172 protein-coding genes, 4 tRNA genes and 6 rRNA genes (2 of these 182 cut by a window edge) are annotated in these 230,686 nt (G+C 40.0%); 95 read left to right on the forward strand and 87 right to left on the reverse strand.

The window, feature by feature from the left end:
* On the forward strand, positions 1-708 hold the 3' end of the coding sequence (locus ACK1I8_RS12550; RefSeq protein ID WP_412465728.1) for a hypothetical protein. 990 nt of this gene lie to the left of the window's left edge; the window shows 708 of its 1,698 coding nt (coding positions 991-1,698); its start codon lies off the left edge, out of view; it ends in the stop codon at positions 706-708.
* A gap of 215 nt (positions 709-923) precedes the next feature.
* Here the strand turns inward: ACK1I8_RS12550 and ACK1I8_RS12555 are convergent, their stop codons facing one another.
* Positions 924-1,157 carry a hypothetical protein gene (locus tag ACK1I8_RS12555; protein WP_412465729.1) on the reverse strand — a complete coding sequence of 78 codons (234 nt, stop codon included), beginning with the start codon at positions 1,155-1,157 and terminating at the stop codon, positions 924-926.
* A gap of 566 nt (positions 1,158-1,723) precedes the next feature.
* Between ACK1I8_RS12555 and ACK1I8_RS12560 the strand changes: the two genes are divergently transcribed.
* The 8 genes from ACK1I8_RS12560 (at position 1,724) to ACK1I8_RS12595 (ending at position 12,987) form a co-directional block, all read left to right on the forward strand.
* Positions 1,724-3,535 (forward strand): SPOR domain-containing protein, encoded by a 1,812-nt coding sequence (locus ACK1I8_RS12560; protein WP_412465730.1) that lies wholly within the window; start codon positions 1,724-1,726, stop codon positions 3,533-3,535.
* Positions 3,535-4,239: a MotA/TolQ/ExbB proton channel family protein gene (locus tag ACK1I8_RS12565; protein ID WP_412465731.1), complete on the forward strand. Its 705-nt coding sequence runs from the start codon at positions 3,535-3,537 to the stop codon at positions 4,237-4,239. Before ACK1I8_RS12560 ends, ACK1I8_RS12565 begins: the two co-directional genes overlap by 1 nt.
* A complete protein-coding gene (locus tag ACK1I8_RS12570; protein ID WP_025144642.1) occupies positions 4,239-4,640 on the forward strand; it encodes an ExbD/TolR family protein in 402 nt (133 codons plus the stop codon). The genes ACK1I8_RS12565 and ACK1I8_RS12570 overlap by 1 nt, the downstream gene beginning before the upstream one ends.
* A complete protein-coding gene (locus tag ACK1I8_RS12575) occupies positions 4,640-5,479 on the forward strand; it encodes an energy transducer TonB (RefSeq protein ID WP_412465732.1) in 840 nt (279 codons plus the stop codon). The genes ACK1I8_RS12570 and ACK1I8_RS12575 overlap by 1 nt, the downstream gene beginning before the upstream one ends.
* A gap of 337 nt (positions 5,480-5,816) precedes the next feature.
* Positions 5,817-7,106: a bifunctional folylpolyglutamate synthase/dihydrofolate synthase gene (locus ACK1I8_RS12580; protein WP_412469371.1), complete on the forward strand. Its 1,290-nt coding sequence runs from the start codon at positions 5,817-5,819 to the stop codon at positions 7,104-7,106.
* A gap of 67 nt (positions 7,107-7,173) precedes the next feature.
* The gene (gene pafA, locus ACK1I8_RS12585; RefSeq protein ID WP_412469372.1) at positions 7,174-8,832 is read left to right on the forward strand and encodes an alkaline phosphatase PafA; all 1,659 of its coding nucleotides are present in this window, start codon (positions 7,174-7,176) and stop codon (positions 8,830-8,832) included.
* A gap of 270 nt (positions 8,833-9,102) precedes the next feature.
* Positions 9,103-9,471: a VOC family protein gene (locus ACK1I8_RS12590; RefSeq protein WP_412465733.1), complete on the forward strand. Its 369-nt coding sequence runs from the start codon at positions 9,103-9,105 to the stop codon at positions 9,469-9,471.
* 126 nt (positions 9,472-9,597) lie between these two features.
* Positions 9,598-12,987, forward strand: a complete 3,390-nt coding sequence (locus tag ACK1I8_RS12595) for a methylmalonyl-CoA mutase family protein (protein WP_412465734.1) — start codon at positions 9,598-9,600, stop codon at positions 12,985-12,987.
* Positions 12,988-13,046: 59 nt separating this feature from the next.
* Here the strand turns inward: ACK1I8_RS12595 and ACK1I8_RS12600 are convergent, their stop codons facing one another.
* The 14 genes from ACK1I8_RS12600 to ACK1I8_RS12665 all read right to left on the reverse strand — a co-directional run bounded on the left by ACK1I8_RS12600 (position 13,047) and on the right by ACK1I8_RS12665 (position 29,853).
* Positions 13,047-14,027: an acyl-ACP desaturase gene (locus ACK1I8_RS12600; protein ID WP_412465735.1), complete on the reverse strand. Its 981-nt coding sequence runs from the start codon at positions 14,025-14,027 to the stop codon at positions 13,047-13,049.
* Positions 14,028-15,434: 1,407 nt separating this feature from the next.
* A 5S ribosomal RNA gene (gene rrf / locus ACK1I8_RS12605) occupies positions 15,435-15,546 on the reverse strand.
* Between the two features lie 143 nt (positions 15,547-15,689).
* A 23S ribosomal RNA gene (locus tag ACK1I8_RS12610) occupies positions 15,690-18,565 on the reverse strand.
* 427 nt (positions 18,566-18,992) lie between these two features.
* Positions 18,993-19,069: transfer RNA gene (locus ACK1I8_RS12615), tRNA-Ala, on the reverse strand.
* 81 nt (positions 19,070-19,150) lie between these two features.
* Positions 19,151-19,228, reverse strand: a tRNA-Ile gene (locus ACK1I8_RS12620).
* A gap of 265 nt (positions 19,229-19,493) precedes the next feature.
* Positions 19,494-21,015: ribosomal RNA gene (locus ACK1I8_RS12625) — 16S ribosomal RNA — on the reverse strand.
* Together the 16S, 23S and 5S rRNA genes with 2 tRNA genes alongside form the textbook arrangement of a ribosomal RNA operon.
* A 427-nt stretch (positions 21,016-21,442) precedes the next feature.
* Entirely contained in the window at positions 21,443-21,712 is a 270-nt protein-coding gene (locus ACK1I8_RS12630) for a hypothetical protein (protein WP_412465736.1), read from the reverse strand.
* 225 nt (positions 21,713-21,937) lie between these two features.
* Positions 21,938-22,804, reverse strand: a complete 867-nt coding sequence (locus tag ACK1I8_RS12635) for a DUF808 domain-containing protein (RefSeq protein WP_412465737.1) — start codon at positions 22,802-22,804, stop codon at positions 21,938-21,940.
* Between the two features lie 771 nt (positions 22,805-23,575).
* A 5S ribosomal RNA gene (gene rrf, locus ACK1I8_RS12640) occupies positions 23,576-23,687 on the reverse strand.
* Positions 23,688-23,830: 143 nt separating this feature from the next.
* Positions 23,831-26,706 (reverse strand): 23S ribosomal RNA (locus ACK1I8_RS12645).
* A 427-nt stretch (positions 26,707-27,133) separates the two neighbouring features.
* Positions 27,134-27,210: transfer RNA gene (locus ACK1I8_RS12650), tRNA-Ala, on the reverse strand.
* An 81-nt stretch (positions 27,211-27,291) separates the two neighbouring features.
* Positions 27,292-27,369: transfer RNA gene (locus ACK1I8_RS12655), tRNA-Ile, on the reverse strand.
* Positions 27,370-27,634: 265 nt separating this feature from the next.
* Positions 27,635-29,156 (reverse strand): 16S ribosomal RNA (locus ACK1I8_RS12660).
* Positions 29,157-29,583: 427 nt separating this feature from the next.
* Positions 29,584-29,853 carry a hypothetical protein gene (locus tag ACK1I8_RS12665; RefSeq protein ID WP_412465736.1) on the reverse strand — a complete coding sequence of 90 codons (270 nt, stop codon included), beginning with the start codon at positions 29,851-29,853 and terminating at the stop codon, positions 29,584-29,586.
* A 267-nt stretch (positions 29,854-30,120) separates the two neighbouring features.
* On the opposite strand from ACK1I8_RS12665, the gene ACK1I8_RS12670 reads away from it, so the two are divergent.
* The 11 genes from ACK1I8_RS12670 to ACK1I8_RS12720 all read left to right on the forward strand — a co-directional run bounded on the left by ACK1I8_RS12670 (position 30,121) and on the right by ACK1I8_RS12720 (position 43,661).
* The gene (locus ACK1I8_RS12670) at positions 30,121-31,068 is read left to right on the forward strand and encodes an outer membrane protein assembly factor BamD (protein WP_412465738.1); all 948 of its coding nucleotides are present in this window, start codon (positions 30,121-30,123) and stop codon (positions 31,066-31,068) included.
* Between the two features lie 3 nt (positions 31,069-31,071).
* Positions 31,072-31,398, forward strand: a complete 327-nt coding sequence (locus ACK1I8_RS12675; RefSeq protein WP_090988294.1) for a DNA-directed RNA polymerase subunit omega — start codon at positions 31,072-31,074, stop codon at positions 31,396-31,398.
* Positions 31,399-31,474: 76 nt separating this feature from the next.
* Complete coding sequence (coaBC, locus tag ACK1I8_RS12680) at positions 31,475-32,671, forward strand: bifunctional phosphopantothenoylcysteine decarboxylase/phosphopantothenate--cysteine ligase CoaBC (RefSeq protein ID WP_412465739.1); 1,197 nt, start codon at positions 31,475-31,477, stop codon at positions 32,669-32,671.
* A complete protein-coding gene (locus ACK1I8_RS12685) occupies positions 32,668-33,561 on the forward strand; it encodes a DUF4835 family protein (protein ID WP_412465740.1) in 894 nt (297 codons plus the stop codon). Before coaBC ends, ACK1I8_RS12685 begins: the two co-directional genes overlap by 4 nt.
* 312 nt (positions 33,562-33,873) lie before the next feature.
* Positions 33,874-34,245, forward strand: coding sequence for a BlaI/MecI/CopY family transcriptional regulator (locus ACK1I8_RS12690; RefSeq protein ID WP_412465741.1), 372 nt, complete (start codon positions 33,874-33,876; stop codon positions 34,243-34,245).
* 94 nt (positions 34,246-34,339) lie between these two features.
* Entirely contained in the window at positions 34,340-36,373 is a 2,034-nt protein-coding gene (locus ACK1I8_RS12695; RefSeq protein ID WP_412465742.1) for a M56 family metallopeptidase, read from the forward strand.
* 99 nt (positions 36,374-36,472) lie between these two features.
* A complete protein-coding gene (recN, locus tag ACK1I8_RS12700) occupies positions 36,473-38,125 on the forward strand; it encodes a DNA repair protein RecN (RefSeq protein WP_412465743.1) in 1,653 nt (550 codons plus the stop codon).
* A 358-nt stretch (positions 38,126-38,483) separates the two neighbouring features.
* Complete coding sequence (locus ACK1I8_RS12705; RefSeq protein WP_412465744.1) at positions 38,484-39,719, forward strand: carboxypeptidase-like regulatory domain-containing protein; 1,236 nt, start codon at positions 38,484-38,486, stop codon at positions 39,717-39,719.
* A 501-nt stretch (positions 39,720-40,220) separates the two neighbouring features.
* A complete protein-coding gene (locus tag ACK1I8_RS12710; RefSeq protein ID WP_412465745.1) occupies positions 40,221-41,462 on the forward strand; it encodes a carboxypeptidase-like regulatory domain-containing protein in 1,242 nt (413 codons plus the stop codon).
* A gap of 62 nt (positions 41,463-41,524) precedes the next feature.
* Positions 41,525-42,592: a PA0069 family radical SAM protein gene (locus ACK1I8_RS12715; RefSeq protein WP_412465746.1), complete on the forward strand. Its 1,068-nt coding sequence runs from the start codon at positions 41,525-41,527 to the stop codon at positions 42,590-42,592.
* A gap of 193 nt (positions 42,593-42,785) precedes the next feature.
* Positions 42,786-43,661, forward strand: a complete 876-nt coding sequence (locus ACK1I8_RS12720) for an ATP-grasp domain-containing protein (RefSeq protein ID WP_412465747.1) — start codon at positions 42,786-42,788, stop codon at positions 43,659-43,661.
* A 291-nt stretch (positions 43,662-43,952) separates the two neighbouring features.
* On the opposite strand, the gene ACK1I8_RS12725 is transcribed toward ACK1I8_RS12720, so the two are convergent.
* The 9 genes from ACK1I8_RS12725 to ACK1I8_RS12765 form a co-directional block, all read right to left on the reverse strand.
* Positions 43,953-44,477: a CAP domain-containing protein gene (locus ACK1I8_RS12725; RefSeq protein WP_412465748.1), complete on the reverse strand. Its 525-nt coding sequence runs from the start codon at positions 44,475-44,477 to the stop codon at positions 43,953-43,955.
* 158 nt (positions 44,478-44,635) lie between these two features.
* The gene (locus tag ACK1I8_RS12730) at positions 44,636-47,185 is read right to left on the reverse strand and encodes an ATP-dependent Clp protease ATP-binding subunit (RefSeq protein WP_412465749.1); all 2,550 of its coding nucleotides are present in this window, start codon (positions 47,183-47,185) and stop codon (positions 44,636-44,638) included.
* 935 nt (positions 47,186-48,120) lie between these two features.
* A complete protein-coding gene (locus ACK1I8_RS12735) occupies positions 48,121-48,990 on the reverse strand; it encodes a PorP/SprF family type IX secretion system membrane protein (RefSeq protein ID WP_412465750.1) in 870 nt (289 codons plus the stop codon).
* A 4-nt stretch (positions 48,991-48,994) separates the two neighbouring features.
* On the reverse strand, positions 48,995-58,555 hold the full coding sequence (locus tag ACK1I8_RS12740; protein ID WP_412465751.1) for an MBG domain-containing protein: 9,561 nt from the start codon (positions 58,553-58,555) through the stop codon (positions 48,995-48,997).
* Between the two features lie 38 nt (positions 58,556-58,593).
* A complete protein-coding gene (locus ACK1I8_RS12745) occupies positions 58,594-59,520 on the reverse strand; it encodes a methionyl-tRNA formyltransferase (protein ID WP_412465752.1) in 927 nt (308 codons plus the stop codon).
* A 3-nt stretch (positions 59,521-59,523) separates the two neighbouring features.
* Complete coding sequence (locus ACK1I8_RS12750; protein WP_412465753.1) at positions 59,524-60,675, reverse strand: ABC transporter substrate-binding protein; 1,152 nt, start codon at positions 60,673-60,675, stop codon at positions 59,524-59,526.
* Between the two features lie 51 nt (positions 60,676-60,726).
* The gene (locus ACK1I8_RS12755) at positions 60,727-61,281 is read right to left on the reverse strand and encodes a phage tail protein (RefSeq protein WP_412465754.1); all 555 of its coding nucleotides are present in this window, start codon (positions 61,279-61,281) and stop codon (positions 60,727-60,729) included.
* 707 nt (positions 61,282-61,988) lie between these two features.
* Positions 61,989-62,924: a hypothetical protein gene (locus ACK1I8_RS12760; RefSeq protein ID WP_412465755.1), complete on the reverse strand. Its 936-nt coding sequence runs from the start codon at positions 62,922-62,924 to the stop codon at positions 61,989-61,991.
* Complete coding sequence (locus ACK1I8_RS12765; protein WP_412465756.1) at positions 62,925-63,611, reverse strand: aspartyl/asparaginyl beta-hydroxylase domain-containing protein; 687 nt, start codon at positions 63,609-63,611, stop codon at positions 62,925-62,927.
* 122 nt (positions 63,612-63,733) lie between these two features.
* Between ACK1I8_RS12765 and ACK1I8_RS12770 the strand changes: the two genes are divergently transcribed.
* On the forward strand, positions 63,734-64,237 hold the full coding sequence (locus ACK1I8_RS12770) for a hypothetical protein (RefSeq protein WP_412465757.1): 504 nt from the start codon (positions 63,734-63,736) through the stop codon (positions 64,235-64,237).
* Positions 64,238-64,335: 98 nt separating this feature from the next.
* Here ACK1I8_RS12770 and cysC read toward each other — a convergent pair whose 3' ends face one another.
* The 3 genes from cysC to ACK1I8_RS12785 all read right to left on the reverse strand — a co-directional run bounded on the left by cysC (position 64,336) and on the right by ACK1I8_RS12785 (position 66,959).
* Positions 64,336-64,893: an adenylyl-sulfate kinase gene (cysC, locus tag ACK1I8_RS12775; protein ID WP_412465758.1), complete on the reverse strand. Its 558-nt coding sequence runs from the start codon at positions 64,891-64,893 to the stop codon at positions 64,336-64,338.
* 63 nt (positions 64,894-64,956) lie between these two features.
* Positions 64,957-65,796, reverse strand: coding sequence for a phytanoyl-CoA dioxygenase family protein (locus ACK1I8_RS12780; protein WP_412465759.1), 840 nt, complete (start codon positions 65,794-65,796; stop codon positions 64,957-64,959).
* A gap of 185 nt (positions 65,797-65,981) precedes the next feature.
* Positions 65,982-66,959, reverse strand: a complete 978-nt coding sequence (locus ACK1I8_RS12785; protein ID WP_412465760.1) for a methyltransferase domain-containing protein — start codon at positions 66,957-66,959, stop codon at positions 65,982-65,984.
* A 603-nt stretch (positions 66,960-67,562) separates the two neighbouring features.
* On the opposite strand from ACK1I8_RS12785, the gene ACK1I8_RS12790 reads away from it, so the two are divergent.
* Genes ACK1I8_RS12790 through ACK1I8_RS12800 form a run of 3 tightly spaced genes read left to right on the forward strand, consistent with a single transcriptional unit; the run spans position 67,563 to position 72,605 of the window.
* The gene (locus tag ACK1I8_RS12790; protein WP_412465761.1) at positions 67,563-69,293 is read left to right on the forward strand and encodes a hypothetical protein; all 1,731 of its coding nucleotides are present in this window, start codon (positions 67,563-67,565) and stop codon (positions 69,291-69,293) included.
* 12 nt (positions 69,294-69,305) lie between these two features.
* Positions 69,306-71,876, forward strand: coding sequence for a hypothetical protein (locus tag ACK1I8_RS12795; RefSeq protein ID WP_412465762.1), 2,571 nt, complete (start codon positions 69,306-69,308; stop codon positions 71,874-71,876).
* Between the two features lie 6 nt (positions 71,877-71,882).
* Entirely contained in the window at positions 71,883-72,605 is a 723-nt protein-coding gene (locus ACK1I8_RS12800) for a hypothetical protein (RefSeq protein WP_412465763.1), read from the forward strand.
* Positions 72,606-72,775: 170 nt separating this feature from the next.
* On the opposite strand, the gene ACK1I8_RS12805 is transcribed toward ACK1I8_RS12800, so the two are convergent.
* Positions 72,776-72,976: a hypothetical protein gene (locus ACK1I8_RS12805; RefSeq protein WP_412465764.1), complete on the reverse strand. Its 201-nt coding sequence runs from the start codon at positions 72,974-72,976 to the stop codon at positions 72,776-72,778.
* A gap of 643 nt (positions 72,977-73,619) precedes the next feature.
* Here ACK1I8_RS12805 and ACK1I8_RS12810 point away from each other — a divergent pair.
* Positions 73,620-74,180 (forward strand): hypothetical protein, encoded by a 561-nt coding sequence (locus ACK1I8_RS12810; protein WP_412465765.1) that lies wholly within the window; start codon positions 73,620-73,622, stop codon positions 74,178-74,180.
* Positions 74,181-74,253: 73 nt separating this feature from the next.
* Here ACK1I8_RS12810 and ACK1I8_RS12815 read toward each other — a convergent pair whose 3' ends face one another.
* From ACK1I8_RS12815 to ACK1I8_RS12850, 8 genes are all read right to left on the reverse strand, one after another.
* Positions 74,254-74,901 (reverse strand): hypothetical protein, encoded by a 648-nt coding sequence (locus ACK1I8_RS12815; protein WP_412465766.1) that lies wholly within the window; start codon positions 74,899-74,901, stop codon positions 74,254-74,256.
* A 446-nt stretch (positions 74,902-75,347) separates the two neighbouring features.
* Positions 75,348-76,409, reverse strand: coding sequence for a cyclic nucleotide-binding domain-containing protein (locus ACK1I8_RS12820; protein WP_412465767.1), 1,062 nt, complete (start codon positions 76,407-76,409; stop codon positions 75,348-75,350).
* 1,090 nt (positions 76,410-77,499) lie between these two features.
* On the reverse strand, positions 77,500-78,744 hold the full coding sequence (locus tag ACK1I8_RS12825; RefSeq protein ID WP_412465768.1) for a hypothetical protein: 1,245 nt from the start codon (positions 78,742-78,744) through the stop codon (positions 77,500-77,502).
* A gap of 69 nt (positions 78,745-78,813) precedes the next feature.
* Positions 78,814-79,956 (reverse strand): hypothetical protein, encoded by a 1,143-nt coding sequence (locus ACK1I8_RS12830; protein ID WP_412465769.1) that lies wholly within the window; start codon positions 79,954-79,956, stop codon positions 78,814-78,816.
* Between the two features lie 85 nt (positions 79,957-80,041).
* Positions 80,042-81,250 (reverse strand): DUF4998 domain-containing protein, encoded by a 1,209-nt coding sequence (locus ACK1I8_RS12835; protein WP_412465770.1) that lies wholly within the window; start codon positions 81,248-81,250, stop codon positions 80,042-80,044.
* 26 nt (positions 81,251-81,276) lie between these two features.
* Complete coding sequence (locus ACK1I8_RS12840; RefSeq protein ID WP_412465771.1) at positions 81,277-82,473, reverse strand: DUF5000 domain-containing lipoprotein; 1,197 nt, start codon at positions 82,471-82,473, stop codon at positions 81,277-81,279.
* A 25-nt stretch (positions 82,474-82,498) separates the two neighbouring features.
* Positions 82,499-84,475: a RagB/SusD family nutrient uptake outer membrane protein gene (locus ACK1I8_RS12845; RefSeq protein WP_412465772.1), complete on the reverse strand. Its 1,977-nt coding sequence runs from the start codon at positions 84,473-84,475 to the stop codon at positions 82,499-82,501.
* Positions 84,476-84,488: 13 nt separating this feature from the next.
* Complete coding sequence (locus ACK1I8_RS12850) at positions 84,489-87,761, reverse strand: SusC/RagA family TonB-linked outer membrane protein (protein ID WP_412465773.1); 3,273 nt, start codon at positions 87,759-87,761, stop codon at positions 84,489-84,491.
* Between the two features lie 715 nt (positions 87,762-88,476).
* Between ACK1I8_RS12850 and ettA the strand changes: the two genes are divergently transcribed.
* A complete protein-coding gene (ettA, locus tag ACK1I8_RS12855) occupies positions 88,477-90,156 on the forward strand; it encodes an energy-dependent translational throttle protein EttA (RefSeq protein WP_412465774.1) in 1,680 nt (559 codons plus the stop codon).
* A gap of 292 nt (positions 90,157-90,448) precedes the next feature.
* Here ettA and ACK1I8_RS12860 read toward each other — a convergent pair whose 3' ends face one another.
* From ACK1I8_RS12860 to ACK1I8_RS12880, 5 genes are all read right to left on the reverse strand, one after another.
* Entirely contained in the window at positions 90,449-91,180 is a 732-nt protein-coding gene (locus ACK1I8_RS12860; protein WP_412465775.1) for a GDSL-type esterase/lipase family protein, read from the reverse strand.
* Positions 91,181-91,238: 58 nt separating this feature from the next.
* A complete protein-coding gene (locus ACK1I8_RS12865) occupies positions 91,239-93,929 on the reverse strand; it encodes a TonB-dependent receptor (protein WP_412465776.1) in 2,691 nt (896 codons plus the stop codon).
* Positions 93,913-94,146: a DUF1456 family protein gene (locus tag ACK1I8_RS12870; protein WP_029274124.1), complete on the reverse strand. Its 234-nt coding sequence runs from the start codon at positions 94,144-94,146 to the stop codon at positions 93,913-93,915. Before ACK1I8_RS12870 ends, ACK1I8_RS12865 begins: the two co-directional genes overlap by 17 nt.
* 190 nt (positions 94,147-94,336) lie before the next feature.
* Positions 94,337-95,641, reverse strand: a complete 1,305-nt coding sequence (locus tag ACK1I8_RS12875; RefSeq protein ID WP_412465777.1) for a DEAD/DEAH box helicase — start codon at positions 95,639-95,641, stop codon at positions 94,337-94,339.
* Positions 95,642-95,690: 49 nt separating this feature from the next.
* Positions 95,691-95,909 (reverse strand): hypothetical protein, encoded by a 219-nt coding sequence (locus tag ACK1I8_RS12880; RefSeq protein ID WP_293785971.1) that lies wholly within the window; start codon positions 95,907-95,909, stop codon positions 95,691-95,693.
* Positions 95,910-96,121: 212 nt separating this feature from the next.
* On the opposite strand from ACK1I8_RS12880, the gene ACK1I8_RS12885 reads away from it, so the two are divergent.
* Positions 96,122-96,595: a ribonuclease H-like YkuK family protein gene (locus ACK1I8_RS12885; RefSeq protein ID WP_412465778.1), complete on the forward strand. Its 474-nt coding sequence runs from the start codon at positions 96,122-96,124 to the stop codon at positions 96,593-96,595.
* Between the two features lie 244 nt (positions 96,596-96,839).
* Positions 96,840-97,307, forward strand: coding sequence for an SRPBCC family protein (locus tag ACK1I8_RS12890; RefSeq protein WP_412465779.1), 468 nt, complete (start codon positions 96,840-96,842; stop codon positions 97,305-97,307).
* 6 nt (positions 97,308-97,313) lie between these two features.
* On the opposite strand, the gene ACK1I8_RS12895 is transcribed toward ACK1I8_RS12890, so the two are convergent.
* The 11 genes from ACK1I8_RS12895 to ACK1I8_RS12945 all read right to left on the reverse strand — a co-directional run bounded on the left by ACK1I8_RS12895 (position 97,314) and on the right by ACK1I8_RS12945 (position 110,469).
* Positions 97,314-97,892, reverse strand: a complete 579-nt coding sequence (locus ACK1I8_RS12895; RefSeq protein WP_412465780.1) for a DUF4468 domain-containing protein — start codon at positions 97,890-97,892, stop codon at positions 97,314-97,316.
* 87 nt (positions 97,893-97,979) lie between these two features.
* Positions 97,980-99,005 (reverse strand): porin, encoded by a 1,026-nt coding sequence (locus ACK1I8_RS12900; RefSeq protein WP_412465781.1) that lies wholly within the window; start codon positions 99,003-99,005, stop codon positions 97,980-97,982.
* Positions 99,006-99,041: 36 nt separating this feature from the next.
* The gene (locus ACK1I8_RS12905; RefSeq protein ID WP_412465782.1) at positions 99,042-100,448 is read right to left on the reverse strand and encodes an ammonium transporter; all 1,407 of its coding nucleotides are present in this window, start codon (positions 100,446-100,448) and stop codon (positions 99,042-99,044) included.
* Positions 100,449-100,796: 348 nt separating this feature from the next.
* On the reverse strand, positions 100,797-101,741 hold the full coding sequence (locus tag ACK1I8_RS12910; protein ID WP_412465783.1) for a TIGR01212 family radical SAM protein: 945 nt from the start codon (positions 101,739-101,741) through the stop codon (positions 100,797-100,799).
* A gap of 382 nt (positions 101,742-102,123) precedes the next feature.
* Entirely contained in the window at positions 102,124-103,422 is a 1,299-nt protein-coding gene (locus ACK1I8_RS12915) for a hypothetical protein (RefSeq protein WP_412465784.1), read from the reverse strand.
* On the reverse strand, positions 103,419-103,970 hold the full coding sequence (locus ACK1I8_RS12920) for a hypothetical protein (protein ID WP_412465785.1): 552 nt from the start codon (positions 103,968-103,970) through the stop codon (positions 103,419-103,421). The genes ACK1I8_RS12915 and ACK1I8_RS12920 overlap by 4 nt, the downstream gene beginning before the upstream one ends.
* 62 nt (positions 103,971-104,032) lie before the next feature.
* Entirely contained in the window at positions 104,033-104,968 is a 936-nt protein-coding gene (locus ACK1I8_RS12925; RefSeq protein WP_412465786.1) for a hypothetical protein, read from the reverse strand.
* 2 nt (positions 104,969-104,970) lie between these two features.
* Positions 104,971-106,776 carry a type VI secretion system Vgr family protein gene (locus ACK1I8_RS12930; protein ID WP_412465787.1) on the reverse strand — a complete coding sequence of 602 codons (1,806 nt, stop codon included), beginning with the start codon at positions 106,774-106,776 and terminating at the stop codon, positions 104,971-104,973.
* Between the two features lie 33 nt (positions 106,777-106,809).
* On the reverse strand, positions 106,810-107,526 hold the full coding sequence (locus tag ACK1I8_RS12935; protein ID WP_412465788.1) for a hypothetical protein: 717 nt from the start codon (positions 107,524-107,526) through the stop codon (positions 106,810-106,812).
* Between the two features lie 5 nt (positions 107,527-107,531).
* Positions 107,532-108,101: a hypothetical protein gene (locus ACK1I8_RS12940; protein WP_412465789.1), complete on the reverse strand. Its 570-nt coding sequence runs from the start codon at positions 108,099-108,101 to the stop codon at positions 107,532-107,534.
* A 931-nt stretch (positions 108,102-109,032) separates the two neighbouring features.
* Positions 109,033-110,469 (reverse strand): APC family permease, encoded by a 1,437-nt coding sequence (locus ACK1I8_RS12945; RefSeq protein WP_412465790.1) that lies wholly within the window; start codon positions 110,467-110,469, stop codon positions 109,033-109,035.
* A 324-nt stretch (positions 110,470-110,793) separates the two neighbouring features.
* Between ACK1I8_RS12945 and ACK1I8_RS12950 the strand changes: the two genes are divergently transcribed.
* From ACK1I8_RS12950 to ACK1I8_RS12965, 4 genes are all read left to right on the forward strand, one after another.
* A complete protein-coding gene (locus ACK1I8_RS12950) occupies positions 110,794-113,040 on the forward strand; it encodes a sodium-translocating pyrophosphatase (RefSeq protein ID WP_412465791.1) in 2,247 nt (748 codons plus the stop codon).
* 129 nt (positions 113,041-113,169) lie between these two features.
* Complete coding sequence (locus ACK1I8_RS12955) at positions 113,170-114,627, forward strand: amino acid permease (RefSeq protein WP_412465792.1); 1,458 nt, start codon at positions 113,170-113,172, stop codon at positions 114,625-114,627.
* Between the two features lie 82 nt (positions 114,628-114,709).
* Positions 114,710-116,059, forward strand: a complete 1,350-nt coding sequence (locus ACK1I8_RS12960; RefSeq protein ID WP_412465793.1) for a porin — start codon at positions 114,710-114,712, stop codon at positions 116,057-116,059.
* A gap of 79 nt (positions 116,060-116,138) precedes the next feature.
* Positions 116,139-116,705 carry a MarC family protein gene (locus tag ACK1I8_RS12965; protein WP_029274105.1) on the forward strand — a complete coding sequence of 189 codons (567 nt, stop codon included), beginning with the start codon at positions 116,139-116,141 and terminating at the stop codon, positions 116,703-116,705.
* 819 nt (positions 116,706-117,524) lie between these two features.
* On the opposite strand, the gene ACK1I8_RS12970 is transcribed toward ACK1I8_RS12965, so the two are convergent.
* The 7 genes from ACK1I8_RS12970 to ACK1I8_RS13000 form a co-directional block, all read right to left on the reverse strand.
* A complete protein-coding gene (locus ACK1I8_RS12970; RefSeq protein WP_412465794.1) occupies positions 117,525-118,691 on the reverse strand; it encodes an RsmB/NOP family class I SAM-dependent RNA methyltransferase in 1,167 nt (388 codons plus the stop codon).
* Positions 118,692-118,721: 30 nt separating this feature from the next.
* Positions 118,722-119,933, reverse strand: a complete 1,212-nt coding sequence (locus tag ACK1I8_RS12975; protein ID WP_412465795.1) for an ABC transporter substrate-binding protein — start codon at positions 119,931-119,933, stop codon at positions 118,722-118,724.
* 120 nt (positions 119,934-120,053) lie between these two features.
* On the reverse strand, positions 120,054-121,583 hold the full coding sequence (gene guaA, locus ACK1I8_RS12980) for a glutamine-hydrolyzing GMP synthase (protein ID WP_412465796.1): 1,530 nt from the start codon (positions 121,581-121,583) through the stop codon (positions 120,054-120,056).
* Positions 121,584-121,731: 148 nt separating this feature from the next.
* A complete protein-coding gene (locus tag ACK1I8_RS12985) occupies positions 121,732-122,130 on the reverse strand; it encodes a type II toxin-antitoxin system VapC family toxin (protein WP_412465797.1) in 399 nt (132 codons plus the stop codon).
* On the reverse strand, positions 122,127-122,354 hold the full coding sequence (locus ACK1I8_RS12990; protein WP_412465798.1) for a prevent-host-death protein: 228 nt from the start codon (positions 122,352-122,354) through the stop codon (positions 122,127-122,129). The genes ACK1I8_RS12985 and ACK1I8_RS12990 overlap by 4 nt, the downstream gene beginning before the upstream one ends.
* 264 nt (positions 122,355-122,618) lie before the next feature.
* The gene (locus ACK1I8_RS12995; RefSeq protein WP_412465799.1) at positions 122,619-123,077 is read right to left on the reverse strand and encodes a deoxycytidylate deaminase; all 459 of its coding nucleotides are present in this window, start codon (positions 123,075-123,077) and stop codon (positions 122,619-122,621) included.
* Positions 123,078-123,141: 64 nt separating this feature from the next.
* Positions 123,142-124,578 (reverse strand): MFS transporter, encoded by a 1,437-nt coding sequence (locus ACK1I8_RS13000; protein WP_412465800.1) that lies wholly within the window; start codon positions 124,576-124,578, stop codon positions 123,142-123,144.
* Between the two features lie 143 nt (positions 124,579-124,721).
* Between ACK1I8_RS13000 and ACK1I8_RS13005 the strand changes: the two genes are divergently transcribed.
* On the forward strand, positions 124,722-125,348 hold the full coding sequence (locus ACK1I8_RS13005; RefSeq protein ID WP_412465801.1) for a LysE family translocator: 627 nt from the start codon (positions 124,722-124,724) through the stop codon (positions 125,346-125,348).
* A gap of 484 nt (positions 125,349-125,832) precedes the next feature.
* On the opposite strand, the gene ACK1I8_RS13010 is transcribed toward ACK1I8_RS13005, so the two are convergent.
* Entirely contained in the window at positions 125,833-127,734 is a 1,902-nt protein-coding gene (locus tag ACK1I8_RS13010; protein WP_412465802.1) for an amidophosphoribosyltransferase, read from the reverse strand.
* Positions 127,735-127,955: 221 nt separating this feature from the next.
* Between ACK1I8_RS13010 and ACK1I8_RS13015 the strand changes: the two genes are divergently transcribed.
* The 4 genes from ACK1I8_RS13015 to ACK1I8_RS13030 are packed head-to-tail and all read left to right on the forward strand — an operon-like array spanning position 127,956 to position 134,823.
* A complete protein-coding gene (locus ACK1I8_RS13015) occupies positions 127,956-130,730 on the forward strand; it encodes a carboxypeptidase-like regulatory domain-containing protein (RefSeq protein WP_412465803.1) in 2,775 nt (924 codons plus the stop codon).
* Positions 130,731-130,741: 11 nt separating this feature from the next.
* Entirely contained in the window at positions 130,742-132,067 is a 1,326-nt protein-coding gene (locus tag ACK1I8_RS13020; protein ID WP_412465804.1) for a DUF4876 domain-containing protein, read from the forward strand.
* Between the two features lie 48 nt (positions 132,068-132,115).
* Positions 132,116-133,681, forward strand: a complete 1,566-nt coding sequence (locus tag ACK1I8_RS13025; protein ID WP_412465805.1) for a DUF6850 family outer membrane beta-barrel protein — start codon at positions 132,116-132,118, stop codon at positions 133,679-133,681.
* A 2-nt stretch (positions 133,682-133,683) separates the two neighbouring features.
* Complete coding sequence (locus tag ACK1I8_RS13030; RefSeq protein WP_412465806.1) at positions 133,684-134,823, forward strand: cytochrome-c peroxidase; 1,140 nt, start codon at positions 133,684-133,686, stop codon at positions 134,821-134,823.
* 272 nt (positions 134,824-135,095) lie between these two features.
* Here ACK1I8_RS13030 and murI read toward each other — a convergent pair whose 3' ends face one another.
* From murI to ubiE, 13 genes are all read right to left on the reverse strand, one after another.
* Positions 135,096-135,911 carry a glutamate racemase gene (gene murI / locus ACK1I8_RS13035; RefSeq protein ID WP_412465807.1) on the reverse strand — a complete coding sequence of 272 codons (816 nt, stop codon included), beginning with the start codon at positions 135,909-135,911 and terminating at the stop codon, positions 135,096-135,098.
* 285 nt (positions 135,912-136,196) lie between these two features.
* Entirely contained in the window at positions 136,197-136,775 is a 579-nt protein-coding gene (locus ACK1I8_RS13040) for an OmpH family outer membrane protein (RefSeq protein ID WP_378937321.1), read from the reverse strand.
* A 63-nt stretch (positions 136,776-136,838) separates the two neighbouring features.
* Positions 136,839-137,369, reverse strand: a complete 531-nt coding sequence (locus tag ACK1I8_RS13045; protein WP_412469373.1) for an OmpH family outer membrane protein — start codon at positions 137,367-137,369, stop codon at positions 136,839-136,841.
* A 184-nt stretch (positions 137,370-137,553) separates the two neighbouring features.
* Complete coding sequence (gene bamA / locus ACK1I8_RS13050; protein WP_412465808.1) at positions 137,554-140,097, reverse strand: outer membrane protein assembly factor BamA; 2,544 nt, start codon at positions 140,095-140,097, stop codon at positions 137,554-137,556.
* 148 nt (positions 140,098-140,245) lie between these two features.
* Positions 140,246-140,986: an isoprenyl transferase gene (locus ACK1I8_RS13055; RefSeq protein ID WP_412465809.1), complete on the reverse strand. Its 741-nt coding sequence runs from the start codon at positions 140,984-140,986 to the stop codon at positions 140,246-140,248.
* 19 nt (positions 140,987-141,005) lie between these two features.
* Positions 141,006-141,818, reverse strand: coding sequence for a DUF6089 family protein (locus ACK1I8_RS13060; RefSeq protein WP_412465810.1), 813 nt, complete (start codon positions 141,816-141,818; stop codon positions 141,006-141,008).
* A gap of 2 nt (positions 141,819-141,820) precedes the next feature.
* A complete protein-coding gene (locus ACK1I8_RS13065; protein ID WP_412465811.1) occupies positions 141,821-142,702 on the reverse strand; it encodes an NAD kinase in 882 nt (293 codons plus the stop codon).
* Between the two features lie 9 nt (positions 142,703-142,711).
* Entirely contained in the window at positions 142,712-143,374 is a 663-nt protein-coding gene (locus ACK1I8_RS13070) for a CBS domain-containing protein (protein WP_412465812.1), read from the reverse strand.
* Complete coding sequence (locus ACK1I8_RS13075; protein WP_412465813.1) at positions 143,375-144,139, reverse strand: alpha/beta fold hydrolase; 765 nt, start codon at positions 144,137-144,139, stop codon at positions 143,375-143,377.
* 182 nt (positions 144,140-144,321) lie between these two features.
* Complete coding sequence (locus ACK1I8_RS13080) at positions 144,322-144,768, reverse strand: GatB/YqeY domain-containing protein (RefSeq protein WP_412465814.1); 447 nt, start codon at positions 144,766-144,768, stop codon at positions 144,322-144,324.
* Between the two features lie 125 nt (positions 144,769-144,893).
* Positions 144,894-145,652: an SDR family NAD(P)-dependent oxidoreductase gene (locus ACK1I8_RS13085; RefSeq protein WP_412465815.1), complete on the reverse strand. Its 759-nt coding sequence runs from the start codon at positions 145,650-145,652 to the stop codon at positions 144,894-144,896.
* Between the two features lie 89 nt (positions 145,653-145,741).
* Entirely contained in the window at positions 145,742-146,539 is a 798-nt protein-coding gene (locus tag ACK1I8_RS13090) for an outer membrane beta-barrel protein (protein ID WP_412465816.1), read from the reverse strand.
* Entirely contained in the window at positions 146,536-147,267 is a 732-nt protein-coding gene (ubiE, locus tag ACK1I8_RS13095) for a bifunctional demethylmenaquinone methyltransferase/2-methoxy-6-polyprenyl-1,4-benzoquinol methylase UbiE (protein WP_412465817.1), read from the reverse strand. Before ubiE ends, ACK1I8_RS13090 begins: the two co-directional genes overlap by 4 nt.
* A gap of 154 nt (positions 147,268-147,421) precedes the next feature.
* Between ubiE and yihA the strand changes: the two genes are divergently transcribed.
* From yihA to ACK1I8_RS13110, 3 genes are all read left to right on the forward strand, one after another.
* Entirely contained in the window at positions 147,422-148,045 is a 624-nt protein-coding gene (gene yihA / locus ACK1I8_RS13100; RefSeq protein WP_412465818.1) for a ribosome biogenesis GTP-binding protein YihA/YsxC, read from the forward strand.
* A gap of 84 nt (positions 148,046-148,129) precedes the next feature.
* Entirely contained in the window at positions 148,130-148,987 is an 858-nt protein-coding gene (locus ACK1I8_RS13105; RefSeq protein ID WP_412465819.1) for a UbiA-like polyprenyltransferase, read from the forward strand.
* 11 nt (positions 148,988-148,998) lie between these two features.
* Positions 148,999-150,702 (forward strand): M3 family oligoendopeptidase, encoded by a 1,704-nt coding sequence (locus ACK1I8_RS13110; protein WP_412465820.1) that lies wholly within the window; start codon positions 148,999-149,001, stop codon positions 150,700-150,702.
* A 458-nt stretch (positions 150,703-151,160) separates the two neighbouring features.
* Here the strand turns inward: ACK1I8_RS13110 and ACK1I8_RS13115 are convergent, their stop codons facing one another.
* Positions 151,161-152,378: an MFS transporter gene (locus ACK1I8_RS13115; protein ID WP_412465821.1), complete on the reverse strand. Its 1,218-nt coding sequence runs from the start codon at positions 152,376-152,378 to the stop codon at positions 151,161-151,163.
* A 291-nt stretch (positions 152,379-152,669) separates the two neighbouring features.
* On the opposite strand from ACK1I8_RS13115, the gene ACK1I8_RS13120 reads away from it, so the two are divergent.
* The 3 genes from ACK1I8_RS13120 to ACK1I8_RS13130 all read left to right on the forward strand — a co-directional run bounded on the left by ACK1I8_RS13120 (position 152,670) and on the right by ACK1I8_RS13130 (position 155,901).
* A complete protein-coding gene (locus tag ACK1I8_RS13120) occupies positions 152,670-154,616 on the forward strand; it encodes an amino acid permease (RefSeq protein WP_412469374.1) in 1,947 nt (648 codons plus the stop codon).
* A 313-nt stretch (positions 154,617-154,929) separates the two neighbouring features.
* Positions 154,930-155,268, forward strand: coding sequence for a hypothetical protein (locus ACK1I8_RS13125; RefSeq protein WP_412465822.1), 339 nt, complete (start codon positions 154,930-154,932; stop codon positions 155,266-155,268).
* A gap of 369 nt (positions 155,269-155,637) precedes the next feature.
* On the forward strand, positions 155,638-155,901 hold the full coding sequence (locus ACK1I8_RS13130) for a hypothetical protein (protein ID WP_412465823.1): 264 nt from the start codon (positions 155,638-155,640) through the stop codon (positions 155,899-155,901).
* A 281-nt stretch (positions 155,902-156,182) separates the two neighbouring features.
* Here ACK1I8_RS13130 and ACK1I8_RS13135 read toward each other — a convergent pair whose 3' ends face one another.
* Positions 156,183-158,141, reverse strand: a complete 1,959-nt coding sequence (locus ACK1I8_RS13135) for a KUP/HAK/KT family potassium transporter (protein WP_412465824.1) — start codon at positions 158,139-158,141, stop codon at positions 156,183-156,185.
* A 368-nt stretch (positions 158,142-158,509) separates the two neighbouring features.
* Here ACK1I8_RS13135 and ACK1I8_RS13140 point away from each other — a divergent pair, with 368 nt between their 5' ends.
* From ACK1I8_RS13140 to ACK1I8_RS13200, 13 genes are all read left to right on the forward strand, one after another.
* The gene (locus tag ACK1I8_RS13140; RefSeq protein ID WP_412465825.1) at positions 158,510-158,851 is read left to right on the forward strand and encodes a T9SS type A sorting domain-containing protein; all 342 of its coding nucleotides are present in this window, start codon (positions 158,510-158,512) and stop codon (positions 158,849-158,851) included.
* Between the two features lie 72 nt (positions 158,852-158,923).
* The gene (locus ACK1I8_RS13145; protein WP_412465826.1) at positions 158,924-159,535 is read left to right on the forward strand and encodes a fumarylacetoacetate hydrolase family protein; all 612 of its coding nucleotides are present in this window, start codon (positions 158,924-158,926) and stop codon (positions 159,533-159,535) included.
* A 3-nt stretch (positions 159,536-159,538) separates the two neighbouring features.
* Positions 159,539-161,269, forward strand: coding sequence for a M23 family metallopeptidase (locus ACK1I8_RS13150; protein ID WP_412465827.1), 1,731 nt, complete (start codon positions 159,539-159,541; stop codon positions 161,267-161,269).
* A gap of 122 nt (positions 161,270-161,391) precedes the next feature.
* Entirely contained in the window at positions 161,392-161,856 is a 465-nt protein-coding gene (bcp, locus tag ACK1I8_RS13155) for a thioredoxin-dependent thiol peroxidase (RefSeq protein WP_412465828.1), read from the forward strand.
* A gap of 57 nt (positions 161,857-161,913) precedes the next feature.
* Entirely contained in the window at positions 161,914-162,759 is an 846-nt protein-coding gene (locus tag ACK1I8_RS13160; protein ID WP_412465829.1) for a transketolase, read from the forward strand.
* Positions 162,760-162,847: 88 nt separating this feature from the next.
* Positions 162,848-163,804 (forward strand): transketolase family protein, encoded by a 957-nt coding sequence (locus ACK1I8_RS13165; RefSeq protein ID WP_056094733.1) that lies wholly within the window; start codon positions 162,848-162,850, stop codon positions 163,802-163,804.
* A gap of 78 nt (positions 163,805-163,882) precedes the next feature.
* Positions 163,883-164,443: an RNA polymerase sigma factor gene (locus tag ACK1I8_RS13170; RefSeq protein ID WP_412465830.1), complete on the forward strand. Its 561-nt coding sequence runs from the start codon at positions 163,883-163,885 to the stop codon at positions 164,441-164,443.
* Between the two features lie 33 nt (positions 164,444-164,476).
* A complete protein-coding gene (locus tag ACK1I8_RS13175) occupies positions 164,477-165,136 on the forward strand; it encodes a hypothetical protein (RefSeq protein ID WP_412465831.1) in 660 nt (219 codons plus the stop codon).
* A gap of 7 nt (positions 165,137-165,143) precedes the next feature.
* Positions 165,144-165,584 (forward strand): hypothetical protein, encoded by a 441-nt coding sequence (locus tag ACK1I8_RS13180; protein ID WP_412465832.1) that lies wholly within the window; start codon positions 165,144-165,146, stop codon positions 165,582-165,584.
* Positions 165,585-165,651: 67 nt separating this feature from the next.
* On the forward strand, positions 165,652-166,842 hold the full coding sequence (locus ACK1I8_RS13185) for an aspartate aminotransferase family protein (protein WP_412465833.1): 1,191 nt from the start codon (positions 165,652-165,654) through the stop codon (positions 166,840-166,842).
* A gap of 57 nt (positions 166,843-166,899) precedes the next feature.
* The gene (locus tag ACK1I8_RS13190) at positions 166,900-167,577 is read left to right on the forward strand and encodes a response regulator transcription factor (protein ID WP_412465834.1); all 678 of its coding nucleotides are present in this window, start codon (positions 166,900-166,902) and stop codon (positions 167,575-167,577) included.
* A gap of 239 nt (positions 167,578-167,816) precedes the next feature.
* A complete protein-coding gene (locus ACK1I8_RS13195) occupies positions 167,817-169,127 on the forward strand; it encodes a sensor histidine kinase (RefSeq protein WP_412465835.1) in 1,311 nt (436 codons plus the stop codon).
* A gap of 126 nt (positions 169,128-169,253) precedes the next feature.
* Positions 169,254-169,727: a hypothetical protein gene (locus ACK1I8_RS13200; protein ID WP_412465836.1), complete on the forward strand. Its 474-nt coding sequence runs from the start codon at positions 169,254-169,256 to the stop codon at positions 169,725-169,727.
* Between the two features lie 190 nt (positions 169,728-169,917).
* On the opposite strand, the gene ACK1I8_RS13205 is transcribed toward ACK1I8_RS13200, so the two are convergent.
* Positions 169,918-170,604 (reverse strand): RluA family pseudouridine synthase, encoded by a 687-nt coding sequence (locus tag ACK1I8_RS13205; RefSeq protein ID WP_412465837.1) that lies wholly within the window; start codon positions 170,602-170,604, stop codon positions 169,918-169,920.
* Between the two features lie 158 nt (positions 170,605-170,762).
* Complete coding sequence (panB, locus tag ACK1I8_RS13210) at positions 170,763-171,578, reverse strand: 3-methyl-2-oxobutanoate hydroxymethyltransferase (RefSeq protein WP_412465838.1); 816 nt, start codon at positions 171,576-171,578, stop codon at positions 170,763-170,765.
* Between the two features lie 271 nt (positions 171,579-171,849).
* On the opposite strand from panB, the gene carA reads away from it, so the two are divergent.
* The 6 genes from carA to ACK1I8_RS13240 all read left to right on the forward strand — a co-directional run bounded on the left by carA (position 171,850) and on the right by ACK1I8_RS13240 (position 177,820).
* Positions 171,850-172,962, forward strand: coding sequence for a glutamine-hydrolyzing carbamoyl-phosphate synthase small subunit (gene carA, locus ACK1I8_RS13215; RefSeq protein WP_412465839.1), 1,113 nt, complete (start codon positions 171,850-171,852; stop codon positions 172,960-172,962).
* Between the two features lie 75 nt (positions 172,963-173,037).
* Entirely contained in the window at positions 173,038-173,898 is an 861-nt protein-coding gene (locus tag ACK1I8_RS13220) for a hypothetical protein (RefSeq protein WP_412465840.1), read from the forward strand.
* 96 nt (positions 173,899-173,994) lie between these two features.
* Positions 173,995-174,759 (forward strand): ABC transporter ATP-binding protein, encoded by a 765-nt coding sequence (locus ACK1I8_RS13225; protein ID WP_412465841.1) that lies wholly within the window; start codon positions 173,995-173,997, stop codon positions 174,757-174,759.
* Positions 174,760-174,934: 175 nt separating this feature from the next.
* The gene (locus tag ACK1I8_RS13230; protein ID WP_412465842.1) at positions 174,935-176,011 is read left to right on the forward strand and encodes an ABC transporter permease; all 1,077 of its coding nucleotides are present in this window, start codon (positions 174,935-174,937) and stop codon (positions 176,009-176,011) included.
* Between the two features lie 114 nt (positions 176,012-176,125).
* The gene (locus ACK1I8_RS13235; protein ID WP_412465843.1) at positions 176,126-177,082 is read left to right on the forward strand and encodes a Fic family protein; all 957 of its coding nucleotides are present in this window, start codon (positions 176,126-176,128) and stop codon (positions 177,080-177,082) included.
* A gap of 84 nt (positions 177,083-177,166) precedes the next feature.
* A complete protein-coding gene (locus ACK1I8_RS13240; protein ID WP_412465844.1) occupies positions 177,167-177,820 on the forward strand; it encodes an XAC2610-related protein in 654 nt (217 codons plus the stop codon).
* 332 nt (positions 177,821-178,152) lie between these two features.
* On the opposite strand, the gene ACK1I8_RS13245 is transcribed toward ACK1I8_RS13240, so the two are convergent.
* From ACK1I8_RS13245 to kbl, 4 genes are all read right to left on the reverse strand, one after another.
* Complete coding sequence (locus ACK1I8_RS13245) at positions 178,153-178,728, reverse strand: TetR/AcrR family transcriptional regulator (protein WP_090501759.1); 576 nt, start codon at positions 178,726-178,728, stop codon at positions 178,153-178,155.
* A gap of 1 nt (position 178,729) precedes the next feature.
* Positions 178,730-179,140, reverse strand: a complete 411-nt coding sequence (locus ACK1I8_RS13250; protein WP_412465845.1) for a hypothetical protein — start codon at positions 179,138-179,140, stop codon at positions 178,730-178,732.
* On the reverse strand, positions 179,140-180,180 hold the full coding sequence (pheS, locus tag ACK1I8_RS13255; protein WP_412465846.1) for a phenylalanine--tRNA ligase subunit alpha: 1,041 nt from the start codon (positions 180,178-180,180) through the stop codon (positions 179,140-179,142). The genes ACK1I8_RS13250 and pheS overlap by 1 nt, the downstream gene beginning before the upstream one ends.
* Positions 180,181-180,328: 148 nt before the next feature.
* Positions 180,329-181,516: a glycine C-acetyltransferase gene (kbl, locus tag ACK1I8_RS13260; RefSeq protein ID WP_412465847.1), complete on the reverse strand. Its 1,188-nt coding sequence runs from the start codon at positions 181,514-181,516 to the stop codon at positions 180,329-180,331.
* A gap of 248 nt (positions 181,517-181,764) precedes the next feature.
* Here kbl and ACK1I8_RS13265 point away from each other — a divergent pair, with 248 nt between their 5' ends.
* The 11 genes from ACK1I8_RS13265 to ACK1I8_RS13315 all read left to right on the forward strand — a co-directional run bounded on the left by ACK1I8_RS13265 (position 181,765) and on the right by ACK1I8_RS13315 (position 201,637).
* Entirely contained in the window at positions 181,765-184,212 is a 2,448-nt protein-coding gene (locus ACK1I8_RS13265; protein ID WP_412465848.1) for a DUF5686 and carboxypeptidase regulatory-like domain-containing protein, read from the forward strand.
* A 300-nt stretch (positions 184,213-184,512) separates the two neighbouring features.
* Complete coding sequence (locus ACK1I8_RS13270) at positions 184,513-185,448, forward strand: rhodanese-related sulfurtransferase (RefSeq protein ID WP_412465849.1); 936 nt, start codon at positions 184,513-184,515, stop codon at positions 185,446-185,448.
* Positions 185,449-185,614: 166 nt separating this feature from the next.
* Entirely contained in the window at positions 185,615-185,965 is a 351-nt protein-coding gene (locus ACK1I8_RS13275) for a four helix bundle protein (protein ID WP_412465850.1), read from the forward strand.
* Between the two features lie 383 nt (positions 185,966-186,348).
* The gene (locus tag ACK1I8_RS13280; RefSeq protein ID WP_412465851.1) at positions 186,349-189,228 is read left to right on the forward strand and encodes a triple tyrosine motif-containing protein; all 2,880 of its coding nucleotides are present in this window, start codon (positions 186,349-186,351) and stop codon (positions 189,226-189,228) included.
* A 373-nt stretch (positions 189,229-189,601) separates the two neighbouring features.
* Positions 189,602-192,613, forward strand: coding sequence for a SusC/RagA family TonB-linked outer membrane protein (locus ACK1I8_RS13285; protein ID WP_412465852.1), 3,012 nt, complete (start codon positions 189,602-189,604; stop codon positions 192,611-192,613).
* Between the two features lie 11 nt (positions 192,614-192,624).
* A complete protein-coding gene (locus tag ACK1I8_RS13290; protein ID WP_412465853.1) occupies positions 192,625-194,097 on the forward strand; it encodes a RagB/SusD family nutrient uptake outer membrane protein in 1,473 nt (490 codons plus the stop codon).
* A gap of 56 nt (positions 194,098-194,153) precedes the next feature.
* Positions 194,154-195,527 carry a glucoamylase family protein gene (locus ACK1I8_RS13295; protein WP_412465854.1) on the forward strand — a complete coding sequence of 458 codons (1,374 nt, stop codon included), beginning with the start codon at positions 194,154-194,156 and terminating at the stop codon, positions 195,525-195,527.
* Between the two features lie 61 nt (positions 195,528-195,588).
* Positions 195,589-195,990 carry a hypothetical protein gene (locus ACK1I8_RS13300; RefSeq protein WP_412465855.1) on the forward strand — a complete coding sequence of 134 codons (402 nt, stop codon included), beginning with the start codon at positions 195,589-195,591 and terminating at the stop codon, positions 195,988-195,990.
* 13 nt (positions 195,991-196,003) lie between these two features.
* Positions 196,004-197,758, forward strand: coding sequence for a discoidin domain-containing protein (locus ACK1I8_RS13305; RefSeq protein WP_412465856.1), 1,755 nt, complete (start codon positions 196,004-196,006; stop codon positions 197,756-197,758).
* A gap of 655 nt (positions 197,759-198,413) precedes the next feature.
* A complete protein-coding gene (bglX, locus tag ACK1I8_RS13310) occupies positions 198,414-200,711 on the forward strand; it encodes a beta-glucosidase BglX (protein WP_412465857.1) in 2,298 nt (765 codons plus the stop codon).
* Between the two features lie 146 nt (positions 200,712-200,857).
* Positions 200,858-201,637: a prolyl oligopeptidase family serine peptidase gene (locus tag ACK1I8_RS13315; protein ID WP_412465858.1), complete on the forward strand. Its 780-nt coding sequence runs from the start codon at positions 200,858-200,860 to the stop codon at positions 201,635-201,637.
* A 745-nt stretch (positions 201,638-202,382) separates the two neighbouring features.
* On the opposite strand, the gene ACK1I8_RS13320 is transcribed toward ACK1I8_RS13315, so the two are convergent.
* Together ACK1I8_RS13320 and ACK1I8_RS13325 are read right to left on the reverse strand one after the other, a co-directional pair.
* Entirely contained in the window at positions 202,383-203,111 is a 729-nt protein-coding gene (locus ACK1I8_RS13320; RefSeq protein ID WP_205056412.1) for a YebC/PmpR family DNA-binding transcriptional regulator, read from the reverse strand.
* Between the two features lie 74 nt (positions 203,112-203,185).
* A complete protein-coding gene (locus ACK1I8_RS13325; protein WP_412465859.1) occupies positions 203,186-204,130 on the reverse strand; it encodes an NAD-dependent epimerase/dehydratase family protein in 945 nt (314 codons plus the stop codon).
* 490 nt (positions 204,131-204,620) lie between these two features.
* On the opposite strand from ACK1I8_RS13325, the gene ACK1I8_RS13330 reads away from it, so the two are divergent.
* The 21 genes from ACK1I8_RS13330 to ACK1I8_RS13430 all read left to right on the forward strand — a co-directional run bounded on the left by ACK1I8_RS13330 (position 204,621) and on the right by ACK1I8_RS13430 (position 226,131).
* Complete coding sequence (locus tag ACK1I8_RS13330; protein ID WP_412465860.1) at positions 204,621-205,205, forward strand: gluconate 2-dehydrogenase subunit 3 family protein; 585 nt, start codon at positions 204,621-204,623, stop codon at positions 205,203-205,205.
* Between the two features lie 25 nt (positions 205,206-205,230).
* Positions 205,231-206,931 carry a GMC oxidoreductase gene (locus ACK1I8_RS13335; RefSeq protein WP_412465861.1) on the forward strand — a complete coding sequence of 567 codons (1,701 nt, stop codon included), beginning with the start codon at positions 205,231-205,233 and terminating at the stop codon, positions 206,929-206,931.
* Positions 206,932-207,107: 176 nt separating this feature from the next.
* Positions 207,108-208,265 carry a Gfo/Idh/MocA family protein gene (locus ACK1I8_RS13340; protein WP_412465862.1) on the forward strand — a complete coding sequence of 386 codons (1,158 nt, stop codon included), beginning with the start codon at positions 207,108-207,110 and terminating at the stop codon, positions 208,263-208,265.
* A 9-nt stretch (positions 208,266-208,274) separates the two neighbouring features.
* Positions 208,275-209,333 (forward strand): sugar phosphate isomerase/epimerase family protein, encoded by a 1,059-nt coding sequence (locus ACK1I8_RS13345; protein WP_412465863.1) that lies wholly within the window; start codon positions 208,275-208,277, stop codon positions 209,331-209,333.
* Between the two features lie 102 nt (positions 209,334-209,435).
* The gene (locus ACK1I8_RS13350) at positions 209,436-209,822 is read left to right on the forward strand and encodes a c-type cytochrome (RefSeq protein WP_412465864.1); all 387 of its coding nucleotides are present in this window, start codon (positions 209,436-209,438) and stop codon (positions 209,820-209,822) included.
* A gap of 32 nt (positions 209,823-209,854) precedes the next feature.
* On the forward strand, positions 209,855-211,312 hold the full coding sequence (locus tag ACK1I8_RS13355; RefSeq protein ID WP_412465865.1) for a Gfo/Idh/MocA family protein: 1,458 nt from the start codon (positions 209,855-209,857) through the stop codon (positions 211,310-211,312).
* Between the two features lie 53 nt (positions 211,313-211,365).
* Positions 211,366-212,046, forward strand: a complete 681-nt coding sequence (locus tag ACK1I8_RS13360; protein WP_412465866.1) for a DUF1080 domain-containing protein — start codon at positions 211,366-211,368, stop codon at positions 212,044-212,046.
* Between the two features lie 219 nt (positions 212,047-212,265).
* Positions 212,266-213,504: a nucleoside permease gene (locus ACK1I8_RS13365; protein ID WP_412465867.1), complete on the forward strand. Its 1,239-nt coding sequence runs from the start codon at positions 212,266-212,268 to the stop codon at positions 213,502-213,504.
* 1 nt (position 213,505) lies between these two features.
* Positions 213,506-214,396 carry a hydroxypyruvate isomerase family protein gene (locus tag ACK1I8_RS13370; protein ID WP_412465868.1) on the forward strand — a complete coding sequence of 297 codons (891 nt, stop codon included), beginning with the start codon at positions 213,506-213,508 and terminating at the stop codon, positions 214,394-214,396.
* Positions 214,397-214,404: 8 nt separating this feature from the next.
* The gene (locus ACK1I8_RS13375; protein WP_412465869.1) at positions 214,405-215,280 is read left to right on the forward strand and encodes a sugar phosphate isomerase/epimerase family protein; all 876 of its coding nucleotides are present in this window, start codon (positions 214,405-214,407) and stop codon (positions 215,278-215,280) included.
* An 8-nt stretch (positions 215,281-215,288) separates the two neighbouring features.
* Positions 215,289-216,158, forward strand: a complete 870-nt coding sequence (locus ACK1I8_RS13380; protein WP_412465870.1) for a sugar phosphate isomerase/epimerase family protein — start codon at positions 215,289-215,291, stop codon at positions 216,156-216,158.
* Between the two features lie 571 nt (positions 216,159-216,729).
* Positions 216,730-217,719, forward strand: a complete 990-nt coding sequence (locus tag ACK1I8_RS13385; RefSeq protein ID WP_090501707.1) for an aspartate-semialdehyde dehydrogenase — start codon at positions 216,730-216,732, stop codon at positions 217,717-217,719.
* Positions 217,720-217,775: 56 nt separating this feature from the next.
* Positions 217,776-218,378, forward strand: a complete 603-nt coding sequence (locus ACK1I8_RS13390; RefSeq protein ID WP_412465871.1) for a CDP-alcohol phosphatidyltransferase family protein — start codon at positions 217,776-217,778, stop codon at positions 218,376-218,378.
* Positions 218,379-218,487: 109 nt separating this feature from the next.
* A complete protein-coding gene (locus tag ACK1I8_RS13395; RefSeq protein ID WP_412465872.1) occupies positions 218,488-219,612 on the forward strand; it encodes an ATP-binding protein in 1,125 nt (374 codons plus the stop codon).
* A gap of 17 nt (positions 219,613-219,629) precedes the next feature.
* Positions 219,630-221,036, forward strand: coding sequence for a D-alanyl-D-alanine carboxypeptidase/D-alanyl-D-alanine-endopeptidase (dacB, locus tag ACK1I8_RS13400; protein ID WP_412465873.1), 1,407 nt, complete (start codon positions 219,630-219,632; stop codon positions 221,034-221,036).
* 14 nt (positions 221,037-221,050) lie between these two features.
* Complete coding sequence (locus tag ACK1I8_RS13405; RefSeq protein WP_412465874.1) at positions 221,051-221,410, forward strand: hypothetical protein; 360 nt, start codon at positions 221,051-221,053, stop codon at positions 221,408-221,410.
* Positions 221,411-221,705: 295 nt separating this feature from the next.
* Complete coding sequence (locus tag ACK1I8_RS13410) at positions 221,706-222,215, forward strand: GNAT family N-acetyltransferase (protein ID WP_412465875.1); 510 nt, start codon at positions 221,706-221,708, stop codon at positions 222,213-222,215.
* Between the two features lie 71 nt (positions 222,216-222,286).
* On the forward strand, positions 222,287-223,135 hold the full coding sequence (locus ACK1I8_RS13415; protein WP_412465876.1) for a DUF2911 domain-containing protein: 849 nt from the start codon (positions 222,287-222,289) through the stop codon (positions 223,133-223,135).
* 471 nt (positions 223,136-223,606) lie between these two features.
* Positions 223,607-224,902 carry a phosphopyruvate hydratase gene (gene eno / locus ACK1I8_RS13420; protein WP_412465877.1) on the forward strand — a complete coding sequence of 432 codons (1,296 nt, stop codon included), beginning with the start codon at positions 223,607-223,609 and terminating at the stop codon, positions 224,900-224,902.
* A gap of 187 nt (positions 224,903-225,089) precedes the next feature.
* A complete protein-coding gene (locus tag ACK1I8_RS13425; RefSeq protein WP_025145767.1) occupies positions 225,090-225,389 on the forward strand; it encodes an FtsB family cell division protein in 300 nt (99 codons plus the stop codon).
* A gap of 127 nt (positions 225,390-225,516) precedes the next feature.
* Complete coding sequence (locus tag ACK1I8_RS13430) at positions 225,517-226,131, forward strand: trimeric intracellular cation channel family protein (RefSeq protein WP_412465878.1); 615 nt, start codon at positions 225,517-225,519, stop codon at positions 226,129-226,131.
* A gap of 182 nt (positions 226,132-226,313) precedes the next feature.
* Here ACK1I8_RS13430 and ACK1I8_RS13435 read toward each other — a convergent pair whose 3' ends face one another.
* Positions 226,314-228,398: a hypothetical protein gene (locus tag ACK1I8_RS13435; protein ID WP_412465879.1), complete on the reverse strand. Its 2,085-nt coding sequence runs from the start codon at positions 228,396-228,398 to the stop codon at positions 226,314-226,316.
* Positions 228,399-228,644: 246 nt separating this feature from the next.
* Here ACK1I8_RS13435 and ACK1I8_RS13440 point away from each other — a divergent pair, with 246 nt between their 5' ends.
* The gene (locus ACK1I8_RS13440; protein WP_412465880.1) at positions 228,645-229,337 is read left to right on the forward strand and encodes a L,D-transpeptidase family protein; all 693 of its coding nucleotides are present in this window, start codon (positions 228,645-228,647) and stop codon (positions 229,335-229,337) included.
* A gap of 94 nt (positions 229,338-229,431) precedes the next feature.
* Here the strand turns inward: ACK1I8_RS13440 and fabG are convergent, their stop codons facing one another.
* The 3 genes from fabG to ACK1I8_RS13455 all read right to left on the reverse strand — a co-directional run.
* Complete coding sequence (gene fabG, locus ACK1I8_RS13445; protein WP_412465881.1) at positions 229,432-230,175, reverse strand: 3-oxoacyl-[acyl-carrier-protein] reductase; 744 nt, start codon at positions 230,173-230,175, stop codon at positions 229,432-229,434.
* 70 nt (positions 230,176-230,245) lie between these two features.
* Positions 230,246-230,440 carry a GIY-YIG nuclease family protein gene (locus ACK1I8_RS13450; RefSeq protein ID WP_412465882.1) on the reverse strand — a complete coding sequence of 65 codons (195 nt, stop codon included), beginning with the start codon at positions 230,438-230,440 and terminating at the stop codon, positions 230,246-230,248.
* Between the two features lie 244 nt (positions 230,441-230,684).
* Positions 230,685-230,686, reverse strand: partial view of an agmatine/peptidylarginine deiminase gene (locus tag ACK1I8_RS13455; RefSeq protein WP_412465883.1) — a 2-nt sliver only. 1,075 nt of this gene lie beyond the right edge of the window; a 2-nt sliver of its 1,077-nt coding sequence is all that appears in the window; the start codon falls outside the window, past its right edge — the gene reads right to left on this strand; the stop codon is cut by the window's right edge — 2 of its three bases fall inside, at positions 230,685-230,686.

Raw genomic sequence — 230,686 nt, forward strand, 5'->3', positions numbered from 1 at the left:
TTTGGAGAGGTTAAAGGGGATGTAAACCGAAACTCGCTAAAAGGCTTTACCGATGAAAATCCTTGGCTAAACAGCAATATCCTGGTTAAAAATACCATAGAAAAATTGAGTTTCAGCGCAGGCGTTAAGGGTACCGGCGGACCAGGTTTTGGTTACAAAGCCCGTATCTATGTAAAACAGTTTGATGATATGCCATTGTTCGTAAATAACTTTACCGACTTTAACAAATTTGATGTGATTTACGATTTTGGCAAAACGAAATTAACCGGCTTGGAAGGCGAAATTTCTGTTCAGGTAAGTGATGCTTTAAAATGGACCGGTAAATTTAACCTGGATGATTGGAAGCCTGCTTCTGAAACTTACTCCTGGTTCAAACCTGGCTTAAAAGTAAGCTCAAACTTTATGTATACCTTCAACAAAAAATTGAGTTTTAATGCCGGTGTAGTCATTCAGGATGATGTAAAAGCTAAAGTGTATACCGGCACTCCTGTTCCGGCATCGCAATACGTCATCCCTAACACAAGCATAGAACTTATTGAAACCGTTAAAGGTTATGTGGATTTAGGTGTTGGTGCAGATTACAGGATCAATAAAAAATTCTCTGTTTTTGCTAAAGCAAACAACATTTTAAATAATAATTACAGCAGGTATTTATACTACCAGGCAAACGGATTTAACATTTTTGGCGGATTAACCTATTCGTTTTAGGATAGAGAACTTCTGAATTTTGACCGAAAACAAAAATGCCTTCTACAATCAGGAGGCATTTTTTTATGGATACATTTCTGAAAATCTTATCATGAGGTTATTCCAATCATTCTTTATCCCACCAAACTCTTGCGGTCAGCACATCACCTCCGGCTATTCTTGCTACAGCGTCTTTATAATTCCGGGGTTGTTCAGCACTTCGGTTGACAGATAAATCATCCTTCTCGGATTGTGCCATTGGTTCTGCTTTCATCAAGCGGATTCTGGTTTACAAACGCGGTAATCTTCTCGGCGTCAACCTTTGCCGAAGGATCTAACTGCGCAAGTGACTGTATAGCCCCGGTTAATCCGTTAGTGTAATGCAGTTTTGCTGTACCACTGATATTCCACCCCCTCGAGATTATCATATAACGGGTAGGCTCAAAAATCAATTGCAGCTGGAATGCCATTTATGGAAGCTATTCTGTACCTAATATACCAGGACTGGCCAAAGCGAACCTTAGTCCAGCAGCAGTTGATATTCAGGCAACCAATTCATCAACAGCAGCATCGTTAGCCACACAAACCGTTAACAATGGTTATGGCATTTACCTCTATTACAATTTACCAAATAACGATGTGCATACTCATCTGTCAGGCATATCGAGCAAACTATACGGCGGTGCAGCTACGGTATATGCTCCATAGTTCTTAACCGTATAATTTTTACCGCTACAAACATTTGAGCAGGATGACCCCGGTTATCCTGACTTTTTTATAATGATTACAGCACATCGTGTCACTAAACATTTATATCGATTTAGCCATTTGCTTACTAGCATACCATTTCTATCTTTGTAACCATTATCTTTGCACGGATACCGGTATAGTTAATTAAAGCGGTGGGTTTTCAGCTTCAAAATAACAAACTGTATTCGTTTTTGTCCCTTTTTGGAATAAGCTGTATAAATACAGCCGCTGACACTATTTGAAGGTAGAATATAATTTTTAATTTTAAACGCTTAATTTTACCCGAATGGATATCTTATCATACCTTTTAGAACTTTTGCAGCAACGCAAAGAAGTTGGTATTACTGGCTTGGGCTCTTTTTATAAGAAAAAATACCCTGGAAGATACGATAAGGAAAAACAAACGTTTTTACCTCCGGGGTATACGCTACAGTTTTCGGTCGAAGTAACCGATGAAGAAGCTTTAGCCAACTTTATTTCCACAAAAGCAAACCTTGCAAAGGAAGATGCCATTAATCGCATTGCACAATTTGTTGAGGAAGTAAACCAAAAACTGGAATTAGACCATGAAGCCGAACTTCAAAATGTTGGTCGCTTATTTTTTACGGAACAAGGACTGGCTTTCGAACCGGTTAAAAACATGAATTATGGTTCCGAATTTTACGGACTTCCGTCGTTGGCAGAAACCGTAATCAAGGAAACAAAAACTGATTTACCACAGGACGAAGAACAAGTTTACGACGAAATAGCGGAGGCGCCAGGTGCACCATCTCCTTTTGAGAATAAATCATACCAGGCCCCTGTGATCGAAAATGTAGAACTGGATGAAGTAAAGGACGACCTTAAAAACACCTTGAAGCATACATTAACGGATGCGTCAGAAACTACTGAAGCCCCCGGGTTTATTAAGGAACAGCACGAGGAACATCCAAGCCGTTTTGGCCACACGCCAGAATCGGAGGTAGAAAATGGTGCTCAAGAGCGACATACTATTGAAACACCAGAATCTGCTGAAACGCAGGAAGAAGCAAATAAAGTTCAGGATGTAGATGTACCAGAATCGGTTATAGCACAGCATGAAGAACACCCTAACCGTTTTGGCCACACGCCAGAATCGGAAGTAGAAAATATTGCTGCAGAACACCAGGTTGCTGAAACCAGCCATACTGATGAAGCTAAAAAGGCGGGAGATACTGTGGTAACCAGCCCGTTTGAAGATGTTAACCAGATTGGGGTTCCCCCTTCAATCGTGGAGCAGCATGAGGAAAACCCCAATCGCTTTGGCCATACACCAGAAGCAGACAAACCTACAGCAAAAGCAATTCCTGAACCGGTTTTACCGCGACAAGATTATTCGGGCCGTTTTTCATTAAGACCAGAAACTGATGAACCAAAAACATATATCAATTTAGAAGATGAGGTTAAAAAGGAAGAGCCTGTAATTGAGGCACCAGTTTTTATAAAAGAACAACATGCCGAGCATCCGAACCGTTTTGGCCATGACCCGCTCGAACACCGCAATGAAGCCAGGCAAGGTATGTCTACCTGGTTAATCATTGCTATAGCCATTGTAGCTTTACTTGTTATTGCAGCGATAACGTTCTTAATTAAACCCGAATTATTTACAGGAGCAACAACCGTTACTGAGAAACCGGCACAAATAATCATCGATTCTCCTAAAGTTGCTGTTGATACGTTAAAAGCAAAACAGGATTCGATCGCCAAAACCGATAGTATTTTAAAAGCAAACCAGGTTCAGCAAAAAACAGATACGGTTAAAAAAGAGGCAGTAAAACCTATAGCTAAGCCAGCTATCGAAACACCTAAAGAAAATAAAGTTGTACCAAACACTGGTCCTTCTACGTTCTATGTTATCGCAGCATCATTCCAATCAGAAAAGAAAGCGCTTGTTTTTATCAAGCAAATGGAAAAAATTGGTTTAAAGGCCGAAATAGCATCAGTACCCGGCCGTTTAAAAAAAGTGAGTATAGCAAGTTTCAGCACAGAAAAAGAGGCTAAAGAACAAAAAGATATTTTAGAGAAAAAACTTAAAGGTAAAGGGTATTTCGTACAACAAAAACACAACACACAACCATAATGATAACTTTATTAATTCAAGACACCACACAAGCATTACAAGACACAGCAAATGCGACTAACCAGGCTGTAACACAACCACAATCAGAATTACATTTTATCGATCTGCTTTTTAAAGGCGGCTGGGTAATGATTCCGTTGGCTTTTCTGGCTTTTTTAGCTTTGATAATTTTTGTTGAACGTTATTTAACCATCAAAAAAGCCACAAAAGATGAGGCTAACCTTATGGCACAAACCAGGTCTTATATCCAATCTGGAAATCTAGATGGTGCCATGTCGCTTTTAAGAAATAACAATTCCCCTCTTTCACGCATGTTGCAAAAAGGGTTAAAACGCATTGGCCGCCCGATTAAAGATATTGAAGGCGCAATTGAAAATGTGGGTAAATTAGAAGTTTCTAAACTAGAGAAGAACATCAGCATTTTAGGTATTGTTGCAGGTATTGCACCAATGCTTGGTTTCGTAGGTACAATTGTAGGGGTAATTACCATTTTTCACCAGGTATCAATCAAAGGAGCGATCGAAATCGGAACGATTTCCGGTGGTTTGTATACCAAAATGATTACTTCTGCAACGGGGTTAATTATCGGTATTATTGCCTATGTACTGTATCACATTTTAAATATCATGGTCGAAAAAATCATCCTTAAAATGGAGACCGATGCAATTGATTTTATTGATTTACTAGAAGAACCGGGCAAATAATGAATTTACGCAAGAGAACAAAAGGATCGGTAGAAGTACATACTTCAGCGTTGAACGATATTATGTTCTTCCTGATGTTGTTTTTCTTATTGGCCTCTGCTGTAGTCAATCCTACAGTGGTAAAATTATTGCTGCCACAATCATCAAGCGGACAGCAATCCACCGCCAAAAAAGCAGTTACTGTTACCATAGACGAAAACTTAAAATATTTCGTTGAAAAGAAACCGGTAAGTATTGAAGAGTTAGAGCCAACTTTGGCATCATATCAAAAGCTGGCACCAGATATGACCATACTTTTATATGTATCGCGCAATGTGACCTATCAGGATGGATTTGTGGTTAACGATATTGCCAATAAACTGAAATTAAAACTTGTTGTAGCCGTTGAACCAAAAAAATAATGAACTACAAAGCACAAAACGTACCTCAGGAGGAAAACAATTATCCCAAGGCCATTGCCATAGCAAGCGGCATTATGGGATTTTTGTTATTGATCAGCTTCTTTATTGTGATTGGCTCTTTCCAGCCACCTGAAGAAGTGGGTATGGGCGGGATGGTGGTTAATTATGGAACTTCTGCAGAAGGTATGGGCGATGATTATACCAGTATCGAAGAACCATCTGCAGATCCAAATGCTAACGGTAAACCACCAGAAAAAGTAACACCTGAAGAAAAAGTTACGCCAAACACTGCCACCGAAAGTAGTGATAAAGAAGTACAAACACAAAATACAGAGGAGGCCATTGCAGTAAATACCAAACCTACAAAACCCACCAAGGCGGCACCCACTCCTGTTACAGAAGATAAACCTGCCAAACCTGTAATTAACCAGAATGCACTCTACAAAGGCAAAAAAAATACTGGTCAGGGACAAGGGGATGGTACCGGAAAAACACCGGGAAACCAGGGCGATAAAGATGGTGATCCTTTGGCGTCAAATTATGGCGAAGGCGGTTCTGGAAATGGCAATGTGCAATTATCATTGGCCAGCAGAAAATTTATCGATATCCCCAGAATACAGGATGATGGACAGAGCGCAGGAAAAATTGCCGTTCAGATCCGTGTAGATAAAAATGGCAAAGTAGTACAGGCCCGTGCCGGAGCTAAAGGTACCACCCTATCCGATTTAGCCCTCTGGAGAAAATGCGAGCAGGCCGTATTAGGTGCAAGTTTAAATAAATTGGAATCCGCTCCAGATGTACAAACCGGAATTGTAATGTTCAATTTCAAAGTGAAATAAAAAAGATATTTAAATTGCCAAGTCCAAGGTCTGTGTCCGCACAGACCTTTTTTGTTATTACAACCCTGAATTTATTCAAGGTTTACCTAACATGAAAGATGCCGACCACGTAGTAGCTACAAGGCGTTTGAAAACACTATTTCTACTTGTAAAATATACCCGATAGTTGATCGGATCAGCTTGACGATAACTCGTAATACTCCATGACTTTATCTCCACAGACCATTAAAGTGATTTAAAGACTTTCGGAGTTCTTTCAGCAACGAGCAAAACTTCGGGAGAAATCTTCTCATTTCATTTCATAATTACGCCAGTCAACCTATATTTGAAGCATATGATGAACTACCAACAAACGCTTGATTTTTTATACAGTAAACTCCCCATGTTTACCCGCGTTGGCGCGTCTGCTTTCAAAAAAGATTTAACGAATACCATTATCCTTTGCGAAGCTTTGGATAATCCTCAAAATAAATTTAAGAGCATCCACGTGGCTGGAACAAATGGGAAAGGTTCCACATCCCACATGCTGGCTTCCGTGCTACAGGCACAGGGATATAAAACAGGATTGTATACTTCCCCTCATTTAAAAGATTTCCGTGAACGCATTCGCATCAATGGAACTATGATCAACAAAAGCGAAGTAGTATCATTCGTAAAAAAACAGCAAAACCTCATCGAAAAAATCGAACCTTCCTTTTTTGAAGTCACTGTTGCACTTGCATTCGATCATTTTGCCAAACATCAGGTAGATGTAGCCATAATCGAGGTGGGCTTAGGCGGAAGACTGGATTCAACTAATATCATTACCCCGCAGATTTCGGTGATCACCAACATCAGCCTTGATCATACCAATATGTTGGGCAATACTCTGGCCGAAATTGCAGGCGAAAAAGCAGGCATTATCAAAAAAAATATCCCGGTTGTTATTGGTGAAACGCAAGAAGAATCTGCACCGGTTTTTATTAAAAAAGCTGAAGCTGAAAACGCTCCTATCGTTTTTGCTGATCAAGTGTTAACCGCGCAGAATTTTAAAATCAAAAACAGTAAACTTTTCTTATCCGTTTATCAGGGAGGAAAAATCAAATACAAAGATCTTCATAGCGATCTTACCGGAATTTATCAGCATAAGAATATCTTAACTGTTCTCGAAACCCTGACCGTACTGAATGAGAAAACAGAAATCAAAACTGATCAGGAAAGTATTTATAAGGGCATTAGACAGGTTAAAAGGCAAACCGGTTTACAAGGACGCTGGCAAACTTTAAGCAGAAATCCCTTGGTAATTTGCGATACCGGACATAATGAAGCTGGAATTACCGAAGTGATCAAAAACATTTCACAAACCCCATACCAGCAATTACATATTGTGTTCGGGATGGTTAACGATAAAGATATCTCGAAAGTACTGTCACTAATGCCCAAAAATGCGACCTATTATTTTTGTAAACCCAATTTAGAACGTGGTTTAGCTGCAGATACGCTGAAAGAACAGGCGGCAGCATTTAGCTTAAAAGGAAACAGCTATACGTCAGTTCTTGAAGCTAAAGCAACTGCTATTCAAATAGCTGATCCCGAAGATTTGGTTTTTATTGGTGGGAGTACGTTTGTAGTGGCCGAAGCGATATAAAATCTTTACATTAACTTCAGTTTAGCTTTATCTAAATTCATTACTTTAGCCCTTTAACTAAAGCATGATGAATAAAATATCCCGTTTAATTTTTACCATTTCTATTTTTTCGATCTCACTTTCTTCAGCTCAAACCAAAAAACCCGTTACAACGGCAGCTAAAGCATTCCCGGCTGAGGTTGCACGCCCCAAGTTAGTGGTTGGCCTGGTGGTCGACCAGATGCGTTGGGATTATTTATACCGTTATTATAACCGCTATAGCAACGGTGGCTTTAAAAGATTGATCAACGAAGGTTTTTCTGTTGAAAATACTTTTATCCCCTATACACCAACTTATACCGCATGTGGCCATACCTGTATTTACACAGGTTCAGTTCCGGCTGTTCATGGTATTATCGGTAACGACTGGTTTGATCCTGAAACTAAAAAGAATGTTTATTGTACAGAGGATTCTGCAGTATCTACTGTTGGCAGTACCCCTTCATCAGAGGGTAATATGTCGCCCAAAAACATGCTTACCACAACCATTACGGATGAGTTGAGATTAGCCACAAACTTTAGAGGTAAGGTAATCGGTATTTCCCTGAAAGACAGAGGTTCTATCCTTCCGGCCGGTCACGCGGCCAATGCGGCATACTGGTACCAGGGCAGTACCGGAAACTGGATTACCAGTACATATTATATGAAAGAAGTACCCACCTGGATTGCTGATTATAATAAATTGAAACTTGCAAATAAGTTTTATGCAAAAAACTGGGAAACTTTATATCCGATCAATACCTATATAAACAGTACCAAAGATCAAAATGCTTATGAAGGTAAATCAAGTACATTTCCACACCAGTTAGCACAAAATATCGATAAAAATTTCGACGCCATCAGAAGTACCCCTTATGGTAATACCATTACGTTAGACCTGGCCAAACTCGCTATTCTTTCTGAAGATCTGGGGCAGGATAACATTACCGATTTTTTAGCGGTAAGCTGTTCTTCTACCGATTATATTGGCCATGCCTACGGACCTAATTCTATCGAAGCTGAAGATACTTATCTACGCCTAGATAAAGATTTTGAAGAGTTTTTCAACTACCTGGATAAAAAGGTTGGTAAAGGAAATTATACTGTTTTTTTAACGGCCGACCATGGTGCAGCCCATGTACCAGGCTTTATGCAGGAGAATAAATTACCTGCGGGTGTAGTAAGTGACAAAGATATTGCAAACAAATTAAACGCCTATTTAAATGATAAATTTAAAGTAAACAATGTCGTTTTAAGATCAATGAATAACCAAATCATTTTTGATCATGACAAGACCGACAAAGGTAATGTGAGTTTTGACGTAATTAAATCAGCATCAGTAGAATTCTTAAAAACTTTGGATGGCTTCCAGAATGCAGTAGATATTGCTAAAATATCGCAGGCAACACTTCAGGAAATCCAGAAGAAAATGATCACCAATGGATATAATGCCCGTAGAAGTGGCGATATCTATTATGTGTTACAACCAAACTGGTTTAACGGTGGCAGCACGGGAACCACACATGGTAACTGGAACCCTTACGATTCGCACATTCCATTGGTTTTTATGGGCTGGGGAATTAAGCTAGGGGCTTCCAATCAAACACATTATATGACTGACATTGCGCCAACGCTGGCTGCACTCCTCCACATTCAAATGCCAAATGGTACCGTTGGAGAACCAATTACAGAAGTCATCAATAAATAAAACAAAAAACTATGCCTACAGCATAGTTTTTTTCGTTTTAACAGATTATTTAAACCAGAGTCGTCGCCCTGAATTCATTTCAGGGTCTATTTTGCAGGAAGATGCTGGCCACACAGTAGCTACAAGGCCATTGAAAACACTATTCCATGCTTGTAAAATAAATCCGATAACTACTGGATCAGCATCGCGATCGGATTAGACAGGGAGCCGGGGTTATATCTCTCGAATATCTTACATGCTAAAATTAAACCTTATTTTTTATTTTAGATCATGTTAATATATACCGCGACCAAACTCACACCCATACTCGAATCGCATGATATGCAGGCAACATTTAACTTCTATACAGAAATTTTAAACTTTACCTGTGCAGCGAAACTCGATGATCTGAGCTGGTTTAGCCTGCAAAAAGATGATATAGAAATCATGTTCTCTATCCCCAATACCCACCGAAATACTCCCAAACCAGTTATGAGCGGCTCACTTTACATCAAAACAAATGAGATAACAACGCTATGGGAAAATTTAAAAAACAAGTGCGAAATCTGTTATCCGCTCGAAAATTTCGAATATGGTATGAGGGAGTTTGCCATTTTCGACAATAACGGTTATTTACTACAGTTCGGGCAAGAATTATAGCTGAACCAAAAGCCATAACGGTATAGGGTATTCACTATTTAAACTGCTTTATTTACTACATTTGTGTACCAAATATTTGGAAACGAGGAGTGGTGATCTGCCCATACCGCCCTAAAATCCCATAGTATGCAACAAGTAGAAATTTATAAACCTAAAAATAAAATCCGTTTTGTAACCGCTGCTTCCCTTTTCGACGGACACGATGCCACCATTAATATCATGCGCCGTATCCTGCAATCTTCGGGAGCAGAAGTCATCCACCTTGGTCACAACCGATCGGTTGATGAGGTGGTCAATTGTGCCATTCAGGAAGATGTACAAGGTATTGCCATGACATCCTATCAGGGTGGCCATATCGAATATTTTAAATATATGTACGATTTGTTGCAGGAAAAAGGAGCGGGACATATTAAAATATTTGCCGGTGGTGGCGGTGTAATTTTACCCTCAGAGATTGAAGAATTACAGGCTTACGGAATTGCAAGAATCTATTCGCCTGATGATGGCCGTAAAATGGGACTACAGGGTATGATCAATGATATGCTGATGCAAACCGATTTTATGACCAAGACACGTATCGGCGACGAATTCAAAAGCATCTCCACAAAAGATATCAAAGCTATAGCTGGTGCCATTACGGTTGCAGAAAATGATCCTGAAGCTGCTCAAAAATTTGTTGACGAATTAAAGCGATTATCGCAAAACAACACCGCCCCGGTTTTGGGCATTACCGGAACCGGTGGGGCCGGAAAATCATCATTGGTAGATGAATTGGTACGCCGTTTTCTGGTAGAAGTGAAAGATAAAACACTCGCCATTATCTCTGTCGATCCGTCGAAAAGAAAAACAGGAGGTGCGTTGCTAGGCGACCGTATCCGCATGAATGCGATCAATAATCCAAGGGTTTACATGCGGTCTTTAGCTACCCGGCAGGCCAATCTGGCTTTGTCAAAAAATGTACAGGAAAGTATAGATATCTGTAAGGCCGCCGGTTACGATCTGATTATTGTAGAAACCTCGGGTATTGGTCAATCAGATACAGAAATTACCGAACATTGTGATGTTTCATTATATGTAATGACACCTGAATTTGGTGCAGCTACACAACTCGAAAAAATCGATATGCTAGATTTCGCCGATCTGGTAGCGATTAATAAATTTGATAAACGAGGGGCTCTGGATGCATTAAGGGATGTGCGCAAACAATATAAGCGCAACCATAACATTTTCGATGCCAGAGATGAGGAAATTCCTGTTTACGGAACTATGGCTTCACAGTTTAACGATCCGGGTATGAATAACCTGTTTGTAGCTTTAATGGAGCAGATCAAGTTAAAAACCGGAACTGATTTTAAGGCCAAAATGGAACTAACTTCTGATCAATCAGAGAAAATTTACATTATCCCACCCGATCGCATCCGCTACCTGGCAGAAATTGCCGAATCGAGTCAGATGTATAACGAATGGGTAGATAAACAGGCCACCATCGCCCGTAAAATGTATCAGCTTAAAGGGGTAATCGATTTATTAAGCGACAATAATTTACCAGATAAATCAAACGTATCCCCAATAGGAGGAGATTTAGAAGGGATCTACTCCTTTTATGAAGAACAATTAGATGGCGAATGCAAACGTTTACTTCGCCAATGGCCAGAAACCAAAAGGGCATATCAGGAAGAATTTTTCATTTATAAAGTCCGCGATAAAGAAATTAAACAGCCTTTATTTTACGAATCACTTTCAAAATTAAATATCCCGAAAGTATCTTTACCACGGTATGAAGACTGGGGTGATATTTTGAAATGGCTGTTAACCGAAAACCTCCCTGGCGAATTTCCTTATGCAGCCGGGGTGTTCCCTCTTAAACGCGATGGCGAAGACCCTACGAGAATGTTTGCCGGAGAAGGTGGCCCTGAACGTACGAATAAGCGCTTTCATTATGTGTCGTTAGATCAACCGGCACATCGCTTATCTACCGCTTTTGATTCTGTAACACTTTATGGAGAAGATCCGCATATCCGCCCGGATATTTATGGAAAAATCGGTAATTCTGGAGTAAGTATCGCTACCTTGGATGATGCCAAAAAATTATATTCCGGTTTTGACCTTTGTGCACCGTCCACCTCCGTATCGATGACGATTAATGGCCCCGCACCAATGTTATTGGGTTTCTTTATGAATGCAGCCATCGATCAGCAATGTGAAAAGTACATTATCGAAAATGGTTTAAAAGAAGAGGTTGAGGCTAAAATTATTTCCATCTATAAAGCCAGGAACACAGAAAGGCCATCATACAATGGCGCGTTACCAGAAGGAAATAACGGCTTGGGTTTAATGCTTTTGGGTGTTACCGGCGATCAGGTTCTCCCAGCTGATGTTTATGCCAATATCAAGGCTAAAGCCATCAGCACAGTACGCGGAACCGTCCAGGCCGATATTTTAAAAGAAGACCAGGCACAAAATACCTGCATCTTTTCTACCGAATTTGCTTTGAGGATGATGGGCGATATTCAGAAATACTTCATCGATGAAAAAGTAAGGAACTTTTATTCGGTATCTATTTCAGGCTATCACATTGCAGAAGCGGGTGCCAATCCAATTTCTCAGCTGGCCTTTACCCTGAGTAATGGATTTACTTTTGTTGAATATTATTTAAGCAGGGGTATGCATATCGATGACTTTGCACCTAACCTGTCTTTCTTTTTCTCCAATGGTATCGATCCTGAATACGCAGTTATCGGCCGCGTGGCCAGAAGAATCTGGGCCAAAGCCATCAAAAATAAATACAAGGGAAACGAGCGTTCTCAGAAGCTCAAATACCATATTCAAACTTCCGGGCGTTCATTACACGCCCAGGAAATCGATTTTAACGATATACGAACAACACTTCAAGCTTTATATGCCATATACGATAACTGTAATTCCCTTCACACCAATGCTTATGATGAAGCCATCACTACCCCAACCGAAGAATCGGTCAGGAGAGCCATGGCGATACAATTGATTATTAACAGGGAATTAGGTTTGGCCAAGAACGAAAATCCGTTACAAGGCGCTTTCATTATCGAAGAACTGACTAATCTGGTAGAAGACGCTGTTCTCGCAGAATTTAAACGGATTAACGATCGTGGCGGGGTTTTGGGAGCGATGGAAACCATGTATCAACGTGGAAAAATCCAGGAAGAAAGTTTATATTACGAGACGCTCAAACATACAGGAGAATACCCGATTGTAGGCGTTAATACATTTTTAAACAAAAATGGTTCACCAACCATTGTTCCGGGTGAAGTAATTCGCGCCACAGAGGATGAAAAACAATATCAGATTGCTGCATTGCGAAAATTTCACCAGCGTAATGAAGACCGTGCAACAGATTTGCTAAAACAACTTCAAAAATCAGCCATAGCTGGCGATAATATTTTTGAGCAACTCATGGAGGTGTGTAAAATATGCTCTTTAGGCCAGATTAGTAATGCACTCTATGAAGTTGGTGGCCAGTATAGAAGAAATATGTAACGGAACATAGCAAAAAAAAGTCCCTTGATGCAAATCGAGGGACTTTATATATATTCTGACTATCCGGCAATCCAGCTAAATTTATAATCAATCGTTGGATTTTTCATACGTTCTGCAACACGCAACAAACGCGAAGGTAGCGCCATGATATAGTCACGTGCCTTTTCACCGGCCTCATTTAAATCACGCATGCCCTCAATTTTCCAATCCTCAATTAATTGCTGCATAATTTCAACATAATCAATCGCCGTATAAACACCCAAACGCTGAGCGGCATCCGTAAAGTGGCCAAAAGTCTGACCAATTTTTAAGCCTACTTCACGTAAGAAATGAGCTGGCATGACGATTTTTTTACGCATCATATCTTCAAAAGCCAACATCGCTTCATTAGGATCGACCTCGAATATGCGGTTCATAAAATCTTTATAAGCTTTGGCATGCCTCGCCTCATCAGAAGCAATCACACCACACATTCTGGATAATAAAGTATCGCCGTCTTTTTTGGCTAAAGAAGCTACCCTTCTGTGCGAAATATTAGTTGCCAACTCCTGGAACGAGGTATAAATAAAATTACGGTAAGGATCATGGCCGGTTCCGATATCAAAACCATCAGCAATCAGGTATTGCGTAGAAATTTCCATCTGGCGCATATCCACACGACCCGACAGGTATAAATATTTATTTAACAAATCGCCATGACGGTTTTCCTCTGCAGTCCAGTGCCTGTTCCATTTCATCCATCCACCATCTTCTTTCATGCTCGGCCCCTGCACCATGGCTAACCACGATTCGTAGGTAGGTAAAGCTTCTTCCGTAATCGTATCGCCAATCAATACCGCTACAAGATCATAAGAAAGATCCTTTGCGTTATCTCTTAATATTCTAATATCTTGATAAAATGTTTCGCTCGTAGAATCAGGAAGAAAATCAGATGGTTGCCAGTTCGTATCAATTGGTTTAAGATAGGTATCCATCATCTCCAGCATATACTTTTCGATATGCACCATTACTTCCCTTCTTTTATCTGCAAAAAAACTCATTATTTATACTTATATTTTTGTTAAAAACAAAGATAACCAAATATTGTGGCAAACCTTATGATATTAAACATATTTAGCACTAATCCGTTTTAATTTCGCCTAAATAAAAAACTTTGGTAGGAATCGTCTTATTTGCTGTATTCAAAATATTGGTAGGTAAATATTGATTGCTATATGATAAGCTTGTTAGTTGAATCACGTAAGCAGTAACCTAGATCGGGTCCCATCTGTTGTCCTTTGCACTCTGCCAATAGAAAATCGGCGGCGTACCCCACCGGGACTTTCTAACCCGGGACAGTAGAATAGATAGAGGCAACATGGAAACGGATGATGGAACTGATCTGCGGAGATCTCCGGGACAATCATTTGAATTTTATTACCTGTTATGATTAAAAAGCATCTGTTTTTACTGAAGCGCAGGTTTCTGTGCGTTTGGGCGGGGTGCTGTCCTGCTGTACGCTGTATCCTTTTGGGAAATTTTATCTGTTGAACAATTTTTTCTTTGCCCAAAAGGGATGCCGCTCCCATCAGGGCTATTGTGAAGGGAGGTAAGATGGACGGTGGAAAGGATAACGGAACGGCCTCTGCGGGGCAGTACTTTGAGTTTTATTACGCTTTATGGCTGAAAGAGCACTGCTTTTCCCGGAGCGCAGTTTCCTGTGCGTTTAGTCCGGGTCCTGTCCTGCTGTACGCTGTATCCTTTTGGGAAACCTTTTCTGTTGAACAATTTCTTCTTTGCCCAAAAGGGATGCCGCTCCCATCAGGGCTATCGTGAAGGGAGGTAAGATGGACGCGATGGAAAAGGGAGGATGGAACTGATCTGCGCCATCTGCGGGGCAGTACTTTGAGTTTTATTACGCTTTATGGCTGAAAGAGCACCTGCTTTTCCCGGAGCGCAGTTTCCTGTGCGTTTGGGCGGGGTTCTGTCCTGCTGTACGCTGTATCCTTTTGGGAAACCTTTTCTGTTGAACAATCTTTTCTTGGCCCAAAAGGGATGCCGCTCCCATCAGGGCTATCGTGAAGCGAGGTAAGATGTACGGTGGAAAAGGGAGGATGGAACTGATCTGCGCCATCTGCGGGGCAATACTTTGAGTTTTTACTTCCTATGGTTAAAAGAGGATCGGCTTTTCCCGGAGCGCAGGTTTCTGTGCGTTTGCGGGGTTCTGTCCTGCTGTACGCTGTATCCTTCTGGGAAATTTTATCTGTTGAACAATTTCATCTTTGCCCAAAAGGGATGCCGCTCCCATCAGGGCTATCGTGATGAGAGGTAAGATGGAAAAGGGAGGATGGAACCAATCTGCAGAGATCAGCATTATGTGCGGGCTCAAAGCTTTCTCTGCCAGAGGGAAAAAGCGCTATAAACGAAGAAAGCCCTCCAACATTGCTGCTGAAGGGCTTCTCTTTAAGATCTGGCACCGACCTACTCTCCCACGTGTTACCGCAGTACCATCGGCTCTGGTGGGCTTAACTTCTCTGTTCGGAATGGGAAGAGGTGGACACCACCGATATAGGCACCTGAATATTTTTATTTAAGTCGAAAGGTGAAAGCCTAAGGACTAAAGCTGTCTATAATCCGCTTTGGTCTTTGCTCTTTTAGCTTTGCGCTTAAATGACATATTATTGAAAGAAGTTAGTTGGAAGAACAAACAACAGTCTGTCTTGCTTTGAAAGCTTCGGATGATTAGTACTACTCGACTGTGCTGTCGCCAGCTTTACATCTGTAGCCTATCAACGTAGTAGTCTGCTACGGTCCTATATGGAATTCTCATCTCGTGGCTAGTTTCGCACTTAGATGCTTTCAGCGCTTATCTATTCCCAGCGTAGCTACTCTGCAATGCCCCTGGCGGAACAACAGATTCACTAGAGGCTGGTCCAACCCGGTCCTCTCGTACTAAGGTCAGCCCCACTCAAAATTCCTACGCCCACAACAGATAGGGACCGAACTGTCTCGCGACGTTCTGAACCCAGCTCGCGTGCCACTTTAATCGGCGAACAGCCGAACCCTTGGGACCTTCTCCAGCCCCAGGATGTGACGAGCCGACATCGAGGTGCCAAACCTCCCCGTCGATATGAGCTCTTGGGGGAGATCAGCCTGTTATCCCCAGCGTACCTTTTATCCTTTGAGCGATGGCCCTTCCATGCAGAACCACCGGATCACTATATCCGTCTTTCGACCCTGATCGACCTGTATGTCTCACAGTCAAGCAAGCTTATGCTATTGCACTCCGCGTACGGTTACCAAGCGTACTGAGCTTACCTTTGAAAGCCTCCGTTACCTTTTTGGAGGCGACCACCCCAGTCAAACTACCCATCAAACAATGTCTCCCAAATGATGGGATTAGACACCGAATACAGAAAGGGTGGTATTTCAACGTTGGCTCCACGATGCCTGGCGACACCGCTTCATAGCCTCCCACCTATCCTACACATCCTGTACCCAATGTCAATGTTAAATTGTAGTGAAGGTGCATGGGGTCTTTCCGTCCCGTTGCGGGTACCCGGCGTCTTCACCGGGACCACAATTTCACCGAGCTCATGGCTGAGACAGCGCCCAGATCGTTACACCATTCGTGCAGGTCGGAACTTACCCGACAAGGAATTTCGCTACCTTAGGACCGTTATAGTTACGGCCGCCGTTTACTGGGGCTTCGATTCAATGCTTCTCTTGCGATGACATCCCCTCTTAACCTTCCAGCACCGGGCAGGTGTCAGGCCTTATACCTCATCTTTCGATTTTGCAAAGCCATGTGTTTTTGTTAAACAGTCGCCTGGGCCTTTTCACTGCGGCTGACATTGCTGCCAGCGCCCCTTCTCCCGAAGTTACAGGGCCATTTTGCCGAGTTCCTTAGCCATGATTCACTCGAGCACCTTAGAATCCTCTTCCCGGATACCTGTGTCGGTTTGCGGTACGGGTTTTTATAACCTGAAGCTTAGCGGTTTTTCTTGGAAGTCTGATTACCTGCACTATCCAGTCCCCCGAAGGTTCCCGGTACTATCAGCTCTCAGCATCAATCACGGATTTGCCTGTGTTTGATATACCTACAGCCTTTAACGATCTATTCCGTCAGATCGCGGCAGTGTCACTACTCCGTCCCCACATCGCAGTTATAAAAAGTACTGGAATATTAACCAGTTGTCCATCGAATTTCCCCTTCGGGTTCTCCTTAGGTCCCGACTGACCCTGATCCGATTAGCGTTGATCAGGAAACCTTATCCTTTCGGTGGGCGGGTTTCTCGCCCGCCTTATCGTTACTTATGCCTACATTTGCTTTTCCAATCGCTCCAGCACCCATTACCAGATACCTTCACCGCAATTGGAATGCTCCCCTACCGATATATTTCAATCCCATAGCTTCGGTGTACAGTTTAATGCCCGTTTATTATCCATGCCCGATCGCTCGACTAGTGAGCTGTTACGCACTCTTTAAATGAATGGCTGCTTCCAAGCCAACATCCTAGCTGTCTGTGCAATCGGACCTCGTTAGTTCAACTTAACTGTAACTTGGGGACCTTAGCTGATGGTCTGGGTTCTTTCCCTCTCGGCGCGTGACCTTAGCACCCCGCGCCTCACTGCCGGTTATATTATATAGCATTCGGAGTTTGTCTGGATTTGGTAGGATTTGACTCCCCCGCACCCAATCAGTAGCTCTACCTCTATATAACTAAACACCGACGCTGTTCCTAAAAACATTTCGGGGAGTACGAGCTATTTCCCAGTTTGATTAGCCTTTCACCCCTACCCACAGATCATCCGGAAACTTTTCAACGTTTATCGGTTCGGTCCTCCAGTACGTGTTACCGCACCTTCAACCTGTCCATGGGTAGATCACAAGGTTTCGCGTCTACCTCCTCTGACTATACGCCCTGTTCAGACTCGCTTTCGCTTCGGATCCGTGCCTGAAGCACTTAACCTTGCCAGAGAAGAGTAACTCGTAGGCTCATTATGCAAAAGGCACGCCGTCACGCCACCTGGACGCTCCGACCGCTTGTAAGTACACGGTTTCAGGTTCTATTTCACTCCCCTGTTCGGGGTTCTTTTCACCTTTCCCTCACGGTACTGGTTCACTATCGGTCTCTCAGGAGTATTTAGCCTTACCGGATGGTGCCGGCTGATTCCCACAAGGCGTCTCCGACCTCGCGGTACTCAGGATACTGCTAGGCTAGCATTCTATACGTGTACTGGGCTATCACCATGTATCGCCGGGCTTCCCATCCCGTTCCACTTCTGTTTGCTAATGCCACGTTGCAGTCCTACAACCCCCACTTTGCCGTAACAAGGTAGGTTTGGGCTCTTTCCCTTTCGCTCGCCACTACTCAGGAAATCATTGTTATTTTCTCTTCCTCTGCTTACTTAGATGTTTCAGTTCGGCAGGTTTGCTCATTATATGTGACATGTCTTCAACATGCCGGGTTGCCCCATTCGGAAATCTCCGGATCTAGTTCCTATTTGCAGATCCCCGGAGCTTATCGCAGCTTATCACGTCCTTCATCGCCTCTGAGAGCCAAGGCATCCCCCGTGTACTCTTTCTTACTTTCTTCTACTCGTGCGCCTTTTGCGCCGCACGGTATGCTTTTTTTTGCTCTTGTTATGATGTCTCATTCCCGACGTAAAGTCGGGAGAGCACAAACACAACAGTCGCCTATTGTTGTTTGCTCTTCTTTTTTAACTTCTTCCAATATGTCAAAGAACTTTACTGAGGCTGAAGGCCGAAGGTATAAAGGCGGAGGGTTTCATTCTCCCCAACCTAAGCTTCGTTTCAGCTTCGTTAGTAAAAAACTGCGGTCTCGAACCGTTTCATACCTTTTTTGATATGTGCCCCGTGGCGTTTCTTCTTTTCTTAATCTTTATGTCAATGTAGATTACCGATCCAGGTAATTGTTTTTTTTGTTTTCTGTTGTGGTGTTTTCAGTTTTAAGCGTTAGGTTTAACCCCATACCCTCTACCTTACAACCCTCAACCTTTTTTGGTGGAGAATAACGGAGTCGAACCGTTGACCTCCTGCGTGCAAGGCAGGCGCTCTAGCCAGCTGAGCTAATCCCCCAGAGTATCAGTTTTGAGTTCGGAGTTTTCAGTTTGGAGTATCCATCACTCCAGGCTCTTTTCTCCCAACTCCCAACTTCAATGGTAGTCCCGTCCAGATTTGAACTGGAGACCCCTACATTATCAGTGTAGTGCTCTAACCAGGCTGAGCTACGGGACTGTATTTTCAAGGCAGGCTTTAATTAGTCGCAGTACATAGTATCTTACCGCTACTGCTTCCCTTTTTTGGCTTACCCTTTTCGTCTCCGTTGCGCTATACCTCTATAGTATGCCCACCGTTGTCTTCTGGGTGTTTCTTTTTTCTCTTGTCTTTTTTTGTATAAAGTACCAGGTATTCAGTATCAAGACCTTAAGCCTTTTACCTCTTTACCCTCTACCTTATTCGAAATATCATGTTGCGTGGCGGGTAGGCGGTGCTACTCCAGAAAGGAGGTATTCCAGCCGCACCTTCCGGTACGGCTACCTTGTTACGACTTAGCCCCAGTTACCGGTTTTACCCTAGGACGCTCCTTGCGGTTACATACTTTAGGTACCCCCAGCTTCCATGGCTTGACGGGCGGTGTGTACAAGGCCCGGGAACGTATTCACCGCGTCATTGCTGATACGCGATTACTAGCGAATCCAACTTCATGGGGTCGAGTTGCAGACCCCAATCCGAACTGTGAACGGCTTTATGAGATTCGCATACTGTTGCCAGCTAGCTGCCCTCTGTACCGTCCATTGTAGCACGTGTGTAGCCCCGGACGTAAGGGCCATGATGACTTGACGTCGTCCCCTCCTTCCTCTCTGTTTGCACAGGCAGTCTGTTTAGAGTCCCCACCATTACATGCTGGCAACTAAACATAGGGGTTGCGCTCGTTGCGGGACTTAACCCAACACCTCACGGCACGAGCTGACGACAGCCATGCAGCACCTAGTTTCGTGTGATTGCTCACTGATCCATCTCTGGATCATTCACTAACTTTCAAGCCCGGGTAAGGTTCCTCGCGTATCATCGAATTAAACCACATGCTCCTCCGCTTGTGCGGGCCCCCGTCAATTCCTTTGAGTTTCACCCTTGCGGGCGTACTCCCCAGGTGGAACACTTAACGCTTTCGCTTAGCCGCTGACCGTGTATCGCCAACAGCGAGTGTTCATCGTTTAGGGCGTGGACTACCAGGGTATCTAATCCTGTTTGATCCCCACGCTTTCGTGCCTCAGCGTCAATAAGACCATAGTAAGCTGCCTTCGCAATCGGTGTTCTGAGACATATCTATGCATTTCACCGCTACTTGTCTCATTCCGCCTACCTCTAGTCCATTCAAGCCCATCAGTATCAAGGGCACTGCGATAGTTGAGCTACCGTCTTTCACCCCTGACTTAACAGGCCGCCTACGCACCCTTTAAACCCAATAAATCCGGATAACGCTTGGATCCTCCGTATTACCGCGGCTGCTGGCACGGAGTTAGCCGATCCTTATTCTTCCGGTACATTCAGCTATTTACTCGTAAATAGGTTTATTCCCGGATAAAAGCAGTTTACAACCCATAGGGCAGTCTTCCTGCACGCGGCATGGCTGGTTCAGAGTTGCCTCCATTGACCAATATTCCTTACTGCTGCCTCCCGTAGGAGTCTGGTCCGTGTCTCAGTACCAGTGTGGGGGGCCATCCTCTCAGATCCCCTAGTCATCGTCGCCTTGGTGGGCCGTTACCCCGCCAACTAGCTAATGACACGCATGCCCATCTCCATCCCATAAATGTTTGATCATTGGATAATGCCATCCTGTGATTTTATGCGGTATTAATCCGGATTTCTCCGGGCTATCCCCCTGATGAAGGTAGGTTGCATACGCGTTACGCACCCGTGCGCCACTTTCTCTCCCAGCAAGCTGGAAAATATCGTTCGACTTGCATGTATTAGGCCTGCCGCTAGCGTTCATCCTGAGCCAGGATCAAACTCTCCATTGTAAAATGTGTTGTTCAATTCTGACCAGTTTTTAACCATGTTAAAAATGGTCTTCTTTTTTTATGTTGTCTGTTAGACACCACCTCTAAAATAAAGCAGAATAATCATGTACTTTGATCAGTACTCCATTAACCCCGCTACGCTACATTGACATCTCTTTTAAGAACTTATCGACTGTTGTTGCCTCTCGGCCCGTCTTTATATATTGTGATTCGCTTTTTGGTTGGGGTCGTTTTCCTTCCCTTGTTTTCAAGCTCATTTCAATCTTTTTTTCTCTCTTCCCGGCATCCGCCGTTCCGGTCTTTTTTCCCCTTCGTTTCTGTTGGGAGTGCAAAGGTAAGCATCTTTTTTAAACTTCCAAATAAAATAAATTTTATTTTTTTCAGCCCTCTCTTTTATCTTTCCTTTATTTCAATATGCCGATGTTACTCAGCTTTCCCTCCTTCCGGACAGGGCTGCAAAGGTAGCAATCTTTTCCGCTTCCGCAATATTTATTTTAAAATAAATCCTGCCATCCATCGCCCAGAGCCATCCTTTCACCAAAACCCCTTCCTCCGAAGCGGGATGCAAAAGTAGAAAAAATATCTGCAACGGCAAAGCTTTTGAAGCGGTTAAAGCAGGATTTGACGTAAGACCATGGTTTTCAACGGAAAAAAGTTTAGCCAATGACCAAACTTTTTGGAAGATTAACTGTTTCATCCTGTCTTTTAAATCTTGAAGAGCATAAAAACCAGGGAATCCGGTACAGTGAAAGATCCTGCCCCCCGGCCGGGCGGAAGTTCTGCAGGACGGCCGGAGTAGAGAAACCGGAGCACAGCGGGGATTTGCAGCAAACAGCGGGAACAAACCGGTATAGCAGCACAACAATTGCTTTGCTGGAAAAAGATAAAATTTAAAAGAATAGCTGAATAATTCTTTTAGCGGTCAGGCCTTAATAAGTTTCCACATTTTTTTGCCTGAAGTTAGCAGCATTACCAAAATTAATCCAGCTATTAATCCAAAAGCAAATTCACGAAGGATGGAAGGAAAAGAAGGGATAATATGGTGCAAGAAAGAAATATTATGCGCAAAGATCCCACCAGATACCAATATCAGTGCAACTGTCCCGACAATACTTAAAATTTTGATGACAACAGGTAGTGATTTAACCAAGATTTTTCCAATCGCCGAAAAGATACCTTTTTCTCCCGAAGCTTTCATTAAACGGTAGCCAGCATCATCCATCCTCACAATAAGTGCAACGATACCATAAACGCCTATGGTGGCCAATAACGCGATTACAGAAATCGTCATGATCTGAATGGCAAGCTTTTCATCCAGAACACTGCCTAATGCGATAATAACGATCTCTATCGACAGGATAAAATCCGTAGTGATGGCAGATCTGATTTTTGCCTTTTCTGCTGCTTCACCTTCCTGGATCACTTCTTTAGCTTCAACATGTGAAGGCTTAGACCGATGAAAAAAATACTCTACAACTTTTTCCACCCCTTCATAGGCGAGATACAAGCCGCCCAATACCAGGATTATTTTAATCGCAACGGGAAAAAAAAAATTGAGCAACAATGCAATTGGAACAATGATAATCTTATTTACTAAAGAACCTTTTGTAATTGCCCATAATACGGGTAACTCCCGCGAAGAAAGGAAACCGGTAGACTTTTCTGCATTTACTGCCAGGTCATCGCCCAAAATACCAGCCGTTTTCTTAGCCGCTACTTTGGCCGTTACGGCAACATCGTCCATTAACGCACCTATATCATCTAAAATTGCAAAAAAACCCGAAGCCATATTTAAATTTATTAATGCTGCAAAATATCAATTCATTTTTAGATTTAGCTGATCAATACCAAATCTTTTAAACCTATACCTGTATTGAAACCCGGTTAGCCAGGTAAGGTTAAAAACAAATCAAATTTATTAACACGGGTTATAACAGTAATAAACTAAAACTGTTCGGAAAAGAAAGAAATAAATTTTATTATTGTTGAGAACTCAAAAATGGGCGTTAACATTAGGGAGTACTATTTGCACTAAGGTAGAAACTTTATTTTGTAGCGCAGTTTCCTGTGCGTTTGGGCGGGGTTCTGTCCTGCTGTACGCTGTATCCTTTTGGGAAACCTTTTCTGTTGAACAATTTTTTCTTTGCCCAAAAGGGATGCCGCTCCCATCAGGGCTATCGTGAAGGGGGTAAGATGGACGGTGGAAAGGATAACGGAACGGCCTCTGCGGGGCAATACTTTGAGTTTTTACTTCCTATGGTTAAAAGAGCACCTGCTTTTCCCGGAGCGCAGGTTCCCGTGCATTTAGTCCGGCTCCGGTCCTGCTGTACGCTGTATCCTTTTGGGAAACCTTTTCTGTTGAACAATTTTTTCTTTGCCCAAAAGGGATTCCGCTCCCATCAGGGCTATCGTGATGAGAGGTAAGATGGAAAAGGGAGGATGGAACCAATCTGCAGAGATCAGCATTATGTGCGGGCTCAAAGCTTTCTCTGCCAGAGGGAAAAAGCGCTATAAACGAAGAAAGCCCTCCAACATTGCTGCTGAAGGGCTTCTCTTTAAGATCTGGCACCGACCTACTCTCCCACGTGTTACCGCAGTACCATCGGCTCTGGTGGGCTTAACTTCTCTGTTCGGAATGGGAAGAGGTGGACACCACCGATATAGGCACCTGAATATTTTTATTTAAGTCGAAAGGTGAAAGCCTAAGGACTAAAGCTGTCTATAATCCGCTTTGGTCTTTGCTCTTTTAGCTTTGCGCTTAAATGACATATTATTGAAAGAAGTTAGTTGGAAGAACAAACAACAGTCTGTCTTGCTTTGAAAGCTTCGGATGATTAGTACTACTCGACTGTGCTGTCGCCAGCTTTACATCTGTAGCCTATCAACGTAGTAGTCTGCTACGGTCCTATATGGAATTCTCATCTCGTGGCTAGTTTCGCACTTAGATGCTTTCAGCGCTTATCTATTCCCAGCGTAGCTACTCTGCAATGCCCCTGGCGGAACAACAGATTCACTAGAGGCTGGTCCAACCCGGTCCTCTCGTACTAAGGTCAGCCCCACTCAAAATTCCTACGCCCACAACAGATAGGGACCGAACTGTCTCGCGACGTTCTGAACCCAGCTCGCGTGCCACTTTAATCGGCGAACAGCCGAACCCTTGGGACCTTCTCCAGCCCCAGGATGTGACGAGCCGACATCGAGGTGCCAAACCTCCCCGTCGATATGAGCTCTTGGGGGAGATCAGCCTGTTATCCCCAGCGTACCTTTTATCCTTTGAGCGATGGCCCTTCCATGCAGAACCACCGGATCACTATATCCGTCTTTCGACCCTGATCGACCTGTATGTCTCACAGTCAAGCAAGCTTATGCTATTGCACTCCGCGTACGGTTACCAAGCGTACTGAGCTTACCTTTGAAAGCCTCCGTTACCTTTTTGGAGGCGACCACCCCAGTCAAACTACCCATCAAACAATGTCTCCCAAATGATGGGATTAGACACCGAATACAGAAAGGGTGGTATTTCAACGTTGGCTCCACGATGCCTGGCGACACCGCTTCATAGCCTCCCACCTATCCTACACATCCTGTACCCAATGTCAATGTTAAATTGTAGTGAAGGTGCATGGGGTCTTTCCGTCCCGTTGCGGGTACCCGGCGTCTTCACCGGGACCACAATTTCACCGAGCTCATGGCTGAGACAGCGCCCAGATCGTTACACCATTCGTGCAGGTCGGAACTTACCCGACAAGGAATTTCGCTACCTTAGGACCGTTATAGTTACGGCCGCCGTTTACTGGGGCTTCGATTCAATGCTTCTCTTGCGATGACATCCCCTCTTAACCTTCCAGCACCGGGCAGGTGTCAGGCCTTATACCTCATCTTTCGATTTTGCAAAGCCATGTGTTTTTGTTAAACAGTCGCCTGGGCCTTTTCACTGCGGCTGACATTGCTGCCAGCGCCCCTTCTCCCGAAGTTACAGGGCCATTTTGCCGAGTTCCTTAGCCATGATTCACTCGAGCACCTTAGAATCCTCTTCCCGGATACCTGTGTCGGTTTGCGGTACGGGTTTTTATAACCTGAAGCTTAGCGGTTTTTCTTGGAAGTCTGATTACCTGCACTATCCAGTCCCCCGAAGGTTCCCGGTACTATCAGCTCTCAGCATCAATCACGGATTTGCCTGTGTTTGATATACCTACAGCCTTTAACGATCTATTCCGTCAGATCGCGGCAGTGTCACTACTCCGTCCCCACATCGCAGTTATAAAAAGTACTGGAATATTAACCAGTTGTCCATCGAATTTCCCCTTCGGGTTCTCCTTAGGTCCCGACTGACCCTGATCCGATTAGCGTTGATCAGGAAACCTTATCCTTTCGGTGGGCGGGTTTCTCGCCCGCCTTATCGTTACTTATGCCTACATTTGCTTTTCCAATCGCTCCAGCACCCATTACCAGATACCTTCACCGCAATTGGAATGCTCCCCTACCGATATATTTCAATCCCATAGCTTCGGTGTACAGTTTAATGCCCGTTTATTATCCATGCCCGATCGCTCGACTAGTGAGCTGTTACGCACTCTTTAAATGAATGGCTGCTTCCAAGCCAACATCCTAGCTGTCTGTGCAATCGGACCTCGTTAGTTCAACTTAACTGTAACTTGGGGACCTTAGCTGATGGTCTGGGTTCTTTCCCTCTCGGCGCGTGACCTTAGCACCCCGCGCCTCACTGCCGGTTATATTATATAGCATTCGGAGTTTGTCTGGATTTGGTAGGATTTGACTCCCCCGCACCCAATCAGTAGCTCTACCTCTATATAACTAAACACCGACGCTGTTCCTAAAAACATTTCGGGGAGTACGAGCTATTTCCCAGTTTGATTAGCCTTTCACCCCTACCCACAGATCATCCGGAAACTTTTCAACGTTTATCGGTTCGGTCCTCCAGTACGTGTTACCGCACCTTCAACCTGTCCATGGGTAGATCACAAGGTTTCGCGTCTACCTCCTCTGACTATACGCCCTGTTCAGACTCGCTTTCGCTTCGGATCCGTGCCTGAAGCACTTAACCTTGCCAGAGAAGAGTAACTCGTAGGCTCATTATGCAAAAGGCACGCCGTCACGCCACCTGGACGCTCCGACCGCTTGTAAGTACACGGTTTCAGGTTCTATTTCACTCCCCTGTTCGGGGTTCTTTTCACCTTTCCCTCACGGTACTGGTTCACTATCGGTCTCTCAGGAGTATTTAGCCTTACCGGATGGTGCCGGCTGATTCCCACAAGGCGTCTCCGACCTCGCGGTACTCAGGATACTGCTAGGCTAGCATTCTATACGTGTACTGGGCTATCACCATGTATCGCCGGGCTTCCCATCCCGTTCCACTTCTGTTTGCTAATGCCACGTTGCAGTCCTACAACCCCCACTTTGCCGTAACAAGGTAGGTTTGGGCTCTTTCCCTTTCGCTCGCCACTACTCAGGAAATCATTGTTATTTTCTCTTCCTCTGCTTACTTAGATGTTTCAGTTCGGCAGGTTTGCTCATTATATGTGACATGTCTTCAACATGCCGGGTTGCCCCATTCGGAAATCTCCGGATCTAGTTCCTATTTGCAGATCCCCGGAGCTTATCGCAGCTTATCACGTCCTTCATCGCCTCTGAGAGCCAAGGCATCCCCCGTGTACTCTTTCTTACTTTCTTCTACTCGTGCGCCTTTTGCGCCGCACGGTATGCTTTTTTTTGCTCTTGTTATGATGTCTCATTCCCGACGTAAAGTCGGGAGAGCACAAACACAACAGTCGCCTATTGTTGTTTGCTCTTCTTTTTTAACTTCTTCCAATATGTCAAAGAACTTTACTGAGGCTGAAGGCCGAAGGTATAAAGGCGGAGGGTTTCATTCTCCCCAACCTAAGCTTCGTTTCAGCTTCGTTAGTAAAAAACTGCGGTCTCGAACCGTTTCATACCTTTTTTGATATGTGCCCCGTGGCGTTTCTTCTTTTCTTAATCTTTATGTCAATGTAGATTACCGATCCAGGTAATTGTTTTTTTTGTTTTCTGTTGTGGTGTTTTCAGTTTTAAGCGTTAGGTTTAACCCCATACCCTCTACCTTACAACCCTCAACCTTTTTTGGTGGAGAATAACGGAGTCGAACCGTTGACCTCCTGCGTGCAAGGCAGGCGCTCTAGCCAGCTGAGCTAATCCCCCAGAGTATCAGTTTTGAGTTCGGAGTTTTCAGTTTGGAGTATCCATCACTCCAGGCTCTTTTCTCCCAACTCCCAACTTCAATGGTAGTCCCGTCCAGATTTGAACTGGAGACCCCTACATTATCAGTGTAGTGCTCTAACCAGGCTGAGCTACGGGACTGTATTTTCAAGGCAGGCTTTAATTAGTCGCAGTACATAGTATCTTACCGCTACTGCTTCCCTTTTTTGGCTTACCCTTTTCGTCTCCGTTGCGCTATACCTCTATAGTATGCCCACCGTTGTCTTCTGGGTGTTTCTTTTTTCTCTTGTCTTTTTTTGTATAAAGTACCAGGTATTCAGTATCAAGACCTTAAGCCTTTTACCTCTTTACCCTCTACCTTATTCGAAATATCATGTTGCGTGGCGGGTAGGCGGTGCTACTCCAGAAAGGAGGTATTCCAGCCGCACCTTCCGGTACGGCTACCTTGTTACGACTTAGCCCCAGTTACCGGTTTTACCCTAGGACGCTCCTTGCGGTTACATACTTTAGGTACCCCCAGCTTCCATGGCTTGACGGGCGGTGTGTACAAGGCCCGGGAACGTATTCACCGCGTCATTGCTGATACGCGATTACTAGCGAATCCAACTTCATGGGGTCGAGTTGCAGACCCCAATCCGAACTGTGAACGGCTTTATGAGATTCGCATACTGTTGCCAGCTAGCTGCCCTCTGTACCGTCCATTGTAGCACGTGTGTAGCCCCGGACGTAAGGGCCATGATGACTTGACGTCGTCCCCTCCTTCCTCTCTGTTTGCACAGGCAGTCTGTTTAGAGTCCCCACCATTACATGCTGGCAACTAAACATAGGGGTTGCGCTCGTTGCGGGACTTAACCCAACACCTCACGGCACGAGCTGACGACAGCCATGCAGCACCTAGTTTCGTGTGATTGCTCACTGATCCATCTCTGGATCATTCACTAACTTTCAAGCCCGGGTAAGGTTCCTCGCGTATCATCGAATTAAACCACATGCTCCTCCGCTTGTGCGGGCCCCCGTCAATTCCTTTGAGTTTCACCCTTGCGGGCGTACTCCCCAGGTGGAACACTTAACGCTTTCGCTTAGCCGCTGACCGTGTATCGCCAACAGCGAGTGTTCATCGTTTAGGGCGTGGACTACCAGGGTATCTAATCCTGTTTGATCCCCACGCTTTCGTGCCTCAGCGTCAATAAGACCATAGTAAGCTGCCTTCGCAATCGGTGTTCTGAGACATATCTATGCATTTCACCGCTACTTGTCTCATTCCGCCTACCTCTAGTCCATTCAAGCCCATCAGTATCAAGGGCACTGCGATAGTTGAGCTACCGTCTTTCACCCCTGACTTAACAGGCCGCCTACGCACCCTTTAAACCCAATAAATCCGGATAACGCTTGGATCCTCCGTATTACCGCGGCTGCTGGCACGGAGTTAGCCGATCCTTATTCTTCCGGTACATTCAGCTATTTACTCGTAAATAGGTTTATTCCCGGATAAAAGCAGTTTACAACCCATAGGGCAGTCTTCCTGCACGCGGCATGGCTGGTTCAGAGTTGCCTCCATTGACCAATATTCCTTACTGCTGCCTCCCGTAGGAGTCTGGTCCGTGTCTCAGTACCAGTGTGGGGGGCCATCCTCTCAGATCCCCTAGTCATCGTCGCCTTGGTGGGCCGTTACCCCGCCAACTAGCTAATGACACGCATGCCCATCTCCATCCCATAAATGTTTGATCATTGGATAATGCCATCCTGTGATTTTATGCGGTATTAATCCGGATTTCTCCGGGCTATCCCCCTGATGAAGGTAGGTTGCATACGCGTTACGCACCCGTGCGCCACTTTCTCTCCCAGCAAGCTGGAAAATATCGTTCGACTTGCATGTATTAGGCCTGCCGCTAGCGTTCATCCTGAGCCAGGATCAAACTCTCCATTGTAAAATGTGTTGTTCAATTCTGACCAGTTTTTAACCATGTTAAAAATGGTCTTCTTTTTTTATGTTGTCTGTTAGACACCACCTCTAAAATAAAGCAGAATAATCATGTACTTTGATCAGTACTCCATTAACCCCGCTACGCTACATTGACATCTCTTTTAAGAACTTATCGACTGTTGTTGCCTCTCGGCCCGTCTTTATATATTGTGATTCGCTTTTTGGTTGGGGTCGTTTTCCTTCCCTTGTTTTCAAGCTCATTTCAATCTTTTTTTCTCTCTTCCCGGCATCCGCCGTTCCGGTCTTTTTTCCCCTTCGTTTCTGTTGGGAGTGCAAAGGTAAGCATCTTTTTTAAACTTCCAAATAAAATAAATTTTATTTTTTTCAGCCCTCTCTTTTATCTTTCCTTTATTTCAATATGCCGATGTTACTCAGCTTTCCCTCCTTCCGGACAGGGCTGCAAAGGTAGCAATCTTTTCCGCTTCCGCAATATTTATTTTAAAATAAATCCTGCCATCCATCGCCCAGAGCCATCCTTTCACCAAAACCCCTTCCTCCGAAGCGGGATGCAAAAGTAGAAAAAATATCTGCAACGGCAAAGCTTTTGAAGCGGTTAAAGCAGGATTTGACGTAAGACCATGGTTTTCAACGGAAAAAAGTTTAGCCAATGACCAAACTTTTTGGAAGATTAACTGTTTCATCCTGTCTTTTAAATCTTGAAGAGCATAAAAACCAGGGAATCCGGTACAGTGAAAGATCCTGCCCCCCGGCCGGGCGGAAGTTCTGCAGGACGGCCGGAGTGGAGAAACCCGCTAAACTTCCGAAGTTCCGTTCTGGTCACAAGCGACAATACCTATTATATTATATGTTAAAATTTGTTAACTGTATATTTGTACTGAATTGCTTTGCATAGCTTAGCGGCCAATTGTTTTTATTGATGTTATCGTATTATTAATTATCTTTGCAGAATGTTTAAAGTTAAACACTTCATTATTTTAGTATTTATTGCCGCTTTGGGTATTGCGGGCTGTAAAAGTCGTTTCGAGAAATTAAGGGCGAGCAATGACGTTGCAAAAAAATACCAGGAGGCACTGCGTTTGTATAATAAACGCGACTATAGTAAGGCATTAGTACTTTTTGAAGACCTTTCTCAAAAATATCGTGGCCGTGCAGAAGCTGAAGACCTGAACTATTACTATGCTTACACACTATATAGATTAAGTGATTACACCACTGCGAGATACCAGTTTAAAAGTTTTGCCGATACCTATCCTGCAAGTAAAAATGCGGAAGAAGCACGATATATGGCTGCCTACTGTTATTATTTAGAATCGCCAAATTACTCTTTAGACCAGGAAAATACTTATAAAGCTATTGATGCGTTACAATTATTCATTAACTTATACCCTACCAGCGATCGCGCTGCTGCTGCCGGCAAATATATTGCGGTGTTAAGGGGAAAGTTAGAAGATAAAGCCTTTGAGAATGCTAAAATGTATTTAACTACAGGGCCTAGTAATGTAGATAACTACAGGGCAGCTGTTATTGCGTTGAAAAATGCGCAAAGAGACTACCCAGATATTAAATATGCTGAGGAAATGGATTTCCTGATGATTAAAGCGCAATACTTATACGCAAAAAACAGTTATATCATCCGCCAGGAAGACCGTTACAATGAAGCGCTTGCTTTATATACCGAATTCACGGAGAACCATCCTGACAGTAAATTTGCCAAAGAGGCGAAGGCGCTTAAAAGTGATGTTGAGGCAGGCATAGTAACAACCAAGCGAGAATTGGCATTATATGCTGCCGATCAGGAAAAATACAAGCAGATGTTGATCAGAACCGGTAAATTAAAGGATACCGTTTCTGTAAAACCAACTAATGCAGATAATACGGATATTAAAAACAAGTAATAGATGAATACTAACAAACCTGCTGTACCAAACACTACAGTAACCAGAAACGTACACGATTTAGATAAAACTACTGATAACTTATACGAATCGTTAGTGGTAATTGCCAAAAGGGCAAATCAGATCTCGAACAACGTTAAAGAGGAGTTACACGGTAAATTGGCAGAATTTGCTTCTAGCAACGATAATTTGGAAGAAATTTTCGAAAACCGTGAGCAGATTGAAATCAGTAAGCATTACGAGCGTATGCCAAAACCTGTTCTGGTTGCCATGGATGAATTTTTGAATGGAAAAGTTTATCACAGAAATCCTGCTAAAGAACAAAAGTAATTGCAAAGCGCATAGCGTTTAGGGCAAAGCGTTTTAGCACTACGCTCTATGCTCCATGCCTTATACTCTGCGCATTATGCTAAAAAATAAAAATATAATCCTTGGCGTTTGCGGTAGCATCGCAGCTTATAAGTCGGCATTTTTGGTTCGGCTACTCGTAAAAGCTGGCGCAAACGTAAAGGTTATTCTAACTCCTGATGGTGCTAATTTCATTACACCACTTACCCTTGCTACGCTTTCTAAAAATCCGGTTTACACACAATATTTCGAGGAAGAAACAGGTGTATGGAGCAATCATGTTGAACTCGGCTTATGGGCCGATCTCATGATCATCGCACCAATAAGTGCCAATACGCTAGCAAAACTGACAACAGGAATCTGCGACAATTTATTAACAGCTGTTTATCTTTCCGCCAAATGCCCGGTTTATGTAGCTCCGGCTATGGATCTGGATATGTGGAAACACGAAACCACCCAAAGTAATATTAAGCGGCTGATCGGTTTTGGCAATACCGTTATTGCTCCGGCCAATGGCGAACTGGCCAGTGGGCTTTGGGGTGAAGGCCGGATGGCTGAACCGGAAGAAATTATTTCATTCCTGGATAATGCTATTAAAAAATCGTTGCCCCTGTTTGGTAAAAAAGTAATGGTTACTGCTGGCCCCACTTACGAAGCCATAGATCCGGTACGTTTTATAGGCAATCATTCTTCAGGCAAAATGGGTTTTGCCCTGGCTGATGAACTGGCCAAACTGGGTGCTGATGTAACTTTAATTGCCGGACCAACCGCACAAAAAGCCGAACAAAGTTTAAAAAGAATTGATGTAGTAAGTGCACAAGAAATGTTCGATGCCTGTATTGCTGCATTTGCAGAAACCGATATTACCGTAATGTGCGCCGCTGTGGCCGATTATCGCCCTAAACAGATCGCCACCCAAAAAATTAAAAAACAGGATAGCGGGTTGTTTCTGGAACTGGAAAAAACAACAGATATACTTGCTTCTCTTGGTAGAGCAAAAAAATCGCATCAGATTCTGGTTGGCTTTGCTTTGGAAACCAACGATGAAGAGAATTATGCCAAAGGCAAACTGGAAAAGAAAAATCTAGACCTTGTGGTACTCAATTCTTTGAATGATAAGGGCGCGGGTTTTAAATCAGATACCAATAAAATTACTATTTTTAACAAAGCTTTAGAACGGACTGTATTTGAAATGAAATCGAAAACTGCTGTTGCCAAAGATATTTGTACTGCCATTTTAAAAATTGCAAAATGATAAAAAAGATTGTTTGGATATTGTTATTTGTTGGTTTTGGAAAGCTACAGGCTCAAGAGCTGAATGCAAGGGTAACTTTGCTGGCTCCACAGGTTTCGAACATCAGTAAATCAACTTTAGATGCTTTGCAAAAAACAATCCGCGATTTTTTGAACAACAACAAATTCAGCAACGAAAATTATCAGCCACAGGAACGTATAGATTGCAGTTTCGTCATCACCATCAATTCATGGGATGGTGGCTCTGGTTATACTGCTGAAGCGCAGATCCAAAGCAGCCGACCGGTTTTTAACAGCTCTTACAATAGCACTTTGTTAAATATGAGCGATAAAAATTTCGATTTTAATTTCAACGATGGGGCTACAATCGACTTCTCTGATCAAAATTACATTTCCAATATCAGTGCACTCCTTACCTACTGGGCCTACACCATCATCGGAATGGACAAAGATAGTTTTAGCAAAATGGGCGGCACGCCTTTTTATAAAAAGGCACAGAACATTGTTAACCTGGCACAGGCCTCCGGCAATACCGGCTGGAGAGCTGTTGATGGCTTACGTAACCGTTTTTGGTTTAACGAAAATGTTTTAAATCCCGTTTTTTTCGAACTGCGCAATTTCATTTACAGTTATCATTTAAGCGGCTTGGATCATCTAACTGATCAGGATAAAGGCTTAACGCAGATTGTTGCGGCCCTACCTGCGTTACAGCAAATGGATAAGCAGAAATTAGGGTCTATTTTCCCTAATGTTTACTTCGCTGCCAAAGCCGAAGAAGTAACCAATGTGCTTTCTAAACTTAACGGACAAGAACGAATGAAAGCCTATAACATGCTGGCAGAAATTGATCCGGCGAATATTGGCAAGTACGAGTTGCTGAAGAAGAATTAATCGTATGGGTTACCAGGTTAATTGTTAAATCGGTTAATTGTAACAGCATAGTTTATCCGTTAACCCTTTGGAACCGTTAACCGATTAACCTTTAGCTTATTTTTCAGTAAAGTAGTCGCTGTGTTTCAATAAAGCCACTCCTTCTTAATGTCTAAAAGTTGCTGATAGGACTTATTATCAGGAATTTCGTAAGACGCAGTTAACCAATTAGTCCCTTTCGACGATTAACCGTTAAAAATTTGTTAAAATATTTTGAGATTACGAATATCTTCGTACATTTGTTTACGAAATAATTCGTACAACTTGTAACATATGGATAATTATCACATCAAACCAACTGAAGGTGAAATGGAAATCCTCCAGGTGCTTTGGCAAAAGGGGAATGCAACGGTAAGGGAAGTGCATGAGGCATTGAATAAAAAAGACTCAGGTTATACCACTACGTTAAAACTGATGCAGATTTTACATGAGAAAGGTATGGTAGAAAGAGATACTACCCAAAAAACACACATTTATAAAGCACTTGTTAGTCGGGATAAAACGGAAAAACAGCTGGTAAACAAAATGATCGATAATGTATTTAACGGATCGGCAGCGAGATTGGTGATGCAGGCTTTGGGTAACCACAGCGCTAGTGCAGAAGAAATTGACGAAATAAAAAAATATTTAGATAGCCTAAAGTAAGGCTATTGCTCAGGGTTGGAAGGTGTAGGGTTTGGATCCCTAATAAATATCAAAATTTTCGGATGATATCCGTTTAAAAATTAAAACCACCGTTATGGAAACTTTATTACAACAGTTCATTAAAGCATTTGGCTGGAGTATTATAAACTCACTTTGGCAAAGCGCCATCGTTTATGGTATCCTGTTTATCATCATGCTCAGCATTCCGAAGCTGGCAGCAAAACATAAGCACAACCTTGCTTTTAGTGCCATCGTTTTAATGTTTGTTGGCTTTGGCTACAATTTCGTTCATCAATTAACCTTGAATGTAAATACTCCGGCACCTGCAATTAATGCCCAAAATATACAGGTGTACCAGTATCTGAACAACCTCCCGCCAACTTTTAGCAGCAGGGCAGAACAATACTTCCCTGTTATCGTGATCTTCTACGCCATTGGCATTTTACTTCAGTTATTTGTTATTATTAAAGGTTATGGTCAGCTTTCCAAACTAAAAAAAGAAAGTTTAAGTGCAATTCCCGACGGCTGGAAAATTATTTTCGAGCATGTAACTGCCCAACTTAAAATCAGCAAAGTTATTCGGTTTCACATTTCTTCTATCGTTAACGTGCCTTTAGTTATCGGTTATTTAAAACCTGTGGTACTATTTCCACTGGCCCTGGTCAATCAATTAGACAATGATCAGGTAGAAGCGATACTCATTCATGAATTATCACATATCAGAAGAAACGACTTCTTATTGAACCTGATCAAAACGGCTATAGAAACGATATTATTTTATAATCCATTTGTATGGATGGCAGGTAAGTTTATCCATATTGAGCGCGAGCATGCCTGTGATGACTTAGTCGTAAAAATTACCGGAAAACCATTGAATTATGCCCATGCCCTGCTTAAACTCGAACTGTTAAAAGACAAAAACAGTCCGGCCTATGCACTGGCAGCGACAGGCAAAACCCAGAATTTATATCAACGCATAAAAAGAATAACCAACATGAAAACAAATTATTTAAACGCCAAACAGCAAATGGCAGCCTTAACTTTAGGAGTAGCCTGCCTGTTTTCTATTGCCTGGATCAATCCAACAGAAAATAAAAATGATACTAAAAAAACGAATACTGAAGTTTTAAGTATAATAAACCACAACAATCTGAAAACTGTTGTTTACACGGATACCACTAAAAAACGTAAAATTAAAATTGTAACCATTGATGCCAATGGTAAAAAAACTGAATATAATTCGGTAAAAGATATGCCAGATAGCCTAAGGAAAGATCTTTACCGGGACGAACTGTTTGCAGGCAAAAATATCTACAAACTGCATCTGGATAGCAGTTTTAAATTTAAATTCAACGATTCGCTGTTAATTGCCAAAATAAATAAGGCCTACAACTCGCCGGAAGCACAAGCCAAATGGAAAAAATTTGGGGAAGACATCGCTAAAGAATACGGTTCGCCAGAAGCACAGGCGAAATGGAAAAAAATGGGCGAAGACATTGCCAAGGAATATAATTCTCCGGAAGCACTAGCCAAATGGAAAAAGTTTGGGGAAGATATTGCCAAAGAATATGGTTCACCGGAGGCACAGGCGAGGTGGCAAAAAATTGGTGAGGATATGGCAGCTAAGATGAACACACCAGAATTCAGGGCCCAGATTGAAAATCTTAGAACAAATACTTTGAAATCAGAGGAAATATCGAGATTATCCAAATTGAACAGGTTAAGTGCCGACTCATTATTTAAAGCCAAAGGTTTTGAGCTTTCGGATCGCATTTTTTTAAAATTTAACGATGACGCTAACAGTAAGGTAAAACAAACGGAAGAGTATAAAAAACTGAAAGAAAAATTTGATAAGGAAGTAAAAGAACTAAAAGAAAAAATAGAGCAGAAAGAGAAAAAAGAAAAGGTAGAAAACGGCAACAAAAGCTCACAGATTAATCCGAGAGGGATGATATACCAAAACCAGGATTTTAAAAACTTGGATAAATCTCTTAATGCAGTAAATGCTGTTATAACCTATAAGAAATCAGATTTTAACCGTGCAGATCAACTGGCAATAAAAACTTATGTTCAAACACCCAGCTTAAAAATTGATAACGATAACGTAATTAATATCTTGATCAAATAACACCAGATAAACCAAACAGATCATGAACGGCGAAGATTATTCTTCGCTGTTTTTGTTTTGTAGAGTCCTGTTGAATAAATTTTAATATTTTTGCTTAGTATGCTACAAAAACTTTCTATACGTAATTACGCATTAATTGATAGTCTGGATATCGAATTTGATAAAGGCTTGAATATTATTACAGGTGAAACTGGCGCTGGTAAATCGATCATACTTGGTGCATTGTCGCTAATTTTAGGTCAGCGGGCAGAAAGCAAGTACTTTTTTAACCAGGATAAAAAATGCGTTATTGAAGGTAATTTTACATTGGCAGATGAAAAGCTAAAAGGACTTTTTGAAGAAAATGATCTCGATTTCTCAAACGAAAGCATCTTAAGGCGAGAAATATCAATAGATGGCAAAACAAGATCTTTCATTAACGATACACCTGTAAATTTATCCATTCTAAAGCAAATTGGCGAAAAGCTGATCGATATCCACTCACAGCATGCTACACAGGAAATTAATGATGCCGATTTTCAACTCTTAATTGTAGATGCACTGGCAAGCCATAAATCCTTATTGACAGACTACCACCGCGGATTTAAAAAGCTCAAAAATGATACCAGCCTGTTAAAGAAACTGGTAGCTGATGCTGATGAAGCCAGGAATAAACAGGATTATGAACAGTTTCTGTTTAACGAGCTGAAGCAGGCAAAACTACAGGATGGCGAGCAGGAAGATTTAGAACAGGAGTTGGAAAGATTAACCCATGCCGAAACCATCAAAAGAGCATTACTCACCACGTCGGGTTTAATTAACGAAAGTGAGCCTTCTGCCCTGCAGATTTTAAAAGAAGCTTCGTTACAATTACAAAGTATCGAAAAATTCGATCCTGCTATTAACGTGCTCTACGAACGGTTACGCTCATCCATTATAGAAATAAAAGATATCACCGATGAGGTATCTGGCATAGAAGAAAACACCATACACAGTGCCGATCGTTTGGAACTGGTCAATCAAAGGCTGGATCTTTTTTATTCATTGCAGCAGAAACATCGGGTAACTAATAATATCGAATTATTGGCACTTCAAAAACAATTGGAAGAAAACCTGAACAAACTTTTATCTTCTGATGAGCATATCGAAAATCTACAGAGAGAAATAGATCAGCTTCAAAAAACTTTACATCAACAGGCCGAACAATTAAGTGCCAACCGCAAAAAAGCGATCAAAATAGTAGAAGAACAAACCAGCATCACCTTAAAAAGAGTGGGAATGCCAAATGCAAAACTGGTTTTACATCAAAAAGTATTAAGCGAGCTAAATAAAGATGGTTTGGATGAAATAAATCTCCTTTTTACAGCCAATGCGGGTCAGCCGCCCGCGCCAGTGAATAAGGTAGCATCAGGAGGTGAGTTATCGCGCTTAATGTTGGCCATAAAAGCATTACTGGCCAAACATACATCCCTGCCGACCATAATTTTCGATGAGATCGATACCGGAATATCCGGAGAGACCGCCCTGAAAGTTGGAGAGGTAATTTCAGATTTAGGACAGAACATGCAGGTCATCTCGATTACACACTTACCACAAATTGCAGCAAAAGGCAGATCTCACTATTTTGTTCATAAACATGAAAACGGCGGGAAAACTACTACCGGCATCCGGAAACTTAAACAAGAAGAGCGTATTGAAGTAATTGCCGAAATGTTAAGTGGTAAAAATCCAGGTGCATCGGCTATCGAAAATGCAAAGGAGTTATTGGCTTAGTCTCCTACCAATGCCAAGGTTTGTGCCCCCACAGACCTTTTCATATCAAGAATGATAAATTTAGTGGTCGTCTGTGAAGACACAGACCACGGCGATAAGATAGATATTGCGCAGCAAAGCAAACCTGCTTTGTCATTCTAAACCTATCCAGTATTCGTCACCCTGAACTCGTTTCAGGGTCTTTCATACCAGATAGATTTCTCATTCCAATACGCTTCAGTGTAGATGACGAAGCTTCTTACTGAATAACATCAATGGAGCGTAGTTGCAGAGTGTCTAATCTGACGATGTAGGCTTTTTTAATATAATATTTCATTTGCACGCTTAATAAACTAAATAATTAGTTTATATTTACGAAATGAAATCCTTACCAATTTTATTATTACTATTGGTTGGTAAAATTTGTTTCGCACAACAAAATTATATGCTTTCGGGTACAGTTAAGGATAAACGTGGTGAAGCTTTACCTGGCGCTGGCGTATACGTAAGTGGTTATAAAATTGCAACTGCTTCCAATCATAACGGCCATTATGCCCTGTCGCTTAAACCTGGCAATTATGATATTTTAGTACAGCTAATCGGCTATAAGGCGCTAAATAAAAATATTATTATTTCTGATAAGGCGATAAAACTTGATCTCGTTTTGGAAGAAAGTATTACCCAATTAAACGAAGTTACCATTAAACCAGATCCAGACAGGCCCCATTATATTGCCATGTTTAAAGATTTTTTTATTGGTACAACGCCAAATGCTGAACAATGTAAAATGATTAACCCAAATGTGTTACTGATAGATTACGATAAGGAGCAGGCAAAACTTACCGTAAAAACAGATCAGTTTTTAATTATTGAGAACCAGGCACTCGGATACCGGATAAAATATTTAGTCAACAATTTTGAGTATAGTAGCCGAACCAACATCATCTATTATGAAGGCTTTCCGTATTATGAAGATCTGCAAGGATCGGCCCGGAAAAAAAAGATCTGGGCAAAGAAACGTTTAACTGCCTATCTGGGTTCATCACAGCACTTTTTTAACGCACTCTACAAGGGTACGGCAATAGAAGAAGGCTTTATCATCAACAAATTAATTACCCAGCCAAATCGCGACAAACCATCTGACAGTATCATCAGGGCCAATATTAAACGTTTAACAAAAGTGCAGGAGGGTTTATTACGAAAAACGATAAATCTTAATCATGGAGATTCTCTCAGCTATTGGTTCAGAAAGAAAAACCTCCCTGATGGCATTTCCATTTTAAGCCGTAGTCCAATTTTACCAGATACCTTGGTGCATTTTAAAAATCAGGATATCAAAAGCATAAACTTTACCGATAAACTATACATTATTTACACCAAAGAAAAAGAGGATCCATTATTTGCCAACCGGATAGGTTTATCCATCAGCAGGCCTTTAGATATGCCCGACTACCAAATATCGACCATTACCCTGCAAATAGCACCAGTATATTTCTATGCCAATGGCGGGATCTATAATCCACGCGCTATGCTTTATGCCGGCTATTGGGCCTGGGAAAAAATTGCAGATAGCGTACCTATGGATTATTTACCATCGGCTGATGTGAAAAAGTAGAATATACCGTCGTTTTTCGTTAGCTGGTCTTAACGTCTCGCTAAAAGCTACTGAAAAGCAAAATTTTTCTTTTTTTTTTGGAAAGCAGGTACACAATCTATTGGGTTACAGCATCCCCGCCCTCCGTTACAAATCCTCGCCCTCATGCTTTGGGCTGTGGGTTTTTCACTATGGTCGGGTTTAGCTGGCAGTGCCTGTAATACGATCAAGGTTTTTCGAACCCTGCTGTTGGCACCAATCCTGGTTAAATAAACCCGGCAGAGCGGCTAGTCCACAGTAGAGCGCAGCGCAACGAGGAACAAGCGATGGCGGGACTGCTGCAGCCATAGGAAACGGAGCTTTCGTTTCCACAAAATGTCTCTTACTAACCAAGGCCATCTTAATAATTATATTAAAGATCCCTCGCTTCGCTCAGGATGACATGCCCGAACTAATGTTAAATCTGTTAAAAGTTCTTAGCTTTTTTAATAAATATTATGCGTTTTGATTACATTCGTCTCCATGATTAAAAGCCTTTTAGTAGCCTTTATGCTAATTATGGCAGGTACTAATGTCATTGCTCAAAATACTTTCTCTATTAGTGGTTTGGTTAGGGATCAAAAAGAGGGATTGCCTGGTGCGAGTATTTACCTGAGCGGATATAAAATTGCAACAGTTGCCGATAACGATGGAAGATTTAAACTTTCAAACCTAAAACCGGGCAGTTACGACCTGCTTGTGCAGCTTGTTGGTTACCTCCCCTATGCTAAAAGTGTGATTATTTCCGATAAATCAGTTCAGGTAGAACTGGTTTTAAAAGAGAATGTTGCCCAGCTTGATGAAGTAGTGGTCAGGGCCGATCCAAACCGGCAGAAATACATTAACCAGTTTAAGGAGTTTTTTATTGGTAAAACACCAAATGCAACACAGTGCAAGATATTAAATCCGCAGGTTTTAAATGTAGATTTTGATGTTACCAAAAGTACTTTAACCGTTTCTACTACAGAATTTTTAATCGTAGAAAATAAAGCACTGGGCTATCGCCTCAAATATATGCTTGATCATTTTGAGTATAATTCCCGCACGCACATCATATTTTATTCTGGCCACCCCTTTTTTGAAGAATTAAAAGCTTCTGCTGCTAAAAAGAAAAAATATATTGCCGCGAGGGAGGTGGCCTACTATGGTTCGTCGCAGCATTTTTTCCGTTCACTTTATGCCAATAAAACACAGGAAGAAGGTTTTATCATCAATAAAATGATCAAAATACCTAACCCTAACCGTTATCCGCAATATGTGATAAATGCCAATATGGAAAAGATCAAAGCCATACCGGAAAAAACAGGTATCAGACAAACGAAAGGTAAAATAGACACAGCCTTACTTGCCTTCTGGACGAAACAGCAGGAAATGCCCAAAACCATTGATCAATTTTCGAGGGCTGAAGTACTGACCGATACTTTGGTGCATCACTATAATCAGAATCTGAAATACTTGAGCTATACCGATGCACTTTTGATTCAGTATACCAAAGAAAAGGAATCGCTTGCCTATTCTAAAACAGGTTTCTGGATTTTCAGGCCTTTGGACGTGCCGGAAAATGAAATTTCTGTAGCGAATTTAACTGGCGAGGGTGTGCGGTTTTATGAAAATGGTGGCATCTACGATTCCCGATCGTTGCTATACGAAGGTTACTGGGCTTATGAGAAAGTGGCCGATATGGTACCAATGGATTACGTTCCACTCTCCAAAAGCAACAGGTAATTGTTGAAAAGTTAGCTTTGGCTTAAGCATAAAATTACTAAAAATATTAGTAATTTTATGCTATGATCGGCGAAGCAGAAAAACAGTATTTTAAGGGTAGAGGTGCTCAAGTTAATCCACATAACAAATTTTTAAAAGATGTTTATGTAAAGGAACATAATGAAGGAATAGACGATTGGGAAGAAAGTGATCGCAAAACTTCTTTTATCTTCGAAAATTCAAAAACCATTGTAAATAAAGTTGATAGTCCGGACGTGGGCATGGCCTATTCTTTAAACCCCTACCAAGGTTGTGAACACGGTTGTACGTATTGTTATGCCCGTAATTCGCATCAGTATTGGGGCTATAGTGCCGGAATAGAGTTTGAGCGGAAAATTATCATCAAAAAAGATGCACCAACACTCTTTAAAAAATTCCTGGAGAAAAAAGGCTGGGATGCTACTACCATTTCCCTTTCGGGCAATACCGATTGCTACCAGCCTGCCGAACGAAAATTTAAGCTCACCCGCCAGTTGCTTGAAATTGCATTGGCCTACAAACAGCCTATCGGGATGATTACCAAAAATTCACTTATCCTTCGCGATAGGGATATTCTGAAAGAGATGGCCAGGTTAAACCTCTGTATGGTTTATGTTTCCATTAACAGTTTAAATGAAAATTTGCGGCAGGTAATGGAACCGCGCACCACAACGGCTAAACAACGGTTAAAGGTGGTGGAAGAACTCAGTAAAGATGGAATTCCTATGGGTGTTATGGTTGCCCCTCTTGTTCCAGGTTTAAGCGACCATGAAATTCCAAAGATTCTAAAAGCTGTAGCCAATGCTGGTGCCATTAAAGCAGGTTACACGGTAGTAAGGCTCAATGGGGCCATCGGTCAGATCTTTGAAGATTGGTTGCGAAAAAATTTCCCTGACCGCTTTGAAAAAGTATGGCATTCGATACAGAGTTGCCATGGTGGCCATGTAAATGACAGCCGGTTTGGCGACCGCATGCGCGGTGACGGCAATATTTCGCAGATGATCAGGGATAACTTCAGACTACATTGCCGTTTAAATGGCCTTAATGTAAAAGATATTATTTTAGACCACACCTTGTTCAAAATACCGAGCAACCAGGTGAGTCTGTTTTAACATTCGGGGAGAGAAATCCCTGACGCTCGGGACCGTGGTTTTATCATCACGGTCCTCTCAAATTTATTGGTTCCGGTTGCAATTGGAGTCTTTGAGGTGTGGATTTATAGTCCACTACAGCACAAAACAGCGTATGAAATTCTTTATAAATACCAGTTTGTAAACTTCCGCTATAAAACTTAGTTTTAACATCATGAAGAAGATCGCATTGATTACCTACCTTGACCAAGGTGCTTATGACAGTATCACAGTTGAAAGTGAAGATGATAAGCTGTTAAACTTCCTGAAAGAAAAAGGACTCAATATTGAAAAAGTAATCTGGAATGATACATATATTAATTGGGAGGAATACTCAATAGCGATTTTGAAATCGCCATGGGACTATTTTGACCTGATTGAAGATTTTTACACCTGGCTGGATCTTTTAGAAACCAAGAAAGTAAAATTACTTAATCCAATTGATGTGGTGAGGTGGAATTCTGATAAACGCTATCTGAAAGAGATCGAAACCGCCGGCTTAAAAATTATACCCAGCATTTTTATCAACAAGCAAGACCGCCTAACGCTTAAACACTACTTTGAGAAATTTAACACCAATAGGTTAATTGTAAAACCTTGTATTAGTGGTGGTGCAAAAAATACCTTCAGGGTAACCATTAATGATGTTGATGCCCTGGCCCCTAAGTTAAATCAACTACTACAGGAAGAGGATTTTATCATTCAACCATTTTTGCCTGAAATTTTGGAAAGCGGAGAATGGTCATTCATTTTCTTTAATGGAACTTATAGCCATTCGCTTATTAAAAAAGCCAAAGCGGGCGATTTCAGGGTGCAACCTGCACACGGTGGATCGGTACATCCTCAAAACCCTGATCACGAACTGATTGCTACTGCACAGCAATACATTGATCTATTTGCCAAAAACTGTCTTTATGCCCGTGTTGATGGTACTTTTGCAAACGGTGAATTTTTACTGATGGAGTTAGAACTCATAGAACCTTTTCTGTTTTTGAATACAGCAACAGAAAGTTATGATCGGTATTATAAGGCATTAAAAGAGTTGATATAAACAATGGAAAATAAAAAAAAGTGCGTTATTTCAGCTTAAAATTAAAATAACGAAATGGAGGCGGTCTCAAAAATCCCTTTTTTAAAATAGTGCAAAATAAAATTTAAGTCAAATTTTTAAGAATACCAAAAAGGGTAATTTTCAGTTTTTGAAAATCACCCTTTTTACATTAGGATTTGGCCATTTTTGGCATTCTGTCAAATTAAACCCTAAGAAGGCTGTCTGGTTTTATTTTTTAGACAGCCTCAACTGCGTTAAACTTCGCCCGGGATAACGACCTCCGGTTATAAATTATTTCGATGCAAAAACCTGCGCCCAGTAACCATCTGTTTTAGCTGCGCCCATTTCTTTAAAAGATGCTGTCATCATGTTTTTACAATGGCTTTCGCTGTTTATCCAATCGTTAAAAACCTGTGCTTCTGTCGTTTGCCCTACGGCGATATTCTCACCAACACTTGTCCAGCTGTAGCCGGTAGCAGTAACCCTTGCTCCCACTGTTTCACCGTTGGCAGAAGTGTGTACCATACTTTTGATCGATGCCATGTATTTACTTTGATATACTGCAGCCGAGGCCAGATTGGCATTCCAGGTTAATGCACCCACAGGCGGCATTTTAGTGGTACCACAATTACATCCGGCTAAACGGGTATCATTAACCAGTTTTAAAAGCACATCGTTATTGATGTTTGTTGCAGTAGACATTTCTATTTTAAAGCTGTTGGATGTGGTATCTGTTGTACCTGGATCAGATCCTTTCTTACAGGATATTGCGCAGCATAGCGCCATGCACATTAATGGAAAGATGATAGACTTCATTTTATAGTTGTTTTAGGAAAGATACAATGATTTTTATTTATAAAAAAAAAATCATTATGCCTATATCATATTTTTTTCCTACTTAAAAAAATAACTAAGCTTTAGCCAGATATTATAAACAAAAAACTCCCGATTTTCATTGGGAGTTTTTTGTTTATTTACTTCGAAGAATCTTCTTCTTGCTTGGGCTCTTCTTTTTTCTTTTCGCCTTTTTTATGATTAATCGATACCAGTTCGGTAGTTTTATCATAATCAATTTCCAGAACATCACCTTCTGCCAGTTCGCCTTTAAGAATCTCTTCGGCAATCGGATCTTCTAAATATTTCTGAATTGCTCTTTTTAACGGACGAGCTCCAAAATTACTATCAAAACCTTTGTCAGCAATATATTCTTTTGCGTGATCGGTTAATACAATTTCATAACCAAGTGTATGGACACGACCAAACAAAGCTTTTAACTCAATATCAATAATTCTAAAGATTTCGTCTTTACCTAAACTATTGAATACCACTACATCATCAACACGATTCAGGAATTCAGGGGCAAAAGCACGTTTTAATGCACTTTCTATTACACCTCGACTATGAGAATCGGCCTGGTTTGTTTTCGCGGTTGTAGAGAAACCAACACCTTGACCAAAATCTTTGAGCTGACGGGCACCAATATTAGAGGTCATGATGATGATTGTATTTCTAAAATCAACTTTACGACCCAAACTATCTGTTAGCTGTCCCTCATCCAGAACTTGTAATAAGATATTAAATACATCAGGGTGTGCTTTTTCAATCTCATCCAATAAAATTACGGAGTATGGCTTTCTTCTTACTTTTTCAGTTAATTGTCCACCCTCTTCATAACCTACGTATCCGGGAGGCGCTCCTACTAAACGCGAAACAGCAAATTTCTCCATGTACTCACTCATATCGATCTGAATCAGAGCATCATCACTATCGAACATGAAACGGGCCAATTCTTTTGCCAGTTCTGTTTTACCTACACCAGTTGGACCCAGGAAAATAAAGGAACCTATTGGCTTTTTAGGATCTTTTAATCCCGCCCTGGTACGTTGGATGGCTTTGGTCAATTTTTTGATCGCATCGTTCTGACCGATAATTTTCTCGGCCACTTTATCGTACATATTCAACAGTTTTGCACTGTCAGTTTGTCCCACACGTTGCACCGGAATACCGGTCATCATTGAAACCACCTCAGCTACATTGTCTTCAGATACTTCGTAACGTTTCGTTTTGGTTTCCGCTTCCCATTCCGCTTTAGCTTTATCTAATTCTTCAATTAAATTTTTCTCTGTATCGCGCAATTTTGCAGCTTCTTCATACTTCTGGCTACGTACTACCTTGTTTTTCTCTAATTTGATATCTTCAATTTTGGCCTCGATATCAATAATGTTTTGAGGAACATGGATGTTGGTTAAGTGAACACGCGAACCTGCCTCATCTAAAGCATCAATAGCTTTATCCGGTAAGAAACGATCAGAAATATAACGCGAGGTTAAATTCACACAGGCTAAGATAGCTTCTTCTGTATAGGTTACCCCATGGTGTTCTTCGTATTTATCTTTAATACGTGTTAAAATTTCAACAGTTTCTTCTGGTGTAGCCGGTTCAACCATTACTTTTTGAAAACGACGGTCTAAAGCACCATCTTTCTCGATGTATTGACGGTATTCATCTAATGTTGTAGCACCGATACATTGAATTTCGCCCCTGGCCAAAGCAGGTTTGAACATATTGGATGCATCTAATGAACCAGATGCACCACCGGCACCAACTATCGTGTGGATCTCATCAATAAATAAAATTACATCAGTTGATTTTTCAAGCTCGTTCATCACGGCCTTCATACGTTCTTCGAACTGCCCGCGGTATTTGGTACCGGCCACCAGCGATGCCAAATCTAGGGTAACTACACGTTTACCAAATAGTACACGCGAAACTTTACGTTGGACAATACGTAAGGCAAGGCCTTCCGCAATCGCGGATTTACCCACACCCGGCTCTCCAATTAAAATTGGATTGTTCTTTTTTCTACGGGATAAAATCTGCGATACGCGCTCAATTTCTTTCTCTCGGCCAACAATCGGATCTAAACGGCCCTCTTCTGCAGCTTTTGTTAAATCGCGACCAAAGTTATCCAGAACAGGTGTCTTAGATTTTATATCCGATACTTTTTTAGGTGTGCTAAAGCTTTCCTCTTCGCGATAATCATCATCGCCTCCTGTAGAAGCGCTGTTAGAGATATCATCTCTGAAACCGTTTTTATTCACTTCAACCTCCTGTTTAAAAACATCATAAGTAATGCCATATTGCAATAAGATCTGTGAGGCGATGTTATCATCATCTCTCAAAACCGATAAGAGCAAATGTTCGGTGCCAATTAAATCGCTTTTAAATATTTTAGCTTCTAAGTAAGTAATTTTTAAAACTTTTTCTGCTTGTTTAGTTAATGGAATATTACCCAGGTTTACTGTAACACTCGAAGTACCGCGAACAGCATCTTCAATTGAGCGGCGCAATTTACCGGTATCAACTCCTAACGATCGTAAAATTTTTATAGCCATGCCATCCCCTTCGCGGATGAGGCCCAATAATAAATGCTCGGTTCCGATGTAATCGTGTCCTAAGCGGAGCGCTTCCTCCCTACTAAAAGAGATCACATCTTTAACCTGTGGTGAAAATTTTGCTTCCATAATACCTTTCTTAACAGCTACGTCCCTAAACTATAAAATAACTTTATAAAAACGAACGTACTGTTTTCTTTATTTTATCAACAATTGCGCCATATGGTTGGATAAAAAGGCATTTAAATGCCAGAGAACCCAAAATTCAATGTAAGATTATTATTCTGATAAATATTATTTTGATTATATCTATCTACGTAATAAGTGTTCTAAAGGTTTTAAAGGGACATTTACCAAAAACATCCAACTGCTGACATGATATTGTCGGTTTATTGTAAGGATTTTTTAGCCACTAGAAACTGACAATATGTATCGTTTTGCTTAAGCAATTTACAAGTTTTGACAGAAAAACAAAAAGAACATGACATCATTTAATAATTTTATCATACAGCGGCAGACACCAGCCGAACCTGAACATTATAATCTTCATACGAAGTTAACTGCAATTAGGTTGTTTTTGTTTTATTTATAGCGAAAATCATCTTCATAAATGAAAGCCCGGGTAAATCATTAATAAGGAGTTTTCAATCCTGAAGGTTTCATTTGGATAAAACGCTAATATGTATCGAATTAAGATTTTTTTGATACAATAAATAAGCATTGTCACCCTGGACACAGCGAAGTATCATTCGAAAAAGGTATTAATAGCAGAGCCTTTTTATCTGGAAACGAAAGGTCTGTTTTTCATGGCTGTGGCAGCCCCGCCATCGCTCGTAGTCCTTGCTGCGCTGTGGGCTACCCGCTCTGTCGGGTTTATTGAACAGGGTTAGTGGTGAGTATTCCATAGAATTAAAACCAACTAAAGAACAAATTAGCACCGGTTCGCAACATCATGTCAGCTTTGGGCTTTGCCGGAATACGATAATAACATTAAAACGGCCACAGGATTTAGCTGTGGCCGTTTTAATGTAAGGTCATCATTATTTATCGGGATAATGACTATACTACCAATTGATACCGAGGTTAATTTCGAAATTACCCGCTGTGTAACCGCTTAAGTTACCGGTTTGTGTGGTATATGCGGTATTAATCATGTACTTTTTCTTGTAATGTAACCCGACACCAAAACTTGCGGCCTTACTGGTATGATACATGCCTGTAAATAATAACTGCTGATTGGCAACTCCGAGTTGACCGCCGATATCCACAATATCAGCAATCCCCGTAAAAGAACGATAGGCTACCTTAGGCTGAAACAAGCTTTCTCCAATATCAAATTTGTAGCCAGCTGATGCATATACAGCTGGCGTATTGATTAATTTTAAGTTATCCCTGTTGAAATAATTTTTAAGATTCACCAATGCAAAATCTACACTAAAGCGCTGTGAAGTTAATCCAACTCCAAAATCACCATCAAAATAGGTTCGATGGTCGGTATTATAAACGCCAACCTGTGCATCATTTGGATTACCTATAAGATCCTGCATATCAATCCGCTGATTCATAAAGCCCGCAGATAAACCAAAATGTAATTTTGCAGATCCGTTAAGTGGCAGATGATAGGCGTAACTTGCCAGAATCCTTGTTTGCCTTTGCAAGCCAGCTTTGTCCAGATTCATGTTTAGTCCTACCCCTACTCTTTCCCATCCATAAGTGGCGCTCAGGTTTTGTACCATCGGGGCTCCGGGAACATTGTTCCATTGCGAACGGAAAGTGAGGTCTGCAGTTGCACCTTCTGTTAATCCGGCCATGGCCGGATTAGCAAGATAGGTGTTGTTAAAATACTGGTTTAACAATGGATTGGTCTGCGCATTTACCTTCGAAACACCGATAAGAGCAGCCAGTATCAAAATTGTTGTTTTTATCCTTTTCATTTTCTTAACGGTTTCTGATAATCGTGATAAATCCTTTTTGAACCAATTTATTTGGGCCATAAGTAATGATATAATAATAAGTGCCCTCTGCGAGGTCATTTCCTCCGATAGTTCCATTCCAGCTATTATCATATGACTTTTTGTTGTACATTTCTCTGCCATTGCGGTCAAAAATCCGGACTTCATTGTTTGGATACATATCAATGTTCTGTACAATCCAGGTATCATTTACACCGTCTCCATTTGGTGTTAAGATATTATTGGCAACCAACTTATAATCTTCATTTACCTTAATGGTGATCGATGCTGAACTATTACAACCACTGGCATTGGTAACCCTGACCGTATAAGTTGTGGTTTGCAACGGACGAACATTGAGTGTAGCCGTATTTTGTCCGCTAACGATACCACTTGCTGTAGACCAGCTATACGCTGTGCCTCCGCTGGCCGTTAATACTGTTGTTTCACCTTTACTGATCTCAGTTCCTTTAGTGCTAATTATACTTACCAAAGGAACGGCATTAATGGTTAATGTACCATTTACATACACCAAACTATAATTGTTTGACGCGCCTCCAGATGCTACCAGAGCATAATTTCCCGCTACATTTTTATTGGCAGTAGTGCTTACTATTGGTTTTGTACTTAACGAACTTTCATTATCGCCAGCTTTAAAACCGCTATAAGTTACACCAAAGGCCGGAAACCCGTCAGACTGACACATCACAGCATTATTAGCAGTAACCGTCAATACTGATTTAGTAATGGTCAGGTTACTACCGATGTAAGCAATAGTGTAATTGCCATTTAGTGCAAGTGTGCCCTGGTTGATGGCATAAGTGCCGACGTTTTCACCTGGTACTCTGGTCAGGCTTCCGCTGAAACTATCGCCGGTTACCAGTGCCGGGTCAAAGGTATAAGTCAGGGTTGGATCAGCATCGCCGTAGGTTTTGCTTTTCGCCGCTGCCGTTACCGTGATCGTTTTCGCACTGATGCTCAAATTCGCACCAACATAGGTTAAACTGTAGTTGCCATTCAGTGCAAGCGTACCCTGGTTAATCGCATAAGTACCCACGTTTTCACCTGGTACTCTGGTCAGGCTTCCGCTGAAACTGTCGCCGGTTGCCAATGCCGGAGCAAAGGTATAAGTCAAGGCTGGATCAGCATCACCGTAAGTTTTGCTTTTCGCTGCAGCCGTTACCGTAATGGTTTTCGCACCTATGCTCAGGTTTGCACCTATGTAAGTTAAACTGTAATTACCATTCAAGGCCAGTGTACCCTGGTTGATTGCATAGGCACCCACGTTTTCACCTGGTACTCTGGTCAGGCTTCCGGTGAAACTATCCCCGTTTACCAGTGCCGGAGCAAAAGTATAGGTCAATGCCGGATCAGCGTCTCCATAGGTTTTGCTCTTCGCTGCTGCGGTTACCGTGATCGCTTTTACACCGATCATTAAATCAGCTCCAACATAAGTTAAATTGTAGTTACCGTTCAGTGCAAGTGTACCCTGGTTGATCGCGTAAGTACCCACTTTTTCGCCTGGTACTCTGGTCAGGCTTCCGGTGAAACTGTCGCCCGTTGCCAGTGCCGGAGCGATGGTGTAGGTCAAGGCTGGATCAGCATCACCGTAGGTTTTGCTTTTCGCTGCTGCCGTTACCGTGATCGCTTTTGCACCGATCGTCAGATCAGCACCAACATAAGTTAAAGTATAATTGCTATTTAGTGTAAGCGTACCCTGATTGATCGCATAAGTACCAACGTTTTCACCTGGTACCCGGGTCAGACTTCCCGTGAAAGTATCTGTACCCACCAATACGGGAGCAAAAGTATAGGTCAAGGCCGGATCAGCATCACCGTAGGTTTTGCTTTTCGCTGCTGCCGTTACCGTGATCGCTTTTGCACCGATCGTCAGATCAGCACCAACATAAGTTAAAGTATAATTGCTATTTAGTGTAAGCGTACCCTGATTGATCGCATAAGTACCAACGTTTTCACCTGGTACCCGGGTCAGACTTCCCGTGAAAGTATCTGTACCCACCAATACGGGAGCAAAAGTATAGGTCAATGCCGGATCAGCATCGCCGTATGTTTTGCTTTTCGCTGCTGCCGTTACCGTGATCGCTTTTGCTCCGATCGTCAGATCAGCGCCCACATAAGTTAAAGCGTAATTGCTATTTAGTGCAAGCGTACCCTGGTTGATTGCATAAGTGCCTACGTTTTCTCCTGGTACTCGGGTCAGACTTCCCGTGAAAGTATCTGTACCCATCAATACCGGAGCAAATGTATAAGTCAAGGCTGGATCAGCATCACCGTAGGTTTTGCTTTTCGCTGCTGCCGTTACCGTAATGGTTTTTGCACCGATAGTCAGATCAGCACCCACATAAGTTAAAGTGTAATTGCCATTTAGTACAAGTGTACCCTGGTTGATTGCGTAGGTACCTACATTCTCGCCTGAAGCTCTTGTTAAACTTCCGGTGAAACTGTCGCCAGTTGCCAGTGCCGGAGCGAAGGTGTAGGTCAAGGCTGGATCGGCATCGCCGTAATTCTTCGTCTTCGCATCTGCCGTTACCGTGATCGCTTTTGCTCCGATCGTCAGATCAGCACCGACATAAGTTAAAGCGTAATTGCTATTTAGTGCAAGCGTACCCTGGTTGATCGCATAAGTACCCACGTTTTCGCCTGGTACTCGGGTCAGACTTCCCGTGAAAGTATCTGTACCCACCAATACCGGAGCAAAAGTATAGGTCAATGCCGGATCAGCATCTCCATAGGTTTTGCTTTTTGCTGCTGCTGTTACTGTGATCGCTTTTGCACCGATCGTCAAATCAGCTCCAACATAAGTTAAACTGTAGTTACCATTCAGTGCAAGTGTACCCTGATTAATCGCATAAGTACCCACGTTTTCACCTGGTATTCTGGTCAGGCTTCCGCTGAAACTATCGCCGGTTACCAGTGCCGGAGCAAAGGTATAGGTCAATGCCGGATCAGCATCTCCATAGGTTTTGCTTTTTGCCGCTGCTGTTACCGTGATCGCTTTTACACCGATCGTCAGATCAGCACCGACATAAGTTAAAGCGTAATTGCTATTTAGTGCAAGCGTACCCTGGTTGATCGCATAAGTACCCACGTTTTCACCTGGTACTCGGGTCAGACTTCCCGTGAAAGTATCTGTACCCACCAATACCGGAGCAAAAGTATAGGTCAATGCCGGATCAGCATCTCCATAGGTTTTGCTTTTTGCTGCTGCTGTTACTGTTATCGCTTTTACTCCGATTGTCAGATCAGCGCCCACATAAGTTAAAGCGTAATTGCTATTTAGTGCAAGCGTACCCTGATTGATCGCATAAGTACCCACGTTTTCACCTGGTACTCGGGTCAGACTTCCCGTGAAAGTATCTGTACCCACCAATACCGGAGCAAAAGTATAGGTCAATGCCGGATCAGCATCTCCATAGGTTTTGCTTTTTGCTGCTGCTGTTACCGTGATCGCTTTTGCTCCGATCGTCAGATCAGCTCCCAAATAAGTTAAAGTATAATTGCTATTTAGTGTAAGCGTACCCTGATTGATCGCATAAATACCCACGTTTTCACCTGTTACTCGGGTCAGACTTCCCGTGAAAGTATCTGTACCCACCAATACCGGAGCGAGGGTATAGGTCAACGCAGGATCGACATCACCATAGGTTTTGCTCTTCGCTGCGGCCGTTACCGTGATTGCTTTTGCACCAATCGTTAAATCAGCACCAACATAAGTTAGATTGTAGTTACCATTCAGTGCAAGCGTACCCTGGTTGATTGCATAGGTACCCACATTTTCACCTGGTACTCGGGTCAGACTTCCGGTGAAACTATCGCCCGTTGCCAGTGCCGGAGCAAATGTATAAGTCAATGCCGGATCAGCATCTCCATAGGTTTTGCTTTTTGCTGCTGCTGTTACCGTGATCGCTTTTGCTCCGATCGTCAGATCAGCACCAACATAAGTTAGATTGTAGTTACCATTCAGTGCAAGCGTACCCTGGTTGATTGCATAGGTACCCACATTTTCACCTGGTACTCGGGTCAGAATTCCGGTGAAACTATCGCCCGTTGCCAGTGCCGGAGCAAAGGTATAAGTCAATGCCGGATCAGCATCTCCATAGGTTTTGCTTTTTGCTGCTGCTGTTACCGTGATCGCTTTTGCACCAATCGTCAGATCCGCACCCACATAAGTTAAAGCGTAATTGCTATTTAGTGCAAATGTACCCTGGTTGATTGCATAGGTACCCACGTTTTCACCTGGTGTTCTGGTCAGACTTCCGGTGAAACTATCGCCCGTTGCCAGTGCCGGAGCAAATGTATAAGTCAACGCAGGATCAGCATCGCCGTATGTTTTGCTTTTCGCTGCTGCCGTTACCGTGATCGCTTTTACTCCGATTGTCAGATCAGCGCCCACATAAGTTAAAGCGTAATTGCTATTTAGTGCAAGCGTACCCTGATTGATCGCATAAGTACCTACATTCTCGCCCGAAGCTCTTGTTAAACTTCCGGTGAAACTGTCTGCACCTACCAGTGCGCCTGAAGTGATCTGGTACGTCAGTGCAGGGTCGGCATCGCCGTAGGTTTTGCTCTTCGCATCTGCCGTTACCGTAATCACTTTTGCTCCGATCGTCAGATCAGCACCCACATAAGTTAAAGTATAATTGCTATTTAGCGCAAGCGTACCCTGGTTGATCGCATAAGTACCTACATTCTCGCCCGAAACTCTTGTTAAACTTCCGGTGAAACTGTCGCCCGTTGCCAGTGCCGGAGCGAAGGTGTAGGTCAAGGCTGGATCGGCATCGCCGTAATTCTTCGTCTTCGCATCTGTCGTTACCGTGATCGCTTTTGCTCCGATCGTCAGATCAGCACCTACATAAGTTAAAGCGTAATTGCTATTTAGTGCAAGCGTACCCTGGTTGATCGCATAAGTACCTACATTCTCGCCCGAAACTCTTGTTAAACTTCCGGTGAAACTGTCCCCGGTTACCAGTGCCGGAGCGAGGGTATAGGTCAACGCAGGATCGGCATCACCGTAAGTTTTGCTCTTCGCTGCGGCCGTTACCGTGATTGCTTTTGCATTAACGGTAAGCGTTTGTTGTTTATCTGAAGCGGGATTGTGCGTCGCATCTCCAGCCTGACTGGCTGTAATCGTTGAAGTTCCCTTTGCAATAATATGAACTTTACCATTCACAATAGTCGCTACATTGGTATTGCTACTGGTATAGGTAATTGGAATGCTGGTGTTATCGCTGGTTGCCCCTGGATCAAAGTCTGCATCCCCATAAGTTTTTGCGGGGATAGCTGCAAAAGTGATCGTTTGGGAAACCATAGGCGTACCGTCTACCAAAACACCTGATGTACTGCCTACACTATTTAAAGTAAGCGATGCATCCGTCCCGACGGCGTTTTTGAGCGTTCCGCCATTCAAAGATAAGTTACCTACAGTAATGCCGTCACTATCTACATCACCGGAGACAACCGTATATCTAAATTTTAAAGCCGCAGACCCTGATCCGGCCACATATACAGCGTAACGGGTTACTGATCCAACTGTAAGTGCGAGTTGAGGCACCCCATTGTTACCGGTAACAATTATCGCCTCACTGAAATTAATGGTAAATTCTAAAGGATCAGCTATGAAGTAAGTCCGGTTAACAGGAACAGAAACAGAGGTAACTGTTGGTATACTCACAGCACTTTGCAGTTCGTAAGCGCCCAAATCGATAGCCCCATTGCTGTTGTATTGATACACCCTTGCATTCCCCGCCAGGTCTCTGCTGTTGGCATCTAATCCTGTAAAAAGGGAGTTATCTCCTTTGTTTATGGCCGGGCTACTTACTGCTAGTGTATAGTCGCCGATCGCACCATTATTAAATATTGGGTCCTGATTAATCACATTAGTTCCATTGTAACCGCCTTTTACAAGACTGTTTTTTACGGTAGCCGCATTACCCTGAATACTTGCTGGATTGTCAGCCCAAATAATACTATTGTAAACCGTGCTGGTACCGCCATCGTTAATTAAGCCTGCTCCACTTCCATTCGAACTGATCATGTTATCGGCGATGGTTACATTGATCAACACTGGCGCAGATGTGTCATTATAGATACCACCACCTCTGTACGCTGTTCCATTATGATGGATAATGGAATTGACTATTTTGGGACTAGAAGAACGATTGGCCATTCCCGCCCCATCGCCCCCAAATACTTTATTGTAGGAGATCCTGGCAAATTCTATCACCGGATTTGAATTCACATTAGAGACACCCGCCCCGGATCCTGCATTGTTCTGTGTAATGTTGAGGTTCGTTAATGAGAGGCTTGCCGTTTGAACTACAGCCAATCCCCCGCCTTTGTTCTGGTCAATCGTATTTGCATTTACAGCAATATTGCCGGATCCATTCGCGTTACCACCTTTAAGAGTAAAGCCATTTAAAGTTGCCGTTCCCATCGAACCGGCACTTAACACCACATGGTAAGCATTATTACCATTAATCGTACCGTCAGCACCATCGTTGCTATCCAAATCGCCACTCAAAATACTGGCATTGGCTGCGATGCTTAAATCTCTTTCGCCTAATGTACTTTCATTTCCCGCAAAACCTCCGTATACTTTTACATTGTTGACCAGTAAAAAAGTGTTATCCCTTCCTTGATCCGTACCGAAATTAGCGCCATCCTGTGGGCTATACTTAGGCTTATATGTTCCTTTGGCTACCCAGATTTCGTTGATAGCGGTATTGGTTTTGGCTTGCTTTAAAGCATCAGCCAGTTCTACCATCGCATTGGCCCAGCTATCTCCACTTCCATTACCCCCTGTTACATTTTTATTAACATAAACGAGTGATGGTACTTGCATATAATTGATGGAAAACTGACTGGCAGCGGTATTGCCATTGCCGGCGGCATCCTGTGCCACATTAGCTGCAATGTTGATCGTTACCGCGCCATTAGCTGTTGGCGTAGCATTAAAGGTATAAGTAGTTCCGCTTCCTGAAAATCCACTAATTGTGGCATTGCCTACGGTAAGGCCTCCTGTCACAAATCCTGATACGGGCTCTGAAAAGGTCACCGTAAATGGAATTGGAGAAGTGCCTGTTGAGCTGCCTGACGCGCCAGCGGTACTGCTGATCACCACCGATGGACGGCTCGTATCAACCGTAAAGGTATTGGTATTGCTGCTTGGACTCACTGCATTTCCAGTCGCCTGCGCAGTCGCATAAATGGTATGCGAACCTTGCCCCAATGCAGTTGGCTGGGTAAGTGACCAATTTCCGCTAGCATTGGCTGTTGTAGTACCTAACAAGGAATTATCCACATAAACTGTGACGGTAGCATTGGCTGCTGCCGTACCTGTATAGGCTGGGGTAGTTGTATTGACAAAACTGCCATTGGCAGGTACGGTCACTACAGGAGCAGCTGTGACTGTTTGTGCATAGGTAATAGAAAACTGACTGGCAGCCGTGTTTCCGTTGCCTGTAGCATCCTGTGCCACATTAGCTGCAATGTTGATGGTTACCGCGCCATTAGCTGTTGGCGTAGCATTAAAGGTATAAGTGGTTCCGCTTCCTGAAAATCCACTGATCGTGGCATTTCCTGCTGTAATGTCTCCTGCCACAAAACCCGTTACCGATTCTGAAAAGGTCGCCGTAAATGGAATTGGCGAGGTACTTGTAGTTCCGCCCGATACACCGGCTGTACTGCTGATCACCGTTGTCGGTGCCATATTGTCTACAGTAGCATTGGTATCATCCGCCGTAGTATTTGAGCCAACAGAATTGGTAGCCGTTACAGATACATTTCTATTGGTAGCATTTATAGTGCCCGCTACAATAGTATAAGTAGCTGTCCAGGTATTGCTATTGTTGGTAGCTGTTACTGCAGAACCTCCTCCAAATTGGATAAAGTTTACTGTTACCGCTGTGATATTCGAATTATTATCGCCACTTGCCGTATTGTTCCAGGTAGCGGTTACAACATCTCCGATCTTGAATGTACCGCCAGAACCACTTGCGCCACTGATACTGATTCGTGCGGCAGTAACGGTTGGTGCGGCGACATAGGTAAACTGGTCGCTGGCACTGGTCGCGCTGGTGCCACCTGTTGTAGTGATGCGGACATCAACGGTACCTGTTCCTGCCGGTGCGGTTGCTGTGATTTGTGTTGCCGAATTAACGGTAAAGGTCGTAGCTGCTATAGCACCAAAGGTTACCGCGGTCGTCCCGCTGAAGTTGGTGCCGGTAATGGTCACGCTGGTGCCTCCGCTGGTCGGGCCGCTGGTTGGGCTCAAAGCAGTTACCGTTGGTGCGGCGACATAGGTAAACTGATCACTGCCACTGGTCGCGCTGGTGCCCCCTGATGTCGTTATGCGGACATCAACGGTGCCGGTTCCTGCCGGTGAGGTCGCCGTGATCTGTGTTGCCGAATTAACGGTAAAGCTCGTAGCCGCCGTAGCACCAAAGGTCACTGCGGTCGCCCCGTTGAAGTTGGTGCCGGTAATGGTCACGCTGGTGCCTCCGCTGGTCGGGCCGCTGGTTGGACTCAAAGCCGTTACCGTTGGGGCGGCGACATAAGTAAACTGGTTGCTGGCACTGGTCGCACTAGTGCCACCTGATGTCGTGACGAGGACATTAACCGTACCCGTTCCTGCCGGTGCAGTTGCCGTGATCTGTGTTGCCGAATTAACGGTAAAGCTTGTAGCCGCCGTAGAACCAAAGGTCACTGCGGTCGCCCCGCTGAAGTTGGTACCGGTAATGGTCACGCTGGTGCCTCCACCGGTTGGCCCGCTGGTCGGGCTCAAAGCCGTTACCGTTGGTACTGTGCTTAACGTTTCTAATAAACGAAAATTGTCAATCGCAAATTCTTGTATGGCCGTAGCATCGGCGCTTGCCCTAAACCGAAGTGACATTGTTGTCCCAGTTCCAGCTATGTTCCAAACAAACTCAGTAAAAGTTCTTGATAAAAGGGTTCCATCTCCAAAATTATCATTATCAGTATCTTCGCGGATAAAACCCGCATTTCCAGCGGATCTGTCACCATAAAATCCCCCAGCTTTCGTCCAGACTCCACCATCAATACTGTATTCCACTAATAAAAAATCATAAGAAGGCCCAAAATCTGGGTTTTGCCAACCTTGACTCTGAAGCGCTGCAAATAATCCTTTGAAAGATAAACCTGTTTTTCCAGCAATATTAATATTTGTCCAGGTTATACTTTGAATTTTATCATTGACATCTGTAGTACCCGTTCTTGCCCTATCTGTATCTTCTCCTGCCCAGAATTTACTCCCTTGAACATTTTGATAGCTTGTATTGGTTTCCGGAGGAAAAGGTGTATTCAACGCTAGATCAGTTCCATTGGTCCTCATGAAGTAATAAGCATAAGGAACTGAAGGCCGACCGATATCAATAGAAGGGGTTCTTGTACCCGAACTCGGGGCCCCTGTATCTTCAAAGGTATCACTCCAAAACTGCGATTGCGCATTTACCTGTAAGTAAGTACAACAAAGGAGTAATGTAAAAATTAGTGTAAAAGTTTTTTTCATAAATCCATGGTTTTTACTGAATTATTTGACATATAAGGCTAGTTTGGAATATCCTTTTTTTCAGGGTGTAACATGATATATTGGGTCGCCGTCATAATACCATAATCGGTACTCAGGATGTTAACAGCAAGTTGCTGATTATCCCTACAGGCTATTTTTATTCGACCATCAAATGATACAATTGTACCTAATTGGCTATCATGTGCTTCATCGATTATCGAGGCCTCAATAATTTTGACCTGCTCTCCCTGCAGTGTTGCATCGGCGCCTACGTTCCAGGGATTACAGGCATTAACCAATGCCATAATTTCCTCGGCGGTCATACGGTTCCAATTAATATAGGTATCCGATAAGACAGGATTTCCATAATAAGACGATAAGGTTTCATCCTGTGGCTGGTTTGGGATAATGCTTGCAAACTGTAGCATATTCGCCATGTTAAGTGCAACATTCGCCGTATGCTTACTTAGCCTTATAGTGAGTTTTCCAAATGTATCACCTTCTTCAATAGGCACAGGATCATTAAAAATGATATTGCCCTCATCAAACGCGTCATTCATAAAATGGGTACAAATAGCTGTTTCCGATTCCATGTTTTTCAATACTTCGAAAATCGGCATTGGTCCCCTGTATTGCGGTAAGGGTCCGGGATGGAAATTAATAAACCTGTGCTTCCCATAGGCCAAAACGCTTTCGGGCAGTAAAAAAGGAAATGAGATGCAGAAGATGTAATCAGGCTGGATACTGTTAATCCAAACCTGCATTCCATCCATACTATTCTTATCTTTAAAAGACCTGAACCCGAGATTATGTTCTACAGCTTCTTTTTCCAGTGCATCCACAATGGTTTTGTTCCCCTTGCCAATCCCTATGCCACAAATAAATTTTTCAAACGCGAGTATATTTAATGCTGGAAAAGCAAACTTGCCACCACATAGTACTAATATTTTTTTCTGTGTTTCCATGAATTATATGCAGGTATAGCTGTTGTACCAAGCAGACATGGCATCGTTCAGTTCATAAGCGGATATTATTTTAAAGTCACTGGGAGCATCCTCTGCCGTTCCTTGTATCTGCACTTCACATTTACCTGCACCGTTCGGAACAATAGCCGCATGGAACATCGGTGCAATAGAAGTATTGGTCTTGGAATCAAAATGGATGGTTCCCCTAGGACTTTCGAACTCAAATGAATGTAGTCCTGAAGCAATTTTGGAAATATTTTTTTTATGCTCCTCAATTAATGATAAAACCTTTAAAACAATGGATGTACTCTCCCAGCTTAGAAGTGAAAACAGGTTGGGTGTCTTTCCTGCATCGGTTATGGTTTTTATAAAAATCCGATTTTGCTCCGAATCCAGTGTTTTCGACCAGGCAGCAATTCCTTTTATGCGGTTTCCAGGATGCTCGGTCTCATTCAGCATCATTTCCTCAAATCCGAATGGAGGCAGGTAAACCGGAAATATTTGTCCATTAAAGTGTTTCTTTATGCCATCAAAATACCATTGCACAAAATCGCCACTGAAAAGGCTCAATAAAGCACTATTAGGATATTGATCTAAATGATTTTTTAACGGTTCGATGGTAAAATCATCTAGACGATAGCCTGTAGCATGATTAAACGCGATTTGCCCACCTTGATCTTCAAAAGCTTTGGAAATACTATGTGTATGCAAATAGCCGCCGTCATAATAACCGGTTACCATACCACCTGATGTTAGGCCATCCATTACAGCTTGTTTTGCGGCAAGCGCTGCTCCTAAAGCATTGTGGAGGGAATGATAAAAAATATTAGAAACCGATGGCCATTCGTTTGGCAAACTGGCACCTGCATCCAGAACAATCAGCATTTTATTCGCCGCCAGAAAAAGTGGTCTGAGCAACTGCGCCATACGGTGCCCAATATAAGCAATCACCATAGAAACATTTTCTTCAAGCAAAAGCTTTTCAGCACTCCGGTAGCATTGCTGCTTTTCGGCACCGAAACCAATATTCTCGGTAACTATTTTGATATCACTTCTCCCCTGATATTTTAAGCCAGAGCATAATCCTTCATAAAGATCAAACCCAATAGTTTGATAATAGGTTGATCTGGGTAATAAAATCCCTATTATTTGCATAATTACGCGTTTTAGAAAAAGAGGATTTCGAAGAATCCTCTTTTCATATTTTTAGTTTCTGCTTGGGAAAATTCCTTGAACAGCAATTGAATAATTGATCACCAGATAAGGATTCATGGTTGCAATAGGCAAACCAGAACCGGTAATATCAGTAGTACCTGATAGCTGTACACCACCAGTATAGATGTTAGCAGTTGGAGCAGATGAATACATAGCAGTTACAGCCGTTGCTGGAAATGTACCATCAGGCGACAACTCGTCTGCAGGATCTGAAGAAGCTTGAAGCCTACCTTTTAATGCATTTACAGTATGGATATGCGGAGGCATATTCGATGTTAAAATGGTTACATTGGTGGCACCAGCAGCTTCGCCCATCGTATAATTAGGCAAACCCGGCCCCTGACCTTGGCCAATAGGCACACGCCCCTGTAAATTTGGCAATGCGAATGTGGATTGTCCGTTGCCACCATAAGTAGTACCTAATAATGAAAATAAAGCCGTATTTGAGGCGATTGATAAAATCTGACCGGCACAGGTCATGTACCCCCTCGGGGCAAAATAGAATCCTAGAATCTTGATTTCTCCAATAAATGGTTCTGTAGACATAATTTTGTTTTTATATGGTTAAAAATTGGTTTAAGTAATTAGGCTCATAATTGATCAAGACGTTGATCGTCTTAATGGTCATGACATTACGATGAATTGAGGTTATAATAGTAGAATCAAATTATTTGATCAATATTACCTTTCGCAGGCCTGGATAAATACTGATACAATGTGCGGGATTGGTAATCTCGTTGATGTGTGATGGCTACCAGACCAAAATTATTTAGAAAGTTTGGGCTATCTAAACCCTCAAAAGTATTTTTTCTTAAAAAAACCTGTTTTTTTAGTCCTACAAAAGATGTATTTGTTGGTATACCCGCAGTTAAAAGCATATCACTAGCATTAGTCACAATGCAACCATTATTGGATCGAGTCTTTTTCTTCGAGTAAGAGCGCCTCTGAAGATTCATATATCTAGGTTTGGGATGTTTTGATATGTAAATATCTAACAAAAAATTGGGAAAAACGTTACGATAAGTAAGTATTTGCAGCGAAAATCCAAATTTTGTTACAACATTAGGCTGTAATGCATCAGGATACACTTTTTTGTAACAATGATTTGTATTGACAATTATCAAATAATTTTTAAATACAACAAGATATTTAAAACTGATTACTTTTACATTTTAAAAAAAATAATAATACAACAGAATGATGATCCCATTGCCTATATGAGCAAGCACTCCAGATATTAAAATGTGATTTAACTATAAGGAAGCAATTAGCTTGCGATAAGCATTATTAGCTTTGGGATAGTTCACCCAACCCATATCCTGTTTTGCAGTAAATGGCTGATCAGGATATTTACTATGATAGCTAAACCTTCTCATCATTTCGTTTTCTTTGTCCGAAATAATGCCAATGGATGAAAAAAAATGTGCCACCAGATCTGATATTCCCCAGCTATAGTCAAAAAAATAATCGAGCGGATTTTTACGTATCGCAATCCCTTGCATAGCCAGGTAATATTGCGTTAGTACCTCCGAAGTAAAAAGATTAAAATCCTCATAATGCTTAGTATTTAATTGAACCTTAAGTAGGTGCTCTTGAATAATGCCCGGGATACTGTGCAGCCCTCTCCTTTTCTTGTGTGATGCAATGACGGCATCCGGTTCCCTGCTCAAAAAATAAAAGGGGGTGCGGGGAAACCATCTCCGTAGTAAAGGGTAAAAGTGAACATGCCAGCTATCCAGTTTGATATAGAGTTGCTGGTAACTGCATTTGCGTTGCTGCCCCATAATTTTCAGCGCTGCCTTGAACCACTTTTCAATGTCACCTCTCGAGTTTTTATCTTGAAAAGGTGCCCTTAAAATTTGATCAAGCAACGGAGCTTCAGCATAAACCATATTAAGTGAATCGGTAGACAGGGCTTGGGATAGTAAGGTAGAACCACAGCGTGATACATGAAATATAAAAGCTGTTGGTGCAATATGATCAACTTTTAAGGCAGCTTCCAGTAAAAATTCCATATTACTTAAAGGCTTATAAGTACTCCTTTCCCTCATTTTCATCAAACAAAGGCTAATAGTTTCATCGAAAAAAGGTTCCTGAATATGGTGCTCTTTCATATCCATCCAGTCCAGTCGCCAATCATTTTTCCGTTGCTGAAGTTGATAAGGGACCCAATTGAGCAGGCTTGTCATTTAAATGCTCCTTTTAAGATCGGCAATAAGTTGCTTCGATATTGGTGTACCTAAACGCTCTAGTTCTGATATAATCTGTAAGGCACTCTCCCTATCCACCTTGTTTTCTTTTTGCTCAGCTTCAAAATCATAACCGTTTGCAGCGAAATATTCATCCGTCCAATTATTGCGTATGCCGTCAATCACCAGATGAATCCGAATGTTTTCACCATTATTTATAATGGAATGGATCTGATCAAAATCGATATACCAACAGCTTCCCGCATCCAAATTCAGTTCCGTGCCTCCGACTGTAAATTGTACCTTGGCATTGGTCTGAATAGGAATATGGATCCGGCATACACCATTCAGATAATTACATCCCCTGTCTCTATGTGGCTTAATTTCGGCTCCCGGATGTAGGGCCAGCAACCTGATAGCCTCTTTTGGCCCCTGCCACTCATCCAAAATAGACTTGATATATGGGAGCCTCTTTAAAAGAGGGGTTTCCCGATATCCTTCAACACCGTAATTAGCTGAAATATCATTCGTTTTACCACTCGCTGATTGTAAGGAAATGCTTTGCCATCTGCCACGGTAATCGTTCCGGTTGAAATGATCTTGCCATTGAGACTCCATGGCAGTTAAAAGCTCATTTTGTAACACTTTAACATCGTACTGTCGGGCGAATTTAAGATATCTGGTCAATTTAGATAATTTTTTGTAATATTAACCAATGTTTGTTAGTATGCAAATCTTTTGATAAAATTTATAGGCAAAACTTCTCAGGTTGCAATAAAAACCTGAATTAGCCTAAAGTATACAAAATTATGCAACATCTTTTTAGCAAAATCCTTGTTTTTCTTGACGAAATAGGTATTCGATATGTTCTCGAACCTATTTTGGAAGATACCTTTTTGCCAGGGCTAAAATTAAGTAGTGGGACACTGGTTATAGACCGGGAAAAACTACTCTACCCAGGCGATATTTTACATGAGGCCGGGCATCTGGCCTGCATGCCACCTGCCATAAGAAATGAGATGAGCGACAATCTTGAAAGTAGCGACTTACATCAGGGTGGTGAGCTTATGGCTATTGGCTGGTCTTACGCAGCCTGCATTTATTTGGGAATTGAGGCCACTTTCGTATTTCATGAACATGGCTATAAAAATGGTTCAAAATCAATCATTGAAAACTTTAACGAAGGCCGATTTATAGGTATTCCCATGCTCCAATGGCTTGGAATGACTTATGATGAAAATCAGGCGAAAATTCATGGATTAAATCCTTACCCTGTTATGCAAAAGTGGCTTTGCACACATAGACCCGAATAGATATTTACCTCCCTGCCAAATTTTAATATGTTTGGCTGTGGATTTGCAATCATAGCCGTCATACATTTCCTTGATCCCTCATCGATCAGGAGTTGCTATTAAATGTGTTGATTTTCATTAGGGTCCGTAATCTGTTGAACTTGGGAGAGAATAAAATGAGTTAATTGACTGCAAGCATCTTCTTCAGTAAGTTGTTGCGTATTGAGGTATAAATCCACTACTAAAGGATCCTCAAATACATCATTAATTCCTGTAAAATGATATAATTTATCCTGATGTCCATCCGGCAAAAGTGCTTTATGGTATAACCCTTTCGTATCACGCAGAATAAGCTGAGGAATCGGGCAATCAACCCAGATTGTTTTAGCATTGTAAAGTTCCCGAAGCTTCTGCCTGCCAGACTCATATGGATTAATCGCTGCAATGAGCGCAATAGTACCCTGCTGTACAAATTCATAGCCTACATGACCAAGACGACGGATATTTTCAAGCCGATCAGCTTTTGAAAAGCCAAGATCATGATTCAATGTTTTACGGTAAGTGTCGCCATCAACTAACATAATGGAATAACCAAGGGCCGTAAGCCGTTGGTCAACCAATTGCGCAAGTGTAGTTTTGCCTGCGCCGGATAAGCCTGTAAATTGTATTAAGAGCATTCTTTGTTTATTTTATAATGAGATTAATAAATACTTTAATCATCTTAAAATCTAATAACAGGATTAAAGTTTTGTAAAGCTGATGTATTGTACAAATCGGGGATACTCAGATCGGTTTGCAGTTGCAGCATGAGGAAGTGCTTGTAACCATAAAATTAAATCACCTTTATTTCCTGCTACAGCAATTTGGCGATTTTGTTGCCTTAAAACACCAATCGCTTGATCGGGATTTGCATACGTTTGCAAAAAAGAATCAATTTCATGATGAAAACCAGGAACTAAGCTGAATGCCCCTCTTTCTTCCGGTACATCATTAAGGTAAACCAAGCCTTGAATATAATATTCAAGGCCTCTGGAAAAATCTATGTCCCAATGTAGAGGACTACCGCGAAAATGAAAACTGTCTGTTTCAGGTGGATTGTACCCGAGCTTCTCTGTATTTGCTACAATAGCATTTGTTTGATACAAATGTGCAAATACCTGCCTGATGAAGTCAGAGTTTTTGATCTTGGCAATATGTTCATTCTGATAAAGCTGTAACATTATACCCTGAAGCAAGTCATTTTGGCCGTACCAGCTAGATGGTTGCTCCAGATTTATTCCGAGCATTGCTGTAATGACATCAACCACATGATTACAATCATCTTCACTAACCAAACCAGGTATCTTAAGGTAGCCATTTTTATCCCAGAATTTCATTTGATCAGCATTTAATACCTTTGAAAAAACCTCTTCAGACGTATCTACCGCATATTCACACCAGGAATTAAATTTTTCAACAGCTTCCGAATAGGCATTCTCACCCATTCGAAGCATCATCCATTGCTTAAATTCATCATCGCTTTGACAGTGACCATATAAAAAATCGTAAGTTTCAAATATTCCGATGTCAAAAAAGGACAAAAATACTTTTTCAATCCTGAAAAAATCCTGATTAATACTTGCCTGAGATTGCTGACGGCTATGATAAACCCTGTAATTACTAACATAAGAGCAGTATGCAAAACTTCCTGCAGGCTGAACGGATTTGAAAGTAGTGGATTTGACTATCTGTTTGTTATCGTTACACATCGTGTTGTAAACATAGTTTAGTATTTATAAGCAAAGCGAGGTTTATCAGACATCACATATTCAAATGTAATTGCCATATCCTTCTTTTGATTTTCTAACTTACAGATGGCTAATGGCAAGGTTAAGCTGCAGTTGTAGGTGGTGAGCACCTCTCTCCCAAACACCGTTATTTCCGTAAATAAATCAAGCCGGTTATGGGTTTCAGAAGCAGGTACCTGTATCACCACTGGATGTGGAAGCTTGAATTCACGGCTGGCACAATATACCTCCCCTAAGTTTATCCTTTTTGGCTGATAATCCTTGATGGTAAAACTATTGTATTCTTCTTTCCATCGGGTTAATACTGCTTCAACGATTATCTGTTCCGGAATGAAAATAGCATCCTTACGCATCTGCGGAATTAAATTGTTCATGATGGCCACCTGTGGTTCTTTCCTCAAAGCATTTAACATGGTTTCCGAAATTACCATGTCTGTTTGAACATTATGGGGAAATCTATAAGTAGTGGCATCGGTGCAAACATAGTCGATCACATACTCTGACAGGCCTAATTGTTCATACAACCCCCTTGCTGCAGCCAAGGAATCAGAATTGATATCCAACAAAATAAAATTGATTTGCGCTGAAGTAAATCTGGGGGTTAACGGTGTAAGCAATGTGGCATAAGGACCGCAACCGGCATATAATATATTGAGGGTACGCCCCTGTATTGTATCTGATAAATGTTCAATTGCCTGATTAATGCCTCTGATAAATCTGCGTGTACGTTCTAATTCTTTAAGACAATGCGCGGCTTTAATTGTTGAAACGGCCTTACCATTTGGCAGATAAATATCTTCGTCCGTAATGTTACCTGCTTTCACGCCGGTTGCGCCTGAAAAAAGCACATGGAGCTGGTCAATCGCATTTTTGATATGCAAATAGTCTTCTTCAAAAAGTAAGGCATTAGTTGCATCATAAATACTTTCATTAAGTTGTTGAGTCGTTAATTCCATTTGTTTTCTTTATATCATGCTGAAAAGTAAAAGCTAAACTAAAGAATAAATTCAGTTCAGATCGGTTATCCGATTATTAAGTTACTAAATATATCGTTGCTTATCCTTTTTTACCATCAACTCTGCTTGTTTTCCATTTCAAAGCACAGGTGTGTTGTATGATATATCAGTACCTTGGAAAGGCCTATGGATGCTCAATGTGAATACTATATATTATCCGATCTGGCATCTCATTTTTATTTCTTTCATAGCTTACATACCAACGGCCATACAAGCCTGTATCCATTCAATCCCATTTTAGTTAAGTCCCACATTTTATCTACCAGCTAATGCTCGCTCAGTGAAGTGGCACGTCAAACCAACTAAAAGTACCTGATCACATAATTTTTACACATTTTCATCAACAAAAATTTATAGCTTTAATGAAAATTAACCACACTCTCATTGAAAACTATTGCTCTCACCATCGATGGACACTCGTCTATTCTTCCAACCAATTTGTCATCAGACAAAGTCAGTGTGCAATACCACAATGGTATTAATGCTGTCAGAGAAAAATGTCTTTTCCCAAAAAACTCATCATATCTAAGTAAACCACCAAGTATGGAAACACCCAACACACTCTTAGGGCAGTACGACATGGTACTGTCGCTCTCGGAGAGCAAGATCAATGCAGAAATGCAGCAACTATACCTAGACCGGCTACTTGACCGCGACTGGAAGATCCTCAGTGATCTTACAGGCACCTTGCGCCGTAACCATAGGGACAGTGATTTCGAGCAGCAAAAAAAATTATGGTTAGACCAAAGCGGCAATAACCAGTTGATCGAGCTCAAGGCGCACTTGGATCGACTTGGGGAGCTTTTGGAAGAACCAAACGCAGATCGGGAGTCGATTGTAGCGCAACGGATCGCTACGAGGGCCAAAATTGCCGAAGCCGAAAAAACAACGGCTCCCGGCTACCATCTACTGATCGAAGCCACTATCGACCCTCCCAAGATAAGCGTACTACCGGGACGCACCAGTGAACTATTGTTTAGTTTTATACTCAATAGTGGCCAAGTCACCTACCGTAACAGTCAACGGCAACAGCAGTATGATATCCGTAACCTTACTTACACATTCGTGGTGCCGGTATCTAAACGCCAGGTGGATAAAGAAGACATCAAAGCAGATCCAAAGTTCACCGCACATATTACCGAAGATTTTACCGTAGAATCTATCCTCCTGAACTTTGCAAAAGCAGATATTGCCAACTATGTGTCGATCGAAAGTAAAATGAGTAAAGATCCGGAACTCAATGCCTGGTTACAACTGGTTGTCAGCAATTATTTTCGCGGACTTGGGCAAAATAACGATAACCCTTACATACTGGGCTATGCAGTACAGCAGGCGGAACTGAAAGATACCGGTACGGCTATGTTGGAGCCTACCGGTGTTTCCTACTCTACTTCCCATAGCGAAGTTGACCGAGCTTCGGCTTTCAATTTTTTGATGCTTACCGGCGGTCAGGAGTTCCCAAGCTTACCACAGGGCGGACGTATTGACAAAAGCTTGATAGAATCTGTACATCTTAAAGACGAAACAGTTAACGGGCTGATCGGCATAAATTTCAGAGTATTTGAAAAAACCTACCTGGCTCGGATCAACCAAACTGTATTGGATGCATTTTGCGACTTTGTCCCGGGGCTAAGCATCAAATCGGGTACGAACTATACAGCGAAGTCTTTCGATCTTTACTATGCCGATAATATGGAGATCACTATTGCCCGAACCGGCATTAAAAGCGATGATTTAAAACGTTCGCTATCCATTCAATATGAAATCAGCATTCACGCTAGCCTGCACGATGAATTAGAAGCATTGGTGGGTACCGTAGGTGTCAATCAGAAATTTTCGACCTCTGGCAAGTTCGAGGTCAATGGACAAAAGGGTAAAGTTGGCAAGCTGGTAGTGGAATTAACTGCTGCACATTATGGACAAATCATCGCAACGGTAGAATCCGGGGGGTATCAGCCGCCAGTTTTGGCACGTGACACCGAAGAACCTGAGTATAACAAGAAAGGCTTTTTTGATAAGGTTTGGCTAGGCATGTCAAATATGGTCAGACGTGTCAATGAATTAGAAAAGATGTATAACACAAATTTCACTACCCGTATCAGTAAGCAGTTAGAAAACACCGCCTTCAACGAACTCAACAAATTCTCTGATCGTTTGATACTTCCGGCATCAAACGTATACACCTTTTTGAATGTCCGCCTGCTCACCGGAGAACTCAATGACAGTGATGTCGTCCTTTTCGATATTAGTTATGTTCCACTTTCTAATCAATAATCATTAATATTTATGGAAAATCAATATACCGAACTCAATGGACCAAAGGTTTTGTTGAAATATAAAAGTGAATTTATGGAAAACTATGTTGCCGAGAGTAACATAGATTTAGGTGCTGATATCAAAGTAATCGGGACCGTGAACGACAAAGTGTTGGTATTTGTGATCAATAAGCAGAACGAGCTGATTTTGCTCACCCGAACCGATGCCGAAGGAGATGCATGGACACAACTACGCCTCTCTGTTAAGGGGCAACAGGTAACTGCATTTGACGTGTTGCACCAAGATACAGTTAATGCGATACGCATTGCTTACGCTGCCAAAACTGGCCAGGAGAACAGCTTGTGGCTTTCCTCACATGTTGTACTCGATGCAGAGAATACACCCATGGACGGCCTGGCATACCAATCTTATCAGCTAGAAGACCGCGAGCGGACACTGCATAGTATATCTATTAGTGATGTTGGTATACTATTTAGCTCAGACAAACCTAAAACTGACGCCAAATATCATTTAATCGGAGATGACGGTTTGATCAAGGCATTCCACCTGCCTGAAAACAATGACCGTATTCTACAGCTTACTTTAGGAACTTGGCGAGGCCATCAAGGCGTATTTTCGCTTTACGATCTGAAGGGAAAAAGAACGATGCTTTTCCAGGGATTTTCAGCTGCCGGCGAGAAAGAGATTTTTCAGCAGAGATTTATGCCCAACTATCGGCCGAATTGTTTTTTTGTACTCAAGAATGTGGGCGAGAACGATCAGCTTTTTGTCGCCGGTTCCAGTATCACTCATTATAAAGATGCACGCAGCAAGGCAGTGGAAATCTGTGGCAACGATTTTGAGTTTTCGCAACTCGACGTGTCGCAGGAAGATGGCGCGATAAGTGTGTGGGCTTTGGATAACAAAAGCCGTCAGCTTAAGTTGATACGCAGAGAAACAGACCATGAAAAACGGATCTGGAGTGAGCCGGTGGCCATGCACGGCGATACCGATCGCTTTTCTTCACTTCGCGGGGAACACTTGTCCAATCATCTTTTCTTGTTCGACCAAAGCAAAGGAGGCAAGCTTACTGAAATTTGGCAAGATGCCGTTTCGGGTTGTTGGCACGAACATTTGTTAGGCATCGCTGATCTGTCAAGTTCCCGACTAATCAACACCTATACCCTGGATTTATATTTTGAGAAACATGATTTGGAAAACAAGATCGAAGAAAATATAAACCTTACGTCTAAAGCCAATACTTTTATCTATCTCGATGATATTAAATATCAATTGCAGGCAGGCGTACCATTGCCTATCCCCTATGCTTCTTATTTGAATATCATGTGCCCGTTAGATTCGCTGGCATTTCCTGAACTGGTCATCAGCTCTGGGTTATTTGAACAAGAGCTACATATCAACCCCGGACATCCGGTAAGTACTGCATTGGGCGAAAAGATCAGCTCTGCCGAAGACTTGCGCAATGCCCGCAAGCAGAACGGAGAGCTATTGGTACCCACCCATATCGACCATGAACTTCTGTCACAGGTGGCGAGCGCAACCAGTACGTTGACAACTAATCAAAACATTCAAGCAGCTTTAGCCGTACACCATGGGCAGGAATTAGGTTTTTGGGAGAGTATTGGCGAAGGACTGCAGGACCTGTTATTTAGTATCAAAAAAGGATTTATCACGGTCAAGGAGTTTATTGTCGAAAAGGCAGAACAGGCGTGGAAGTTCACGCTGAAAATCGGTAATAAGCTCTATCAATGGATCGGCGACACCTTAAACGATGTATTCTCGTTCCTGGAACGTGTATGGGAAAAGATCGGAGTGTTGTTCAAAGACCTGGTAGATTACCTTTCTTTTCTATTTTCCTGGCAGGACATCATTGATGCCAAAGACGCGCTGAAGCTAACCGCCAACCAAGCCATTGAAGGCCTAAAACCCGGCGTAGAAAAATTGCGTGCACTAGCGGTTGGACAGGTACAGGATTGGCACCGCAGGGCGAGCATTGCGCTGCGCAATCTTGGCACTCCCAGCTATACCGTTAACGACTTGCCAAAGGAGAAGATCAACGGACACAATGATAAACTCGACTCCAGAACCAACTGGGTCGGCAGCAAACAAGAGCTACTTTTCAATACCAAACCTAGCACCGCCAACGGGGTAGACCGCGAGGCACTGGCCAACATGGATACCTCTGCAAAGGATCCGGTGATGACACGACTTGGCGACCTGCTAAAAAAATTCCTGGCCTCTCAGATTACCTTAGGAGCGCTTATCAAAGAATTCGCAGCCATCATGCTGGATGTGGTTTTTGAATTGATTGAAGAAGTTATCAACTGGCTTTTTGACCTGATCATCAAAAGTATCGACCTAATTAAGGGCATGCTCAATGCCGAGATCAAAATTCCGTTACTTTCTTCGATCTATCGCAAAATCAGCCACGCTGAACTGAGTATATTGGACTTCACCTGCCTGCTCTGTGCCATCCCGATGACCATCGGCTACAAGATCGCTTTCGGTGAGGCTCCGTTCTCGCGTTTGAGCAAAGAACGATTTGCAGAAAACATGCTACAAAATTTTAACCTAGCCTAAACTACCATGAGCAATAACAACGAACAACCAACAACAAAAACAGAAAAACAGATCTGTGACGACGTTGCAAAGTATGCAACCTTTGGTATCAGTATTTGTAGTGCAATCCTCTATGCTGTAGAAAAAGTAAACAGGTATCCCGAAATCATCGCTGAAAATCTGAATGCAGACGCCTTAGTGGATAATGCGGCTGTCAAGGCGGTAAAGCGCCCATTATCACTTGTGTCTACCCTGATCAGCACGACGAGCTATATCGCCATGTTTCTGAAATATGCTGCACCGATACATGGCTATTTACAGAGCACAGAAGATAAGATACTTTGCTGCAAGGTTAAAGAAGCCTCTAAATATTTTGTCTACCTTCCATTTGTGTACATGGCCATTGGTGCTGGGGGATTGTACTATACCCAGACCGAAACCGTAGATTGGCTAAAGAGCAAACATAAAAATTACAAAAAAGCACTCAGCCTGCTCACCAAAACAATGAGTTTTGGGTCTGGTGTACTCCTGCTCGCTACCACGATCAATAACGCCGACAGCATGAAAGGCAAACAGTTGTTCACCTTGTGCTCAATTCTGGATGGACTGACCGCTCCGCTAGACTTCCATGGGATCGACAATCTGGTCTTCCGGGTCGACAACCAAGGCTATGCGTACGCCGGGGTTTACGGTGTGCGTAGCGCCGTTAAGATTGGCCAGACCATCGGCTTTCTGATCGCCGATAAATAACAAAGCTACAGTGGTACCTTATTTTGAGCGTACCACTGTAACGCCTATATTCGAACAATGGAATTTATGATAGGTGATAAAAATGTCGAGCCAACGGATTTGATGCGAAAGCAACTCTTCCAGTGGATATGATACGATAGCCCTATCCTACATTCCAATAATAGTTGATGTTAAACCAACGCCATTACGATCCCAGAACTTATCCTTTGCAAGGATTCGCCCCAGACCAAAGGCGCGAATGAACCATATCGTCGCCACTTATTAAAGTTTTCTAATCCATCATCACCAAAATTCAACCAAACAGCGTATCGGTCGTCGTACGAATAAGTGTATCTACCCGCTAAGCTCCATTTCAAGATCATTTTACTCATTTTTTAATTTTTTTAAATCACTACTCCTTTGGCTCTTCTATGATGCCCGTTTGCTTTGTGGTCTCTGGCCTACACTTTGGTTCTTACAAGATTATTTGAACATTGATGTAGATTATTATGTGCAAATATAATTTTGTGTTCAGAATGTTGACGTTTTCTTCCACTTGGTCAGGAAATAATAACCGATCTTACGAGCCATGATCAATAATGAAAGAACAACTGCCCAAGTTAGAAATTGCGAGAAATGCCGAAATTCTTCTCTTAGATGACTATGTTCTTTTCCGGAGAAATAGCCACATACAACAAGCGCATCAGTAAAGAACTTGTTATCGGTAAAATGGCTGATGGGGTTATACTTAGGCTTTAGTATTTGACTAAATACTTATTGGTTAAATATGAACTATTTATGATGGAACTCATCAAGAGGATTAATCTTCCCTCTTAATTGAAATAAATCAATTACAACATTGATCAAAATCAAGAAAATAGCATTTTGTAATAGTGAATTTAGTGCATTGACTTATTAGTTAACGGCATGCGACAGATAAATAACAGCATAACCGTCTAAAAAGCTACTATTGGCTTATCCGGTTAAAGCGTAAGTAGGATCGGTATGCTATTCTAACCATAAGAAAAATTGGAAATGGAAAAAATAGAGATGAAGTTTTTTTTAAAAATGTTCCTGCCATTAATTGATCGAAACAAAGGCCGTGCAGCGCTGAGGTGTCTCTTCAGGCATACCATTGCACTAAATATACGCAAAGGAGAAACGCTCTTTCCTAAAAACATTTCAGGTACAAACGGTCAGATTATTATGGTATGCACTGGGCTGGTTAACGGTTTTTTGCAGGATAACGAATGTGGGAAGATCAATATCTGGTTAGGAAAGGAAGGCAGCATTTATATTTGCCAGGGCCAGAATAACGCCAGGCAGGAAAATTTTAATCTGGAGGCTATAGAGGATACCATCGTTTTTTTAGTAGATTATGAAGATCTTGAAGATTGTTATCAATCATATCCAGAATTAGCTGAATTATTCTATTCATATCTTCTTCCCCATGCCATGAATGATGTTAGCGAAAGAAATATAATCTTTCGTCTGCCTGATGTAGCCTGCAGAATTATGCGTTTTCAAAAAGCTTATCCGGGGCTATACGAAAGACTTCCAAAAAACTTACTTCTTTCCTATGCTTTATGTGGATAATTACTGAAGGGATATGCTATTTGCTTCTGGTTTATAGCAGATCTTTCGACAGACCATCCTACTATAATAAAACTCATTTACGCACTACTTCTCCCCGTTTCTCATTTAAATTATAATAGAGATTGAAAAGATCTGTACTGCCCACATAAATGAATTGCTTGTATCGAACATTTTCGATACCATCTCTTTGGGAAGCCTTCCCAAGTTCAGAATAATATCGCAGATTTGCCTGCTGATCAATCAGGGCCATATCAAAAGAAGCCATCAAGGCAAATATGGTCAATAATAGATGAATACCGATATAATGAGGTTCAAAGGACCTGATATGGAATACCACCAACCAGAACATGATGACTAATATCAAGCATACCAGTACTAGGATCAATCCTGATAATTTGTATTGAAATGCATAAGGGTATACTAACAGATAGGGTGCTAATCCAATAGAGAGACATAAACAACGGAACAACTGCTTCGAACATTTATCTTTCATCCAGCAGCACAAAATGAATATCAGGCAAAGGAAAAATGGCGCCAGAAATACAAGTACAACCTGCTGTATAAAAGTGAAAACTCTTTCAGAAACCACAAGGTAGCTCAGCTCCTCCAGCTTCAGTATGTCAATTTTAAAATGATGATAATAATAAAACTCTCCAAAAGCATTCAATACTAGCAAAAACAGAATACAAAAAAGTACATAGGTAAAAAACATTCTGAGCATATTATACTATTTTATATGGTGTAAAAAGAAATTTAACTAGCCCATCCATTTGCCCAACTGAACATTGTAAGACTGCATATCAGACATTTTTAGCTTTATCTACTCATGATAAATGCTGATAATCATCATATTTTGGCATCAGGCTGATCTGAATAGAATTCGAAATTGGCTTTAATCGATCCCATTTCCATTGACTACAAACAGCGGACAACTTGATAATCATCAGTATAATTATCTTTTAGCTGATAACCAGGGCGGTATTTGCGGTTTTCATTTAAAAATATTTCAATGATGATCAGCAGAAAAGGGGTACACCTAACTAGCGTTTTGTACGCTTGTTAATTAAAAAGAACCTGAAAATACACGATACGGCATCAGGGCAAGTACCACTAAAATGGCTACAAATTAAGTAAAGTCCGATAGCAAATCTTTAAACCTGTTGTTGGTTAATTATATACGTTTTTTAATCGCTCTATTTTTTTTAAAATGATATCGTTCCCATCTTTTTCGATAAGGCCTTCCCTGGCAAAATCACCAAGAATTCTGCTAAGGGTTTCAGAAGCAATCCCAATAACATTTGCGAGATCGTTCCGGGGGAGTGTAAGCCTTGTATTATCGGGCATATTACTTTCTTTTTTTGCCAATTTTATAATCGATCTCGATACTCTTGCGCGTACAGGGGCATGAGCGAGTTCCAGGGTCTGTTCGTCCTTTTCATGCGCCATTCTTGCCAATTTTTTCGCAAAAAAATTCGCCACTTCAGGGTGTTCCTGAACCAGCTTGTTAATCGTTCCCAAAGGAATAACCACCACCTGTGCGTCATCAATAACCATCGCCGTATTTGACATGCGTGATCCTGAAATAAAATCCTGAAAACCAAAGTACTCACCAGGGTAATATAATTCTGTAATCAGTAAACGACCAGAAGAATCCGAGATAAAAGTTTTTATTTTTCCTGATAGCACATAATAAATCCCTATACAAGGTTCGCCTTTATAAAAAATGATCTGTTTCTTTCTAAAGGTTCTCGGCACCAATGTTTCGCGCTTGGCATTCAACCAAAAAAGGCCACTATCCATCCCCGTTGGGCTTTTCTGCTGAAACTGCTGTTGTAGAAAGAACTCATACTGAAGTTGTCTTTTTCTTAATCTGGCCTCCACCTGGTTCAGTAACTCCGCGTCATCAAAGTCATCAATAAGAAATCCATCGGCTCCTATTTCCATCGATCTCCTCATCCCGTATTGATCATCTCCCTTTACAATCATCACAACAGATATGCTCACCGTATCGATGAATTTATTGACCATCCGAAGTACACCGAACCCATCAATACCATTTAACTCCATTCCGCATATGATCAGATCTATAGGGAGATTTCTGATTAATTCCATAGCCTTTTTACCATTGTCGGTAAACTCAACCAAGTATTTACCTGTGATTAGTATATCGGAAATCTTCGCCCTGAGCTTGGCGTCCTTTAATATAATCAATATCTTAGAGCCTTCCATTCAAATGTAATTTTTTCCAATAGAAAACTGTTCGCTTCCTGTTGGATATCACAGTATGTTAATTTATTCCTTCTCCAATTTTTACGGGAAAGAGCTTTACCTAACCAAAGAAGTTAATAGCTTTGAAATTGCGTTAGAAAAGAGAACTTTCTAATAAAAATATTTAAGCCCCCGGAGGCTATCTTCATTACCCTGATTAACAATTGATCAATAAAGCCACGAACAGGGCTCGCATTTCGATAGCAATTTCTGATCAGTAGAAAAAGCTTAAAAAGAACAGAATAAAACATACATAATAAGCTGATAATCAAACATATACATTTTGACATTAAAAATTCAGCTACATTACATTTTTTTTTCTTTGGGATCACGTTTTTTTTGATCACTTTTCTTTCAAAGGGCTTGCATTGCATTAATGTTATAGACTTAGGATAGGCATTCCCAAAGGTTGTTAAAATAATAAAAAAACCTATTGATTATTATCAACAAGTTGGTTGAAAAAAATCAACTGGAAATATGACACAATTTCAAAGAGAATAAATTGCTTTATAACCGCATCCTACCGACTAGGATAGTCGTTTGTGAAGTAAATTCTAGTCTAATGCTTTTTGTAAAATCAATAAACTAGATTTCCTGAGCAGAAAGCTGAGAAGCGTTAACTGATAGAGTATATCAATAAACCAAAATTGCCTTTGTATTTGTGGAAAATTGTCACAGAATAAAGATTCTAAAATCTGATTTTATGATCAAAAGTTTTGGAAGAAGGTAAGTGATCTGAAATTATCATCCTAAATAACATCTTTTGATGATTTTTTTTACATAGTGACTTGATGAGACTTTCCTATTTATTATTTAGCTACCTGGAAGCTCCAAACACCAAGGCAGCCTGAAGCTTCCATGCTATAGAATGGTTGAGTTGAACCTGTTGAGATAACTGTTCAGTCTAGCCTAACTTAAAACCGTAGAGAAACTTGTCTCAAAATAAAAACCCCAAAAGTTAGAGTAAAACTTTTGGGGCTGACTATTTATCATATAGCCTTTTCCATTTTCGGTGAAAATTAGCTATATGTTATTAAATAAAAACATATGGTTATGGAGTATAGGTACCGCTACTCCATTCCGGTAGGCCGTCTTTCCGCATCGCTTCAATAATTAAACAATTGTATACGTAATCCCAACTTGACGTAACTTCACTATCCTGATTTAAGCCATATGGCCACCAATGCATTCTATCTCCATTAAGTGGTGCGTCTTTACCCGTTATTTTTTTGAGTAAAGTGTTTACAGAACTCCCGGTATAAACCCCGTTAACGATTGCCGTACCCGTCCACCAGTCGGTAGTACCCGTACCTAAAGTGTGATTAAACTCGTGCAATGTGGTACGTAATTTTTGATACGTTGTATTTTTTCCGTAACGTACCCAGCCAGTATTAGTTGCATCAGCGGTTGCCACATCGGGTACATAGTTTAGTGTAATATTCTTTGTTGCCGATGTATAATTATTTAAGTACCAGCATGCGCTATCAGCAGCTTCCTTAATCCGTGCATAAACATCCATCTCCTCATTGGTCGGATTCGATGATTTATTAATGGTATAAGTTACATTACCTTTAGCTATAGTTTTAAAAGTAACTTCACTACTGTAACTTGCCCCTTTAGAATTGATTGCATAGGCTCGTGCATAATAAGTGGTTTTTGGTGTAAGGTCTTTAAGGCTTACTCTAAATTTGCCAAGTCCGGCATTATTATGTTTTACTTTGCTACTTTTAATGGTAGGACTAGGTGTTGAAGCATAAACAATTCCCCTTTCGGTAACCGCGTCACCACCATCCGTCAGTACTTCAATATCTGCTGCAGCTACCGTTGAACCCACAATATACAGTGGTGAAAAACCAAAAGTTGCACCAGCTATATCAGCTGTAGTAAATTCAATTTCATTGCCATAAGCCACACCAGCTTTATTCACGGCAAATGCTCTTACATAATATTTAGTAGAAGCGGTTAACCCCTTGATTTCACTGGTAAATGCACCTGATCCGCTAATTGTACTTACTCCAGCCTTATTGTTGGCCAGGGTTGGATTGGCGGTCGAGCTCCAAACCACCCCTTGTTCAGTAACCGATGAACTTCCTTTATCGGTTACAGCCGCCTTTATCGTAGCGCTGGTTGTAGTAATATCTGCTGCTGTTGTGGTTTCCAGTTTTGGTAAAACTGCTATCGCAGCTGGTGTGTTAGACGTTGAGTTATCATCTCCGCCACCACCTTTTTTGCAGGCCAGCCCACCTATCAATAATAAACTTATCGATAATATATATTTTATGTTACCTTTTCTCATCTGATTAATTTATTTATGTTTTATTCCGGAAGGACATTTGTTAGTACATCCCTCTAACTACTTATTATTTTAATCTTTGTTATAGTAAGCCACATATACGTTTCTGGCTTTCATCACCGCCTGCTTTAAGCTTGCATCTGTAGTTCCGCTGGATCCCCCCATTTGCATATTAACAATTAACCAGAAGCGCTTATCGGTAAAATTGGCGATGTTAGAAATAGTTTTAACATTATCAATGTAATAAGTTAAACTCAGATTGGTATCATCAATACGCTCCATTATGAGCTTATAATTGTGCCAGTTTTGCGGGTTGCTTACTGAACTTTGTTTAGTTTGCCAGCTTACATTTTGCCAATTGGGTCCGGTAATGGTATTCTGCCAGTTAACATTTGAGCCTTTAAATTCCATAATATCACTTTCAGGAGGCCAGTTATCTACTCCTGTAATCCAGAATGCCGGCCAGGTACCCGTATTGGTGGGTACTTGGAAATCACCGCTTATCACCCATACCGGGCGATCATTGGTTACTGTAATTTTTTCTTTGAGGTGGATGGCGCCAGAGTGATAAGATATCTTGAGATACGGATCTGCAGTACTATTTTTTTCTCCTGTTTCAAATTTATCAGCCGTTATCTGTAGTACCCCTTCGCTTTGCAGGGTAACTTGTTCCTTATACATACGGGCGGTGCCATTATGGTCGGTTCCCCAAGGGTAAAACATATTCCAGGCGGCTTCATATTTAGCCTGTGTATCAAATGAAGAAGAATCTAAAACAATGACTGGTTTTTTAACATCTTTTGTGGTAAAACTTACCTCATTTCCGTAAGAAGTGCCGGCATTATTTACAGCAAAGGCTCTTACATAATATTTAGTGGAAGGTTTGAGGTTACTTAAATCGCTGGTAAATATGCCAGAGCCGGTTATACTTTTTATTCCGGTTTTGTTATCAGTAGTGGTAGGGCCAGATTTCAAACTCCAGCAAATTCCCTGATCGGTAACTGCCGAACTTCCTTTATTTATAATGGTACCACCACCTATTGCGCTGGTTGTTGTAATGGATATAAATTCGGAGGTGGTTAGCGTAGCTACCTGAGCATTGGCTTCCGTTTTTGTTGGAAGCGGTTCAGGCGGATTTGTACTTTTTTTACAACCACCATAGATGGCAAATGCAAAACATGCGAAAAATAAATGCTTTTTTGATTGAGTCTTCATTGATTTTAGATATTTAAGGTTAAGGGCGATCGTAAAAGACATTTAACAAAACACCCTAAGCGGTTAAGCTTAGGGTGTTGATACATTATTTAGCCCATTTAAGCAACTTAACACTTCCAACTTTGATATATTGGCCTGTGTTGGCTATAGACACGCCAAACCCTATTGATACAGTAGTTTGTTGTGTAAGCGAAAAATTTAATTCGCCATCAGAAATATTGGCATAAGCAATAGCAGCGGTTGGAATATTGGTTACATTAGGTAAGGTGTTACCAGCAGCAACAGCGATATATCTTGATCCTCCGCTGTTCTGATCAATACCAGATAACCTAAAAGTGTACCTACCTGCTGGCAATGTAATGGTTTGGTAAATAAGACCATTGGTAACAGGGGTGTTAATTCCCCAGCCAGATTCAAAAGATAACACACCGGTGCCACCTCTATACTCATATCCACCATATTGATTATTGTTGATGTTTTTGGCACCGGCAGTGGTGGTCCATCCTGCTAATGTTCCCCATCTTGAACCGTCATAGGTAGCTCTTGTAAATGGTCCGGTATTCGACAATAAACTAGTCATATCTTCATCCACGGCTAAATCAGCTGAATAAGCTACTTTAAATGTATCTACACAATTTGTGTCAGGCAGGAACAAAGTACGGTACTTAAATGTTGAGCCACTTTTATAACTTTTAAGAATTGTCTTGGTAGAATCAATCGGCGTTCTTACCGTAACCAACTTATTGCTGGAATTGGTGTACTGAAGCTCAGTTGTAAAAACACCGGTTAATTTATCCATTCCCAACCACTGGATAGTAGCGTTGCCATCTGTTCCTTTGACCGCTGAAAACACCCCACGGTTACTTAATGAGGCTTTATAACGATCGCCGTAAGACCTGGCATTGGCATATACCGGAACAGATTTATTACCGGCCTTATCATAGGTATAAATCGTAAAATTTTGCAAACCCTCAGCTACATTTGATATTGAATATACCAATGTATCAATAGCTTTTTTCTTCACTACTGGCAGCACAACTGAATCCTGTCCGTTATTCCAGGTTATTTTACACTTAACCACTTTTGGATCAGCTAAAAATAGCCCTTTAAGCACTACCCTGGAATCTCCTGAAAACATCTTAACAGAATCTAATTTTCCGGTATAAGATATTTCACCTCCTTCTACAAACTTCTTAAAGTCATCCTGCTTAGTACAAGCAGTATATAATACGGCAACAAGAAGAAGCGCAAAAAGCGCTTTAATCCTGCTATATTCTATGTTGTAATTATTCATAATTCTAATTTTATAAAGTATAAAATTTATCGTGGGTCTCCATAACATTGTATTTCAGAAATTGACATGAAAGTTGTTCCCTGCCAGTTTTTATTGGATTTGATACGCAGGTAACGGACTTTCTTGCCAGCTGAAGATAAGGTATAACTGATTCCTGCATTAGCAAAGGCATAATCCTCAGAAGTTTGCACGCCATACGGACTTCCAGATGGTTTAGTTGATTTAAATGAGCCTAACATTACCCAATTATTAAAACTGCCATCAGCCGGTGGATTATCAGAACCCCAAACTTCAAACTCCTTCAGGTTTCCACCATAATAATACATCCTTCCTGCATTGAGATATTCCGGATAATTCCATACCACAATACGGCTCATAATAGCAGGCTTACCGATATCAAACGTCACCCATTGAGGGTTAACATTGGTTACATCAGTTAACGAACATCTAGGCCAGTCGATAAAGTTATTATCCCACATGTTCTCAAGTGCCGTTGCTGAGTATGTCTGTTTTGTATCAGTAGGAAGATTTAAAGGTTTATAAAGCGATTTTGACAACGCTGTTTCGTATAAAGGCTTTATTGTTGTATACAATGTATCACTATAATTCAACCATCTATCACGGATGGTGATGGCGAATTTGTTTTCAACTGTATCAAAACCTCGGATAGATTGATTAATATCAGCCGCTGCGGTATAGATGTTCTTTCCTATCTGTTGGTACTTTCCTTCTTTAAACTGCATCACCTCTATGGATAGATCTGCCTTTGCAGGATTTTTTGTGATAAAGTTGACACCGGCAAAATCGGGAGTAACCTTTAAATTTCTATACACGCCCCAGATTGGATTTTCCAAAGGTTTGATTTTAACAATCACAGGTGCCGACTCCACTTCGCTCCTATTTACAGCGTAAACCTTAATCTCATGAACAGCAGTATCGCCAAAACCCTCAACCAATAAGTTGTTGTTATAGTACGATGATTTAACTTCAGCCTGACCATTTTTTAAAGTATACACCGCCTTGATATATAATAGATCTTTATCATTAGGTAAAGTATAGGTAATTTTTGCATTTGCCGGGCCATTGGTTACTGTAATATTAGAAATCTGCCCCGGAGGCGTCTCATTTCTTTCAAATGGCTCAAGTTCATCTTGCTTACATCCAATCACGGACACTGTTATGCCTAACAGTAGCATTAAAAATAATTTACTAATCGTTTTCATATTTTCTGATTAATTAATAATAATATTACCATCCTGGATTTTGAACAAGCTTTGGATTTACCGTTAAATCATACGATTTTATCGGCCATAAATAATCACGTGGTGCTACAAAATTTTGATTTACAACGGTTCTTACGCGATAGTAAGATTGATCATCGGGTTGATTAACGCTCCATGCTGTGATTGGCTGATTAAACATTTCAGCGGCACGTTTCCACCTCAAAATATCCCAGAAGCGGCTGCCTTCAAAAGCCATCTCAATTAAACGTTCCTGTTGAATAATACTTCTCATACCATCTTTAGTAGTGTACTTGGTAGGATTAGTAGAATAAGTTGCCCAGGAACTTTCTACGCTTTGCAAACCCGCTCTTGTTCTTATTTTATTGATATATTCATATACTTCAGAAGAAGGGCTTGAAAGGCTTTCATTTTTCGCCTCGGCATACATCAGATATAAATCAGCTAAACGGATTTCAGGCCATGCGTACGTACGATATGTCGCACCACTTCCGCTTTGCGTCATATTCCAATCTACTACCTTTTTAACAAAATAGCCTGTTTCATTATACCAGCCAAAGTTGTTTGCACCAGCCAATTGTGTGGATTTAGCTTCAACAGTAAATGTATTTTCATCAGAAGCTGAAGGACTATCGTATTTATACCAGGTAGCACCATCAAATGCTAAATCAGCATAGAACCGTGGCTCCCTGTCAAAATTCAATCTGGCAGTAGTATACCCTTCTTTGATATAAAAACGCTCAGCTTTTACTGCTTTTCTAAGTGAATACCTGTTAGAAAAATCCAGGGTTTTATCTTCAGTAATTGGCACACCGTTTCTGGTGTAAAACATTTCGGCAATCTTTATCGGCGGGGCCAATTGCTGCCTGGCTACCCCAACAGGAATTGGATCGCTACCTTTCATTAAACGCGGCATTGCAACTTGTTGTAAGAAAACAGCCAGGCTATTGGAGTTTGCCCAAACATGTTCAGAATTTTGCGCAACCCTTTCTGTTAGTGCACCCCTAATGGTAAGTTGTAAAGTAGTAGTATCTGATAATTTAAACTGCGATCCCGGGAATTTATACAATTTAAATCCAGCACCTTCAGCTGCTGTAATCGCAGCTTTTGCAGCATCAGCTGCCTTTACCCACTTATTGGCGTCATATGTGGTGTTAAATAAAGCAACCCCGTCTTTATCCCTAAAGCCTGCATAATCACTGTTACCATTAAATAACGGACTAGCAGCCGTAAGCAATAATTTAGCTTTAATAGCAAGGGCGATAGGCCTTGTAATACGCCCCAGTTCATTTGTACGATCAGTTATGATAACAGGTAAATTTGGTATTGCTTCATCCAATAAATTACTCACATAATCTACGCATTGGTCAAATGGCATACGTTTAATCCTAACTTCCTCCTGTGTGGCATCAAGATTTAAATTTTTGTCAACAATAGGGATAGGTCCGTACATCCTTAAAAGCAAATAATTAAAATAAGCTTTTAAAAATTTTACTTCTGCAATCCAGCGTTGTCTTTCATCCAATTTAAGATCTGAAACTTTAGTCATATCCTGAACATTTTCCAGGAAAATATTACAGTTTCTGATCCCTCTATACAGTCCAGCACCGCCCTGATTTGCTCCGTTCCACATATCCATCAGCGGGCTATCAGCATTCTGGCCACCTCTTGCAATGCGCCAGCTAGAAGAAATAAATTCCCGCTCTTCAATATTCGACCAGATTTCATCGCCAGCCATATAACCTGGATTGAAAAGTGGGTCACCATCTCTTGGCAAAAAGGCATAACAGGTAAACAAATACTTTTCGGCCTCATTTCGTAAAGTAAATGCATTATCTATGGTAGGTACATTATCTGGAACAATATCCAAATACTTTTTACACGAACCCATACATACAAGTATTAGTACCAGGACCGAAGCAAATTTTAACGAACCGGGTTTCTTTTTACTCTGGAATATCATATTAATATTTTTCATTTTCATTTCATTACCGACTTTAAAAACTTACACTCACACCTAAATTGTATACCGTTTGAACAGGATAGCCCAAACCATTACCGCCCATTTCCACATCCCATAATTTAAATGAGCTAAACGCCGTTAAATTGCTGGCGTTAACGTAAAACCTGGTAGCCCTTAAGCCTAATCTTTTTTGTAATCTGTTAGGCAGGTTATATCCAAGCTCCACATTTTTCAGTCTCAAAAATGAGCCATTACGCATCCACCAGGTAGATTTATATTTACGCCCATCAAAATCCTTATCGGTATTGTTAGCAACAAAACGCTCACTTAAGCGTGGCCAAAATGCATATATGTCGCGGTTTTCTTCACTCCAATGGCTATTGGCAATTACATCCAGTAATCCATTTTGTGAGCCATTATTAAAGACGAATGGAGATATATTCTGCGGATTAATATAGAAAGAAGATCTTGCAGATCCCTGGAAAAAAGCAGAGATATCAAAGCCTTTAAATCCGAATGTTCCCCCAAAACCATATACAATTTCTGGGGCTTGTGGCAACCCGATCGGTACAGCATCTGCTTCTGATATGATACCATCTCCGTTTACATCTCTATATTTAATATCTCCACCTCCATAGGTATCGCCCGGCTTACCACCAAATTGAACTGGTGAGTTTCTGGCCTCGTCATTATCAACAAACAAACGTTCTGCTATAAATCCCAGGGCCTGTGTGCTTGGTAGGCCTACGCGAGATCTGTAAGCTTCATTAGCATTATAAGCTGGCTCGTCATTAATCAAAATCTTATTGGTTGCATAGGTAAAGTTTCCTCTTAATTGCAGATACATATTATTCCCGAAAGATTTATTATAACTGGCCGCGAAGTCTACACCTCTGCTTTCCATCTCATTTGTATTTGCCTTTATTGGTGCTTGAAGCCCCATTGTACTCGGTACATATATCCTATCCGTCAAAATATTTGATCTGTTCTGCTTATATACGTCGAAATTCAGGCTTAAATCATTAAATAATGTCAAATCCAAACCAAGGTTGAGCTGTTTTGATTTCTCCCAGGTAATTAGTGGATTTGCATAACGGGATATAGAAATTCCATCTCTATAATAAAAGTTATTTTCGCCAAATCTAGAGCCGTACGCAGCATTATTCATATCAACCTGCGACAGATAAAAGAAGCGATCTTCAGGCCTACCAATTCCATCATTACCGGTTATACCATAGGTAGCTCTTAATTTAACATTGCTTAATACTTTGCTCAGTGGTTTAAAAAATTTCTCGTTTGAGATCAGGTAACCTAAACCGAAAGAAGGAAAAAATCCAAAACGATTGTTTGCTGCAAAACGCTCCGATCCATTATAACCAAAGTTAAACTCGGCCAGATAACGGTTATCATAACCATAAGTAGCCCTACCAGATACACCCTGGTTCCTCGCTGGTAAGGATAATTGCAAGTTACCGGCATTAGCAGACAGATAATTACGCATAGTGGTAATCAACATCGCGCCAACGGCATGCTTTTCTTTAAAGGTATGATTATAATTTGCGGCTATCTCTGTATAAAAAATAGAATTTAAATTTTTACTTCCTTCAGCATAGTTAAGATACTCAGAACCTGTAAGGCCGTAAGTTGGCGGCGCTCCACTGTTAAGTAAATTTAACATAATGCCTCCATTCGGATCAGGCACTGAAGAATAGTAAAATGGATTATAGCTCCGTGCAATATCGAAATAAGAATATCTGATTACGTACGACATTAAACGTGCACTTAAACCCGGTATTAATTCTTTAAGATCTTGTTTCAATTCGATCTGGGTTTGCAGCGTTGAAGAGTTATTCTCCTGGTATCCTTTCACCATCTCTGCATAAGGATTTATGTATAAAGATCCACTAGGAGAAATAGCATTACCAAATAAAGGGTGTTTGGCGAAAGGCTGATAACTTGCTGGATAAACAGCCGGAAACATTACCGGATTTGACCAAAGTGCCTGATTGAATATTTTTTGTCCGCCGTTAATCTTGTTTCCATTCTCATCATAACCACCAACTGGACCGGTATAATCATCAAATTGACCATACACCCTGATAATAGCTTCAGTTGTATTGGTTAAATTGATATTAACCGTTGATCGAACTGAATAATTTTTTAGTTTAATATTATTATTAAAATTATTCAGGTTATCCACCTTTAATACACCATTGTCGATATTGTAAGTTCCTGAAATATAATAGCTGGCCTTGCTACCACCACCCTGAATGTTCAGGTTATAACGTTGGTTGATGGTATTGTCTTTAATGAGTTCTTTAATCCAGTTATTGTTTGGATAAAGAAGCGGATTTTCGCCAGCTGCAGTAGCGTCAATTTTAGATTGAAGATATGGTAATATGCCAAGTCTGTTACGTGTTAAAGCAGCCTCATTGGCTTGTTTCATATAGGTAATATTATCCGCAAATTTGAAATTTCGGGTATTACCTGATAATGAAGTTTCAGCACGGAAAAAATATTTGGTTTCACCGGCCTGTCCGGATTTAGTGATGATCAAAAGCACACCATTTGCACCCCTGGCTCCATAAACTGCGGAGGCTGTAGCATCTTTTAAAACGTTGAATGACGCGATATCATCGGGTTGTAAACGGGCCATATCATTCTGAGTAGATTCTACACCATCGATCAGAATTAATGGATCTTGCTTTCCTGCCCCAAAGCTACCTAGTCCGCGGATAAAGAAAGAAGCATTATCTGCCCCTGGTTCTCCACTTCTTTGGTAAGCGATCATACCGGCAACCCTACCTGCCATCATGGTGGTTAAGTTACTGGTTGGGCCTTTTAATTCTTTAGGATTTATAGAGGTAATGGAACTGATTACACTGGTTTTTTTCTGTGTTCCAAAACCAACTACCGCAACATCATTAAGTGTATTCGCATCCGGTTTTAATACCACATTAATAATGTATGTGCCATCGCTTCCCCGGTCATAGTCAGCCACATTTTTGGTTACCGCTTTGTAACCCACAAGTGAGAAAAGTAATTTACCAGATTTTGCCACCTTGATAGTATAGCGCCCCTGATCATCTGTGGAAATACCACGGCTTGATCCGGATACTTTTACGTTTGCACCAGGCAAACCGCCTACGGTATCCTTCACTACCCCCTTAACGGTCACTTCATTTTGTGCAGAAGCCGTAAAACAAAAGCCCATGAACATCATTATGCCCACAAGCGATCGGAATACGCTTCCACGGAAAAATAAACAGCCCGAATTTTGAGCTTTCTTTTTGTAGATTTTTCTCATTGTTTGATTTTAGTTTGAAATTGTTTGTTTATTAGTTTATTCATGAGCGTACCAACATCATATGGCAAAACCTTACGATGGTCGATATTCTTACTTTGCAAAACTCAGCTGAAAGCTTTTCTAGTTAAAAAAAGCTTGATGATAAATTCGGCAACAATCATCTTTCGTGTAAAATAATTGTAAGCAAAGGTTTAGTTGAATGTTCTTGATAGTTTGGTTTTCTTCATATGTTCAATAGTATATTTGGCTGTAACAAATTAACTACTAAAATCACGATCCGAGTGAGGGGCAATATGGTAATTTTTAGGGGCCAAATTGATAAGAAGGCAGCTGAAGCGCTTAAATAACCCATATTATCAAATTATAATCATAACGTTAAGTCAATTTTTAGCTAATCGTTACAGCTACAAATGAAACCTGCCGGGAACAGCAAATTAGTTCTGAATACGCTGTTGTAGTTTAAGTATCCGTTATGAAGAGAAGGAAAAATTTTTCAATTCAACATAATCAAACAAAGTATATGTGGCCATCATCAAAATTTATGATATACTTCGCAAATCATTTTGTAATGGACTCGTTGTTTCTATCTTTGTAACCGGTCTTAGCGCTGCCGCTTTCGCCAATCGGATCATTTAAAAAAGCAGATTTCTAATTCTGATCAATCCCGTTTCGAAAACAATAGTGTCATTAAATAAGCTAAATACAAAAAATTAACATGTCTGACGAGAAAATAATATTTTCAATGGCTGGTGTAAATAAAATTTACCCGCCACAAAAACAGGTTTTAAAAAATATTTACCTTTCTTTCTTTTACGGTGCCAAAATCGGAGTAATCGGTTTAAATGGCTCTGGTAAGTCATCGCTTTTAAAAATTATTGCCGGCCTGGATAAATCTTACCAGGGTGAGGTTGTTTTCTCTCCTGGTTATTCAGTAGGTTATTTGGCACAAGAGCCGATCCTGGATCCAGAAAAAACCGTTCGTGAGGTAGTTGAAGAAGGTGTTGCTGAAGTTACCGCCATTTTAAAAGAATATGAAGAAGTGAATGAGGCTTTCGGTTTGGAAGAAAACTATTCTGATCCAGACAAAATGGATAAGTTAATGGCCAGACAAGGAGAACTACAGGATAAAATCGATTCTCTGGGTGCATGGGAAATTGATTCGAAACTGGAAAGGGCCATGGATGCTTTACGTTGCCCGGATCCCGACACCAAAATCAGCGTATTATCAGGTGGTGAACGCCGCCGTGTGGCGATGTGCCGTTTATTGCTACAACACCCTGATGTATTATTGTTGGATGAGCCTACCAACCACTTAGACGCCGAAAGTATCGATTGGCTAGAGCAGTTCCTGCAAAATTATGAAGGAACCGTTATTGCCGTTACACACGATAGATATTTCCTGGATAACGTTGCCGGATGGATTTTAGAATTAGATCGTGGTGAAGGTATTCCATGGAAAGGCAATTACAGTAGTTGGTTAGACCAGAAAGCAAAACGTTTGGCACAGGAAGAAAAAACCGAGAGCAAACGCCAGAAAACTTTAGAGCGCGAGCTCGAATGGGTGCGTATGGCGCCAAAAGCACGCCATGCAAAATCTAAGGCACGTATTGCCAACTACGATAAATTAGCGTCTGAAGATGGCAGGGAAAGGGAAGAAAAACTAGAACTCTTTATCCCTCCAGGTCCGCGTTTGGGCAACGTGGTTATTGAAGCCACCAATGTTACCAAAGCTTATGGTGATAAAGTACTGTTCGATAATTTAAATTTTTCTCTTCCTCCGGCAGGTATTGTCGGTATTATTGGCCCCAATGGCGCAGGTAAAACCACTTTGTTCCGTTTAATTACCGGACAGGAAGAAGCAGATGCCGGTACTTTCCGTGTAGGAGAAACGGTTGAATTGGGTTATGTAGATCAGATGCACAACGATTTAGATGCCGATAAAACCGTTTACGAAAATATTACTGATGGATTAGACAATATCCAATTGGGTACCAAAGCCGTTAATGGCCGTGCTTATGTTTCGAAGTTCAACTTTAATGGTGGCGATCAGCAGAAAAAAGTTGGCATTCTGTCAGGTGGTGAACGTAACCGCGTACACTTAGCCATTACCTTAAAAAAAGGGGCCAATGTATTGTTACTGGATGAGCCAACCAACGATATCGACGTAAATACTTTACGTGCGCTGGAGGAAGCTCTAGAAAATTTTGGTGGTTGTGCCGTAGTGATCAGTCACGACAGGTGGTTTTTGGATAGAATCTGTACCCACATCCTGGCTTTTGAAGGTAATTCTGAAGTTTATTTCTTCGAAGGTAACTACTCAGATTACGAAGAAAACCGTAAAAAACGTTTAGGTGATGTAACCCCGAAACGCATCAGATATAAAAAATTAGATTAAAAAATAGGCTGCATCACAAATGTGATGCAGCCTATATATTACCTGTTAATGAACGCCTTGCAAAATTATGCACCACCATCTGGCAAGACCTTCACAATTTATATCCGTTCTACTAAAATCCGGCCTAACATCCCAATAGCTAGCTCTCGGGATTCGGATTCCACTGACCAAGCCAGAACACTGACTTTAAAACAGAATGGTCCAGCCCTTGACATAAAAGAATGTAGTTTTGATCTAAAACGCTCAGATTTCTGCATTATGCCAACCAATGAACTCATGGCCAATGAACTTTCTAGCGCTTGTTTTTGAAAGCCTTTTTTACCGCAGCATCAGTTACCAATTCCATAATTTTATAACCCGCCAGGTTAGGATGGACACCATCAAGTGTTAACTCAGCGCGCTGCCCCTTTCTTTCATCTACCAAAGGTGTCCAATAATCCAACACAGTATATTTCCGCTCTTTGGCGTAGGCTTCAATTTTTTCGTTCAAACCCACAATACTATCGGCTGCCTTGATGCGTTTGTTCCATGGATATTCGTAAACCGGCAGATATTTACAAAGTATCACCTTAATACGGTGTAACGTTGCCAGTTCTGCCATAGATTTAACGTTATCCAAAATCTTATCTATCGTAACGTGGCCTGTATTGCCTGCAATATCGTTACTACCTGCCAGAATAATTACTACCTTAGGCTTAAGGTTAATCACATCCTGCCGAAAACGGATCAGCAACTGGGCAGAAATCTGTCCGCTTATTCCCCTATCCACATAATTATTCCGGCTAAAATATCCGGGATCTTTCTGTTTCCAGAATTCGAAAATAGAACTTCCCAGAAACACCACCCTTTTTTCTTTTTTAGTTGGTAGCGGTAAAAGTTCATTTTCTTTCTGATACTTGGTTAACGCAGCCCAATCGTCGCTAAAATTTTCTTTTTCAGCTTTGGTGTCTAATGAGCCGTGTTGATCTTGTGCGAATACGGCACTACCAGAAATCAATAAAATAAAAAGCAGGATTTTATTCATAAGGTAAAAATGGGTAATTTAACCAAACGTTAAAACTAATTAATCTGGATTTAACTATTTATTCTTCAGCATTAATGTTACTGTTTAACCTACCGTTTTTACTACCAAAATGTCTGAGGTTATAACTTAATGTTGCTTGTATAAAGCGGCTGATAAACCTTGTTCTGTTCTCTGAAATGGAGTTATTGGAAATAGTGGTGCTGAATAGCGCGCCCTGATTAAACAGATCATTCGCCTGAACAGAGAATAGCAATCTATTATCTTTCAGGAAAGAAGTATTCAATCCCAAATTGACCAGTAATGGATTACCGGCATATAAGCTATATCCAAAATTCAGACTTTTAGAGGCTGATGCATTTACCCTGAAGCGTTTACTTGGAATCCAGCTTGCACTTCCGCTCAGGGCTACTACCTGTACATTTTTAATGTTCTGGTTCATTATGGAATAAGTATTGGAACTAAAACTATAAGATGCACTGGTATTAAAGGCATATTTTTTATGGTTGAGGTTAACTTTGAAAGCGTTAGAAACATTAATACCTTTGCTACGGTTCAGTACGTTATCGGTATAAAAAACATTGTGGCTGTAGGAAATGTTTCCATCTATAGCTAAGGAAAGCCTGTTATCCAACAACCTTTTGTTTACAGAGTAATTCGCGCCAATATTGTAAATACCGTTTACATTTTCGTAGGTTGTCTGCTGTTTCAAACTGTTTAGCGTATCTCTGAGAAAAACCGTATTGCTCACCACGCTGTTAATGGCAAAAGTAGCCGATAAGTTAACCAACATGCTCAAACCCGATTTAAGCCCAAATTTATTATAACTTAAATCAGCCGTGTGGCTCGATGTTGCCTTAAGATCAGGATTACCGATAATCTGGTTCTGAACGTCATTATTATTTCTGATAGGCTGCAGTTTATTAAAATCGGGTGAACTGGTGTAGCCAATGTAGTCAAAACTTAAATCTTCATTGTCTTTGATCTGATAACTTAGATTGGCCAAAGGCGAAAAATTTAACTGGTAGTTTTTAAGCTTCTGTCCCGTATCGCGATACTGACCAATTATAATACTTGGCGAAAAATTAACCCCAAAATTATAACTGAGCCGGTTTTTATTTGCATTATAACCGATACTGATATTCTGATTGATGAAATTCGAAACATAATCCTGTCCGAGCGAATCGACAATAAAACTGTTTCCAAATGGATTTTTAACCGTAGTTGTCTGCTGGTTACGGCTTCTGCTCACCATAAAGCGATAAGATACATTGATAAAGTTATATCCGGTACTATCGTTTGCTTTCTTTAGGGAATTTGAAAACTGAATATTGCCGCCAAAATTTGAACTTGAGGTACTATTATCGACCAATCGGTTTAAAATTGAATCTTTAAGCAATATGTTAGTCGTTTCATTATAATAACGGATCATATCATTAATGCTGGTACTGTTATTTCCGCCATTAGTACCAAAGTTAAAGCCCATGGATAGTGAGCGTTTATTATTGGATAAACGCCGCGACCAGTTGATGCTTCCATTAAGATTAGGACTGCTGTTCCTGGAGCCTGAATTAGAACTTAAATCCTGTCTGATTATCCCGGTTTTATTTGAAGTTGAAACGGCATCATTCCGGGTATCTGCCAGTGTGCCGGCGAGAGAAATATTGAAGTAATTTTTAGCTGTGGAGCCGTTTAAGCCGAGGTTAATGTTATTGGCTAACGAATTGGAATAATTGGTACTTTCCCTTAGATCATAAATGGTTCCCTGCGGATTAAAAGTTTCAAGGTAATTACTTTGAATTGATCTGTTGGTTCCATTACTAAAATCGTAACTACCATGAACACTAAATCCTTTCGAAATTTTATCTCTAATGTTGCCATTTAAGGCACCATTGTTCAATCTGGAAAATTCATTATTGGTTATTCCATAACGACCACCAAAGCCTATTTGCCTGGTGTTTTTCCATATATTTCCATTAGCGCTTAAATGATGCGCATTACTTGTAGCTGAATTCAGATCTACACCACCAAAAACACCTTTACCCAAACCTGGCTTAGTAACCAGATTTAACATTTTTTGTGGCGTGCCGGTTTTAATACCTGTAAAATTAGCTTCATCACCATAATCGTCAATAACCTGTAGCTTGGCAATAATATCTGCTGGTAATTGTTTGATGTAATCTTCTACATTGTTAGTGAAAAAATCCTCACCGTTTACCCGCAGTTTGATCATTTTTTTTCCCATAGCGGTAACGGCACCTTTTGCGTCAATCTCGATACCCTGTAATTGCCTGAGCAGGTCTTCCACTTTATCATTTTCTCTTATCATGTAAGCCCTTGCATCATACTCAATAGTATCTTTTTTGATTTTAATGGGATCTACTTTTACTTTAACCTGCACATCTTCCAGATGGATTGCATCCATCCGGAGCATTACAGGGTCTAAAACAATGTTTTTTTCTGAATCTTCGACTTCGTGGACAGAAGCAAAAGGCTTAAAACCTAGTGCCGTAATGGAAAGGTAAAACTTAGCACGGGATACTTTTAAAAATACAAAGTTTCCCTTCGCATCAGAATTGGTGCGGAGGGTATCCTGATCCGTAATCAATCGAATGCTTACGCCTTCAACAGGCTTTTTCAAAGAATCGATTACATGGCCACTTATTTTAAACTGAGACTGTGCGAGAGCATTAAAAGAAAATATGATCAGTATAAAAAATAATAAAAAGCATAAATTATTGCTTTTTCTCATCCCTCGGACCTCTTTTGTAAATCACAAGACCGTTTAAAAAATTACGCAGGATCTGATCGCCGCAAGGTTTAAAGTTCTCGTGATCTTCATTCCTGAAAATATCGCCCAGCTCCGCCTTGGTTACCTTAAATCCAACCAGGTCACAAATGGTTATGATATCTTCTGTTTTTAGTGATAAGGCTACCCTTAGTTTTTTTAATATATCGTTGTTGCTCATATAATTTGAGTTTATGGAATGATTGCCTGATGAATGTTATGTTAGAACGTTTTAAAATTGAAATGTTGCAAAGGTGAAAAAATTTTAATTAAGAAAGCTCAAATTGGGGATTATGAATGATCAGTGAACAATGAACCAATGAACAATGAACCAATGACTAATGAACAAACAGATTATTGCATCAAAAACCTCAACTCGCAATTGCTAATTTAAGTTTCTTGCCTTTTATTTTTTCGCCATTTAGTTTTTTTAACAATTGGCTTACCTTGCTTCTTTTTATAGCAACATAACTGCTGGTATCTTTTACTTCTATCAACCCCAAATCATTTTTTGCTAAATCGCCCTTTTGTAAAAACAGACCTACAATATCGATTTTATTAATTTTATCTTTCTTTCCATGAGCCAGGTATAAGGTCACCCAATCACTTTCTTCGGGTAAAGTATAATGGTTGTCCAAAACCTCTTCTTCTATATCTTCAGGCAGGTATTTGTAGTTTTCTTCGCCAGTCAAAATGGCAAATGCGGTACCTTTGGCATGCATACGTGCTGTGCGGCCATTGCGGTGGATATAAGCATCTTCGGTATAGGGCAATTGATAATGAACAATGTGTTCTACTTCCGGAATATCGAGACCACGGGCAGCCAGATCTGTTGTAATTAAAATTCTATGGCTCCCGTTTCTAAATTTAAGCAACGCCTTTTCACGATCGAACTGCTCCATTCCACCATGAAAAACATCATGCCCCAATCCATTTTCGAACAGTAAATCACTGATCCGATCTACTGTTTCCCTGTGGTTGCAGAAAACCAGTGTATTTTTATTGCCAATTTTACTGAGTAACCTAAAGAGGTAATCTAATTTATCAGCGGCCGGTGCAGTTATTTTTTTGAGTTTTAGATCTGGTTTTACTTGTATATTTTTTGAAAAATCAACTTCAATAGGTGTATTTAACTTTACAAAAGCCGGAATTTCTTCCATTTTGGTAGCGGAAGTGAGTATACGCTGCTTTAATGAAAATAGTGTACCAATAATGTAAGACATATCGTTTTCAAAGCCAAACTCCAGCGCTTTATCAAATTCATCTAAAACTAAAGTTTCAATAAAAGATTCATCAAAGTTCTGATGTTCCAGATGATAAGCTATCCTACCGGGCGTTCCGATTAAAACAGCTGGAGGGTGTGCAAGGTTATTTTTTTCTACCCTTACCGCATGGCCTCCATAACAACAGTTTACCTTAAAAGATGTACCCATCTGTTTAAAAACCTGCTCAATTTGCAGGGCAAGTTCCCTTGATGGCACTAAAACCAAAGCCTGTACGCCTTTCACTCCGGTTTTCAAATTGGATAGCAATGGTAATAAAAAGGCCAACGTTTTCCCCGAACCCGTTGGCGCGATCAATATTACATCTTTACCAGTCTTGGCGGCTTTTAAAGAAGCTTCCTGCATCTCGTTAAGTGCAGAAATGTTTAATTTTTTTAAAGCATTTTCCATCATCAGCCATAAAGGTAATCATTTCTCTTCAGGGCAGAAACGGCACGCTGAGTTAGGGTCTGAAAAATCTCCTCCGCAATTTACGGAGGGTAGAAAAATTAAGTCTTTTATCAAGCAACATTAACATGCTACCGCGTTTAGACATGGAAGATAACACCTTCTCGTTAACGGCATCAACTGATGATAAAATTCTGTCAGTTAATTCATCTACAAATTTATTTGCTCTGCTATTTTGTAATAACTGGAGTTCTTGAATTAATTCTGCTCTCATAATTAACAAATTTTAATAAATGTATAAATATTAACGGACCCAATAGTGATTTGTTTCAAAAAATAAGATTTCATCTGAAGTATTATTACTAACTTGTTGATAACTAACTTTTTGTTAGCAAATAAACAACGCTGTCTTAACAACTATTTAATTTTTAGCGCTTATTTTTATAAAAACCTGATTACCATTCGTTAACCTTAAAAAAACAGTGTATGACGTGGAAAAAATTTAGTGGTGAAATTATTCAGTCTTCCATCCTCGAAGAAATAGAAAATGCGATCATCAGAGAAAGTGAAAAAGGCTATAAACTTAAAGTTTGCATCGGCACCGATTCACAGGTTAAAGGTGCAGTAACCGATTTCGCCACCGTAATTGTGCTCTTGAGAGAACATCATGGCGGATTTATGTACATCAACCAGGAAAAAAGTACCCAGCAGGTGAGTATCAAAGAAAGAATGTTGATGGAAGTGCAGAAATCTATTGAAACAGCCTATTCCATTTGCGATTTACTTGATATTTACGATGTGGCACTTGAAGTCCATGCCGATATCAATACCAATCCATCATTTAAATCCAACAAAGCCTTAAATGATGCCATGGGTTATATTTTAAGTATGGGTTTTATTTTCAAAGCTAAACCGGAGGCATTTGCCAGCTCTACCTGCGCCGATAAAATGGTGCATTGAAAGGGAAAATGTATGATGAGAGAGGGATGATGGAATTAGTATGGGGGTATGCATGCCCTGGGTAAGAAGTTTAATACTTTAATGTTAGGAATTAAAGAAACTTAGGGTTACAGCTAACATGAATACACCGTTACTTTTAAGGCAATAAGGATGACTGATGTTCATTTTTGCGTTTCACCAGGTAAACTTCGCCATTAAACTCCAACAAAATCACCATTTTGTTGTTTTGCTTTAAAATAAAAAATTGAAAACATACCGACTGGAATTCACCCAAAAACTGCCTATCGATTTAGATATTGCATGGGATTTTTTTTCTTCACCAATGAACCTGGCCGAAATTACCCCGCAAAACATGGCCTTTGATGTGACCTCGCCAAATATAGCCAAAACCAAAATGTATCCAGGTTTAATCATTACCTATAAAGTTTCTCCTTTGTTCGGCATTAAATTAAATTGGGTAACCGAAATTACGCATGTTAAGGATAAAGAATATTTTATAGATGAACAGCGTTTTGGTCCATTTGCATTTTGGCATCACCAACATCATTTTGAAAAAATAGATGGCGGTGTATTGATGCGCGATGTTTTACATTATAGCATTGGCTGGGGACCAATTGGCATTATTGCCAATGCCCTGGTGGTAAAAAATAGGATCAACGAAATTTTTAAGTTCCGCTATCAAAAGGTTGAGGAATTATTTGGTAAGTTTTAGCTTTACTTACCACTTGTTGGTCGAAATGGTTTCTGTTTTCTTTTTCGTTTTCCCTACCTTACTGGTGGCCAGATATCTTTTAAATTCATCGCCAAATTTTTCGACTTTATTATAGGCGCTGCTTAAAATGTCTTTCCATGCACCAATCCCAAGCTTACCAGGTGTACGCTCTAATGGCACACCAATTGTTGTGGTTGGCACAAAATTGCCATAGCGGTCTCTCTGGTAGGGAATAAACAGCATATCGGTTAACCAAAATCTGTATTTACCTTTTCGCGCCTCAAAAACAAAATTGTAATTAATCTCGCCACTGGGATGACCAGCAACCAAAATAGTCTTATCTATCACCATTAGTCCCTTGGCTAACAGGGAAGAGTCAGTACTACCTTCCAGTTTCATCGATTTTTTATAAACCACGTTAACAAAAGATCTGGCTCTTTGCATTAAAGTATCTTTATCCACCAATTGTGAATCTACCACCTGATAATAGATCAATTTACCGTTTTCATCTTTAGAAAACTGCTTTTGCTGCGCGGATAAATTAACCGAAAAAATGATAAAAATAGCAAGAAGAATATATTTCATGGAAATAAATTAAGAGATAAAATTAAAGATAAAAAAGCCATCCCGATTTTACACCAGGACGGCTTCATATTTTTTAACTTTATTTTCTTAAAAAGCATAAACAGCTGCCAGCGAAAACTGGCCACCATTTGGTGCAGCCGCCCCACTTTTGTTAAAGAAAGGTTTGTCTTTATTATGGTCTAACCGCACCTCTGGAATAAAAGTTAAACCGCCAGATTTGATATTGGCAGTAAGCGTAACCGCAGTAAAAGTGGTTTCCGGAACTACGCCTGCTGCTTTTAATTTAAAATACTCGCCCCTTAAACCCAAAGTCACCGCATCTGATACCGCATATTGTGGATATAATGCTGCGCCGGCATAACTTCCAGGTACCGAATTATCTTTAATATCATAATTGGCCGCATTTAAAGCCAATTTAAAATTATCTGTAATCTGATAAGCGGTAGTTAAGTCCACAATTGTTCCGTAACCACCAAAGCCGGCACCAGATAAAGCATTGATATAAGCTATCCAACCTTCAACCGGAGCAACCATTAGCTGCCCACCAATAGCCGAAACACCTCTGGTTGCTGAATAAACATTCCAATCGTTAAACAAACCCGCCATTAAACTTACTTTATCAGAGAATTTATAGGTTGCTTTAATACCGGCATTCTGGAAAGGACCATTTGTAAATAAATAAGAGGTGGAATAGTTGAAGTTTCCAACGGGTGAGATTACTTCATATCCGATAAAGGTACCCATATAACCAGCTGTCATACTAAATTCATCCGTAAAATCGTAGTTAACATACAAATTCTGAATATTAAAGGATGAACCATTAGCCGCAGCATCAGGTATAGATTGTGATTGTCCTCTCGGACCAAAAGAAAGTTCCCCTACAAAAGAGGCTTTGCCTGTTTTTTTCTTCAGTGCAATATCAATCATTCCAAGTGAAACGGAATTGTGATCGGTTACAAAAGATGTTTTGGCATTTAAAGGGTTTTTCGCAAAATCATACTTAAAATAGGTATCTACCGATCCTGAAATTTCAAGTGGAGATGATTCGGTCTCCTGAGCCAGGGCACACGTAGTGCTGGCCATTGCGAAAATAGCGGTTAAAAATTTCTTCATGTTTGAGCTTGATTTGAGTTTAGATATATAAAATCTTTAAGAAATTGGTTCTGTTATTGGACTATTTCTTTCGATATAGATGGCACGTTCTTCTACCAGTAAAGTACCTTGAGAGTATTTCTCATCATGTTGAGAAGCATCTAAACCAAGTTCTTCTTCCTCTTCAGAAACCCTGATTGGATTGATAAGGTTCACCAGTTTAAAGATTATGAATGATACAACGAAACTGAATGCGATTACAATCAGAGCCCCCTTTAATTGGATAATGAAAAAAGCAGGATTACCATAAAATAAGCCATCAGCACCGGCAGCATTAACAGTTTTGGTTGCAAAAACACCAGTTAACAACATCCCTACAATACCACCAACACCGTGGCATGGAAAAACATCTAATGTATCATCCAAACTGGTTTTTTGTTTCCATGAAACTACAAGATTGGAGATAACTGCGGCAATGGCACCAATAAATACACTTGATGAAATACTCACAAAACCTGCACCTGGCGTAATGGCTACCAAACCCACTACTGCTCCGATACAAAAACCTAAAACAGATGGTTTTTTGCCTCTTGCAACATCAAAAAACATCCAGGATAAACCTGCAGCACCTGCAGCGGTATTGGTTGTTAAAAATGCAGAAACAGCTAAACTACCTGCACTTAATGCCGAACCAGCGTTAAAACCGAACCAACCAAACCATAATAAACCAGTACCAATTAAAACATAAGGAATGTTAGCAGGAGGAACTTCTTTATGCTCTAAGTGAGATTTTCTGCGTTTCAGCACCAATGCACCAGCTAAAGCAGCCATACCAGCAGAAATGTGCACCACCGTACCACCCGCAAAATCCAATACCCCCATCTTCAATAAGAAACCTTGAGGATGCCATGTCCAGTGGGCTAATGGAGAATAAACGAATATGGCAAATAAAACAATAAACAATATATAGGAAGTAAAGCGTATACGCTCTGCAACAGCACCAACTACTAAACCTGGTGTAATGATGGCAAACATTAACTGAAACACAGCAAATAAAGAGAGCGGAATGGTTAAGTCTGCTCCTCCCTGAAGGTGTGGCGCTCCAGAATTTACCCCTTTAAAAAACAAAAACGTTGATGGATTTCCGATAAAACCGCCAATAGTATCTCCAAAGGCTAAGCTAAATCCCACTACTGTCCATAAAACGGTAATTACACCTGCTGCTACCACACTTTTGATCATGGTAGACAACACATTTTTACGGTGAACCATTCCACCATAAAAGAATGCGAGACCCGGAGTCATCAAAAACACAAGTGCAGCCGCGATTAATATAAATGCAATGTCTGGTCCACTGTATTTGCCCTCATCAAAATTAGGAAGAAGTGGAATAAATAGAGCGAAAATTGCGACAATCATCAATATCGCAAAAGGCGCATACTGTTTAAAGGATAATTTACTCATAGTTTTTAGCTTAATTTGTTTGTAGTAGTAAATAATTGAAATATACTTGATTAATTTTTATAAAAATACTACATCTCCCAATTTTTACATCATTTAATTGAATTTTTTTAATAAAAATGAATAATTTTTATAAAACAACACAAAAATTAACCGTTAAAATGAAAATAATGAAAAATACATCTGTTTTTAACAGACGTTTTTAGTAAAAACAAAATCAGATATTAACCCAATATGATATTATTTTAATCAAATTAAACCCAAAATCAGGTTAAAAATCGATTGAAAACAAAAAAACCTATGAAATTTCATAGGTTTTATTAGAAAAAAGCGTAAAAATTTAACTTTTCACTAAAAATATGCAGATCCCTGAACAACCCCTCTTTTTTCGATTTCTTTATCCATATAAGTCTGAATTGCGGATTTATTAAGTCCCCAATTGGGTGCAATGAGCAAATCCCAATCTGAAATACCAAATAGCCGTTGAATAACAATGTCCGGACGCAATAAAGGAATTAACTCACAAAGTAAATCAGTATATTCTTCGAGCGAAAATAATTTAAAGGGTTCTTTTTTGTACCTGGCACCCATTATCGATCCTTCTACAATATGAAGATGATGGAACTTGACAAACTTAATCTGTGGAAAACGGTTAATTTCGTGAATATAACCATACATCTGCTCTCTCGTTTCCCAGGGGAAACCAAAAATGGTATGCACGCAAAGATCGAGTTTACTGTCTTTTAAAAGTTCTACCGCTGCTATAAATTCGCCATGACTGCAACCTCTGTTGATTTGATCAAGGGTTTCATCATAGATCGATTCCATACCCATTTCTAAATCTACATCGAAACGATCGGTATAACTTTCCAACAGCGCCACTTTTTCGGCATCGATACAATCAGGCCGTGTGCCTACTGCAAAACCCACAATATCTTCGGTATTTACGGACAAGGCCTCATCATACATCATTTTTAAATAATGCACGGGCGCATAGGTATTGGTGTTGGGCTGAAAATAAACAATGTATTTATCGGCCTTATAAGAGGTTTTGGCCCTGAACATTCCTTCGGCGAGCTGATCTTTGATATTCGGATGTTGACGTGAAGGCTCTGGTGTAAAAGAATCTACATTGCAATAGGTGCAGCCGCCAAATCCTTTGCTCCCATCCCGGTTCGGACAGGTAAAACCGCCATCCACAATTACCTTAAATACACGCTGCCCTTTATACTTTTCGCGCAGGTATGTTCCGTAATTTTTATAACCCTTTATCCCTGAATCTACTAGTGTTCCCATTGGTTACAAAAATACGCTTTTTGTTTGAGACGCGCGGTTGGAATTGAGATATTAGACATCAGATGTGAGATTGAGCCTACAATTTGCGGTTAGCGGTTAGCGGTTAGCGGTTAGCGGTTAGCGGTTAGCGGTTAGCGGTTAGCGGTTAGCGGTTAGCGGTTAGCGGTTAGCGGAGCAACAGCTTTGCAGCAACCTCGGTTTTAGTTATTTGATAAAAATTGAATACTTAAAACAATCAAATATTACCTGTAAACAATTTGGAAATCCTACCGCATAGAATTGAGGGGGAATATAAAACAAACCGTATGCTAAGTTAGGAATGTCAACTTTTGGCACAGTTTGTTTTACCCCGCTTTTTTGCATTTATTTATTTTAAAGACGGTTATCCACTTACTACTGCAATACCATTATTCATATCCTCAGCCATTGCATTAGCCAATTCCATTCTTGCCTGTTCCGAAAACCAGGTGGCAACAAAGGGAAATGCAAAAGCAATCAAACCACCGCCTTTAACGGTTAACTCACCAAGATTTTTTACATTTTGAAGTTTGACTGTACGAATATCCGGTAGAACTTTATTAAGATCTCTAGGCCTTACCACCTGGTTTCCGTCAATAGATGATTTTACAAGGTTATCAGAATATTTGCCCTGCCTGATATCTTTAACGATCTGCTGTGCATCGGGGTTTTTATACATTTCCCTTGGATTGACATTTTCGATTTTTTTTAAATCATTTGCCAATTGAGATCCTTGTTTAAGCTCAGTGTAATTGCCTTTAATATTTTTTACATACTGCTTTCCATTAAAAAAAACAATTAACTTTCCCTCGGGATCTTTGGCAAACCAACCTGTTTTACCATCAACTTCCAGTATATCCGGACTACCTAAATCACCGGGTGTTGATCCGGCTGGATCGGTAAGATATCCGGGTAGAAGCTCGTTATTATCAACATCATTCATATTTTGATAATGTTGATTATCACTTAACGCTGTTGAACGGATAAGTTCCTTTTCACCATAAGAACCTACTGTTACTGCCCCCATAGTTCCACCCATCCACAAAGCCACTTTTGTAACACCCCATACACCAACTGCTTCACCAAATGCTAAAACCGCACCGGCACCACCAAAAAATGAAGCTATTCCATTGGCCCATATTTCCTTATTATTGAGTGAATCGATTTTCTTAGCATATTTTTCTGCTACAGACTGACTAAAAATTGGAGAAAGAATTCCTCCGGCATCACATATCAACATCGAATTTTGTGTAATGGCATTTTTTTTATTAAACCTGACGGTTGGATGTTCGATTTTCCAATTACCCTTTTCCAATGAACCTGAACATTTGTGACTAATCTGAGTAGCATGATAAACGCCCAATCCTATACTCGTAGCAGCAACTACACCTACAATGAGCCAACCTACAGGTCCTAATGCAAGAAGTGCAGCACCCAACAATAAACCTGCACCAAAGGCTAAGAAGCTCCACATTGCATTCTTCGGGCTTTTACAGGGAAATTCTTTATCGATGTTTTTATCATCAACAGTTAATAACGTTCTGGAGCCCTTGCTATAAAAAACACTGATCTCTGATCGGGTATCTACAAATTTTCGTGGTGTACCATCTGTTTGAAAGGTACAGACCGCATAAACATTTTTAGGAATATAGGATGCGCTCATATTTTATTGGTTTTGTAGTAAAAATATTGCCCCATTCTATGGAGATTTAATGATCTTATTTTTTTAAATTCAGGTAAATCAACTTCTTTCAAAAATGTATTAAGAAACCTTTTTAATGCAGCATGTTTTGATGCTTCTTTTTTATCATTAAATTCTACATCAGAAAAATAAAGTGACCTGCCATCTTGAAGAAGTATTTCAAATGCTATTCTTGATGATTTAGAAAGATTATAATTCAAACTATATAATCCTATTATATCTTGCTTAGCATAAACAATCATACTGCTACCAATATTAACAATAAGCGAATCTTTCGTAAAGGAAAAACTTACTGTAGAAGAATTCGCCTTGAGAATTAGCATTACACCTAAAACCATTATCGCAAAAGTGATCATCACGAAAGACAGCTTAAAATTAAGCCCCATTACGAGATAATACAAAACCATGCATAAAACCAATACCACTAATACGATTAAGCTTATCAATAAAGGCCTTAATGAAATAATTTCCTTAAACTCAAAATCTTTATTATTTTCATGTTTCATCATAATGATAGCTAGTACTGATACCGGGATAAAAATTTGCCAGACTTTATTTACTATTGAACGTTTTAATCTAATTTCTTTAAATCAAACTGCGTAATAAACTGATAGTTATACTTTACTTCTTCTTTTAAATTTGCCTTTGCGCTAAAAATCAAAGCTGTTTTCTTGTCTACCACTCTTCTGATGATGTATTCATAGTTATACTCGGTGAAATTGTATTCGATCATTGGCTTATAAAATTTATCATATTGTTCTTCCAAAAGTTTATTATCTAAATTTTCTTTCACCAATTTACCTACGGTCATAATCTCAACAAATTTGTCGTTTTCGTCGATCACTCCATGTGTTAACTCCAGTTCGAGGGGGATATTGACAAATATCTGGGAGAAAAACTTTAATCTCTGCTTTTGTTCCCGATCAATCCATGGATCGTAATCATTAAAAAGAACATGAAAAAAGAAGGATTTTTCATAAGTTTTTATCAGATTTTCCTGCGTACTAAATTCAGTATCTCCACCATTAATAAAACTTTCTGCTGCTTTAAAATCATGTTGCAGTAATGATTTATAAAAAGCCGTTTTCATTAATTCTGGTTTAAAATCATTCCATTTCTTTTGTATTTCACCGAAATTAAGAATGCCATTAATATGATTATCCTTACTTAAAGAAACTGCTACATTTTCTTTACTGTATTCCAATGGCTCAGTAGCGGTGATCGCATCTTTCAGTACTTCAGGATTAATTTTGTATAAAAATTGCTCGAGATGGATTTTTACTTTATCTGCATCTTCATATTGTAAATGATATTGTTTTTTTGTTGTACAATGAAAACTGATATGGTCCTCAACTTTCGTTGTGTTCAGTTGTTCGCAACGATACCGGGCTTCTATATGTTGCTGTTTAGGTATATTTTCAACATTGCTGTTAAAAATGTTTGTAGCTGAATCATTTCCAGAAGCACCTTTAACCTCTTCCTCATCAAAAAATTTAAATCTGCTCATAATTAATTTATATCTACCTGACTGCCTGTAATGGTTTGTACGCCTGTTGAAGTTAGCGAAATGGTGGTTTGTGAATTTGCCGTAATACCATCGCTCGCTTTTGAATCTATATTTTTCGTGTCGATGGTTACCGCTGTTGTGGCGTTTTTGCCAATATTTACCGCATCGCCGGGCTTATCGCCTGCATTCGCATTAATTACCTGCTTGCCCTGGATATTGATTATCTTTCCGATAATATCAATTGTCCCGTCTTTCTTTAAAGTGATGCTGCTATCTCCGGTTTGGATCACAATTGTTTCGGCAGATTGTGCTGTAATAGATCCCGGACCGTTTTCTATTTTGACAAAATTTGCCGCATTGGTACCCAGATTTAAGGCATGGTTAAGGTCATCGAAACTTAAGCTGCTTCCCTTTCTTGAAGTAAGCCCTTTGGTATTGCTGTTTTTAAAGCCGCTGCTATCGCCACTTTTACCATGGTATACACTACCCATTACCACCGGCCTGGCTACGTTCCCTTCTTCGAAAGCAATCACTACCTGGTCGCCTTTTTCCGGAATAACATGAAAGCCCCTGTTTTTCCCGGTATCGCCGCTACCGGCATTAGGACTTACTACCCTCAGCCACTCGGTAGGATCGTTTGTTTGGCATTCCCATTTAAATTTAACTTTCACCCTGCCCTGCCCTTGCGGATCATCATTATCGATCACATCGGCCAGCTGCATATCCGATTGAGGCTTCTGGTAATTCCTAACCATGATACGCTCGGTGGTAGCTACCAAACCTTCGAAAGTATTGCTGTATTTACCAGTGCCATCTATCTGATGGTTAATATTGGTAATTAAAAATTTACCCAGACTCTCCGTTGCAAAAGCAAGCTCTTTCCTGATGCTCATGGCAATTTCGGCGATGCTACCAATACTGAGCTGAGCATTATCGCCACTGGCGTTAATTTTTAACAATTCGCTGATTTGCGCTTTTTCTTCATTTTCTACATGACTTTTGATGTCGTTGCTGTTATCAACCCTGATCAAGGATGGCTGATTGAAGGTCTTGCTATACATGGTATTCGATGCCTTGATGGCATGCGCCAGATCCGGGTTTCCATCGGCTTTGCCTGTGCTTTCACTTTGCAGCATTTCATCCTGTTTAGGATTATAGGCAAAACGTTTGTACTTTATAGGTGAAACCTCCATTGCGTATTGCAAGTTGAACACATCGCGACCATAAAAAAGCGATACTTCTTTTTGCTTATCGGGTTTACCGAAGTTAAGCTGCTTTCCATCATAGTAAAACCACTCATGATATTCGCCTGATAAACGGTTAAGAAACTCGAAATCGCTTTCGCGGTATTGTATAAGATAATCAATGGCTGCTTTTCGTGATGCATTGCTTACAATTGCAAGGTCGTTAGCTGGTGTATCATTTGTAGCCAGCTTAACAATGGTATCAAGGTCTTTATCCAAATAAGAGCCTAAATCGGGGCCGCGATCTATTAATATAGTTGGACTATAACCACTTACAATAAGCACGCCGTGGTAACCATGACTTTGCGAGAGTTCTACTTTTGTAACCAGTCCGGCAAAATGCTGCAGGTTTTCTGCCGAATAGCCAAAAGAAGCCGTTAGGGTTTTGCCCACAAAATCGCGACTGTCATCTAAACTGATCAAGCCAGGGGCACCCAATTGATCGTGGTTAAAATGAAGTTCAAAATAATGATGTTGGTTAAAAGCCTGTAGCAGGTTAAAAGAAGCAAAATGGGCAATTGCTGCATCTTCTATACTAATTTCTACGATAAGTTTATTTTCCATAATGTTCTGTTACTGTTGCAGTAGCACTTTCAGCTACATTGTTCTATAAACTGCAATTTTATAAATACCTGGATAGAAATGTACCTCAAATGGCATACCTGCTGCATTTCTTTTAAAAGATGATTCGATAACCTTTTTGGTATAAGGATGCACTTCTATGGTATTGCCTTTTTTTAAATAACCATTCCCGATCATGGTATCTATATCCTTAGGCCGTACATGGATGCAACCATGTGATTCTGATAATAGAAAAGGCAAACCCGCAGCGGTTGCCGCTTTATCAGGTGGCGTAGTATGGATAAAATCGCCCATAACATATTCCTTACCATTCATTTTACGGTCATTGTTCAGGTCTTTAAAATATTTGACCGAAACATGCCCGAAATCGTTAAAAAACCAGTTGGTCGGGATAGGTGATTTGGGGTAAAGATCACGCTGGTATTTGAGAATGTAATTTTTAACGGCTTTCTGATCGTTTTTATATTTGCCCCAAGCTGCGTTAACATCAGTTAACTTTTTCCAGGTACCCATATGTTTTACCATCACAACGTCTCCGTTTATTTTAACTTCGGTACCCCATGCTATTCCTGACCATTCGGCATATTTTCCGTAACTCACATGTTTTTCTATACTTTTGATCACAAACCTACCCGTAGTGGTGGAGGTTTGTGCATGACCATCATCTCCCATTTTAACGTTTGATGGTCCACCATGCGCATCATATTCCTTAATTTTTACGAGCGTATTCATTACTATTATCTATATTTTAAAATCTCAACCATGGTTACGTGGGCAAGCGCTAACTTTTTATTATTATTAAACGTTAATTTTAGGGCGGTATTGGCATCAACAGTAATTTCAACAGGTAGGGGCGTTTCGGTATTGCCGATTAATGGTTTTTCTTTTTTTATATCGCCAAAATACCTGGTAAAATCTCCTATAGTTAACGAATCTGTAATGGACTGCGCTACCAGTAATCTGATTGCTGCTTTAATGTGAGCCACTTCACCGATTTTATAGGGATGTACGATGATACTATCATGCCCAATCGCTTCGCCTTTGTAAATGCTGATGGGTAATTTATCGGCAAATGCTTTGTTAGTTGAAACGATACCCAAATTGTCAAATTTGCTTAAAGGCAATTTTGTTAAAGCAGCTGTGTAAGAAAGAAAATTATCGGTAGTGCTAGCTTTCTTTGCCAACTGATGGCCTTTTTGTTGATCTGGCTTTTGATCACCTCCGCTACAGCCTGCAAAACACCAAACTAAAACAGCAGTAAAAACAAAAAATACATAAAGGCGAACAGATAAGCGCATCATTTTCATTTAACTAATTTATGTTGAAGAAATATTGGTAAATATTGGAGACATGGACATCAAATTTTTTGTTATCCTTGAACCGATAGTGATTAAAGTTCTATACTCCTTTCCTTTGGGCCAATAGAAGAGCAATGAAATGGAAAATCTATCTTACGTTTTAACGAACAGGCATATTGGGGTATCTGGTACCTTTTGCCTGAAAAATTTAAGCTAGCTTTGAAAGCCATAGTTTTAAAATTTAAAGGTTAAAATTTGATTAGTTAACCGCTGGGCTACAGCGTTGATAAACCAAATATCAGGCCAATTGCCAGAGACTGCGCTCATTACCAAACGCTAAGAAAAATCCTAAAAAAGAAAAATAAATGTTTAGACGGCATTAAAATGGATTTAAACTAATCATACAGGCTAATATGATTGTTTATTTTTTTCACCAATACCTAACTTAAACATACAGTTTTTGTAAACCTGAGTATATAAAATGATACAGTTTAGGGGTTAGGGTAAACCATTATTACGAACTAAAGTTTTTGGTACTTTTTTGTTTAGCAAGCATTATTCGAGCCCCATCCTCATCCCTGCCCGTTCACTCAAGCATGCGCCTGCAGGCCTTACACTATAGCACCAATCTGCTATGTCGCTCAGGTTGCAGGGTATACCGCACAGCTTTAAGTTAACTAAACCCGATAGCAGCGAACACAATCCCAGTTTTTCATCGGAAGAGGCTTTCGGAACCGATTGGCACTGAACGCTGATTTTCAAACGCAAACAAGATTGGAGAGCTAAAGCCGGTTTACGGCTAACATCCCTTAATGTAAAAACCTGTAAGGTTTAGTGGTGAATTTCACCGCACTCTGTCACTGTGAATTTGTTTATGGATCTGTATTGCCATAACATGCTACCACAACCAATAGCTATCTGATCAGCAAGAGTATTACAATTAACCCTTTTGTTCTTTTTTATTAATTAAAAAGTAGACCGGCACGCCAAGCAAAACAATGATAAGTCCTGGCCAGGTATACTGTTGTTTGTAAATTAAAAGCAATATGCAGAATGCTGCACCGATTAATAAATAAATGATTGGCGTAATTGGGTATAACCAGGTTTTGTAAGGTCTTTCTATTGCAGGTTGTTTGATCCTTAAATAAATGACTCCGAAAACAGTGATCATGTAAAACAGCACGATAACAAAGGAAATCATATCTAAAAGATTACCGTATTGACCGCTTAAACATAAAACGGCTGCCCAAATGCCCTGCATCCATAGCGATCTTTCAGGAACGCCGTTTTTATTGTTCTTAAGGGCTGCCTTAAAAAACATGCCATCTTGTGCCATAGTTTGAAACACCCTTGCTCCTGCCAATACGATTCCGTTAACGCAACCGAAAGTAGAAATCATCACCAGCAATGCGATGATCACGGTACCCGCGCCACTGCCGAAAATCTGCTCTGAAGCAGCAACCGCAACCCGGTCATTAAGCGCAAAAGCAATACTATCTCTGTTTAAAGTATTGAGGTAAACAAAATTCACCAATAAATAAAGAATCATTACGGCCGATGTACCTAAAACCATTGAACGCACTACATTTTTTTTAGGGTTTTCGATTTCTCCGGAAACGAAAGTTACGTTTTCCCAGGCCACACTCGAAAATACCGAACCCACCATGGCTGCTGCAATTCCGCCCATTATGGTCATTCCGGAAATAGATTCCCATTCAGATTTTAGGAAATTACCACTCGGATCTGTTTTAAGATTATTGAAAGCATTCCAGCTAAAGCCCATATTTCCGTCCCAAAAACTGTCTTTCACCAAAAGAAAACCTAACATAATCAGGCCGATTAAGGCAACGATTTTAGAACCGGTAAAAATATTCTGCAGTATCTTACCGCCCTCAACGCCTTTTGTATTGATATAAGTTAAAAGCAAAATCACACCAATGGCTAAAATCTGGATCCAGGTAATTTTATAACCACCGCTTTGAAAAATTGGAGCAGCATCGTTTAAAGCCGGGATCAGGTAGGCCGTAAATTTACCAAAAGCCACTGCAACAGCAGCGATAGTACCCGTCTGGATTACGGTAAAAAGGCCCCAACCATACAGGAAACCCATCATTTTACCAAAAATTTCTTTCAGATAAGTGTATTGCCCGCCCGCTTTAGGAAACATAGAGGAAAGTTCACCATAAGAAATTGCAGCTGCCACTGTCATAATACCAGTGATGATCCATACCACAATTAACCAATAACCAGAACCTAAATTCCTCATGATATCAGCACTTACAATAAAGATACCGCTCCCGATCATCGAACCCATTACCAGCATCGTAGCATCAAAAAGGCTTAACTTTCTTTTAGCAGATCCTTCTTCTTTTTCCATTTTCATTTTTTAGTTTGGTTTTAGTTGGTGGCTAATTTATTTAAAAAAAAGAAAATAGGTGCGCTTGGCCTGTATTATTTTAATTGAACAAAATTTTATTTAAGATGGCCATGAAAATTTAATCACAAGAAGAATATTTTATTAACTTGCTAAGTATAAGTCCGGAGTATGAAGTCTGAAGTCCGCAGTAAATTACCAAACTGGCTAGCTGCAGAGTTTAGAGCGGCGTATTTAGTGTAGATAAAACAGCTTAAACAATTAACAGATTCAAACAGTTAATCCATTAAATAACCACTAACCAAATATAAAAACCGATTATTAACTATGAACTTTTTACAAAACAATTTAATTTACTGTATTCCGGCGCTGGGCCTTGTTGGCATTATCGTGATGATCATTAAAAGTGCCTGGGTGAACAAACAAGATGCAGGTGACCAGAACATGCAGGAACTTGCGGGCCACATAGCCGATGGAGCCATGGCGTTCTTAAAAGCTGAATGGAGGGTATTGAGTATTTTTGCTGTTTTTACAGCAGCACTCCTGGCTTATTCGGGAACGATTACCGAAATCAAAGGTGTCCCGATGCATTCAAGCTGGATTATCGCTATCTCTTTCATTATTGGAGCAGTATTTTCTGCCACCGCAGGTTATATTGGTATGAAATCGGCTACCAAAGCTAATGTGAGAACCACACAGGCAGCCAGAAAAAGCTTAAAACAAGCCTTAAAAGTATCGTTTACCGGAGGAACGGTAATGGGTTTGGGCGTTGCCGGACTGGCTGTGTTAGGTTTAGGTGGCTTGTTTATTGTGTTTCTGAAGCATTTTAATGTTGTTTCGGTTAACAGCGTTGAAATGAAAACCGCAATAGAGGTTTTAACCGGATTTTCTTTGGGTGCCGAATCCATTGCCCTATTTGCCCGTGTAGGCGGCGGCATCTATACGAAAGCTGCCGATGTTGGTGCCGATTTAGTGGGTAAGGTAGAGGCTGGTATTCCTGAAGATGATGTGCGCAACCCTGCCACCATTGCCGATAACGTGGGAGATAATGTGGGTGATGTTGCCGGGATGGGTGCCGATTTATTCGGTTCGTATGTAGCCACCATCCTGGCAACCATGGTGTTGGGACAGGAAATTAACGTAACTGATAATTTTGGAGGAATGTCTCCTATTCTTCTACCTATGGTCATCTGCGGGCTGGGCATTATATTTTCGATTATCGGCACCTGGTTCGTCACCATTAAAGATGAAAAATCGAATGTACAAAATGCATTGAACCTGGGTAACTGGTCGTCTATTGTGATTACGGCAGTCGCTTCATTTTTTATTGTGAAATGGATGTTGCCTGAAACGCTTAATCTACGTGGATACGAATTTTCGAGCATCAACGTATTTTATGCCATTATAGTCGGTTTGGTAGTGGGTACCATTATGAGTATTGTCACCGAATATTTTACGGCAATGGGCAAAGGACCTGTAAATTCCATTATTCAACAATCTTCAACCGGGCACGCCACCAATATTATTGCAGGTTTATCTGTAGGGATGAAATCTACCGTAATTCCTATTCTGGTATTGGCCGGAGGAATTATGGCATCCTATCATTTTGCAGGTTTATACGGTGTTGCTATTGCCGCAGCAGGAATGATGGCTACTACAGCCATGCAGTTGGCCATTGATGCTTTCGGACCGATTGCCGATAATGCCGGTGGTATTGCTGAAATGAGCCAGTTACCACCCGAAGTACGCGAACGTACTGATAATTTAGATGCGGTAGGCAATACCACCGCAGCCACCGGAAAAGGTTTTGCCATTGCTTCCGCTGCGCTTACCTCATTAGCCTTATTTGCTGCCTTTGTGGGTATTGCCGGTATTACTGCCATTGATATTTATAAAGCACCTGTTCTGGCCGGTTTATTTGTAGGCGGGATGATCCCTTTTATCTTTTCTGCTTTATGTATCCAGGCGGTTGGCAAAGCCGCAATGGACATGGTGCAGGAAGTGCGCCGCCAGTTTCGTGAAATACCCGGTATTATGGAATACAAAGCCAAACCCGAATACGAAAAATGTGTGGCTATTTCGACCAAAGCCTCCATCCGTGAAATGATGATGCCGGGCGCGATTGCTTTGGTTACGCCGGTAATTGTGGGCTTCATGTTCGGACCTGAAGTTTTAGGCGGTTTATTGGCTGGCGTTACCGTAACGGGCGTATTAATGGGCATTTTCCAGAGTAATGCCGGTGGTGCATGGGATAATGCCAAAAAATCTTTCGAACAGGGTGTAATGATTAATGGAGAAATGCACTACAAAAAATCAGAACCGCATAAAGCATCTGTAACAGGAGATACCGTTGGTGATCCTTTTAAAGATACTTCCGGGCCTTCGATGAATATTTTAATCAAATTGATGTCTATTGTTTCACTGGTTATTGCTCCTTACATCGCAGTTAAAGCAATTGCAGGCGAACACAAACAGGAAGTTCGGAAAGAAATCAAAATTGAACAAAAAACCGATGCTTTGGGCAACATAAAAACAGATACTTTAATAAATATGACTGATACTTTAGGCGATTAGTTGTAAAAACATCGAGATAAACACTAATAAAAGGGATTTTAACAGAATCTCTTTTTCTTTTTGGTAATTTTTATTTAGGTTTACTGCTTATTATCATAAAATCAACAAACATAAAAGACTAAACAACTTATGAATCTAAAAAAGCCTATTGATGTGCTTATAGCAGAATCTGCTGAAAGCGGTGAAGGCACACTGAAGCGGACACTGAGCAGTACAAGCCTTGTCGCGTTGGGCATTGGGGCTATTATTGGTGCAGGCTTATTTTCTTTAACTGGTATTGCAGCTGCTGACCATGCTGGTCCTGCGGTAACTTTATCATTTGTATTAGCAGCCGTGGGCTGTGCTTTTGCCGGATTATGTTATGCAGAATTTGCATCAATGATCCCGGTGGCCGGAAGTGCTTATACCTATTCTTATGCGACCATGGGCGAGTTTATGGCATGGGTTATCGGCTGGGATCTTGTTCTGGAATATGCCTTGGGCGCCGCAACCGTGGGTGTTTCATGGTCTGGATACTTTAATAAACTATTGCATGAGTTTGGACTCGAAATGCCTCTCTACCTAACAAAATCATTTGCAGAAGTAGATGGAGGAGGGATTAACCTACCTGCCGTAGTAATTGTTTCCTTACTTTCACTAATGTTAATACGCGGTACCAAAGAATCTGCGAGCCTTAACAACATTTTGGTAATTGTAAAAGTAGCTGTGGTAATTATTTTCATTGCCTTGGGCTGGAAATTCATTAACCCAGCTAACCACACGCCTTATATCCCTGCAAACACAGGTGTTAAAGGAGAATTTGGTATTTCAGGTATTGCAGCAGGTGCAGCACTGGTATTTTTCGCATTTATCGGTTTTGACGCTGTTTCTACAGCCGCCCAGGAAGCTAAAAATCCTCAAAAAGGCATGCCGATCGGCATATTAGGTTCATTGGTGGTTTGTACAATATTATACGTATTGTTTGCACACGTAATGACAGGTTTGGTGCCTTATACTGTTTTCAAAGGTGATGCTTCTCCTGCCGCAACAGCTTTTAAAGTAACAGGTTACAGCTGGTTGCAAATGGGCTTAATCATCGCTATTTTAGCAGGCTATACCTCAGTGATATTAGTGATGTTAATGGGCCAGTCAAGGGTGTTCTATACCATGTCTAAAGATGGATTGTTGCCAAAATTTTTCAGTACCATCCATTCTAAATTCAGAACACCTTTCAAAACCAATATTTTCTTTATGCTTTTTGTAAGCATCTTTGCAGGTTTTGTTCCGGTTACCGATTTAGGTCATATGGTTTCTATTGGTACCTTGTTTGCATTCTCTTTAGTATGTATTGGTGTAATGTTATTACGCAAAACGGATCCTGACAGGCCACGTCCTTTCAGAACGCCGTTAGTTCCTTTTGTACCGATTATGGGAATTATTGTATGCGTTTATTTAATGTCATCACTTCCACTGGAAGCCTGGATCAGGTTAGCCATCTGGATGGGATTGGGTGTGACAATTTATTTCTTGTACGGTAAAAAGAATTCGGTTCTTGGAAATAGCGGAAGAATTGTAAAACCAGTGGATCCTCCTAAACCAGAATTGTAGTTTTAAAACAATATGTTTTATTAAGCCCCGATTATAAAGTCGGGGCTTTTTTTATGTTAAATAATTGTTAATAAAGTTACCTTTGCAAAAAACTGACAAAATGTACCGCAATTCGGCCAAAATTAAAAGCATTTATTTTTCATTAACTGCTTTTTTACTATTTATTTCCACTTTAGGGCATGCACAAAGGACAATTAACGATGTGATGGATTCTACCACGGTAAATCATTTACTCATCATATCCAAAAAATACGGTTCATTGTCATTCAGTGGATATTTGCAACCTCAATTTCAGGTTGCACAATCAAACGGCGCGCAGGCAGAATACCAGGGTGGGAATTTTGGTGAATTTACCAATAACAGGTTCAGATTGAGGAGGGGCCGCTTAAGGGCCGATTACATGATGTTAACAGAAGATGGATCTCCTTCTACCTATTTTGTGCTACAGTTTGATGGGACTGAACAGGGAGTTGCCATACGTGATTTCTGGGGCCGTTATTATGAAAACAAATGGAAAATATTAGCGGTAACGCTTGGCCTTTCAGGCCGCCCCTTCGGGAACGAACTGCAATTGTCCTCATCTGTCAGGGAAGCGCCGGAGCGTGGACGAATGTCGCAGATTTTAATGAAAACGGAACGTGATCTGGGTGTGACGTTCACCCTAAATCCAAGATGGAAAGACGCTGCACTTAAAAATCTGGTATTTGATTTTGGCATTTACAATGGACAAGGCCTGGCTGGTCCGGCTGAGTTCGACAACAGTAAGGATTTTATCTTCAGATTAAGCCATAAAACTTATGCATTTGATAAATTCACCATCGCGGGTGGCATCAGCACACTGCAAGGCGGCTTAAACCATCGTTTACCTGTTAGCTATAAAATGAACAGGATCAACGATCAATGGAGAATGGTTAAAGATTCTTCTGCCTCAACAGTAAACCAAGTTGCGCCACGGAGATATTACGGTGCAGATATTCAGTTGGCCACAAAAACCAAAAGCTGGAAATCGGAACTTAGGGCAGAAGTAATCTCAGGCTTGCAAACCGGCACTTCAACCAGCTCTACTACTCCAGGCTCGTATCCTGTAGACAATAAATCGCTGGCCTTGCCCTATTATACCAGAACATTCAACGGTGCTTATTTTACCTTTGTACAAACATTGAATAGTACTGATAACCAGCTCATTTTAAAATACGACTGGTATGACCCCAATGCCAAAGTTAAAGGCATGGACATTTTGGCCGATAAGGGACTCTCGGCCGCCGACGTTCGTTTTGATACTTTTGGTTTTGGCTTTTTACATCATTTTAACCCACACTTTAAAGCAGTATTGTATTACGACATTGTTAGAAATGAATCCACTCAGCTTTCGGGTTACACTGCTGATAGAAAAGATAATGTGCTTACCTTGCGTACGCAATTCTATTTCTAATAAATGATGTTGCCATTGAGGATTTGATACAAATTCCGCTACCTTTGCTTAAAATTGCTCTGCTATGAAATCTGATTTTATGACGTTCAACTTAAGCCAGATCCTATCGACAACGATGGTGCTCTTTGCGATTATCGATATTTTAGGTGCCATTCCGGTAGTAATCGAATTACGTAGAAAAGCGGGGCATATCGAATCGGAAAAAGCATCGCTGGTAGCCACAGGTTTAATGATCCTTTTTTTATTTGTTGGCGAATCGCTATTAAAAGTTATCGGTTTGGATGTTGAATCTTTTGCTATTGCAGGCTCATTCGTAATCTTTTTTATCGCCATGGAAATGGTATTGGGATTAACCATTTTTAAGGAAGAAGCACCCGAAACAGTATCTATAGTGCCATTGGCTTTTCCTTTAATTGCCGGAGCAGGAACAATGACCACTTTGCTTTCGTTAAAAACAGAATATCATACCCAGAATATTTTAGTGGGAATTATACTGAATATGTTGTTTGTTTACTTTGTACTGAAAAATACCAACAGGCTTGAAAAACTGTTTGGCAAATCTGGTCTGAATATTTTACGCAAAGCCTTTGGGGTAATTTTATTGGCTATTGCCATTAAATTGTTCAGGAACAATACAGGTCTTTAGGAACCCCAGGCTAAGCCCTCATTTCTGAAACTTCCCGATTTTTCATCGGTAGTGAAATGAAGAAATCTATAAAACCACTTTAGTTCTACATTGATACTTTTAAATATTATTGTTGTTTTTTTTGGAAAGCAGGTACAACACTTTTGTGTCTTTGCAGCCCCGCCCTTCGTTTCAAATCCTCGCCCTCGTACCTCAGGCTGTGGGTTTTTCACTTCGGTCAGGTTTAGGTGGCAAGGCGGTAGCGCTATTAAAGGTTTAATCCGGATGCAAAAACAGGCCTTTGTTCAATAAACCCGACAAAGCGGTTAGCCCGGAGTGTAGTGTAGCGGAACGAGGACTATAAGCGATGGCGGGAGTAGAGAAGCGATGAAAAGCAGAACGCTCGTTTCATAATAAAAATCATTTAAAATCATAAAGAAAACGTCATTTCCTTTACTTAACCCAATAAAATGACGATCTACCTGGTATAAATGACAATCCACCCACCAATTTGTAACAATAATTTCGTATATTGATTTAAACATAAAGCGTACATCATGAACAGCTTTGAAGAATATACCTTAATTATCGGAGCAATAGCCGTTTTAATCGAAGCGGTTAAATACTTCAAAAAGAATTTCAAATCGTGGTTTGAACATACTTAAATTGTAGTCATCTCGACTGAAGCGTAGCGAAATGCCTGCCCGTACAGGCGGGGAGAGATCTGCCGAATTAAATTTCTCGGCTGCGTTGCACTTCGCTCGAAATGACGATTTTTCGAAGAAAGATAAATTGAATGCGGCTTAAAAAGCACCCTGATCTTAAAACCCTCAATCCTGATTAATCCTGTCGTTTAATCAACCTGGCCACAAACATGGTATCGGCATTATTTTCGTAGCCTTTTATCAATTCCATCTTTTCCAGTTCCAGTGGCAAGGTATCGGTCAAATGCTGTACAACAGCTTCATTTTCTGCAGCAAAAGCAGAGCAGGTAATATAAATCAACGCTTTGCCAGGTTTAAGGTATTTCACTACGTTCTGAGCAATTCCTTTCTGTATGGCTGTAAACTGATTAATTTTGCGTTCTTCAAAAAAAGTAAGCATTTCAGGTGTTCTTCCCCATGTTCCCGAACCTGTACAAGGTGCATCTAAAATAATTCCGTCAAATTGATAATGGTGTAAAACCTGATCGTTGTTCTGCAAAAGATCAAGTTCTTTTTTGTGGTATTTTTTTATTCCTGCCAGGCGAAAACGCTCATCCAAATTTAAGAGCACGCTCTCCCGCAAGTCGGAAACCAAAAGTTCAATTACCGGTTCAAAACTGTGCAGCAGTAAAGTCTTTCCGCCCGAGGCTGCACAGCAATCCCACCATTTATCCCATTTATTTGGCTTAAAGTACAAACCAGTATGTTGTGAAGATAAATCCTGAACCTGATAACTTCCTTCTTTTAAAATAGTTTCAAGCTTGGTTCCATTGGGCAAGGCCAGGGCAGTATCAGTAATGGCTTTAACAGTTATGTTTTCAGCTTTCAGCTTGGCAATAATGGCTGCTGAATCTTCAGCTTTCACCCGGATGAACAGATCGGGCTGTTTAAAAAACGAGGTAAAAAATGGTTCTTTATCAATGCCGCCTGAAAGTGCAACATGAAAAGGATAAATCTGTTCCACATCAAAATCAGGATATTTAGCTTTGATCAGCGCTAATTTTTCTTCGAGCGACTCCGTGATGCTTTCCTTTAAACCGGGCAGGTTCTTTTCTACTAACAGGCTTATCGTATCGTGACATAGAAAATCTGCAATACTCAACCGCTCTTCGGCAGGTAGTGACGGTAAAGCCTTACCTAATCTAAAAAAACTGTAGATATATCGTGTTGCCCATCGCCTGTCAGATGAGCCCATTTGCTTATGCTGTTTAAAATAGGCCGGCAGAAAGCGATGTAAGGGCATGCTACCATCATAACTATTTAAAATCTGTTCAAAGGCTCTTAACTGATGATCTGCTCTCATGCGATAATTAAAATGGAAGAAAATTATAGATTACTCAACTGGGCTTAACGCGAAGTTTTTATACTTCAATAACATTAAACTGGTATTAATATAGCCCGATTTTTCATCACGGATAAATGAAAAATTATTATGCAGCCCTTTGTATTTATCTTTTACGATATAATTCCTGTAATCTTCGCCATAGGTTGCCAGCAACCTGCCGAAATAATAGCCGACATCAAAACCTTTAAAAGCAAACTCCCCAAGCTCAAAACCATATCTATAGCGATACTTTTTGATAAAAGTAATCACATTAGGGTTTTTATAGTCAATTTTATAAGAAGAACTGATGATGGTATTCAAACCCTGCAGCTTATCTGCCGGGTAATTTTGTTTTACCCAATTTGGATGACCAAAAAGCGAGATATTATACCCACCCGTTTTAAGATGTTTTAATTTATACAGTTTTTCAATGGTAGGCAGCACAAAAGCACGGTCTGAAGAGGACAGCACCACTGCATATTGTTTGCCTTTGATCATCCTGGTTTCAAAAGCATAGGCTGAGGCATATTCCTGAACAACAAATTTACTATTGGCCCGAAGATAATTTCTTATGGGCGCTGCAAAAGCTTCATCTTCCGTTTTTTTGGGGTTGATGAATATCACTATCGTATTGGCAGGATTGTAATTTTTAGCAATATAAGTAGCTATTTTTTTCCCATGTAGCCCAATATTATTTACAATGGATACCAGATTTGGATTATTGAATTCTGTGGGTTCTGATGCAGCTAAAGGAGATACAATAATGGCATCATTTTCTTTGGCATAATTAGAAATAAACTTTAATCCATCAGGAAAAACAGGACCAATAATCAAATTGCTTTGCTTAAAACGTTCATTCTTATATAAGAGCGCGATATGGGCATTGTCATCCTCTGTATCGAAAACATTTAGTTTAAAATTCAAACCCAGGGCCGCAGCAGAATCCAACCCCAATTTAAAGCCCTGATAAAAATCGATAGGCATGGCATACTTTTCGATCTCGGCCTTTGTAGCTGTTTTTAAATTGAGCTGATCCAGTTTAAAAGGAACCAGCAGCGAAACGCTTGCCTGCGAAAATTTTTTGATTGGCTTTTTGTCAACAGGTTTTTCTTTTTCAACCGGTTTACCCGTTTCAGGTTTAGGTGTTCTGATTTTAGGCGAGCAGGCGCCCAAAACTATCATAAACAAAATCAGCAACCCATAAACCTTCTTTAAATTCATATCTATCGTTTTTAACAAAATATGCTAGCAAAGTTTATTCCACCTTGCTAGCATAAGCCCATTATTTATGTTGTATGGAATAAAAACTCCAAACTAAAAAGTCACAACTCCAAACCGGAATTATTCCCACTCAATAGTTGCCGGTGGTTTAGAGCTGATATCATAAACCACTCTATTGATTCCCTTAACTTTGTTGATGATTTCGTTTGAGATTTTAGCCAATACCGGATAAGGCAGGTGGCACCAATCTGCGGTCATGCCATCAAGTGATTCTACCGCTCTTAAAGCAATTACATTTTCGTAGGTACGTTCATCGCCCATCACCCCTACCGATCTTACGGGTAAAAAGATCGCTCCAGCCTGCCATACTTTATCGTATAAACCAGCTTCTTTCAAATTATCGATATAAATTTTATCTGCATCTTGTAAAATCGCCACTTTTTCAGGGGTAACTTCTCCGATGATTCGAATGCCCAAGCCCGGCCCTGGAAAAGGATGGCGCCCTAAAATAAACGATTCTAAACCTAATGCAGTACCTACTCTCCTTACTTCATCTTTAAACAAAGTTTTAAGTGGTTCTACTACTTTAAGTTTCATAAAATCTGGCAAACCACCCACATTATGGTGCGATTTAATGGTTGCAGATGGACCTTTGACCGATACGGATTCGATAATATCAGGATAGATGGTACCTTGAGCCAGCCATTTTACATCCTGGATCAGGTGGGATTCCTCATCAAAAACCTCGATAAATACACGGCCAATAATTTTACGCTTTGTTTCAGGATCTTCTACGCCCGCTAACTGACCCAAAAATTTATCTTTCGCATCAACGCCCTTAATATTTAAGCCAAAATCTTTATACTGCTCTAAAACACTTTCATATTCGTTTTTGCGCAATAAACCATTATCTACAAATATACAGTGCAGGTTTGTACCAATGGCCTTATGCAAAAGCACCGCGGCAACACTGCTATCCACCCCCCCCGACAGGGCCAGAACCACTTTGTCATCACCTACAGTAGCTTTAATATCGGCTATGGTGGTTTCAACAAAAGCAGCTGAAGTCCAATCCTGGCTACATCCGCAGATATCTACCAGGAAATTTTCTAAAAGAATTTTTCCGTCAATACTGTGTGTAACCTCAGGGTGAAACTGAATGGCATAAGTATCAGAATCTTTAATGTGATAGGCTGCAACCCTCACGCTATCAGTACTGGCAATCAACTCAAAGTTTTCAGGGATATTGGTAATGGTATCGCCATGGCTCATCCAAACCTGCGAACCGATATTAATCCCTTTAAATAATTTGTTTTCCTGATTTACAAAATTCAGGTTAGCACGGCCATATTCACGTGTTGAAGATGGCTGAACGGAACCGCCTGAGTGTTGTGCAATGTATTGTGCGCCATAACAAACCGCCAGTAATGGATATTTTAAATGGTATTTTGATAAATCAATCTGAGGAGCATCTTCCTGGCGAACGGAATATGGACTGCCAGAGAAGATAACACCTTTTACATCGGGCGTAACCTCAGGAAGATTGTTGTATGGATATATTTCACAGTAAATATTTAGTTCGCGAACCCTGCGGGCGATGAGTTGTGTAAATTGCGAACCAAAATCGACGATAATGATTTTTTCTTGCATCCGCAAAGGTACCAATTAGATACGAGATTTGAGAGGGGAGATTGGATATTTTTAGTGGAAAAGTCAGAAGCCGGCAGTCCGGAGTCCGAAGACAGTTTTCAATTTGCAGTTACTAATAAATCAGTAGTAATGAACCGATGAACAATAACTACCAAACAACCTTTAATCCTGCTGACCTGTATTTAATCATATCTTCGTCTCTACTGATTAAAATTATATCTTTTTGAATAGCTTGCCATATTAGCATCTTATCAAAAGGATCTCTATGCCAGTTTGCATTTAAATGATGGTAATTAGCCACATCATCAGGTAAAAGGGGCAAAAGTTCATAACCAGCCTCTATTGCGAGTTTAGGCAGAGCCTCTGGCATTATTCCCAAAATATCGAGCTTATTTATGGAATGTTTCAAAGATATTTCCCAAAAACTAATGGCACTCACTAAAATTGTATTTTTCTTATCCTTTAAAATTCCCATACAGGTATTTGAAAGCTTAGGTGAATACATGAGTGACCAAACTAGTACATGAGTATCTAAAAGGTAAATCATAAACCTAAGAATTCTTCTTCTGTAATCTTGAAATCATCTTTAAATACTATTTCTGCTTTTCCATCAAGCATACCTATTTTGCGCTCTTGATTAATTTCTTCCAAATCAGGAACGAAATAGCCAATAACTTCCTTCTTCCTTCCATAAGTTACAGCAATGCCAATACCCGCCTTAACATCTTCCAGTACTTCAGAAAAGTGAGCTTTAAATTCTCCTACCGACATTGTTTTCATAGCTAATAGTATTATAATCAAATATAAACAAAACTTGTCAAGTTGTCAAGATGAAGTTTATCGGATGTTGAATACTAAGGTTTCAGGCTATCATCCACCATTAACGTGATAGGAACTTTTAGTTTACAGTTGCCAGTGAAACTTCGGCACCGGATGATGAAACAAATCCAATAGCTGCCGAATCGGAAGTATATGGACGAAGTTGAAGTTAAAATTAATCAACTTAAGCAGTTTACCCGATTAACCTACTAAACCTTAAGACTCCATCAAAATCACCTCTACTCCAAACTTTCTTAAAAAATCAACTCCTTCATCACTTGGTAAACCTTTGTACGCCGCATAAGATTTAGAATAATATACCAGTTTGATCCCTGATGATAAGATCAGGCGGGCACAGGCAATACAAGGTGACAGCGTGGTATATAGTGTGCATCCTTCTATTTTTGATCCGTTTTTTGAAGCATACAAAATGGCATTTTCTTCGGCATGGAGGGCTAAAGAGCAACTTCCCTTGCTATCGCGGGCACAACCATGCTCTGGCCACTCCTCGTCGCAATTGTGCGTGCCGGCCGGCGGACCATTATAACCGATCGAGATAATGCGGGTATCTTTAGTTAAAACGGCACCAACCTGCGCACGCACACAGTGTGAGCGGGCAGCTAAATCGGTAGCCAGGTTCATAAATATCGAATCGAAACTTGGTTTATCTGTCATTTGTTAAAAATAAAAAGCCACAAAGAAGTCAATCTTTGTGGCTGCTAAAATACCGGAATAAAAATTAATGTCCGCCAGAAATTTTCTGGTCGAAATTAATTCCCTGTGATCTTAATATAGAAGCTACCCTCCAGGCATAAAATGCCAGGTAAGCGAAACAAATAATACCTACTATATAACTGTATTGAATGCCCGTGAATTCAGATACTAAACCTTGTAACCAGCTGATAATACCGCCCCCCATAATCATCATAATTAAAAAGCTACTTCCCTGGCTGGTATGTTTACCTAAACCGCTAACAGCTAAAGTAAAGATACACGGCCATAAAGTGCTGCAGAACAAACCGACACTGGTAATGGCATATACACTTGTCATACCAGTAGTAAACATACCGATTAATAAAGCAGTAATCCCAATAGCAGAGAAAATCAATAACATTCTGGCTGGATTACCTTTACTGGCCATATCGGCTAAAATCAGCACCAAAATAATAGCTGCATAAACGTAAAAAGGAGCCAGATCATGTTTTGCAATGGCGTTCACCACCAGGAAAATACCAAAGGCCAGATAAGGTGCAATAAAACGTAATATTTTTTGCGTGCTTACCTTATCAGTAAAAGCTTCCACAGCACCTGTCCAGCGACCGATCATCATACTAGCCCAGTATAATGAGATATAAGGTGCAATATCTTTGATTTCAAAACCTAAATCCTTCTCCATATAGGCAGGTAAGTTACTCGCTGTCGAAACCTCAACACCCACATAAACGAAAATGGCTATCATACCCAAAACCAGTTGCGGATAGTTTAATGCTGATCCCTTAATCGATTTAGTATCATCTGCCGAAGCTTCCACCAAAGCAGGTCGATCAGGTAATGATGACATTTTTAAGAAAACGGCAACGGCTATAAAAGCCACTCCTAAAATTAAATAAGGAATTTTAACGCTTTCAACACTAATGTTGGTATTTGCACTCGCCGCCGAACCAAAAATGGCAAAACTTACAATAAGCGGCCCGATGGTTGTACCAAAGTTATTGATACCACCTGCAAGTGTTAAACGCTGTGAGCCTGTTTTGATCGGTCCTAAAGCAATGGCTAGCGGATTGGCAACCGTTTGTTGTAAAGAGAAACCCAGAGCCACGATAAACAAGCCTGAAAGCATTAATGGGAACGAGTGTAAATTGGCTGCCGGATAAAAAAGTAAGGTTCCGGCTGCTGAAATAACTAAACCCAGTGCCAAGGAATTTTTATACCCGAGTTTATTTACAATATCTTTCCCTATAATAACTGAAATGAGGTTATAAATTAGCGCTCCTACCGTATAAGCGATGTAAAATGCCAATGAAACCAGCTGACTTTCGGCCTGCGATAAATCAAATGCTTTTTTAAATACCGGGATGAGAATGTCGTTACTGGCGGCCACAAAGCCCCAAAAGAAGAATACAGTGACCAGTGGAATAAACTGCGCCCACTTAGTTTGCGTTTGTTCTGAATTCATATTATAAATCTAGTTTTAGTGGGGCTAAACATAAATAAAAAAAACTAATAACCAGTATTTTTTATGCAACCTGTGCAACAAAAATAAATGTTACATGTTTAGGTATAAAATTGCATATTCGCATATTCTTAACAATAAAATGCATGTTTGAAGCCATATTACTAGGTATAGGAGCAGGGATTATTTCATCGTTTTTAACAGGGCCTGTATTTTTTGCAATGATCAAAACCAGCATAGAAAGGGGCTTCAAAGCGGGTTTCTCTTTAGCGATAGGCGTCATACTCAGTGATATTATTCTGATTGCCCTGGTACTTTTTGGTAGCCAGTTTGTTGATTATAAAGCAGAATTTGATAAATATATAGGCACTGTTGGCGGCGTGTTCCTGCTTGCAGTTGGTATCTATTACCTGGTATCCAAAATCGCCGTACATTACGACAGCACCACGCTACAAAAAGTGAGCAAAAGAGGATACGTCCTCAAGGGTTTTTTAATGTGTATCCTCACTCCTTCTACGCTCATGTTCTGGATTATTGTAAGCGGTATAATCTCGGTTAAGCTGAACAACATGCTTAATGAAAAACTGGTCTGCTTTTTTATTGCCATGGCCACCCAACTCAGTATTGATGGTGCTAAAAGTTTTTATTCCAGCAAGCTCCGTTACAAAATAAAAGAAGATGCGCTTAAAAAGCTGAATAAAATTGCCGGTGTAGTGATCATCTTTTTCGCTTTCTGGCTCATCATTAAAACCTACCTGAAGTTTTACGCATAAAACATAAATATTGCCTTGTTTTCTTTGATCCTTAGTTTTATAGTTTTTTTTGAAAAGCAATGCCAGTGCTGCTATTAAATGTGCGTCCTGCCAATGCTGCAAGTCCTCGCCCGGTGAAAAACCAGGCTCCGGGCTTTCCGCGAATGTCAGGTTTAGGCAGGAAAATGCACCAAGATAAACGGAATCCAACCTCACAAGTATTCTAAATATGCTTTGTGTCTTCGCTGTAAAAATCTCATGGAAGATTCATTTCGAATAGAGTGAAACGGAAGCGGGAATTCTAAAGGGTAAGATCTCTCCATTTTGTAGCAGGCGAAAAGCCCGATGGCTTCAGTCGAAATGACGCCCGAATTGGATTCTGTTATTGATAGCAACGCTCAATGCCCTCCCTCTCTGTGCAAACTCGGTGGTAAAAAGCAAAAATAGCCCATATCATCGATATGAGCTATTCTTTATTTAGAAATTTTTTTCAGCAACACAGCTTTTAATAAGCTCTTTGATTGTTTCCTTCTTTCCAGTTTACGAAAGCTTTGTTAACCACTTTGTTTCCACCCGGCGTTGGGTAATTTCCGGAGAAATACCAATCGCCCTTGTTTTTCGGACAGGCTTCGTGCAGATTCTCTAAGCTTTGATAGATTACTTCAACTTCTGCAACAGTACCTTTTGGAGTGATAATCTGTGCAATTTTGGCCGAAATTTCTTCCGGGGTAAAAGGCTTGTAAATATCTTTAACATGGTTTACAATCTCCTCTTTAGGCAATAATAACGAAGCTTTACATTTGGTATATACATCTTCAATTACCTGCCACATGCCACGTTCGGTAAGCAATTGTATAGCTGCATCAAAAGCCACAAACTGCCCCATGCGGCTCATATCAATACCATAACAGTCAGGATAACGGATCTGAGGTGCAGAAGAAACGATGATAATTTTCTTAGGATGTAAACGGTCTACAATTTTAATGATACTCTGCTTTAAGGTCGTACCGCGTACAATCGAGTCATCAAGTGCAACCAAAGTATCCTGGTGGTTATTGATAATACCGTAGGTAGTATCGTAAACGTGTGCCACCATTTCACTACGATCAGCATCCTGGGTAATGAATGTCCGTAATTTTACATCTTTTACAGCCAGTTTTTCAACCCTTGGTGCCAGCGACAATAAATCATCTAACTGCCCATCTGTTAACTGCTCTTTTTTATGCAACAACGTTTCTTTCTGTAGATTCCGTACATAACGCTGAACGCCATCAACCATTCCAAAGAAAGCAACCTCTGCAGTATTCGGAATAAAAGAGAAAACGGTATTTTTCAGATCGTAATTAACCGCCTGAAGAATTTTATCACTCAGTAACCGGCCAAGCTGCTTACGTTCGCGGTAGATTTCAACATCACTTCCTTTTGAGAAATAAATCCTTTCAAATGAGCATGATAATCTTTCAGTAGGCTCGCGGAACTGCTCCATGCTTACCTCACCATTTTTCTTGATAATTAAAGCATGACCTGGATCGATCTCCCTGACATCTTTAAACTGAATATTAAATGCGGTTTGTAAAGCTGGTCTTTCAGAAGCTGCCACCACAATCTCATCGTCATAATAATAATAGGCCGGACGGATACCTGCCGGATCGCGCATAATAAACGAATCGCCGTTACCCACCATTCCACAGATCGAATAACCACCATCCCAGGTTTTGGCCGAGCGGCGAAGAATATTGGCGATATCCAGGTTATCAGATATTTTATGGGTAATGGCTACGTTATCGTGCCCTTCTTTTTTATACTGATCAAAAAGCTCCTGATTTTCATCATCCAGAAAGTGACCAATTTTTTCCAGTACGGTTACCGTATCCGCTTTTTCCTTTGGATGCTGTCCTAACTCGTACAATTGCTCCAATAACTCATCCACATTCGTCATGTTAAAGTTACCGGCAATGACCAGGTTGCGGGTCATCCAGTTATTCTGTCTTAAAAACGGATGACAATTTTCGATACTGTTCTTACCATGTGTACCATAACGCAAATGGCCCAATAAAACTTCGCCAATAAAGCTGACATTGTTTTTGAGCCATTCTGTATCCTGCATTAACTCAGGGGTGTTTTCCTGGATATCAACAAATTTGTTCTGTACATATTCGAAAATATCGGCTACCGCGTTAGAGGCCATGCTCCGGTATCGGCTAATGTACCTGCTGCCAGGCTTCATATCCAGTTTAATGGTGGCAATACCTGCGCCATCCTGGCCCCGGTTATGCTGTTTTTCCATTAAAAGGTATAATTTGTTAAGGCCGTAAAGTGCTGTACCGTACTTTTGCTGGTAGTAAGAAAGTGGTTTTAACAGGCGAATAAAAGCGATTCCGCATTCGTGTTTTATCTGATCACTCATTATATGGATTTGAAGCCGCAAAGTTATCTTTTTAAACATTCAGAACCTAAACAAAAGTGTTTTCTTTTGTGATGATGAGTTTTATCTGACAGATGATAAAACCAGACCATCACTGCAGTTCCGGAGTTAAAACCTGTATGATTAATTAGAATAATTCTAAATAACTTGCAAAAGAAAGTTAAAATTAACACTTTTGCATCATTATTAAGATTTAGTCTAAATTGAAAAAACTATACACATCCTTATTATTCTTCTTTATTTGTTACACTTCGCTGGCGCAAATTGAGAATGTGGTTACCGGAAAAGTGGTTGACGTAAATAACCAGCCTATCCCTACCGCAAATATTAGAATTGTAGAAACAAATCAATACGGAACTACTACCCGGGATGGGTCTTTTAAATTCAGCCTAAGCAATTTAACCAATACGACTATAACCTTCGAATTTTCTTTTATTGGCTATAAGCGCTTAACAAAAGAAATTAAAATTTTGGACGGTGATGTTAATCTGGGTAACGTCGTTTTACAAGAATTAAATTTAAGCTTAGAAACCATTGATATTAATGCAAAACGCAATTATGAAGGTCAATCGAATTCTTCGTTAATGATCTCCAGAGATATTATTGAGCAAACCCCAGCCTTAAGTCTAAGCGACTTACTGAACCAGATACCGAACAGAAAAATTGTGGCCCCATCTCTACAGCGCGTGCAGAGCATTAACCTTCGGTCTACATTTGAACCCACCACCAATCAAAGAGGACAATTTGAGCTCAGCAATGCCTTTGGTGTAGCCATTATTGTTGATGGCAATGCCATTAGCAACAATATGAATATGCAGAGTTACAATCCGGGTATGCTTGGTGCTGGCAACTCATTGTTGTCATCTGAAGGATATGGACTAAATGGTTCGAGAGGAACAGCTTATTCAGGTGATTATGCTTTTGGCGGGACCGATTTAAGGCAGATTCCGGTTGATAATATTGAAAGTATAGAGGTCATTTCGGGTGTTGCCCCCGCCAGATATGGAGATTTAAGTGACGGCGCAGTTATTGTGGAAAGGCAGGCTGGAAAGGCACCAGGCTATGTGCGCATGCAGCTCCGAAATGATGCCACTTCTTACGGTTATTCGCAGGGTTTTAAAATTTCACCTAAAGCAGGTTCAGTAAATGTTGGATTAAACTATGTAAATTCTTTTGCCGATAACCGTGATAAACTTAAAGCCTATAAAAGGATCAATACCAATTTAATGTATTCGAACACTTTTGGCCGGGAAGCCAGGTTAAAAAACACCTTAAGCCTTGATTATGGCAAAAATCTGGACGGCGTAAAAAGTGACCCGGATGATATTAAAAAAGCACTCATGAGGTTCGACAGCTGGAATTTCAGTGTAAGCAACAGAAGTTCATACCGTATAAATAATAACTTTCTTAAAAACATTTCAATTAACTTACGCTATTCAGAAGGCCATCAGGTAACATATAAAGAAGAATTTAAAAACGAGCCTTATGTAATTGTTTCAGATGCCACGTCAACCGGAATATTCGAAGGTGCTTACGTAAGGGGAATTTATACGGCCCAAACCCTGATTGATGGCAGGCCTGTTAATGCTTCGGCAAAACTTGATTTGAATGGCGATTTCAAAACTGGAAACGTTACACATTTTTTAAATTTTGGAGCGGGTTATGATTATGGTGCCAATAAGGGTATGGGACAGGTACTCGATCCTAACAGACCAAGGTCTGGAACGGCCATTACCACAACCTCCTTAACACCATCTCGTTCTGAAAGGTACTACGATTTTAACCTGGCAGTACCCCAAAACAATGTTGGTTTATATGCTGAAGACATGTTTAAACTCCCGCTATTTAAAAAGGAATTGAATGTAAGAGCAGGTTTGAGGTATGACGTTCAAAATGCTTTGCCATCATTTTCGCCAAGGCTTAACTTAAATTATGCGCTCAGCAAATCGGTGAAGATTGGTTTGGCATATGGGCTTTCCTTTAAATCGCCGGCGCTGGCGCAACGTTTTCCAGGACCAACTTATTATGAAATTCCTTTAGTCAATTCATACAACAATAGCAGTGCCTTAGAAAGCACTTACCTGGTCTATGTAAACCGTTACGATCATCATTCAGAAAACCTGGAATCAGCTCACAGTCAAACCATCGAACTCAGCTCACAGGTTAACATTAAAGGTTTCAACCTTTCAATCAGTTTGTTTAGTAAACTGTCCAGAAATGGGATCGGTACTATTGCTACACCCGTTATTGTAACATTGCCCACCTACAACGTGGTTCCGCAACCCGGTCAGAAACCACTAATTACCGAAACCGGAACCAGGAATTATTATTTTGTTTACCACAGATTTGATAACGACCTAAGCGCTGACAACCAGGGACTTGAACTGATTTTGAATACACCGAAAATTAAAGCTATCGCTACTTCTTTTAACCTCAGTGGTGGAATTTTTAGGACTAATTACCAAACCAACAGCGCGAGATTGGGTAACACCTACGATCAAACCATCACACGCGATGATTATGCAAAAGTTGGCTTTTATGAACCACTTAAAAGAATTTCATACTTAAGTAATGGCCGTATCAGTTCTGCAACACATATTCCGAAGATCAGCCTTATGATTAATTTTATAGCAGACTTCTCCATTGCTCAAAAATCAATTGAATCGCCTAATTCGGGTATTCCATTTGCCTATATCACCAATAACGGCAGGTATGTTACCATCACCAACTTTGACGCCAAAAACCCTGATTACGGGCATTTATTTAAACCATTATCAGAAATAAGTAAAGACAATGTGCCAAAAATTGTTCCGAATTTCCATTTGTCTATTTCAAAGGAAATCAAGAAAAGGCTGAGATTCTCCTTCAATGTATTTAATGTTTTCAATTATCAGCCTTATTATATCAGCTCATCCGGCACATACACGTATCCCAATTCTGCTCCATCGTTTGGCGCAGAAATATCCTTAAAACTTTAATTTTTATAGTCATGAAAAAGTACCTTTACCTGCTTCTAGTCACCTTTGCCTTCACGGCCTGTAAGAAAAACAATTCAACCGAGATTGAGCCTGTTGATTTAAATATTAAAATCAACTATAGCCTGGCAACCAGTACCTATACCCTACCACTCAATATCGCTAAACTGAAAATTACCAATATCGAGACCAGAACAGTGCAGGAGTTTACCGCTAATGATAAGGGGGTTATCCTGATTTCTAAGTTGGCCCCTGGATTTTACGACATTGATGCTTCTGCTAACTTTAGCGCGAACGAGTATTCGACCATTACAGGAACAGTTACGGAAAAAGCAGTCACCTTTAATGCATCTCTAAAAAATAAGCAGATTACAGTAGGTTTCTCTGAAACCATCAACTTGAACCTGATTGCGGGCAGTGTTGGCGACTGGGTGATCAAACAAATCTATTTTGCAGGATCAGATCGTGTAAATGGAGCGCTTTACAGGGATCAATTTATCGAATTTTACAACAATAGTGATAAAACACTTTATGCCGACAGTTTATACTTTGCAGAAACAACCGGATTAATCACTAAAAGCACATCAGGATCATATAATTTGTTGCCGAGCGGGCAATTGGACTGGAGTAAATCACAAAATATGCCTGCTAATATCGACGCCAATAATGATTTTGTATATGCACGTGCTTTTTTAATGATCCCGGGTAACGGAAAACAGCATCCTGTTGAGCCAGGTAAAAGTATTGTAGTTGCCCAAACTGCGATTAACCATAAAAGTCCGTTTACCGGAGCGGATGGAAAAGCGATTACGGTATTAGATCCTGGTTTAACCGTTGATTTAAGCAAAGCTGATTTTGAAGCATATTATGCACCATTTTTGAGTAAACCTTTAGCTTCCGACATCGACAATGCCAGTGTTCCTAATCTCGAAGTACTGTCATACTTCGGTACTGATATGATATTTGATAACCCGGGAAGATATGGGTATGTATTAGTGAAAGTTGATGGTACTCAAAAACCGAAAGACTGGCCACAATACAATTATCCAACCAAGGCTACACCATCATCAACCGCAGGCAAATACTACCAGATACCAGCTAAATGGATTATTGATGCTGTAGAAGTACAACCTAATGAAGCAACTGACCGTATCCCGAAAAAATTTGGAGCAACCCTCGATGCTGGTTTTACCTTTGTACCACTTGGTTCATATACTTCACAATCGGTCATCAGGAAAACCGAAAAAACGATAAATGGCAGGATTATCCTGAAAGACACCAATAACAGCACTGAAGATTTCGACTATTTCAACGTTGCTAATCCGAGAGGATTTAAATAAAAAATTAATTGCTGGTCGGATTCATCAGACCGGCTTTTTAAACCTTCCATGAATAGAAAAATTTTAAAATATTTGTTTTGGTTAGTGCTCCCCTCATCTGCCGTGGCTCAAAATACAGTTACTGACCAAGCGTTTCAGCAGGCATCTGCTACCAATCAATTTTATGCAGATTCGACGAGACAGGAAGCTTTTAAGTTTGCCAAATTGAGCAGTTATTACCTCAGTACGATGATGCCCGAAAGGTTTAGCAAAATCAGCCTTGCCTACCATTTTGATAAAGGCACCTATATTCCTTCACAAGGAGCCACAAAAGTTAATGCTGGTCACTTATCAACCGAAGGTACGGTTAAACTCGGCAGTATTAAATTATTTGGGAGTTTCTCTTATGCGAAAACCCTTGAGGATAGTACACGTTTTGCACATCAAACCAGAAACAATATTTCTTCTCCATATTATTTTGGTTCTCCGGCCTATGTTCATTATGAAAGAAGTGTTTACAGTTTTCAGGCTATGGCCAATAAGAATTTCATAGACGAAAAATTAAATCTGAGTATTGGAACTGATTATAAAGTAGGAGATCATTTCTCAACAAACGATCCGAGGGGATCAATAGGTGAATATCAATTCAATTTGAATGCATCTTTAGGTTATAAATTATCACCTTTTGTTAGATTGGGATTCGGTTATCGACATGGTTATGGTCAGGAGAAGATAACTATCGGTTATAAAAATCCCCGTTACTATGAAAGCTCCACATTTCCGATGTATTATAATCATCTAACAAATGGCTATGGAGAAACTAAACCAATATTAAACGACAGGAGATATAACGACGACCAACAACGCAATGGTTTAGATTTATATTTAGATATTAATGCCGGAAATCTGGGTAACTTTCACCTTTTCGGAAATTATATTGAAGAAAGTCAGCGTTATTTTTTTGCAAATGGATCTGGCTTTACCGATTATTCGAAATATAAGCTCAAAAAAACTGACGTTAAGCTGCTTTGGAATAAAAAACTCTCATACGGCACCATTGGCGCGCAGGTACAATATCAATCAGTTGATGGTGCTGATTATAACCTTGATTTTGGTGCCAACAACTACAAGTATTTATCCAGTAGCCTAGGGGCAAAAGTATTTCTAACTACGCAATCTGCTAAAAGCACCTTTAACCATTTTATAAAATCCAATTATTTTGACGAAGAAAGGATTGATGGCATCAGGGCAAATGATGTTTATTTTAACCGCGTAACGCTGATGGCTGGCTCAAGTAAAAGATGGATTAAAGAAAACAACCGTTATATCGGCATTGGATTTTCTGCAAGCTATCAATTTTCACTGAATGATGAATTTACGGTAGAACCTGCTAATGAAGCTTATTTTACCAGGTACGTTATTTATCACGACTTTTTGTTCAATACTTCATCTGCTGCAGGAGGTGGAATAACAGCAGAATACGGATTTTCACTATTTAAAATGATGCTGTCGAGCATCAAAATAAATACTGTTTATATACAAAAGCTCGACCAAAAAAGCTTAAACAGAACAATCGTTACCGCCCCCGGCAAAGACCGCTTTTCTTCTAACATCAGCTTAAACCTTTATTTTTAAACATGAGTAAAATCTTTACCATTCTTGCCTTAATCATAAGCGGGCTGATCTTGTTTTCTTTTCAATCGGCTAATTTTAACGATGACGATGAATTGAGCATTGATAGTCTGCGGAAAGTTTATTCAAAACCGACCAGCCAGTGGCCAAAGCCAACTTTAGATGCAACTGCGGTTTTTCAGGAACTGGGTGAACTTCTACCTTCACCCGTCGATTTAAAAAACGATTCGGTAAAACATGTGGTGGAGCTGGGTAAAATCCTGTTTTTCGATCCACGTTTATCGGGTTCTAACCAGATTTCTTGCTCGAGCTGCCATGCACCGGATTTACACTGGACAGATGGTCGACAGGTATCCATTGGTCATGATCATTTGGCCAATATCCGCAATGCCCCGTCTTTAGAGAATGTTTGGTTTTACAAACGCCTGTTTTGGGATGGCCGTGCAGGCAGTTTAGAAGAACAGGCCGGAAGCCCGGTGGCAGCACATAACGAGATGCATCAGGATATGAAAGCCCTGTCCAAAAAACTAAGTAAGATAAAGGGTTATCAACCTTATTTTAAATCTGCATTTGGTTCTAAAGAAATTACCAATAAACGTATTTTCGAAAGCCTGGCCACTTTTCAACGCAGCATTGTAAGCCGCAGAACGCCTTTCGACCGTTTTTTAGGGAAAGATAAAAAAGCGTTAACTGATCAGCAACTGGTGGGCTTACACCTGTTCCGCACCAAAGCCCGCTGTATTAACTGCCATAATGGTCCGTTTTTTACCGATAACGAATTCCATAATGATGGTTTGACTTATTATGGCCGTAAATACGAGGATTTAGGCCTGTATAATGTAACGAAGAAACCAGAGGATGTGGGCAAATTTAAAACACCTGGTTTAAGAAATGTAATGAAAACCGCGCCCTGGTTTCACAATGGCCTATTCCCTGATATGGATGGTGTAATGAACATGTATAATGTGGGCATGCCCGTGCAAAGGGTAAAACCAGAACAGGTAAACGATCCGCTTCTGCCTAAAAACGATAAGTTGTTGAAAGGTTTAAAGCTGAGCAGGGCCGAAAAAGACGCTGTTATCGCCTTCCTAGAGGCTTTGTCCTCGCCAACGGTATTGATTAGGGTTGAGCAGCTACCGCGATAGTTAGTTGGGAGTTTACTTTGCGAGTTTGCATTTCTCAGTTGGCGCTCGTTGAACCACTTTAAACAGTGAGCAGATTAATCATCATCTGAGTTGGCTCTTTGGCGTTTGGTAATACCGAGAACAAATAACCAATAAACCAATGACCAATTACCAGTAAACCAATTACCAGTAATCAATGATCAATGACCGATAAACTAATGGCTAATGACCAATGAACTAATGACCAATGACCAGTAAACCAACGACCAATAAACGAACGACCAGTAAACTATTTACATTTTACCCGATTTCAACGCTTCGCCGAAAAAGATAGAAGCATGCTCGTCAAATGCGGCCGGATCTCCGCTGGTATAGAAAGCCCTTTTACCCTCTTTGGACAGTTTTTTTTCGATCTCAGGGTGCCTTCCTAAATAATCGGCCAAACTGTTGGCTACGATATCACCTTGTGCCAAAACGTTGATATAATCGGGAAATACGGCCTTTAGTTTAGGCATCAATAACGGATAGTGTGTGCAGGCCAGCAACACGCAATCTATATCGGCCGATTGTTGCAACAGCTGACCACAGTATTCTTTAATAAAGAAATCTGCTCCTGGTTCTAAATGCTCATTATTTTCGATGAGCGGTACCCACATCGGACAGCTTTGCTGGTACACTTGTATATCAGGAAAAAATTTATTGATTTCCAACAGATATGATTTAGAATTAACCGTCCCTCTGGTACCCATTACTCCCACTTGTTTGGTACTGGTATACTGATCTATTACTTCGGCCGTAGGTCTGATTACGCCGAGTACCCGCCTGTCTGGATACTTAGCAGGTAAATCACGCTGTTGAATCGTTCTAAGTGCTTTGGCTGAAGCGGTATTGCATGCCAGAATCACCAAACGGCAGCCTTTGGCAAAAAGCCATTCTACACATTCTAAAGTATATTTGTAAATGGTATCAAAAGAATGATCGCCATAAGGCGAACGGGCATTATCGCCTAAATAAATATAATTGTAATCGGGTAATTGATCGGCAATGGAGCGGAATACCGTTAAACCTCCGTAACCTGAATCGAAAATACCTATTGGCGATGCCCGCATTGTGTTGAAAGTTAAATGTTGAAACGTTGTAAAGTTAATGGAAAATTGGAATGTTAATTATCAAATTGAAATGTTAAAGCAATCGTCTTCCTGAACTTCCGCCCGGCCGGAAGGATATTTCAGGATCTGCCGTGCTGAAGTTAGCCATCAAAGATGCTGAACTAAATCCTATAGTTATGGGATCAGCATGACGAAATTGGACAAACAAAAAAGCGGAACTAAGTTAAACTTAATTCCGCCTTATATTTTGAACTGATTGGGAGACTTACGACTCCGAACTCAGGACTATTTCTTAGGTGCAGCTGGTTTTGCAGCAGTAGCTGAAATACCCAATTTAGTTTTAACTGCAGCGGTAATATCATCACCACCATCCCAGAATACTAAATTGTTACCACCCTGACCGTTTGCGATATCGAATACGTACGCCAAGCCTTTTTCTTTAGCGATAGCAGAAATTGCATTTGCAACCTTGGCCTGGATAGGCTGAAATAATTCACCCTGTTTGGTACCTATATCTTGTGATGCTTTAGTACGTGCATCAGTAATGCGTTTTTCTAAATCCTGCAATTCCTGACCCGCAGCTTGTAATTCTTTACCTACTGTTTCTTTGTTCGCTTCACTTAAAGTTTTTTGCTTAGCTTCTGCAGCCGACATTTTAGTCTGATATTCTTTGATCATGGCATCAATATCAGCTTGTTTTTGTTTACCTAAAGTTTCTAAAGTAGTTTGAGCTGTTTTAGCCTCAGGTAAATTTGCAAAAACCTCCTCAGAATTAATGTGACCTAATTTTTGTTGTGCACTTGCCATATTCGCTGTAAACAATAACCCCGCTGCTACAAAGAATACGTTAATTAACTTTCTCATCTTTTATTTTACTTTTTTTATTTTTTTCTGTTTGTTTTTCTTCAAAAATCAGGGGCGAATATACTAATTATTTACTGTCCCTGGTTTATAACCTAATTTAACAATTACATCATTACTTACATCGTAACTGCTACTGGCATAAATCATCATTGTGGCTTCGCTGCTCTTGTCGAAAATAAAGTCTAAATATTTAGCTTTTGCAATCTGTTTAATGGCCTCTGCTACTTTATCCTGGATAGGCTTAATTAGTTTCACCCTGCTTTGAAAAAGATCGCCATCTGGTCCAAATTTAGATCGTTGAAATTCTTTAGCTTGTTTTTCTTTTTCTATAATCTCGTTTTCACGTCGTTTTCGCATATCATCGGTTAATAAAACCTGATCGGCCTGGTAAGCCTTATACATCCGGTCAATTTCAGAAAAATTCTGATCGACCTGCTGCTGCCATTGTTTAGACGCGACATTCAACTGATTAAGTGCCGATTTATATTCCGGCAAATGCTTTAAAATATACTCGGTGTCTACGTAAGCAAACTTCTGTGCAAATGCACCAAAAGAGGTACAAAGCAGGAATGCGATAAACAGATACTTTTTCATCATGTTAATGTTTTTTTAAAGGTGATGAAGCTATCATGATTTTATCTTCTTTATTGCCAAGTAGGCAAAATCCTGATGGTTTCATTTGTGTGTGTTAATGATAATTATTTATAACCTAAGCTTTCTTTAAACTCCTATTGCAATGATTTATTGCATAATTAGTTAATTTTTTATTCTTTATCAATTAAAATCCACCTAATTGTTGTGCGATACTGAAAGTAAAGTTTTGTTTACCGCCATCCTGAACACCAGGAATTCTATCAAACGCATGTCCGTAATCGATACCCAACAAACCAAATATTGGCAAGAAAATACGTGCACCAACCCCCACTGATCTTCTCACGTTAAAAGGATTAAAATCACCAAATCTGTTCCAGGTATTACCGGCCTCTGCAAAGGCTAAAACGAATGCTGTTGCCTGCTGGCTCGCAATTACCGGATAGCGGGCCTCTATTACATACTTCGTATAAATAGGGCTACCAGACTGTTGTGCAATTCTTGGATCAGAACCATTCGGTATAACGGCATTATTTGCATAACCACGCATGGCAATCAGCTCAGAGCCCTGTAAGAAATCGAATCCCTGCATACCATCACCCCCCAGTTTGAAACGTTCGAACGCAGATTGGCCAACCGCTTTATTGTACTGCCCAAGGAAACCAAATTGTGCCTGTGCTTTAACTACCAGGTTACCGGCTACCCGTTGGTACCACTGCGAATCGAATTTCCATTTATGGTATTCGGTAAAACGGTATTTCTCCCGATCAGATGCTGTAGCATAGTTTGTTTTATTTAACAATGAAAATGGCGGTGTAGCCTGAACGGTGAAACGTAAAAATGATCCCGATTTAGGGAAGATTGGCGAATCTCTTGAATCGCGGCTGATCTCTTGTGATAAACTCAGGTTGTAAGAAGTACCTGTATTAAACAGGTATCCAGAATAATTATTTAGAATATACTGTTGTAAACTTACCGCGTGAGACAACTGGAAGTAGTTATCAGGCCAGTTTAACCTTCTGCCCAAACTTACGGTTACTCCATTTAAACGAATTTTTTGAAATAGCGGATCGCTGCTGCTGATACCATTAGATTGTAATGAAGTAAAGGCACTCACCCCAAAGCTCACCGGTTTCTCGCCACCAAACCAGGGTTGCGAGAAGGAGAAGCTGTATGACTGATAATATTTACCGTTGGTTTGGCCACGTAAGCTTAATTTCTGTCCATCACCTTTTGGCAATGGTTTATAAGCTTTTAAATTAAATAAGTTACGTAACGAGAAGTTATTAAAAGTTAAACCTAATGTACCGATGATACGGCCACCACCAAAACCACCAGAGAGTTCGATTTGATCTGAAGGTTTTTCTTCTACGGCATATTCAATATCCACAGTTCCATCAGCCGGGTTAGGGCGAGGTGTAGGTACGGTTTTAGATTCATCGAAGTTACCTAATTGACCAATCTCACGAATGGTACGGATTAAATCACTTTTGTTAAACTTCTGCCCCGGTTTAGTACGGATTTCACGTAAAACAACCTTGTCATTGGTAATCGTGTTACCTTTTAAAGTAATGCGGTTGTTGGTGTATTGTGGTCCTTCGTACATCCGTAATTCCACATCAACCGTATCTCCATAGATTCTGGTCTGTACCGGATCGATATTGAAAGTTAAATATCCATTATCGGTATACATGCTGTTGATATCGCCACCGTTTTCACCACCACCATTTAATTTTTTGTTTAATCTTTCTTCGCTAAAAACGTCACCTTTTTCAATGGTCAATACTTTATTTAAAATACTATCCGGATAAATGGCATTACCTGCCCAGGTGATATTACCAAAATAATACTTTTTACCCTCGTAAAGGTCCATTCTGATATTAACTTTCTTAGCGTTATATTGGTAGATGGTATCTTTTAACAATTCCGCATCACGATAACCCTTTTCGTGCATTTTAGCAACCATTTTGATCTTGTTCTCTTCATATTTCTCTTTTGAGAATTTTCCAGAGCCCCAAAAACGCCACCATGCAAATTGTTTAGGGTTTTTCAGGAATTTTCTCAGTTTTGATGATTTGAAATCCTTGTTTCCGGTAAAATCGATGTGCTGTACTTTAACACGGTGGCCCTTGTCGATATAGGCTTCCAAAACCACACTGTTTTCTGCATTCGGATCTTTGCGCGTTTTGTAATCGATCTTGGTGAAGAAAAAGCCTTTATCCAATAAATATTTTTTAACAATGGCAGATGTGGTATTGTACAGGTTATCATTGACGATTTTACCTGTTTTATCATTCAGTTTTTCCTGAATGGCAGTTTTTTCCGATTTGCGCACACCTTTTAAATCAATAGAACTTAAGCGCGGACGCTCTACTACTTCAATTTCAAAATAAACAGAATCCTGTACAAATTTTTCAATGTTAAGTTTAACGTCATCAAACAGGCCCTGTGCCCATAATGTTTTAATTGCATCAGAAGTTGCCTCGCCGGGTAGAACAATTTTATCGCCTTTGGTTAACTTAGATAAGGTGATTAACACTTCTTTATCCAAATATTGGGTTCCTGTTACCGTTGTACCTCCGATAATATACTCTTTTGGACTAAAATAATCGAGATCTAAGCCACCAACCTTTAAAGAAGGAGTTACCTGAGCCTGACCTTGTGGACGTATTTGAGCGAAGGCCGGAACGGCTAAAATGAGTAGGATTAAAACCTGAAATATTCTTTTCATTAAAATTATTTGTTCAGTAATGACCAAAAGGTAACGCTGTTTTATCAAGCAGAATGTTTTACGTTGTTCCCTTATTATGGTTTCATTTATCGTATAAAAGTGGTGCTAAGTTAGTTTAAACGCTTGTTAAAAAGTGTTAAAAGAAAAATTAGTTTAACTGTTCACTAATTTTACCAAATCGGCGTTCGCGTTTCTGATAGTCTACAATCGCCTCGAAAAGATTTTCACGTCTGAAATCCGGCCATAAAACATCAGTAAAATAAAACTCGGTATAAGCCATCTGCCAAAGCAGATAATTGCTAATCCGGTGTTCGCCACTGGTCCTGATCATCAGTTCAGGATCGGGCATATTTACGGTTGTAAGTTTAGACGAAAACAGGTCTTCATTGATATCATCCAAAGAAATGACATTATCTTTTACGGCTGACGCAATATTTTTGGCGGCTTCCAAAATCTCCCATTTCGCACTATAACTTAATGCCAGTGTTAAAGTACACTTTTTGTTATGAGCTGTTTTCTCCATCGCTTCTCTTAAATCATCAATACACTCCTGGGGCAAAGAGGCAATATTGCCAATGGCGTTCAGCTTAACATTATTTTTATTAAGCGTTTCAGTTTCCTTATTAATAGTTGAAATCAGAATCTGCATTAAAGCATCCACCTCTTCTTTGGGCCTGTTCCAGTTTTCGGTAGAAAAAGCATACAAGGTAAGGTATTCAATACCCACTTCCACACAGCCCTCTACAATATCCTTTACAGAAAGTACACCCTGTTCATGTCCAAAAACCCGCACTTTGCCCTGGCCTTTAGCCCATCTTCCATTACCATCCATGATTACGGCAATGTGCTTTGGCAGGCGGCTATAGTCTATTTGTTCTTTAAATCCCATTAATTATATCAAAATCAGCTTAAAAGGAATAGCATTTTGAGGATACAAAGGTAAAAGATATGCCAATACTAACAAATAGATAAGTATCCCTTTTTCTGAAATCGCCTCTTTGGGTTCCCGGCACTCCGATCCGGTTAGCAGAAGGATCAGATAAATTAACCCAGTTTTCTCCACTTCTAACGAAAGCAGGATTGGTTGGATAGCGGCCGCTTACATCGTCAATATAATCGGTAAAGGGTGTTCTATACCCCAGTTCTGTAAAAACGCTCCAGGTATCTTTGTAATTATACCGTAACCCCAAGCCGTAAGGAATAGTTAATACCGCATTTGTATAGCCATTTTCCTGGCCTTCGGTAGCTAACCGGTCTAACCGGTATTTTTCACCGTAAACATCCACGGTCGGCTTAAATACAAGGAAACCTAGGCCTGTAAAAAGATATGGTGTAAATTGACGTGTACCGCCACCGAGATTAAAATTGAAGAAATTAAAATCTATCAGCCCGCTAAACTCATTTAATGCCGTTTTAAAACGCAGATTTCTTTGTCGAAACTGTTCATTATCAGAATCGGCATCATCTGCCCTGATCTGCCCATAAGTATAATTTAAACGGATGCCGACATATTGGTTAAAATTCCGCTTTACATAAGCACCTCCGGAAAAACCACTGATCTGCAAGGGGTTGTTTTGATTAAGATCGCCCAGGTAACCCGCGCCACCAGCCATTATTCCAACTTCCCAGGAGGGGTCGCCCACCACTGTACGCTGTGCATAAATTAGCTGCACACTAAAAATGAGAAAGGATATAATGAATAGCTGTTTGCTTGGGGCCATACTTAATAGTTACGGGTGTCGATACCCCACAATAATTTATTTCTTAACGTGTTTAAGTAAGTTTCATTATTAAGCCGAATAAGATTTAAGCAAAAATCTGCCTTTTTTATGCTAATTTTTACAGAACGCTCTACGGTAACGGTACGGCTGTCGCATGAAACCAAAAACTTTGATTCTCTGGCTTCTACCTCAAAAGAGAGCTTATTGCTATCGGGCACAACTACCGGCCGAACATTTAAGTTGTGTGGCGCAATAGGTGTAATGACAAAGTTTTTGGAATCCGGATAAATAATTGGTCCACCGCAACTTAATGAGTATGCTGTAGAGCCTGTTGGGGTAGCAATGATTAATCCATCAGCCCAATAAGAGTTGATAAATTCATTATTCATGGAGGCATGGATAATCATCATAGCGGAGTTATCACGGCGGTGGATGGTAATATCGTTTAAGGCAAAGTTCTCTTCACCAAATAAACCATTATCTGATTCTAACCTTAAAAGCGACCTTGAATCTAAGGTATATTCTTTATTGATCAGCGCATGTAGTGCCGACCCGATTTCGTTTTTATTGATACTGGCCAGAAAGCCCAGGCGGCCAAAGTTGATCCCGATTACAGGTATGCCCGAATTGCGGATCAACGATAATGTATCGAGCAAAGTACCATCTCCGCCTAAGCTTAACAATACGTCTGCACGTTCCTTTAGTTCAGTATGGTTATGAAAAACAATGGTATTGGCAGGCAGTTTTATCTTGCCGTGTAGCGATGTTTTAAATTTAGCATATAAAACAGGCTGAATATGATGTTCGGCTAAATGATTAAAAACCTCCTGTACATAGGGCAAAACCGTATCATTAAAATCCCTGCCGTAAATTGCAATCCTCATAAAGTAGGTTTATACATTTAAATAGTTCATGAATGAATCGTAACGCTCCTGCGATCCATCATCAATCTGGGTGTTATTGTATACCTCTTTAACCAGGTAATCATATCTTTCGAAAGCGGCTACCAATGAAGTAATTTCTGTTTTATTTACTTTGAGCGTTACCTCTAACCGGGTAGAATCTTCGAAAGAATTTACATAAGAAGAAAGTACCTGCGTATTATCGGCTTCAACAATCTGTGCAATATGTGCCAAAGAATTATCCCGGTTACTGATTTCCAAAACGATAATCCCTCCGGCTTCGTTTACCGCATACTGTTCGGCCATGGCATTTACCATACTACCGATAGGGATAACACCGGCATAGTTTTTATGCTGATCCAAAACTGGAACGGCTGTTAAATTCAACTGGTTGAACAACCTGAGGACATCATAAGCATGGGCATTACCAAAAACAAATACATGAAGTATGTTTATGGCACTATTGCTTAAAAGTGTATCATGATCAGGAATATTCAATAAATCATCTTCAGCTACCAAACCCAATAAAGTTACCTCGTTAACTACCGGTAAATGCTTTAGTTTAAAATCGTTCATACGATCTAAAGCCTTCTGTACCGTGTCATCGGTTCTTAATGATGGAATTGCATCTGATATGATTTCTGCAGCAAACATTTACTTTAACAATATTCTATCTAAAAACTTCTCTAAAAACGCATTAAATATTTCCGGGTGTTCCATCATAGGCGCATGCCCACATTTATCAACCCAGTTTAATTCGGAGTTGGGTAACAATTCGTGGAATTCTTCTGCCACTTCCGGCGGTGTAACCTTATCGTTTTTGCCCCATATCAGTGAAACAGGTATGGTAATTTTTGAAAGGTCTTTGGCCATGTTATGGCGTATTGCCGATTTTGCCATGGTTAAAATCCGAATAACTCTTGATCTATCGTTAACTGTTTTAAAAACATCATCAACCAGTTCTTTGGTTGCCGTTGCCGGATCGTAGAAAGTAAATTCTACTTTTTCCTTAATATAATCGTAACTCTCTCTGCGAGGGAAAGAACCTCCAAAGGCATTTTCATATAAGCCAGAACTCCCTGTAAGCACCAGTGCCTTAACAAATTCCTGATGAGCAACTGTAAATACCAAGCCTACGTGGCCGCCAAGCGAATTACCTATGAGCACTACCTGGCTTAAATTTTTATATTTTAAAAAGCGGTGAAGATATCTCGACAATGCTTTTACGCCCAACGTTAAAATAGGCAGATCGTAAATTGGTAAAATTGGAATAATTACCCTGTAGCGATCTTTAAACTGCTCTATAACCTGTTCCCAATTGCTCAGCTCGCCCATTAGGCCATGTAGCAATACCAGTGTTTCGCCTGTTCCAGCTTCAATGTATTTAAATCCGTCTTCTTCTATTATCGGGTAAGTCATATCTATTTTAGATGGTATTGTTGCACTAAGTTAGTAGAGTAAAATTAAATTTATGCATTTATAAGGCATTTTTCTGAAATAAAATCGAAAACGGTATAAAAACCCCTTTTGCAAAGCGCAAAGCGGTAAGCGGTCAGCGATTGTTAACCTTCTTGCTTAAGTCTTTATGCCCTCTACCTCAATTAAGCCAGTTTTTCTTTAACTATCTCTGCAATTAATTTACCATCAGCTTTACCAACCAGCGCTTTGTTCGCCTGCCCCATTACTTTCCCCATATCTTTAACCGAGGTAATACCAGATTGTTTGATGATATCATCGATAATTGCAGCAATCTCCTCCCTGCTCAACTGTTTTGGCAAAAATCGGCTGATCACCTCAATTTCTTCCTCTTCTACCTGTGCGAGGTCTTCGCGGTTCTGCTGCTTGTAAATATCTGCAGATTCACGGCGTTGTTTAATCAGTTTTTGAAGAATCCTCAATTCATCTTCTTCCTTTAGTTCTGTAGATGGCCCTTTTTCCGTTACGGCCAAAAGCCAGGCCGCTTTTATCGCTCTTAAACCCCTTAACGTTACTTGATCTTTAGCCAACATGGCTGTTTTCATTTCCTGATTTAGCGTATCTGATATCATTCTTAATAGTGATTAATGGGTTAACTGTTTAAATCGGTTAACTGTTGAGATTGTTAATTGTTGAATTGTTAATTGTTGAATTATTAATTGTTTAACTGAAAATTTCAAATTGCCAACTGAAAACTTTAAACCCTGTTTACGATCGTTGCGGTAGCCTGCGCGGTTGGCATAATCAGCATATCATTTATGTTAACGTGTTTTGGCCGGCTCACCACATACCAAATGGCATCTGCAATATCATCGGCAATTAGCGGCTCCAGGTTTTCATACACCTTTTTCGCCCGGTCTTCATCACCTTTAAAGCGCACTACTGAAAATTCGGTTTCTACCATGCCTGGATTAATTTCGGTAACCTTTATGCCATAGGGCAGTAAATCGATACGCATACCTTTACTCAAAGCATCTACAGCATGTTTACTGGCACAATATACATTTCCATTTGGATAAACTTCTTTCCCCGCAATAGAACCAATATTGATAATATGTCCTGATTGATTAGGGATCATCCAGTTGGAAACAATTTTGGTTACATAAAGCAACCCTTTCACATTGGTATCAATCATAGTGTCCCAATCGTTGGTATCGCCTTTATCAATGGGATCTAAACCCTGACTCAGGCCTGCATTGTTAATCAGCACATCAACCTTTTTCCAGGCGGCCGGCAAAGCTTCCAAAGCAGCGGTAAGACTTTCGTTATGCCGAACATCTGCTAAAACCTGTTGAATGTTAACGGCATATTTATCTGCTAAATGATGAGCAATTTTAGCCAAACGATCTCCTCTTCGGGCCAATAACACCAGGTTGTAACCTTGCTGAGCAAATGTATGCGCACAAGCTTCGCCAATACCAGAAGTTGCACCTGTAATTAATGCGATTTTAGACATTTTTATGAATTTTAAGTCCCGGTAAAGCTTTTAAGAACCATCTTTGATTTACCTGTACCAACAAAGGTAAGTTTTTTTGGATTGCAGGACTATTGAAAAATCAAACTGAATGTTAATTGACGTAATTTCAACTTATCTATTGGATTGGCATAAACGGTATTATCGTGCTGCAGCAAATCATTGGCCGAATAAGAAAGTTTTATTTCGGGCGACATCTTAAAATACTCAAAGTAAATATCGAAACCAATACCTGTTTCATAAGACAGGTAATTCCTTTTGTTTTTTAAAAACTTGTTTACAGCTGTTTCTCCTTCATCGAAGGTTTTCTTTTTAGAAGCGATATCTATCGAATATTTGGCACCACCTAACCAGTATACCCTGAAATTATTTATTCGGTTCGATTTTACCTTTATCCCTAATGGAAACTCGAACATGGTGGCCTGTACTTTTCTTTCTACCACCGTTTGGAAGTTTTTGGTTTGCCCGTTACCAACATCAATCGGAGCCATAGGCTCATACTCATAGGTAACTACCCTATCGCTAAAAATAAGCGAGGGGGTTGCCCTGATGTCGAAGTTATCAGAAATCATCCTATTCATCACAAAGCCCAATCCAAAACCCTGAGATGGCGGGCTGGAAATAGCATTTAAAGTGGAAGTAACCGGAATACCCGAATTCGGATCATATGATGGATCCAAAGAATTGGAAACTTCATAAAAAGGCGATCGCCAGTTTGGCTTTTTAAGGATTTTGTATTCTGCAGAGATATACTGAAAATTAAAACCAAAACTCCAGTCTTCATCATCGATCCCGCCACCCCAGTTTTGTGCAAAGGTGGTTGTAGAAACCATAAAAAGTGAAAGGATGAGGCTTAATTTTCTGATCATTTGGTTCCTACATATATCGAACTTATTCCAAACGTTAAAATTCTTTGTTTGGTACTTTTAAACCCAACTTTTTCCATCAGATTGGTAAAATCTTCCCCATCTGGAAAAGCCGCTACCGATTCTGGCAGATAGCTATAAGCTCTATGATCTTTCGAGAAGAGCTTTCCAAAAAAAGGTGTTACCTGTTTAAAGTAAAAACTATACAATTGTTTTACCGGGAAAACCTTTGGTTTTGAAAATTCCAAAATGACCATTTTTCCATTGGGTTTTAATACCCGGTACATATCGGCTAATCCCTTTTCGAGATTTTCGAAGTTACGCACCCCATAGGCGCAGGTGATGGCATCAAAAGTATTATCTTCGAAATGCAGCCCCTCAGAATCACCTACCTGCACGGTAAACACTTCATTTAAAGTACGTTCATTAATTTTTTTCCTCGCCACTTCCAGCATGCCTTCAGAAATATCAACACCAATTACCTTTTCAGGGTGGAGTTTTTTAATGGCCTCAAAAGCAAAATCGCCAGTTCCTGTAGCTACATCCAGTAAAGTTCTTGGCTGGATAGAAACCAGTTCTTTAATGGCTTTTTTGCGCCATAATACATCAATCCCTAAAGAGAGAAAATGGTTTAAAAAATCGTAAGTACCAGAAATGTTGTTAAACATGGTTGCAACCTGCTCTTTTTTAGTTGCATCTTCTACTTGGTATGGGGTAATATTCTGATTCATGATATGGAGCAAAGATAGATAAAAGAGTTTGCAGTTGGGAGTTTAGAGTTTGCAGTTTAGCGATTCCTGTAAACTTTACGAATTGCTGACGACGGCAGATTTTCAACTCCGAACGCCCAACTCCCAACTCAAAACTAATTCATACCTTTGTGCCATGATTATCAAAACGGCAACATTTGTTTGCAGCAACACACAGATTTCAGCATTACCGGCCCCGCTTATGCCTGAATATGCATTTATTGGCCGCTCTAATGTGGGAAAATCCTCACTGATCAATATGCTCGTTAATCAACATGGATTGGCCAAAACTTCTCAACGTCCGGGGAAAACACAGCTGATTAACCATTTTTTAATTAACGAAGCCTGGTATATTGTGGATTTACCGGGTTATGGTTATGCAAAGGTTTCTAAAACCAGCAGAGAGAAATGGGAGAAATTTATCCGTGCCTATATTACCAAGAGAGAAAGTTTGCAGTGTGTTTTTGTTTTGATAGACAGCCGGTTAGAACCCCAGGGAATCGATATTGAATTTTGTTATTGGTTAGGCGAAAAACAGATCCCGTTTTCGTTGATTTTTACCAAAGCAGATAAACAGGGAATGAACACGACCCAAAAAAATGTAGCGGCGTTTAAGAAAAAGCTGGGCGAATTTTTCGAGGAGATTCCGGCAACCTTTATCACTTCTGCCGAAAAAGGAACCGGAAAAGATGAAGTTTTAAATTTCATTTATGAGGTGAATAAAGATTTCGTCGTTCCAACAGACTATAAAAAATTTTAACACTTGCCAGTCTGCAGTTCACAATTTTCAGTTTAAACTCTAAAATCTGTGTAATCAAATCATCGGTGTAATCATCTTTAAAAAATGAAAAAATACTTTTCACTCGTATTATTCGCTCACTCTGTTTTTGCGCTTCCATTTGCCATGATTGGTTTCTTTTTGGGCGTAACTACAACAGAAAATCCATTTTCATGGTATAAACTTATTTTAGTTTTGCTCTGCATGGTTTTTGCCAGAAACTCTGCCATGGCTTTTAACCGCTACCTCGACCGGAATATTGATGCAAAAAACCCCAGAACCAAAATGCGCGATATTCCTGCAGGAAAAGTTTCGGCTCATGAGGCACTTACTTTTGTAATCATCAACTGCCTGCTATTTGCCGTTACCACGTATTTTATTAACCCGCTTTGTTTCTATCTATCTCCCGTGGCTTTATTTGTGGTTTTATTTTATAGCTATACCAAACGTTTCACCGCATTGTGCCACCTGGTTTTAGGCCTGGGCCTTGCCCTGGCTCCTATCGGTGCTTACATTGCCGTAACCGGACATTTTGCGCTGGTGCCTGTACTTTACGCTCTCACCGTATTATTCTGGGTAAGTGGATTTGATATTATATACGCCCTGCAGGACGAAGAATTTGATCGCGAAGAAAAATTACACTCCATTCCATCGGCTCTTGGCATTAAAAATGCTTTGAATGTTTCTGTGCTATTGCATATACTTTCCGCAACCTGTGTAATTTTGCCCGTGTTTTTTACCTCCTTTAGCTGGGTTTATTACGTAGGGATCGTGTTTTTCTGTTCAATGCTGGTTTATCAGCATTTACTGGTAAAACCAAACGACATTAGCAAGGTTAACAGGGCATTTCAAACCTTAAATGGTTATGCATCGGTAGTATTTGCGATATGCTTTTTAATAGATGCCTATTTGAGACACAAATAAAATTAATGACTATGATCACTAAGAAACCTAGAACATATATCCCCCAAGAACTAAATATTACCTGGGAAAATTTAGTACCCCTTTTTACCGAACTGCAAAACCGCGAAATAAACAGCGCAGCTGAATTGGAACAATGGTTAAAAGACCGTTCGGAGCTGGAGGCTGCTTTGGAAGAAGACTTTGCCTGGAGATACATCAGAATGAGCTGTGATACCGCAAATGAAGAATTGGTTAAAAACTTTCAATATTTTGCGACGGAAATTGAGCCAAAAATTTCTCCATTAGCAAATGAATTGAACAAAAAGTTTGTCGAAAGTCCGTTTATGGATCATTTAGACAAGGAGAAATATTTCGTATACAGTCGCGCTATTAAAAAAGCCTTAGAACTTTACCGCGACGAAAACATCGAACTTTTTACTGAGCTTCAGGTAAAACAACAGAGGTACCAAAGTATTACCGGCGCCATGAGCGTGGAGCTAAACGGCCAGGAATATACTTTGGAGCAAGCTTCGATTTTTATTAAAGATTTAAACCGCGAAGTGCGCGAACAGGCTTGGAAAACGATCCAACAACGCCGTTTGGTTGATAAAGATGATTTAAATATTTTATTTGATGAACTGATCAGCCTCCGCAATCAGGTTGCCTTAAACGCGGGTTTTGAAAACTATCGCGATTATATGTTTCAAGCTTTGGGACGTTTCGACTATACCCCACAGGACTGTTATGATTTTGCCAATGCGATTGAAAAGGAAATTGTTCCTATTTTAAAGGAACAGGCTGAGAAACGCCGCGAAGCGTTGGCTTTAGAAACGCTAAAGCCCTGGGACCTGGAAGTAAGCGTAAGTGGTAAACCAGCCTTAAAACCGTTTAGCAACGGCGAAGAGCTGATTGATAAAAGTATTGCCTGTTTTAATGCCATTGATGAAAAATTGGGTTCGAAACTGGCTACTATGAAAGCAAACAATCTTTTTGATGTAGAAAGCAGAAAAGGTAAAGCGCCGGGCGGTTATAATTACCCGCTGGCTGAAACAGGGGCGCCATTCATCTTCATGAATTCGGCCAATTCTCTACGTGATTTAACAACCATGGTTCACGAAGGTGGACATGCCATCCATACTTTTTTAACCGCTAATTTAGAACTTAACGATTTTAAGCATTGCCCATCTGAAGTAGCCGAACTGGCTTCGATGAGTATGGAATTAATTTCAATGGATAAGTGGGATGTTTATTTTGACAATGAAGAAGATTTAAAGCGTGCAAAAAAAGAACAGCTGGCTGACGTTTTGAAAACATTGCCGTGGGTTGCTGTAATTGATCAGTTTCAACATTGGATTTACACCAACCCTAACCATACAGCAGCCGACCGTGAAGAAACATTCAAACAGATTTACAGTCGCTTCGGTGCAGGTTTTGCCGATTGGACAGATTTAGAGCAACAATTTGGAAATGTATGGCAAAAACAGCTGCACTTATTCGAAGTTCCATTTTATTATATCGAATACGCCATTGCCCAGCTAGGTGCTATTGCAGTTTGGAAAAATTATAAGGAAAATCCGGAAAAAGCACTAGAACAGTATTTGGCGGCACTTGCACTGGGCTATACCAAACCCATAAACGAGATATACGAAACCGCAGGAATTAAATTTGATTTCAGTGCCGAATATGTAGAAGAACTGGCGGGTTTCGTAAAATCGGAACTGGAGAAGCTTGGGTAAGGAACGGTAAAAGTTAAAGGTGGAATGCCGAAAAGCTCGTCTCCTATGGCGAATAACAGCATCCGTGGTATTTTAACCACGGATTTTTTGTTTTTATGAACCACAGATAAAAAGAATAAGCAACCATTAATACCTTATCTTGTCCTTAGCTCATCTTAGCGTCCAGCTAAGACTTAAGTTTAGTCTTTTGCCACGGAAATGCTGAAGGCACAGAAGAATGTAGCGCCGCAATTAGTCACATCTTTTCGGGAATCAAAATGAATGTCTTATCCGCCGTAACCCGCTGAATAGACCTGAAGGAAATGGAAATCCCTTTTGGAAAAGGATATTTGATTTTCCATCAAAACTTCTCAAAAGGATTGTAGTGTACGGCAGGGCTGAAACTTACCTACTCATTACAGACTTTGCTCTCCAAAAACCAGCTTCATATTGACGCAGAGAACCGGAGCTCCAGTAAATTAAGCCTCATTTTTTTTTCTGATCCGGATAATCACAAACATCACTAAAACCGACAGCAGGATCATGACCAGATAGCTGTAACTAAGGTTACGTTCATCTTTAGCTGGGATCAGGTTAACTACTCCATAGCTTAAAAAAGAGACAATTACATAGGTAATCCCTCCTGTTAGTCCGCCTGCTATTCCGGCATTTTTCGGGAATTTGCTGAGACAGAAGGTAAAATAATTATTAAAAGTAAAGCCCGCTCCTACATGGATCAAAAATGCGAAGAAAATTAACGACCAAAGGTTGGAAACAAAATTTAAGCTTACCATCATCACTACTACAAAAACGACCTGCAACAGCGAGTTGATCATTAATCTTTTGAAGAAGGGTCTGTTAATGGTAGCCTTACCAATAAAGCCGCCCACCATCCATGCAAAACCTAAAAACAATGAACTATAACCGGCAATAACCGGCGAATACTTAAAGTGGTGCTCAATAACAAACGGACCGGTCATATTGTAAACCATCACCATACAATAAGCCAACCCCAACATTACAATGCCCAAGGTAAAACTTGTTGTTTTAATCATTTCTAAATAAATGCCTGTGATCTTTTTCAGTTGAAAATCGGTAAAATGTTTTAAAGTTTCACCGCTGAATAAAAACTCCAGCACCGCAAAAACAAGCGCAAAACCTGCTAAAAAGTAGAAATTAGATTCCCAACCAAATGCCGTTTGCAGATAGCCGCCAATAAATGGTGCTACAATGGGCCCGGTAGACCAGATAATAGAAAACAAACTGAGATAGTGTTTTAACTGATCACCTTCAAAAACATCAACAAAATATGCTCTTTTCGCCACCACAATTGCCCCTACCGTAAGTCCGTGGATAATGCGCATTAAATAAATAAGGTAAATATTATGTGTTGTGGCGATCACTATACTTGCCGCTGCAAAAATCAACAATGCATACAGGCAGATCTTATACCTCCCAAAGCTATCAAGCACGCTTCCGATAAAAAGTTGAGCAACGCCATAACTAATTAAAAAAATACTTAAGGTAAGCTGAACCTGGATACTGCTTACCTGCATTTCGCCCGCCATTGTTGGTAATGACGGTATATAAATATCGGTGGCAAAACCAGAAATGGGAATCAAGGCAAAGGCCAGTACAGTAGCCAAACCCCGGTGACTTTCTTTTATGTATCTTATGGGTGCTGTTTTCGAACGCATATTGGTACGCTAATCATTAAAAATATTCCAATCAAACATCTACCTAAGTAGTCTTACTTTATCTGATCGATTATGTCGACAAAATTAGGACTTTGGTTTATCTTAAAGTTATGCGAATCAAACAAAGGATTATTCAAGCCAAATAATTCGAGATTTTTACTTTAATCTAATAAATTTCCATTTTTTACCCCGCATTTAACTTTTAAATGCAAGGTGAATAGAAAATTATATCACCCTTTAAACGTTTTTAGCCAAACTTTTTATAAGTTTGAACAAACAAGCAAACACAAGATGTTCGAAAAGCTATTCAGAAAGAAATCTATTTCCAAGATATTAAACGATGCAGCAAAAGGCTATGGCGATCACGAAAATACATTACATAAAACGCTGGGTGTACGTGATTTAACAGCTTTTGGAATTGCAGCAATTATTGGAGCAGGCATTTTTAGTACGATTGGCAAGGCAAGTGCGGATGGTGGTCCGGCGGTTATTTTTTTATTTATTTTTACAGCGGTAGCCTGTAGTTTTGCGGCCTTTGCTTACGCAGAGTTTGCCTCAATGGTTCCTGTCTCGGGCAGTGCTTACACTTATTCTTATGTGGCCTTTGGCGAATTAGTGGCGTGGATTATCGGCTGGTCGCTCATTATGGAGTATTCAATTGGTAATATCACCGTAGCCATATCCTGGTCAGATTACTTTACCGGATTACTCTCCACGATCAAAATACCTCCGCTCGGCATAGATGGCATCCATGTACCCGATTGGATGACCATGGACTATTTAAGCGCTTATAACGGACATCAACATGCTGAAGCGCTGTTAGCTGCAGGCAAAAACCTGGCAGACTTAGATTCGGCAACAGCCCTGGCCAATAACGCATGGCTTACTGCTCCAAAAATCGGTAGTTTTCACCTCGTTGCAGATATCCCTGCCCTGGGTATCATCATTTTAATTACCTGGTTAATTTACCGCGGCATGAAAGAGAGCCGCAATGCCAGTAACGCCATGGTGGTGGTTAAGCTTGCGGTAATTCTTTTGGTGCTGGCGGTAGGCATCTTTTATGTTGATACGAAAAATTGGGATCCATTTGCGCCTAATGGAGTTTCAGGTGTTTTAAAGGGCGTTTCGGCAGTATTTTTTGCCTATATCGGTTTTGATGCCATTTCTACAACGGCTGAAGAATGTAAAAATCCTCAACGCGATTTGCCCCGCGGAATGATGTGGGCCATAATTATCTGTACTCTTCTTTATGTGGCAATAGCACTGGTTTTAACCGGTATTGTCAAATCAGATACCTTAGCTGTTGGCGATCCGCTAGCGTTTGTTTTTGATCAGATTGATTTAAAGTTAATGAGCGGCATTATTGCCGTAAGTGCAGTATTTGCAATGGCCAGTGTACTGTTGGTATTTCAGATGGGTCAACCCAGGATCTGGATGAGCATGAGCCGGGATGGATTGCTGCCAAAATCTTTTTCTAAAATCCACCCGAAATACAAAACACCTTCATTTGCCACCATAGTGGTGGGTTTTGTAGTGGCCGTACCATCGTTGTTTATGAACCTCACCATCGTTACCGATCTCTGTTCTATCGGTACACTTTTCGCTTTCGTATTGGTTTGCGCAGGAGTGTTAGTGTTACAGAACAGACCTGATGTTCAACGTGGAAAATTCAAAATACCCTATGTAAACAGTAAATTTATTGTTCCGGTTATTTTAATCGGTGCCTTAACTTTTGCATTTACAAAATACCAAAAAGAAACCAAAGCATTCTTTTTCAATTCACCTAAAACCATCCAAACCGTAACTTTTGTTACTTCTTTAAGTGGAGATGAACTGAAAATTGTTAAAGAAGAAATTGTTAAAAATGCAGCACCGCAAATTGTATTGGCCGAGAAAGTAGATGCAGAATCTTACTTAAGTGCTTTGCCGGCCGATCGTTACGAACAGTTTATTTCGGCCTCGAAAGTTCCTTTGGAGAAAAAATATGAAAGTGGCTGGGCCTTGTTCAAACACAAAATACCGATGTGGATTTTTCTGATCATCTGCGTGATTATTACTTACTACTGTATCACCAAAAACTTATCATTAATTCCGGTTTTGGGCTTGATTAGCTGCTTGTATATGATGTGTGAGCTTGGCATCTCCAACTGGATCGGTTTTGGTATCTGGCTGGTAGTTGGGCTGGTGGTTTATTTTGCCTATGGGTATAAACATAGCAAACTTGCACAAGAACAGTAGTATTAATCATTATCCTATCGGTCGGTGTCTCACCGACCGAAAAAATTTGATGAGAATTATTACATCTGTATATGGTATTAAAGTTGTCACTGCAATTCAAATACGAATAAACAATGTATATTTTCCACAAAAGACATGGACAAATGGATTGTCATTATCCATATTTTTATACCGGTACCATCTGTAATTTTGCTCATTTATTAAGTGATGATCACTTAAAGATGATCATCATTAATTCGCTTAAATTTTTAGTCGATCAAAAACTTATAGAAGTATACGGTTACGTCATTATGCCTAATCATATCAATTTAATTTGGAACATGCTCAAATTAAACGGAAAGGAATCTCAGCAGCCAGCGTTACTAAATTCACTGCACATCAATTTAGAAAGTATCTTTTAATCAATAATCCGACACTTATAAATCAATACCGTTCTCAAAAGAACGACAGGATTTTTCAGTTCTGGAAAAGAGATCCACTAGCCATTCCATTAAGCACAAAGAGCATTTTAATGCAAAAATTAGATTATATACATGATAATCCGATTAAAGAGAAATGGAACTTATGTACCCATCCTGAAGATTATGAATGGAGTAGCGCAAGCTTTTATGAAACAGGGATTGATCAATTTAAAATTACTCAAACATTTTAGAGATTGATGGTTTTGGTTGGTGCGGACACCAACCAATAGGGAAAATGGATTAATTTAGCGGATAGAAAATAGTAAAGACGGGATGACAATTTTTGAAAAAATACAGAAACATCAATCTGAGAAAAACTATGTTAAAATCAAAAGGAATGTCGGCAACAAATCCTATGAGCTTTTTCACGGTTATATTTTAGATTTTTCTTTTGACTTTGTTCTTCTTAAAGAGAATGACGATTTTCTATTTAATGGATACAAAATCTTTCCAATATCTTCAATTGTTAAGATAAGACATAACCACTTTGATCAGTTTTTCGATTCCGTTATGGAACGAGAGGGTCAAAAAAATTGATAACCCTTCCCTACCAAATTGATTTGGAAAGCTGGGAAACCATTTTCAACTCGGTAAAAGAATTAAAATTAAATTGTTCCGTAGAAAATGAAAGTTATGATAACTTCTTTTTCAAAATAGGAACTATTGTCAAGGTTAAAAAAAGGGGGTTAAAAATTCTGAACTTCGATCCTGCAGGTTATCTGGATGAGGAGCCAACCAAGATAAAGTATATAAAAGTCTCTGCTTTAGGCTTTGATGACAATTATACGAATACCATGGGCAAATACTTAAGAACTAAGCAGTAATTATTATTGACTTGGCGAACCTGCTCACCTTGCAGCATTTATCTCAGCACCTTTACGTTGTCGCGGGATGTCCCACCTGCCTATAAAACAAAAATCCCCCTTCTTTGACAGAAAGAGGATTTTGTCTATTTCTTCCTGATCAAGGCCAGTGCAGTAATCATGACCAGTCCTAATCCAGATGCCACCATATAACTATTGGCGTGGTCGAGATGATATATCTTTGCTATGGGGCCAGCTAAAAACAAGCCGATTCCCATTATCATGATCGCTTTCCTCATCAATTAAACCGGCAATCTATTTAACTCAATATCATCTGGTGTAACGAAAATTAATGGCACTTTCTCTACATCCACATAACTGCTATCCAAACCAAAACTTCGCTCTTCGGATAAACTTAATTTTTTAAGGATAAAATAGTAGTCCATAATCTGTCTCTCGTAAAAACTCAATTTGGTAAATTTCGATAAATGTTTTTCCAAAAGTACAAACCTGAAATCGCCGGCAATTTTATGCTTGTTTAACGAGGTATACTGACTGGTAATATCAATCTCGCCATTTTTCACCAACTCTTCAACCACTTTACGGTACAATAAATTTACCCGTTGCTCAATTCTGAACCCTAGCCTAAAATCAATCCTGATCAACTTTCCCGGAATCAGAAATTCAACTTTATAATCCATGGTATACGGCTCATCCATCACGTCAACATGCACTAACCAATACACGTCGGCACGTTTTGGCTCTTTTTGAATAATGGAATAAATAATTTTCGATTCGATTTCCGTTTTAAAATTGGCACTCGTTAAATAAACCAACTGCGAGGAGTATTTCGGAACTGATTCATCACTGCTCAATTCGGTTAAAATCTGGTAGTAATCTTCAATTTCTACATATTTAACAAAACGGTTTTTGATTTTACGGGCTACAAACCAACTCCACATTACCGTAAACAATAACGAACCAATTAATACGGTTACCCAGCCACCGTGTAAGAACTTGGTTAAATTACTAATCAAAAATGTACCCTCAATAATAAGATAGGTAAAGAAGAATAAAGCGATTAAATATTTTGGAAAACGCCTGCTTCTTAAATAAAAACTCACCAAAATGGTCGTCATCAACATCGCTATGGTGATTGATAAACCATAGGCCGCATCCATTCTCTCTGCTTTTTGAAACCACAGCACAATGCTACAGCAACCAATCCACAACATCCAGTTGATAGATGGCACATATAACTGGCCTTTGGAAACTGATGGATAAATAATCTTAATTTTTGGCCAGAGGTTTAATCGTACTGCCTCAGCAATTAAGGTAAAGGAGCCACTAATTAAAGCCTGACTGGCAATCACCGCCGCCATTGTAGCCAGTATAACCATTGGGATCTGAAACTGGCCGGGAACGATCTGGAAAAATGGATTCATTTTTGCCCCGGGAATATAATTCCCGCTGTTTTGCAAAATCCAAACGCCCTGCCCCAAATAATTTAGGATAAGCGTGAGTTTCACAAAAATCCAGCTGATTCTAATGTTATTTCTGCCGCAGTGGCCCAAATCAGAATATAAAGCCTCGGCCCCTGTTGTACATAGAAATACACCGCCGAGAATTAAAAATGCCAACTTATTGGTCACCAATAAATGAATGGCATAATAAGGATTGAACGCCTTTAGAATGCTTAAATCCTTAACTATAAAAGACACACCCAAAATACCCAAAACAGCGAACCAAACAAACATGACCGGGCCAAATAATTTCCCGACAAGGTTGGTTCCAAACTGCTGGATAATGAACAGAATGGTTAAAATGCTTATTACAATGGGAATAACGGGTACCTCAAATTTGTTGGTAAGCCCCTCAATGGCTGATGTTACCGTAATACTGGGGGTTATAACGCCATCGGCAAGCAACGCACAGCCACCTACAACCGCCGGCACCACCAACCACTTAGCTTTTTTGCGTACCAGTGAAAATAAAGAGAAAATACCGCCCTCGCCCTTGTTATCGGCCCTAAGGGTAATGATAACATACTTAACAGTAGTTTGTAAAGTTAATGTCCAAATGATGCAGGATAAAACGCCCAAAACATTTATTGGATTGATATCTTGCTTCCCTCCTAAAATTGTGGTGAAAATTGCATTTAAAGTATAAAGGGGTGATGTACCAATGTCTCCAAATACAATTCCTAAACTAATTAGAACACCGCCCGCGGTTAATGCGTTGACATTTTTATGATTTGACACTTCGTTGATTATTTAGTGCGGCAAAAGTAAACTAAGTATAACAATTTAACAACCAAATTATTGTGTATTTTTAACACTATGAAAATTAAAATTTATTGTTAAATTGTGTTAAATTATGGGTTTTAAACAAAATGTTTAATTTCTTTGTTTTAAATTAATACATTTGCTATACCAATTTGATGAAACTCTACACTAAGATAACGTTGCTCACAAAACTAGTATGCACATGGTGCATTATTTTGTTATGCAGCTTAAATTCTTGGTCGCAACAAACAGACAGCATTCATATCAGCTTAAAAAGCAGAACAAAAAAAACCAGCCGAATCCCTGAAATTAAAGCTAATATTACGCCTTACAAACCACTTTTTATGACTGTTGGTAGTTCAGGAATGTTCAACACTTCTTCTACAGTACCTAAAAACGCAACAGTTGTACCGAAAGATAAACTGTTAAGCATCTTAAAAATATATCCTAATCCGGTAGAAGATCAGTTAAATATCATCTTATCTATCGGAAAAGATGGTACTCAGACTACGATTAAAATCATCGATTTGTTGGGAAATGAGGTGGCAACGCTTTTAAATGAACGTTTAAATGCAGGTGAACATAATAAAAACTTCATCGTTCCTAACAGAATAAATCCAGGCATTTACTTTTTAAGGGTTATTGCCGGTTCAGAAAGCCAGGTAAAACGGATCTCAGTTTTATAACACCATTTTCTTTTCTATTTTTGATTGATGCGGATTAATCCCCGTTTATTTTCTCATATATTATAATTAAGAATGAAAATCATCGCCATTGGCAGAAATTATGCAGAACACGCAAAAGAATTGAACAACCCGGTTCCCAGTAGTCCGGTAATTTTCCTGAAGCCTGATACAGCCGTATTAAAAGACAATAAACCTTTTTATCTTCCTGATTTTTCTGATGATGTACATTACGAACTTGAGGTAGTGCTCAAAATCTGTAAGGAAGGAAAACACATTGCTGAGAAATTTGCGACTAACTATTATGATGAAGTGGGCTTGGGCATCGATTTTACCGCACGTGATATCCAGGCAAAACACAAAGAAAAAGGATTGCCCTGGGAGCTGGCTAAGGCATTCGACAATTCAGCACCAATCAGTATTTTTTTGCCTAAAAGCGATTACAAAGATCTTTATGATTTAAATTTTGAATTAAAGATAAATGGTGAAAGCCGTCAGATTGGGCATACTAAAGATTTGTTATTCTCGTTCGAGAAGATAATCAGCTTTGTTTCTCAATACATTACCTTAAAAAAAGGCGATTTAATTTTTACCGGCACACCTCAGGGCGTTGGAAAAATAAACAGAGGAGACAAGCTGGAAGCCTGGTTGGAAGGAAAACAACTTTTGAATTTTGATGTTAAGTAACGAATGATTAGCAACCCAATCCGATACATTAAAATTTCCATTACTATCTGCCTTTTAACTGCGTCGTCCTTTGTTCGGGCACAGCAGATTTTCAGTACCAATAAATATCCGATTACCGATTTCCGACAGCCTTTAGATATTACCCCTCCTGCACTGGCAGGTTCTTTTGGAGAAATCAGGGGTAATCACTTTCATTCCGGCATCGATTTCAGGACCAATCAGCGTGAAGGTTATCCTGTTTATGCAGTTGCAGATGGATATATTTCGAGGTTGAGGGTACAGAACAGTGGTTTTGGGCAGGCACTCTACATCAACCATGCAAACGGTTTTACTACAGTTTACGGCCACTTACAACGTTTCGCTCCGAAAATTGCCACGATTGTTAAAAATCTTGAATATGAAAAAAAGTCGTTTGAGCTAGATGAATTTCCTGATGCCACATTAATTCCGGTACATAAAGGCGAAATCATTGCCTGGTCTGGCAACCGTGGCAGCTCTGGGGGCCCACATTTACATTTCGAAATCAGAGATACGAAAACTGAAGAAACCATCAATCCGCAGTTCTTCGGGATCATCATTCCTGATAATATCCCTCCTGTTATCCATGGACTGTACGTATATCGTTTAAACGGCAAAACCTTTAACGAAAATACACCAAAACAGGCTATTGGCATTAGCGGTGCAAACGGCAGTTATAAAACCACTGCCCCCATCAGTTTAACAGGCGAAGTTGGTTTCGGTATCGTGGTAACTGACAGGCATAATGGATTATCAGGCACCAATGGTGTGTATTCTATTCAATTGGAGCTGGACGGCAAGAAAATTTATACTTCTGCTCTTGAACGTTTTGCCTTCGAAGACAGTAAAGCCATTAATTCGCATATCGACTATCCTACCTACTTAAATACAAAAAGAAGTATTCAGAAAAGTTTTGTTGAACCTGGAAATCCCTTAAAAATTTATAGTGGCTTGGTAAACAGTGGCAAAATTAATTTCAATGATGGTGCTTCACACCAGCTTCGCTACATCATTACCGATTCGAAAGGAAACTCTTCTGTTCTCCCTTTTACGGTAAATGCAGGTTTAGCAGCTGTTACTGCCCCTATTGTTCCTACCGGCATAATTTATCCTTACAACAAAGTAAATGAATTAAACACCGATGAGATTAAAGTGGTTCTCCCCATCGGGACATTGTACAGCGATTTAAACTTTACTTATAAAAAGTTGCCCAAACCAGCAGGTAATGCCTGGTCGGCTGTGCATCAGATTCACAACAGATATACGCCATTACATATCGGATTCGGACTCTCGATCAAGGCCGATCAACTTCCAGAAAACCTCAGGAGTAAGGCCCTGATTGTAAATGCTAACGGCTCATCACAGGGTGGCTTTTTTGAGAACGGTTATATTAAAGCTACACCCAAAAATTTTGGCAGTTTTTACATTGCTACCGACACTATTGCACCTAGAATAGTTCCTGTAAATATTTCGGCTGGAAAAAATATGGCAGGTTTATCTAAAATAATGTTAAAGATCAGCGATAATCTATCCGGAATAAAAAGTTTTAATGGCTACATTGATGGAAAATGGATATTAATGGAATTTGATGCCAAAACGGCAACCCTTTGGCATAGCTTTGATGAGCGAACTTCATCAGGCAAGCATTCGTTTGAACTGGTGGTTACAGATATGAAAGAAAATACAAGACGATACACGATAAATTTTTCCAAATAAGTGGTAAAAATGTTTTAAAATGTCATCTTTTAAATCCCATCGAACAGGATACTAATTTAAACTGTTTACATTGCAGCATTAATTAACAGATCCATTAACATAAATATTCAATCATTTTACATATGGCAGAATTAAAAGAAGGTGATCAGGCACCTGCAATTACCTCAAAAGATCAAAATGGAAACGACGTTTCATTAAGCGATTATAAAGGTAAAACCGTTGTACTTTACTTTTATCCTAAAGATGATACCCCGGGTTGTACCGCTGAAGCCTGCGATTTTAGAGACAATTATCAAGGTTTACAGGCCAAAGGCATTGTTGTTTTAGGCGTAAGCGTTGATGATGAAAAATCGCATCAAAAGTTTGCAACCAAACATAACCTGCCATTTACCCTATTGGCAGATACTGATCAGAAAATCGTAAATGACTATGGAGTTTGGGCAGAAAAGAACATGTATGGCAAGAAATACATGGGTACCGTTCGCGCTACTTTCGTGATAGATGGCGATGGAAAAATTATCCATATCATTAAAAAAGTCGACACCAAAAACGCTACCCAACAAGTACTCAATTTAATCAATAACTAGTTATGATATAGCAGGTAAAATATTACCTTTGTTATGTAACAACAACCTCTTATTTTAATGAAACATACAATTAAAGAGCTAGAAGATATTGCGTCTCAAATCAGAAGAGATATCGTAAGAATGGTTCACGGATGTCAATCTGGCCACCCTGGTGGTTCATTGGGTTGCGCCGATTTTTTTACCGCCCTGTATTTTGAAGTGTTAAATCACAATAAAGATTTTAGTATGGACGGTATTGGCGAAGATTTATTTTTCCTATCTAACGGTCATATTTCTCCGGTTTGGTACAGTACACTGGCACATGCCGGTTATTTTGATAAAAGTGAACTGGCCACTTTCCGTAAACTGGATTCGAGATTGCAGGGTCATCCTACAACCCACGAACATTTACCGGGAATCCGTGTGGCTTCCGGCTCATTGGGCCAGGGCATGTCGGTAGCTATTGGTGCTGCTTTAACTAAAAGGTTAAATGGTGATCATTCATACGTTTTTACCCTGCATGGTGATGGCGAGCTACAAGAAGGTCAAAACTGGGAAGCAGCCATGTTCGCCCCTTTTCATGAGTTAGACCGCTTAATCTGCAGTGTCGATTATAATGGTCAACAGATTGATGGTCCTACCAAGAAAGTACTTTCTTTAGACAGTTTGCAGGATAAATTTGAAGCTTTCGGATGGCATGTAATCAATACAGATGGTAATGATATGCAATCGATCGTTGAAGGTTTACACTATGCTAAAACCCTAACCGGAAAAGGTAAACCGATCTTAAATCTAATGAGTACGCAAATGGGCGCTGGTGTAGATTATATGATGGGTTCTCACAAATGGCACGGTACAGCGCCAAATGATGAGCAATTAGCTGCCGCTTTAGCGCAATTACCAGAAACTTTAGGGGACTATTAAATTAGATTTGAGACAATAGATATGAGATTTGAGACGATTGTTCGCCTGATCTCACATCTAAAATCTCAAATCTCATATCTGAAACAAAATGAAAAAATATACATATACAGAAAAAAAAGATACACGTTCGGGTTTTGGAGCTGGCTTACATGAAGCTGGAAAGAAGAACGAAAATGTGGTTGCCTTGTGTGCCGATTTAGTTGGATCGCTTAAAATGGATGCTTTTATCAAAGATTTTCCTGAGCGTTTTACACAGGTTGGTATTGCAGAAGCAAACATGATCGGTATTGCAGCAGGGATGACTATTGGCGGTAAAATTCCTTTTACAGGTACTTTTGCCAACTTCTCTACTGGCCGTGTTTATGATCAGATCCGTCAATCGGTAGCTTATTCTAACAAAAACGTTAAGATCTGCGCATCTCACGCCGGATTAACTTTAGGGGAAGATGGAGCAACACACCAAATTCTGGAAGATATTGGCTTAATGAAAATGTTGCCCGGCATGGTCGTAATCAATCCTTGCGATTATAACCAGACCAAAGCAGCAACTTTGGCTATTGCCGAGTACGAAGGTCCGGTTTATTTACGTTTCGGCCGTCCGGTAATCCCGGTATTTACAGATCCGGATCAAAAATTCGAGATCGGTAAAGCCTGGATGGTTAATGAAGGAACAGATGTGACCATTATTGCTACCGGCCATATGGTTTGGAAAGCGATCGAGGCTGGTGAAAAATTAGCTGAATTGGGTATCGATGCCGAAATTATCAATATCCATACTATTAAACCTTTGGATGATGAAGCCATCTTAAAATCAGTTAAGAAAACGGGATGTGTGGTTACTTGTGAAGAGCACAATAAATTTGGCGGATTGGGCGAAAGCGTAGCGCGTTTGCTAACTACCGAATTGCCAACTCCGCAAGAGTTTGTAGCCACTAATGATACTTTTGGCGAAAGCGGAACACCAGATCAATTGATGTCTAAATATGGTTTAGATGCTGTAAACATTGTTGAAGCAGCTCAGAAAGTAATTGGCAGAAAAAAATAGATTTGAGAAATCAGATATGAGGTTTGAAATATACATCAAATCTCATATCGCCATTCTCACATCTCAAATCTATATATCATGAAACAAGTTGAAGATTCAGAAATTCTTGCCATGTTTGCCGTTGAGCAAACGCGTAATGAAGCCTTTAACCTGTTACTAAAAAAATACCAGCAAAAAATATATTGGCACATTCGCAGGCTGGTTTTAAACCATGATGATTGCGATGATCTTTTGCAGGAAGTGTTTGTTAAAGTGTGGAAAAATCTTGATAAATTTAGAAATGACTCCCAGCTTTATACCTGGATTTACCGCATTGCCACCAACGAATCGATCACGTTCTTAAATAAACAAAAGCAGCGGAACAATACCCCTTTGGATGAGGTATCATCCGAACTGGCTGATAATCTGGTAGCGTCATCATATTTTAACGGCGACAAGCTCCAGCTTAAACTGCAAAAAGCCATTCTCACCCTACCTGAAAAACAACGGATTATCTTCAACATGAAATATTTTGATGATATGAAATATGAAGAAATTTCAGAAGTATTAGGCACCTCTGTAGGAGCACTCAAAGCGTCATTTCACATCGCTGCAAAAAAAGTTGAAGCTTTTATTACAAATGATGAAATAGACTATTAAACCTTTTCGCATTAATTGTATCATATATCTGTGATGAACGAAAATATAGAAAATAAAGATTGGATGAATGAAGCTCCTGCACTTGCGGCAATGGAGAAACATCAACCTTTCTCTGTTCCTGATGGATATTTCGAAAATGGTGAAGAGGGCATTTTTTCTGCTATATTCTTAAACGGATTAAAGCAGAAAACAATTAACAATGATTTTGAAGTTCCGCAGCATTATTTTGAAAATTTAACGGAACGGATAGCAACCAGAATCGCACTGTCTGAAATGCCTAAGGCAGAAAACACTTTTTCAGTGCCTGAAAACTATTTTGATACTTTACAAAGTAAGATTACCGACAGGATTGCAACATCACAACCTAAAAAAGAGGCAAGGATTGTCCCTTTATGGAAACGGAACATTGTTAAATATGCAAGTGCCGCCTGTTTTTTATTAATGGCCTCGTTTGGTATTTACTTTTACCAGAATGGCACAACTACTACCTCTAAACAGGTACAATCTGCAGAGGCAACGGCAAATGAGCAGCTGTTATATGATATTGACGAAAGTACCATCATTGATCATTTAGAAACACAAAACACCACATCATCTAATATTAAAAATACTTCTGCGTCAGATACAGAAATGGAAAACTATATCTTGAACAATTTCTCCTCAGGGGATTTAGCTCAGGAACTAAACAATTAATACAGAAATGAAGAATTTACTTTTTGTTGCTTTAATGTTTTTGTTACCCACTACCTTACTGGCACAAAGACCAAGGGGAGAAGAAATAGAATCGCTTAAAATAGCATTTTTCACTCAAAAACTGGATTTATCGCCAGAAGAGGCCAAGATATTTTGGCCGATTTATAACAATATGCAGGCAGAACTGAATAACCTGCATAAAGAACGCATGCAGAAAATGATTTCTTTCAGAAAAGTTGATGAAATTGATAACCTAACAGATGCGCAGGTACAGAACTTAATTACCAGTGAGTTTGATTTTAAACAAAGAGAGCTTAATCTCAATAAAAAATACTATAGCAAGCTCAAATCTTCTTTGCCCATTAAAGTTGTAGGCAAATTCTACCGGGCGCAAGAAGGTTTTAAACGCGAATTGCTCAACAAATACAGGGGTGGCCAAAAACCATAAAAAAAAGACTTACAACAATGTAGGTCTTTTTTGTTAAAAGCACCCTTCATTTACTTACTTTTGTGCCATGCTTACCCAACGTCAGTTGTTTTTACAACACAATGCACAAACCTCTCCGGAGCCACTGATGCTCGAATTTGTAAGGGCAAAAGGAATCTACATCTACGATGCGGAGAATAAAAAACACATTGATCTTATTGCCGGTATCGGAGTAAGTAATATTGGCCATTGCCATCCTGCAGTGGTAAAAGCCATTCAAGATCAGGCAGAAACCTATATGCACCTGATGGTTTATGGCGAGTATGTGCAAAGCCCGCAAGTGAATTTTGCCAAGGCCTTAGCCGATATTTTACCCCCAACCTTAAGTTGTACCTATTTTTTAAACTCCGGAACCGAGGCTGTGGAAGGCGCTATGAAACTCGCCAAACGTTATACCGGCCGCAAAGGTTTTATAGCTTGTAAAAATGCTTATCATGGTAGTACCCAGGGTGCCGAAAGTTTAATGGAAAGCGATTTTTATTCAGCTGGTTATGGTCCTTTCCTACCTCATGTAAGTTTTATCGAACATAACAACCTTGCTGATCTGGAAAAGATCACTTCAGATATTGCCGCTGTTTTTATTGAGCCTATACAAGGTGAAGCCGGAGTAAGGGTTGCCGATTTAAACTACATGAGCGCTTTACGGGCCAAATGCACAGAAATGGGTACCTTATTGATTTTCGACGAAATACAATCAGGTTTTGGCCGCAGCGGCAAAATGTTTGCCTTTGAGCATTATCATGTGGTGCCGGATGTACTGCTATTGGCAAAAGGTATTGGCGGTGGCATGCCAATCGGCGCTTTTATCAGTTCGTTAGAGATCATGTCAGTCTTATCACATACACCGATCCTGGGCCATATGACGACCTTTGGAGGTCATCCGGTTTGCTGTGCTGCCGGATTAGCCACTTTGCGTACCTTGGTAGATGATCATATTGTTGAGGAAGTAGAAGAAAAAGGCCGGTTATTTAAACAGCTTTTAAAACATCCTGCCATTAAAGAAATCAGGGGTGAAGGTTTAATGCTTGCTGTTGAATTTGAAAATTTTGAAATCAATAAAAAGATTATCGATGCCTGTATTTTGGACGGCGTACTGTCAGACTGGTTTTTACATTGCAGCAATTCTATGCGGATAGCCCCTCCCCTGATTATTACAAAAGAAGAAATTAAAGAAGCTTGTAAGACCATCCTAAAAAATATTAACTTAGTTGCAGGGTAAATAGCATAAGGCACAGCTTAAAATGCTGAAAGATAAAACTACTAACTGTTAGCTGAAATGAATGTATTAATTGTTGAAGATGAAAAAAGCCTGGCGCTTGAAATGGATGAATTCCTCAGTAAAGAAGGATTTATTGTAGAGCATGCCTGGAAAAAATCTTCTGCTGAAGAGAAAATTTTTGTAAATAACTATGATTTCATTTTATTAGACCTGGGCTTGCCCGATGGTGATGGTTTTGAAATTTTGAAGCAACTGAAAGCCATGAAAGACCGCGATGATGCCGTAATCATTTTAACGGCACGTAGTGCAGTTGATGACCGGATCAAAGGTCTGGATGAGGGTGCAGATGATTATTTGCCAAAGCCGTTTTCACTAAACGAACTTTTAGCGCGTATGCATGCTATCACGCGTAGAAAACATAAATTAGATAAAAACGAGGTAAACATTCATAATTTCCTGCTTAATATCCAGAACAGAACGGTTTCTTATGGCGATGAAAGATTAAACCTGACCAAAAAAGAGTTCGAAATATTTAACTATTTGGTATTGAACAAAAACCGGGTGGTATCCAGAATGAGTTTAACGGAACATGTTTGGGGTGATATTTTAGAAGTTAACTCTGACTCCAATTTTGTAGATGTACATGTTAAAAATCTTCGGAAAAAACTCGCCGGGGTTACACCAATAGATTGGTTTGAAACGGTAAGAAGTATAGGTTATAGAATTAATTGCTGAGATCCGGGAAGTCAGGTGTAAGAGGTCTTAAAATAAAAAGGGCTTATATATAATTTAATTATTGATAAACTATAGCCAAATAATGTATAAGTATACCAGCATTTATAGTTAAAATCAGATGCCATTTAACTGTGAGCCCTCAGGTAAATTAGGGATAGGCGCCTGCTGGTTAGCAATAAGGGCAATATCCAACCGCAGATAAACCTTCATCCATCTTACATAAAACATCATCCATTAGCATGAAGTTACAGGTTAAGTTTTCTTTATATAATGCAGTAACCAAAGTTGCCATTATACTGCTATTGGGTGCTATTATTCTTTTTTCATTAGATCGACTGGCCTACAACCAGCTTGATAACCGTTTAATTAAAAAGAAGAACAAAATTATCAAACATTTGAATGATAATGAGGTTGATAGCCTTTTAAATAAAGAGCAATCATTTACCGATTATAATATTTTAAAGGAAGAATTTATTGTATTAACTGTCCTTCCTGACAATCAAAAGGATTCTACTGCAAAGGTATATACCGAAAAAAGAGAAATTGAGGGTGATATTGAAGTATACCGCATTTTAAACTATAAATTCTCTTATCATAAAAACTGGTACAACCTGGAGATTGGAGAAACCATGACAGCACTTCAGTCAATTAAAAATTCAATCCGTTTTTATATGTTGATTGTACTTGTTGCGGCATTGTTGATTACGTTGATAGCCGATTACACTTTTTCTAACTTTTTACTTAAACCATTTTATCGCATTATTGATAAAAAGATCAACCTCGTTGACGATCCCAGTCATTATAATTACCAGAACATTCCCACCAGCACCAGCGATTTTAAAATCCTTGATAATAGCATAAATTCGTTAATGCGCAAAATAAATACACTTTTCGCTTTAGAAAAGCAGTTTATTGCTAACGTTTCGCACGAGTTGCTCACCCCAATTTCGATTTTGAGTACACGGTTTGAAAATATGCTCAGCACACCAGATATTCCGGAAGAGCATGAAAATAAAATATATGCCTCATTAAAAACACTGAACCGCTTAAAGCTCATTATCAATAGCTTGCTACTCATTTCAAAAGTTGAAAACAATCAGTACCTAAAAACCGAAGAAATTAGCCTTAAACAAGAAATTGATGATATATACGAGGATCTGGAAGATCGGATAGCCGATAAAAATATCAGTTACAGCGCCCAGCTCTCAGAAGACTTTCATTTTACGGGAAATAAAGCGCTAATACACACACTTTTGATCAATATCATCAATAATGCGATTAAATACAACGTCGATCACGGAACGATTACCATAACCGATAAAGCCGAAAGCGAAAAATACATCCTCACCATCAGCGATACCGGAACAGGTATGAGCGAAGAACTGGTAGAAAATGCTTTTGATCGTTTTAAAAGGGGAAATTCAGAAGAAAATGGCTTTGGTTTGGGACTCGCCATTGTACAAAGTATTGCCCGGTTCCATAAAATAGATGTTGATATCAAGTCAGAAGAACAAAAAGGAACCAGTATTTCCTTATCTTTTTCAATATAAGAGTTGCTGATAATAACCCAGCTGTATCATAGTCTGAATTTTAATTTTAAGATCGAATCAGCGTAATATTTTGGCAGGGGCTTTGCTTGATATTAAACCAATCTGATAAGTAGAAAACATATTGTCATGAAAAACATTATCCCCATACTAGGAGCCGCCGCTGTATTTATGGCATCTTGCCAGGGCGGAACGGCTAAGAAAACGCAGGCCAAAATCGATTCGACCATTGTAGCCAATGCAGCGGTTACAACTGATTCGGTTCAGTGTTACCAATACATTAAAAACCGCGATACCGCTACGCTTTCCTTAAAAAAAGTGGACAATAAACTAACCGGTACGCTAGGCTATAATTTATTCGAAAAAGATAAAAATGCCGGTACAATAGCCGGTATTGTAAAGGGCGATACCATCATTGCAAATTACACCTTTCAATCTGAAGGCAAAACATCAGTAAGAGAAGTGGCCTTTCTAAAAAAAGGCAATCAGCTCGCAGAAGGATTTGGTGATGTACAGGAAGTAAATGGAGAAAGCAAGTTTAAAGACCTGAGCAAGCTGAAGTTCGATGGATCGATGACTTTTGAAAAAATTGATTGTAAATGATAACTGGTCATCTCAGCCCAACATTCGTCATTTCGACCGCAGTGCGCGCCCGTACAGGCGGGGAGAAATCTGTTGTCTAATATCATAGATTACTCAACTTTGTTGCACTTCGCTCGAAATGACGGTAACTTCAAAAATTATCACACAAATATCCCGGGAAGTGATGAATTTACCTTTCCTGAAGATTAGGCTATAAATCCTCAAATCTTTCCCAAAACCCATCAACAGGTAATCTGGCGAATATGTTTACGGGTTCTTTTTTTACGGGGTGTATAAACTGTAACCTACGTGCATGCAGACAGATACTTCCCTTTCTGCTTCCGCGTGGATAACCATATTTATTATCGCCCATAATCGGGCAACCCATAGAGGAAAGCTGAACCCTAATCTGGTGCGAACGACCAGTTAAAGGATCAACTTCCAAAAGATAATAATCGCCTACTTTGGCCTTTACTTTATAAGAAAGTTCTGCCCGCTGACTGCCGTTAACTTCAGTATTATAATAAGAAACTACATTTTTCTGCGGATTTTTAACTAGCCAATGTACCAAAGTAGCCGATTCCTTCTCCGGTTTGTTCTTTACCACTGCCCAATAAGTTTTTTTAACCTCCCTATTTTTGAAAACGGCATTCATACGTTCTAAAGCCTTACTGGTTTTAGCAAACAGAATTACACCACTTACGGGTCTATCCAAACGATGTACCACACCTAAAAAAGCACCATTGGGTTTGTTGTACTTTTTGGCGATATACTTTTTTACCTGCTCGTCCAATGGCTCATCGCCGGTTTCATCAACCTGCACAATATCGCCCGCTCTTTTATTAATAGCGATTAAATGATTATCTTCAAAAAGGATGTCGTTATCGGTAATTGGCATCTGTTAGTTCATTGGTTCATCCGTCATTAGTTCATTTGATAAAGCAAACGTCTAATGCAAAAGTTGATTGTTTGATCGGTTAGCTTTTTAATTGTTTAAAGTGGGATAATTTATCTGCATTTGAAACCACTCCAAACACAAAACGCCCAACTCTAAACTTAGTACTGTTCTTTTTCGTTCGGAAAATCATTTCCCTTTACATCGCGGATGTAAGATTGTGCCGCACCTAAAATTTCGTCGTAAAGATTGATATACTGGCGCAAAAAGCGGGGTTTAAATCCTTTGGTTAAACCAATCATATCATTTACCACCAAAACCTGTCCGTCGCAGTGTGGGCCGGCACCGATACCAATGGTTGGAATATTTAAACTTTCACTAACCTCTTTACCTAGTGCAGCAGGGATTTTTTCCAATACAATGGCAAAACATCCAGCGGCCTGTAAAGCCAAAACGTCAGTTTTTAACTTATTTGCTTCTTCTTCTTCCTTCGCCCGAACAGTATAAGTTCCAAATTTATAAATGGATTGAGGGGTTAAACCCAAATGGCCCATTACCGGAATTCCTGCTGTAATAATTCGCTGAACAGATTCGATAATTTCTTCTCCGCCTTCCAGTTTAACACCATGAGCACCTGATTCTTTCATAATCCTGATCGCTGAATTCAAAGCTTCTTTCGAATTTCCCTGATAGGAGCCGAAAGGCAAATCGACTACAACAAACGCACGTTTAACCGCTCTGATTACGGATGCAGCATGATAGATCATCTGATCTAACGTGATGGGCAAAGTTGTTTCATGACCAGCCATTACATTAGAAGCGGAATCGCCAACCAATAAAACATCTAAACCTGCATCATCCAAAATGGTTGCCATCGAATAATCGTAAGCCGTTAGCATCGATATTTTCTCACCACGTTCTTTCATTTCCTGTAAAATATGCGTGGTAACGCGTTTGATTTCTTTATGTACCGACATAGGATTTGTTTTGTGTTGCCAAAAGTATTGTTTTTTCTTTAAAAGGCATAAGTTAAAAGGTTTAAGGTACGAGGCCGTAATACATCCTTACCCTACACCTTCAACCTTATTTCATTTTTCTCTTTACATTCCCAATCTAAAAATCTATCTTTGTACCCCGAAATGGAAGGGATATGTTCATCTTTTTTTGCACCCTGCAAACACGGCTTTACGGCCGACAGCCATTCTTTTTTCAACTCTTTTTTAAATCAAAATCCATATTGTAATTACCATGACTAACTACACCAAGTTACCTGCGATTTTATTACTGGCCGACGGCACGGTTTTTTACGGCAAAGCGGCCGGAAAAATTGGAACTACCACTGGCGAAATTTGTTTTAATACCGGGATGACAGGTTACCAGGAAATTTTCACAGATCCAAGTTATTTTGGACAGATAATGGTTACCACCAATGCACATATTGGTAATTATGGTATCCACAAAGACGAAATCGAATCAGGCTCGATCAAAATTGCTGGTTTAGTGTGCAAAAATTACAATATCGTTTACAGCCGTAAAGAAGCCACAGAATCTATTCAAGATTATTTCCAAAATGACAACCTGGTTGCCATTGCAGATATTGATACACGTGCTCTTGTACGCCATATCAGAGATAAAGGCGCTATGAATGCAATTATCTCTTCTGAAATTACCAATCTTGAAGAACTAAAGCAAAAACTGGCCGAGGTACCATCAATGGAAGGTTTAGAGCTGTCTTCTAAAGTAAGCACCAGCGAACCGTATTTTTACGGCAACCCTGAAGCAAGTTTAAAAGTGGCAGCCCTTGATCTGGGTATCAAGAAAAACATTTTGCGCAGCTTTGAAAACCGCGATATCTACGTTCAGGTTTTCCCAGCTAAAACTACATTTGCCGAAATGGAAAAATTTAGCCCTGACGGCTACTTTATTTCAAACGGCCCTGGCGATCCTTCAGTGATGCCTTATGCTGTCGAAACAATCAAAGAAATTTTAGCGGTTGACAAACCATTATTTGGTATATGCTTAGGTCACCAATTGTTGGCTGAAGCTAACGGTATCGGCACCATGAAAATGTTTAACGGTCACCGTGGATTAAACCACCCGGTTAAAAACATCATCAAAGACCACTGCGAGGTTACCTCACAGAACCATGGTTTTGGTGTAATTCCTGATGAGGTTAGAAACTCTGATAAAGTAGAAATTACACATGTTAACTTAAATGATAAATCTATAGAAGGTATTCGTGTTAAAGGTAAAAAGGCATTCTCGGTTCAATATCACCCAGAATCTTCACCAGGTCCACACGATTCGCGTTACTTATTCGATGATTTTGTTGAAGTAATGAAAGGTGAATTAACCTGGTAAAAATTTAGTTTTTCTATTAAAGCATTAAAACACTGCTCATTTTTATTGGCAGTGTTTTTTTATTTAAATTAGAATATGTTTAAAAATTGCTTCCTGATATTAATTGCTGTTTCGATCAGCCTGTTTAGCTCCTGCATCTCCAGGTTGTCAAGACCGGCCATATCAGGCACGATATTAGATTATGATAGCAAACCCATTGCAGGCTGTCAGGTAGGCGAAACCCTTACCGATGCTAATGGTAAATTTTATCTTAAAGAAATCCGTTATCATAAATTTTTCTTTCCCGAAATCTTTATGATGGAAGCCCCGCCGCTTCATTTTTCTGAAAAAGTTAAAAAAGAAGGTTATTTAAGCTACAATATAGAAGGCGATAACCGTTTTGGCGGCGGACAAAGAAAAGGTGCACAGATTACTATAGATACGATATACCTCAAAAAGGTAAATGAAGTAATAAAACCGGAAGATTATATTTATACAAACTGGAAATTTGCCGCAAATAAAAACCTGGATACATTATATGGCACTAATGCAAACTTCAGGCTTCATAACACGATAACCAACAATAAAAATTTTGTTGAAAAGCTCCAACATGGGTTAATCTACAAATTTAATTCGACCAAGAAACCGGATAGCAGCTGGAGTGCCGGATCTTACGATCTAAAAACCACCTATTTTGTTTGGCTTAAACCAAACGGCAATTATACCGGAGAAAAGGTACTGGAGTATCAAAATCCCTGGAAACACAGAATGGAATATGAACGTACTTACAGGGAATCTTATGTTATTCCAAGCGACAGTATCTATACCAAGGGGACATTCGTTCTTTCAAAAGACAAAATTGTTTTTGATCAGACATTTAATCAAGCAAAAAACAGTTATAAAATAGATTCGATAGACCGGGACGTGATCATTTTAATCAGAAAAAATATTAAATGATGGTTTTACCTACGCCAAACATCATTTTACCGACATTTTCGTCAATGTATTCAAAAATTCATTCCCTATTCATTTAAAGCTCCTTACATTCGCAACATGGAAACAAAAAAAGCCATTATCAGCATTAAAGATCTGGTAAAAAAATATGATGATTTCGTGGCCGTTCAAGGGCTTAGCTTTGAGGTATTTGAAAATGAAATTTTTGGTCTGCTCGGCCCTAATGGCGCTGGGAAAACCACTACTCTCGAGATTATCGAAACATTGCGCGCTAAAACATCAGGCGAAATTATTGTTGACGGTTTTTCTGTTGATCAGCACCCCCAAAACATTAAACAGATTATTGGCGTGCAGCTACAGGCTGCCGGTTATTATCCAAATTTAAACCTGATCGAACTGATCGAACTTTTTGCAGGTTTATATGGTGCCAATATCAAACCGATGGAGATGTTGGAGAAAGTAAACCTTCAGGATAAGGCCAAAGCCAAGTATAAAGCACTTTCAGGCGGACAAAAACAGCGCTTCTCTATAGCTACAACGCTCATCAACCAACCAAAGATTATTTTTTTGGACGAGCCTACAACCGGGCTGGATCCACAAGCACGCAGGAATCTCTGGGACCTGATTACCGAAATCCGGAATGCGGGTACAACAGTTGTGATTACCACACACTACATGGATGAAGCCGAACAGCTTTGCGACCGTGTTGCCTTTGTGGAACGTGGACAGATCATTGCGCTGGACACGCCCGATAACTTAATAGATAATTTGGTAAACAGCGGTTTTGAGCGTAAAAAAGAAGTTAAAAAGGCCAATCTGGAAGATGTATTCATTAATCTTACAGGTCAGGAATGGCGTGAATAGAATTCGGACTCTTTTGAAAAGCCAAGACAGTGTCCGGATCAACGTTAGTCCCGCTTTTCGTTTCAATCTTTTTGTAAAAGTTATATCAAAACAATAACTCTAGCAACAAAAAGGATTTCCACTTTAATCGGGTTTAAAAACATAAAACAGTGCAACTATTAACCATAAATAGTAAATGAAAAAATACAATAATTTTACAGCAACCCTTGCCCTTGCCAAAGCAAGTTTCAGGTCTATTATGAGGAGTCCTTCGGCAGTGGTTTTCACCCTTGCCTTTCCCCTGATATTTATCCTTGTTTTTGGCTTTCTGGGTGGTGGCGGAACCCGTATCGATGTTGGGGTAACACCAGGTTCGGACGTAAACAACCCGGTTATGGGCATGCTGGAAAAAACGGGGATGATCCGTTTGGTAAAAGATAAATCCAAAACCGAATTTGCTAAATTACTGGAAAAGGGCAATGTTGATGCCATGATTGATGTACACCGGAAAGTAAATAGTGCTGCCTATTCGGTTAATGTGGTTTATACTTCGGCATCGAGAGATAAAGGCGGAATTTTAAAATCAGTTTTAAATAACATTTTCTACGATAAAACTTTAAAACCAACCGTTGCGGAAGTTAAGGAAAGCACCATTACAGGCCGCAGGTATAAAACGATTGATTTTATCCTGCCGGGCCAACTGGGCTTTTCGCTATTAAGTACCGGCGTTTTCGGAACAGCATTTGTTTTCTTAAGTCTGCGCCAAACTTTAGTGATCAAACGTTTTTTTGCTACTCCGGTAAGGCGCTCGAGCATTGTAATTGGCGAAGGGATTGCCCGTATCGGTTTTGCTTTAATCGGTGCCTTATTTATCATTTTGATTGGCCATTTCTTTTTTGGCTTCACACTTGTAAATGGTGCAATTACGGTCGTGAACATGCTTATACTGGCCACACTCGGCATTATTGTATTTATGGGCTTTGGTTTTATTATTTCTGGCATTGCCAAAAGCGAAAGTATGGTACCTCCAATATCGAATATCGTAACTTTACCACAGTTTTTATTATCGGGCACATTCTTTTCTATCGAAGCTTTTCCAGGCTGGCTACAGCCGATTAGCAGGGCCTTACCCCTTACCTATTTAAATGATGCCATGCGTAAGGTAGCTTTTGAAGGTTTAGGATTGTGGGATGTAAAGTTTCAGATCATGATTTTATTGCTCTGGGGAATTGGTATTTACGCTGTTGCGGTAAAAGTATTTAAATGGGAATAAGATAGTTCAAAGTAATTTAAAATGATAACAACCCGTTATCATTTTTTTTTGGAATAAATTTTAATATCGGATAGATTTATTTTTATAATCATCCGATAATTAATATCTTTGGGTATGTGGGATTTTGATTTAAGCAATTTAGAAGAGCTACTGCCTCAGATAGAAAGGTTATCTGAAAAAAAGGCCAGGTTAGAGACTTCAAGGCCATTGCCCAATAGTGCGCTAAACCGGATCAGAGAAGATCTCACGCTTGAGTGGACATATAACTCAAACAGTATAGAGGGAAATACCTTAAGCCTGAAAGAAACCCAAATGGTTTTACAGGAAGGCATAACGGTTAAAGGCAAATCGCTACGTGAACATTTCGAAGCCTATAACCATGAGAAAGCCATTGATTACCTCTATACCTTAGTCAATAAAGATTATATCCTGAGGAGCATTGACATTTTATCTCTTCATGGCCTGGTGCTCAGAAGCATTGAAGATGATTATGCAGGCCGTTTAAGAAATGGGGGGGTACGCATTGTAGGCGCAAACTTTACACCACCTAATGCCAATAAAGTTTCTGATTTATTAGATCAATTGATCACCTTTGTCAATGATAATCCATTGGGCTTAAACGATATTTTATTATCAAGTATTTTCCATCATAAACTCGTTTGGATCCATCCTTTTTTTGACGGGAATGGGCGTACCGTGAGGCTTGCCATGAATTTACTCCTCATGCGCAAGGGCTTCCCCCCTGCTATCATCCTCAAAAACGACAGAAAGAAATATTATGAAGCACTTAATCAAGCCAATAAGGGTAATTATCATAAACTTTGTTTATTGATGCTGCAGGCTTTAGAACGTTCACTAAATATTTACATCAATGCATTGCCCGGAAACGATTACGGCGTTTATGAACCGATATCCAATATCGTTTCAGAACCTGATGTTCCTTATGGCCAGGAGTACGTGAGCCTATTGGCCAGGCAAGGCAAAATAGATGCTTATAAAGAGGGAAGAGATTGGCTTACCACCAAAGCTGCGGTACAAACCTATATCAAAACGAGGAAAAGAAAACGTTAACCTTTTTTAACTTTTTGGCAGATGATATTGGCGTAATTTTACCCAAAAATAGTCAATGAAAAGTTTGTTCATCTTTTCGGCATTTTGCTTCTTTTCAGTAATGCGCAAGCACAATTTAAGTTCCTGGCAAACAATAGCTCTGCACAATACAAAGCCAAAATCTTTGTTGATAAATGTGAAGAAAATGCCTGTAGCGGAAAAGCCACTGTTATTATTTACGATCAGCTTACAGATCGGGAAATAGACACTTTCCACTCCGAAAACCTGGTTTTTAGTTTAAACGAAACTCAAAATGCCAAACTCGGATGGCTGGAACTTGGCAAATACCAGACACCTTTAATTTTTGGCGATTTTAATTTCGACGGACTGGAAGATATTGCCATTAGCAATGGCAATAATGGCGCCTATTCCAGTCCCTCGTATGACATTTATTTATCATCAAAAGAACATAATTTTTTAAAGAGCGGGGAACTGACCAAACTGGCCAGCGAGAACCTGGGCATGTTTGACATTGACAAAAAAACAAAGCAAATTGCTACTCATCAAAAAGATGGTTGCTGTTTTGATAAAACCATCAATTATAAATTCGATGCCAAAAACGTACCGTACGAAGACTCATCGGTAATTGAAGATTCGAGCATTGCCGATATTGTAACGGTGATTACTCAAAAAAATGTGGATGGAAAGGTAAAAAGAACGGTTCAGAAGTTTAAATTGAAAGACTATGCCAATCAATAAATTAAACTAATTAATCTCTTTTTAAAATTAATACAATCTTTTAAAACATTCCCCGGTACTGTTATCGCGGTTCATCACGCTGACCTGTAGCGCAGCGGAAAGCTGCGTAGTAAACCGAGCCTTGAGCGAGCTCACCGAAAGTAATTCATTTCAGGGACTATTGCCGGAAAGATGCCGAAATAAATCAGATAGCTACCGGATCGGCATGAAGATCATCTTACCTAATTAATTCTAGTTGTAGTATCCCGCTACAACATTCAATTTTAACTCGATAAATCTCTCCAATCCGCTATGCTGCGGTCGAAATAAAGACTACAATTATCAAATCCTTTTTATAGCGCTGCTTTTACCAAAAATGGCAATATTTCTTTCTGAAAACTCACAAAATTCTTACGCACATCAGAATCACTAACTGAAGTAAATGCGAATGAAAACACAATACTCTTACTGGCTTTGAGCAAAAATGCCAAACCTTCTCGTCTCGCCGGATTATTTTTAAAGTTATCCAGTTGCAGGTAAGCGGCCAACAATAAAGCTTCAAGCTGATCTGATAAATGTTTCAAAAACTCTTGTGAGTTAGCATTTTCACGTACAAAATCCCAGCCGATAAACTCATTACATGCAGTAAATGACAGGCGACTGGTTTTCATGACCAATGCTTTTAAGTGTTCTTCTTCTGAAGCGTAACTGACTTTGTTGTTTAATATCTCATAAAGATTCTGATCCAGATAATCCATTAAGATACTATCGAGAACCTGCTCTTTACTCTCAAAATATTTGTAAATCGTTGCTTTGGCAATACGGGCCTTTTTCGCAATTTCGTTTACACTGGTTTTATGGTAACCGTATTTTCTAAATAGTTCTTTGGCAGCCTTTTTTACTGTTTCTTTTATTTTTTCAGCTTCCATTCTAATTGCTTACGTGTAATAGTGTATTGCCTTGCAAACTAATATTGTATGTTTTTAAGCTTCTTACGGCAGGTGCCTTTTGCGGACTTCCATCAAGCAGTGAAAATTTAGCGCCCGAACAAGGGTCGGTAGCCGTTACACCGCTATCATCTGGTGCTACTTTGCAAATCTTTTCCGGGTTTACCGTGCTACATCGATCGAAGGCAACGTATCCCCCAAGTGGTGTTTTTACAATCAGTAATCCACCTACTCCATGGTTTGAAACAATTAAGACATTGTTTACGGCCTTGAGGCTAAACTCTGTTATCGTAACGTTATAATTTACAGGCACATCAGGAATAAAACCCTCGTCTTTACCACAACCCGTAACCATCAGGATTAGAAACAATATGCTATATAAATATTTCATCATTAAATCAAAGCAGATTTAAATTGCTTTAAGAAACGTACATCATTCTCAGAAAATAAACGGAGGTCTTTAATTTCATATTTTAGATTGGCGATACGCTCTATCCCCATTCCGAAGGCGAAACCACTGTATTTTTTTGAATCGATGCCACAGTTTTCCAAAACATTCGGATCTACCATACCACAGCCCAAAATTTCTACCCAACCGCTATGTTTACAAAGCTGGCAGCCGGCACCTTTACAAATGGTACAGGAAATATCCATTTCTGCAGATGGTTCGGTAAACGGGAAATATGACGGACGGAAACGCACTTTTGTACCCTCACCATATAATTCCTGTACGAAATAAAACAAAGTCTGCTTTAAATCTGCAAATGAAACATTTTCGTCCACATACAAACCTTCTATCTGATGAAAAAAGCAATGTGCACGGGCAGAAATGGCTTCGTTACGGTAAACACGACCTGGCATAATTGCCCTGAAAGGTGGCTGACCTTGCTCCATCATGCGCACTTGTACAGAAGAGGTATGGGTACGTAAAGCAATATCACCTTTCTCGCCTCCTTTTTTAATAAAGAAAGTATCTTGCATATCTCTTGCCGGATGCTCTTCAGGAAAGTTTAAGGCCGAGAAGTTATGCCAGTCATCTTCAATTTCAGGTCCTTCTGCTACCGTAAAACCCAGTTTGGCAAAAATCTCCACAATTTCTCTACGTACCAGGGCCAATGGATGACGTGAACCAATCTCGAAACCTTCGCCAGGCAAAGTTAAATCCAGTTTCGAACTTTCACTTTTAGTACCGGTGCTTTCTGTTGCTTCTTTTAATGTAAGGTATTTTGACTCGGCCAACTGTTTAAACTCATTCAAAACCTTGCCCAACGATCTTTTTTCTTCCACAGAAACAGATTTGAATTCGTCGAAAATCTCTTTTATGACACCTTTGCTTCCCAGATATTTAATGCGGAACTGCTCTAACTCGTCTGCCTTCTCCGTTACGAAAGCATTAATCTTCTCGGTATACTGTGTTATTTTGTCCTGTAACATGGCTTCAAATATACGGCAAATTATCCAATAATTTCATGACATATGGGTTCAAATAATCTGTTTACAATACCATTATAAAAGAAAATGAACCCATAAACAACAAAAGCCGCTTAGGGCGGCTTTTGTTGTTTAAATAGATCTACAGGTTTTAAATTACCCCTAACTCTTTACCCACTTTGGTAAAGGCAGCGATAGCCTTATCGAGGTGGTGTTGTTCATGCGCGGCCGATAACTGTACACGGATTCTGGCTTTGCCTTGAGGTACAACCGGATAAAAGAACCCGATTACATAAATTCCTTCTTCCAACATTTTAGCAGCAAACTGCTGGGCAATTTTTGCATCATACAACATTACCGGAACAATAGGATGGAAACCTAGTTTAATATCGAAACCAGCTTCTGTCATTTTTTCACGGAAATATTTGGTGTTTCTTTCTAATTTGTCTCTTAATGATGTGGTTTCGCTCAACATATCCAATACGGCAATAGATGCGCCTGTAATTGCCGGTGCTAGTGTATTAGAAAACAGATAAGGACGGGAACGTTGGCGCAACATATCGATAATTTCTTTTTTACCCGAGGTAAAACCACCAGAGGCACCGCCTAAAGCTTTACCCAAAGTACCCGTAATGATATCGATACGGTCCATGACATTAAAATGCTCATGTGTTCCGCGGCCGTTCTTACCAATAAAACCAGTACAGTGCGATTCATCAATCATGATCAATGCCTCATATTTATCAGCTAAATCTGCAATTTTATCCAAAGGAGCTACAGATCCGTCCATAGAAAAAGCCCCATCGGTAACGATAATCCGATGTCTGCAATCTTTGGCCGCAATTAGTTGTTTCTCCAAATCTTCCATATCGGCATTTTTATAACGGAAACGTTGTGCTTTACACAACCTTACTCCATCTATAATTGATGCATGATTTAACTCATCAGAAATAATAGCGTCTTCAGCATTGAACAATGGCTCAAAAACTCCGCCATTTGCATCAAAAGCCGCTGCGTACAAAATAGTATCCTCTGTGCCTAAAAATTTAGAAATCTTAGCTTCAAGTTCCTTATGTACATCTTGTGTACCGCAGATAAAACGTACGGAAGACATTCCATAGCCATGATCATCGATTGCTTTTTTAGCTGCTTCTATCACTTTTGGATGAGAAGAAAGCCCTAAATAATTATTTGCGCAGAAATTGATCACCTCAGCACCGCTACTTATCTTAATGTCGGCACCCTGAGGCGTAACAATAATCCTTTCACGTTTAAATAATCCAGCGTTTTCGATTTCTTCAAGTTCTTTTTGAAGAACTGGTTGTAATGTTTTGTACATGGCCTTTTATATGGTTGAATTTAAGTCCAAAGTTATAAAAAAAAGTCTTTTCCGACCTAAACAGGCAATTTTATACCTACATTTTACAGATGAACGCGTGTCTGAGCAAAACCACATCCAATTGATGTATTTTCAAAAAGCATTTATCCAGTATCCAGATATTTTTTTTCGATCTTAACAAACTTTAACATATACCTATGTGTATAGTGTTAAAGTTATTCGATATTTATAGCCTACTAACCTGACATATGATAAGAATTTTTACGCTCCTGTTTTTTTGTGGCTTTACCAACATGATGTTAGCTCAGCAACATACTGTTTCAGGAATCGTTAAAGATAGCGGCGGACAGCCCATTCCTTTTGCGTCAATTTATTTAAAAAACACCACTAAAGGAACATCGGCAAATATTGATGGAAAATATACTTTGAAGTTAAATAACGGTCGACATACTTTAAGCTTTAGAGCTGTAGGTTATAAACAGCAGGATCATATGATCAATCTGTCGGCCGATCAATCGCTCAACGTTACCTTAACATCAGAAAGTTATACTTTAGAAAATGTGAATATAACGGCCACTGCAGAAGATCCCGCTTATGCCATTATCCGCAAAGCCATTCAGGAGCGAAAAATGCATCTGAATGAAGTGAAAGCCTTTAGCTGTGACGTTTACATTAAAGGTGTGCAACGGTTAAAAGGGGCACCAAAAAAGTTCTTTGGGCAGGATATACAGAAAATTTTAGAACTGGACACCAATCGCAGAGGTATTATTTACCTTTCAGAATCGCAAAGTAAATTTAATTTCAGACGGCCCAATGAGGTGCATGAAGAAATGATTTCATCAAAGGTTGCCGGCAGAAACAATACATTCAGTTTTAATAAGGCATCTGATCTGATTATCAATTTTTACGACAATTATCTGCTCGAAAACAAATTGAGTGCAAGGGGATATATTTCACCAATTGCAGATAATGCCCTCTTTTATTATAAATATAAATTATTGGGCGAAAGCACGGAAAATGGAGAGACTATACATAAAATAGAGGTGATCCCCCGTCGCGAAAACGATCCGGTTTTTAGGGGTATCATCTATATTATTGACAATAGCTGGAGGATTTACAACACTGATGTTTACCTCACTAAAAACGCAGGCATCAACTTTATTGATACCCTGCACATCAGCCAGCAGTTTACCAAGGTCAATGAAGCTTACATGCCTACTGCCATTAATTTTAAATTTGGCGGCAATGTGCTGGGGTTTAAAATAGCCGGTTATTATGTCGGCATTTACAGCAATTATAACCTTGATCCTAAATTTCCAAAAAACTTCTTCAAGGGAGAAATCTTAAAAGTTACCGAAATGGTGAATAAAAAAGATTCCATTTACTGGAAAAATAACAGACCTATCCCGCTAACCGAAGATGAAAGAATCAACTATATCAAAAAAGACAGTATAGCGAAGTTAAAAGAGTCTAAAAAATACCTCGATTCGCTGGAAAGAGAGAACAATAAATTCGGGATAGGTAAGCTTTTGCTTAGGGGAGTAAGCATCAATGATCGGTACGACAAAGAATATTGGAGTTTCGACCCGGTATTAAAAGCTATCTTTTACAATACAGTAGAAGGCTTTGCTATAAAATATGGTGTTACCTACCGCAAGGATTTTGAAAATAGAAGATCTTACTCTATCCGACCTGAATTAAGGTATGGTTTTGCCAATCAAAAGCTTACCGGAAGTTTAAGCGGTAGTTATTATTATGACCCGCTTAAGCGAGCCAGTGTAGGTGCCTCATTCGGAAACGGGATATTCGACCTGAACAACCTGGGATCTATGACACAGCTGGGCAATACCATCAACTCGTTATTTTACGAGAAAAACTTTGCCAAGTTTTACGAGAAGAGTTTTATAAATATTAATACGACCCGTGAACTGACCTCAGGCCTGCAGGGAAGTATGGCTTTAGATTACAGCAGGAATAAAAGTCTCACCAATAACACTACATTTAAATTTATAGATGCGAAAGACCGCGAATTCACTTCGAACAACCCTTTCAACCCAACAGAAGACACACCGCTTTTCCCAACCTATAATTCTTTCAGTGCAACGGCGAGTTTAACCTATACTTTCGGGCAGCAATACATTACCCGCCCGGATGGTAAGTTTTATACCGAATCAAAATTTCCAAAAATTACATTATTATATAAAAAAGGCTTCAACGGTGTGTTAAACAGTGATATTGATTACGACTTCGTAAAGCTGGAGGTATCGGAGGATAGGATCGGAATGGGATTATGGGGCTATACCTCATTTTTAGCCGGAGTGGGTAAGTTCCTGAACAACAAAAATATGTATTATCCTGATTTTAAACATTTCGCAGGTAATATTTCCACCATTTTCCCTCCGAATTTAAGGAAGTTTCAATATCTGGACTTTTATCAGTTCAGCACGAATCAACAATACTTCGAAGCTCATTTAGAACATAATTTTGCGGGCTTCTTCATGAATAAAATTCCATTGTTGCGGAAGGCAAAACTCGAAGAATTTATTGGAGGCGGTTATTTATCATCTCCCGAAAAAAGGAACTACAAAGAATTCTATTTCGGGATCCAGCGTTTGGTATTACGTGCCAGTTATGGTTTTGCCTATGATGGCGGACGTAAGTTGACGCAAGGATTTAGGATTGCATACGGCTTCTAGAATGGAAAACGTTTGATGTAAAATGAATGATGGCGACTCAGACATTATCCATCTCACATTTTCCATTTTTACATCTTACATAATTTTCCTACTTTTGCACCGCTTTAAACGCCGTTTGCAACGTAAGTTGACGCAAGGATTTAGGATTGCATACGGCTTCTAGAATGGAAAACGTTTGATGTAAAATGAATGATGGCGACTCAGACATTATCCATCTCACATTTTCCATTTTTACATCTTACATAATTTTCCTACTTTTGCACCGCTTTAAACGCCGTTTGCAACGGTATCAACAGCGTTATGAAAAAATATCAGACATTACTTTACTATTGCTATAGCTACATAGCAGAGGCAGAACAATTTGCTGCTGATCATCTTAAATTTTGTAAATCTCTAGGTCTTGTAGGCCGTATTATCGTGGCCGATGAAGGTTTAAACGGTACCGTATCGGGTACTCCTGAAGCTTGTGCAGCGTATATGACTGCTATACATGCTGATGAGAGGTTCGCCAAAACAGAGTTTAAGATTGATGATGTAGAGGAACTTTCGTTCCTGAAAATGCATTGTCGTTACAAATCGGAAATTGTGCATTCTGGTTTAAGGGATACCAGCATTATTGATCCTAACAAGCAAACGGGTAAACATTTAGAACCTGTCGATTTCATGAAAATGAAGGATGATGAAGATGTAGTAATCCTGGATGTACGCTCTAATTACGAACATAATCTGGGTAAATTTAAAAATGCCGTAACGCTCGACATTGAGAATTTCCGTGATTTCCCCGATCAGATTAACCAGCTTGCCCAATATAAAGACAAAAAAATACTAACTTATTGCACAGGTGGGATTAAATGCGAGAAAGCCTCTGCCCTATTATTGCACCATGGCTTTAATGATGTTTATCAATTGCACGGTGGTATCATTAAATATGGTAAGGAAGCCGGCGGAAAAGATTTTGAAGGCAAATGTTATGTATTTGACAACCGCATAGCTGTGGATGTGAACCAGGTTAACCCAACAGTAGTGTCAGTTTGTTACAATTGTGGCGTTACTACACCAAAAATGATCAATTGCGCCAATCCTGAGTGTAATGAGCACATTACCCAATGCGATGCCTGTGGAGAACAGCTTCAGGGCTGCTGCTCGGTAGCATGTACAACCAATCCGCGCAAACGCCCTTACGATGGTACGGGATATTATGTGAAGGTACCGCAACCTGTGGCAGTGAAAGGATAGCCAGCTATTACCTATCAGTTCATGGCAAATGGTTTGATAGCTGATAGCCTATAACCATTAATTACTATTAATTGATAGTTGATAGCAAATGGTAAACTAGCTAAAATTCAAGTAATTTAATCCATAATATTGAAGGAGATGATTATATTCATGCAAATTTAATATTATGGCTTTCAAATTTGAAGAACTAAAGGTTTGGCAAATTTCGTTAAATCTGAGTAATGAAATAGACATTATTGCTAAGAACTTTCCAAAGATAGAACTATTCAGTCTCTCTAATCAGATTAAAAAAGCAGCCGATTCAGTAAACCTTAACATTGCCGAAGGCTGTATGGGCCAGTCGAAAGCTGAGTTCAAAAGATTTCTGACTTACTCCGTCCGATCTGGATTAGAAGTAGTGAGCTGTCTTTTTATGGCTTCATCAAGAAATTATATCTCTGAACCAGAATTTAAAAGGTTAGACATGGAATACGAACAGCTTTGTAAAATGATATCAAAATTGAAGACCACTCTTTAAAAAAAGTTTAATTTATTTTGTTCAATGCTTGAGCAGTCTGATACCTATTTAGTGTAAACGTTGTTTTAAAACATTCATTATTTGGCTAGATAACTCATAGTTAACAGTGAGACAGCCATATTGTATAATGTCAACCTGATCAAAATGTTCACTGCGGTGTTTTATGAACAACTGTGCTAAGCCATTGGCTATCAACCATGATCTAAAAAACCATTAACCTCCAGTGGTAAGCAAACCCTGAGCTAACTTAACCAATGCCTTAAACAATTTGGCGATAAACCATCATCTAAAAACCATCAACCCGATCCAACCGTTAAAAACTCGCTTGTCTTAACAATTTTTCATTACTTTGTGGGCATAATGGGTTTACCCAATAACACTTTATGCTAAACTACCTCAGGCTTCTACTCGTATTATCCTGCGTTGCTGTAACCAGCGCTGCATCAGAAATCAAAAGTATCGGCGTTCCATACATCGAAAATTACCCAAAAGCTGTTTATTTATCAGGTAATCAGAACTGGAGCATAGCCAAAGATCAAAATGGCATAATGTACTTCGGAAACGCTGAAGGATTATTAACTTTTGATGGGCGCTACTGGCAAAAATACCAGATGCCGAACAGGCAAATTGTAAGGGCGGTAGCCACCGGCGAAAATGGAAAAATTTACACAGGTAGCTTCGGCGAATTTGGTTATTGGGCAATTAACAAAAATAGATTAAGCTATCATTCACTTACCAATCTTTTGCCGAAGGGTACTAAAATAGATGATGAGGTATGGAAAATCTATGTAGATCAAAACAGGGTAATCTTTCAGTCCTTCTCCAAAATCTTCATTTATAAAAACAATAAAATAGAGGTGATAAAATCACCTTCTTCATTCCTGTTTCTTCATAAAGTAAACCACAGGTATTTTATTGAAATACTAGAGAAAGGCTTATTTGAACTGATTGGCAACAAATTGGTTTTTATCCCTAAAAGTGAAAAATTGGGTAAAGAAGGTATATTATCTATTCTTCCTTATAAAACCACTGGCCTGATTATCGGGACCAGCAAACAGGGATTATTTACTTACGATGGTAAAGATTTTACACCTTTAAGCACACCCGCCAATAATTACCTAAAAACCTACCAGCTCAACAATGGCGTAAGTTTGCTGGGCAGGTATTTCGCATATGGCACCATCCTCAACGGCTTGATCATAATAGATGAAAATGGAAAAATTGTACAGCGGATCAATAAATCGAGCGGCTTGCAGAATAATACGGTTTTAAGCTTATACGCGGATAATGAACAAAATCTCTGGACGGGGCTGGACAACGGAATCGACCGGATAGAACTGAATTCACCCTTATATTTTTATTTCGATAAAACAGGTCAGTTTGGAACGGTTTACTCCAGCATTATTTTCAATAATAAAATCTATCTGGGTACCAACCAAGGGTTATTTTACAGCGAATGGTCGCCGGATAACCTTCTGCCTTTCAATTTCCGTTTAATTCCCAATTCGCAAGGTCAGGTGTGGGAACTGACCATCATCGATAATGAGCTCATTTGTGGTCATAACAGCGGTACCTTTAAAGTTTTGGGCGATAAAATCGAATGGATATCAAGACTGGCAGGTGGTTGGACCATCAAAAAACTAAATTCCAACCCAAATTATCTGATTCAGGGGACTTATACAGGCTTATCTTTATTTACCAAGTCACCCGGTGCCGGATTAAAATTTTCCACCAAGATAGCTGGTTTTACAGCACCTTCAAGATATGTTGAGCAAGATAACAGGGGCGATATCTGGGTTGGACATGCCTACAAAGGCTTGTTTAAACTAAGCCTTAGCGCTGATTACACAAATGTAATGAGCACTAAATATTTTGATGAAAAGAATGGCTTACCAGGTAATTATAACATTAACATTTTCAATCTCGAGAATAAACTTGTTTTCTCATCAGACGCAGGTTTTTATACCTACGATGAACTGAGCAATAAATTCACCAAATACGAGGCACTCAATAAAAGCCTGGGCTCTTTCGAAACTTCTAATAAAATTATTCCTGCAGGCAGTAAAAAATACTGGTTTATTAATCATGGCAAAACTGCCCTGGTCAACTTTAGCGAACCGGGAAAGGTAGAAATCGATTCGAATCAGTTTAGCATTTTAGATGGCCGGATGGTTCAATACTATGAAAACATCAGTCGCATCAGTAACTCCATTTACCTCATCAGTGTTGACGATGGATTTGTAATCTATAATCCCACCGAACAGCTCAATCGGGAAAAGAAAAAACTGCCATCTGTATTAATCAGACGCGTAGAAGATATTACGGATAAGTTTTCCCTAATCAGTGAGGGTGGAAATAGCGATGAAGAAACAGAAATCCAGAACAGCAGAAATAATATCCGCATCTCTTATGCATTGCCTTATTACCGGCAAGCTAAAGTGAAGTATCAGTTTTATCTGGAAGGTTACTCACACACCTGGTCTGACTGGACTTTAGCTACCCAAAAAGATTTCACCAATTTAAGCGCAGGCACTTATACTTTTAAAGTGAGGGCAAAAGTTGATGACCATACAATCAGTACTGAAACAGCCTACACATTTACCGTTTTACGTCCGTGGTACCTGAACAATTGGGCGATTTTATTATATACCATTTTATTTGTAGCATTTTTAATCTTAGGTAAAAAAATATACGAAAGGAAACTGCGGCGCGATAGTCAAAAAATTACCGATCGCTTAAAAGCAGAGCAAGAGGAAAAATTAAGACAGGAAGCCGAAATCAGTGAAAAGCAGATTATCAAATTGCAAACTGAAAAGCTTCAGGCCGAACTGGCTTCTAAAAACAGGGAGCTGGCCAACTCCGCAATGACATTAGTATACAAGAACGAGTTACTTCAAAAACTGGCCGATGATATTAGTAAACTAAAAGACGAAAATGGCAAAAAACTATCGGATGAGCAGACCCGAAAAATACAGAAAGTAATAAACGACGGAATGAATGATGAACGGGACTGGCACCTGTTTGAAAACAGCTTTAACGAAGCGCATGAAAGCTTCTTTAAAAAGTTAAAAGCGCAGCATCCGGATCTGGTTCCGAATGACTTAAAACTTTGCGCCTATTTACGGATGAACATGAGCAGCAAGGAAATGTCATCGTTATTAAATATCAGTTTAAGGGGAGTCGAGATCCGCCGATACCGACTACGTAAAAAACTTGAAGTGCCGCATGATAAAAATTTAACCGAATTTTTAATGGAGCTATAGTCCTCGGATTAATTTTCTGCCAGGGTAATTTATCTAAAACATCACACATCAGCATTACAGTGATATCGATGTAAAAAACCATTTTTATTACTTTTTTAATTTTTTGAACCCATCCGGCACTACATCATTACCTCTCATAACGCTTTTTAAAACCCCACAAAACACTTGGTGTACTTTTTACACCTAGCTCGATGTTAACATTCTGTTAAAATTCAAAAAAACTGTGTTTTTGACCTAAAATCGCATTCAGTTTATCTATCTGCGACGCTTTATTGATTTTGATGATGTATTAATGTAGAGGTAAAATCACTTGCACATCTACAAAAACAACCTCACATTTAACCTAACAATTAAACTAAATTTATAATAAAGCATGAAAAGAATCTTTACAAGAATTTCTGTTCTCGCTGCATTTTGTTTGCTAACAATTAACGTAGCATTAGCGCAAAACATTACGGTAAAAGGTAAGGTAATCGATGGCGGTGACAAGACCCCATTACCAGGCGTATCTATTTTAATCAAAGGCACACAAAGTGGCACCCAAACAGATGTAAACGGCAACTACTCCATTAGTGTGCCGGCAAATGCCACATTGGTATTTAACTTTGTAGGCTACACAGCATTTGAGCAGGCTGTAAATAATCAAACGACCATTAACGTATCATTGGCATCATCTACACAACAATTAGAGCAGGTTGTAGTAGTAGGTTATGGTACACAACGTAAAATTGACGTAACAGGGTCAGTGGCAAACGTAAAAGGCGAGGATATTTCTAAACAACCGTCTGTAAATCCGGTAAGTGCGTTGCAAGGAAAAGTTGCCGGTGTTTCTATCACAAACGTAGGAACTCCAGGTGCATCGCCTACCATCACCATCAGGGGAACCGGAACCATTTATGGTAAAACTGGCCCGTTATACGTAGTAGATGGTGTTTGGTATGATGACATTAACTTCCTAAACCCGGCAGATATCGCAAGTATCAGTATCTTAAAAGATGCTTCTTCGCAATCTATTTATGGTATCAGAGCTGCAAATGGGGTTGTTTTAGTTACGACTAATAAAGGAAAAAGAGGCGATGCCGTGATTAACTACAATGGAACGGTAGGGTTTCAAAAAGTAACCAACCAGGTTGAAATGGCAAATGCATCTGAATATGCTACTGCCGTAAACGAAGCATACAGCTTATTAAATCCACCTGTAGCTCCTTTATTTGCAAATACCGATTTAGGCGAGGGCACAAACTGGTATGATGTTATATTAAGGGATGCTTTGGTAACCAACCACCAGCTATCAATAAGTGGCGGAACAGAAAAATCTACTTATAACCTATCTCTTGGTTATTTAGATCAGGATGGTATCGTAAAAAATAATAATTACAAAAGATATACCGCGAGGTTATCAAACGATTTTCAAATTTTTGAACCCTTAAAAGTGGGGTATAATGTAACTGCTTCGTCAAGTAAATCTAAAGATGCACCTTCAGGTATTTTTAGGGCATTATATGCGGCATCACCAGTGGTTCCGGTGTTTAATGCTGATGGAAGCTATGGTGATCCAAATGCATTTAACCTGGGTAATGGAAGTAACATGAACCCTCAGGCTACACTTGATTTTTTCAATCAAAACACAACAAAGTATAAAGTTACCGGTAATATCTATGCGGAATTAAAATTCCTGAAGAACTTTACCTTTAAAACAAGTTTTGGTGGTGATTTCGGACAGGAAGAAGTTAGGGGATACGTACCGGTTTACAAAGCCAGTAATACCCAGCAAAATACCAACAGTAAACTGGATATAGACCGCGTTGAAAACAGAAACTGGATTATTGAAAATACGTTAACATATGATAAAAAATGGGCGGATCATAGCTTAACGGTTTTATTGGGACAAACTGCTCAGCGCAATAAACTTTATGCCATTAATGCCGAAGCATTAAACGTACCCTACACTTCAGAAGGAGATTTGTATCTGGCATTAGGTGACGCAGCTAGCAGAGGCATAGTAGACAGAGGTGAGTTATCGACCTTTGCATCTTATTTCGCCAGGGTAAATTACGGTTACAAAAACAGATATTTAATCAATGCGTCTGTTAGAAGAGATGGTGCTTCACAGTTTTTTGGTTCTGATAATGTTTGGGGCAACTTCCCTTCAATCGGTGCAGGCTGGGTAATCAGCAATGAAGATTTTATGAAAGATCAAAAAATCTTCAGCAATTTAAAATTAAGAGGAAGCTGGGGTAAAGTGGGTAATGCCGGTGTTCCTTTCAACCCTTCTACTCAAACGGTAGATCAATCGGCAGCCTTGATTGCCATTTTTGGTGGCATACCCTATACTGGCGCAAGTATCAGATCTTTAGTACCTCCTACACTATTCTGGGAAAGAAGTGCTGGTACAGATGTAGGTTTAGAAATGGGCTTTTTAAACAACAGGTTAACCATTGAAGCTGATTATTACAACAGAAAAACCGAACAGGCTATTTTCGATATCCCTGTATTAGGAAGCTTAGGTACTGTAAACAGTTCATTGATTGCTAACCAGGCAGATATCCGTAACCGTGGTTTTGAGTTTTTGGCCACATGGGCAGATAAAACAGCCGGTGGTTTTACTTACTCAATCAGTGGAAACGTTGGTATCAACAATAATAAGGTAATGAATGTAACATCCGGGGCAAATCCAATTTACAAAGGTGGTGCAGGTTTAACCAGTGGATATCTATCTACAAGAACGGTTAATAACCGTCCTATTGGAGAGTTTTTCGGCTATCAGGTTATAGGCGTTTTTCAAACAGATGCTGAGGCTGCTGCCTGGCCAGGTTTCAAAAAAGGTGATTTTAGATACGCCGATGTTAATAATGATGGTGTAATTGATTTAAAAGACAGAGTTGTTTTGGGAAATCCAAATCCTAAATTTACCTACGGATTAAATACAAATTTCGCCTACAAGAATTTCGATTTAACCTTAGATATCCAGGGTGTTGCCGATGTGGATGTATTTAACGCTAATCTTAGCAACCGTTTTGGTAATGAAAACTACACCAAAGATTTTTTCGATAACCGTTGGAATGGTCCGGGTACATCTAATACCTATGCTTCGGCAAATTTAGCTGGAGGCCTAAACAATGCACCCAACTCCTTTTATGTAGAAAAAGGTGATTATATCAGATTAAGAAATATTCAGTTAGGATACACACTTCCTGCAGCAATCAGTACAAAAATGAAAATGCAAAGACTCAGGGTATTCTTAAATGCTCAAAATGCTGTTAACATATTTGGCTATAAAGGCTTCAGCCCTGAGGTAGGTGGAACGCCAACCAATGCAGGTATAGATACGAACGTTTATCCTTTGTTCGCAACTTATAATTTCGGAGTTAACGTAACTTTCTAATCGACATCAAAATGAAAAAAAATATAAATATACAGTCTTGCCTTGTGGCTACAGCCTTAGGTACAATGCTTTTTACCGCATCATGTAAAAAAGACTTCCTTAATGTTCCGCCACAAGGGCAGCAACCATCTGTTACCTTCTGGAAAACAGGTGATGATGCTTTAAAAGGTGTAAATGCCATTTATGCCAATTTACGCAGCTGGGATAACGTGGCATTTAATGCCATTGCTATTGAAAGTACGGGATCAGATGAAGCGGATAAAGGCAGTACCCCTACAGATGCAACCTTCTTCAATCTTTTTGATCAGTTTACGGTAACTTCTACCCAAGGATCTTTGCTGGGCTTCTGGACAGGTCAATATCAAAACATCAATCTTTGTAACCAGGTATTGGATAATGTACCCAACATTAATATGGACGCTACGCTAAAGGCCAGATATCTTGCCGAAGCAAAATTTGTACGTGCATATTCCTACTTCAGATTAGTGAGGGCCTACGGAAATATTCCGTTAAGATTAAACGTTCCTAAGGATAATTCAGAATACAACCTTCCCCAGTCTGATAAGGCCGCCGTATATGCACAGATTGAAAAAGACCTGACAGAAGCAGCCGCTGTATTACCACAATCTTATCCGGCAACCGATTTAGGCAGAGCAACAAAAGGCGCTGCCCTGGGCATGAAGGCAAAAGTTGCCATGTATCAGAAAAAATGGGCTGATGTACTGTCCCTAACCAATCAGGTAATGACAATGGGATATGATCTGTTTCCTGATTATGAAAAAGGGTTTAGAGAAGCTAATGAAAACAGCATTGAATCTTTATTTGAAGTACAAGCTTCTCTAATTCAGGGCAATGCTGATGCATCTAATTCTCAATACAGTCAGGTACAGGGGGTAGCAGGCGTAATGGGATGGGGTTTCAATACACCATCTGCAGAATTGGAAGCCGCTTATGAAACCGGAGACCCGAGAAAAGATGCGACCATTCTTTTCAGAGGAGAAACTACTCCACAGGGCGACCTCGTACCAACTTCTGTACCTAATCCGCGTTATAATCAAAAATCTTATGTTCCGTTTAACACGAGAGTTTCAGGCTATAATGAAGGTGCCCAACAAAATATAAGGGTATTAAGATTTGCAGATATACTGCTCATGAACGCGGAAGCTGCGAACGAACTGGGAAATCCTGCGCAGGCACTCACCTCATTAAACAGGGTACGTAAACGTGCCAGAGGCTCAAATCCGGCAATTTTACCTGATGTGACTACGACAGACCAAACTGCACTAAGAACGGCGATCTGGAAAGAAAGACAGGTTGAGCTTGCAATGGAAAACGATCGTTATTTCGATGTAATCAGACAAGGAAGAGGATTGACTGTATTTGGTCCTAAAGGATGGAAAGCCAATAAAAATGAAGTTTGGCCAATTCCACAAACCGAAATTGATTTAAGTGGAGGTTTGCTTAAGCAAAATCCTGGTTACTAAAATATAATTCAAAGGGTTGCCAGCTAAATCGGCAACCCTTTTTTGACACTTACAAAATGCTAAAAACTTACCCTACAAGACTTTCATTATTATCCGTTACCCTGGTTTCGTTGTTGGTTTTAGGTGCATGCTCTAAAGCCAAAACTCAGACCTACAGTCCGGATCTCAGTATCCAAAAAAACCTGAGCGACGAGCAATTGCTTGATCTCGTTCAAAAACAGACTTTCCAGTATTTTTGGGATGGTGCAGAACCAACATCTGGTGCCGGCCGCGAACGATATCATGTAGATAACGTATATCCCGAAAACGATAAGAGCACCGTTGCAACTGGTGCTACCGGTTTTGGTTTAATGGCTATTTTAAGCGGGATTGACAGGAATTATGTGTCTAAAAAAGAGGGCTTAGAACGGTTAAATAAAATACTGGATTTTCTATCCGGAGCCGATCGTTTTCATGGTGCCTGGCCTCACTGGATTTATGGCGAAACCGGTAAAGTGCGTCCGTTTGGCCGCAAAGATAACGGCGGCGATCTGGTAGAAACTTCATTTGTTGCACAGGGGCTAATCTGCATTAAAGAATATTATAAAAATGGCACAGCTGCCGAAAAAGCTTTAGCGAAAAAAGCTGACGAACTTTGGAAAGGCATCGATTTTAACTGGTACCGCAATGGTGGCCAGAATGTATTGTACTGGCATTGGTCTCCGGAATACCAGTGGGAAATGAATTTTCCTGTTAAAGGCTATAATGAATGTTTAATTATGTACGTCATGGCAGCCTCATCTCCTACCCATACTATACCAGCCGAAGTTTATCACGAAGGCTGGGCGAGAAATGGCGCAATCAAGGCAAATTTCGATCTATACGGGCATCATATTCCGTTAGATTATCAGGGCGCGAAAAATTCTGTGGGTCCGTTATTCTGGGCACACTATTCCTATTTAGGTTTAAATCCCAAAGGATTAAAAGACCGCTACGCCGATTATTGGCAAAACAATGTTAATCAAACATTGGCCATACACGATTATTGCGTAGCCAATCCAAAAAAATTTAAAGGTTATGGCGAAAATAGCTGGGGTTTAACGGCCAGTTACTCGGTAAAAGGGTATGCCGCTCACAGTATTCAGGAAGATTTTGGCGTAATTTCACCTACCGCAGCCATCTCCTCTATCCCCTATACCCCAAAAGAATCGATGAAAGTAATCAGGCACCTTTATGAGGACCTTGGAAACAAGGTTTGGGGAAAGTACGGTTTCTACGATGCTTTTTCGGAGACTGATAACTGGTACCCTCAACGGTATCTGGGCATTGATCAGGGACCAATGGTAGTCATGATCGAAAATTACCGCTCAGGCTTACTCTGGAAATTATTCATGGGAAATAAAGACGTACAGAATGGTCTGAAGAAGCTGGATTTCCAGTTTCAACCTTAATATAATGAAGTTGTATATAAATGTTTAGCCACCATATATTTTAAATTAAATCTACAGAACCATGAAAAAAGTAATTTTAATATTAACAGCAATGATAGGATGTGTAATCCTTAATTCGGGCTTCACTAATGGAGTTGGAGCTAAACATAAAACCATAAAATCAAAATTCGCCACGGTAAATGTAACCGCAACAAACTCCACTACAGATGGTGTATATGTCAAGTTAGAAAATAATACCAGCGGTGGTGTTTATTCTTTCTTTATTCCGCCAAACTCTCCTGGCGGAACTGTTATCGGCCAGATACCAGAGAACGGAGATGTTTATACGGTTACGTTAACCTCAACAGGAGGCGCGCATGATATGTGGGTGTACTGGGAGCATAAATCGCATGTTACCGGTTTAACGGTTAGCGGTATGTCTATAGGCTGCTCAAGTTGTGCCAGAATAAATATTTTTAATTAATTACCCAAGGATAATGGCTAAACATTTATTCAAAATATTTGTAATATCAACGCTGCTCTGCAATACTTATATCCTGCATGCACAGCAAAAAACCTATTGTAATCCCATCAATGTCGATTATGGTTATACGCCTTTCGAGTCTTTTACAGAATGGGGCAAACACCGTGCTACGGCCGATCCGGTTATTGTAAACTACAAAGGCGATTTTTACCTGTTTAGCACTAACCAATGGGGTTATTGGCACAGTGCCGATATGCTGAACTGGAAATTCCATGAAAGGAAGTTCTTACGTCCGTGGAACAAAACCAAAGACGAACTCTGCGCGCCTGGCGTTGGCATTGTTGGTGACACCATGGTGGTTTTTGGCAGCACTTATACCAAAAACTTCACCTTATGGGGAAGCACCGATCCCAAAGGGAATAAATGGTTTCCATTGGTCGATTCACTGGAGATAGGCGGCTGGGATCCAGCCTTTTTTACCGATGATGATGGTAAATTTTATATGTACAACGGCAGCAGCAATAATTACCCGATGTATGGTGTAGAGCTCGACCGCAAAACTTTTCAACCCAAAGGTACCCGTACACCAATGTATTTACTCGAAAGCTGGCGCTATGGCTGGCAACGTTTTGGCGAATATATGGACAATACCTTTCTCGATCCCTTTGCCGAAGGTGCCTGGATGACCAAACATAATGGCAAATATTACTTCCAATACGGTGCACCCGGAACGGAATTTAGTGGTTATTCAGATGGTGTAGTGGTTGGTACAAAACCGCTGTTTTATGATACACCAACAATTCCACAATCCGATCCTTTAAGTTATAAAGGCGGCGGATTTTCGCGCGGAGCAGGCCATGGGGCAACTTTTCAGGATAACAATAAAAATTACTGGCACATTTCTACCAGCATTATCTGCGTAAAAAACACCTGGGAACGCCGCATGGGCATCTGGCCAACCGGTTTTGATCAGGACGATGTGATGTGGACCAATACCGCATTTGGAGATTATCCGCTCTATTTACCTTCCGAAAGAAAAGAAGGCGGGCCTGCCGGTCCGGGCTGGATGCTCATCAACTATAAAAAACCGGTAACCGTATCTTCTACCCTGGGTGGCTTTAATGCTAATCATGCGGTTGACGAAAATATTAAAACCTATTGGAGTGCCAAAACAGCAAATAACGGCGAGTGGATACAGACTGATTTAGGCAGTCTCGCAACCGTTAACGCCATACAAATTAACTATGCCGATCAGGATGCTGAATTTTTAGGAAAACAGGTCGGAATTTATCATCAGTATAAACTCCTTTCATCAGTTGACGGCAAAAAATGGACGACTTTGGTTGATAAAAGCCAAAACAAAACAGATGTACCACATGATTATATCGAATTACCAAAACCGGTTAAAACCAGGTTTATCAAAATGGTCAACATCCACATGCCTACCGGGAAATTTGCGATTAGTGGCTTACGCGTTTTCGGAAATGGAAACGGTGAAAAACCCGCTCAGGTAAAAAATCTGATCGTTTTAAGGACAGAAAAAGATAAACGTAGTGCTTATATCAAATGGGAACCTGTTGATAATGCCTTTGCCTATAATCTCTATTATGGCACAGCACCAGATAAACTGTACAACTGTATCATGATACACGATTTTAATGAATATTGGTTTAAGGCAATGGACAGTCAGAAAGCATACTATTTTGCCATGGAAGCCATCAATGAGAATGGCGTTTCGGCAAAAACCAAAGTGAAAAAAGTTGATTAATTACCAATTCATGTCTTTTCTACAGATTAGGAAATGACAGATAGTTGTTAACAGCTGATTCCAACTACGACAGAGTCGTAAAGCGATTTAAGCACTTGCTGGAGACGAGCGCCAGCGAGTAAAGATAGTAAGCTCACGCTCGTTTTTAACGAGTGTGGAAATAACAAATCGTTTTAACGATTTAAAGTAAAACGATAAAATCGTTGAGCTATTTAAGCACTCGTCGGAAAACGAGCGCCAGCGAGTAAAGAATATGAAGCTCACGCTCGTTTTTAACGAGTGTGGAAATAACAAATCGTTTTTAACGATTGAAAGTAAAACGATAAAATCGTTGAGCTATTCAGACACCCGTTGGAAACGAGCGTCAGCAAGTAAAGATAGGAAGCGCACGCTCGTTTTTTACGAGTGTGGAAATAACAAATCGTTTTTAACGATTAAAAGTAAAACGATAAAATCGTTGAGCTATTCAGACACCCGTTGGAAACGAGCGTCAGCAAGTAAAGATAGGAGCTCACGCTCGTTTTTACGAGTGTGGAAATAACAAATCGTTTTTAACGATTAAAGGTAAAACGATAAAATCGTTGAGCTACTCAGACACTCGTTGGAAACGAGCGTCAGCAAGAACTTGATAAATAAACAATAAAACACATATATAATGAAGAGAGCGAATATCCTGGTTGTTTTTTTAACACTTTTTGTGCTGAACGGATCGGCACAAAGCAAAAAAACTGTTTCGGCAGAAGAAGCAAAGATGCATACTTTCATCAGCAACCTGATGGCCAAAATGACGGTCGATGAAAAAATTGGACAGCTGAATTTGCCAAGTTCAGGTGATATTACCACCGGACAGGCCAACAGCAGCGACATATCTAAAAAAATCAAAGCCGGACAAGTTGGTGGTTTATTCAACATTAAAGGTGTAGACAAAATTAAAGCGGTACAAAAAATAGCGGTCGAAAACAGTCGTATGAAAATTCCGTTGCTTTTCGGAATGGACGTGATCCATGGATACAATACTGTTTTCCCAATTCCCTTGGGCGTAAGCTGTATCTGGGATATGGCGGTCGTACAAAAATCGGCCCGTATAGCTGCTATAGAAGCCAGTGCAAGTGGTATCAACTGGACCTTCTCCCCTATGGTTGATATTTCCAGAGATCCACGCTGGGGCCGCATCTCAGAAGGAAGCGGAGAAGATGCTTACCTAGGCTCACAAATTGCCGCAGCAATGGTAAAAGGTTATCAGGGTAAACTCCAGGCCAATAACGAGATCTTAGCCTGTGTTAAACATTATGCACTTTATGGTGCAGCTGAAGCTGGCAGAGACTATAACACCACAGATATGAGCAAAGTACGGATGTACAATGAGTATTTCCCGCCTTATAAAGCTGCCGTTGATGCGGGTGCAGCCAGCATCATGGCTTCCTTTAACGAAGTGGATGGCATTCCCGCTACAGGAAGTAAATGGCTAATGACAGATGTTTTAAGGAAACAATGGGGATTTAAAGGTTTTGTAGTGACTGATTATACCGGCATCCCTGAAATGATTGCACATGGCATGGGCGATTTACAAACTGTTTCTGCCCTGGCTTTAAATGCCGGCATTGATATGGACATGGTGGGCGAAGGCTTTTTAGGCACTTTAAAAAAATCATTGGAAGAGAAAAAAGTTAATATCGCACAAATAGACAGGGCTTGCCGCTTAGTGCTTCAGGCCAAATACAAATTGGGTTTATTCACAGATCCTTATAAATTTTGTAATACGGAAAGAGCAGCTAAAGAAGTTTTTAGTCCGGCTAACCGCCAGGTGGCACGAGAAGTTGCAACAGAAAGTTTTGTGCTGCTCAAAAACAATGATAATGTGCTTCCATTAAAAAAATCAGGTACCATTGGCTTGATTGGCCCTTTGGCTGATAATACCGCCAACATGTACGGTACCTGGAGTGTTGCAGCTCTTTTTGATCAATCGGTAACGGTTCTTCAGGGTTTAAAAAATGCTTTGGGTGATAAGGCTAAGGTCTTAACTGCACGCGGTGCTAATTTTTTGGCCGATTCTGCTATGGAACACCGTTATGTTAATGTCCACAACCCAACCTATAAACGTGATCCTAGAACAGAAGCAGAAATGATTAAGGAAGCATTGGACGTGGCCAAAAAATCAGACGTTATTGTAGCGGCCGTTGGCGAAGGCTCTGAATTTACCGGCGAAAGCAGTAGTGTAACCGATATCCAGATTCCTGAAACACAGAAAAATCTCTTAAAAGCTTTGGCTAAAACAGGTAAACCGGTGGTATTGGTGCTGTTTACTGGCCGTCCATTGGCATTGAATTGGGAACTGCAAAATATTCCGGCTATTTTAAATGTTTGGTTCCCAGGCAGTGAGGCCGGAAATGCAATTTCCGATGTACTTTTCGGCGATGTTAATCCTTCCGGTAAACTGAGCGTAACTTTCCCTCAAAATGTGGGTCAGGTGCCACTATATTATGCACATAAAAATACCGGACGACCCTTGGCTGAAGGTAAATGGTTCGAAAAATTCCGTTCCAATTATTTAGACGTGAGCAATGATCCATTATATCCGTTTGGTTTTGGCTTGAGCTACACATCATTTAACTATAGTGACGTTAAACTAAGTGCAAATACCTTAAGCAAAGGAAAATCGATCACCGCATCCGTTACCTTAAGCAATACCGGTAAGTACGAGGGTAAGGAAGTTGTTCAATTATATATCCAGGATCTCGTTGGAAGTATTACCCGCCCGGTTAAAGAGTTAAAAGGGTTCCAAAAGATTAATTTAAAGGCCGGGGAGCGTAAAACGGTTACTTTCAAGATTACAGAAAACGAACTTAAATTTTACAATTCGGATTTGAAATTCATTGCAGAACCGGGCGATTTCAAGGTGTTTATCGGTACAAATTCACACGATGTAAAGGAAGCATCTTTTACGTTGAAATAAAGACCATTAGGTTTGGTTATCAACCCTGTGCTATTGTAAAGTAGCCAGGGTTTTCTATTTTTGTTCAATAAAACCGTTGTAATTGACCAGAATATATAGTACAATCACAAATAACGGCTGCACTATTATTAAAAACATATTAACAGATGAAAAAGATTATTCTTACTATCTGCATTCTTTTTCCCGTAATCTTTTTAAACGCTCAAGACTTAAAAAAATACGACAGGGGAAGCTTTATTAAAGGAAAGGATTCTATTTACTACAGGATTTTATTTCCAGAGAATTTTAATCCCGACCAAAAATATCCGATCGTTTTCTTTTTGCACGGAAGTGGAGAAAGGGGCAATGACAATGCTAGTCAACTGGTACATGGTGGTAAATTGTTTTTAAAAAACGATATCCGGAAAAATTTCCCTGCTATTGTGGTTTTTCCGCAATGTCCGAAAAGCGATTATTGGGCAAATGTTAATATTGAGAAAAATGCAAAAGGCGAAAGAAAGTTCAGTTTTGTAGAAGGCGGTAAACCCACCAGAATCATGCATGCTCTACAGGGAATGATTAAAGATTTCCTTAAAAAACCATATGTAAACAGACATCAGGTTTATGTTGGGGGCTTATCAATGGGCGCTATGGGTACCTATGAGCTATTAAGGAGAGAAAGGCGTAAATTTGCAGCAGCTATTGCGATCTGTGGCGGCGACAATACCAACAACATCAAAAAGTACCGAAAAATACCGCTTTGGATTTTTCATGGCGCTAAAGATGATATTGTAGATCCGGTATTATCCATGGCCATTGCCGAACGGCTGAAACATGTTGGTGCAGAGGTGAAATTTACACTTTATCCTAACGCAAACCACAATAGCTGGGATAGTGCATTCGCTGAACCAGAATTATTGCCCTGGTTATTTTCGCACAGGAAATAGCCGGTTAACCAAAACTCGCAGGTATCCTTTTGATCCTCACGCTGAACTGAGTTTACGAAAGTTACGAAGTAAACCGGTACTTGTGCGAATTCACCGAAGATAATTTATTTGAGGGTCTTCCTAAATAGCTGCTGAAACGCCCGCCCAACCGGCCGGAAGTTCAGCACGACTAAATTTAAAAGATGTAATCAATTTTCAGGTAAAAGAATTGGAAAGCAGGGTTCGGTAGGCTATCGGTTTCGAAATCCCTGCCATCTGCTTTACTCGCCCCGATTGAAAAATTAGAGCTCCTGCCCGCTTCTGTCAGGTTTAACTTACCCGGGTTAAGCTAAGTAACCTAGACCCGACAAAATGGAAAGACCGGAGGCTGAGGGACGAGGCCGAGGACTTGAAGTGATGGCGGGACTGCCGCAACCCGATAAGTACAGGTTTTGCTCTCCAAAAAGCAAAAATCCAAAAATCTTCAAGGTTATGCAATCTTTGCACCTCGCTAAGCGCTTAGTTTACCGATATAAATTTGGAACATATCAATTGAGTGTTCTTAGCGGGACACTAAGATGAGAAAAGATTTTTTCATTTCTAAAAAGGGAGCATTCACTCAAATCCTTCCAAATAAATCTCTCGTACGGGCAGGCCTGTATGCACAGGCGGGCATTCGGCTGCGCTTCAGTCGAGACGACGACTTTATCAAATTGAAAAATGTCCCGGTTTAAATCGAGACCTTTACAGTTAATATCAGTTGCATTTACTCTGCCATATTATGGTAAACTGCCTGCACATCATCATCTTCCTCCAGCTTGTCAATCAATTTTAATACATCGGCAGCCTGCTCTTCTGTAACCTCATGGTGAGATAAAGCAATACGTTCCAGTTTTGAACTTTTTAACTCAATGCCTTTCTCTTCTAAGGCTTTTTGCAAGGAACCAAAGTTTTCGAAAGCACCCTGTGCTACCACAATATCATTTCCTTCTTCATCAGCCTCTACGTAAAGTTCTTCCAAACCAGCATCAATCAATTCGAACTCTAGTTCTTCCAGGTCCAGACCTTCAGCAGGTACAAAACGGAAAATAGATTTGCGGTTAAAAACAAAGTCTAACGATCCGGTTTTCCCCAAGGTACCATTCGTTTTATTAAAATAACTACGCACGTTTGCAACCGTACGGTTAGTATTATCTGTAGCTGTTTCAATTAAAACGGCAACGCCATGGGGTGCATAACCTTCGTATACAATTTCCTCGTAATTGGCCATCGATTTATCAGAAGCACGTTTAATTGCAGCCTCTACCCGATCTTTTGGCATGTTCACAGCCTTTGCATTTTGTATTGCTGTACGCAAGCGGGAGTTGGTTTCAGGATGAGGTCCTGACTCCTTAACCGCCATCACAATATCTTTACCAATACGTGTAAACTGAACCGCCATTTTGGCCCAGCGCTTAAATTTTCTCTCTTTTCTAAATTCGAATGCTCTTCCCATTATTTTAGTATTGAGATATGAGAGGTGAGAGGTCTGGCCTTACGCCTTCAACCTTCCAACCTTCTACCTATATCTTATTTTTTTAAATTATTTAACATATCAGTTGTCAGTTTCGATAAATCGAATGCTGGTTTCCATCCCCAATCGTTTGCCGCATAACTATCATCAATTGAGCGTGGCCAGCTGTTTGCAATTTGTTGACGGGGATCGTTATTGCTGTAAGTTAGGGTAAAATCCGGAATATGTTTTCTGATCTCTGCCGCCAAAACTTCAGGTGTAAAACTTACCCCTGCAAAATTATAGCTGCTACGCACCGAAATCTGGTCTGCCGGGGCATCCATCAGCTCGATTGTTCCGCGGATCGCATCATCCATATACATCATCGGCAGTTCTGTTTCTGCATTTAAGAAACTCTGGTAACTGCCCTTTTTTAACGCATCATGAAAAATATGGATTGCGTAATCTGTTGTTCCACCTCCTGGGGCAGCTTTCCAGCTGATCAAGCCCGGATAACGGATACTACGCACATCCAATCCGTATTTCTGGTTATAATATTCGCACCAGCGCTCACCCGCCAGTTTACTGATTCCGTAAACGGTATTTGGATCCATTACACAATATTGTGAAGTACGATCTTTTGGTGAATTCGGTCCAAATACAGCGATAGAACTCGGCCAGTACACTTTCGCCGTTTTATATTCCAAAGCTAAGTCCAGTACGTTCAATAAACCGTTCATATTTAAATCCCAGGCCAGTTTTGGGTTCTGCTCACCCGTAGCCGATAATAATGCTGCCAGGAGATAAACTTGTGTTGGTCTGTACTTATGAAAAATTCCATTGATCATTTCTTTATCAAGTACATTCACAAATTCAAACGGTGCAGAGTTTTTGATATCATAATCCGGCCTGCGTATATCGCATGCAACAACATGATCATCACCATATATCTTACGTAACGTGGTTACCAATTCCGTCCCGATTTGCCCGTTTGAGCCTAAAACAACAATTTTTTCCTGCATATTTTTTTTGAGATTGAGCAAAGGTAAAAAAATGAGATAAAAGGCAATAAAATATTTTAAGAAGGCGTTAAATTCCTAATGGTATGACTCGTTAATTATTAACCAGATTGTTAAACCGATAACTGTAAATTGCTAACCAAAACGACCAAACTGAACGCTGATAAACTTTGATTAATTGTGAACTATAAATAGCCTGGTTGAAATCTATTTGGCCTGATATTTACCTGAAAAATCTTCATTCTTGGATTTATTGATAAAAAACGCATTCACCTGTACTAAATGTATTTTTTACACCAAGTAAAATGAATATCAAAACAGGGTTTTAAATATTATTAAGCCACAAAAAAGATTCTATTTAGAACAATTCCACCCAGTAACAATCATATTGCATGCTGATAATTTAATTCAAAAAATTCATTCTTTATGCTATATTTTTTCTAATATTACTAATTCAACACATCAATAACCAAAATATAAAATCATAAATACGATGCACAGAAGAGAAGCACTCAAAAACGTTGCATTTTTGCTGGGTGGAGCAATCTCGGCAAGTACAATGGGCGTGTTATTCGAAAGTTTTACGCTTCCCGAAAATGAAAAAAACTTTGTTAGCTATTCATTGGAAGATGAAAAGATTTTTGCCGAATTTGCGGATATCATTGTCCCGACCACCAAGTCATCTGCAGGTGCCAAAGCAGCAGGTTTAGGAAAATTTATCCCGATGATGATGAAAGATTGTTATCCTGCCACAATGCAAACTTCTTTTGCACAAGGCTTTAAAGATCTTCAGGCAAAATCAATGAAAGATTTCGGGAAAAGTTATCTAACGTTAACACCAGCCGACCGCAAAAAACTAATGATCGATTTGAGGGCTATTGCACTTGCTCAAAAAGATGGCAAATCAGAAGAAAATAAGGATTTAGCTTACTTTTTTGTCACAGCAAGAGATTTGACCTTACTCGGTTACTATTCTTCAGAAATTGGTTGCACCAAAGCAAGGGAATATGTTCTTATTCCGGGCCGTTATGATGGCAATGCACCTTTAAAACCTGGTCAAAGATCCTGGGCAACCTAATTTCTAACAACAACTACAAAACATCATGAATTTAAATACAAATTTAAAAGCAGAAAATACTTACGATGCTATTGTGATAGGATCGGGTATTAGTGGCGGCTGGGCTGCAAAAGAACTTACCGAAAAGGGCTTACGTGTACTCATGCTCGAAAGGGGTATGAACATTGAGCACATTACCGGGTATGAAAATGCCATGAAAAATCCTTGGGATTTTAAACATGCAGGAAGACTCACCGAAGAGCAAAAGCGTACTCACCCGGTACAAAAAAGAGATTATCCGTATCAGGAAGCAAACGAAAAATGGTGGGTAAACGATTTGGAATGCCCCTATACCGAAGATAAACGTTTCGATTGGTACCGTGGTTTCCATGTAGGTGGTAAATCATTAATGTGGGGCCGTCAGAGTTACCGTTTAAGCGACCATAACTTTGAAGATAATGCAAAAGATGGTCATGGAAGCGATTGGCCGATCCGTTATGCAGAACTTTCGCCCTGGTATGATTATGCCGAGCGTTTTGCGGGTATCAGCGGCTCTAAAGAGAATTGGCCGACTTGCCCGGACGGCGAATTTTTACCTCCAATGGATTTAAACATTGTAGAGAAATCGGTAAAAGCCCGTGTTGAAGAACATTATAAAAGAGAACGTATCATCATGATCGGCCGTGTGGCCAATCTTACCGTTCCGCATAAAGGCCGCGGCAACTGTCAATACAGAAACCTATGTAGCCGTGGTTGTCCGTTTGGTGCTTATTTCAGTACACAGTCTTCTACCCTTCCTGCAGCAATGGCAACCAAACGTTTAACGTTAAGACCATATTCTATCGTAAATCATATTATTTATGATAAAGACACCAAAAAAGCAAAAGGCGTAATGGTTATTGATGCACAGACCAACAAAACGATGGAATTTTATGCTAAAATTGTTTTTGTAAACGGTTCTACATTAGGCTCTACATTCATTTTATTAAATTCGACATCAGAAGCACATCCAAACGGACTAGGCAATGGCAGCGGTCAGTTAGGGCATAATTTAATGGATCATCATTTCCGTTGCGGTGCCTCCGGAGAGGCTGAAGGCTTTGATGATAAATATACCTATGGCCGCCGTGCAAATGGAATTTATGTGCCAAGGTATCAAAATATCGGTAACGATAAACGTGATTATTTACGTGGTTTCGGTTATCAGGGTGGCGCAAGCAGAAGCAATTGGCAAAATGATGTAGCTGAGTTATCATTCGGTGCAGATCTGAAACAGAAAATGACCACTCCGGGAAAATGGACCATGGGATTGGGCGGTTTCGGAGAAATGTTACCTTATTATGAGAACAAGGTGTACATTGATAAAACCAAAAAAGACAAGTGGGGACAGCCTGTATTGGCCATTGATTGCGAATACAAAGAAAACGAGAAAAAAATGCGTGTGGATATGATGAACGATGCTGCTGAAATGTTAGAAAAAGCAGGCATGAAAAATATCAAAACATACGATAATGGCTGTTATCCGGGTATGGCAATCCACGAAATGGGTACCGCCAGAATGGGTAACGATCCTAAAACTTCTGTGCTGAACAAATGGAACCAGATGCATGAAGTAAACAATGTTTTCGTAACCGATGGATCATGCATGCCATCAATTGCTTGCCAAAACCCTTCATTAACATTTATGGCGCTAACTGCCCGTGCTGCAGATTATGCCGTAAAAGAATTAAAGAAAAAGAATATCTAGAAGGTTTAAGACATGAGGTGTAAGGTTTAAGGCAAAAGGCGTAAAGTCTAATCCCTGATTCCTACGCCTCAAACCTTATTAAAAAACAATAGCTAAAAACAGGAAAAAGGTCTAAGCATTAAGGTATAGGAAGTTCACCCTAAACCTTACTCCTTATACCCCACACCTTTTATAACATGAAAAGAAAATTAAGAATGGGCATGATAGGCGGTGGAAAAGACGCCTTTATCGGTGCCGTACATCGTTTGGCCGCTAACATGGATGGCCTGATCGAATTATCTGCCGGAGCTTTAAGTGTAAATCCTGAAGTTGGATACGAATCTGGAAAAATGCTTTTTCTTCCCGATAACAGGATATACAACAATTACGAAGAAATGCTGACCAAAGAAAGTGAGTTGCCAGCAGACGAAAAGATTGATTTCGTCACCATCGTTACCCCAAACTTTGCGCATTTTGCCCCAGCAATGATGGCGTTGGACAAAGGGTTTAACGTTGTAATCGAAAAACCGATGACCTTAACTTTGGAAGAAGCAAAACAGCTTCACGCTAAAGTAGAAGAAACCGGATTAACGCTTTGCTTAACGCATACTTACTCAGGCTACCCAATGGTTAAGCAGGCCAAGCAAATGGTAAGCGATGGCAAACTGGGTGCTATCCGTAAAATTGTGGTAGAATACCCCCAAGGCTGGTTAAGCACACTTTCTGAACGCGAAGGCAATGCGCAGGCCGCCTGGCGTACCGACCCTTCTAAAACCGGTAAAAGCGGTTGCATGGGCGACATAGGTACACATGCAGCACACCTTGCTGAATATATTTCGGGGCTAAAAATCACTAAAATCTGTGCCGATTTAAATATTGTAGTACCTGGAAGGGCCATTGATGATGATGGGAACGTTCTTTTAAAATTTGATAATGGCGCTAACGGGGTATTGGTGGCTTCACAAATCGCTGCAGGAGAAGAAAATGCACTAAAAATCAGGGTTTATGGCGAAAAAGGTGGTTTAGAATGGCACCAGATGGAACCAAACACCATGATTGTAAAGTGGTTAGATGCACCAGCCCAGATCTACAGGACAGGCAACGGCTATATGGGTAGTTTTGCAAAACACAATACCCGCACACCAGGCGGTCACCCTGAAGGTTACTTAGAGGCTTTTGCCAATATCTACAAAAACTTTGCACTTACCGTAAATGCAAAATTAAATAACGAGCAACCTACGGCCGAAATGCTCGATTTCCCTGGCACCTCAGATGGAATCAGAGGAATGGCATTTATTGAAAATGTAGTGGCTTCAGGCCAATCAGATCAAAAATGGTTCGACTATAAAATTTAATACCCGGGCATGACAACAATAAAAGGACCAGCTGTATTTTTAGCACAGTTTATCAGCGACGAAGCTCCATTTAATTCACTTGATAGCATTTGCAAATGGGCGGCAGATTTAGGGTTCAAAGGCATTCAGATGCCAACTCTTGACTCCCGCTTTATTGACCTCAAACAAGCAGCAGAAAGTAAGACCTATGCTGATGAATTAAAAGGTAAGATTGCAACTTACGGTTTGGAAATTACCGAACTATCTACACATCTGCAAGGCCAATTGGTTGCCGTTCATCCTGCTTACGATGATCTGTTTGATGCTTTCGCGCCAAAAGACGTACACAAAAACCCAAAAGCCAGAACGGAATGGGCGGTACAACAGATGAAATATGCGGCTAAAGCATCGCAAAACCTGGGTTTAAATGCACATGCAACTTTCAGTGGCTCTTTATTGTGGCAATATTTCCACCCCTGGCCCCAACGTCCCGCCGGATTGGTTGAAGAAGGTTTTGCAGAACTGGCAAAACGATGGACGCCAATCTTAAACGAATTTGATCAGTGTGGTGTAGATGTTTGCTACGAAATACATCCTGGAGAAGATTTATTTGACGGCGAAACTTACGAAATGTTCCTTGAGGCAGTGAATAATCATCCTCGGGCATGCTTATTGTATGATCCATCTCACTTTGTGTTGCAACAATTGGATTACATTCAGTACATCGATTTCTATCACGAACGCATTAAAGCCTTCCACGTAAAAGATGCAGAATTTAACCCTACAGGCAAGCAAGGCACTTTTGGCGGATACCAGAGTTGGGCAAACCGTGCCGGGCGCTACCGGTCACCTGGTGATGGACAAGTTGATTTTAAAACGATTTTTAGTAAATTAGCCCAATATGATTTTAAAGGTTGGGCCGTTATGGAATGGGAATGCTGCATTAAAAACCAGCAGGATGGTGCCCGAGAAGGCGCAGAATTTATCAAAAAGCATATCATTAATGTAACGGATAAAGCATTTGACGATTTTGCCGCATCGGGCAGTGATAGCACTTTCAATAAACAAATATTAGGATTACAAGAATAACAACACACAAAACACACACAACATGAAAACCTGCATAAGCAACAATAATAGAACGTTAACGCTTATGCAAGCTTGAATGCAATTAAAAACAACACACACAACATGAAAAAAACATTTTTAATGCTAGGCGCTGTAGTCATTTTTATGGCGTCGTTTTCTAAAGCTGATTTAGCGAAAGAGAAAGCTGTGCTTGCTACGGCAACCACAACAAACCATTCTGCTTTTCAGTCAAATCCAGGAGAAAAACTGATCAATAAGTCAGATTGTTTAGGTTGCCACAATAAAACCAACAAAATTATTGGTCCTGCATACGTAGACATTGCAAAAAAATATCCGGCTACCGAAAAAAACATCAATATGTTGGCCGACAAGATTATTAAAGGTGGAACAGGTGTTTGGGGTAATATGCCAATGACTGCGCATGCTACACTTAAAAAAGACGATGCAAAATTAATGGTAAAGTATATTTTATCATTAAAGAAAAAATAATCGAATCCAGTTAGCAAATCGATTTACTACATATGAAAACAGAGCAAGAAAATAAAAACACGAGTAACCGCCGTGATTTTATTAAAACTTCAGCAATCGCTGCCGCTGCCTTTATGATTGTTCCGCGCCATGTTTTGGGCGGAACAGGCTATTTAGCACCGAGCGATCGCCTATTGGTTGCCGGCATTGGGGTTGGCGGAAAAGGCCAAAGCGATTTGGATATGTTTTACAAAAGCGGAAAAGCAGATATCGCTTTTCTGTGTGATGTAGACGATCGTCGTGCAGCCAATAGCGTAAAAGCTTTTCCTAAAGCAAAATATTATAAAGATTGGCGCGAAATGTTAGATAAAGAACATAAAAACTTCGATGCTGTCTCTGTTTCTACTCCTGACCATAACCATGCTATCCAGGCTTTGGCCGCCATGCAGTTGGGCAAACATGTTTACGTTCAAAAGCCTCTAACACACGATATTTATGAAGCGCGGATACTAACCGCAGCGGCAAAAAAATATAAAGTGGTTACGCAAATGGGTAATCAAGGTGCATCAAACGATGGTCCGCGCCAAATGAAGGAGTGGTACGAAGCCGGTTTAATCGGCGATGTGCATACGGTATATGCCTGGACCAACCGTCCGGTATGGCCTCAGGGCATTCCCTGGCCAAGCAAAAAAGCAGAAATCCCTAAAGAATTAGATTGGAATTTATGGTTGGGAACGGCTCCTGAAAAGGATTATGTGGATAAATTGGTTCCATTTAACTGGCGTGGCTGGTGGGATTACGGGACCGGTGCTTTAGGCGATATGGGTTGCCACTTAATTGAAGCTCCTTTCAGTGTATTAAATTTAAAATATGCCAAAGAAGTTCAGGCAAGTGTAGGTTCTGTTTACGTTGATGAATTTAAACGAGGTTACTTTCCTGAAAGTTGTCCGCCATCAAGCCATGTTACCTTAAAATTCCCTAAAACGGATAAAACCAAAGGTGATGTTACTTTACATTGGATGGATGGCGGTATCCAGCCAGAACGTCCGGAGGAACTGGAAGCAAATGAAACTTTTGGTGATGGTGGTAACGGTACTTTATTTATCGGAACAAAAGGTAAAATGATGGCCGAAACCTATAGTGCAAATCCTAAATTATTGCCTTTAAGCAAAAACAAGGACATTAAAGTTACGCCAAAATATGCCCGCGTACCAGATGGAGCAAACGGACATTATAAACAATGGGTTGAAGCTGCAATTGCCGGTTATGGCAAAAAAGAAGTGAGTTCCCCTTTCGAAATTGCAGGTCCGTTAACAGAAGCTTTATTGATGGCCAATCTAGCCATCAGAAGTTTCGATGTACAAAAAACGGTAAATGGTAAAACTACTTACCCAGGACGGTATATGAAAATGCTTTGGGACAACGATAATATGAAAGTTACCAACTTTGATGAAGCCAACCAGTTTGTAAAACGCGAATACCGTAAAGGCTGGAACAATTTAACACTTTAAATAAAAACACTTACAAACCTGACCTAAAACTTATCAGGTTTAAATTCAAAAAAATGAAAAAAATCTTACTTTCTGCCTGCATCCTGCTAGCAGTTACGCAAATATCAAAAGCACAAAAAGGCTTTAAGCCACTTTTTGATGGTAAAACCACAACCGGTTGGCATACTTACAATAAAACTACTGTTGGTAGCGCCTGGCAGGTTCAGGATGGCGCATTACACCTGGATTTAGCAAAAAAAGGTAAAGATGGTGGTGGCGATTTAGTTACCGATAAAGAGTATGGTGATTTCCACTTAAAATATGACTGGAAAGTGGCTCCGAAAGCAAATAGCGGCCTTATTTTTTATGTTCATGAAGAACCTAAATACCATGCTACTTATTCTACCGGTTTAGAAATGCAGGTGATCGATAACGATGGCCATCCTGACGGAAAAATCACAAAACACCGTGCAGGCGATCTGTATGATCTGGTAAAAAGTTCATCAGAACCGGTTAAACCGGTTGGCGAGTGGAACAAAGCTGAAATCATCAGCAAAAAGGGTAAATTAACCCTAATTTTGAATGGTGTTGAAGTAGTAAAAACAACCCTTTGGGATGACAACTGGAAAAAGATTGTTGCAGGCAGCAAATTTGCGACATGGGAAAACTGGGGAACCTTTAAAACCGGTAAAATTGCCTTACAGGATCATGGAGACGAAGTTTGGTACAAAAACATCTCTATTAAAGAACTTTAAATACGGAAAATGTAAGATGGAAAATGGCTAATGTGAATTACACCGTCATCCAAACACTTACTTTCTAGAACATTAATGGTAAGAGGGAAATGTATAATGTGAATTACAAAATCCCTCTTATCAAATCCAGTTAAAATATTATAAAATTGTAAGATGAGTTACGGGGATACGTTTTCATCATCCCTCTTACCTTAACCATTTTACATAATCACTAGCCAAATGAATAGCACTACTCGCTTTAAACTTTCTGCCATGATGTTCCTCGAATTTTTTATCTGGGGCGCATGGTTTGTAACTTTAGGAGCATTCTTAAACAATAACCTGAAGGCAACCAACTCTGAAATTGGTTCTGTATTTTCAACTCAATCTTGGGGCGCTATTATTGCTCCATTTATAATAGGCCTCATCGCCGACAGATATTTTAACGCTGAAAGAATTTTAGGTGTTCTACACATTATTGGTGCTATTTTAATGTACCAGATGTATAGTGCGCCAGATGTAAGTGTTTTCTACCCTTACGTTTTAGCCTATATGATTTTGTTCATGCCAACCCTTGCGCTGGTAAACTCTGTTTCTTTTAACCAAATGAAGGATGCTGAAAAAGAATTTGCTAACATCAGGGTATTTGGTACAATCGGCTGGATCATCGCTGGCTTATTGATCAGTTTTGCCTTCCACTGGGATTCTCCAGAAGGAATTCAGGCCGGATTGTTAAAAAGTACCTTTCTAATGGCTGGGATCGCTTCTTTGATATTGGGATTATTTAGTTTTACGTTACCTGCAACTCCTCCAAAGGTTGCCAAAGACGAGAAAATCAAATTAGGCGACATTTTAGGATTGGATGCATTGAAATTGTTAAAAGATAAAAATTTTGCTGTCTTCTTTATTTCTTCCATCCTGATCTGTATCCCATTAGCCTTTTATTATCAAAATGCAGGTCTTTTCCTGGCCGATATAAAAGTTTCCAACCCTACAGGTAAAATGGCCATTGGTCAGGTTTCAGAAGCGTTATTTTTACTGGCTATTCCTGTGTTCTTTTCAAAATACGGCTTTAAGAAAACCATTATAGTTGGTATGTTGGCCTGGGCAGTACGCTACATTCTTTTTGCTTATGGTAATGCCGGCAGTTTAAGTTTTATGTTGATTATAGGTATTGCGCTTCATGGTGTTTGCTACGATTTCTTTTTTGTTTCTGGTCAGATTTATACCAACTCAAAAGCAGGAGAAAAATTTAAAAGTGCAGCTCAGGGTATTATCACTCTGGCCACCTATGGTGTTGGTATGTTGATTGGGTTTAAAGTAGCGGGCTTAATTACAGACATGTATAAAACAGGAGATGTAACTGACTGGAAAATGGTTTGGATTATACCAGCAGGTATTGCAGCTGCAGTTTTCTTATTGTTTGCTTTATTATTCAACGATAAAACAAAATCAGAATTAGAAGTTAAAACTGTTTAATATGACCCCGAACATCAATAGAAGAAACGCATTAAAAAACATTGTTGCCGGAACTGCGGCTGTTGGTGTTTCTTCTGGCCTATCAGCACTAGCAATGGATAAACCAGAATCAGATCAGCCGTTAAGGCTAAAAGGAAATATCAACCATGCGGTATGCCGCTGGTGTTTTAGCAGCTTTGATGTAGAAGCACTCTGCCTCGAAGCAAAAAAAATAGGGATCAAAGGAATTGATCTGGTTGGCCCGAGCGATTGGCCTACCCTAAAAAAACATGGCTTAGAATCAACCATGTGCAATGGTGCCGAAATTAATCTGGTAGACGGTTTTAATGACGAAAAATTTCACGAAAAGTTAATTCAAAATTATACCAAAATGATTCCACTTGTGGCCGAAGCCGGTTATAAAAATCTAATCTGCTTTAGTGGGAACCGTCGTGGTAAAGATGATGAAACCGGTTGGAACAATTGCGTTAAAGGATTAAAACAGTTGATGCCATTAGCCGAAAAGCATAATGTGGTATTGGTAATGGAATTGTTAAACAGCAAAGTAAACCATAAAGATTACCAGTGCGACAGAACATCATGGGGTGCCGAACTTTGCAAACGTCTGGGATCTCAAAATTTCAAATTGTTATATGATATTTACCATATGCAGATTGATGAAGGTGATGTGATCAGTAACATCAGGCAGTATCACCAATACATTGCCCATTATCACACCGCTGGCGTACCAGGCCGTAATGAAATAGACGATACACAGGAGTTATATTACCCTGCCATTATGAAAGCCATTGCCGAAACCGGCTTTAAAGGTTACGTTGCACAAGAATTTATACCTAAACAAGCAGATCAAATAGCCTCTTTAAAGAAGGCAGTAGCTATCTGCGATATTTAATCTACGTTATGATATCAAGAAGAAATTTTCTAATCAACAGTAGTGTGGCTGCAGCAGCAGCGCTGCTCGTTCCGTCATCTGTTTTCGCAGCCGACAATAAAAGAGTTGTTGGCCTCCAATTATATTCTTTAAGGGATGAATTGCCTAAAGATGTAAAAGGAACGATTGCTAAAATTGCCAAAGCAGGTTTTAAGGAAGTAGAAACCTATGGTTTTTCCATCAAGGATCAGTTTTGGGGTTTAACACCTCAAGAATTTAAAGCATTGTTGGATGCTAACGGTTTAAAAGCACCAAGTGGCCATTATGGTTTAGGTACTTATTTAAACGATGGCAATACTACCGAATTGAAAGCAGCAATTGCAGCAGCAAAGGTATTGAAAAGCGAATATGTAACCATTCCCTGGTTAGATGCGGGCCTCAGAAAAAACGCTGAAGATTATAAAAAAATTGCAGCCAGAATAAACGAAGCCGGAAAAATGTGCAAGGCAGCCGGTATCCGTTTAGCTTACCATAACCATAATTTCGAATTTGATAAAGTTGGCAATACCACCGGTTACGAAATTTTGTTAAAAGGAACAGATAAAAAACTTGTTGATTTCGAACTTGATCTGTATTGGGTGGTACGTTCAGGAAACGATCCTTTAAAGCTGTTTAAAGAAAATCCGGGCCGTTTTACCATGTGGCATGTTAAAGATATGGATAAAGCCAATCCTGCCTTAAATGCAGAGGTAGGCACTGGGTCTATAAATTTCAAACCTATTTTTGCCCAGGCGAAACTTTCGGGCATGAAACATTTCTTTGTAGAGCACGAAACCAACTACAAACCAAACCCGATGGAATCTGTTGCGGCAAGCTGTGCTTATATTAAAAAAGAAATTATTTAATTTAAGCGATGAATTCAAGAAGGACATTCCTAAAGCAGGCAGGATTAGCGGCCGGAGCGGCATTGTTAATTCCATCTTTTGCCTTTGATAAAGCCAGTAAAAATGTTGGTTTACAGCTGTATACCTTACGCGATGAATTACCCAAAGATGTAAGAGGCATTATTGAAAAAGTAGCACAAGCCGGTTACAAGGAAGTGGAAACCTATGGCTTTTCTAACGGAAAATTCTGGGGTTTAACACCAAAGGAATTTAAGGCGTTATTAAATGCAAACGGTTTAAAAGCGCCAAGCGGACATTACGGGATGGATGAGTTTTCTAAAACCGGAAAAACTGACAAATTAAAAGCTGATATTGAATCTTCAGTAACTATTGGCGGTAAATATTTTACCATTGCCGGTGCCCATGTTGATATGAGTAAAGGTGTGGATGGTTTTAAAAAAACAGCCGATGATTTTAACAAAGTAGCCGAAATAGCAAAGGCATCGGGCTTAAAGTTTGCCTACCACAACCACGATTTCGAATTTAAGAAACTGGGCGACACCACCGGTTATGATGTTTATTTAAGCGAAACCGATAAAAACCTGGTCAACTTTGAAATGGACTTATACTGGGTTGTCCGTTCAGGTAACGATCCATTGGCTCTGTTTAAAAAATATCCGGGCCGTTTCCCGATGTGGCATGTTAAAGATATGGATAAAACCAAACCTGAATTAAACACCGAAGTGGGTAAAGGGTCGATTGATTTTAAAACCATTTTTGCCCAGGCGAAACTTTCAGGAATGCAACATTTTTTTGTAGAGCACGAAAACAATTACAAACCAGATCCAATTGGCTCGATTAAAACCAGCTGCGATTATATCAAAGCTAATTTGATTTAAACTTACTATGCCCTGCAGGTTTTAAAAATCTGCGGGGTTTAAAACAGGCTTGCCTCTAAATCCGATCCCCTATCGGATGAAGCGAAGCGAAATGAAGAGATCCTATCTTCACAAATTAAATCCTCTCCTTTTTTCAATAACCCAAACCTCATCCATTATCAGGAGAACTGTCTCTGTTTATCTAAACCTGATAGAACGGCAATACTTTTTTAAGTGCAGGCCCCATAAATTTGCTAGCTGTACCCGATGAAACAGACACTTCATACTTCGGCATAACAGTTGTTGTTTAAAAAGATTATAGTGATAGCAGGACTGTCGTAACCGATACACGCTGAAACCTCCTTTCCAAGATAAAACATCCACATTGACTTCCAATGTTATCCTGTGTCACGTAATTAAGAAACTTCGGAAGTCTCCACCCATACCTTATTCTTTAACCATATTTTCTATCGAAAACCAAAAATTTTAAATACAAAAAGCAAATTTAATTGGCGACAATAGGGATATCAGCTTAATTTTTAGCATATTTGAACTTATATCAAAATAGTATAACTAATATAACAAAATTAAAATGAAAGTAGCAGTAGTGGGTGCCACCGGATTGGTGGGCACTGTCATGTTAAAAGTATTGGAGGAAAGAAATTTCCCTTTAACAGAGTTGATTCCCGTAGCATCAGAAAAGAGTGTTGGTAAGGAAATTACTTTTAAGGGTAAGAAGTTCCCAATTGTTAGCATGGATACTGCAATCAGCATGAAACCAGATATCGCATTGTTTTCAGCAGGTGGAAATACTTCTTTAGAGCACGCACCTCGTTTTAAGGAAGCCGGAACAACCGTTATCGATAACTCTTCTGCCTGGAGAATGGACCCTGCAATTAAATTAATTGTACCAGAAGTGAACGCGCATGAACTTTCTATCGACAACAAAATCATTGCTAACCCGAACTGCTCAACCATTCAGATGGTGGTCGTTTTAAAACCGTTGCACGATAAATACAAAATCAAACGTGTAATTGTTTCTACTTACCAATCGGTTACTGGAACAGGGGTTAAAGCCGTTGAACAGTTAATGAACGAGCGCAAAGGCATTGATGGCCCTAAAGCTTATCCATACGAAATCGACCTGAACGTGCTTCCGCATATTGATGTTTTCACCGATAACGGATATACCAAAGAAGAAATGAAAATGGTGAAGGAAACGAACAAAATCATGAGCGATAATAACATTAAAGTTACCGCTACCACCGTTCGCATTCCGGTTATGGGCGGTCATTCAGAATCAGTTAATATCGAGTTTGAAAATGATTTCGATTTAGCAGAAGTGCGTAGTATTTTAGAAAAAGCACCAGGCGTAATTGTCGTTGATGATGTTGCCAACCTCAAATACCCGATGCCAAAAGATGCACATGAAAAAGATGAAGTTTTCGTAGGCCGTATCCGTAGAGATGAATCGGCACCGAAAGCATTAAACCTTTGGATTGTTGCCGATAACTTACGCAAAGGCGCAGCAACCAATGCCGTTCAGATTGCCGAATACCTGGTTCAGAAAGAATTGGTTTAATTAATTCACCAAAGCCCCCCGATCTTATCTGGGGGCTTTTTTATGCACGCTCCATCATGAAACATATTCCAATCGCTTTAATTTATTCCAGGTTGTTTATCGGTTTTGGAATTATTCTATTAAGCATTTTCCACGTTAGCCATTATTCTTTTTTAGCCATTACTTTATTATCTGTTGGTTTGTTAACCGATGTTTTTGATGGGATCATCGCCCGTAAGCTCCATATCTCTTCAGAAAAGTTAAGGCGCTTGGATTCAGGCATCGATCAGGTGTTTTTTATTTCGGTTGCAGTCGCCACTTACATCCAATGTCCTGGTTTTTTTAAAACCAACCTCATAAAACTGGTCATACTGGGGGCTTTTGAAGTCTCTACTTATGTGCTAAGTTATATCAAATTTAAAAAGGAAATAGCCACGCATTCGATCGGTGCTAAAATCTGGACACTGACCATATTCGCCACCCTGGTCGCCGTTATGGTATATTGCGAATCAGTCGTACTTTTTGAAATTTGTTTTTGGCTCGGCCTGGCTACCAGATTAGAAATAATTGCCATTGTACTCACCCTTAAAAAATGGACAAATGATGTACCCAGCTTTTACCATGCGGTTAAGTTAAGGCAAGGAAAAGAAATTAAACGTCATAAACTATTTAACGGCTAATCTATCCCAAAGAAATATATAATTTGGTGATTACAATCTCTTTTTTACATATAATTTAGTGATTAGAACGAAATTTCATTACATTTGAAATAAAAGAAGATGTATTGAAATGATTGTCAGAAATCTGCAAAAACATATCGAATCGAAGTTTTTTAAACAAAAAGCCATTATTGTTACGGGTGCAAGGCAAGTGGGTAAAACCACCTTGTTGAAACAATTGGTACAAAAAACCGGATTACCCTTTGTTTTTCTAAATTGTGATGAGGCGAACATACGTACTACCTTAACCGATATCAGCATCCAAAGGCTGAAATCGATCGTCGGATCCAATAAAATCATTTTTATCGGTGAAGCACAGCGCGTTACCAATATTGGCTTAACACTTAAACTGATTGTTGACCACTTCACCGATGTACAGCTTTTGGTTACAGGCTCTTCATCGTTAGATCTGGCTGCAGGTATTAAAGAGCCGTTAACCGGCAGGAAATTCGAATACCATCTCTATCCTTTTTCGGTTGCCGAACTCGTTGATGATACCAATGTGCTGATTGAAGAGCAAGCTTTGGAAAAAAGACTGCTTTACGGAACTTATCCTGATGCAATCAATTATCCTGGGGAAGAAAAGGAACTGTTATTAAACCTGGCGAATAGTTATCTTTTTAAAGATATTTTATCACTTACAGGCATCAGAAAACCCTTACAGCTCGAAAAACTGGTACAGGCACTGGCTCTTCAGATTGGCAATGAAGTTTCTTATACCGAACTCGGACAGATGATAGAAGCTGATAAAGCAACTGCTGAGCGCTACGTTGATTTACTGGAGCAATGTTTTGTGGTATTTAGGTTAAGTGCTTACAGCAGCAGCTTACGGAACGAAATCAAAAAGAGCAAAAAAATCTACTTTTACGATACCGGAATCCGGAATGCCCTGATCGAAAACTTTAATCCGATCGGCTTAAGGCAAGATGCTGGTCAGCTTTTTGAGAATTACATCATATCAGAACATATTAAGGCCAATCATAATAAAAGAAAGCTTGCCAGGTATTATTTTTGGCGCAGTTTTCAACAGCAGAAAATTGATTTAATAGAAGAGATTAATGGAAAAATAAATGCGATAGAAATTAAATGGAACGGAAATAAAAAAGTCAGGTTTCCATCAACCTTTTTAGATGCATACCCCACCAACGAAACACGCGTTATCAACAAAGCCAATTACACCAGTTTTCTGTTGTAAATAACCCTCATTACAGAATGAAATTTTTAAAAATATTATCCCTATTGTGCTGCATAGCAACTTTAGCAAATGCCCAAAACAGGATTCAAAATATCGAAAAAGCTTTTAACAATTTATTAAACGATGAGCAAGCTAAGCATGCCCTCGTTTCGCTTTGCATTTTGGATGCCAATACGGGCAAAACATTATATGCCAAAAACGAGCAGATTGGTTTGGCTACTGCTTCAACCCTGAAAACCATTACCGCTGCCACTGCCTTTAGTATATTAGGAAAAGATTTCCAATACCAAACTACTTTGGCTTACACTGGTACGGTTACCACCGATGGAGTATTGAAGGGCAACCTCATGATCATGGGCAGCGGGGACCCCACTTTGGGTTCATGGCGTTATCAAAACAAAGAAAACACCATTTTAAAGCAGTGGGTTGATGCCATAAAAGTAGCTGGAATAAAGAAAATTGATGGCGCTATAATTGGTGATGACCGTATTTTTGGTACGCAAACCACGCCTGAAGGATGGATATGGCAGGACATTGGTAATTATTATGGCGCAGGTACTTCGGGCTTAGCCTGGCGTGAAAATCAGTTCGATATCCACCTTCGGGCTGGCAGCAGCACAGCTGACAAGGTAAAAATCGTAAAAACGGTTCCGGCAACCCCTTATGTTCAAATTGTAAATGAATTAAAAACCGGGGCATCCGGTACTGGCGACAGAAGTTATGCCTTTCTCCCACCTTATAGCAATACAGCTTACCTCCGCGGGAGTTGGGGTATGGGGATTGCCAAGACGGGCATTTCGGTTGCTTTGCCTGATCCTGCCTTTGATTGCGCTTACCGTTTGCAGGATACATTGAAAAGGCTGGGAATTTTCGCCGACCAGCCAGCTACGACTACCAGATTGATGGCTTTAAACAACCAGGTTATTCCTCCCGTTACACAGAAAATAAGTACCGTCACTTCGCCAAATTTAAGCGAGATTACCTATTGGTTTTTAAAGAAAAGCATTAATTTATATGGAGAATCACTTTTAAAAACCATTGCCATAAAAATGGGTAAGGAAGCTACAACAAGCAAAGGTGCAGAAACCGAGATTAATTTCTGGGCCGGTAAGGGCATCGATAAAAATGCTCTTAATATCATTGATGGCAGCGGACTTTCTCCCGGCGATAGGGTTACGACTTCGGCAATGGCAAACATACTTTTCCAGGTCCAAAAAGAAAATTGGTTTTCTGATTATTACAAAGCCCTACCTGAATACAATGGCATGAAGATTAAAAGCGGAACCATCAATGATGTTTCGGCATTTGCAGGTTACCACACCGATGTGGCAGGCAATAAATATGTGGTCGTGATCAACATTAATAACTATAGCGGGAACAGTATCAACAAAAAGTTGTTTAAGGTATTAGATGAACTAAAATAACCCTGTTTACTATTATGACTTTTTTTGTAAAAAACCTGCAAACGGTTGATGGATTGATTTCGAACCTGTATAAAGATATCTCTATAGAGGAAATGACTAAAAAAATTACCGGGCTTTTTGAATTACAAGGCTACAAGGTAATAGATCAACAATTCGGGAATTTAATTTTAGAAAAAGGCAGCCGCATAAAAAGACTATTATTGGGTGCATTTACAACCTACTACAAATTCAGCGTAACCATGATGCCAGGCGAAGAAAATGAGCTTACCGTAAATGTTTTTCAGCAATCAAGCGGCATGTCGGGTGGTTTAATTGGCATGAACCAGATTAAAATAGAGCTGGCCAGGTTAAACTTTTTGTTTGCGAATATTTAAAAACAATCGGGTCGTGGTCTCTTAAACCTACTTAGTTTTTTTTCAAAAATATTATATTCATAAATAGTCTGTACGGACATAAACCATGGATAAAATTGAGATTCATGATATTTTTATTGAAGCGACAGCACTAGCCAGAAACATAACTAGCAACATTAAACAAAAAGCATTTTTAAAGAATTAATGATCTCAAATTAAATATGCTATAAAATCCCGGATAACTAGAATCAGCGGATTTGATTGATGTTTTGGTAAAAGTTTATAGATTGCGGAAATCACAGCAAAACCTTATGCCATGCAACTTATTTTACGCCCCTTTCAATCAACTGATGTGAATGATCTTGTTAAACATGCCAATAACTACAACATCTCTAAAAACCTAACCAATAAATTTCCATTTCCATACGAAAAAAAAGATGGAGAAGCATTTATCCAACTGGCCACGGGTCACGCTCCCTTACAGATCAAAGCCATTGTGTTGAATAATGAAGTAATTGGATCAATAGGTGTGCATCAACTGGCAGATATTTATTGCAAAAGTGCAGAAATGGGATATTGGATTGGGGAAGAACATTGGGGTAAAGGCATAGTTGCACCTGTGGTTAAGGAAATGCTTCGATATGGATTTGAAACCTTTGATATCGAAAGGATTTTCGCCAGGACATCACACACCAATCTGGCCTCACAAAGAGTTTTACAGAAATCAGGTTTTGTCTTCGAAGCCGAATTAAAGGGAACTATTTTTAAAAACGGCGAATATTTTGATGAGCTGATTTTTGGTTTCAGGAAAAATCAACTGATCTAAATGCTCATTAAAACTTTTGTTAAACCCGGCGCTTATTGCGTAAATTCGCACGAAACAAAAACAACAAAGTAATGAAATTATCAATCAAATCAATAGTGCTGTTTGTGGCAATTTTGGGTGTAGCAGATTTTGGAAATGCGCAGGAAGCCAGATTTCCACAAGCCAGTAGTGGCCAAACACTGGTTCAGGATTTTGGATTGGGCAAAATAACCTTAACGTATTCACGTCCGAATGTAAAAAGCCGCAAAATTTTTGGTGGTATAGAACCGATGGGTGTAGTTTGGCGTAACGGTGCAAATGCTGCTACGAGGATTAAATTTACCGACGACGTTAAAATTGAAGGCAAAGATTTACCAGCAGGTGAATATAGCTTGTTCAGTATCCCTGGTAAAAATGAGTGGACCATTATTTTCAATAAAACTGCCGACCAATGGGGTGCATACGATTATAAGGAAAGTGACGACGTACTCCGGGTAAAGGTAAAAACGATTGCTTTGAAAGATAAAGTAGAAACTTTAACCATGCAGTTCTCATCGGTTAATGAAACTTCGGCTATTTTAAACATGATGTGGGAAAATAGTGCATATGCCGTTAATATTACCACTTCCATTGATGAAAAAGTAATGGCCAATATTTCCGAAGCAATGAAAGGTGACAAGAAACCCTATTTTGCCGCGGCACAATATTATTTTCAGCATGGAAAAGATTTAAAACAGGCTTTGGAATGGATGACGGAAGCAGAAAAATCGGATCCAAAAGCGCCCTGGTTTAAACTTTGGAAAGGTCGCATTCAATTAAAAATGGGCGACAAAGCAGCGGCTGCAGCTACTGCACAACAAGGAATTGAGGTTGCAAAAGCAGCAAAGGTTGATGAATATGTTCGTCTAAATTCGGAACTTTTGGCGGAGGCTAAAAAATAAAGAAGTTCTATTTCGGTCGGTGAGACACCGACCGATAAATATCACCATTCTAATGCTTCCTGATCTTGCAGTTATAGCAATCGGGATGACGGCATCTTCAGCACGGGCATTGCTTCCTATAATTTACCGAACCTAAGTCATTTAAACCCGATTGAAATGAAAAGCCCGCAATCCCGATTTTTCATCGGGAGAGGACTTGTAATGAAAAGCGGGGCCAGCCCCAACCGAAGTAATACTGCAATTGCTTTTCAAACCAACATCAGTACTTAATACCTATTAAGCTGCAACCTACATCGGTTTCGCCGTTAATATAAACTTAAAATTAACCATCTATCAACTCAATCAACTATCGTAACATTGCGCCTCAAAACGCTTTATTTATTTAAAAATTATACTAACTTTGATGTTGCGCTTAGTAATTGTACTTTATACACTAAGCAGGTTAAGAAATCAACAAAAATTAAGATAAAAATGAGCATAATTGTTAATGTCCATGCGAGACAAATCCTCGATTCAAGAGGAAATCCAACAGTAGAAGTAGAAGTTGCGACAGAAGCAGGTGCATTTGGCCGTGCTGCAGTACCAAGTGGTGCATCTACCGGGCAATATGAAGCTGTTGAATTACGTGATGGAGATAAATCTACATATTTAGGAAAAGGCGTTTTGAAAGCAGTAGAAAATGTAAATACCAAAATTGCTGATGCACTAAGAGGTATTGATGTTTTTGAACAAAACGCGATTGACAAAATTATGTTAGACCTTGATGGTACCGAAAACAAAGGTAACTTAGGCGCTAATGCTATTTTGGGTGTTTCTTTAGCGGTTGCAAAAGCTGCTGCTGACGAAATCGGTCAGCCGTTATACCGTTACATCGGCGGTGTTAATGCAAATACACTACCTATCCCGATGATGAACATCATCAATGGCGGTTCTCACTCTGATGCGCCTATCGCGTTCCAGGAGTTTATGATTATGCCGGTAGGTGCGCCTTCTTTCTCTGAGGCTTTACGTTGGGGAACTGAAGTTTTCCATAGTTTGAAAAAAATTCTTCACGACAGAGGCTTATCTACTGCCGTAGGTGATGAAGGCGGTTTTGCGCCAACTTTTGATGGTACTGAAGATGCCATTGAAACTGTATTAAAAGCCATTGAAACTGCTGGTTACCAACCAGGTTCGCAAATCTGTTTAGCTTTGGATTGTGCATCATCTGAGTTCTATAAAGACGGTAAATACGATTATACTAAATTTGAAGGCGATAAAGGCGCAATCCGTTCAAGCGAAGAGCAGGCACAATATTTAGCTGATCTTTCTGCTAAATATCCAATTATCTCTATTGAAGATGGTATGGATGAAAACGATTGGGCTGGTTGGAAAACTTTAACTGATAAAGTTGGCGACCGCGTTCAATTGGTTGGCGACGATTTATTTGTAACTAACGTAACCCGGTTACAACGTGGTATTGATGAAGATACTGCGAACTCTATCCTGGTAAAAGTAAATCAAATCGGTTCATTAACCGAAACCATCAATGCGGTAACTTTAGCACAAAACAGTGGTTACACCTCAGTAATGAGTCACCGTTCTGGCGAAACTGAAGATGTTACCATTGCTGATTTAGCTGTTGCATTAAACTGCGGACAGATTAAAACCGGTTCGGCTTCACGTTCAGACAGGATTGCAAAATACAATCAGTTATTACGTATTGAAGAAGAATTAGGCGAAAATGCCCGTTTCATCGGTTCGAAATTCAAATATGCTAAGAAATAACCAATAAATTCCCTAAAAGGGACTTTCTTCCTCTTCTTTAGAAAAGAGGCCGTAAGGCAAAGAGGTGTTAAGAAGTTGAAAAACTAATTTGTGAAACATCCGGAGATTTTAAATCTTCGGATGTTTTTATTTTAATCCTATATTTGTTTGGCTTTATGCGAATATCTCAATACTCATATCTCGAACTATGAAACGTTTAATAGATCTTTTCCGCAATAAATATTTCCTTGCAACAGTCGCTTTTGCGATGTGGATGTTATTTTTCGACAAAAACGATATGATGTCGCAATATGAATACCGCAGTCAGGCCAACAAACTGCAGGAAGAAAAAGAATATTTCGAGAAAGAAACTGCCCAGGTTAAAAAAGATTTAAACGAGCTGAATACCAATTTAAATACAGCTGAAAAATTCGCCCGCGAAAAATACTTCATGAAGAAAGACAATGAAGATGTTTTCGTGATTATACAGGAAGAGAAGAAAGATTAGTTTTCAGTCGGCAGTTTTAAGTTTGCAATTCCCCATTTGCAGTAAACAATTCAGCAATCAAGTCATAAAAAACTTCCTAAACAGCTAACGTTTCAACTTTATAACAGGTAACGTTTCAACTCAAGCCATGCTCCAAGTCCTCTATATTATTGCTATAACGGCTGAAGCCATGACCGCAGCACTTTCTGCAGGCAGACGCGATATGGATTGGGTTGGTGTTTGTATTATTGCCTGGGTTACGGCTTTAGGCGGCGGCACGGTGAGGAATGTGTTGTTTGGCCATTACCCCATGAGCTGGGTTGAACATCCAGAATATCTGGTGATTACTGCGGCAGCTGCCTTGTTTGCTGCATTTATTGCCTCAATGATGACCAGACTCAAAAAGCTTTTCCTTTACCTTGATGCTTTAGGTTTGGTTGTTTTTACCATTATTGGTTGTCAGGTAGCGCAGCAGATACACCTACCTTATTTAATTGTACTTTTTAGCGGGATGATCACCGGTTGCGCAGGCGGTGTACTCCGCGATGTACTTTGTAATGACGTACCCTTTCTTTTCCGCAAAGAGATTTATGCCAGTGCCGCCATTGTTACCGGTGCGGTTTATATCGGTGTGGAACATTTTCATGGTTCCGAAATGCTTGCAACTATTTTGGCTGCCATAGTTGGCTTAACTTTGAGATTGCTTTCAATCCGTTTCGAATGGCACATGCCGAAGTTTGTTTACCGGGATGAATGGCACTAACTCAGTTTGGAGTTTTTAGTTCGGAGTGCTGAGTCTCCAAACTTAAGCTCCCTATTCCTTTTGCTTTCCGTGGTGTCACAAGTACTTTATGTTTAATGGTGCCGGGTATTACCACCTTTCCATGGATAACATATATAGTTTGGCGTTCTAAGCCTCGAAACTCATAACCCCCAACTCCGAACTTACAATTCTCCATTCCTTTTTCTTAGAAACCATTCTGTACCTAATAAGATCAATATCAAGCCAAAGAGCCATTTCATGTTAATCAGCTCATCATATTTACGGTCTTCGTAACTGATGGTTTTAATGTTGTCGTTTTTGGCAATCTCATCGGCTATTTTGAGCAGGTCTTCAGGCATAAATAGTTTACCATTGCTTTGTTTGGACATCGTATTTAAAAGCTGGTGGTTGGCTGTTGTTTGTTGGTATTCAGCAATCAGCGCATTTACATAAAAACTTCCTGAAGCAGTAAACTTCTTTCCTCCTAACTCGGTATTGGCTACATAAGAATAATTACCAGCAGGCATGGTCCCGGCATCTAACTGATAACCCATTTCTGTTTTAGAGAAGGTATAATTAAACACTTTTCCAGCTTCATTTTTAACCTGCAGATTTACCTCAGGCTCATTTACTGCCTGGTAACTGTCGTTATAAAGGGTTGCATTAAACTGGATGCTTTCATTTTCATCATAAGCTGCTTTAGCGGTAAACACTTTAAACCTGCGTTTATCATCTTTAATCGAAAGGTATTGAACGGTTTTCGAAATCAGATCATTTAAAACAGGTTGGGGCGCCTCATTTTCTGCCTCCGCAAGTTTCCACCGCCATAAGCCCTCTCCCATTAAATAACCAGTTTTTAATCCGTTTTCATTAGCAAAAAATAACAATGGCTGCTGGGTGCTCACTTTGCCTATACGCTGATTAAAAACCGGTATGGCACCTGCGTTTACCGTCAGCCTTCCAAATGGGCTGAGCAACGGGTCGAAAGAGGAAAACTGCCTTTTATCCTCATCCGTCAGGTTGAAACTGGTAAAACCATTGGCGAAATCGGCATATACCTCTTGAACAGAACCATTAGCTGAGCTCAGATTGACTTGATTTTGAATCTGATTAAAACCATTTATATCACTTTGTGCCCCCACAATGTACCAGATCGGTTTCTTTAATCCGGTTAATTTTTTTAAAAAGACTGAAGCCATATTCTGCGCATCGGGCAACTGATACAATACAATTAAATCGAATTTAGACGGATCTGTCGCATTTAAATCATCTGCAAGAGCCAGTTTAGCTTCATAGTGTTTATTGAGCGAAATAGCCTCCTTTAAAACACTCAAATCAGGATGAGGTGCAGCAGCAGCGAGCAGTACCTTCTGCCTGCCGTCAATAACTTCCACATAAAAAGTCTGAATGTTATTCCGCGTGGTGATTTCATTTTTTAAAGTGCCTAATTGAACCGTGTACTTCTGCACACCAATTTTGCCGGCATGAATCTTTACCGGGAGAGTTTTAACAAATGAAGCTCCATCAATCAAAATGTTCTGTTGCACTATCCTCGTACCATTTTCGCTAACGGTTAATGAAGTACTTTCGCCGTTGCTTTGAAAAGCCTGTACCTGAACCTCAACGGTAAAATTATCATCCAGGTATACGATGTTATTGTAATTAACATTCGAGATCAATACATCGCGTTTAGGAATACTATCACCCAAGGCAATGGTATAAATTGGGGCATTGATCTGATTAACGCTGTATAACGGGTTGCCACCATGGTTAAAAATTCCATCAGTCGCTAAAACAACTGCCCCAACATTACGGTTGGTATACTCATCTCTGATTTTCTGAAAAAGTGCAGAAGCATCTGTTAATTTTCCCTGGTTTTTAAAGTCGAAGCCATCCGCAACCTGATCTGCGAAGCGAAGCACTTTTACTTCATATTTATCTGCCAGGTGATCCCGTAGCTTTTTAAGGTTTTGTTCATATCGTTTTTGGTCAAATCCGGCCGATTTAACCTGGCCAACCGATAGGGAATTATCCTGTCCGATAATAATTACAGGTTTATCTAAAGTATAGTTTAAAGTTTTAATGAGTGGTGCAAATATGAACCAGGCAATCGTGGTCACTACTATGGTCCGCAATGCTGCTAAGGCATATTGGAGTTTTTTATCCAGATTTTTGTTACCACGGTAAAGCAACCAGGCATACAGTACGCCTAAGGCCAGGCAACCCAGAAAAGATAAAATAGCAGTACCTGAAAAAAAACTAGTCATAATTCATAAAGATGATAATTTTGACGGTATTTTCAAGATTTAACCGCGAAGTAAGCAAAGAATTTACGCAAAGTAGTGCAAGCACAACGCACAAATTGTGATCATCCAAACTTAGCGTTCCTTGCGCCATGGTAATGTGAAAATCTCAGCGATCTTTGCGGTTAAAAAAGAATAAATTCATTAGTTTTAACCAAATCAATCTTAATGAAATTAATCTGGTTAACATTTTTGCTATCCCTCAGCCTCATGGTCAACGCTCAAAATAATTTCAAAGTTAATCAAATCAAATTTGAAAGAGTAGAAAAGGCATACGGCGAAAAATGGGAAACATTAAGAAAATTTATCCTGGCCGATGGTTTTGGCGATCAATTTTCAATGATAATCAATGCCTATAAAAGTGAAGGTAAACTGGAAGTTTGGCTGAAGGCAAATACGGATAACAGTTATAAATTGTTCCTTACTTACGATTTCTGCGCGCATTCAGGTGCTTTAGGACCAAAAGTAATTGAAGGTGACGGACAAACACCTGAGGGATTTTACTACATCAATGTTTTCAACCCGATGAGCAAATTTCACTTATCAATGGGTATAAATTATCCAAATACAGTAGATGATGCCCGTACAGGGAAAGATCGAAAACCAGGAAGTGATATTTACATCCATGGCGATTGCGTTACGGTTGGTTGTATTCCGTTAACGGATGAAAAAATTAAAGAAGTGTATATTTTAGGCGTTGAAGCCCGGAATGCAGGTCAGGAAAGGATTCCGGTAAATATTTATCCGTTCAAAATGACCGATAAAAATTTAAAGAAGTACTCAAAGCAATTTCCGGATCAGGCCATTTTTTGGAAATCGTTACAACCAGGTTATTTAGCTTTTGAGAAAAACAAAAACCCGGCTGATATAAGTGAAGTAAACGGGAAATATATTGTGAAGTAACAAAAGAAGTCAAGTTTCGAAAACTTGACTTCTTTAATATCTCATAGCTTTGGAAGGAAACCCCTCCACCTTAAGCCTTCAACCTTCTACCTAACTAAAGCATTCCACCGCAAACCGACAAAGTTTGTCCGGTTACGTAAGCGCTCATATCTGAAGCCAGGAACACACAAACGTTGGCGATATCTTCTGTTTCGCCTGCACGTTTTAACGGAATATCTTTTTCCCAGCCTTCAACCACTTTAGGATCTAAAACTTCGGTCATTTCAGTACGGATAAAACCTGGTGCAACCACGTTTGCACGAATATTTCTCGATCCCAGCTCTTTCGCAACTGATTTGGTAAAACCGATAATACCTGCTTTAGAAGCGGCGTAATTAGCCTGACCTGCATTCCCCTGAACACCAACTACCGAACTCATGTTAATGAAAACACCTTTACGGGCTTTCATCATTACTTTAGAAGCTGCCTTGGTTACATTAAAGATCGATTTTAAATTCACATTGATTACATCATCCCAGTTATCTTCGCTCATGCGCATTAATAAACCATCTTTTGTAATACCGGCATTATTTACCACAATATCTATCGCTCCAAATTCTGCAACAATATCATTGATCAATTGCTCAGCTTCATCAAATTTAGAAGCATCAGAACGATAACCTTTAACTTTGGTACCAAAACCTTGCAATTCCTGCTCTAAAGCCTGACCCTTTTCTACTGATGATAAATAGGTGAATGCTACATTAGCACCCTGCTCTGCAAATTTCTCCGCAATTTTACGCCCGATTCCTTTTGATGCGCCGGTAATTAACGCTGTTTTTCCTTCTAGTAATTTCATTTAGTATTATTGTTTGTCAGTCTGAGCCTGTCAAAGACTCACCTGTTATTTATTTTATAGTTTGACAAGCTCACAATTTCATCCCAATCTTCTTTAAATAATGCTTCCTTTTTTTTCTACTCCACCCTTTCACCTGCTTTTCAAAATCTATAGCATCTTCAATCCGATCAAATCTCTGGTAATACTCTAAGATTACCGGTCTTCTTGTAAAAGTATAAGCTAGACCATTTCCTCCATCATTATGCTGAATAAGTCTGGTTTCCAAATCATTGTAACACCTACATAATAACTTTTATCCGCACAATCCAAAATGTAGACAAAATAATTATGTATCCTAATCATTAGCAATATTCAGAAGCATAAAGTTAATAAAAATATTCCTTCCTGATGTTCTCAAGTTGAGCTTACCGAAAGTCCTTCGACAGGCTTAGGATGACAATCGGATTGGATATAAATTGTTAACTGCTGAATTGCTAAAGACTGAAAACCTGAAACTGCAAACTCAAAACTT

Source organism: Pedobacter sp. KLB.chiD, from assembly GCF_047040275.1.
Lineage (GTDB): Bacteria > Bacteroidota > Bacteroidia > Sphingobacteriales > Sphingobacteriaceae > Pedobacter.

Coding starts and splice junctions, on each gene's coding strand:
- ACK1I8_RS13235 (WP_412465843.1), top strand. CDS start 176,126: ATGTGGGATTTTGATTTAAGCAATTTAGAAGAGCTACTGCCTCAGATA.
- ACK1I8_RS13165 (WP_056094733.1), top strand. CDS start 162,848: ATGAAAAAATATACATATACAGAAAAAAAAGATACACGTTCGGGTTTT.
- ACK1I8_RS13350 (WP_412465864.1), top strand. CDS start 209,436: ATGAAAAAAACATTTTTAATGCTAGGCGCTGTAGTCATTTTTATGGCG.
- ACK1I8_RS13055 (WP_412465809.1), bottom strand. CDS start 140,986: ATGGGATTTAAAGAACAAATAGACTATAGCCGCCTGCCAAAGCACATT.
- ACK1I8_RS12830 (WP_412465769.1), bottom strand. CDS start 79,956: ATGAAGACTCAATCAAAAAAGCATTTATTTTTCGCATGTTTTGCATTT.
- ACK1I8_RS12995 (WP_412465799.1), bottom strand. CDS start 123,077: ATGACAGATAAACCAAGTTTCGATTCGATATTTATGAACCTGGCTACC.
- carA (WP_412465839.1), top strand. CDS start 171,850: ATGACTAACTACACCAAGTTACCTGCGATTTTATTACTGGCCGACGGC.
- ACK1I8_RS13265 (WP_412465848.1), top strand. CDS start 181,765: ATGATAAGAATTTTTACGCTCCTGTTTTTTTGTGGCTTTACCAACATG.
- ACK1I8_RS13390 (WP_412465871.1), top strand. CDS start 217,776: ATGAAACATATTCCAATCGCTTTAATTTATTCCAGGTTGTTTATCGGT.
- ACK1I8_RS12975 (WP_412465795.1), bottom strand. CDS start 119,933: ATGAATTTAAAGAAGGTTTATGGGTTGCTGATTTTGTTTATGATAGTT.
- ACK1I8_RS13220 (WP_412465840.1), top strand. CDS start 173,038: ATGTTTAAAAATTGCTTCCTGATATTAATTGCTGTTTCGATCAGCCTG.
- guaA (WP_412465796.1), bottom strand. CDS start 121,583: ATGCAAGAAAAAATCATTATCGTCGATTTTGGTTCGCAATTTACACAA.
- ACK1I8_RS12695 (WP_412465742.1), top strand. CDS start 34,340: ATGGAAACTTTATTACAACAGTTCATTAAAGCATTTGGCTGGAGTATT.
- coaBC (WP_412465739.1), top strand. CDS start 31,475: ATGCTAAAAAATAAAAATATAATCCTTGGCGTTTGCGGTAGCATCGCA.
- ACK1I8_RS13065 (WP_412465811.1), bottom strand. CDS start 142,702: ATGAGGATTGCAATTTACGGCAGGGATTTTAATGATACGGTTTTGCCC.
- ACK1I8_RS12850 (WP_412465773.1), bottom strand. CDS start 87,761: ATGAGAAAAATCTACAAAAAGAAAGCTCAAAATTCGGGCTGTTTATTT.
- ACK1I8_RS12935 (WP_412465788.1), bottom strand. CDS start 107,526: ATGAATACGCTCGTAAAAATTAAGGAATATGATGCGCATGGTGGACCA.
- ACK1I8_RS12755 (WP_412465754.1), bottom strand. CDS start 61,281: ATGTCTACAGAACCATTTATTGGAGAAATCAAGATTCTAGGATTCTAT.
- ACK1I8_RS13290 (WP_412465853.1), top strand. CDS start 192,625: ATGAAAAAAAATATAAATATACAGTCTTGCCTTGTGGCTACAGCCTTA.
- ACK1I8_RS12795 (WP_412465762.1), top strand. CDS start 69,306: ATGGAAAATCAATATACCGAACTCAATGGACCAAAGGTTTTGTTGAAA.
- ACK1I8_RS12915 (WP_412465784.1), bottom strand. CDS start 103,422: ATGAGCGCATCCTATATTCCTAAAAATGTTTATGCGGTCTGTACCTTT.
- ACK1I8_RS12930 (WP_412465787.1), bottom strand. CDS start 106,776: ATGGAAAATAAACTTATCGTAGAAATTAGTATAGAAGATGCAGCAATT.
- ACK1I8_RS13305 (WP_412465856.1), top strand. CDS start 196,004: ATGGCTAAACATTTATTCAAAATATTTGTAATATCAACGCTGCTCTGC.
- ACK1I8_RS12950 (WP_412465791.1), top strand. CDS start 110,794: ATGAACTTTTTACAAAACAATTTAATTTACTGTATTCCGGCGCTGGGC.
- ACK1I8_RS12630 (WP_412465736.1), bottom strand. CDS start 21,712: ATGAAACAGTTAATCTTCCAAAAAGTTTGGTCATTGGCTAAACTTTTT.
- ACK1I8_RS12835 (WP_412465770.1), bottom strand. CDS start 81,250: ATGAATAATTACAACATAGAATATAGCAGGATTAAAGCGCTTTTTGCG.
- bglX (WP_412465857.1), top strand. CDS start 198,414: ATGAAGAGAGCGAATATCCTGGTTGTTTTTTTAACACTTTTTGTGCTG.
- ACK1I8_RS12875 (WP_412465777.1), bottom strand. CDS start 95,641: ATGATGGAAAATGCTTTAAAAAAATTAAACATTTCTGCACTTAACGAG.
- ACK1I8_RS12670 (WP_412465738.1), top strand. CDS start 30,121: ATGTTTAAAGTTAAACACTTCATTATTTTAGTATTTATTGCCGCTTTG.
- ACK1I8_RS12750 (WP_412465753.1), bottom strand. CDS start 60,675: ATGCAAATAATAGGGATTTTATTACCCAGATCAACCTATTATCAAACT.
- ACK1I8_RS12825 (WP_412465768.1), bottom strand. CDS start 78,744: ATGAGAAAAGGTAACATAAAATATATATTATCGATAAGTTTATTATTG.
- ACK1I8_RS12865 (WP_412465776.1), bottom strand. CDS start 93,929: ATGAGAAAAAGCAATAATTTATGCTTTTTATTATTTTTTATACTGATC.
- ACK1I8_RS12735 (WP_412465750.1), bottom strand. CDS start 48,990: ATGAAAAGGATAAAAACAACAATTTTGATACTGGCTGCTCTTATCGGT.
- ACK1I8_RS13295 (WP_412465854.1), top strand. CDS start 194,154: ATGCTAAAAACTTACCCTACAAGACTTTCATTATTATCCGTTACCCTG.
- ACK1I8_RS12715 (WP_412465746.1), top strand. CDS start 41,525: ATGATCGGCGAAGCAGAAAAACAGTATTTTAAGGGTAGAGGTGCTCAA.
- kbl (WP_412465847.1), bottom strand. CDS start 181,516: ATGTACAAAACATTACAACCAGTTCTTCAAAAAGAACTTGAAGAAATC.
- ACK1I8_RS12590 (WP_412465733.1), top strand. CDS start 9,103: ATGTTAATATATACCGCGACCAAACTCACACCCATACTCGAATCGCAT.
- ACK1I8_RS12710 (WP_412465745.1), top strand. CDS start 40,221: ATGATTAAAAGCCTTTTAGTAGCCTTTATGCTAATTATGGCAGGTACT.
- murI (WP_412465807.1), bottom strand. CDS start 135,911: ATGCGGGCATCGCCAATAGGTATTTTCGATTCAGGTTACGGAGGTTTA.
- ACK1I8_RS12685 (WP_412465740.1), top strand. CDS start 32,668: ATGATAAAAAAGATTGTTTGGATATTGTTATTTGTTGGTTTTGGAAAG.
- ACK1I8_RS13190 (WP_412465834.1), top strand. CDS start 166,900: ATGAATGTATTAATTGTTGAAGATGAAAAAAGCCTGGCGCTTGAAATG.
- panB (WP_412465838.1), bottom strand. CDS start 171,578: ATGTCGGTACATAAAGAAATCAAACGCGTTACCACGCATATTTTACAG.
- ACK1I8_RS13225 (WP_412465841.1), top strand. CDS start 173,995: ATGGAAACAAAAAAAGCCATTATCAGCATTAAAGATCTGGTAAAAAAA.
- ACK1I8_RS13435 (WP_412465879.1), bottom strand. CDS start 228,398: ATGACTAGTTTTTTTTCAGGTACTGCTATTTTATCTTTTCTGGGTTGC.
- ACK1I8_RS13380 (WP_412465870.1), top strand. CDS start 215,289: ATGAATTCAAGAAGGACATTCCTAAAGCAGGCAGGATTAGCGGCCGGA.
- ACK1I8_RS12805 (WP_412465764.1), bottom strand. CDS start 72,976: ATGAGTAAAATGATCTTGAAATGGAGCTTAGCGGGTAGATACACTTAT.
- ACK1I8_RS13270 (WP_412465849.1), top strand. CDS start 184,513: ATGAAAAAATATCAGACATTACTTTACTATTGCTATAGCTACATAGCA.
- ACK1I8_RS13320 (WP_205056412.1), bottom strand. CDS start 203,111: ATGGGAAGAGCATTCGAATTTAGAAAAGAGAGAAAATTTAAGCGCTGG.
- ACK1I8_RS12770 (WP_412465757.1), top strand. CDS start 63,734: ATGCAACATCTTTTTAGCAAAATCCTTGTTTTTCTTGACGAAATAGGT.
- ACK1I8_RS13275 (WP_412465850.1), top strand. CDS start 185,615: ATGGCTTTCAAATTTGAAGAACTAAAGGTTTGGCAAATTTCGTTAAAT.
- ACK1I8_RS12910 (WP_412465783.1), bottom strand. CDS start 101,741: ATGGGAACACTAGTAGATTCAGGGATAAAGGGTTATAAAAATTACGGA.
- ACK1I8_RS12885 (WP_412465778.1), top strand. CDS start 96,122: ATGACGTGGAAAAAATTTAGTGGTGAAATTATTCAGTCTTCCATCCTC.
- ACK1I8_RS13175 (WP_412465831.1), top strand. CDS start 164,477: ATGAACGAAAATATAGAAAATAAAGATTGGATGAATGAAGCTCCTGCA.
- ACK1I8_RS13060 (WP_412465810.1), bottom strand. CDS start 141,818: ATGGCCCCAAGCAAACAGCTATTCATTATATCCTTTCTCATTTTTAGT.
- ACK1I8_RS12860 (WP_412465775.1), bottom strand. CDS start 91,180: ATGAATAAAATCCTGCTTTTTATTTTATTGATTTCTGGTAGTGCCGTA.
- ACK1I8_RS13075 (WP_412465813.1), bottom strand. CDS start 144,139: ATGACTTACCCGATAATAGAAGAAGACGGATTTAAATACATTGAAGCT.
- ACK1I8_RS12945 (WP_412465790.1), bottom strand. CDS start 110,469: ATGGAAAAAGAAGAAGGATCTGCTAAAAGAAAGTTAAGCCTTTTTGAT.
- ACK1I8_RS13365 (WP_412465867.1), top strand. CDS start 212,266: ATGAATAGCACTACTCGCTTTAAACTTTCTGCCATGATGTTCCTCGAA.
- ACK1I8_RS13085 (WP_412465815.1), bottom strand. CDS start 145,652: ATGTCTAAAATCGCATTAATTACAGGTGCAACTTCTGGTATTGGCGAA.
- ACK1I8_RS13330 (WP_412465860.1), top strand. CDS start 204,621: ATGCACAGAAGAGAAGCACTCAAAAACGTTGCATTTTTGCTGGGTGGA.
- ACK1I8_RS13120 (WP_412469374.1), top strand. CDS start 152,670: ATGTTCGAAAAGCTATTCAGAAAGAAATCTATTTCCAAGATATTAAAC.
- ACK1I8_RS13070 (WP_412465812.1), bottom strand. CDS start 143,374: ATGTTTGCTGCAGAAATCATATCAGATGCAATTCCATCATTAAGAACC.
- ACK1I8_RS13140 (WP_412465825.1), top strand. CDS start 158,510: ATGACTGTTGGTAGTTCAGGAATGTTCAACACTTCTTCTACAGTACCT.
- ACK1I8_RS12905 (WP_412465782.1), bottom strand. CDS start 100,448: ATGAGTAAATTATCCTTTAAACAGTATGCGCCTTTTGCGATATTGATG.
- ACK1I8_RS13360 (WP_412465866.1), top strand. CDS start 211,366: ATGAAAAAAATCTTACTTTCTGCCTGCATCCTGCTAGCAGTTACGCAA.
- ACK1I8_RS13440 (WP_412465880.1), top strand. CDS start 228,645: ATGGTCAACGCTCAAAATAATTTCAAAGTTAATCAAATCAAATTTGAA.
- ACK1I8_RS13105 (WP_412465819.1), top strand. CDS start 148,130: ATGAAAAAATACTTTTCACTCGTATTATTCGCTCACTCTGTTTTTGCG.
- ACK1I8_RS13385 (WP_090501707.1), top strand. CDS start 216,730: ATGAAAGTAGCAGTAGTGGGTGCCACCGGATTGGTGGGCACTGTCATG.
- ACK1I8_RS12815 (WP_412465766.1), bottom strand. CDS start 74,901: ATGCTCAGAATGTTTTTTACCTATGTACTTTTTTGTATTCTGTTTTTG.
- ACK1I8_RS13150 (WP_412465827.1), top strand. CDS start 159,539: ATGATTAGCAACCCAATCCGATACATTAAAATTTCCATTACTATCTGC.
- ACK1I8_RS13315 (WP_412465858.1), top strand. CDS start 200,858: ATGAAAAAGATTATTCTTACTATCTGCATTCTTTTTCCCGTAATCTTT.
- ACK1I8_RS13370 (WP_412465868.1), top strand. CDS start 213,506: ATGACCCCGAACATCAATAGAAGAAACGCATTAAAAAACATTGTTGCC.
- ACK1I8_RS12720 (WP_412465747.1), top strand. CDS start 42,786: ATGAAGAAGATCGCATTGATTACCTACCTTGACCAAGGTGCTTATGAC.
- ACK1I8_RS13110 (WP_412465820.1), top strand. CDS start 148,999: ATGATCACTAAGAAACCTAGAACATATATCCCCCAAGAACTAAATATT.
- ACK1I8_RS12785 (WP_412465760.1), bottom strand. CDS start 66,959: ATGGAATTAACGACTCAACAACTTAATGAAAGTATTTATGATGCAACT.
- bcp (WP_412465828.1), top strand. CDS start 161,392: ATGGCAGAATTAAAAGAAGGTGATCAGGCACCTGCAATTACCTCAAAA.
- ACK1I8_RS12730 (WP_412465749.1), bottom strand. CDS start 47,185: ATGGAAGCAAAATTTTCACCACAGGTTAAAGATGTGATCTCTTTTAGT.
- ACK1I8_RS12570 (WP_025144642.1), top strand. CDS start 4,239: ATGAATTTACGCAAGAGAACAAAAGGATCGGTAGAAGTACATACTTCA.
- ACK1I8_RS12895 (WP_412465780.1), bottom strand. CDS start 97,892: ATGAAATATATTCTTCTTGCTATTTTTATCATTTTTTCGGTTAATTTA.
- ACK1I8_RS13205 (WP_412465837.1), bottom strand. CDS start 170,604: ATGCCAATTACCGATAACGACATCCTTTTTGAAGATAATCATTTAATC.
- ACK1I8_RS13325 (WP_412465859.1), bottom strand. CDS start 204,130: ATGCAGGAAAAAATTGTTGTTTTAGGCTCAAACGGGCAAATCGGGACG.
- pheS (WP_412465846.1), bottom strand. CDS start 180,180: ATGTTACAGGACAAAATAACACAGTATACCGAGAAGATTAATGCTTTC.
- ACK1I8_RS13280 (WP_412465851.1), top strand. CDS start 186,349: ATGCTAAACTACCTCAGGCTTCTACTCGTATTATCCTGCGTTGCTGTA.
- ACK1I8_RS13395 (WP_412465872.1), top strand. CDS start 218,488: ATGATTGTCAGAAATCTGCAAAAACATATCGAATCGAAGTTTTTTAAA.
- ACK1I8_RS13185 (WP_412465833.1), top strand. CDS start 165,652: ATGCTTACCCAACGTCAGTTGTTTTTACAACACAATGCACAAACCTCT.
- ACK1I8_RS12745 (WP_412465752.1), bottom strand. CDS start 59,520: ATGGAAACACAGAAAAAAATATTAGTACTATGTGGTGGCAAGTTTGCT.
- ACK1I8_RS12665 (WP_412465736.1), bottom strand. CDS start 29,853: ATGAAACAGTTAATCTTCCAAAAAGTTTGGTCATTGGCTAAACTTTTT.
- ACK1I8_RS13045 (WP_412469373.1), bottom strand. CDS start 137,369: ATGAAAAAGTATCTGTTTATCGCATTCCTGCTTTGTACCTCTTTTGGT.
- ACK1I8_RS12725 (WP_412465748.1), bottom strand. CDS start 44,477: ATGAAGTCTATCATCTTTCCATTAATGTGCATGGCGCTATGCTGCGCA.
- ACK1I8_RS12580 (WP_412469371.1), top strand. CDS start 5,817: ATGAACTACCAACAAACGCTTGATTTTTTATACAGTAAACTCCCCATG.
- ACK1I8_RS13180 (WP_412465832.1), top strand. CDS start 165,144: ATGAAGAATTTACTTTTTGTTGCTTTAATGTTTTTGTTACCCACTACC.
- ACK1I8_RS13090 (WP_412465816.1), bottom strand. CDS start 146,539: ATGATCAGAAAATTAAGCCTCATCCTTTCACTTTTTATGGTTTCTACA.
- ACK1I8_RS12970 (WP_412465794.1), bottom strand. CDS start 118,691: ATGAGAGCAGATCATCAGTTAAGAGCCTTTGAACAGATTTTAAATAGT.
- ACK1I8_RS12800 (WP_412465763.1), top strand. CDS start 71,883: ATGAGCAATAACAACGAACAACCAACAACAAAAACAGAAAAACAGATC.
- ACK1I8_RS12925 (WP_412465786.1), bottom strand. CDS start 104,968: ATGAGCAGATTTAAATTTTTTGATGAGGAAGAGGTTAAAGGTGCTTCT.
- pafA (WP_412469372.1), top strand. CDS start 7,174: ATGAATAAAATATCCCGTTTAATTTTTACCATTTCTATTTTTTCGATC.
- ACK1I8_RS13030 (WP_412465806.1), top strand. CDS start 133,684: ATGAGTAAAATCTTTACCATTCTTGCCTTAATCATAAGCGGGCTGATC.
- ACK1I8_RS12840 (WP_412465771.1), bottom strand. CDS start 82,473: ATGAAAACGATTAGTAAATTATTTTTAATGCTACTGTTAGGCATAACA.
- ACK1I8_RS13025 (WP_412465805.1), top strand. CDS start 132,116: ATGAATAGAAAAATTTTAAAATATTTGTTTTGGTTAGTGCTCCCCTCA.
- ACK1I8_RS12955 (WP_412465792.1), top strand. CDS start 113,170: ATGAATCTAAAAAAGCCTATTGATGTGCTTATAGCAGAATCTGCTGAA.
- ACK1I8_RS12740 (WP_412465751.1), bottom strand. CDS start 58,555: ATGAAAAAAACTTTTACACTAATTTTTACATTACTCCTTTGTTGTACT.
- ACK1I8_RS13040 (WP_378937321.1), bottom strand. CDS start 136,775: ATGAGAAAGTTAATTAACGTATTCTTTGTAGCAGCGGGGTTATTGTTT.
- dacB (WP_412465873.1), top strand. CDS start 219,630: ATGAAATTTTTAAAAATATTATCCCTATTGTGCTGCATAGCAACTTTA.
- ACK1I8_RS13160 (WP_412465829.1), top strand. CDS start 161,914: ATGAAACATACAATTAAAGAGCTAGAAGATATTGCGTCTCAAATCAGA.
- ACK1I8_RS13405 (WP_412465874.1), top strand. CDS start 221,051: ATGACTTTTTTTGTAAAAAACCTGCAAACGGTTGATGGATTGATTTCG.
- ACK1I8_RS12940 (WP_412465789.1), bottom strand. CDS start 108,101: ATGAAAATGATGCGCTTATCTGTTCGCCTTTATGTATTTTTTGTTTTT.
- ACK1I8_RS12920 (WP_412465785.1), bottom strand. CDS start 103,970: ATGATGAAACATGAAAATAATAAAGATTTTGAGTTTAAGGAAATTATT.
- ACK1I8_RS13200 (WP_412465836.1), top strand. CDS start 169,254: ATGAAAAACATTATCCCCATACTAGGAGCCGCCGCTGTATTTATGGCA.
- ACK1I8_RS13425 (WP_025145767.1), top strand. CDS start 225,090: ATGAAACGTTTAATAGATCTTTTCCGCAATAAATATTTCCTTGCAACA.
- ACK1I8_RS13300 (WP_412465855.1), top strand. CDS start 195,589: ATGAAAAAAGTAATTTTAATATTAACAGCAATGATAGGATGTGTAATC.
- ACK1I8_RS13230 (WP_412465842.1), top strand. CDS start 174,935: ATGAAAAAATACAATAATTTTACAGCAACCCTTGCCCTTGCCAAAGCA.
- ACK1I8_RS13375 (WP_412465869.1), top strand. CDS start 214,405: ATGATATCAAGAAGAAATTTTCTAATCAACAGTAGTGTGGCTGCAGCA.
- fabG (WP_412465881.1), bottom strand. CDS start 230,175: ATGAAATTACTAGAAGGAAAAACAGCGTTAATTACCGGCGCATCAAAA.
- ACK1I8_RS13335 (WP_412465861.1), top strand. CDS start 205,231: ATGAATTTAAATACAAATTTAAAAGCAGAAAATACTTACGATGCTATT.
- ACK1I8_RS13020 (WP_412465804.1), top strand. CDS start 130,742: ATGAAAAAGTACCTTTACCTGCTTCTAGTCACCTTTGCCTTCACGGCC.
- recN (WP_412465743.1), top strand. CDS start 36,473: ATGCTACAAAAACTTTCTATACGTAATTACGCATTAATTGATAGTCTG.
- ACK1I8_RS13000 (WP_412465800.1), bottom strand. CDS start 124,578: ATGAATTCAGAACAAACGCAAACTAAGTGGGCGCAGTTTATTCCACTG.
- ACK1I8_RS12900 (WP_412465781.1), bottom strand. CDS start 99,005: ATGAAGAAATTTTTAACCGCTATTTTCGCAATGGCCAGCACTACGTGT.
- ACK1I8_RS12810 (WP_412465765.1), top strand. CDS start 73,620: ATGGAAAAAATAGAGATGAAGTTTTTTTTAAAAATGTTCCTGCCATTA.
- ACK1I8_RS12635 (WP_412465737.1), bottom strand. CDS start 22,804: ATGGCTTCGGGTTTTTTTGCAATTTTAGATGATATAGGTGCGTTAATG.
- ACK1I8_RS12560 (WP_412465730.1), top strand. CDS start 1,724: ATGGATATCTTATCATACCTTTTAGAACTTTTGCAGCAACGCAAAGAA.
- ACK1I8_RS13415 (WP_412465876.1), top strand. CDS start 222,287: ATGAAATTATCAATCAAATCAATAGTGCTGTTTGTGGCAATTTTGGGT.
- ACK1I8_RS12845 (WP_412465772.1), bottom strand. CDS start 84,475: ATGAAAATGAAAAATATTAATATGATATTCCAGAGTAAAAAGAAACCC.
- ACK1I8_RS13355 (WP_412465865.1), top strand. CDS start 209,855: ATGAAAACAGAGCAAGAAAATAAAAACACGAGTAACCGCCGTGATTTT.
- ACK1I8_RS13430 (WP_412465878.1), top strand. CDS start 225,517: ATGCTCCAAGTCCTCTATATTATTGCTATAACGGCTGAAGCCATGACC.
- ACK1I8_RS12990 (WP_412465798.1), bottom strand. CDS start 122,354: ATGTCGGTAGGAGAATTTAAAGCTCACTTTTCTGAAGTACTGGAAGAT.
- ACK1I8_RS12880 (WP_293785971.1), bottom strand. CDS start 95,909: ATGAGAGCAGAATTAATTCAAGAACTCCAGTTATTACAAAATAGCAGA.
- ACK1I8_RS12760 (WP_412465755.1), bottom strand. CDS start 62,924: ATGACAAGCCTGCTCAATTGGGTCCCTTATCAACTTCAGCAACGGAAA.
- ACK1I8_RS13010 (WP_412465802.1), bottom strand. CDS start 127,734: ATGAGTGATCAGATAAAACACGAATGCGGAATCGCTTTTATTCGCCTG.
- ACK1I8_RS13115 (WP_412465821.1), bottom strand. CDS start 152,378: ATGCGTTCGAAAACAGCACCCATAAGATACATAAAAGAAAGTCACCGG.
- ACK1I8_RS13285 (WP_412465852.1), top strand. CDS start 189,602: ATGAAAAGAATCTTTACAAGAATTTCTGTTCTCGCTGCATTTTGTTTG.
- ACK1I8_RS12555 (WP_412465729.1), bottom strand. CDS start 1,157: ATGGCATTCCAGCTGCAATTGATTTTTGAGCCTACCCGTTATATGATA.
- ACK1I8_RS12870 (WP_029274124.1), bottom strand. CDS start 94,146: ATGAGCAACAACGATATATTAAAAAAACTAAGGGTAGCCTTATCACTA.
- ubiE (WP_412465817.1), bottom strand. CDS start 147,267: ATGAATCAGAATATTACCCCATACCAAGTAGAAGATGCAACTAAAAAA.
- ACK1I8_RS12690 (WP_412465741.1), top strand. CDS start 33,874: ATGGATAATTATCACATCAAACCAACTGAAGGTGAAATGGAAATCCTC.
- ACK1I8_RS13195 (WP_412465835.1), top strand. CDS start 167,817: ATGAAGTTACAGGTTAAGTTTTCTTTATATAATGCAGTAACCAAAGTT.
- ACK1I8_RS12820 (WP_412465767.1), bottom strand. CDS start 76,409: ATGGAAGGCTCTAAGATATTGATTATATTAAAGGACGCCAAGCTCAGG.
- ACK1I8_RS12675 (WP_090988294.1), top strand. CDS start 31,072: ATGAATACTAACAAACCTGCTGTACCAAACACTACAGTAACCAGAAAC.
- yihA (WP_412465818.1), top strand. CDS start 147,422: ATGATTATCAAAACGGCAACATTTGTTTGCAGCAACACACAGATTTCA.
- ACK1I8_RS13340 (WP_412465862.1), top strand. CDS start 207,108: ATGAAAAGAAAATTAAGAATGGGCATGATAGGCGGTGGAAAAGACGCC.
- ACK1I8_RS13345 (WP_412465863.1), top strand. CDS start 208,275: ATGACAACAATAAAAGGACCAGCTGTATTTTTAGCACAGTTTATCAGC.
- ACK1I8_RS13005 (WP_412465801.1), top strand. CDS start 124,722: ATGTTTGAAGCCATATTACTAGGTATAGGAGCAGGGATTATTTCATCG.
- ACK1I8_RS13245 (WP_090501759.1), bottom strand. CDS start 178,728: ATGGAAGCTGAAAAAATAAAAGAAACAGTAAAAAAGGCTGCCAAAGAA.
- ACK1I8_RS12575 (WP_412465732.1), top strand. CDS start 4,640: ATGAACTACAAAGCACAAAACGTACCTCAGGAGGAAAACAATTATCCC.
- ACK1I8_RS12790 (WP_412465761.1), top strand. CDS start 67,563: ATGGAAACACCCAACACACTCTTAGGGCAGTACGACATGGTACTGTCG.
- eno (WP_412465877.1), top strand. CDS start 223,607: ATGAGCATAATTGTTAATGTCCATGCGAGACAAATCCTCGATTCAAGA.
- ACK1I8_RS12965 (WP_029274105.1), top strand. CDS start 116,139: ATGACGTTCAACTTAAGCCAGATCCTATCGACAACGATGGTGCTCTTT.
- bamA (WP_412465808.1), bottom strand. CDS start 140,097: ATGAAAAGAATATTTCAGGTTTTAATCCTACTCATTTTAGCCGTTCCG.
- ACK1I8_RS12595 (WP_412465734.1), top strand. CDS start 9,598: ATGCAACAAGTAGAAATTTATAAACCTAAAAATAAAATCCGTTTTGTA.
- ACK1I8_RS12985 (WP_412465797.1), bottom strand. CDS start 122,130: ATGATTTACCTTTTAGATACTCATGTACTAGTTTGGTCACTCATGTAT.
- ACK1I8_RS12705 (WP_412465744.1), top strand. CDS start 38,484: ATGAAATCCTTACCAATTTTATTATTACTATTGGTTGGTAAAATTTGT.
- ACK1I8_RS13410 (WP_412465875.1), top strand. CDS start 221,706: ATGCAACTTATTTTACGCCCCTTTCAATCAACTGATGTGAATGATCTT.
- ettA (WP_412465774.1), top strand. CDS start 88,477: ATGTCTGACGAGAAAATAATATTTTCAATGGCTGGTGTAAATAAAATT.
- cysC (WP_412465758.1), bottom strand. CDS start 64,893: ATGCTCTTAATACAATTTACAGGCTTATCCGGCGCAGGCAAAACTACA.
- ACK1I8_RS12600 (WP_412465735.1), bottom strand. CDS start 14,027: ATGAGTTTTTTTGCAGATAAAAGAAGGGAAGTAATGGTGCATATCGAA.
- ACK1I8_RS13170 (WP_412465830.1), top strand. CDS start 163,883: ATGAAACAAGTTGAAGATTCAGAAATTCTTGCCATGTTTGCCGTTGAG.
- ACK1I8_RS12565 (WP_412465731.1), top strand. CDS start 3,535: ATGATAACTTTATTAATTCAAGACACCACACAAGCATTACAAGACACA.
- ACK1I8_RS13145 (WP_412465826.1), top strand. CDS start 158,924: ATGAAAATCATCGCCATTGGCAGAAATTATGCAGAACACGCAAAAGAA.
- ACK1I8_RS13250 (WP_412465845.1), bottom strand. CDS start 179,140: ATGATGAAATATTTATATAGCATATTGTTTCTAATCCTGATGGTTACG.
- ACK1I8_RS13080 (WP_412465814.1), bottom strand. CDS start 144,768: ATGATATCAGATACGCTAAATCAGGAAATGAAAACAGCCATGTTGGCT.